The organism is Streptomyces sp. NPDC060366 (assembly GCF_042725135.1).
In the GTDB taxonomy this organism is placed as follows: domain Bacteria; phylum Actinomycetota; class Actinomycetes; order Streptomycetales; family Streptomycetaceae; genus Streptomyces.
Genome location: NZ_JBHXDC010000015.1, coordinates 1 through 171815, shown reverse-complemented (window position 1 = coordinate 171815; position 171815 = coordinate 1). Strand labels below are relative to the sequence as shown.

Here is a 171815-nt window from a genome sequence, read left to right as displayed (position 1 = left end):
GGCTGCATTCGCAGCCCGTCCGGCGCTTGAGGACAGCGTGTCCCGCGGGCCGGGAGGGGCTACGCGCCGGTCGGGGCCGGGAGGGACGTCGCGCCCGACTCGTACAGCGCGTGGGCCGCCCGCATCACCAGGGCGTCCGCGTGGCGCGCGCCGATCAGCTGGAGACCGATCGGCAGCCCGTCCTCGTCCACCCCGCACGGCACCGTCGCCGCCGGCTGCTGGGTCAGGTTGAACGGGTACGTGAACGGGGTCCAGCCGGTCCAGCGGCGGTGCCCCGAGCCCTTCGGAGTCTCCACGCCCGCCTCGAAGGCCGCGATCGGCAGCGTCGGCGTCACCAGCAGGTCGTACGTCTCGTGGAACCGGCCGAGCCGCCGCCCCAGCTCCATCCGCGCGTCCACGGCCGCCAGATAGTCCAGCGCGCTCGCCCGCGCGCCCTCCGCCACGACCTCCCGGAGCCCCGGATCGAGCAGCTCGCGCTGCTCCTCGCCGAGCGACTGCGTCACCCGCGCCGCACCCGAGAACCACAGCGTGTGGAACGCCTCCACCGGATCCGAGATGTCCGGGTCGGCCTCCTCGATGTACGCGCCCAGCTCGGCGAGCCGCCCCACCCCGCGCCGTACGGCCGCCGCGACGGACGCCCGCACCGCGACCTGGCCGCCGAACGACGGCGAGTACGCGATCCGCAGCCCCGCGACCCCCTCGGACAGCGTGGCGGTGACACCCGGTGCCGGGGCGAGCTGCGACCAGTCGCGCCAGTCGGCGCCGCTGATCACGTCGAGCAGTAGCGCCGCGTCGGCGGCGTCGCGCGCCATCGGACCGGCGTGCGCCAGCGTGCCGAAGGGGCTGGACGGGAACAGCGGGATCCGCCCGTAGGTGGGCTTGAGCCCGAAGATGCCGCAGAAGGACGCCGGGATCCGGACCGAACCGCCCCCGTCGGTCCCGATCGACAGGGGACCGGCGCCGAGGGCGACCGCCGCCGCGCTGCCGCCGCTGGACCCGCCGGCTGTCCGGGACAGGTCGTACGGGTTGCGCGTGATCCCGTTCAGCGGTGAGTCCGTCACGCCCTTCCAGCCGAACTCCGGCGTCGTCGTCTTGCCGATGAGGACCGCGCCGTGCTCGCGCAGCCGCGCCACCGCCGGCGCGTCGTCCGGCCAGGGGCCCGCCGGGTCGACCGTCCGTGAACCGCGCAGGGTCGGCCCGCCGCGCTGGAGGAAGATGTCCTTCACGGAGACCGGGACACCGTCGAGCCGCCCCTGCGGTTCCTTTCTGTGCCACCGGCCGGCGGAGGCCTCCGCGGCGGCGAGCGCCTCGTCGGCGTCGACCCGGACGAAGGCGTTGACGAGCGGTTCGACCGCCTCGATCCGTTCCAGCGCGGCGCGCGCCGCGTCGACCGGTGAGAAGTCGCCCTTCTCGTAGCCGGCCAGCAGCTGTCGTGCGGTGAGATCGGTGAGGAACATGGACTCAGTCATGCATGGGGACGTACCCACGTTTCTTGTCCACCACGTTAGGCAGTGGCTCTCCGGACGCCCAGATGTCGTAAAGCCCGACGAACTGCTCGCCCAGTCGGTCGCGCCAGCCGACGGTGTCACCGCTCATGTGGGGCGACACGATCAGGCCCGGCACGTCCCACAGCCGGCTCTCCGGATCGAGCGGCTCCGCCTCGAAGACATCCAGTGCGGCGCCCGCGATCCAGCGCTTGGCCACGGCGTCCGCCAGCGCCTTCTCGTCGACGAGCTGGCCGCGCCCCACGTTGATGAAGTGCGCCGAGGGCTGCATCAGACCGAAGAGACGGGAGTCGAACATGCCGCGCGTGCTCTCCGTGAGCGGCGCCGCGCAGATCACCCAGTCGGAGCGGGTGAGGAGGCGGTCCAACTGGTCGGCGCCGTGGATCCCCGGGCGCGCCGTGCGCCCGGTGACCGCCACCGTCACGCCCAGCGCCCTCAAAGTCTCGGCGATCGCCCGGCCGATCGGGCCCGCGCCGACCACGGTCGCGCGGCTCTCGGCCACCCGTAGCCCCTCGCGGTGGCGCCAGCGCCGCTGTCGCTGCAGTTCGAGAGTTCCGGGCAGGTCCTTGGCCATGGCAAGGACAAGACTTGCCACATATTCGGCAATGGGCTCCTCGAAGATGCCGCGGGCGTTCGTGACGACAGTTTCGGAGTTGATCAGTTCGGGGCAGAGCAGCCGGTCCACGCCGGCGCTCGCCGTGTGGACCCAGCCGGGCCGCGGACCGTCGCCCGGCCAGGCCAGCCGGATCGCGTCCGATGTGAAGTCCCACGCCAACAGGACGTCGGCCAGCGGGAGTTGAGCGGCGAGCGAGGACTCGTCGGCGTACCGGACGTGCGCCCGACCGGTCAGCCGGCCGAGGCGCGGCGGCGGGTCGGCACCCAGGACGAGAAGGGTCGGTTCGGTCATCGGGAGAGCCCTTCCGATCGGGTCGGGGATTTCCTCCAGGAAAATTCGGTGCAACGTATTTCCTGTGCTCATTGACCACGCTCGCATTCAGCTCCTACCGTCGTCAACAACAGCCAAAGGGGGCCGTGCGATGGATGTCTCCTTTCTGGGCGGACCACAGCCGCAGCGTGGTGTCGGCGTGGTCGCCCCATTCGACTTTGCTCTTGATCGTGAACTCTGGCGTTGGATGCCCGACGAGATCTCGCTGCGCCTGACGAGGACGCCTTACGTCCCCGTCGAGGTGTCGCTGGACCTTGCCAGGATCGTGAGTGAGCACGAGACCCTCGGAGAGGCGGTGATGGCCCTTGGCGCGTCAGAGCCGGAGGTGATCGCGTACGCCTGCACATCGGGCAGCTTCGTCGGCGGTGTCGTCGGCGAGCGGGCGATGTGCGAGGCGATGAACAGAGCGGGCGAGGTGCCCTCGCTCACCACGTCGGGCGCGCTGCTGGAGGCGCTCGAGGAGCTGGGCGCGAAACGGATCGCGCTGGTCACTCCCTATACGGAGTCGGTCACCGAGTCGCTGGAGGAGTACCTGGCGGAGGCCGGGGTAACCGTCACGGGTCGCGCCTTTCTGGGGCTGACCCGGCACATCTGGAAGGTGCCGTACCGGTCGGTCGTGGACATGGCGCGGCAGGCCGTCGTCGGTGCGGCCGACGCGCTGTTCATCAGCTGTACGAACCTGCCGACGTACGACGCGATCCCGCAGTTGGAGGCCGAGCTGAGGATGCCGGTGCTGTCGGCGAACCAGGTCACGATGTGGGCGGCCCTGCGCAGAATCGGCGCGCACGCGGTCGGTCCGTACCAGGGCCTGCTGATCAACCCGCCCCCGGCGCGCCACGTGCCTACGCTGGAGGGGATGGGAGAAATCCCTGAGATGCCCGAGGTCCACCACTTCCCGGAGATGTCCGGGATCGGTGACATCCCCGGCATCGCGGAGATGGAGCGGATGGAACCGGTCCAGCACCTGCAGGACATCCAGCCGGTCCAGCCCGGCGAGTGGGCGCAGCCCTCCCAGCCGGACGCTCCGACCGAGGAACAGGAAGGGTGGACATGACGACCGTCGGACTTCTCTACCCCGGCCACTCCGCCGAGGACGACTACCCCCGTCTGGAGATGCTCTTCGACAGCGACATCAGACTGCCCCTCGTCCACACCGACATCGGTGAGGACGCCCACCGGGTCGACGCGCTCCTGGAAATGGGCTCGGCGCGGCGGCTGGCGGACGGTGTCGAGGAGCTGCGGATGGCGGGGGCCGAGTCCGTGGTCTGGGCGTGCACGAGCGGCAGCTTCGTGTACGGCTGGGACGGTGCCCACGAACAGGCACGGCAACTGGCGTTGGAGGCGGGACTGCCGGCCTCCAGCACCTCCTTCGCCTTCGCGCACGCCGTCCAGGCGCTGGGCGCGCGGAAGGTCGCGGTCGCCGCGACCTATCCGGAGGACGTCGCGGGCTACTTCGCCGCCTTCCTCAAGGCGGCGGGCATCGAGGTGGTCTCCACACGCGGCAGCGGCATCATCACGGCGGCCGAGGTCGGCACCTGGGGCCGGGACGAAGTACTCGCCCTGGCCCGCGAGGGCGACCACCCGGACGCGGAGGTGGTCCTCCTCCCGGACACGGCGCTGCACACCGCGGCGTACCTCCCGGAGCTGGAGGCGACCCTGGGCAAACCGGTCCTCACCGCGAACCAGGTGACGGTCTGGGAAGGGCTGCGCCTGGTGGAACGCCACGCGTGGGCCCCGAAGCTGGGAACGCTGTTCGCGAGCCGCGACTAGGTTCCCGGCCCGGTCCGGGCCGCGACCAGGCTCCCGGCCCGGTCCGGGAATAAAACGGAGCCGTCCTCCTGTTGGTGCGGGCTGTACGTACTTCCCGCACCAGAAGGGCCCGCACCGGTGGTTGACGCAATTCGAGGTACGGCGCTGGGCAGCGCGCCCGTGCCGCTGTCCGTGCTGGATCTGGTCACCGTCGGCAGCGGGAGCACCGCCCGGCATTCACTGCGGACCAGCGTCGAGATCGCCAAGCTCGGCGAGCGCAGGGGCTACCACCGCCACTGGGTCGCCGAGCACCACTCGATGCCCGGTGTCGCCTCCTCGTCGCCCGCCGTGATCCTGGCCCACCTCGCCGCCCACACCGAGCGCATCCGGCTCGGTTCGGGCGGCGTCATGCTGCCCAACCACGCGCCGCTCGTCATCGCCGAGCAGTTCGGCACCCTGGAGGCCCTCGCCCCCGGGCGGGTCGACCTCGGGCTCGGCCGGGCGCCCGGCACCGACGGGGCCACGGCCGCCGCGCTGCGCCGTACCGACCGGCTGAACGAAGGCGCCGACGACTTCCCGCAGCAGCTCGCCGAACTCACCCGCTTCCTGGACGACGACTTCCCGGACGGGCACCCGTACGCGCGGATCCACGCCGTCCCCGGACCCGTCCAGGGCCCCGCCGCCCGGCCGCCGCTCTGGCTCCTCGGCTCCTCCGGGTTCAGCGCCCGGCTCGCCGCCACGCTCGGGCTGCCGTTCGCCTTCGCGCACCACTTCTCGGCGCAGAACACGATTCCCGCGCTGGACCTCTACCGCGAGTCCTTCCGGCCCTCTGCCGTGCTCGACGCCCCGTACGCGGTGATCGGCGTCGCCGCCCTCGCCGCCGAGGACGAGAACGAGGCCCGCCGCCAGGTCCTGACGGGCGCGCTGTCGATGCTGCGCCTGCGCACCGGGCGCCCCGGACTCGTCCCGACGCCCGAGGAGGCGGAGGCGTACAGCTTCAGCCCGCAGGAGCGCGACTTCGTCGACGGCTGGCTGACGAACATCGTGCACGGCACCCCGGACGCCGTCCGCGCCGGTCTCGACGACCTCCAGAAGCGCACGGGCGCCGACGAGCTGATGCTCACCGCCAACGCCCACGGCGCCGACGCGCGCCTGCGCAGCTACGGCCTGATCGCCGACGCGTACGGCCTCCCCGACGCGCTCTAGGTCCTGCCAGGTGTCCCGGGCCCTCGAAGATCCGCCGGACAGGCGCTGGGGCCGGTCGTTTGGATCAGGCCGGATCAGGGAGCGGGGTCAGACCTTCAGCGGGCTGACCCCGATCATCTCCGCGATCCGCTCCGGGCCCACCGCCCGCGAGTACAGCCAGCCCTGCCCGGTGTCGCACCCGATCCGGCGCAGTCGCGCCGCTTGGCCCGCCGTCTCGACGCACTCCGCCGTGACCGTCAGGCCCAGCCGGTGGGCGAGATGGACCAGCGTCTCGACGATCGTCTCGTCCGCCGGGTTGGGGTGGACGCCCTCGTCGTAACGGAAGCCCCGGACGAAGGAGCCGTCCAGCTTCAGTACGGAGACGGGCAGCCGGCTCAGATACGCGAGGTTCGAGTAGCCGGTCCCGAAGTCGTCGATGGCGATGCGCACGCCCATGTCGCTCAGCGCCTGGAGCGCCTGTAGCGGCCGGCCGGCCGAGCCCATCACCGCGGACTCGGTCAGCTCCAGTTGCAGCAGACGCGGCGCCAGACCCGTCTCGGCGAGGATCGCGGCCACGTCGGCCACCAGGTCGGAGTCCCAGACCTGCCGTACGGCGACGTTGACACTCACGAACAGCGGCCGGTCCGCCGGGTGGTCGCGCTGCCACTGACGGGCCTGGAGACAGGCCGTACGCAGCACCCAGCGGCCGAGCTGAACGATCGATCCGTCCTCCTCGGCGATGCCGATGAAGCGGTTCGGCGCCAGGATGCCGAACTGCGGGTGGTTCCAGCGCACCAGTGCCTCCACGCCCCGTACGACTCCGTCGGCCATCCCCACCAGCGGCTGGTACTGGAGCACGAACTCCTCGCGCTCGACCGCCGGGCGCAGCGTGGACGACAGCGCCTGGCGGGTCATCCGGTGGGCGTTGCGCTCGGGGTCGAAGAGGGTCCAGCGGGCCTTGCCGTCCGCCTTCGCCCAGTAGAGCGTCGTGTCGGCGACCTGCATCAGACCGGTGGGGGTGGTGCCCTCGGCGGCCCGTTCGACGACGCCGATGGACGCCGAGACGGAGAGCCGCTGCCCGGCGAGGTCGAACGGGAGCTGGAGCGCGGCGAGCACGGCGCGGGCGAGATCGGCGAGCTGTTCCGTACCGGCCGAGTCCTCGACCAGGATCGCGAACTCGTCTCCGCCGAGCCGCGCGACGAGGTGGTGGCCGCCGCGGCTGTGGCCGTCGTTGTCGGCGCACTCGGTCAGCCGGGCCCCGACGGCGGCGAGCAGCCGGTCGCCGACGCGGTGCCCGAGCGTGTCGTTGACGGCCTTGAAACCGTCGAGATCCAGGTAGCAGAGACCGATCCGCCCCGTTCTGCCATGGTCGTACGACGATTCGAGCGCGGTCGAGAGCCGCTCGAAGAACAGCGTGCGGTTGGGCAGCCGGGTCACCGGGTCGTGCATCTGGAGATGGCGGAGCCGGGCCTGGAGCTCGCGCCGCTCGCTGATGTCCGTCAGGGAGAGCAGGACGCTGCCGCCGTCGGGCAGGGGCGCGACGGTGACCTCCGCCCAGAGCGCGCGGCCGTCGGGGTGCTTGAGGCGGCGGGTGCAGCGGAAGCGGGAGCGACGGCCGCGCAGCACTTCCTGGTACGCGTGCCAGGTCCGGTCGTCGGACGCGAGGTCGACCAGGTCGGCGGCGGCCCGGTCGTGCAGCGAGTCGCGCTCGGTGCCGACCAGTTCGGCGAGGGCGTCGTTGGCGGCGACGACGGTTCCGCGCCGGTCGACGACGGCCATGGGGAGCTGGGCCGCGTTGAAGGCCGCCCGGTAGTCGCGGTGGTCCTTGTGGTCGTGTTGCTCCCCGTGGTCGCGCGCCTCGGGTTCGGGGGGAACGGGCCCTGCGAGGCCGGGCTCCGCGAGGGCGGCGGGCCGCCGTTCGCCGCGTGCGTGGCGGAGGTCGTCCTGTATGGCCAGAGCGTGACACTCCGTGACTGGCGGCGTGGCGGAGTGGGGCGCCGCGACTGCCGCGGGCTGGGGCCTTTCGGAGGTTCCGCTCACGGCTCGCTCCCGCAGTGCAGTGGTGTCGTACAGGGGTGTGATTCGCGATGATCGGTGCAGGAAAGTCTGCCGATCATAGAGGTAGGCCGGTCGGCCGTTCCAGCTCCCCGGTGGTGAACCGGGGAGCGCGATGTCGACGCCGATCGGTGGACGATCGTTTCTGCGCGTCTGTGGCGTGACCTGTTTGCGACCTGATCGATTGTGACTTTCCGTGATCCGCCGGGGGTGTCGGTCCGCTCACCCAACTGGGCCAGCGGAACAGGGCGTACCGCACCAAAAGGACGGAAAGTGGGTGAGCTGTCCCGCATTCCGCAGCCGGAGGTCCACGTGGAGCGTCGCCTGACACCCGGGGGAGTGGACCGGCCGCGCCTGCGCAGCACGGCTGCGGCCTTCACCTCCCTCGTCGCGGTCGCCGCCACCTCACTGGTGGCCGGCCCCGCCGTCGCCGACCCCGCCGGACCCTGCGCCCTCCCGCGTACCACCGCGCACCACTCGCTCGGCCTCGATACGTGGAACGCCTCCTATCCACGCCCGGCCAGGACCCTGGACGCGGTCATGGTCTTCCTGTCCTTCCCGGACGCGGCCCCCCGGATCGAGCCCGCCGATCTGGTGGCCGACCACTTCCCCGCGACCAGCAGATTCTTCGAGCGGGCCTCGTACGGGAAGTTCGCGCTGCACCCGCATCCCCGGCTCCAGTGGATCGACATGCCGCGCGCGTCCACCGACTACGCCATACAGCGCGACTGGGCGCCGGAGATGCGCACGGCGTATCTGCGGGACGCGCTGGCCGTCGCCGATCCGGTGATCGACTTCTCGCGGTACGACGTCGTCTACCTGGTCGCGGACCCGGACGCGCCCGGCGTGGATTCCGACGCGACGAAAGTGGTCAACTTCGATCACCCCCTGACCGCGGACGGTACGGACATCAAGCGCGTCGTCACCGTCTTCGAACGGCATCCGCCGGACCGCAACGTGCTCGCCCACGAGACCGGGCACGTCTTCGACCTGCCCGACCTCTACCACCGGCCCACCGACGGCAAGGGCGACTGGGACACCCATGTCGGCGACTGGGACGTGATGGGCAGTCAATTCGGCCTGTCCCCGGACCTGTTCGGCTGGCACAAGTGGAAGCTGGGCTGGCTCGGCGGGCGGCAGGTGAGCTGTGTGAAGCCCACCGGCAGCAGCATGCTCACCCTGGAGCCGCTGGACGCCGCGCCCCCGGTCGGCGCGGATGCCGGGACCCGGCTCGCGGTGGTCAGGACGGGCGAGCACTCGGCCCTGGCGATCGAGGCACGCGGGTCGACCGGCAACGACGCCACCACCTGCACCGAGGGCGTGCTGATCTACCGGGTGCGGGGGGAGACGGAGTCGGGCGGCGGCCCCATCGAGGTGGTGGACACCCACCCGGACAGCGAGGCCTGCTGGGACCAGTCGGTCTACCCGCCGCTGGCTGACGCGCCGCTGGGGGTCGGGGAGACGTTCACGGTGCCGGGGGAGGGGACGAAGGTGGAGGTGGCCGACCGTACGCGGACGGGAGCCTGGACGGTCAAGGTGACGACGGGGGTGTGAGGGGGCCCGACGAGACGGGGTTTCGAGGGAGGACACGAAAAAGCCCCTCGCTCTCGCGAGGGGCTTTTCCCGTCTGTGCGCCGCCAGGGACTCGAACCCCGGACCCGCTGATTAAGAGTCAGCTGCTCTAACCAACTGAGCTAGCGGCGCCTGCTGACGTCGTAGACCTTAGCACCAGGATCGGTGCGAAGAAAAATCGATATGACAGGCCCCGGAAGGCGCTGGAGCGCTGCTCAGGGGCGGGTACCCGGCAGGCTGGTCACCGAGCCCTTCCGGGGGCGGGCGACCGCGGTCCGCAGGGTGGGACGGCTCGCCCGTACGCAGGCCCACAGCAGGACGTCGGGCCCCGGCAGCCACGGATGACGGGTGTCGGGGGCCACCACCCAGCGCGGCGCCGGTCCGACGGCGGGGACCAGCGAAGGCACGGTCACCGCGTCGCCGGAGCCGTGGCAGAGCAGCGGCGGAACGGTCGGCGGCGCGCCTTCGGGGGCCGAGCGGCCCCACTCCTCCCAGGACAGCAGCGAGGGCAGCCGTTGGGCGGTGCCGGGGGCCGCGAACAGCATCATCCGGCCCCGGTGCGTGGCGACGGGCCCGGAGCCCGGCCCGTCGGACCACAGCCGGTCGAGCATGCGCCTGCCGAAGACGGCGGGCACGTTCACCACGTCGAAGAGGACGCCGCAGGGCAGCACGCCGGGGGCCGTCGGCCTGGCCTCCCAGAGGGAGAGCGTGGAGCGGGGGTACGGCCCCGCGGAGGCGAGCCATCCGGCGCCGGCGGCGGTGACCTGCGCGGTGTGGTGGCGCCCTTCCTCGCGGAGGTAGGTGAAGACGTCGGTCCGGCGCTCGTCGTCGCAGGCACCCGGGCTCAGAGGGGATTCATCTCGCAGCCATGCGCTCATGACGACCAGGTCTACCTGGAGTAACTGTCCCGTTCCGGGGAGTTGCGTGAAATCGGGACAGGGTGGGGCGGGAGGGCGTAACCTGCGGCCCGGCATATGCCAGACGGGCGGGCGCGTCGCGGAGGGGTCCGCTCACTCCCCGGGCGTACGCCCGTTGCGCAGCAGATCGCGCCCGAACTCCACCATCTTCTTCGCGTAGTCCTCGGTCCACTCGGCCCGCTCGGCGATGTCGGCGGGCGTCAGCCGGTCGAACCGCCGGGGATCGGCGAGCTGCGCGGCGGCGACGGCCTGGAACTCCACGGCCCGGTCGGTCGCCGCCCGGAAGGCCAGCGTCAGCTCGGTGGCCCGGTCCAGCAGCGCGCCGGGGTCGTCGATCGACTCCAGGTCGAAGAAGTGCTCCGGATCGGAGGCCGCCTCGGAGGGCTCGAACAGCAGCGGAGCGGGCCGCAGCCGTCGCTGACTCGACTCGGATTCCGCCATGTGTTCCTCCTGCTGCTCCTGGTGGGGGCGTGTGTCATGTCGTGCGTGCCCTTTCGGCCACCGTCCATTGTCCCGCCCCGCGCAAGGGGGCCTCACGACCGTGCCCCTGGGCCGCCTCCGGCGGCGTGCCGGACTCCGCCCGGGCTCATGGCTGCCAGGGCACACGGTGTTCCGAGAGGTGGGAGAGCACCGCGTGGTTCGCCTCCCAGCCGTCGGGGAACTTGATCGTCACGCCCAGTTGCACCGGCTCCGTCGACGGGTGTTCGTCGAGCAGTTCCGGGACGCCCGCGCGGCAGACCACGATGCACGCGTGGCGGTGCCGCGAGGTGAGCACGCACAGGCGGCCCGTCTCCAGATGGAACGCCGTCGCGTCCGGGCGGCCCGAGAGCGGGTGCAGGACGACCGTGACGTCGAACTCACGGCCCTGGAGCCGGTTCGCCGTGTCCACGGCCACACCCGTCACACCCAGCTCCGCGAGAGCCGCGCGGATCGCCGCCGCCTGGTCGCGATGCGCCGTGCCGACCGCCACACGGTCGGCCGTCAGCGGCGCCGCGTCCGGGCCGCGCTCGCCGACCGTCGCGCCGCCCCGGTCCAGCAGCCGGCGGACGACCAGGGCCACCGCCCGTACGGCCTCGGGGTCCGTACGGGGCGTACGCCGCGCGGGCAGCTCCAGCAGACCCCAGCCGGACTCCGCCGCCTCGTCCACCACCCGGTCCGGGCCCGAGCCGTCGGAGGGCACGGCGAAGGTCAGGCGCCGGTCCGCCGGGCCCGTACCGCTGCGGAACGGCGTGTACGGGTAGAACGCGTCCGACACCAGCGGCGCGGCCGACGCGGGCAGCCGCCACGACACCGGGAGCCGGTGCTGCGGCAGTTCGGGATTGTGCGCGAGGAGAGTGGCGACCGCGCTCGCCGACGGGTCGTAACTCAGCCCCGCCCACTGCTCCGCTCCGACCACGCTGAACGGGTCCAACTGGCCCGGATCGCCAACGAACAGCGCCCGTTCGAAGAGGCCGGCCACGGCGAGCAGCGCGTCCGAACGCATCTGGTACGCCTCGTCCACGATCGCGTGCCGCCACGGCTCGACGCCCTGCACATGCGCCCACTTCGCCGCCGTCGACACGACCACGTCGAGGCCCGCCAGATCACCCGCCTTCGCCGACTTCCGTACGGACGGCAGCTCGTTGAGCGACGGGTCGTAGGGATCCGGGTCGTTGCTGTGCAGCCGGCCCACCGGCAGGCCGGGTGCCTTCTCGGCGAGGCGCGTGACCAGATCGTCGACCTGGGCGTTGGTCTGCGCGACGACCATCAACGGCCTCCCCGCCGAGGCCAGTTCGAGCGCGGCGCGCACCACCAGCGTCGACTTGCCCGCGCCGGGCGGCGAGTCGACGACCACACCCCGGTACGCGCCGTGCAACGTGTCGTACAGGATCGCGTCGGTGGCCCGCGTGGCCTCGGCTCCGGGATCGAAGCCGGCCCGGTCGGATGCGATGGCGGCGGTCACAGGAAGTCCTCCTCGGTCACCGGATCAGGGAGCGGCAGCGGCGGTGGCGCCTCACCGGCGCCATCGGCTGCGGTGTCCGGGGCGACGACCGCGACCGCAGCCGTGACGGCGCCCGCACCCGCCCCCTCCACGCCCGGCGGACCCCCGTGCGTCCACGGCGTCTCCTCCGTGGAAGGCAGCTTCGGCCCGCCCCGCTGGTCGTGCTCGAACAAGGTCCAGGCGATCCGGTCGCCCTTCTGAGGGAGCGACCCCTCGGCCGGCTCCTTGCCACGGCCCATCCGGTCCGTCAGCCGCACCACCAGCGTGCCGTCCCCGGCCGGGTCCCAGCCGACGAACTCGGCCGACTGCGGCTTGCCGTCGAGCGACCGGTAGACCTTCGTGCGCTCGCCGAGCTGCGGACTGTCCTCGCAGTACAGCGTGATCAGCGGGCGCGGGCCGGGACGCTTGCCCTCGCTGTAGGCCATCACCACGTCCGTGACCTCGCCGATGAACGCCTCCCCCGACAGCCTGCGCCCGGCCAGCACCAGCGGGTCGTCCAGCGCCTCCTGCGCCTCCAACTGCCCCTGCGCCGTCTCCCGCGAGGCGAGCTTCTGCGCCGCCGTCACCGCGTCGTCGTGCCGGGGCTGCGGCGGCTCGCCGGAGCGCACCCGGTCACGGTGACCGGTGAACGACCAGCGGTCGCGCGTCCAGCGGTCGGCGACCCGCGCCCCCTCCGGCAGCTCCCGCAGCAGGTCGAGCCCACGCCACACCGCGTCCCACGTCGGCCGCGCCTGGCTCTCCAGCAGCGCCCGGATCTCCCGCTCGGCCCTGGTCAGCCGCCCCAACTGCTCGTCCGCGCCCGGCCCGTCCTCCGCGGCCCCGAGCGACTGCCGCGCCCGGTCGTACTCGTCGATCGCCGGAGCCAGCAGCCTGTTGTCGAACGCCGGGTCCGTCGCCGGACCCGCCGGCGGGCAGAGCAACTGGCCACGGCCGTCCCGTGCCGTCTCCGCACGGAGCGCGGCGTCCCGGCCCGAACCGCCGTCCTGCGGCGGGTCGATCCAGGCCAGCAGCGCCCCCAGATGCTGGTCCTCCAGGTTGGACTGCCCCGTCGCCCAGTGCCTGTTCAGCAGATCGGTCGCCGCCAGCAGCAGCGACGACCCCGGCACCCGCGCCCGCTCCCCGTAGTGCGTCAGCCAGCGGCCCAGCAGCGGCACGCGCGCGGGCGCCGGATACGGCGTGTCCGGGTCCTGATCCGCCGTACGCCGGAACCGCATCGAGCGCCCCAGCAGCCGTACGAAGTCCACACCCGGCCGGTTCGGCACGATCAACTGCGGCGCGTCCACGCACAGATCGACCGCGACCTTGACGCGCTTGCCCGTCTCCGGGTCGGTCTCGTTCCGCTCGGCCGGCTCCACGTCGTCCGCGTACGCGTCCAGATGAGGCAGCAGCACCTCCGCCAGATCGGCGAGGAACGCGAAGCGCAGATCGCGGTCGCGCGGCTGCGCCACGGTCAGCAGCCGGGGCGAATCACGGTCCGTACCCACGAGCGCGCCCAGCGGGGCACCGGCCTCACCGGCCGTCGTGAGCGGGACGAACACGAGCGGGCGCGCCGACAGCCGGCGGTGGCACACGGTGGCCAGCGGCTGCGCGCGACCGCTCTCCACCGCCTCCAGCCGGGCCAGTGTGTTGATCAGCGACATCCGGCGACCGCGCCTTCCGGGACGGACTCCAGCGCCTCGGCGCGCAGCGCGGCGGCCCGCCGCAGCGCCACCACCGTCGGATCGTCGTCGGCGGCCTCGGGCGCCGTCTCGCCGCGCGCCGCCGCCAGGACGGCGCCGACCGTCGTCAGGCCCCCCAACTCGCCCCGTACGCCCCGTCCCAGCGCCTCCACGGCCCCCGCCGAGCGCGCCCGGCCCCGGCAGTGGAAGGCCAGCTCGCAGGCCGCCAGACACTCGGGCGCGTACGCCGCCGTCACCGCGTCGACCGCCGCCGTCAGCTCGGCGGGCGAACACCGCTCCAGATCGAAGCTGGTGCCTTCCGGCAGGGTCGCCGCGATGTCCTCGATGCGGGTCAGCCGGGTCAGCTGCCGCCGGGTCACCGACCGCTGCTTGCGTACGTCGACGACCGACGCGGTCGGCAGGTTGGAGAAGTCCCTGGGGCAGACCAGCAGCACCGAGTGGTCCACCCGGGCGCCGGTCAACCGGTCGGCGACCCGCTCCAGCGCCAGCACGTACACGGCGGCCTGCCGCGCTGCGGCGCCCACCTTCGACGCGTCGGCCGAACTGTCGATCATGGGGAAGGACTTGATCTCCACGACCGTCCACCTGCCGTCCGGATGCACCACGACGGCGTCCGGCTCCAGATAGGCGGGCGAGCCCGCCACCTCCAGCGCGAGCAGCGGGTGCACGAGCAGCGTCCACGCGGCGGACTCCGCGGCGGCGCCGGTCGCCTCGCGCAGCGCCAGCGCCGTACGCGCCGCGCGCCCCTCGGGACCGGCCGCCGACAGGGCGGGGACCCGCACCTCACCGGGCACGGGCGCGGGCGACCCCGCGCCCATGCGCTCGTGCAGCAGCCGCATCAACTCCGTGCCGCCGTCCGCCTTGACGCGCGCCTCGAACGCGTTGCCGCGCATGAAGGCGAACTGCGACTGTCCGAACGGCGCGGGGGAGCCGAGCGCCGCGGCGAGCGCCGTCTTGTCGACCCCGGCGCCGTCCAGCAGCGCACGGCGTCCGCAGCCGGGATTGGCGGCGAGGGCGGCCAGCGCGCGGGCGTCCAGCGGATGCGGCGCGACGTCCGGTCCGCGCAGCTCAGCGAGTCTTTGCCGGAGCGTCGTCGGTCGCGGCTCCGCTACTGCCGGGGGTGCCGGTGCTGCTGTTGGTGCGGGTGCGCTGCCCGGGGAATCGCTCACCCGCGGAAGTCTCGCATCCGTCACTGACATTCGGAGGTTTGACCGGGGACTTGGCCACCGAGGCCTTGCCTGGGGAGCTCGCTGCCGGGGACTTCGCCACCGTGGAAGTCACGACCGCTGACGTCACGACCGTGGACTTCGCGACCGCGACGGACTGACGCCGCTGCCCGGGCACCGATCCCGTTCCCGCCACGACCGGCAGCCGCGTGAGCCTTCCCACGAACGCGTACCGGTCGGCCGCGCGCGTCCAGGCCCGGTCGGCGGCCCGCAGCGCCGGCGCCGTCAGCAGCGCGCCCGCCCCCATCACGAGGCCGCCGGCGACCGCGTCGAGGAAGTAGTGGTTCGCCGTCCCCATGACCACGATCACGGTCAGCAGGGGATAGACGATGCCGAGGACCCGCATCAGCGGCGTCCTGCCGTGCCGCCACAGCAGCACCCCGCACCACAGCGCCCAGCCGACGTGCAGACTCGGCATCGCGGCGTACTGGTTGGTCATTCCGCCCAGTCCGCGCGGCGCGCTCGCCTCGGCGCCCCACCAGCCGTACGAGCTGTACTGAGCCATCGTGTCGACGAAACCGTACGACGCGTCCAGCAGCCGCGGCGGGCAGGTCGGGAGCAGGGTGAAGCCGATCAGGCCGAGCAGTGTGGAGAGCATCAGCCAGGTCCGGGCGGCGCGGTACCGCGCGGGGCGGCGGCGGAAGAGCCAGATCAGCACGGCGGGCGTGACGAGATAGTGCAGGGAGGCGTACGCGAAGTCGGCGGGTATGCCGAGGGCCGGCGTACTGGTGAAGAGTCTGTTGAGCGGATGTTCGGCGTTCAGGAAGAACGCCTTCTCTATTCGCAGGATCGCCAGGCCGTGGTCCACCGCGGTCGACACGTCACCGCGCGCCAGCAGTCTGCCGGCCGAGTACGCCCCGTAGACCACCACCAGGAGCAGCAGTTCGGCCCACCAGCGGGGCCGGTGGGCGGTGCGCGCATGGACGATCTGCGGCATCCGGACGCTCTCCCTCATGTATTTACGCGGCCTTCCGCCGACGTTCAACCGTACGGTGTAGGCGATCGCACGCATGCGAGGGGTCCCCCTACGGACCCCGGTGCTGCGACGGAAGCTCGTCGGCCTCACCGTGGGCTGCCCATTGGGACGCCGAGATCGTCCCGGAGGTTGCCCTCCGTTCAGGTACGGGATGATGGGACGGCACCTGTTGTGAACCTCAGGGAGAGCTCCCATGGCACCGCGCATCCTCCTCGCCCGGCACGGTCAGACGGCGTGGTCGCTGTCCGGCAGGCACACCGGGAGGACGGATGTCCCACTGCTCGACGAGGGCAGGCGGGGCGCCGAGCTGCTCGGGGAGCGGCTGCATCGGGGGCCGTGGTCCGGTCTGCCCGACGCCGAGATCCGCACCAGCCCGCTGCTGCGCGCGAGCGACACGTGCGAACTCGCGGGGTTCGGCGGCCGGGCGCGGGAGTGGGACGCGCTGATGGAGTTCGACTACGGCGCGTACGAGGGCATGACCCCCGCCGAGATCCAGGCGGTGCGGCCGGGCTGGTTCATCTGGCGCGACGGTGTCCCCGACGGCGAGACCCTGGCCGAGGTCGCCGCGCGCGCCGACGAGGTCGTGGACTGGGCGCGCTCGGCCGACCGTGACGTACTGGTCTTCGCGCACGGCCACATCCTGCGCGCGATCGGCGCGCGCTGGCTGGGGGAGGACGTGTCCTTCGCCTCCCGGATCCGGCTGGCGCCCACGTCACTGTCGGTCCTGGACTGGGCGTACGGGGCGCCGGCGATCGACATCTGGAACGACACGGGGCACCTCGCCAGGTAGGCCGAGCGGGCGTCAGGCCCGTCGCGCGGTCGCCGCCGTCGACGCGTGGCGGTCCAGGAAGCCGCTCACCTCCGCCGTACGCCGCTTGGGCAGCAGCACCCGCACCATGCCCGCGAGCATGCCCTGGATACGGGACGACTGGACCTCGTCCATCAGGTCCAGCACCTGGTGCCCGGCCGCGGCGGCCTCGTCGAGGAAGCCCGCGCGCGCCAGGTTCGAGGCCAACTCCGCCCGGTAGAGCGCGAGATTGCGGGTGAAGTGCGGGTCCTGGAGGACCGTGGCCCGGTACGCGTGGCGGGCCGCTGTCGACCAGTCGCCCAGCGCCGCCCGGCACTGCGCCTCCAGCACCTCCAGTTCGGGTTCGCCGAAGAACGACATCCACTCGGGGTCGTCGTGCGACGGACCGCGTTCGAAGAACGTGTGCGCCTGTCCGAGGGACTGCTCGCAGCCCGTACGGTCCCCGAGCCCGGCCCAGCCGCCCGCCTCGCGCAGCGCGAGGAGCGACAGCAGCCGCGGCGAGGCGAGCTCCGTCGCCGCACGCCGTCCGGCCTGCGCCGCGCGTACCGCCTCACGGTGCCGGCCCGCGTCCCTCGCCAGGAACGACGTGTTGCAGAACGCGTGCGCCTCAAGTGCCGGATCTCCGGCGACCCGTGCGGTCGCCAGCGCCTCCGCGTAGTGCGAGCGCGCGTCGTCGAACCGGCCCGAGTCGTGGGCCAGCCAGCCCACCGAGATCGCCAGTTCGCCGGCGCTCGCGTGCAGCCGGTCGGCCGTCGAGCTCCGGGTCGCGGTGCCCGCGTCGAGGAGCGCGTACGCGGTCCGCAGGGGCTGCGCCGCCCGCCGGTAGAGCCCGTCGGCGCCGTGCCGGTCGTCCAGCAGCCGGATCCGGCGTACCGCCTCCTCCAGGGCGCTGATCTCGGCCTCGCCCACCTGCCGGGGGACGGTCGCGGCGGTGACGGGCGCACCGCCGATGTCGAGGCCGAGAGAGGCCGCCGCCATCGTCGCGGTGCCGTTCGTCATGAATGCGCGACGCAGCACGTCGCTCTCCTCGCTGGTGTCACCGGTGTCGCTGCACACCGGGGTCGGGTTCGGGACGGGGGCCGGCGCCGGGCAGGCGTCGGCCTTGGTTCTGGATGCCCGGCCGCGCACGGTGTCGCGAGCCGAGAAGCCCAGATCGGCCAGGGTGAGACCGGGGAACATATGGAGGAAGACGCGTTCGTACGCGTAGTTGGGACAGCGGATCTCGCCGGCCTCCACCCGTCCGATATAACGTGCGTCGCACGCGACCTGTTCACCGATCTCCCGGGCGGCCCTTCGTACGGCCGCCGCGAACTCCCCCGGCGAGCGACGGCCGCGCAGCCGGCGGAAAGTGAGATTGGGAACTGCCCGGGTCGACACCATGGCCGAGACCTCTCTTGGGACACGTTGGTCCTGCGTGCCTGTTCACCTCGTCGCCGGTGTACGCGCGTTCCGGCGGTCCGGCGTCCAAGAACGTACCGGCTGTGACGAGTTGGCTACACGGTGTTTGGCTACAAACCGGATATCTCACCCACGATCTGCCATGAACTGCCATCCTTTGCGGCGGACTCACGCCGTTGCTGTTGACGCCCCGACGCGTTGAACCATGCGGAGACGCACAACGTGTCTCCACTCGACGAGGAGGGGTTCCCTTGTTGAAGTTGGAGGTCGATATGAAGGCCAGTGACGGCTCATGGGCGGCTGCTCGACGCAGACCCTCGGCCGAGGCGAGCGAGTCGCCGGCGGGCGCCCCCGGCGGGTGCCACGGTGGTGTGCCCTGCGATCTGGTGACCGTCCCGGCCCGTCAGGGGCTGGAGGCCGTCGACATCCTGCGCCGCGGCGCGGGTGAGACTCCGTCGGTGGGGCCCGTGGTCCTCGACGGCAACTGCGACAACCTCGGGTTCCTGGTGCCCCCCGGCACGGCGGCGGGCTGGGACATGCCCGGCAGCGCGTGTACGGAGACGGCCGGCCGGGGGCTGCGTGTGCCGGCCGAGCCGCCCGTCACCGGTGGCGCGTGGCTGCTGCCGCCCGACGCCGACACCGGTGAGGTCACGGACCCGGAGGTGCTGCGGGAGGCCCTCGGTGAGGCGGCCCGGCTGATCGAGGCGGCCGACGGCCACCGGTAGCGACCACCGGCAGCGGTCAGTGCCCGCGCCGCGGCGTACCGCCGCCGGGTGACAATGGACCGGTGGCGAAGAACCCTGCGGCGAAGAACAGGCGACGTGGACGAGGTGTCCCCGGGGCGGGACCCGGGCACGACACCGCCACCGAGCCGGTCGACGGCGGCCTCGCCGAGCTGGTGCCCGACCGCGAGCGTTCCCGTGCCTGGACGCTGCTGATCGACGGCGCCCCGCAGTCCCACGTCGACCTCGACGACCCGACGCATCTCTCCTTCCCCTATCAGCGCAGACTCGGCCATGTCGCCGATCTCGTCGCTCCCGCGAGCCGCCCGCTGCACGTCGTGCACCTCGGCGGCGGCGCCTTCACCCTCGCCCGTTACGTCGCGGCCACCCGCCCCCGGTCCACCCAGCAGATCGTGGAGCTGGACGCGCGCCTCGTCGAACTGGTCCGCAGGGAACTGCCGTTGGACCCGGGCGCCCGGATCCGGGTCCGCTCCGCCGACGCGCGGGCCGGGCTCGCCAAGATGCCCGACGGCTGGGCGGACCTGGTGATCACGGACGTCTTCGACGGAGCCCGCACCCCGGCGCATCTCACCAGCACGGAATTCCTCACCGACGTACGGCGCGTGCTGGCGCCCGGCGGCGGCTACGCGGCCAACCTGGCCGACGGGCCCCCGCTCGCGCATCTGCGCTCCCAGATCGCCACGGCGGCCACCGTCTTCCCGGAACTGGCGCTCGCCGCCGACCCGGCCGTACTGCGCGGCCGGCGCTTCGGCAACGCCGTACTCCTCGCGTCGGACCGGGAGTTGCCGGTCGCCGAGCTGACGCGCCGGGTCGCGGGCGATCCGCATCCGGGGCGGGTGGAACACGGGCGGTCGCTCACGGACTTCACGGGCGGCGCGGCGGTGGTCACCGACGCGAACGCGAAGCCCTCCCCCGTGCCACCGCCGGGTACGTTCGACTGAACGCCGGGGCGGTGTGCGGGACTTGCCGCGCGCCGAGGACGCCTACCGCTCGTCGATCTGTACCCGCGGCGCCGAGTCGTGCCAGGTGCAGAAGACCGAGATCTCCCGGTCGTCCCGGGTGAACGTCACCCGGATCCAGAAGTCCTGCTTCCACACCTGCATCTGCCAGTCGGCCTCCGGCGTCGCCGAGACCAACTCCGCCGAGTGGGCGCCGAGATCGAAGACCACCCGCCCGCCGTCGACCGGATAGCTCTTCACGTTCCCCGGTGTGGCGGGGCCCGTGTCCGGACCCGGCGGCGGGTTCTTCTCGGGCGGCTCCGCGGGCGGGGTCGTCGACGGCCTGCCGTCCGGCGTCCCGGAGGACTCCGGGGTCTCGGCGGACGCCGGGGACTCCGGCGACGAGGGCGAGGGCGGCGGGTTCGGCGGGCGGTGCGTCGAGGAGGACTGCGGCCGGGCGCGCTGCGTCGTCGCGTTGTCCCCGGTGATCGGAAGTGCCCGGGGCCTGTCGTACACCGTGCCCACGACGACCGTGTGCACGCCCCACCAGGACAGCGTGACCGCCGCCCCGGTCGCGAGCGTCCACGCCATGGCATGTACGAGTCCTCTGCGCATCGGGGCCATACTGCACCACCCGCCCCACGTCTGTCCCTACCGCCCGCGGTCCCGTCCCGCGTCCCGGCCGCCTTCCCGAACGACGGACCCCGGACCCCCCGAATGGCGTACGGTGCCGCCCATGCCAAGTGTGCTCGTGGTCGAGGACGACCAGTTCGTGCGCTCCGCCCTCATCAGGCACTTGACCGAGGCCTCCCACACCGTACGGAGCGTCGGTACCGCCCTGGAGGCACTGCGCGAGGTCGCCCATTTCCGTTTCGACGTGGTCATCCTCGACCTCGGACTGCCCGATCTCGACGGCTCCGAGGCGCTGAAGATGCTGCGCGGGATCACCGACGTACCGGTGATCATCGCCACGGCACGGGACGACGAGGCCGAGATCGTAAGGCTGTTGAACGACGGCGCCGACGACTACCTCACCAAACCGTTCTCCGTGGAGCATCTTTCGGCCCGGATGGCCGCCGTGCTGCGCCGCTCGCGGGCCCTCACCTCCGACGACCCGCCCTCACGCGTCATCCGCGTCGGCGGCCTCGCCATCGACCCGCTGCGCCGCCAGGCCGAACTCGACGGTGGGCGGCTGGATCTGACCCGGCGTGAGTTCGATCTCCTCGCCTTCCTCGCCGGCCGACCCGGTGTGGTCGTCGCGCGCAAGGAGCTGCTGGCCGAGGTGTGGCAGCAGTCGTACGGCGACGACCAGACCATCGACGTCCATCTGTCGTGGCTGCGCAGGAAGTTGGGCGAGACGGCGGCCCGGCCCCGCTATCTGCACACACTGCGCGGCGTCGGTGTGAAGCTGGAGCCGCCGGCCCCCGGTGCGCCGGTGGCCGGCCCCGGCGCGCACGAGCCCTCGTCATGAGATGGGCGCTGGTCAGGGTCTCGCTGGCGGTGACCGCGATGGTCGTGCTCGCCTTCGCCGTCCCGCTCGGTCTCGTCATCAAGGAGATGGCCAAGGACCGGGCCTTCTCCAACGCCGAACGGCAGGCCGCGACCCTCGGCCCCGTGCTCTCCATCGCCCAGGGCCGCGAACAGCTGGAGTGGGCCGTCCGGTCCAGCCCCATCGGCGACACGGGGCAGCTCGCCGTCCATGTGCCGGCCTCCGGCGAACCGGGCGGCCTGCCCATGGAGATCGGCACCCGCCGGGCGGCACAGAAGGACCTGCGCGCCACCGAGCGACTGGGCAGGGCCTCGATCGCCGAGGTCAGCGGCGGGTCCGCGCTGCTCCAGCCGATCGCGATCTCCACCGGCAAGATCGCCATCATCGAGGTGTTCGTCCCCGAGGACGAGGTGTCCAACGGCGTCGCCACCGCCTGGCTGGTGCTCGCGGGTGTCGGCATCGCGCTGGTCGTGGGGTCCGTCGCCGTGGCGGACCGGCTCGGCGTACGGATGGTGCGGCCCGCCCAGCGGCTCGCGGGCGCCGCCCATGACCTCGGCGAGGGCAGACTCGGCGCGCGGGTCCCGGAGAAGGGCCCGACGGAGCTGCGGTCCGCGGCGATCGCCTTCAACTCCATGGCCGACCAGGTGGTCCAACTCCTAGCCAACGAACGGGAACTGGCCGCCGATCTCTCGCACCGCCTGCGCACCCCGCTCACCGTGCTGCGCCTCAACGCCGCGTCACTGGGGGAGAGTCCGGCCGCCGACCAGACGCGGGCGGCCGTCGCGCAGCTCGAACGCGAGGTCGACACCATCATCCGTACGGCCCGCAAGGCCAAACCGCAGACCCGCGCGACGACACCCGGCGTGGGCTGCGACGTCTCCGAAGTCATCCGCGAGCGCATGGACTTCTGGTCGGCGCTGGCCGAGGACGAGGGGCGGAAGGTACGGCTGGCCGGGGTCGGCCGCCCGGTACGCATCCCGGTCGCCAGGCCCGAACTGGCCGCCGCCCTCGACGCGTTGCTCGGCAACGTCTTCCGGCACACCCCGGAGGGCACCGCCTTCGCCGTCGACGTCCACCACGCCGACGACGCCGTGATCGTCCTCGTCTCGGACTCGGGCCCCGGGATCGCGGACCCCGAGGCGGCGCTCGTACGGGGCAACAGCGGGGCCCGCGAGGGCTCGACGGGACTCGGGCTCGACATCGTGCGCAGGGTCGCGGAGTCGACCGGCGGAGACGTACGGATCGGGCGCTCCGTGCTCGGCGGCACGGAGGTACGGATCTGGATCGGGCTCGGCGGGCGGCGCTCCGCGCGGTCCACGGGGGAGCGCCGCGGGCACCGGCTGCGGCGGCGGGGGAGCGGCCTGCGGCCTGCGGACCATTAATCCGCTCCCAATGGTTCCTTAAGGGGGCCTCAAGAACACCGACACCCGTCCGCTATCGGCGGCTTGTCCGGATCGGGACGGCTAGCGTGCTGCCGCGAGACCGTACGAACCGCACGGCTGCCGTCCCCCACCGGTCGCCACCCCCCGCGTCCCGGCCGGCCCACCCGACCCCCCACCCGGCCGGGGCGCGCCCCGACACCAAGGCCCTACGCGGGCGGGTCCGGCAGGGTGCCCGTCTCCGTCAGGCGGGCGTACCAGCGGGCGCTCGACTTCGGGGTGCGTGCCTGCGTCTCGTAGTCGACGTGCACCGCCCCGAACCGCTTCCCGTAACCCCGCTCCCACTCGAAGTTGTCCAGCAGCGACCAGAGGAAGTAGCCACGTACATCCGCCCCGTCGGCCATCGCGCGGTGCGCCGCCGACAGATGCCCGTGCAGGAAGCGGATGCGGTCCGGATCGTGGACCGCGCCCTGCGCGTCCGGCTTGTCGTCGTACGCCGCGCCGTTCTCGGTGATCACCAGCGGCACGTCGGGCGCCTCGCGGGTGTACCGCATCAGCACGTCGTAGAGCCCGGTCGGATCGACCGACCAGCCCATCTCGGTGACCTCGCCCGGCGGCCGATGGAACGTCACCGACTCGGCGCCCGGCCACGGCGACTTCTCGCCCTCACCGTGCGCGTGACCGTGGCTGTCGCGGCGCGACGCGTCCGCGCCCGTGTCCGTCGCGGCCGAGACCAGGTGCGGCGTGTAGTAGTTGATGCCCAGCCAGTCCAGCGGCTGATGGATCGTCACCGCGTCGTCCGCCTTCACGAAGGACCAGTCGGTGATCCGCGCGGTGTCCTTGAACAGGTCCTCCGGGTACGCGCCCGACAGCATCGGCCCGGTGAAGATCCGGTTCGCCAGCGCGTCGATACGGCGCCGCGCGTCCAGGTCCTCCGGCGACTGCGAACGGGCCCGCACCGCAGCCGCGTTGTGGCAGACGGTGATCTGCGCCCGTCTGGGCAGCACGGTCCGCAGCGCCTGGGTGGCCAGCCCGTGGCCGAGGTTGAGATGGTGCGCGGCCCGCAGCGCGAGCACCGGGTCCGTACGGCCGGGCGCGTGGACACCGGAGGCGTACCCGAGGAACGCGCTGCACCAGGGCTCGTTGAGCGTCACCCACCGGTCGACCCGGTCACCGAGCGCGTCACCGAGGATCCGCGCGTACTCCGCGAACCGGAACGCCGTCTCGCGCACCGGCCAGCCGCCCGCCGTCTCCAGATCGTGCGGAAGGTCCCAGTGGTAGAGGGTGAGGACGGGCCGGATGCCGCGCTCCAGCAGGTCGTCGACGAGCTTGCGGTAGAAGTCGAGACCGCGCTGTACGGCCGGGCCGCGCCCGATGGGCTGGACGCGCGACCAGGAGACCGAGAAGCGGTACGCGTTCACCCCGAGGTCCGCCATGAGGCGCACGTCCTCGGCCCGGCGGTGGATGTGGTCCGCCGCGGTGTCACCGGTGTCGCCGTTCTCGACCTTGCCGGGTGTGTGGCTGAACGTGTCCCAGATCGACGGGGTGCGGCCGATCTCCCGCGCGCCGCCCTCGATCTGATAGGCGGCAGTGGCGGTGCCCCATATGAAGTCGGACGGAAAACTGAGGGACATGGATGCGCTCCGGGTCGAGGAAAACGCGCGGTCAGCCCTTGACCGCACCTGTCATGATGCCACCGACAATATGCTTGCCGAAGATCACGAAGGCCAGCAGCAGCGGCAGCGTACCGAGCAGCGCGCCCGCCATGATCACCGACTGGTCGGGAATGTAGCCGCGCCCGAGACCCGTCAACGCGACCTGCACGGTCGGGTTGCCGTTCTGCGTGAGCGCGATGATCGGCCAGAAGAAATCGTTCCAGGCCATCACGAACGTCAGCATGCCGAGCACCGCCATCGCGGGCCGCGCCGCCGGGAGGACGACGTGCCACACGACCCGCCAACTGCTCGCCCCGTCCACGCGCGCCGCCTCGACCAGCTCGGTCGGCAGCGCCTGGAGCAGATACTGCCGCATGAAGAACACCCCGAACGCGCTGACCAGCGTGGGCAGGACGACGGCCTGGAGCCGGTCGGTCCAGGACAGCTCGGCGATCAGCATGTACAGAGGGACGACGCCGAGCTGCGGCGGCACCATCATCGTGCCGATCACCAGCAGCAGGAGCAGCTTCTTGAACCGGAAGCGGAGCTTGGCGAAGGCGAAACCCGCGAGCGTCGAGAACAGCACCGTCCCGGCGGCCACGGTCCCCGCCACCAGGACCGTGTTGAACAGCGCCGTACCCATGTTGGCGTCGGTCCAGGCGATACGGAGATTGCGGAAGAGATTGCTCCCGAACCAGAACGGCGGCGGAGTCTGTGCCAGCCGGGTGGTGTTGCGGGACGCCGCGATCGCGGTCCAGACGAGGGGGAACAGGGAGCCGGCGGCGAACAGGGTCAGCACGGCGTAGGTGATCCGCCCCGCGTGCCGGTGCCGGTGGTGCTGCTGCCGGTGCCGCCCGGCGCCGCGCGGCGCCCTCCATGTCCGTGCTCCGCTCTCCGTCACGAACTCCTCCGCAGCCGACGGGCGAGGAGCCGGTTCACCGCGCCGATGATCAGCAGGATCAGGAACATGGCCCAGGCGATGGCCGAGGCCCGGCCGAGATGCAGATTCACCCAGCCCTGCTCGTACAGATAGAGCCCGAGCGTCTGGAACTGGTGGTCGGAGCCGCCGGTCGCGCCCGCGCCGCCGTTGAACAGCAGCGGCTCACCGAAGAGTTGGGTCGCCCCGATCGTCGAGACGACACAGGTGAAGAGGATCGTGGGCCGCAGGGACGGCAGCGTCACATGGCGGAACTGCTGGAGCCGCGAGGCCCCGTCGAGCGCCGCCGACTCGTACAGCTCGTCGGGGATCGACCGCATCGCCGCCAGATAGATCAGCGCGTTGTAGCCCGTCCACCGCCAGACGACGATGGTGGAGACCGCGAGCTGGGACGTCCACGTGCCGTTCTGCCAGTCGACCGCGTCGAGACCGGCCAGCCCCAGACCCCAGTTGATCATTCCGTGGTCGCGGCCGAAGATCAGGACGAAGACCAGCGTGGCCGCCGCGACACTCGTGGCGTACGGCGTCAGGACGGCCACCCGGAAGAACGTCGAGCCACGCAGCCGGTGGTTGAGCAGATGCGCGACGCCCAGCGCGATCAGCAGCTGCGGGACGGTCGAGAGCAGCCCGATGGTCACGGTGTTCCGCAGGGCGTTCCAGAAGAACGAATCGGTCAGCAGCCGCGAGAAGTTGTGCAGCCCCACCCACTCCATGTCGTCGGGCGAGGTGAGTTCGACCCGGTGCAGCGAGGCCCAGCCGGTGTACAGGAGCGGGAAGAGCCCGAAGACGGCGAAGAAGAGGAAGAAGGGCGCGACGAAGGCGTACGGGCTCCACCGGGTGTCCCAGCGGTGCCACCGGCCGCGCCGCTCCCGCTCCCGGTCCGCCCGCTCGCGGTCCTCCCGCCGCTCACGGTCCTCCCGGTCGCCGTATCCGCCGCCGGGGAGCGCCGCCGCGCCCTCCTCCCACCCGGAGGGCACCGCCCTGGTCGCGTCACCCGCCACGCCGGCCATCTCGCTCACTGGTCCAGCGCGTTGTCGATCGCCTTCACCGCCGCGTCCCAGCCCTGCCGGGACGATCTGCCCTTCTGGTCGACCTGGAGCATGCCGATGTCCGCGAGGTTCTGGGCGATGACCAGGTCCTTCGGGCCCACGATCTGGACCGGTACGCCTTGCGCCGCGTCGGCGAAGATCCGCCCCATGGGCGCGTTGCCGAAGTAGGCGTGCCGCGCGCCGGAGACGGCCGGCAGGTCGTACGCGGCCCGTGCGCTCGGGAAGCTGCCGCGCTTCTCGAACAGCTTCGCCTGCTGCTCGGGCGCGGTCAGCCAGGCGACGAGCCTGGCCGCCGCCGCCTTGTTCCTCCCGGTCTTTGGCACGGTCAGGAACGAGCCGCCCCAGTTGCTCGGCCGGGGCGCCGCAGCCACGTCCCACTTGCCCCGGCCCGCCTCGCCCGCCTTGTCCTGGATGTAGCCGAGCATCCAGGCCGGACAGGAGACGGTCGCGAAGGTCGCGTTGGCGAAGCCCTGGTCCCAGGCGGGCGTGAACTGCTGGAGCCTGCCGGTCAGCCCCGCGCGGGCGAACTCGGCGGCGGTGTCCCAGGCCTGCCGTACGGCCGGGTTGGTCTTGTAGACGACCTTGCCGCCCGCGTCGTAGAAGCGCTTCTCGTGCCCGCCGGTGATGGCCGCCATCACCCCGGCCGCCGAGTCGACGAAGACCGTCCCCCGGGGCGCCCGCGCCTTGTACCGCTTCCCCGCCGCCAGGTACTTCCGCCAGTCGCCCGCCCACAGCTTCCCCACGGCCGTACGGTCGGTGGGCAGCCCGGCCTTGGCGAAGAGGTCCCTGCGGTAGCAGATGCCCTGCGGCCCGATGTCCGTACCGAGGCCGACGGTCTTCCCGCCGGAGGTGGTGGCCTGCGACCACTTCCAGGGCAGGAAGCTGTCCTTCCGTACGCCCTCGGTCCGGCCCAGGTCCATGAGCTTGTCCGCCTGGGTGGCGGTGATCTCGGCGATGTTGTTGACCTCGACGGCCTGGATGTCGGCGAGCCCGCTGCCGCTGCCCAGATGGGTCAGGAGCTGCGGGTAGTAGTTCTCGTTCCGCTCGATGGACGTCTGCTTGATGACGATGTCCTTGTTGAGCTTCATGTACTCGTCGTAGAGCCCGGCCTCCTTGAGGCCGAAGGCCCCGAAGACGCCCACCGTGAGCGTGGTCCCGCCGCCCCCGCCCCCGCCGCCGCTCGTGCCCCCGTCGTACGCGGCGCTGCCCGAGGGCTCGGCCGGGTCCTCGGCGCAGCCGGCCAGCGGCCCGGCCCCGAGCGCGACGACGGTCACCAGGCCCGCCAGCCGCCGGGACGCGCGGGAGTGTGTGCGCATGACGTCCTTCCTCGGACCGGCCTCGGACGGGGGTGGACCCGGCCTCGGACGGACATGGGAGCGCTCCCATGAGGGTCGAGCGTCCCCGCTCGTACGGGAGGTGTCAAGGGACCGGGCGGCGACACGACGAAGGGCCGGTCCGCTCGCGCGAACCGGCCCTTGTTTCGTCAGGGTGAGTAACGGGACTTGAACCCGCGACATCCTGGACCACAACCAGGTGCTCTACCAGCTGAGCTATACCCACCATGCCCGGTCAATTCTCTGCCCGACCGGCCGAGAAAAAGTGTACAGGGTCCGTGAGGGTGCTCGCGCCCGAGTTACGGCGGGCCCGCGGACCGCCCCCGGTGAATCCGGCGGCGGACCCCGCGGCTCACAGCACGTGCTTCGCCGCGATCGCCTTCGCCGTGTCCGAGTCCGGGCCGGGCTGCGGCACGAAGACCGCCTCACGGTAGTAGCGCAGCTCCGCGATGGACTCGCGGATGTCCGCCAGCGCCCGGTGGTTGCCGCCCTTCTCCGGGCTGTTGAAGTAGGCGCGCGGGTACCAGCGGCGCGCCAGCTCCTTGACCGACGAGACGTCGACGATCCGGTAGTGGAGGTAGCCCTCCAGCTCCGGCATGTCCCGCAGCAGGAAGCCGCGGTCGGTGCCGACCGTGTTGCCGCACAGCGGCGCCTTGCCGGGCTCCTTGACGTGCTCGCGTACGTACGCCAGCACCCGCTCCTCGGCCTCGGCCAGGGTCGTGCCGCCGGCCAGCTCGTCGAGGAGGCCCGAGGTGGTGTGCATCTGCCGCACCACCTCGGGCATCGTCTCCAGCGCCGCGTCCGGGGGACGCACGACGATGTCGACCCCCTCGCCGAGCACGTTCAGCTCCGAGTCGGTGACCAGCGCGGCCACCTCGATGAGTGCGTCGTCCGTCAGCGAGAGCCCGGTCATCTCGCAGTCGATCCACACCATTCGATCGTTCATGCGCCTTACCCTACGGTGCGCTCCTCTGACCGGGCAGGCTCGGGCGGCCCTGGCCGGCGGCGAAAGCCTCCGAATAGGACTTGACCGGCTCCTGCACCGTCGACGAGGCCGTCGCGGAACCGGACGGCGCCGTGGCCGTCGCCGTCCGCCGCGCGTGCGGGGACGACTGCGACGGCACGACCTGCTCCACCGCCGCAGGCGCGAGCTGTTCCCCGTGCGGACGGCGGGCCCGGTAGGCGGCCCGGTACGCGGCGGGGGACGAGCCCAGCTGACGCCGGAAGTGCCCGCGCAGCGCCACCGGCGAGCGGAAGCCGCAGCGGCCGGCGACCTCGTCGACCGAGTAGTCGGAGGTCTCCAGCAGCCGCTGCGCCTGGAGGACGCGCTGCGTGATCAGCCACTGCAACGGCGCGCTGCCGGTGAGCGAGCGGAAGCGGCGGTCGAACGTTCTGCGGCTCATATAGGCGCGGGCGGCCAGAGTCTCCACGTCGAACTGCTCGTGCAGATGCTCCAGCGCCCAGGCCACGACCTCGGCGAGCGGGTCGGAGCCGATCTCTTCTGGTAAAGACCTGTCGAGATAGCGCTCCTGACCGCCACTGCGCCGCGGCGGGACGACGAGCCTGCGCGCCAGTGCCCCGGCGGCCTCGGTCCCGTGATCCGTACGCACTATGTGCAGACACAGATCGATTCCGGCCGCCGTGCCCGCGGAGGTGAGCACATCGCCGTCGTCCACGAAGAGTTCGCGCGGATCGACATGGACGGACGGATACCGCTTGGCCAGCGTCGGCGCGTACATCCAGTGCGTGGTCGCCGGGCGGCCGTCCAGCAGACCGGCCGCGGCGAGCACGAACGCGCCGGTGCACAGTCCGACGATGCGGGCGCCTTCCTCGTGCGCGCGGCGCAGCGCGTCGAGCGCCTCGGGCGGCGGCGGCGAGGTGATCGACCGCCAGGCCGGGACGACCACCGTGCCCGCTCTGCTGATCGCCTCCAGGCCGTACGGCGTGGTGAGTTCGAGGCCGCCGGTGGTGCGCAGCGGGCCTTCCTCCCCACCGCACACGAGCAGCCGGTATCGCGGGACCCCGGCATCCTGACGGTCGATGCCGAACACGGAGAGCGGGATGGAGCTCTCGAAGATGGGCCCACCACTGAACAGCAGCACTGCGACGACTTCTCGGCGACGGCGGCCGGAAAGCTTTCGTGCTGACTCCGGTGCGGCAATGGAGTCCTGGCTCATGGCGCTAAGCCCCCCTCGGTGTTCTCGTCTCCCCGTTCGTGTCGGGTCTTTCGCTCCTGCACGATTCCCCTCGGTTTTGCACGGGACCCCAGTCTTCGATACTCATGATCGAATCTACTGTGTCCCGTGGTGCCGGCGTGACAAGTTCGCTATCCAGCGCTATGTCGACAAGGCAACTTGGCGCGAAGCATTCGATCACGAAGCGTTCCACTCAGGCGGCTCACAGGGAAGTGCGCCTCACGCGCATGGCCCGTCCCCGTAGGCCGTTCGCGGCCGGAAAGGACCTCTCTGCCCTGGTGGCAAGGGGGTTGACAGGCCATTTCACCAAGGATCGGTCGCAGGGGTGAAGTTGGCTGAAAACTTACGGGTGTGCGGGCCCGGAAGCGGCAGTCCCCCGGCGTACGTCAGTCATGTGGCCGCGCGCCCCGGCGCGCCCCCGGGACTTGGCGTTACCCGCCGTTACGCCGGGCCCGGACGGTCCGTTCCGAGCGGCGCAGCAGCAGCCGGCAGACCGCCGTCACGGCGACAAGTCCGAGCGCCGGTACGGCGGCTCCGCCGACAGACGTACCGAAAACGACAAGCACCACGGGTACGAGCAGACAACTGAACGCTGCCCAGCGAACCACATCGCTCGCGGAGTCGGTGGAATTGACGGAGAGGGTGGAGACGGCGGAGGTGACGGAGGCGGTGGACGCGGCCGGGGCGGCCGACGCGGAGTCCGGTCCCGAGGGGGAGTCGTGGTGGTGCGGTCGTACGGACACGTGAGCTCCCTGGTGACGAGGGTGGCCGTGGTGACTGGAGTGACCGCAGCCATCACGGGGGACCCATGATCAACGAGGCGTCCGGCCGTCCGGTCACTTACCACCCCCCGGGTGGCCCGCCCCTCGCGTCCCGGTGCGCGGCCCCTGGAGTGTCCCTGTACGCGTCCCTGTGTACGGGCCATCCGGCGTTGCGATCCCTGACGGGCTCGGGCATGCTCCCTGGAACGCCGCGTGTGCCGCGGCGGCGCATGGGCAGAAGAGGAGTGTCGCCGTACCCTTGGGGGTAAGGGGTTGGGAAGATGATTCCCAGACACAGCTCCGTTGCCACGTCAATTGTTGCTCCTTCACACAAGGACCCTCTTCGCCGAGACATCGATGGCCGGTCACGAAATCCCCGAACCCGCTGACCGCGAGCAGCTGACCGACCCCGCGTCGGACCTGCAAGCGGCGGAAGAGACACGCCATTCCTGCGATCCCGCCTTCCGGCACGGAGTGGTGGTCGGCTTCGACGGCTCGACCTCCAGCGAGCGCGCGCTCGCGTACGCCATCGGCATGGCCCGCAGACTCGGCTCGGCACTGATCATCGTCCATGTGGCGAACCGGCTGCCCACCACCGTCTGGGCGGGCTGCGAGCCCCCCGTCTTCGTGGACGTCCCGGACCACCGCACCGAGGTCCTCGGTCTCGAACTGGCCTGCGCCGACTACCTCACCGAGGTGCCGTGGATCCTCGTCGAGCGCGGCGGTGACATCTGCCACGAACTCGAAGAGGTCGGCCAGGAGTACTCGGCCGACGCGATCGTCGTCGGCTCCACGCACGGCATCGTCGGACGCATCTTCGGCACGGTGGCGGGGCGGCTGGCACGACGGGCCCAACGGCCCGTCGTGGTCATCCCGTAGCCCCGCCTCCCGCGGCCGTACGGATCAGCGGCCGTGCGGATCCGTTTCCGTACCGACTCGGCGTCAGTTACCCCTCCACCGGGACGGGTTACTACTCCACCGTCACGGACTTCGCGAGGTTGCGCGGCTTGTCGATGTCCCGGCCCAGCGCCAATGCCGTGTGGTAAGCGAGCAGTTGGAGCGGAATCCCCATCAGGATCGGGTCCAGCTCCGTCTCGTTCTTCGGCACCACGATCGTCTGGTCGGCCTTCGGCTGCTCCTGGTGCGCGACGGCCAGGATCCGGCCGCTGCGCGCCTTGATCTCCTCCAGCGCCGCGCGGTTCTTCTCCAGCAGGTCGTCGTCCGGCACGATCGCCACCGTCGGCAGCGCCGGCTCGATGAGCGCGAGCGGTCCGTGCTTCAGCTCGGACGCCGGGTAGGCCTCGGCGTGGATGTAGGAGATCTCCTTGAGCTTCAGCGAGGCCTCCAGCGCCACGGGATAGCCGCGTACCCGGCCGATGAACATCATCGACTTCGCGTCCGCGTACTCCTCCGCCACCTTCTTGATCTCCGCCTCGGACCCCAGGATCTCCTCGATCTGGGCGGGCAGCCTGCGCAGCCCCGCGATGATCCGCTTGCCGTCGGCGACCGACAGATCGCGGATCCGGCCCAGATGCAGCGCCAGCAGCGCGAACGACACCACCGTGTTGGTGAAGCACTTCGTGGAGACGACACAGACCTCGGGGCCCGCGTGCACGTACACACCGCCGTCGGTCTCGCGGGCGATCGCCGAGCCGACGACGTTGACCACGCCGAGCACGCGGGCGCCCTTGCGCTTGAGCTCCTGCACGGCGGCCAGGACGTCGTACGTCTCGCCCGACTGCGACACGGCGATGTAGAGCGTGTCGGGGTCCACGACGGGGTTGCGGTAACGGAACTCGGAGGCGGGTTCGGCGTCCGCCGGGATCCGCGCCAGCGACTCGATCAGCCCGGCTCCGATGAGACCCGCGTGGTACGAGGTGCCGCAGCCGAGGATCTTGATGCGCCGCACCCCGCGCGCCTCCCGCGCGTCCAGATTCAGGCCGCCCAGGTGCACGGTCGAGAACCGGTCGTCGATCCGGCCGCGCAGCACCCGGTCCACGGCGTCGGCCTGCTCGGAGATCTCCTTGTGCATGTACGTGTCGTGGCCGCCCATGTCGTACGACTCGGCCTCCCACTCCACGGTGGTCGGCGTGGCCGAGGTGCGCGAGCCCTCGGTGGTGTACGTACGGAAGTCGTCGGCCTTGATGGTGGCCATCTCGCCGTCGTCCAGCGTGACGACCTGGCGGGTGTGGGAGACCAGCGCGGCGACGTCGGAGGCGACGAACATCTCCTTCTCGCCGATGCCGAGGACGACGGGCGAGCCGTTGCGGGCGACGACGATACGGTCCGCGAAGTCGGCGTGCAGTACGGCGATGCCGTACGTGCCCTCCACCAGCTTCAGCGACTGGCGGACCTTCTCCTCCAGCGTCTCGGCCTGCGAGCGCGCGATGAGGTGGGTCAGGACCTCGGTGTCGGTCTCGGAGAGGAACACGACACCGTCGGCCTCCAGCTTCACGCGCAGCTCGGTGGCGTTGTCGATGATGCCGTTGTGGACGAGGGCGACCTTGTTCTCCGGGTCGAGGTGCGGGTGCGCGTTCTCGTCGCTGGGGGCGCCGTGGGTGGCCCAGCGGGTGTGCGCGATACCGGTGGTGCCGGCGAAGCGCTTGGGGACGCGGGACTCCAGCTCACGGACGCGGCCCTTGGCCTTGACCATCTTCAGGGCCGCGGGCTTGCCCGCGGCCGCCTTGCCGGTGATGACCAGGCCCGCGGAGTCGTAGCCCCGGTACTCCAGCCGCTGCAGGCCCTCGAGCAGCAGTGGAGCGACGTCACGCCTTCCGATGTAACCGACGATCCCGCACATATCAGTCTCTGCCCCTCCGTCAATGTCCAGTGGTGTCATGAGGCCGGGTGAGCGGCCCCACGGTGCGCTCAGCCGTAGACGATGCGCCGGAGCTGTCTGAGGGACAGCTCCGGCGGCGCCACCGCGCGGTGCGGCAGTTCGGCCGCGATCCGTTCGAAGATCTCCGGGTTCTGGGCACCGCCGGCCTGGAGCTCGCGGTGCCTGCGCCGGACGAACTCCTCGGTGGTCTCGTCGAAGTACGCCAGGACGTCCAGGACCACCCTGGCCGCCTCGCCGCGCGGGAGCGCGGTGCTGCGGACCAGATGGTCGACGAGGTCGTCGTGGGACGAGGGTGAACGGCGTTCGAGCACCCGTAGATACTGCGGGCGAATCGGGCTCTTTGCAAGAATCCTGCCCGATATCGGGCAGGAGTGTTCATGATCTCCCCCGAGAGGCCGTTCAGAGACGTTTCAGCACGGCCTGCTTGGCGGTCGTGAACTCCTCCGCCGTCAGGATCCCGGCCTGGTGCAGCTCGCCCAGCTCCCGCAGCCTGCGCAGCAGCGCGTCATGATCGTCACCACTCGACTGCGCGGCAACGGGAGCGGTCGCGGCGGCCGGCGCGGGCACGGCGTCGGCGGGCTCTGGCCTCTTTGCCAGGAGGGCGGGCGCGGCCTCCGCGTTCGGGTGCGGCAGCCGGGCCACCACGGCGGCGGCCACCAGCGCCATCAGCGGGTCCTTGCGGAAGCCGTACAGCTCCACGGCGTGCGGGTCGTACTTGGGCGCCGGGGAATTGCCCCTGCCGACCCGGAAGCGCAGGAAGCCGTTCTCCATGCCGGCGCTCGGCCGCCACTCCACGCCCTCCACATCGCCGAGCGAGAGGGTGGTGGTTCCCCGCGAGGACTTCGACTCCTCGGTCTTCCAGTTCCACTCCAGCCGGATCTCCTCCCCGTCGAAGGTGGCCGTCCCGTCGCCCGCGCCCATGGTGATCGGCAGGGCGGGGCCGGGCAGCAGATAGCGCTCGCTGGGACCCGTGTCGACCTCCTCGAGCAGCAGGGAGTTGCGCACCTCGTCGACGAAGTACTCGGCGACGCCCGCGCGGTCGTTCTCCACGGTCAGCCGGTACGGATCGGAGCCGTCGTCCAGCTTCCCTCCGGCGACCCTCGTGAGTGGGTCGGCGCCGTCGCGCAGCCGCAGCCTGAGCCGCCCGGACTTGCGGCCCGGCTCGAAGGTGATGCCCGCCAACGCCCGGAGCGGCACGACGACTTCACCGAGAGACTTGCGCAGCAGACTCACGCGCTTGTCGCTGCCGGGCACTATGCGCACCGCGTCGCCGTCGAAGGTCCAGGTGCCGTCCTTCTGGATGATTTCCGCCATGCGCCGATTCTTCCATCGAGGCGCCGAGAAATGGTCTACACCTTGACCGCTGACGGGGCGTCGGGTTCCGATGGGGAGGTTCGGTTGCTCCGCACCACAGTCCTGACTTCCCTGAAGGGGCAAGCCTGTGAGACAGCACGGAACGTCCCCCACATCCCCCACACCCCCCGCGTCCCGCGCCTTTTTCGCGTCCCGCGCGCCCGCCACCCCGGCCACGTCACCCGCCTCCCGGCGCCTGCGCGCGCCGCTGCTCGTCGCCGTCGCCCTCTTCTCGTGCCTGGCCGCCTCCGGCGGTGTCGCGAGCGCGGACCCCGGAGACGGTGGCGGTGGCGGTGTGGGCGGCGGCGGAGGCGGTGGTGGCGGTGGCGGCTGGCGTACGGCGGCCGGAGCCGCCCAGACCGTCCGCCCGCTCGGCGACGTCGTCCCCGCGCCCGCCTCGGTGCGGCCGGGCGGGACGCCGTACTCCATCACCGGCTCGACCCGCATCCGGGTCGACGACTCCCGCGAGGCACGGAGCGTCGGCACCTATCTGGCGGGGCTGCTGCGGCCCTCCACCGGCTACGACCTGCGGATCACCGACGACCACCGCGACCGGGGCCGTGATCACGGCCGCGGCGACGACGGGATCCGGCTGCGGCTGGTGTCCGGCGACCGCGACCGCGCGCTCGGCGACGAGGGCTACCGCCTGGAGTCGGACCGGGACGGCGTCACCCTCACCGCCCGCGAGCCCGCCGGACTCTTCCACGGCGTCCAGACACTGCGACAGCTCCTGCCCGCCGCCGTGGAGCGCGACAGCAGGCAGCGCGGCCCCTGGAAGGTCGCCGGCGGCACCATCACGGACAAGCCGCGCTACGCCTACCGCGGCGCGATGCTCGACGTCTCACGGCACTTCTTCGGTGTCGAGCAAGTCAAGCGCTACATCGACCAGTTGGCGCTCTACAAGATCAATACCTTGCATCTGCACCTCTCCGACGACCAGGGCTGGCGCATCGCGATCGACTCCTGGCCGCGCCTGGCCACGTACGGCGGTTCGACGCAGGTCGGCGGCGGCCCCGGCGGGTACTACACCAAGGCCCAGTACCGCGAGCTGGTGCGTTACGCCACGTCCCGCCATCTCGAAGTCGTCCCGGAGATCGACATGCCGGGCCATACGAACGCGGCTCTCGCCTCGTACGCCGAGCTGAACTGCGACGGTGTCGCGCCGCCGCTCTACACCGGTACGGCCGTCGGCTTCAGCTCGCTGTGCGCGCCCAAGGAGATCACGTACGACTTCGTGGACGACGTGGTGCGCGAGCTGGCCGCGCTGACGCCCGGCAGATATCTGCACATCGGCGGCGACGAGGCGCACTCCACCAGCCATGAGGACTACGTGGAGTTCATGCGGCGGACGCAGGCGGTGGTGGGCAAGTACGGCAAGAAGGTGGTGGGTTGGCACCAGCTGACCGGCGCCGATCCGGTGAAGGGCGCGGTGGCGCAGTACTGGGGCTACGACGCCACGGGCGCCGCCGAGCGCGCGCAGGTCGCCGAGGCGACGAAGGGCGGCACGAAGCTGATCCTCTCGCCGGCCGACCGGGTCTATCTGGACATGAAGTACGACCGGAACACCCAACTGGGCCAGTCCTGGGCCGGGTTGGTGGAGGTGGACCGCTCCTACGACTGGGATCCCGCGGCCTATCTCGCCGACGCGGGTGTCGCTCCGGGCGCGGTGCTGGGTGTCGAGGCGCCGCTCTGGTCGGAGACCCTGTCGACCAGCGACCACATCGAGGAGATGGCGTTTCCGAGGCTGCCGGGTGTCGCGGAGATCGGCTGGTCCCCGCAGTCGGCGCGGGACTGGGACACGTACAAGAACCGCCTCGCGGCGCAGGGCCCGCGGCTGACGGCTCTGGGGATCGACTACTACCGCTCACCGGTGGTGCCGTGGCCCGCCGAGTGACCGAGTCCGTCCGCGCGGACCGGTGGTAGGAGGCGGGCGCCCGTGAGGGAACCGTGCACGAGCACGGGCGCCCGCTCTGGCCCGAGGGTGACGCGGCGCGGCTGGGGCCACCTCGGTGGTGAAGGTGGCGTCCGGGCCTCACGACAGTCCTCACGACGGGCCTCGATAGGGTGCGGCGCATGTCTGTGAACATTCATCTCGCGCTCCGCGTCGACAAGCTCGAATCCCTCGAACAGGCCGAGACGGTCAAGGCGGCGCTGGCGGAGGTTCTGCGGGAGCACTCGATCGACCGCGATGTGCGGCTCCGGAAGTTCCGGGAGCCGATATCGGTGAAGGTGACGACGGGCAGATGGCCGTTGAGCGTCCGGGGGTTCGGGGCGTGGAGCACCGCGTTCGAGCGCGACGTGACGGTGGCGGTCCACGGCGTCGTGCCGTCGGCCGCGATCGATGTGGAGTGGGGCTACCCGGACGAGGACTGAACGCGGCCGTGCGGCGGGCGGGTCGGCGGTTGAGTACGCGTACTCACGCCGCCGCCCGCGCTCCCGGCGACCATGGGAGCGACCGCACGCCGTCCATGAACCCCGTCCACCCCGGAGCCCCGGAGGCCCCTCATGCTCAGCCGCACAGCCGCCGCACTGGTGCCGTTCTTCGGGCGCCTCACGGTCACGCTGGACGGGGCCGCCGACCTGGCGCCCGGGAGCATCGTCGCCGCGAACCACACCTCGCTCAGCGATCCGGCGATCGTGCTCGCCGCGCTGCACCGGGTGGGCGTGGAGCCGGTCGTGATGGCGGCCGCCGGGCTGTGGCGCGTTCCGCTCCTCGGGCGCGCGCTCGCCCATGACGGGCACGTGCCCGTCCGCCGCGCCGACCCGCGTGCCGCCGCCTGCCTCGAGGACGCCGCCGCCGCTCTCGCGCGTGGCCGGCTCGTCGTCATCTACGGCGAGGGCGGCATACCGAACTTCGAAAGCGACACCGAGACGCCTCCCCACCCGTTCCGCAGCGGCCTCGCCCGCCTCGCCGCCGCCACCGGCGCACCGGTCGTGCCTCTCGGACAGACCGGGGCCCGGAGCATCATGTCGGGCAGCGGCCTGGGACAGTTCACGGGCCTGGCGAGCGCGCCGCTGCGCCGCCCGGAGCTTCGCGTGCACATCGGCGCCCCGGTGCGGCTGACGGGCGATCTGCCGACCGCGACGGCCCAGGCCCACGCCGCGGTCACCGCCGCATGGCAGACCGCGGGCGGCCACGCCGTGACGCCCCCGACCCCGGTTCCGGCCCCGATTCCGGCCCCGGCCCCGGTGATGGAAGCGGCTGCCTGACGGCGACCGGACGCACCGTACGCGCGGCCAGGGCCTACTCGCCCTTCGCCGCTTCCTCCCGCAACTGCTCCTCGCTCAGCCCCCGCCGCCAGTAGCCCACGAACGTGACGTGCCGGCGATCCAGCCCGCGCTCCCGTACGAGATGGCGCCGCAGCTCCTTCACCGTCCCCGCCTCGCCCGCGAGCCACGCGTACGGCGAGGCGCCGGGCAGTTCGGCGGCGCGTACCGCCTCCAGGGCCGAGGGCGCGTCCTCGTCGCGCGCCAGCCAGTGGACCGTGGCGTCGGCCGCCGTCGGCAGCTCCATACGGTCGGCGGCGTACGGCACGTCGAGCCAGACCCTCGTCTTCGTCCCGGCGGGCAGCCACTCCAGGATCGCGGCGGCCGCGGGCAGGGACGTCTCGTCCGCCCAGATCAGTACGGAGTCCGTACCGGCCGGGGGCCGGAAGCGGACCGCCGTGTTGTCGGCGATCGCCGGCCCGAGGACGAGCACGCGGTCGCCGGGCGCCGCGTCGTCCGCCCACCGGCAGGCCGGTCCGCCGTCGGGGTGCAGGGCGAAGTCGATGTCCAACTCGTCGGGGTCGCGGCGCTGTTCGCGCGCCGTGTACGAGCGCATCACGGCCCGCACGTCCTCCGGAAGCGCCCGCCAGGCCGCCCACCAGTCCTCACCCTCCTCCACCGGGACCACGGGCGCCGGCTGCCCCGGCCGCGGCAGGAAGAGGGACAGGCTCTGGTCGCGCCCGCCGGCGGCGAAGCCCGTGAGCCCCGCACCGCCCGTCGCGTTGCCGGGGCTCGTGTCGCCGCCGAACGTGACGCGGACCAGGGACGGGCCGAGGCGACGGGTCTGTACGACCTGGAGGGCGAAGAAGCGGAACGGGGCGGTGCCCGCCGCCGTCCCGCGCGTCGCGGTCGTCATGGGTCAGGCGACCTTCCTGACCTTCTCGATGGCGTCGGCGAGGTCTTCCAGGATCGGCGCGCACTTGTCGTACGAGTAGATCGGCTCCGTCACGCGGGCGATCACCTGGCCCGCCTTGACGGCGGGCAGCCGCGCCCAGGTCGGCTTCGACGTCAGGGCCTCGGGCTGGAGGGCAGAGGAGCGGTTGTCCATCATGATGATGTCGGCCGGGTACTTGTCGACGTTCTCCCAGCTCAACTCCTCGAAGAAGCCCTGGGCGTTCACCTTCGGCTCGACGAACCTCACACCCAGTTCCTGGAGGTAGAGGGTGTCGGCGGACATCTTGGCGAGGGAGACGTAGAACAGGTCCTGGCTGGCCGAGCCGATCATCACCCTGATGTCCGGCTTGGACTTCGCGGCCGCCCGCAGCCGGCCCGCCGCCTTCTCGAACCTGGCCTTGGCGTCGGTCACCTTCTTGGCCTTCAGATCCGCGCCCAGCGACTCGGCGAGATCCGCGTGGCGCTGGATCGCCTTGGGGACGGTGGTCTCCGCCGCCAGGAGCGCCACGCTCGGGGCCAGCTTGAGGATCTTGTCCTTGGACTGCTCGGGGACGTACCAGAGTTCACCCTCGACCCACTGCGTGGTGACGAGCAGGTCCGGGGCGAGCGCCGCGTACTTCTCGACGTTGAACTCGCCCCAGACATTGCCGAGTATCTCGACCTTGGTGACATCGAGGTCGCCCGCCTGGATGTCCGGCTTGCCGCCCTCGGTGGTGGTCGGTCCGAAGACGCCCTTGACCTCGATCCCGTAGTCGTGGAGCGCGGCGGCGGTGCCGGTGAAGGCGACGATGTTCTTCGGGACGCCGCCGGACTCGGCCGTCTCGCCGCGGTCGTCCTTGAAGGACCACGGCCCCGACTTCGCGTCGCCGCCCGCGTCCGTGCTCTTGTCGTCACCGCTCCCGCAGGCGGCGAGCGCGACGCCGAGACCGACGGCACCACCGACGGCGAGCACGCCGCGACGGCTGAGGGGCGAATGAAGGGCGTTGGGCATGTCGATGTCCGCTTTCGTACGCGCCGAGGACCGGCCGATGGGTGGTTCAGGTAGGTTAGCCTAACCTTTCTTACCTTTGCGTACGGGGCGGGTGTCCGAGGTCCGGGGCAGAGTGGGGTGGTCGTCCCACCTCTCCCCAGGAGTCAGCGATGTCGATCCGCCGAGTCGTGCCCAACGTCCAGGTGCAGCCCGAAGGGCTGGCACGGAGCCGGGAGTTCTACGGTCTGCTCGGCTTCGAGGAGGTCATGAACCAGGGCTGGATCATGACCCTCGCCCCACCGTCCGCCCCCACCGCCCAGCTCAGCTTCCTTACGGAGGACGCGACGGGGCCGGTCGTCCCCGACATGAGCGTCGAGGTGGACGACGTGGACGCGGCGTACGCCGCCGTAGTGGCGAGCGGCGCGGAGATCGTCCACACGCTGCGCGACGAGGAGTGGGGCGTGCGCCGCTTCTTCGTACGGGACCCGGCCGGGAGGGTCGTGAACGTGCTGGAGCACCGCTGAGGGGGGCCGTCCGGCGGGTGTGGGGGTTTCGGGTTCGTTGGCCGGGGTCGGGGTTCGGGGTCTCCGGAGGGGTATGTCCGGACGGCGTGATTTACGGCGCGTGCAGGGCTCGTTGGACCCGCTGACCCATCTTGTCCACGCGCCACAAATCAGCCCAAGTGTCCGAACACACCCCTCCTGCGACCCCGCCCCCCTCACGCCGCCACGGGGCGCTGTTCACACCCCACCGGTCCGCGGGCTGGAAGGGGGACGCGCAGGGGTCGTGGCCGGACACTCAGGCTGATTTGTGGCGCGTGGGGAGCCCGGTTCCCTCGGGGCCAACGAGCCCTGCACGCGCCGTAGATCATGCCGTCCGGCCATGACCCCGGAGCGGCACCCGGCCACCACCGCAACCCACCCAGCGCGCCGAAGGCGACCCCGCCGGGGAGGGGGCTACAGCCCCAACTCCCGTGCGATCAGCATCCGCTGGACCTCGCTCGTGCCCTCGCCGATCTCCAGGATCTTGGAGTCGCGCCACATCCTGGCCACCGGGTACTCGTTCATGAAGCCGTAGCCGCCGTGGATCTGGGTGGCCTCGCGGGCGTTGTCCACCGCCACCGTCGAGGAGTAGAGCTTCGCCAGCGCGGCCTCCTTCTTGAAAGGCTCGCCGTGGACCAGCCGGGAGGCCGCGTCGCGCCAGCCGAGGCGGGCCATGTGGGCCCGCATCTCCATGTCGGCGATCTTGAACTGGATGGCCTGGTTCGCACCGATCGGGCGCCCGAAGGCGTGGCGCTCCTTCGCGTACTTCACCGACTCGTCCACACAGCCCTGCGCCAGACCCGTCGCCAGCGCGGAGATCGCGATGCGGCCCTCGTCCAGGATGCGGAGGAACTGGGCGTACCCGCGGCCCTCCGCGCCGACCAGGTTCGTCAGCGGCACCCGGACGTCGGAGAAGGACAGCTCGCGGGTGTCCGAAGCGTTCCAGCCGACCTTCGAGTACGGGGCCGCGACCGTGAAGCCGGGGGTGCCGGACGGGACGATGATCGAGGAGATCTCCGGCCTGCCGTCCTCCTTGCGGCCGGTGACGGCCGTGACAGTGACCAGTCCGGTGATGTCCGTGCCCGAGTTGGTGATGAAGCACTTCGAGCCGTTGATGACCCACTCGTCGCCGTCCCGTACGGCCGTGGTGCGCGTGCCGCCCGCGTCCGAGCCGGCCTCGGGCTCGGTCAGGCCGAAGGCGCCGAGGACCTCGCCCGAGCACAGGCGCGGCAGCCACTCCCGCTTCTGCTCCTCCGTACCGAAGAGGTGCAGCGGCATCGCGCCCAGGGAGACGCCCGCCTCGAGGGTGATGGCCACCGAGGAGTCGACGCGGGCCAGCTCCTCCAGAGCGATGCCGAGCGCCATGTAGTCGCCGCCCATGCCGCCGTACTCCTCCGGGAAGGGCAGGCCGAACAGGCCCATCCGGCCCATCTCGCGCACGATCTCGTACGGAAACTCGTGCCGCTCGTAGAAGTCGCCGATCTTGGGCGCGACGACGTCCTGCGCGAACGCCTCGACGGTACGGCGCAGTTCCTCGTGCTCGGGTGAGAGCCGGTGGTCCAGGGACATGGCTAGGACTCCTTGTGGGAGAGGGCGCTGACGGTGCGGGAGGGGCTGGGTCGCCCCAGCTGTTCGGCCATCCACACGCTGGTGGCGGTGAGGAGACCGAGGTCGACCCCGGTGTCGATACCGAGGCCCTGCAACATCCACAGGAGGTCTTCGGTGGCGAGATTCCCGGTGGCGCTCTTCGCGTAGGGGCAGCCGCCGAGGCCGCCCGCGGACGCGTCCACGGTGGTCACTCCGTGCTGGAGCGCGGCGAAGGTGTTGGCGAGTGCCTGGCCGTACGTGTCGTGGAAGTGCACGCCGACCTTCGACAGATGCACGCCCTCCTCGATGAGGGTGGCGAGCAGGCTCTGCACATGGCCGGGGGTGGCCACGCCGATCGTGTCGCCGAGGCTCACCTCGTCGCAGCCCATGTCGACGAGGGTCCTGACGAGCCGGGCGACCTGGTCGACCGGGACGGGGCCCTCCCACGGGTCGCCGAAGCACATCGACAGATAGCCCCGGACATGGAGCCGTTCGTCGCGGGCGCGGGCGACGACCGGCTCGAACATGGCGAGTGATTCGTCCAGCGTGCGGTTCAGATTGGCCTTGGCGAACGACTCGGTCGCGCTGGCGAAGACGGCCACCTGACGGACGCCGAGGGCCAGGGCGCGGTCGAGGCCGCGGTCGTTCGGGACGAGGGCGGGCAGCCGTACGTTCTCCAGATCTCGCACCAGCGGGAACAGCCGCTCGGCGTCGGCCAGTTGAGGCACCCAGTCGGGGTGGACGAAGCTGGTCGCCTCGATGGTGGTGAGCCCGGCTGCGGCGAGGCGGTGGATGAACTCCGCCTTGATCTCGGTCGGGACGATCGTCGACTCGTTCTGGAGGCCGTCGCGCGCGCCCACCTCGTGGATACGGATCCGGGTCGGCAGGCCCTCGTCCATGACGGTCATGGGGAGCGTCATTTCTCCTCCTCGGGAGCCGTGTCGGGCGTGACGGCCGCGGATGCGGATGCGGCTGTGCGGACGGCGGAGGCGGCAGCGGGGACGGCGCCGGCGGGGATGACGGCGGTGCCTTCGGCGGCGGCCGGGTCGGCCGTGGCACTTCCGGCGGCGGCCGGGTCGGCGGCGGGCGCGACCACGGCCAGTACCTGGTCCATGGCGACGGTGGAGCCTGCCGTCACGTCCAGCTCCGTCACCGTCCCGTCGTGCGGGGCCGAGATGACGTGCTCCATCTTCATCGCCTCGACCACCAACAGGCCCTGACCGGCCACCACTTCGTCCCCGACGGCCACCTTCACGACCGTGACCGTGCCGGGCATCGGTGCCGTGAGCGCGTCGACGCCGCCCGCGCCGGCGGCTCCGAGCAGTGCCGCCTCCACCGGATCGTGGTCCTGCACGTGCCAGCTGTCGCCGTCCCTGCCGAGCCAGTCGGCCGCCCGGTGGAAGGTGTGCGTCATCCCCTCGACGGTGACGGTGACCCGGTCGGCCTCCACATGAGACGGGCCGGTGCCGAGCAGCCGGTGAGTGACGGGTTCATGTCCCGATACGCGCAGATGGTGGGTGACCGGCACGGTCATGCCGCCCATCCGCCAGCCGCTCGGTACGGAGAAGGGATCGGTCCAGCCGCCTGCGGAGCCGCCTTCCGGGGAAGGGGCGGGGGCCAGCTCGCGCTCCCGTACCGCCGCCGCCGCTTCGTACACCTCGGCCGGCACCTCCGTGGGCACCAGCGTGTCCGCGTCCCGCTCCACCAGGCCCGTGTCCAGCTCGCCCGCCACCACGGCGGGGTGGGCCAGCAGCCTCCGTAGGAAGCCGGCGTTCGTGGGGACGCCCAGCGTCACCGTCTCCGCCAGGGCCGCCCGCAGTCTGCGCAGCGCCGTCGGGCGGTCCTGGGCGTGCACGATCACCTTCGACAGCATCGGGTCGTACAGGCTCCCGATCTCCGTGCCCTCGCTCAGACCGGAGTCGGTGCGCACGCCATCGCCCCGCGGCTCGCGCAGCGACAGCACCCGGCCGCCGGACGGCAGGAAGCCGCGCGCGGGGTCCTCCGCGCAGATCCGGGCCTCGATCGCGTGCCCGGTGAGGGTGATGTCCTCCTGGGTGAAGGGGAGCCGCTCACCGGCGGCGACGCGCAACTGCCACTCGACCAGGTCCAGTCCGGTGACCAGCTCGGTGACGGGATGCTCCACCTGGAGGCGGGTGTTCATCTCCATGAAGAAGTACGAGTCCGGGTCCTCGCCCGGCACGATGAACTCGACCGTCCCCGCTCCCCGGTAGCCGCAGGAGCGGGCAGCCTGGACCGCCGCCTCGCCCATCGCCGCCCGCGTCTTGTCGTCGAGCAGGACGGACGGCGCCTCCTCGATGATCTTCTGATGGCGGCGCTGCAACGAGCACTCGCGCTCGCCGAGATGGATCACGTTGCCGTGCCCGTCGGCCAGCACCTGGATCTCGATGTGGCGCGGCCGGTCGATCCACCGCTCGACCAGGAGCGTGTCGTCGCCGAAGGAGGCGCGGGCCTCGCGCCGGGCCGCCGCGATCTCGTCGCGCAGAGCCGACTCCAGGCGGGTGAGCCGCATGCCCTTGCCGCCGCCGCCCGCCGACGGCTTCAGCAGCACCGGCATCCCGATCTCCCTGGCCGCGTCGGCCAGTTGGTCGTCGGTCAGACCGCTGCCCGAGGAGCCGGGCACCACCGGCACACCGGCCGCCGCCACGGTCTCCTTGGCGCGGATCTTGTCGCCCATCAGCGAGATGGCGTCGGCGGTCGGGCCGATGAAGACGAGACCGGCGTCCGCGCACGCCCGCGCGAAGTCCGCGTTCTCCGCGAGGAAGCCGTAGCCGGGGTGGACCGCCTGGGCGCCCGTACGAGCCGCGGCCTCCAGCAGCCGGTCACTGACGAGATAGCTCTCGGAGGAGGGCGCCGGACCGATCCGGACGGCGGTGTCCGCCTCACGTACATGCCGGGCGTCGGCGTCGGCGTCGCTGAAGACCGCGACGGAACGGATACCGAGCGCGCGCAGCGTACGGATGACGCGCACCGCGATCTCGCCGCGGTTCGCGACGAGGACCGTGTCGAACATGCCGGTCATGGGCTGGGTGGTCCTGCTGGTGGTCATCTGTCACTCACATCCGGAAGACGCCGAAGCCGGGGGCGGTGCTGTCCTTCTGGGGAAGCGGGGAGTTGGCGCAGGCCGTCAGCGCCAGACCCACCACCTGACGGGTCTCCAGCGGGTCGATCACCCCGTCGTCCCAGAGCCGCGCCGTCGCGTAGTAGGCGTTGCCCTGTGTCTCGTACTGGGCGCGCACCGGGTCCTTGAAGGCCTCTTCCTCCTCCACCGGCCACTGTTCGCCGCGGCCCTCGATCTGGTCGCGCTTGACCGTCGCCAGCACCGAGGCGGCCTGCTCGCCGCCCATGACCGAGATCTTGGCGTTGGGCCACATCCACAGGAAGCGGGGGGAGTAGGCCCGGCCGCACATCGAGTAGTTCCCCGCGCCGTACGAACCGCCGACCACGACCGTGAGCTTCGGCACGCGCGTGCACGCCACGGCCGTCACCATCTTCGCGCCGTGCTTGGCGATGCCGCCCGCCTCATAGCTGCGGCCGACCATGAATCCCGAGATGTTCTGGAGGAAGAGCAGCGGGATGCCGCGCTGGTCGCACAGCTCGATGAAGTGCGCGCCCTTCTGGGCCGATTCGGAGAACAGGATGCCGTTGTTGGCGACGATTCCCACCGGGTGGCCGTGGATCCGGGCGAAGCCCGTCACCAGCGTCGTACCGAACTCGGACTTGAACTCCGCGAACCGCGAGCCGTCCACCAGCCGGGCGATGACCTCGCGGACGTCGTACGGCGTGCGCGAGTCGACCGGCACCGCCCCGTACAGCCCCGCGGGGTCGACCTTCGGCTCCTCCGCCGGCTCGACCTTCCACGGCAGCGGGCCGCGCTCGGGGAGCGTCGAGACGATCGTGCGGACGATCCGCAGCGCGTGCGCGTCGTCCTCGGCGAGATGGTCCGTGACCCCCGACGTACGGGAGTGGACCTCACCGCCGCCCAGCTCCTCGGCGGTGACGACCTCGCCGGTCGCCGCCTTCACCAGGGGCGGGCCGCCCAGGAAGATCGTGCCCTGGCCGCGGACGATCACGGCCTCGTCGCTCATCGCGGGTACGTACGCGCCGCCCGCCGTGCAGGAGCCGAGCACGGCCGCGATCTGCGGGATGCCGGCGCCGGACATCCGCGCCTGGTTGTAGAAGATCCGGCCGAAGTGGTCACGGTCGGGGAAGACCTCGTCCTGCATCGGCAGGAAGGCACCGCCGGAGTCCACGAGATAGACGCACGGCAGCCTGTTCTCCAGCGCGACCTCCTGGGCGCGCAGATGCTTCTTCACCGTCATCGGGTAATACGTCCCGCCCTTGACCGTGGCGTCGTTGGCGACCACGACCACCTCACGGCCACCGACCCGGCCGATCCCGGCGATCACCCCGGCCGCCGGTGCCTGGCCGTCGTACATGCCCTCCGCCGCCAGCGGGGCCAGCTCCAGGAAGGGCGAGCCCGGGTCGAGCAGGGTGTCCACCCGGTCGCGGGGCAGCAGCTTGCCGCGCGCCACGTGCCGGGCGCGGGACTTCTCACCGCCGCCGAGCCGGGCGGCGGTGAGCCGGGCGCGCAGAGCGTCGGAGAGCTCCTGATGCGCCGCCTCGTTGGCGCGCCAGGAGTCGGACGCCGGGTCCGCGGCGCTCGCCAGCACGGGTGCCTGCTGCATCGATCGAGCTCCCTCGCACGGTTAATGAGCGTTAACGTATCCTTCTCAGGTTAACGACCGCTAACCCTCCTGTCTAGAATGGTTTTCCATGGGCACCAGGACCGCGGCACCGACGCGCCGCGAGCAGATCCTCAACGAGGCCGCCAGGCTCTTCGCCGAGCGCGGCTTCCACGGCGTGGGCGTCGATGAGATAGGGGCGGCCGTCGGCATCAGCGGGCCGGGGCTGTACCGCCATTTCGCGGGCAAGGACGCCATGCTCGCCGAGCTGCTCGTCGGCATCAGCGGCCGGCTCCTGGACGGCGGCAGGAAGCGTGTGGCGGCCTCGACCGGCGACCCGGCGGCCGTGCTCGCCTCGCTGATCGACGGCCATATCGACTTCGCTCTGGACGACCGCCCGCTGATCACGCTGCACGACCGTGAACTGGACCGGCTGCGAGACAGTGACCGCAAACTCGTCCGGCAGCTCCAGCGGCAGTACGTGGAGCTGTGGGTCGGCGTCGTCCGCGAGATCCACAGGGACGTTCCCGAGCCGGTCGCGCGCGGCGCCGTGCACGCCGTCTTCGGCCTGCTGAACTCGACACCGCACCTGAGCCCCGACGGCCGCGGCACCCCCCGGCGGGCGGTGGCGGAAACGCTCCTGCGCCGCCTGGCGCACGGCGCGTTCGCCGCCCTCGGTGAAGAGGACGACGTGCCGCGTCCGTGAGTCCGCCGGGGCCGATCAGGCTTTCAGCGCGGCCAGCTTGGCGGCCAGCGTCTCCACCGGCTGGAACGTCGCGCCGAGCAGCGACACATGCTTCCAGTGCAGCGTGCCGTCCGGCGCGATCAGGAAGACCGCGCGGCGCAGTCCGATCCCGGGGGCGGCGATCTTGAACGCCCGCGCCACCGCGCGGTCGGTGTCGGCGAGCAGCGGGATCCGCAGGCCGTACCTGCGGGCGAACGCCTCGTGGCTGTCGACGTCCTGCGGGCTGATGCCCCAGACCTCGGCCCCCAGCTCCGTGAACGTCTCCAGACCGCTGGAGTACGAGCACAACTGCTTGGTGCAGACACTGGTGTCGTCACCGGGGTAGAAGGCCAGGACCAGCGGGGTGCCCCGGCGCTCGTCGAGGCGGTACTCCCTCCGTACGAAGGTGTCGTCCCCGTCGAGCACCCCGCCGGGCAGGGCAAAGTTCTCCACGGGACGGCCGGGACCGGGTGATGCTGGCACAAGGACTCCTTCATCGGTGCGACGTCCAGTCACCGGGACGAGCGGCATCGCGCGGACACCTGACGGCACAATGGGCTCATGCCGATACCCAGCCGCGAAGCTCTCGTCGACCACCTCGTCCGTACGCGTATCGCCGGAGACGTGGCCACTCCCAGGGACAACAACCTCTCCCACTATCGCAAGCTCGCCAACGGCGACCGCCACTTCTGGCTGGGCCTGGAGCTCGGCGACCGCTGGACCGACGAGCAGGACGTGCTCGCCGTGATGGCGGAGCGGTGCGGAGTCAGCGACGATCCGGAGCACCGGCACGGCCAGGACACCATCGACCCCGAGCTGACCGTCGACGCCCTGGGGCGGATGGCGGCGCGGCTGCGCAAGGCGGCGGCGGGCCGGGAGCGCGTGCTGTTCGCCACCGGCCACCCCGGCGGGCTGCTGGACGTGCACCGGCAGACGGCGGACGCGCTGCGGCTGGCGGGCTGCGAGATCGTCCGGATCCCCGGCGGGCTCATGGCCGACGAGGGCATGGTCTTCCAGTTCGCCGGTGTCGCGATGCTGGAGCGCGGGGCCACGCTCTGGCACACCCACTCGCCCGAGCCGATGCGGGCCATCCTGGACGGCCTGGAGCGCGAGGGCAGACCACAGCCCGACCTGGTGCTCGCCGACCACGGCTGGGCGGGCTGCGCGGGCCAGCGCGGACTCGACTCGATCGGCTACGCGGACTGCAACGACCCCGCCCTGTTCATCGGCGAGGCGGAGGGCACCCTCCAGGTGACGGTCCCGCTCGACGACCATGTGACGGACCCCCGCTTCTACGACCCGATGACGGAGTACCTGCTGAACGAGGCGGGCCTCACGAACACCGTCTGAGGCCGGACGCGCGCCGCGTACCCCCGGCGGCGGCGCACCGGACCCGCGCGGGACCTCCGTACGAGGCCGCGCGGAAGACCCCGCACGAGGCCCCCACGGGGCCGGGCGCGGAAGCCGGCTCAGTCGCGCCCCCTGGGCACGCGCATGACGCCCTCCTGGATCACCGAGATCGCCAGCCGCCCGTCCTGGGTGTAGATCCGGGCCTGGCCGAGTCCCCGGCCGCCCGAAGCGGACGGCGACGTCTGGTCGTACAGCAGCCACTCGTCCGCGCGGAACGGACGGTGGAACCACATCGCGTGGTCCAGACTCGCCCCGACGATGTCACCGGTCGCCCAGCCGCCCCGGCCGTGCGCGAGCAGCACCGAGTCCAGCAGCGTCATGTCGGAGACGTACGTGGCCATGCAGACGTGCAGCAGCGGGTCGTCGGCGAGCTTGCCGACCGTGCGGAACCACACCTGCGAGCGGGCCTCGCGGGGCTCCCCGGCCGTGGCGTACGGCGGGGCGTCCACGTAGCGCAGATCCACCGCCGCCCGCGCCTCCAGCAGCCGGTCGGCCACGGACGGGTCGACGAAGCGGTCCGCGTACCGCGGCAGCAACTCCCGCGCCGTCGGCAGGCTTTCGGGATCCGGCGCCCGCGGCATCCCGCTCTGGTGCTCCAGGCCCTCCTCGTACGTCTGGAAGGACGCCGACAGGTGGAAGATCGGCCGGCCGTGCTGGACGGCCACGACCCGGCGCGTGGTGAAGGACCGGCCGTCGCGGATCCGGTCGACCGTGTAGACGATCGGCGCGCCCGGATCGCCCGCCCGCAGGAAGTACGAGTGCAGGGAGTGCGCCGGGCGGTCGGCGGGGACGGTACGGCCCGCGGCCACCAGGGCCTGCGCGGCGACCTGGCCTCCGTAGACGCGGGGGATCGCCGCCGAGCGGCTGAGGCCGCGGAAGATGTCCTCGTCGATCCGCTCAAGGTCGAGCAGATCGAGGAGGGACTCCAGTGCGTTCATGGTGGCGATCGTGTCCCCGTGTGCTCGCCGCGCGTGGCCCTACAGGCCCATGGACTTGGCGATGATCATCTTCATGACCTCGCTGGTGCCGCCGTAGATGCGGTTGACGCGGTTGTCCGCGTAGAGACGGGCGATCGGGTACTCGTTCATGTAGCCGTAGCCGCCGTGCAGCTGGAGGCACTTGTCGATCACGCGGTGCGCGACCTCCGTACAGAAGAGCTTCGCCGACGCGGCCTCGGCGGCGGACAGTTCGCCCGCGTCGTGGGCTTCGAGGGCGCGGTCGCAGACGGCCTCGGCGGCGTCGACCTCGGCCTTGCAGGCGGCCAGTTCGAACTTGGTGTTCTGGAAGGAGGCGACGGTCTTGCCGAAGACGGTGCGGTCCTGGACGTAGTTCTGGGCGAACCGGATCGCGGCCGAGGCCTGCGCGTAGGCGCCGAAGGCGATGCCCAGGCGCTCCTGCGGCAGATTCTGGCCGAGGTAGGAGAACCCCTTGTTCTCCTCGCCGAGAAGGTCGTCGACGGGCACCTTGACGTCGCTGAAGGACAGTTCGGCGGTGTCCGAGGACTTCAGGCCCAGCTTGTCGAGCTTGCGGCCGACCGCGTACCCCTCGGACCTGGTGTCCACGACGAAGAGCGAGATGCCGTGCCTGCGGTCCTCCGGGCTCGGCGGGGCGGTGCGGGCGCAGACGATGACGCGGTCGGCGTGCACGCCGCCGGTGATGAAGGTCTTCGCGCCGTTGAGGACGTAGTGCGAGCCGTCGGCGGAGAGCTTGGCCGTGGTCTTCATGCCCGCGAGGTCGGAGCCGGTGCCGGGCTCGGTCATGGCGATGGCGTACATGGTCTCGCCGGTCACGAAGCCGGGCAGCCACCGCTTCTTCTGCTCCTCGGTGGCGTACGCCTTCACATAGGGCAGGCAGAGCGCGACATGCACGCTGGACCCTCCGAAGGAGACACCCGCGCGGGCGCACTCCTCGGAGACGATCGCCTGGAACTTGAACGACTCCTCGCCCGCGCCGCCGTACTCCTCCGGCACCTCGATACCGAAGATGCCCAGCTCGCCGAGCTTGTAGTAGAACTCGCGGGGGACCAGGCCCTCGGCGTACCACTCGTCGTAGACGGGCACGACCTCGGCCTCGATGAAGGCGCGGAGGGTCTCCCGGAACGCCTCGTGGTCCTCGTTGAACACCGTACGGCGCACGTGAAGCCTCCTGTATCGACCTGTCGCCCCGCTGCCGAGCACACGCTCCGAGGGCACTGGCTAAGCGCTTGCTCAGTCAAAGTTACCCGGCGGTTCGCACGGGTGTCCAGAGAGGTGGGGTGTCGGCGGCATCACAGCCGCCGCAGTGCGAACCAGAGGTCCATCCGGACGTCCGCCTCGTCCAGGTCCGCGTTCAGCAGCGCCGCGCAGCGGGCGATGCGCTGGCGCACCGTGTTGCGGTGGACGGTCAGGGCCACCGCCGTACGGTCCCAACTGCCGTGCAGCGACAGCCAGGTGCGCAGCGTCTCGGTCAGCGCCGGGGAGCCGGCGATCGGGGCCAGGCGGGCGCGGGCGTGGGCCGCGGCCTCTTCAGGAGGTACGAGCGCGGTGAGGGCGTCGGGGCCGGGCTCGCGGTGGTGCACGAGCTCTGCGCGCGTGGCCTCCGCGTGGCGCAGCGCGCGCTCCGCGTGGGTGTCGGCCTCCGCCAGCCCGGCGGGGCCGACGGGGGCGCTCACCCCGAGCGTCCAGCCCGGCTGGGCGGCGACCGGGCGGTCGGTGAGCACGCGGACGGTCGCGCCGTCCGTCTCCGCCAGCGCGCTGCCGAGCGCCGCCGCGAGCGCCGACGCGGCGAAGGGCGTGTCACCGCCGTGCGCGTGCACGACGGTCCAGGGCCCGGGGCCGAGCAGCGGCGCCGCCTCGGTGGGCGTGGCGCCCAGCAGCAGCCGTACGAGCGCCGCCGAGCGCGCGGCCTCCGCCGCGCCCTGGTGCGGCGCCGTGAGCAGCGACAGCAGGACGACGGCCACGCCCGTGACGGTGTGGTCCCCGGCCTCCCGGCTTCCGGCGGCGACACCGAGGACGAGGCCCTGGCCGCCGCCCAGCGCGTACGCGGCCAGTCGCGCGCCGCCGACGGTGTCGGTGGCGGAAGCCGGCGGGGAGGCTGCGCCCGGCGGGTTCACCACGCGGGCCAGCCGGGCCAGGGCCGTACGGGATCCCGGCGCCGGATCGCGGCCCGTGGCGTGCAACTCCGCGCCGTCCGGGGCGAACAGCACCGCGCGCCCGCCGAGCCGCACCGCGAGCTGGCGCAGCACCGCCGGGACCGGATCCGGCCGGGCGGCGGCGGCAGCGAGGCCCTGCTGGGCCTCGGTGACCCGGCGCAGCTCCCGGTGACGGGCCTCGGCCATCAGCCGCCACACCCCGCGCGCCACGGTGGTGAACGGGGTGCGCCGGGGGATCTCCAGCAGCGGCAGCCCGTGCCGGCCGCACGCCTCGACCAGGCTGTCCGGAACCGTGTCGTACACCGGCGCGACCCCGAAGCCGAGCGCCGCCGCACCCGCCTCGACCACCCTTCTTACATAGGTGTCCGCGTGCGCGGCCGTGAGCTGCACGCCCGCCGTCAGCAGCAGCTCACCCCCGAGCAGATACGGGTACGGGTCGGCCATCTCCGAGGTGTGCACCCAGTGGACGGCCACACGCTCCGTCCGGGCATCCGGCAGCCCAGCGATCAGGCGCAGGCCGAGCGAGCCCTCCGCCAGCAGCGCGGCCAGCGGAACCGGCGGGGTGGGAGGCGGAGCAGAGGGTTCCGGCATGGACGATCCATCCATCGACGGTGAGAAGAATGGATGAAACGTACACTTCAGCGTTCCTTTCCGGCCACCTACCGTCGACTCGCACAAGGCCGGACCCCCGGTACCCCCGGAGTCGATCAGGAGGAAGCCCCATGGCTGTGGACTACGCGGTGATCGTCGTCTATCTCGCCGGCATGCTCGCCATGGGCTGGTGGGGCATGCGCCGCGCCAAGTCCAAGAGCGAGTTCCTGGTGGCGGGCCGCCGGCTCGGCCCCTGGATGTACTCCGGCACGATGGCCGCCATCGTCCTCGGCGGCGCCTCCACCATCGGCGGCGTCGGCCTCGGCTACCAGTACGGTCTCTCCGGCGCCTGGATGGTCTTCACCATCGGCCTCGGACTGCTGGCCCTGTCGGTGTTCTTCTCCGCCCGCATCGCCCGGCTGAAGGTCTACACCGTCTCCGAGATGCTCGACCTTCGGTACGGAGGACGCGCCGGCATCATCTCCGGACTGGTGATGTGGGGCTACACCCTGATGCTCGCGGTCACCTCGACCATCGCGTACGCCACGATCTTCGACGTCCTGTTCGACATGCACCGCACCGTTGCCATCATCCTGGGCGGCGCGATCGTCGTCGCGTACTCGACGCTCGGCGGCATGTGGTCGATCACGCTCACCGACATGGTGCAGTTCGTCGTCAAGACGATCGGCGTACTGCTGCTCCTGCTGCCCATCGCCGTCGTCAAGGCGGGCGGCTTCAGCGAGATGAAGGCGCAGCTTCCCACGGAGTACTTCGACCCCCTGGGCATCGGCGGCGAGACGATCTTCACGTACGTGCTGATCTACACCTTCGGCATGCTGATCGGACAGGACATCTGGCAGCGGGTGTTCACCGCGCGCGGCGACTCCACCGCTCGCTGGGGCGGCACCGTCGCAGGCACCTACTGTCTCGTCTACGCCATCGCCGGAGCCGTCATCGGCACCGCGGCCAAGGTCCTCTACCCGAAGCTGCCGAGCGCCGACGACGCGTTCGCCACCATCGTCAAGGACGAACTCCCGCCGGGCGTACGGGGACTGGTGCTGGCCGCCGCCCTCGCCGCCGTCATGTCGACGTCCTCCGGCGCGCTCATCGCCTGCGCCACCGTCGCCAACAACGACATCTGGGCGCGGCTGCGGGAGCTGCTCGGGCAGCGGGGCGGTCGGCCGGACGTGGCGGGGGAGCGGGACGAGGTACGCGACAACCGCGCCTTCATCCTGGTCATGGGCCTCGCCGTCATCTGCATCGCCATCGCGCTCAACGACGTCGTCGGGGCACTGACCGTCGCCTACAACCTGCTCGTCGGCGGCCTCCTGGTGCCCATCCTCGGCGGCCTCCTGTGGAAGCGCGGCACCGTGCAGGGCGCCCTCGCCGCGATGGTCGTGGGCGGGCTGACCGTCATCTCCCTCATGGCGGCGTACGGCATCCTGGCCAACGAACCCATCTACTACGGGCTGCTCTCCTCGCTCGCGGTGTACCTCGTCGTCAGCCTCCTGACGAAGCCGACGGACCCGGCCGTGCTGGCCGCGTGGCGCCGCCGCCTCGCGGGCGAGGGACCGGACGGCGCGGAAGGCGCCGCCGGCACCGAAGAGGACGGCCCCCGGAAGCCGTCCGTCCCCGCCACAAGCACGGGCTGAGCACCGGCTGAGCACGGGCCGAGCCCCGCCCACCGGCAGCGCCCCTGTCGGCGCTGTCGGTGGCGCGGGGCATGCTGGACCACGACACGCACCACGAAAGGGCTCGACGAGCATGAGCAGCGCAACAGGACCCGACACCCCCGGCGCCCCGGCGGCCGAGAACCGGGAGGACGGCCCGCGCGGGCCCGTCGACTCCTCCCGCGTGCCCCGGTTCGCGGGGCCCGCCACCTTCGCCCGGCTGCCCAGGCTTGACGAGGTCGGGGCCACCGACGTCGCCGTCGTCGGCGTCCCGTTCGACAGCGGGGTCTCCTACCGGCCCGGCGCCCGCTTCGGCGGCAACGCGATCCGCGAGGCGTCCCGCCTGCTGCGCCCGTACAACCCCGCACAGGAGGCGTCGCCGTTCGCGCTCGCGCAGGTCGCCGACGCCGGTGACATCGCCGCCAACCCGTTCAACATCAACGAGGCCGTCGACACGATCGAGGCGGCGGCCGACGACCTGCTCGGCACCGGCGCGCGCCTGATGACCCTCGGCGGCGACCACACCATCGCGCTGCCCCTGCTGCGCTCGGTCGCCAAGAGGCACGGCCCGGTCGCGCTGCTCCACTTCGACGCCCACCTGGACACCTGGGACACGTACTTCGGCGCCGAGTACACCCACGGCACCCCGTTCCGCCGCGCCGTAGAGGAAGGCATCCTCGACACCGAGGCGCTCTCGCACGTCGGCACCCGAGGCCCGCTCTACGGCAAGAAGGACCTGGACGACGACCACCGCATGGGCTTCGGCATCGTCACCTCCGCCGACGTCATGCGGCGCGGCGTCGACGAGGTCGCCGACCAGCTCCGGCAGCGCATCGGGGACCGCCCGCTGTACATCTCGATCGACATCGACGTGCTCGACCCGGCCCACGCCCCCGGCACCGGCACGCCCGAGGCCGGCGGACTCACCTCCCGCGAACTCCTCGAAATCCTCCGGGGACTGGCTTCCTGCCACCTCGTCTCGGCCGACGTGGTCGAGGTCGCCCCGGCGTACGACCACGCGGAGATCACGTCCGTCGCCGCCTCCCACACGGCGTACGAGCTGACCACGATCATGTCCCGCCAGATCGCGGAGGACCGCGCGAAGTGACACACGACCACCACCACGAGATTCCCCGCTACACCCCCGAGCAGACCGCGCAGGCCCTGAACCCGCCTCCCGGGCGCAACGGCGGCGACCTCGTCGTCGAGACACTGCACGGCCTCGGAGCCACCACCGTCTTCGGACTGCCCGGCCAGCACGCCCTGGGCATGTTCGACGCCCTGCGCCGCTCCGACCTGGAGTACGTCGGGCTGCGCGTGGAGAACAACGCCGGATTCGCCGCCGACGCCTACGGCCGCGTCACCGGCGAGGTCGCGCCCCTGCTGCTGTCCACCGGGCCGGGCGCCCTGACCTCGCTCGCCGCGCTCCAGGAGGCCGCGGCGGCGTCCTCGCCCGTGCTCGCGATCTCCAGCCAGATCCCGTCGGCGGGCCTCGGTGGCGGCAGGCACGGCTACCTCCACGAACTGCGCGACCAGCAGGCCTCGTTCCGCGACATCGTCAAGTCCGTCCACGTCGTCCGTGCGGCCTCCCAGATCCCGTCCGCGATCGCGGCGGCCTGGGAGTCCGCGCTCACCGCACCGCACGGACCCGTCTGGGTCGAGATCCCGCAGGACGTCCTCCTCAAGGAGACGACGCTGCCGCCGGTCACCGCCGTCGACGCCACCCCGCGCGAACTGCCGCCGCGCCCGGAGCTGATCGCCGTGGCGGCCCACGTCCTGTCCCACGCCGAGCGCCCCGTGATCATCGCGGGCGGCGGGGTCGTGCGGGCGGACGCCGCGGGGAAGCTGCGGGCCCTCGCCGAGAAGCTGGCCGCCCCCGTCGTCACCACCTTCGGCGGCAAGGGCGCGTTCCCCTGGGAGCACCCGCTGTCGCTCCAGTCCTGGCTGGAGGACCGGCACACCACCGACTTCCTGGAGGACGCCGACGTGGTGCTGGTCGTCGGCTCCGGGCTCGGCGAACTGTCCTCCAACTACTACACCTTCCGCCCGCGCGGCCGGGTGATCCAGATCGAGGCCGACCTCGGCAAGCTGGAGTCCAACCTCCCGGCGCTCGGCATCCACGCCGACGCGCGGGAGGCCCTGTCCGCGCTCCTGGAATCGGTCACGGCACGCACCGACCCGGCGGCCACCGAGTCCGCGCGGGACGCGGTCCGTACGGTGCTGGCGAAGGTACGCAGCCGGATCGACGCCCAGGACCTGGCACTGGAGCAGCGGGTGCTCGCCTCCGTACGAGAGGCGCTGCCCGCCACCTCCCCCAGCTTCTGGGACATGACGATCCTCGCCTACTGGGCCTGGTCGGCCTGGCCCGGCCCGATGCACTCCGGCCAGGGCGCCGGCGGCCTCGGCTACGGCTTCCCGGCGGCCCTCGGCGCGGCGGCGGCCGACGTCACGAAACCCGTCCTCGCGGTCTCGGGCGACGGCGGCGCCATGTACTCGATCGCCGAGCTGGCCACGGCCCGCCAGTACGGCCTCCCCGTCACCTGGCTGATCATCGACGACGGCGGCTACGGAATCCTGCGCGAGTACATGACGGATGCCTTCGGCGAGACCACCGGCACCGAGCTGGCCCGCCCCGACTTCGTCGCACTCGCCGAGTCCTTCGGGGTCCCCGCGGTCCGTACGACCCCCGAGGCGCTGCGTGAGGACCTCTCGAAGGCGCTGGCGGCCCCCGGCCCGTCCGTGGTGGTGCTCCCGGCCCTCCTGAAGCTGTTCGCCCCGACCCACCTTCCCGCGCAGTAGCCGCACCGCCTCGGCCTCCGGGCCGCCCCGGCCCACCGTGCGGACCCGGTCGTCAGTCATCAGTCCTAGGTCTTCCGACGAGCGCATGGGACCAGCGACGGGTATTTGTTGCGGTGGGATGAAATCCGCACGTGGCAGCGTTGATGCCATCCGGCAGGTGACCCACGGGGGACGCCCGCGTACCGGAACGAGCGGCAGGGCAACGGGAGGCGGCAACAGTGGCGGCGGAGCGGACAGACCCGGAGCGTGCGAAGCCCGGCGAGAGCACGACGGGCGATCCGGAGGCGGCGGGCTGGGCCCGCCGTCTCGTCGGCTACGCCTGGCGCTACCGGCGCAACGTGATCCTCGCCCTCGGCTCCTCACTCGCCGGCATGGCCGTCATGGCCCTCGTCCCGCTGATCACCAAAGTCGTCATCGACGACGTCATCGGCACCGGCACCCGCTCCATCGCCGTCTGGACCACCCTCCTGATAGCCGCGGCCCTCGTCATCTACGTCATGACATACATCCGCCGCTACTACGGCGGACGCCTCGCCCTGGACGTCCAGCACGACCTCCGTACGGAGATGTACGGCACCATCGCCGGGCTCGACGGCCGCCGCCAGGACGAACTGTCCACCGGACAGGTCATCGGCCGCGCCACCAGCGACCTCCAGCTCATCCAGGGCCTGCTCTTCATGCTGCCGATGACCATCGGCAACGTCCTGCTCTTCATCATCTCCCTCGTGATCATGGCGTGGCTCTCGCTGCCCCTGACCCTCGTCGCCCTCGCCGTCGCCCCCGCCCTCTGGTACATCGCCCGCCGCAGCCGCACCCGGCTGCACCCCGCCACCTGGTACGCCCAGTCACAGGCCGCGACCGTCGCGGGAGTCGTCGACGGATCCGTCTCCGGCGTACGCGTCGTCAAGGGCTTCGGCCAGGAGGACCAGGAGACCGGCAAACTGCGCGCCGCCGGACGCAAACTCTTCGCCGGGCGCCTGCGCACCATCAAGCTGAACTCCCGCTACACACCCGCCCTCCAGGCCGTCCCGGCCCTCGGACAGGTCGCGATGCTCGCGCTCGGCGGCTGGCTCGCCACCCGCGGCCAGATCACCCTCGGCACGTTCGTCGCCTTCTCCACCTACCTCGCGCAGCTCGTCGGCCCCGTCCGGATGCTCGCCATGGTCCTGACCGTCGGCCAGCAGGCACGCGCCGGCGTCGAGCGGGTCCTCGAACTCATCGACACCGAACCGTCCATCCAGGACGGCACGAAGGACCTCCCCGCCGACGCCGAGGCATCCGTCGAGTTCGACGACGTGACGTTCTCCTACGCGGACGGCCGCACCGTCCTCGACGGCTTCTCGCTGGAGATCCGCCCCGGCGAGACCGTCGCCGTCGTCGGCTCCTCCGGCAGCGGCAAGTCCACCGTGTCGCTGCTCCTGCCGCGCTTCTACGACGTCAGCCACGGCGCCGTCCTCGTCGGCGGCCACGACGTACGCGAACTGACCCTCGACTCCCTGCGCGCCGCCATCGGGCTCGTACCGGAAGACAGCTTCCTCTTCTCCGACACCGTCCGCGCCAACATCGCCTACGGCAAACCCGACGCCACCGACGAGGAGATCGAACGCGCCGTCCGCGCCGCCCAGGCCGACCGCTTCATCGCAGAACTGCCCGCCGGCTACGACACCACCGTCGGCGAACAGGGCCTGACCCTCTCCGGCGGCCAGCGCCAGCGCATCGCCCTGGCCCGCGCGATCCTCACCGACCCCCGCCTGCTGCTCCTGGACGACGCCACCTCCGCCGTCGACGCCCGCGTCGAACACGAGATCCACGAGGCGCTGCGCTCGGTCATGGCCGGCCGTACGACACTCCTCATCGCCCACCGCCGCTCCACCCTCGGCCTCGCCGACCGGATCGCCGTACTCGACGACGGACGCCTCGCCGACATCGGCACCCACGACGAACTCCAGGAACGCTCCGCCCTCTACCGGCGCCTGCTCACCGACCCGGACGAACTCGGCGGCGTGTCCCCCGGCCACACCCCGGCCGTCGTCGCCTCCACCGCCGCCGAGGACGACCGCACCGTCCAGCAGGAGATGGACGCCGAGTTCGACGCCGAACGCGGTATCACCCCCGCCCTGTGGGAACGCGAGGAGGCACCCGCCGAGGAGTCGGCCGCGCCCGGCGCCACACCCGAACTCCTCGCCCAGGTCGAGGCGTTGCCACCCGCCGACGACGTCCCGTCGATCGACGAGGCCCGCGCCGTCGGCTCCGAGTCGTCGTACGGGCTGCGCCGGCTGCTGCGCGGCTTCGGAGCGCCCCTGGCGGTCAGCCTCGCCCTCGTCGCCGTCGACGCCGGCATGGGCCTGCTGCTGCCCGTCCTCATCCGACACGGCATCGACGAAGGCGTGGAACAGCTCGCGCTCGGCGCCGTATGGGCCGCGTCCCTCCTCGGCCTGGTCGTCGTATTCGTCCAGTGGATCGCCCAGATCGGCGAGACACGGATGACCGGCCGCACCGGCGAACGCGTCCTGTACTCGCTGCGCCTGAAGATCTTCGCGCAGCTACAGCGGCTCGGACTCGACTATTACGAGCGCGAGCTGACCGGCCGCATCATGACCCGCATGACGACGGATGTGGACGCGCTGTCCACGTTTCTCCAGACCGGACTCGTCACGGCCTTCGTCTCCGTCGTCACCTTCTTCGGCATCCTCGTCGTCCTGCTCGTCATCGACGTGGAGCTGGCACTGGTCGTCTTCGCGACCCTGCCCGTGCTGATCGTCGGCACCGTCTTCTTCCGGCGCAAGAGTGTCAAGGCGTACGAGCTGGCGCGCGAGCGGATCAGCGTCGTCAACGCCGACCTCCAGGAGTCGGTGTCCGGGCTGCGCATCGTCCAGGCCTTCGGCCGCGAGAAGGACGGCGCGCGGCGGTTCGCCGGCCGCAGCGACCACTACCGGCAGGCGCGGGTGCGCGGCCAGTGGCTGATCTCCGTCTACTTCCCGTTCGTCCAGCTGCTGTCCTCGGTGGCCGCGGCGGCCGTGCTGATCGTCGGCGCGGGCCGGGTGGAGGCCGGGACGCTGACGACCGGCGCGCTCGTGGCGTACCTCCTGTACATCGAGCTGTTCTTCGCGCCGGTGCAGCAGCTGTCGCAGGTCTTCGACGGCTACCAGCAGGCCACCGTCTCGCTGGGCCGCATCCAGGAACTGCTGCGTGAACCCACGTCCACGGCGGAGTCGGCCACCCCGCTCGACGTGCCGTCGCTGCGGGGCGAGATCGCCTTCGAGGATGTGCACTTCGCGTACGGGAACCTGGAAGGCGGCCTGGCCGAGGGCGGCGGCGCAGGCGACCCGGACGAGGCCGTCGTCCTGGCGAAGTCCCCGGTCCAGGAGGAGACCGCCCTCATGGGCATCAACCTCCGTATCCCCGCCGGCCAGACGGTCGCCTTCGTCGGCGAGACGGGCGCGGGCAAGTCCACGCTCGTCAAGCTCGTCGCCCGCTTCTACGACCCGACGTCCGGCCGGGTCACGGCGGACGGCACGGACCTTCGCGACCTGGACATGACCGCGTACCGGCACCGGCTCGGCGTCGTACCGCAGGAGGCGTACCTCTTCGCGGGTACGGTGCGCGACGCCATCGCCTACGGGCGGCCGGGGGCCACCGACGCGGAGGTGGAGTCGGCGGCCCGCGCGGTCGGCGCGCACGAGATGATCGCCACGCTGGACGGCGGCTATCTGCACGAGGTCGCCGAGCGGGGCCGTAATCTCTCCGCCGGTCAGCGGCAGTTGATCGCCCTGGCCCGTGCCGAGCTGGTCGACCCGGACGTCCTGCTCCTGGACGAGGCGACCGCCGCGCTCGACCTCGCCTCCGAGGCCCAGGTCAACCAGGCGACGGACCGGCTGTCGGGGCGGCGGACGACGCTCGTCGTCGCGCACCGGCTGACGACCGCGGCGCGCGCGGACCGGGTGGTCGTGCTGGACCACGGCCGGGTCGTGGAGGACGGTACGCACGGGGAGTTGCTGGCACTCGGCGGCTCGTACGCGCGGCTGTGGAGCAGCTTCATCGGCGAGGCCGGGCCCGAGGCGGAGCCCGAGGAGGAGCGCGCCACCGTCGCGGGGGCGTGAGGGCGGTGCCGGGGGCGGGGCCGGGGGCGGGGGCCTACCACCGGAGGGTGGGGGCGCCGTCCGCGTCGAGGGTCTCCGCCAGCAGGTCGGCGTAGTGGCGCAGGTCCTCGTGCCAGCCGACGAACGACGCGAAGTCCCGCATGTGGACGGCGAGCCGGAGGGTGGCGGCGCGCTCGGTCCCCGGCGGGAGGGCGACCGTGGCCTTCTCCGTAAGGAGGTTCGCGCCGACGCCCGCCGTGACGCCCGCCGTGACGCCTGCGGTGACGTCCGCCGTGACGCCTGCGGTGACGTCCGCCGTGACGTCCGCCGTACGGAGGTAGCCGGCGAGCAGCGCGCGGGCCGCCGCCGGATAGTCCACGGGCGGGCCCTGGCCGGCGGCGCCGAGACCGCGCGTGGCGGCGGAACGCAGTTCGTGCAGTTCGCCGAGGACCCAGCCGAGGTCGAGCGCCGGGTCACCCCCGGTGACCTCTTCGCCGGTGAGCAGGACGCTGTGGTCACCGGCAGGGGAGGGGACCAGCCAGCCGGTGCTCGGCGCACCGTGCAGCAGGACCTCTCCTCCCCTGCCGGGTGGTTCTTGGGCGGCCTCGGCCCAGTCGGTCAGCCGCGTCCACAGACGGGGGCCGAGCCGTTCGCGGGCCAGGGCGCGCAGTCGGACGTCGTCCGTGGCGTTCTCCGTCGGGGCGTCGTCGGACGCCGAGAGCCAGGCCAGCAGCCGCCCCACGCCGTGGTGCGGCCGGGGCTCCCCGAACTCCCACGGAACGTCGTGCAGTTGCCGCAGCGTCCGGCCCGCGTCCGCCAACGCCCCTACGGAGAGCCGGTAGGCGGTGTCGTCGCCGGACGGCAGCAGCCGGGCGACCGAGACGGCGCCGGGCACGCGGTACAGCACGCCGCCGCCCTCGGACGCCGCGTCCCACTCGCCCAGCGCGAGCCGGGCGCCGCGCCCGGCGCCGGATCCCGCGTCCGCGAGGGCGGCGTCGACACGCCGCAGCGCCGCACCGGCGGCGGGCGGGGGAGGAGTCTGCGGCCGGTCGTGGGCCGGCCCGGGGACGCGCTGCCAGCTGAACCGGGCGTCGCCGTGGTACCGCACGGTGATCCGCAGATACCGGGTGCCGTACTCCCGTACGGTCACGGCCTGGGCGGCCCCCGCGGGCCGTACCGCCGCGGGGACCGCGACCCGGTCGGCCGAAGCGTCCGCAGCGCGCACGGCTTCCGGGGCTCCTGCGGCCGGCGGGGACTCAGCCACGGCCGTCCCGCCGCCGGACGGCCTCGACGATCTCCCGCGCGTCCTTGAGCGCGGCGTCCTGGCCCTCCGTGAACAGCACGCCACCGCAGTTGAGGATCACCTCGTCGACCCCGGCGTCCCGGTACTCGCCGAGCACACCCGCGATGTGGTCCGCGGACCCGTACACGTACGTCCCGCTGTCCACCAGGGCGACGGCTCCGGCCTGCGGGTCGGCCGGGTCGGCCGCGACTCCGGCCCGGCGCAGCATGTCCGTGTAGTGGTCGGCGGAGAGGTGTCCGGCGGCGGCGGTGTGCGCGAGGACGTACGGGTCACGCTTCGGCCGGTCGACCGCGACATGGACGACGGTCGCGACCCGGCACCGGGAGTCCCGGCCCTTGGCGCCCTCGTCCAGGGCGGGTATCAGGGTGTCGGCGACATAACCGGGCGGGGTCATCCACGTGATGGCGACATCGGCGACACCGCCCGCGGTGCGCGCCATGTTGGGGCGCAGCACGCCCACGCCGACCTCCACGCGCGGGTGTTCCATCGGCATCAGGCGTCCGCGCAGCGCGTGGTAGTCACCGGCGTGGTCGACGATCTCGCCGTCGAGGAGGGAGCGGACCGTACGCAGGTATTCGGCGGCCATCGTGCGGGGGCTGTCGTACGGCCGCCCGTTCAGGCTCCGTACGAAGGCGGGCGCGCCGACTCCGTAGCCCGCCACCACCGGGTGACCCGTCGTCAGGGCCAGCGAGCGGGCCTGGAGGGCCGCCTCGTACGGATGGCGCAGCGGCATCAGGGTCACGCTGGTGCCGACCGGGACGCGCACCCCGGCGCCGGCCAGATGCGCGAACACCTGGTGCGTCTCCACCTTGAGCGACTGGCCCATCCACACGCGGCGTGCGTCGCCGTCGCGCACCAACTCGGCGTAGGGGCGAACGGTCTCGGTGGTGTCCGGCATGCTCGGTACGAGGATGCTCGGCAGCGTGGACCGGTCGGAGGCGTCGGTGGTCACGAGGCAGCACACCTTCCCTGATAGCTGTGGCGATTGCTCTTGCTCTGCTTGTTGCGGTGCTTCTCACTGTGCCTGTTGCTGACTGTATCTGTTGTCATTCCTTGACGGAATGTTGTGTTTCCCTTACCTTCTCCGTATGAGCCCAGTGAGTCATCGCGAGGGATCGCCGATCTACAACCAGCTGAGAGTGCTGCGTGCGGAGCGCGGTCTCAGCAGGGTCGCGCTCGCCAACTCGGTGGAGGTGCACCCGCAGACCATCGGCGCCATCGAACGGGGTGACTACTTCCCGAGTCTCGATCTGGCGTTCCGGCTCAGCGACGTGTTCGGTCTTCCGGTCGAGGCGATCTTCAGTCGTAAGCCCTTCGTCCCGCTGTCCGCCCAGCTGTACAACAAGGAGGAACGCTCGTGACCCCGCAACAAGGTTCCGACGAAACGACTTCCGTGGCCCGGGGGCCCCTGCGGCCGATGGCGGCCGCGCTCTGCGTGCTGAGCGTGGCGATGGTGGTGCTGTCCCAGATCTCCGACGGCAACGCCTTCTCCGACTCCTGGTGGCTCGTGGCCTTCGTCGTCTGGCTGATGCTGTGGGGAATGCTGCGCTCCATGACCCGCGGCCTGGGCGAACGGCCGGTGGCGGGACTCGACGAACGCGAGCAGGGGGTGCGCAACCGCGTCGCCTTCATCGGGTACCAGTGCGCGGTCGGCGCCGGCATGCTGGTCGTGCTGGTCATGGTCGCCTTCCAGAACGAGCCCGAAGTGATCGAGCGGATTCCCGCGCTGCTCACCACGTTGATGCTGACCTCCGCGGCGCTGCCCTCGATCCTCCTGGGGCTGTCCGGCATGGACGGCGAGGACGGCGAGAGCTTCGGGGACGAGTGACACGGGCGAAGCGAGTACGACGGACGATGTGAGCGCGAGGGACGAGGCGAGTACGACGGCGGGGCGGTACCGGACGGGCCGGATGCGCAACAGGGCCGTATCCGGGCCGCGATGCCCCGTCTATCGTGAAGCGAAGCAGGGCGGGTGCCCACCGATTGCGGCGGTGGGCACCCGCCCTGTTCGTCGATCGCCGTGCTCAGGGGGTTGCGCGGGTTGCGCGGTTCAGCAGGAGTGGTCGAAGGTGTTGTCGATCGACACGGCCGAGATGGCCGAGGCCGCCGAGATGCACGCCGCGGAAGAGGTCACCGTGACGGTGATGGTCGCGCCGGGCGCCTCCACCGCGGGAACGAGCTCGTCGGCGTCGGCGTAGCTGGTGTAACCGGCGATCAGGGACTGGGTGTTCATTGCGACTCCTTGAAAAGTACGAGTGAGCGGTGACTTGGGCCGGTGGTCGCTATCCGCGAGTGCGAGTGCGATCGCCGAGAGTTACGCGGTTCAGCAGGAGTGGTCGAAGGTGTTGTCGATCGACACGGCCGAGATGGCCGACGCGGCCGAGATGCACGCCTGCGACGAGGTCACCGTGATGGTGATGGTGCCGCCGGGGGCGTCCACCGCGGGAACGAGCTCGTCGGCGTCGGCGTAGCTGGCGTAGCCGCTGATCAGGGACTGGGTGTTCATGACAACTCCCTTGGACGATTACGAGATTGAACGGTGAGCCGGATCCGTAATTGGGAGAACACTTCTCCGGCTGTGCCAGCACCATTCCGCCACCCGTGCCGCGCTGGCAATGGGGTTGACCGCTTTCGGACACTGGCCGCTTTCGGTCAACGGGCGCCGTTGAGACGCTAGTTGACCAGGTCTATGCTCGCCCGGATGACCCGAAATCAGCTGCGCCGCCTGGTATTGGACAACGGTCTGCGGGTGCTGCTCGCCCCCAATCCCACCGGCGCCTCAATCGGTGTCGCGGTGCACTACGGAGTGGGTTTCCGGACTGAGCCCAAGGGGCATACGGGGCTCGCCCATCTCTTCGAACATCTCATGATCCAGGGTGGCCACGGGGCTCCACCCGGCGGATACCTGCCCCAGGTACAGCGGGCCGGGGGTCTCGGAGACGCCAAGACCAGACAGGATCTGACGGTTTATTATGCCGCCGCTCCCGCCTCCGCGTTGGAAATGCTGCTCACTCTTGAAGCGGACAGAATGCGTTCACCGCGTATTTCTTTGCGGAATCTACGCACACAGACGGCAGTCATTGACGAAGAGATACGTCTCATGGTGCGCAATCGTCCCTACGGCGCATTTCCCTGGGTTCTGCCACGTGCCCTGCACACCCGTGCCGAAAACGCACGGGACGGATACGGGGAGACAGTCGACCTGGCGGCCATTGACATCCCACTGTGCGAGCGGTTTTTCACCGACCACTACGGTCCCGGAAATGCCCTGGTGACGCTCACCGGCGCGTTCGACCCCGCGACGGCGGAGCGCGTCGTACGCCGCCACTTCGAGCGTCTGCCGGGCCGCCCCGTCGTCACCGCGCCCGACAGTGACGAACCGGCGCCCCGCGAGGATCGGCAACTGTCGGTCGCCGACCCGCACGCCGGACTGCCCGCCGTGGCCATCGGCTACCGGATGCCCGATCCGATGACCGAACGCGCCGACTATCTCGCGCACTTGGTGCTGGCGGCGCTGCTGGGGCAGGGCAGACACGCCTTGCTGCGCCGGGGGCCGGCCGCGCCGAGGGGCGTGGCGAGCCTCTCGGTGGGCTGCGGGCTGTTCGGGCTGCCGCTGGACACGAGAGGACCTGATCTGCTGACGCTGTTCGCCGTGTACGGGGGAGCCGGCCACGGCACGCAAGGTGCTGGAGGCGCGGACGGTGCGGGTGACCCCGCTCGGGTCACCGACGCGCTGGACACCGCCCTGACGGCCCTGGCCGAGAACGAGGTCGACGCCGGGCTGCTGCGGGCCACCACCGCCCGCTGGGCGGCCGGGGCACTGCGCGAACTCGGCGATCCGAGCACCCGCGCCCAACTCCTTGGACTGCGGGAAATGCTCTTCGGCGAGGCCGAGTTGACCGAGCGGCTGCCCGAGCTGGTACGCGGCGAGGTGAGCGCCGAACAGGTGAGCCGCGCCGCCGCCCGGCTGCGCTCCTCGCACCGCGCGGTCGTACGTTTCGCACCGCGCGCGTCGGAGACGGCAACCGCGTCGGCGTCGGCAACAGCGACCGCGTCCGCGTCCGCACGGCGAGAGGCGGCGGTATGAACCGCTCGGAGACCGGAGGCGACGCGCGGCTGCCGCTGCCCGACCTCGACACCACGCTCCCCAACGGGCTGCGGGTCGTGCTCTGTTCGGCCCCCGTCGTCCCCCTCGTCGAGGTCCGGCTCACCGTCCCGTACGCCACCACCGGACCCGGCGAGGTGGCGCTGCGCCAACTGCTGGCCGGGCTGCTGCTCCAGGGCACCGCGCACCGCGACGCCGACGCCTTCGACACGGCCCTCGCCACGCACGGAGCCACGCTCACCGCCGTCGCCGACGCCCACCGGTTCACCGTCACCGGACACACCCTCGCCGACTCCCTGCCCGCCGTACTGGCCCTGCTGGCCGAGACCGTCCTCACGCCCCGCCTCACGGAGGACGTCGTCGCCCCCGAACGCGCCAGGCTGGCGCGGCGTATCGAACTCTCCTCCCACCAGCCCGCCGCCGTCGCCCAACAGGCCCTGCTGCGCCGCCGTTACGGTGACGAGGCCGCCGCCCGCCGGCGGCCGGAACCCCAACTGGCCGCCGCCTGCACGCCGGAGGACCTCGCCGAGCTGCACGCGCGGCATCTGGGAGCCGCCGGCGCACAGCTCGTCCTGGTGGGGGACCTGCGGCCCGAGGACGCCCTCGCGGCGGTCACCGATGTGTTCGGGGCATGGCGTGCGGGCGCGCCGGACGACGTACCCCAGGCGCCGCCGTCGTTCGTGGGCGGGCCGTTGCTGTGGGTGGACCGGCCCGGCGCCGTACAGAGCATGATCCGCCTCGCGACCCCGGCGCTGTCGCGCACGGACCCGGACTATCCGGCCCTGCACCTGGCGCAGTTGGTCTTCGGCGGGTCCTTCGCCTCCCGGCTGGTCGCGCACCTGCGCGAGGAGAAGGGGTACGCGTACCAGCTCGGCTCCGGCATGGAGTCCGTACCGGGCGCCTCGACGCTGATGATCGAGGCCGACACCGCAGCCGAGCACACCGTCCCCGCACTCGCCGTGATCCGGGGGGAGTTGGAGCGGATGACCGCCGAACCGCCGTCGCTGGAGGAGGTCGACGCGGCCAGGAGCTACGCGACGGGCTCCGTCGCCACCGCGATGTCCTCCCCGGCCTCCCTCGCCTCCGGTCTGGCGAATCTGCTGCACATCGGGGTCGGCGCCGACTGGCTGCACGGGTGGGGGCCGCTGCTGGACGGGGTTCCGCACGAGGCGGTCACGGAGGCGGCCCGGCGATTCTTCCGGCCCGACGGCTTCACGGGCGTGGTCGTCGCCGACGCGTCGGCGGTGGCGCCGCTGCGGCGCGGTGACGGATCGGCCGAACTCGACTTCTGAGGGCGCCACCAGGCGCCGCGGGCACCCACCGGTGAGGGGCCGGTGTCTCCGGGAGCCACCCGGAGACACCGGCCCTCAGTCAGTGGTGCGGGCCGAGCGGGGGTCAGCTCCGGCCCTTCTTGATTCCGGCGACGACGGCGACGAGGAGGGCGATGGCGATGGCGATCCAGACGGCGGTGCTCATGAGGTACTCCCGTTGTGTGAGGTGAGGGTTGGGTGTGGGGGGTTGTGGGGGGTCGGGCTGTGGGGGGTGGGGGAAACCGGGGATATGGGACAGGGGTGTCGGTCGATCGGCCGCGGGGGTGATTCGTGGGGTGGGGTTCGTCGCGGGGGATTCGTCGCGATGGGTTCGTTGCGGTGTGGCGCGGTTCCGTTCGGGTCGGAGTGGAGCGGGTTCGGTGCGTCTAGGGCCTGTCGTTCGGATCTTGCCGGGCTCGCGGTCCCTGGCACGCACGCCCGCCGCGTTGTCGTCGGTCGCCAACGCTCCGCGTTGTCTCCCTCCTCCGCCTTGCGACCGCACGCACCAGACCCCACTCCCTGATCCGGCCTGATCCAAACGACAGGCCCTAGCGCAGTCGCAGTGACTCGGCCAGCGAGACCCTGGAGCCGCTGCGCAGCACACTGTTGGCGTACATACGCCCGGCGATACGGGTCAGCCCCACCAGCGCCGCCACCGCCAGCACCAGTGACACGGCCACCTGCCACACCGGGGCGATGCCCAGCAGCATGCGAGCAGGCATCAGGATCGGGCTGAGCGGCGGTACGAGCGAGAGCCACTCGATCACCGGGTCGTGGACGTTCTTGCTCAGCAGCGCTATGCCCAGTACGAACGGCGTGGTGATGAGCACCATCACCGGCTGCACCACCGCCTGGAGGTCCTCCTGCCGCGAGACACGCGCAGCGGCGGCGGCCAGCATGGCGGCGAAGAGGAAGAAGCCGAGCAGGAACCAGACGCCCATCGTCACCAGCGTCCCGCCCACGGCGGTCGGCAGCGAGATCGCTCCGGTGCCCTCGGCGAGCACGACCGCGGCCCCGCCCAGCAGGAAGAGCTGGGTCACGCCGACGACGGCCACCCCGATCAGCTTCCCCGCGAGGAGCTGCCAGGGCCGGATGCTGGAGAGCAGCAGCTCCACCACGCGGCTGGTCTTCTCCTCCACCACGCCCTGGGCCAGCATGATCCCGTAGATGATGAAGAAGAAGTACAGGAGCCCGGTGGAGGAGAGGATCAGCGCGAACTGCTCGGCCGCGCTGTTCCCCGACGGCTCCAGCGTCTTGACGACGGTGCTCGACGACGCCACGCGCTCCGCGAACTCCGCCGGGTCCACGCCCGCGCGCTCCAGCTCCCGCGTGGTGCGCTCCTCGGCCACCGCGGCGTTCACGAGGGCGAGCAGGTCCGCGTTCGTCTCGCGTTCGACGGACATCAGGAGGTTGTCGTCGTCACCGCTGATGACGGCGGCGACGTCCCCGTCGCGCAGCAGCCGCTCGGAGTCGTCGCCGTCGACGGCGACGAACTCGAAGTCGAAATCGGTCGCCCGGTCGGCGACCGCGGTGAGCACCGGGCGCAGCTCGGCGGTGTCCCGGTCGACACCGACCTTGGTCGGGCCCTCCTTGGAGAAGAGGATGATCAGGGTGTAGACGCCGAGCGCGAGCACCAGCCCCAGCGTGCTCAGTACGAAGGATTTCGTCCGCAGCCTGGTGTTGATCTCGCGCTTGGCGACCAGACCGACCGCGCGGCGCGCGGACAGGGCGCCCGGATCGGGGGAGGGGCCGTCGTCGGGGGACGGCGCGCCGTCCCGTACCGCCGTGTCGGTGTCCGCGTCCGTGCCGGCTCCTGTCGTGTTCCGGGTCCCGTCCGCGTCGGCGTCCGCGTCCGCCCGTGCCGCTGTGCTCATCGTGCGCCGCCCTTCGTCTCGGTGTCCGCCGCGCCGGTGGCGCCCGCCGCCGCTGAGGCTCCCGCCGTGGCTGTCGCTCCCGCCGTAGCCCCGGCCGTGGCCGCCTCGGCGTCGTCTCTGGTCACCAGATCGCGGTAGAGCTCGGTCAGCGGCGGTTGTTCGGATACGAAGGTGGACACCGGCCCGGTGGCCAGCGCCGCGTGCAGCACCTGCTGGTCGTCGGCGCCCTTCGCCAGCCGGAGCCGGGTGCGGGTGCCCTCGCGGCTGACGACCTCGACGCCGGCCAGCCCCGCCGTCCAGCCCTCGCCCGCGCCGGGCGCGTCGACCAGCAGCCGGCGCTCGGCGCTCGCGCTCAGCTCCTGGACCGTGCCGCAGGCGATGAGCCGCCCGCCGCCGACGATGCCGACGCGGTGACAGACCCGCTCCACGAGGGCGAGTTGGTGGCTGGAGAAGATGACCGGCACGCCTTCGGCGGCCCGCTCCGCGAGCACGTCGCGCATCACGTCCACCGCCACCGGGTCGAGGCCGGAGAACGGCTCGTCCAGCACCAGCGCCTTCGGCTCGTGCACCAGAGCGGCGGCGAGCTGGACGCGCTGCTGGTTGCCGAGGCTGAGGTTCTGCACCTCCTCGGAGGCGTACGTCGAGACCTCCAGCCGCTCGATCCACCGGCCGGCCGCCTTACGCGCGGCGGCGCTCGACATGCCGTGCAACTCGCCCAGATACCTGAGGTGTTCGCCGACCTTCATCCGCGGATACAGGCCACGCTCCTCCGGCATGTAGCCGAACTGCCTGCGGGCCGCGAAGTCGACGGGACGGCCGCGCCAGCGGACCTCCCCGGCGTCCGGTGTGAGGACTCCGAGGATGATCCGCATCGTGGTGGTCTTGCCCGCCCCGTTGCTTCCCACGAAACCGAAGAGCTCACCGGCGCGGATGTCGAAGGTCATGTCGTCGACGGCCCGGCGCTTGCCGTAGCTCTTCCGTACGCGGTCGACCTCCAGCGCTGCCGCAGTCATGTGCCGCACCTTCCGACGGTGATGTGTTAACTCGCTGAAGTATTGCGTTAACACATCACTCCGTCAAGGATGTCATGCGTTCTGACGCTCCACCACGACAATGTGCTTCTCCGTCAGCTCCGACAGCGGACTCCGGTCCCAGCCCGACCAGCGGCCGGTCACCCGCAGCCCCGCGAGCCGGGCCATCACGTCGAACTCCGCGGGCCACGCGTACCGGCTGACCTCGGGCACCTTCCGCAGCCCGCCCGGACCCAGGATCGTGTGGACCACCAGCGCCGACTGGAGCTGCCGGTTCACCTGGATCGTGTCCAACAGCAGCGCGTCCGCGGCCAGATGACCGATCTGCGTCGTCGCCTCCGAGAGCCGGTGGTAGTTCTGCGGGTTGTACGTCTCGAAGACCGCCGCCCCGCCGTCGGCGAGCGCGTCGTGGATGCCGCGCAGACAGCTGATCTGCAACTCCTGCGTGGGCAGCATGAAGAACGTGTTGAGCGCGGTGAGGACCAGGTCGTACCGCTCCTCCACCACCAGCGCGCTGAAGTCGGCGACCGAACTCGTGATACCGCCCGTGGGGTCGTTCTCGTGGAGCTTCGCCAGCATCGCGGGGGAGGCGTCCACACCGTGCACGCGGTACCCGTGCTTGGCCAGCGGGATCGCCAACCGGCCCGTACCGACACCCAGTTCGAGCAACGAGGCCGGCGCAGGGCGCAGCTCGTCCAGGAAGGTGATCATGGAGTCGATGGCCGGGCCGCTGGTCGGGTAGAGCGAGTCGTAGACATCGGCCAGCGCCTCGCCGTACGCGCTGCTGCCGCCGGAGGGAGCGCCGCTGCCCGGAGCACCGCCGGGAGCACTGCCGTTGTTCGAGCCCTTGGTACGGCTCTCGGTCTGCTGGGGAGCTTCGGTGGTCATGCTCTGTCTCCTTCTGCTCTCTACTTCCGCTGTTCCGCTGATGCGTCTTCCTGCTCGGCCCGCGGCTCCTCGGACGCCAACTCCGCCCTCAACCGGTCCGCCGCGGCCAGCACTTCGGGAAACGACGCCGGTGCCCACGCCTCGCGCCGGCCGCTGGTCGTACTGCGACCGGGATGGGGCGGGACGACGACCACGTTGCTGCGCCCGGCGAGCTTGGCGGAGTGCTCCGCGTACGCCGCGCTCTGCGCGCCACCCGGCGGCAGCGCGGGCGCCAGCGCGATCGCGGCCCGCGTGCACTGGAGCGCGAGGATCGACGGCGAGTCACCGAGCCCCAGCGCCAGCCGCGCCAGGTAGTTGAGCGTCGCCGGCAGAACCACCACGGCGTCCGGCCACTGCGCGAGCTCCACATGACGGGCACGCGGCTCCGGCTCCTCGGGCCAGCGGTCCTCCAGCACGTCGCAGCCACCGATGGCCACCAGCGCCTCCCGGGTGACGAACCGGCCGGCCGCCCCCGTCAGGACGTACCGCACCTCCACCCCGGGCTGCCCCATCTTCAGCCAGCTCGCCCAGAACGGCAGATGGGCCGCGGTCACCGACCCCGTACCGACGACCAACAACCGCCGGATGCCCACCGGTTCGGGCACACCCGCCCCGGCGGTCACCGGGCCGCCGCGCCCGCCTCCGAACCCGCCACGGGCGCGGGTTCGGAAGCGGGGGCGGGTTCCGGCGCGAGCGCCGGGTCCATGGGGGTCGCCGTGGCCGCCGGGTCGACCGGAGCCGACGCCGAGGCGTCGTTCGTGAAGCTCTTCGCGGCCACGGTGCCGGTGTCGGCGTCTGCCACGGCGTCGGCCGCCGCGCGCCGCGTCTCGCCTCCGCGCAACGTCTGGCCGTGCACCAACTCCTGATAGAGCGCCGAACGCGTCAGCAACTCCTCGTGCGTACCCCGGTCGACGATGTGCCCCTCGTCCACGACCACGATCAGATCCGCGTCCTGGACGGTCGAGATACGGTGCGCGACCGCGATCACCGAGCGATCGGCCGCCAGTTCACGCATCAGCGCCCGCAACCGCTCCTCGTTCTCGCTGTCGAGCTGGGAGGTCGGCTCGTCGAACAGGACGACGCGGGTGTCACGCAGCAGTACGCGGGCAGCCGCCAGCCGCTGCCGCTGACCGCCCGACAGGTCCTCCGCGCGGCCCAGTTCGGTGTCCAGACCGTCGGGCAGGGCCTCCACGGCCGCGCGCAGCCCGAGCGTGTCCAGCGCCTGCCACAGCTCCGCGTCCGGCACGCCGCCGTCCCGCCCGAGCTCAAGGTTCTGCCGCACCGTGCCCTCGACGAGGGTGAAACTCTGGTCCACGTAGTTGATCTCGCCGCGCAGCTGGTTCAGCGGCCACCGCTCGACCGGCAGCCCGCACACCGAGATCCGGCCCGACTCCGGCAGCAGGAAACGTTCGGTGAGTCCGAGCAGCGTCGTCTTGCCGGCCCCGGAGGGTCCGACGACCGCCGTCAGCCCGCGCGCGGGCGCCGCGAAGGACGCCTCGTGGATGATGGTGCGCCCACCGTCCACGTACGTCACCTGGTCGAACTCCACCGCCGGCGCCGTGGGGGAGGGCTCGACGGCGGTGGCCGGCCCGGGATCCTCCGACGGGATCATCAGCACACTGTTGAGACGGCCCCGCGCGGCCAGACCGGCCTGCATCCGCGCGAAACCCGAGACCAACAGGGTCAGCGGCGACACCAGTTGGAGCAGATACACGATGAAGGCGGCGAACTCGCCGATGTTCAGATCCCCGGAAGCCAGCCGGGCGCCGCTGACGATCATCACCGCGACGATCGACAACTGCTGGCCGAACTGCATCGTCGGCCCGACCAGCGAACTCACACGCGCCACGGACACCGCGGCCTTGCGCGCGTCGTCGACACTGTCGCCCAGCGAGGACGCCACCTGACGCTCCGCCAGAAACGCCTTGACCGTCGGCAGCGACAGCACGGCCGCCGTCATCTGCTGGGACATGGCGCCGATGGCGTTCTGCTGCCTCTCGACCCCGCTGCGGATCGCCCGGACGCAGGCGAAGATGCCGAGACCCGCGACGGTGAACGTCGCCAGCACCACCAGAAGCAGAACCCAGTCCAGCAGCCCCATGGCGATCAGCGTGCCGACCGCCAGGAAGAGGGACGAGGGGATCTGCGCCACACCGACGTCCACCACGGAGCGCAGCTGCGAACTGTCGGAGCTGGCACGGGCGACCAGATTGCCGGCCCCCTCACGCCGTACCCGCCGCAGCGGCAGGGTCAGGATGTGCGCGGCGATCCGGAACCGCGCCTCGGAGACCAGCGCCTCACCGGCGCGGGCGAGCAGGAAGGAGCCGATCGCCGACGCGAGACCCGCGCCGAGCGCGAGACCGGCCATCGCCAGCATCGGGCGGATCGGCCGCTCGTCCTGGCCCAGCGCCATCACCAGATCACGGACCTGGAGGGGGAGCATGAGCGTGGCGACGGCGGAGAGCATGCTCATCACCACCGCACCGGCGACCGCGAGCTTCCGGCCCTCAAGGAGCTGGGCGAAGACGCGCAGTTCGTCGGTGCCGGCCGGACGTGGTTCTGTCTTGGCCATGGTGGTGGATCTCCTCCAGCTTCGCGGTTACATCCGGTCACTTTCGGTCGCACGGCCGATGGTTCAGGGCGCGGCGGCGGTCCCGGTACCGGTGGTGACGCCGGTGGTCATGTCCGTGGTGACGTCGACGCCGGCCGTCCAGGGCCAGGGCGCCGAGTCGAGATTGCGGGCGGGGTCGGCCGGGTCGACGTTCGCCGCGGCGCAGGCCGCCGACAGCTCGGCGACCGTCGGCCGCTCGTTGCCCCGCTCGGCGGCGGCGACGAACGCGCGGGCCATCACATGTGCACGGTGCTCGCCGAAACTGAGTCCGCGCATGCCGGTGCGGTCGTCCTTCGGCTCCCAGGCGGCCGTCACGCCGGGGGCCACGACATGCGCGAACGCGGGGGAGGGGCCGTCGGGCAGCCCCGTGGCCACGGCGCTCTCGGTCAACGCCTCGACCACGCCCCAGGATTCGGAACTCAGATAGACCACCATGCCGTCGTTGCGCGGCAGGCTGGCCGGATTCGAGATGATCTTCGCCCGGTAGATCGCCGACCGGCTCTCCAGCGTGCTCAGCACGGCGTTCCACAGGGCGGGCCCCTGCTCGGCGTCGGCCACCCGCAGATACATGCGCAGCAGATCGCCGCCACCGGTACGGCCCTTGCCGCTGTCCACCAGGAAGAAACCCGGCGAGAGCAGTGGGCGGGCCGAAGGGAGCTTCATCCGGACCACGGGGCGCCCCGGATCACCGACCGTACGCCCGGTCTCCTGGAGCGACACCGAGTCCGGCACGCCCAGGCGCAGACCGTCGATCTCCACCACGCGCCGGCCGGCGGCCGTCCGCCGCTCGGTCAGGATCGCCGGCGCGACGGTCGCCGCGTGCGGGGTCGCCTCGGCGATCCGGGTCTCGTACTCCGGCGCGCGCAGCGTCTTGGGCGCCTTGCGGTCGCGTATGCCGCGTCCGGTGTGCAGCACCTCGTACAGGGCGCGGGCGAGCGTGAAGCGCATCGCGGGCGGGGACTCGGCGGTCACCTCGTCGTCGCGCACCCAGGCGGTCTTGCCGTCGGGGGCGATACGGACCTCGGCCAGGGCGGCGCGCAGCCCGGAGGAGAGGAGCGGCTGGTCGTCCACGGGGCGGGCGGCGGTCGCGGCGGCGGTGCCCGTACCTGTTCCCGTTCCCGTTTCGGTGACCGTGCTCGGGCTCGTGCTCGTGCTCGTGGCCGTGTCTGTGCCCGTGCTCATGCGGCCTCCCCGAGTCCGACCGTGGAGACGAAGCTCCGCGGATCAAGTAGCGCTGTCCGGCCGATCCCCGCCGCCGCCCGGACGATGGCCGACAGACGGCCGTTCTCCTTGGTCGAGGCGATCAGCCGGTCGATCAGATGCCAACCGGCGTAGGACGTGGCCCGCACGACGAGTCCGCCGTCGTCGGGGCCGCCGCCCTCGCGGTAGCCACGGTGGAACGCGGCGATCAGCGGCAGTACGCGGGTCAGCTCCTCGCTGCCGCGCGCCACCACCTCCTCGTGGGTGAGGGTCGCCGAGAAGGCGTCGTCCGCCTCCTGCGACGGAATCCGCAGCACCGCCCGGTGCAGCCACTCACCGACGTACGCGCCGACGTCACGCGCCGGATCGCCGAGCCGGAACTCCTCCCAGTCGTTGACGTACAACGCCGAGTCGGTGGCCAGGAACTGATCCAGCCTCAGATCACCGTGGATGGGCACGTGAGCCACGTCGGCCTCGGCCGCCCGGAGCCGTTCGAGTCCGTCGAGCAGGGCGGTGTCGCGCTGCAAGAGTCCCCAGCCCTGGATGAACGCGCCGGTGGCGTTGACGTAGTGCTCGAGCGGCAGTGACCGCAGGTCCTCGACGGGCGGGTACGGGTGCGGGTCCGGTTCCGGGAAGTCCTCGGGCAGGAAGGGCAGTCGGTGCAGCGCGGCCACCGTGCGGCCGGCCTCGGCCGACGTCGCCTCGGTGAACTCCTCCTCCGCGGCGAGCTCGCTGCCCGACCGGATGTCGTCGAGCATCCCGAAGACCAGCAGGCGCCGCTCCTCGTCACCGCCCAGGAATTCGGGGCGAGGGAAGGGCGATTGGCCGCGATCCATCAGGCGCTCGAATGACATCAGCCGCTGATAACGCTTCAGGGATTCCTTCGGATTCCCTTTGAGGCGCTTCACGAATACCGCGTTGCCGGTGTCGGTCACGCCGGACCAGTTGTCGTTCCGGCCCGGATAGGAGAAGACCTCCGAGGCGTCGAGTGAACCCAAGTGGAGCTGGACGAGGAGCTGTTCGACCGATGCGTCCACGGGACTGTCGACAGCCGACGCGGAAGAGCGGCCCTGCGGGTATTGAATCTTTTCGCCTGCCACATCCGTTTTCTATCGCGGGTGGCCGCCGGCGGACAACGAATTGACCGCCATCGGCCACCCCCGGTCGGGGCGTGGCGCGGTGGGTAACGTGCGGGACGTCGAGCCGTCCCGGACGGGCGGCGAGCGGGCCGTGCGAGGGGCCCGGCACCGTACGGCCACGGGGCCGTCGAGGGGGCGTTCCAGGGGTCGTACGAACGCCGTCGGCGTGAGGTCGGCGCACCCTCGGCACGTCGGCCGAACGCCGTGACCTGTCTTTCGTCGGACCGTCCACGCGGGCCAAGCAGGGAAAACCGTTCCCGCGTGGAAGGTCGTCCGAGGTTCGGGCGGGGGAACGGCGGCCGGTGACGGTTCCTCCGCTAACCGTCACGCGATGCCGCCGTTCGTGGTGCCGACTTGCCCGAACCGGGAATTACGTAATCTCGTCGCCCGCGTGTGTGGTGGTGCTTCGTGGTGCTGTCACGCGTGGTGCTGATTCTGCTTGTCGTGCTTTTTCGCGGGCGTTCACTCCGGATGGGACGGGGTCAGACGATTCTTCGCCGCACGGCCCACACAACCGCTTCGATCGGCGTTTCGACGTCGACGCGTTCGCATATGGTCCGCAGTTTACGGCGCAGTGTGCGGTCGCTCATTCCCATCCGGCGTGCGACCTGCGCCATTGTGCAGCCCTGCGAGACTAGTTGAAGGATTCTCAAGTGATCGTTTTCCAGTCCGAGGTGGGGGGCTCTGAGGACACTTCGTGGATTCACCTGTATCAACCTCACGGTCGTCCGGCGGTGAGGCGCCGGATTCCGAGGTGCTCGACGGCCTGGAACAACAAGCTCATTCACGGTGCTGCCGCCGGAAGAGCTGCTTATCCGGTCCGGTCGAGCGCGGTCCGGGAAGTACGGATTCTCGGTCTATGTGTCAGTCAATTACTGCCCCCGTTTCACTCATCGGACCGGAGTGGTAATCCGATCCGTCCGCCCGTCACGGGGGAGTCGCCTCCCCCGTGTTCGAGTTGGGCGAGGCGTCGGCCACCCGCGGCCATGACACCTCTCCACCTCGCCTCCACTTCGTATGTTCAAACGGTCCGGTGGGGTAGGTGAACAGGGTGGGATGTGATCGCCCTGTGCTGTCGACTCGTCACCGGCCGGTCCGAGGGGTGCCCGCACGGTCTCTCAGCTTCACTTTTGCGCCTTGGAGCGGGGCGTTCGGGGGTGGTGCGACACGCCCGGAATATGTGATGCAGATCACAGCATCCTTTGGCGGTCTTCGTGAGTCTGTTCGGTGGGGTGATGTCCGGAACGTCGCGAGTGGGTACCTCGGTGGGGTGTGCGCCGGACCTCTCGGCGACGCGGTCCCGCAGCCCGGAGACGTCGCCGTGAAGGTCGCGGGGGCGGGCCGCCGCGAGGGTCGAGCCCGCCGCCCGGACACCCGGTTCCACGAGGGAAGAAGTGATGCCGAGGCAACCAATTGAGGCCCTCGCGGGCGGGGTTGATAAATGGCCGAATGGCTCGATGGAACACGTTCGGGACGTGAGTCCGATGATGGCATTCCGGACATGGCAAGGCGCCGCGCCGGTTACGCCGAGGAAAGGCGATGTCCTCCTTGTGTCGGCCGTGTTAAGCGTCGGTGGAGGCGGGTGAGTCCACTTCGGGGACAGTCGGGAATTCGGCCACGAAGACCCGGCGGACCCTTCCACTTTCGGACCCGAACCGCCCTCCACTCTCCCTTCACGTCTCCTTCGTGCCCCCTCCGCGTTTCCCCCTCCCCGGCCTCCCCGGCCTCCCCGGCTCGCCTCCCCACCCCGCCTGCCGGCCCGACTGCCGAACGCGCCTCCCGGGCCCGCCTCTTCGCCGCCCCGGCCCGACCGGGGCGCGGGACGCGGAGGGCTGAAGACACCGCACCCGGAGGCGCCATCCGGGTGCGACGCCTCGTGGGGGCTGGCGGCGTGGGCACCTCCCCGGCTAGGTTCGCGGGCGTCTGTCATGAACACAGGGAGTGTGAATGCGCAAGGCGCTGAGATGGTTGCTGTCGCTCGTGCTGCTCGTCGGCACGCTGGGCACGGCCGGCGCGGCAACAGCCGCCGACGGGAACGCGGGATCCGCGGCCCCCGATATCAAGGACCAGATCCTCGCCATCCCGGGGATGAGCCTGATCGAGGAGAAGCCGTACCCCGGTTACCGATACTTCGTCCTCAACTACACCCAGCCCGTCGACCACGAACGACCGTCGAAGGGCACCTTCAAGCAGCGGCTCACGCTGCTTCACAAGGACACCACCCGCCCCACCGTGTTCTTCACGAGCGGGTACGGCGTGTCCACCAACCCGAGCCGCAGTGAGCCGACACGGATCATCGACGGCAACCAGGTCTCGCTCGAATACCGCTTCTTCACACCGTCCCGGCCCGACCCGGCCGACTGGTCCAAGCTCGACTACGAGCAGGCCGCGGCCGACCAGCACCGGATCTTCGGCGCGCTGAAGAAGATCTACCCGGAGAAGTGGCTCGCCACCGGCGGCTCGAAGGGCGGCATGACCGCCACGTACTACGAGCGCTTCCACCCCCGGGACATGGACGGCGTCGTCGCCTACGTCGCACCCAACGACGTGGTCAACAAGGAGGATTCCGCCTACGACCGCTTCTTCGAGAAGGTCGGCACCGCGGAGTGCCGCGCCAAGCTCAACGCCGTCCAGCGCGAGGCGCTGATCAGGCGCGGGCCGCTGGAGAAGATGTACAAGACGTGGGCCGAGGCCGAAGGCGCGACGTTCACCACCGTCGGCTCGCTCGACAAGGCGTACGAGGCCGTGGTGCTCGACTTCGTCTGGGCCTTCTGGCAGTACAGCCTGGAAGCCGACTGCGCCGACATCCCTCCGGCCACCGCGTCGGACGAGGAGATCTACAACATCATCGACGCGATCTCCGGCTTCTCCTTCTACACCGACCAGGGCCTCGCCCCGTACACGCCGTACTACTACCAGGCCGGCACCGAACTCGGCTCCCCGGCCATCAAGCTGCCCCACCTGGGCAACCTGAGCCGCTACGGCTACCAGCCGCCGCGGAACTTCGTCCCGCGCGACATCCCCATGAAGTTCAGGCCGTGGGAGATGGCGTCCGTCGACAACTGGGTCCGGCGTAACGCGAATCAGATGATGTTCGTCTACGGCGAGAACGACCCGTGGGGCGCCGAGCGCTTCCGTCCCGGCCGCGGCACGCACGACACCCACGTGTACACCGCGCCGGGTGCCAACCACGGTGCCAACGTCGCCGGTCTTGTGGCCGACGAGCAGGCCGAGGCCACGGCCCGGATCCTCGACTGGGCGGATGTCGCACCGGCGACCGTGCAGCAGGACGCCGCCAAGGCGAAGCCGCTGGCCGCGTACGACGCGAAGCTCGACAAGCAGGACATGGAGCGGATGCCGACGCTGCGTCCGTAGCCCGCGAGCACGGGACCGCCACCGGCGCATACAAGGGGGGCGCACCGGTGGCGGTGTGCTGCCCGGACGCAGGCGGCCTGGAGAGGGGAGTCAGCGATCGTAGCCAGTGAGTACGAGGGCCGACACCGCGCTGCGGAAAGTCGACGGGAGCACATGAAATAGGACGGATGGGCGCTGCGCGAAGTTCCCAGGAGGCGAAGATTCCGCCTATTTCATGGAAAAGGCGCGGTAAGCCGAAAGGGAAACGGCCCGGGTGGGGGTGGGGGCCCTCCCCCCCCGCCCCCACCCCTCCCCCCAACCTCGCCCCGTATCAGGTCCGTTCGGCGTTCGGCCAGTGCCGCAGCAGTGTCTCCACCGCCGCCGTGACGGCCGGGCGCCGTGCCGCGCCCGTGCGCCACAGTGCGTACAGCCGCCGCATCGGCACCGGTTCCAGCGCGACGGCACGCACCCCGGCCGGCAGCGGCCCACGTCCCAGCCGCGGGATCATCGCGACGCCCAGCCCGGCGGCCACCAGCGCGAGTTGAGTGTGGTTCTCCTCGGCCTGATGGGCGATGTCCGGCTCGCAGCCGGCCGCGCGCAGCGTGCGAGTCAGCCAGTCGTGGCAGACCGTGCCGGGCGGCTGGGTGATCCACCGTTCGTCCGCCAGGTCCTCCCGCCGCACGGCCGCCCGCGCAGCCAGCGGATGCCCCTCCGGTACGAGAACGTCGCACCGGTCGTCCCCGATGACCGCCTGCTCGACCCCGTCGGGCGCGGGCAGCGGTGCGATGTCCCAGTCGTGCGCGACCGCCAGATCGAGCATGCCGCGAGCCACCAGGTCGACGGACAGATGCGGATCGACCTCCTGGAGCCGTACGTCGAGTCCCGGGTGGCGCCGGGCCAGTTCGGCAAGGACGCCGGGGAGCAGACCGCGTGCGGCTGACGCGAAGGCCCCGACGGTGAGCCTGCCGGTCGGTCGCCCCCGGCACTCCTCCAGCGTGGTCTCGGCGCGCTCCACTATCGCGAGCAACTCCTGTGCGGTAGCGGCCAGATGGCGTGCCTCCTCGGTGAGGGCGACGCCCCGCCCCCGCCGCTCCAGCAACGTCGTACGGGTCTCCCGCTCCAACTTGGTGATCTGCTGCGACACGGCCGACGGTGTGTACCCGAGCGCCGAGGCCGCCGCGGCGACCGACCCGTGGACGGAGACGGCGTGGAGAGCGCGGAGCCGGCCCAGATCAAGCATGTTCACTCCTCGGCGCCGCCGCTCCGACGACACCCATTGGTAAGCAATGCTCAATCCAACCATGAAGATATTCGCTCTGGTGCTACACGGTCGGGGTCGGTGATCCTCGTCCCATGCGCACCGCACACAAGGTCCTCGCCGTTCTGGTCGCCGCCGTCTGGGGGCTGAACTTCGTCATCATCGAGGTGGGCCTCGACCACTTTCCGCCACTGCTCTTCTCCGCTCTCCGTTTCCTCGCCGCGGCTCTGCCCGCGGTCTTCTTCGTGGGCCGCCCCAAGGTCGCCTGGAAATGGGTGGTCGGCGTGGGGCTGGTGCTCGGAGTCGCCAAGTTCGGCCTGCTGTTCGTCGGGATGGATCAGGGCATGTCCGCCGGGCTCTCCTCTCTCGTCCTCCAGGTCCAGGCGGTGTTCACGGCGGTCTTCGCCGCGATCGTTCTCGGCGAACGACCCGGCCGGGTACGGCTGTTGGGTATGGCCGTCGCCCTGGCCGGTATCGCCGTCGCCGCGGTGGACGAAGGGACCTCGGGTCCCTTGGCGGCGTTCACCCTGGTCGTCGCCGCCGCGGCCTGCTGGGGCGCTTCCAACGTTCTGACCAGAAAGGCCTCCCCGCCGGACGCGCTGAACTTCATGGTCTGGGTGTCCGTCGTCCCCGTACTGCCCCTGCTGGCCCTCTCCCTGCTGATCGAGGGCCCGGACGTGGGCCTCACCGCGCTGCGCTCGCTCGACCTCACCGGCGTCGGCACGGTCTTCTACGTCGCGTGGGTCACCACCATCTTCGGCTTCGGCGCCTGGGGGTTCCTGCTCCGCCGCTACCCGGCCTCGTCGGTGGCGCCTTTCTCCCTTCTGGTCCCGGTGTTCGGCATGTCCTCGGCCGCCCTGCTGCTGGGCGAGGACATCACTCCCCTCCGCTGGTGCGCGGCCGCCCTGCTGGTGGGCGGTGTCGGGCTGACGTCCCTGGGACGCGGGGGAGGTAGCCGCGCGTCCGTACCCCCCTCACCGCCGGCCACCGGACAGGCGGCTGACCGCGTCGCCCATGACCGCGGTTGAAGCCACTTACCTCCGTCGTAACCGAGTCGGCTACGACACCATCGCCGTCGGCTGCGCCGAATCTTCCCGGAGCGGCGGTTCGGTACCCGACCCTTCACATCCCGGACGGGCAACTGCGTTACGTCTTCGCGGAGTTCCACCGGAACCTGGCCCCGACCGGCGGTCCCGGCTGCGGACCTCCTTCGGCCTTCGGTCAGTGCCCCCGCGCCAGCAGTGCCTCCAGGTACTCGCGGCCGGGGATCAGCAGGTCGGGCAGGTCCGGCGCGTCCGGGTACCAGCGCTTCTCGTACTCCCAGCAGAGCCACCCGTCGTCCCCGTCCCCGGCGAACAGGCCGACGCACTCGCCCAACGGCAGGACCCCCGCACCCAGCGCCAACGGCGTGGTGTCCTCCGCCGAGGCGATGTCCTTGACCTGTACGTAGCCGAGGTGAGGCGACAGCGACGCATGGCTGGTGACGGGGCGTTCCCCGCCGAGCCAGGTGTGCATCACGTCCCAGAGCGCACCCACCTGCTTGTGGCCGACAAGACCAAGGATGCGGATCGCGTCGGCGCCCGTGCGGTGGGAGTCGTGCGTCTCCAGCAGGATCCGCACCCGTGAATCCGCTGCGAGGGGGGCGGCCGTGCCCAGTCGACGGGCGGCCGTCGCGTCGGCCGCCTCCGGGTCCTGATCGCCGCCGCCCGGGAAGACCCGTACGTACGACGCGCCCAGATCGCGCGCCAGCCGGATCAGTTCATCCAGCTCCTGGCTCAGCTGTTCCTCGTCCCCGCCTTCCGCAGCCACCCGCACGTAGCCCGCGACCGCCAGGATCTCGACCCCGTGACGCTTGAACTCGTCGACCACGGCGGCCCGTTCCCGCGAACCGATGCCGGGGTGCACCGGCTCCTCCGGATGGGCGCGCAACTCCACACCCTGGTAGCCGGCCCCACTGGCGAGGGCGGCGACCTCGGGAATGGGGAGGCCGGGGACACCGAGGGTCGAGAAGGCGAATTTCACTCCGTGTTTCCTTTCACGAGGGAGAGTCCACGACGGACTCGTCGACGAGCGGCAGCCGCCAGTCCTGGCCGACCAGATCCGCTCCGTACGAATGGTGCGGTTTCTCGGCGACGAGGGTGAATCCCGCCCGCACGTACAGCTTGCGGGCAGCGGTCAGCACGTCGTTGGTCCACAACACCACCTCCCGATACCCCGCATCGCGGGCGAAACCCACAACCGCCTCTACCATTCGCTCCCCCAGGCCGTGCCCGCGCGCCTCGGGTTCGACGAGGAGCAGGCGCAGCCGCGCGGCGCCCGGTGCCTCGTCCCGTACACACATCACCGAGCCCACCGGCCGCCCGTCGAGCTCGGCTATCCACACCCGCTCCAGCCGCTCGTCGTGATCCGCGGCGAAGTCGGCGACGATCCTGGCGACGAGACCCTCGAAGGTGGCGTCCCACCCGTACTCCGCCGCGTACACCGCGCCGTGCCGTTGCACCATCCAGCCCAGATCGCCCGGGACCGGGTCCCGCAGAACGGGCCCCTCGCGGCGGGTGGATGCCCGACGGCCGTCCCCGGGCGTCTCGCCCGCGCTCAGTATTTCCCTGGCCGTCCGCAATGCCTCCACGAGGCGCGGGCGTTCGTCCGGCTCGACCCGGTCCAGCAGGGTCCCGACCGCCTCACGCGACCGCTCGTCGAGCAGCGCGGCGGTCCCACGCCCCTGCCGCGTCAGGGTGATCCGCTGCCGCCGGGCGTCCTGCTCCGACGGGGCGCGCTCAACCAGCCCCTCACGCTCGAACTTGGTCAGCATTCTGCTCAGATAGCCCGCGTCCAGCGACAGTTCGGCACGGAGCTCGGCAGCGTCCGTACGCGGCGTGTGCGCGAGCTCGTAGAGCAGGCGTGACTCGGTCAGCGTGTACGGCGTGTAGAGGTGCTTGCTGTAATTCAGCGCGCCGATGAGGTTGGTGTAGAAGCGGTTGAACGCGCGGATTTCTTGAATGGTCATGGCCCCCCGACCCTTCGCTCACCCATTTTTTCTTGACTGAGTCAACGGTACGTCGAGGTCGCCAAGATCAGCAAGACACTCGATCGGGTGAAACCCCGGCCGGTCGCCGCTCCGCCCCGCCTGCCCCTGCTCCTGCCCGCCCTGCCCGACCCCGACCCCGGCCTCAGCCTCGCGGCGGCGCCGTCGAAGCCCGCGCCATCAATTCCGCGGCGATCGTCGCGATCCCGCCCGGCGGCGGGGCCTCCGTCCCCATCGCGAGCCGGCCTGCCCGCGCCCCCGCCTCGTACAGGGGTAGTCGCACCGTCGTCAGCGCCGGTACCGCGTCGACCGAGAACGGCAGGTCGTCGAAGCCGGCCACCGAGATGTCCTCGGGGATGCGCAGTCCCTGGTCACGCACCGCCGCGCACGCGCCGAGCGCCACCGTGTCGTTCGCGGCGACCACCGCCGTCAGATCCGGCGAGCGCCGCAGCAACTCGAGCGTCGCCTCGTAGCCCGAGCGCCGGTCGTAGGGTCCGTGCACCGTCAGCGGGGCCTGGTCCTGCGTCAGTCCCGCGGCGGCCAGCGCCGACCGGTGGCCCTCCAGCCGGTGCCGGGTCGTGGTCCGCTCGGCCGGTCCCGCGACATATCCGATCCTGCGGTGCCCCAACGCCAGCAGATGCTCGGTGAGTCGCCGCCCGCCACCCCGGTTGTCGAACGCCAGCGACGCGACGACCGCGCTGCTGCCGGGCAGCGGAGGCCGCCCGCACAGCACGACGTGCGTTCCCGCGTCGGCGAGTTTGGTCAGTTTGGCCGACATCGCCGCGATATGAGTGGGGTCCTCAAGGGCCCCACCGGTGAGGATCACGGCGGCGGCCCGCTGGCGCTGGAGGAGGGTGAGATAGGTCAGTTCCCGCTCCGGGGAGCCGCCCGTGTTGCAGACGACCGCGAGTTTCTCGCCGCCTGCCCGGCCGGTTCCCTCCTGGCCGCCGATCTCGGTCTGCGCGGCCCCGGCCATGATCCCGAAGAACGGGTCGGCGATGTCGTTCACCAGGATCCCGACCAGGTCGGACGTGGCGGCGGCGAGCGAACTGGCCGGTCCGTTCAGCACGTAGTCCAACTCGTCAACCGCTCGCAGCACGCGCTCCCTGGTGGATGCGGCCACCGGGTAGTTGCCGTTCAGCACACGGGAAACGGTGGCGGGCGACACCCGGGCACGGGCCGCCACATCGGCCAGGGTGACTGTCATCGGCGGTTCCTCCGGAAGGTGGGTGATGCGGTGGATCGGCGCCGGACTCTTGTCCGGTCGCTTTCGGCAGGCTAGCTTCATACCCTATAGAAAGCGCTTGCTACGGCTGTATGGAGGGAACTTCGTGACACGCAGGACAGTGCGGATCGCCATGAACGGCGTCACGGGGCGGATGGGGTACCGGCAGCACCTGGTGCGTTCCATCCTCGCGATCCGCGAACAGGGCGGACTGGACCTCGGCGACGGTGAGGTGCTGTGGCCCGAGCCGATCCTCGTCGGGCGCCGTGAACACGCCCTCAGGGAGGTCGCGGAGCGACACGGCCTCACGGAGTGGTCCACCGATCTCGACACTGTCCTCGCCGACGACAGCGTCGACATCTACTTCGACTCGCAGGTCACCTCCGCGCGGGTCGAAGCCATCAAGAAAGCCGTTGCTGCCGGGAAGCACATCTACACGGAGAAGCCGACGGCGACCGACCTCGAAGGCGCCCTCGACCTGGCCCGTCTCGCCCAGAGCGCCGGCATCAAGCACGGGGTCGTCCAGGACAAGATCTTCCTTCCCGGCCTTCTGAAGCTGAAGCGCCTCATCGACGGAGGCTTCTTCGGCGAGATCCTCTCCGTACGAGGCGAGTTCGGCTACTGGGTCTTCGAAGGCGACTGGCAGGAGTCGCAGCGGCCCTCCTGGAACTACCGGACCGAGGACGGCGGCGGCATCACCGTCGACATGTTCCCGCACTGGGAGTACGTCCTGCACGAGCTGTTCGGCAAGGTCAACTCCGTCTCGGCGCACATCACCACGCACATCCCGCGCCGCTGGGACGAGCAGGGCAAGCCGTACGCGGCCACCGCCGACGACTCCGCCTACGGGATCTTCGAGCTGGAGGGCGGCATCGTCGCGCAGATCAACTCCTCCTGGGCTGTGCGGGTCAACCGCGACGAACTCGTCGAGTTCCAGGTCGACGGCACCCACGGCTCGGCCGTCGCCGGGCTGCGCCGCTGCCGCGTCCAGCACCGCAGCTCCACCCCCAAGCCCGTCTGGAACCCGGACCTCGCCGCCACCGAGTCCTTCCGTGACCAGTGGCAGGAGATCCCGGACAACACCGAGTTCGACAACGGCTTCAAGGCGCAGTGGGAGCTGTTCCTGCGCCACATCACGCTCGGCGAGCCGTACCGCTGGGACCTGCTCGCCGGCGCACGTGGCGTACAGCTCGCGGAACTCGGCCTCAAGTCCTCGGCGCAGGGACGCCGCTTCGACGTACCGGAGCTCTCACTGTGACCACCCGAACCACACCCCCCACGGCCTCCGGCTCGCCCTCCGTAGGGAAGCCGGGCCAGGGGCTCCGGCTACCGGACGCGGACGGCACGCTGCGTACGTACCGGCCGCGCCGAGAACCCGCCGCCTTCATCACCAAGGGCGCCGACGCCGCCCCTCTTGTCTCCCGTACGGTCTTCTCCGCCGCGCACGTCGTGGCCGACCCGTACGCCGACAGCAGCCCCGGAGCGCCGGTCGTCGTCGACTGGGACACCACGCTCGCCTTCCGCCGCCATCTGTGGTCACACGGTCTCGGGGTCGCGGAGGCCATGGACACCGCGCAGCGCGGCATGGGCCTGGACTGGGCGGGGGCGGCCGAGCTGATCCGCCGTTCGGCGGCCGAGGCACGGTCCACCGGAGGCCGGATCGCGTGCGGGGTGGGCACCGACCAACTCACGCCGGGGGCACATTCTCTGGAGGAGGTGCGGGCGGCGTACGAGGAACAGCTCGCGCTCGTCGAGGAGACCGGCTCCCAGGCCATCCTGATGGCCTCACGCGCGCTCGCCGCGGCGGCCGGGGGACCCGAGGACTATCTGGCCGTCTACGGCCATCTGCTGCGGCAGGCGGACGAACCCGTGGTGCTGCACTGGCTCGGCCCGATGTTCGACCCGGCGCTGGAGGGCTACTGGGGCAGTAAGGACCTCGACGCGGCGACCGAGACGTTCCTCCAGGTCATCTCCGAACACCCGGACAAGATCGACGGGATCAAGGTCTCGCTGCTGGACGCGCGTCGCGAGGTCGAGCTGCGCCGGCGCCTCCCGCAGGGCGTGCGCTGCTACACGGGCGACGACTTCAACTACCCCGAGCTGATCGCGGGCGACGAACGCGGCTTCAGCCACGCGCTGCTGGGCATCTTCGACCCGCTCGGGCCGGTGGCCGCCGAAGCCGTACGTGTCCTGGACACGGGTGACGCGAAGGGCTTCCGGGAACTGCTCGATCCCACGGTCGAGCTGTCGCGTCATCTCTTCCAGGCGCCCACCCGCTTCTACAAGACGGGCGTGGTGTTCCTGGCCTGGCTGGCAGGCCACCAGGATCACTTCGCCATGGTCGGCGGCCTCCAGTCGGCCCGTTCGCTCCCGCATCTCGCGCGGGCGTACGAACTGGCCGACGGACTGGGCCTGTTCCCGGACCCGGTGGTGGCCGAAGGCCGGATGAAGTCCCTGCTCGGCGTGTACGGAGTGGACCAGTGACGGACGTGAACGAGACGACCGAGGCGACCGACGTGACCGGGGCGACCGACGCGACCGGCGCGGGTGGGACCGGACTGCCGGGCGACCTCGGCCGGTTCAGCATCAACCAGATGACGGTCAAGCAGCTCACCCTCCCCGAGCTCACCGAGGCGTGTGTACGACTCGGCGTGCCGGGCGTGGGGTTGTGGCGGGAGCCCGTGCGGGCGTACGGCACGGAGGCCGCCGCCAAGCTCGTACACGACGCCGGACTCGCCGTCACCACCCTTTGCCGCGGCGGCTTCCTCACGGCGAGCGATCCCGCGGCACGGGCCGACGCCCTGGACGACAACCGCGCGGCGATCGACGAGGCCGTGACCCTGGGCACCGACACCCTTGTCCTGGTGTCGGGCGGGCTGCCGCCCGGCAGCCGTGATCTGCACGGGGCGCGTGAGCGGATCGCGGACGCGCTCGCGGTCCTGGCTCCTTACGCCGGTGAGCGCGGCGTACGGCTGGCGATCGAGCCGCTGCACCCGATGTACGCGTCCGACCGCTGTGTCGTCTCCACGCTCGACCAGGCGCTGGATCTCGCGGAGCGTTTTCCCGCCGAACAGGTCGGGGTCGTCGTGGACACCTACCACCTGTGGTGGGACGACCGGGCCCCTGCGGCGATCGCCAGGGCGGGGGGCCGGATCCACTCCTTCCAACTGGCCGACTGGACGACGCCGTTGCCCGCCGGGGTGCTGAACGGCCGTGGTCTGATCGGTGACGGTGTCATCGATCTGCGGGCATGGCGTGAACGGGTCGACGCGGCCGGATACGAGGGGCCGATCGAGGTCGAACTCTTCAACGACACCCTGTGGGTGCGGGACGGCGTGGAGCTGCTGACGGACGTCGCGGAGCGGTATGTGAGGCATGTGTTGTAAGAGAAGCCCGTCTGTCGCGACGAAGGCTTTTCATGGCCAAATAGGAGTGTCTGTCATCTTCTGTCATCGTTTCTGGTGGCAGAGAAAATAACTGCCCGCAACCGTGCAACCCTTTCGGGGTGACGGTGGTCGTACATGGCATCAAGGCTTCCGGGGAGGGGTCCGGGGGGATCGGGAAGCTTTGTTGGAGGGGGGAGCGCGTGGGGCCCGGTCCGGTGGACCGGGCCCCTAAAGCTTTTCCGGCCGTTTCCTCGGAGCCTTGCCCGAGGGCGAGTTGTCCACAGACACGGCTGTCCGACGGCGAGGTTGTCCACAGGGTGGGCCGGCTGTCGTACCCGGACGGTAGCGTCGGATCATGTCCAATCCGGCCGTGCTCGAAGGCGTTCTTGAGCGGATCACGTACAGCAACGAGGAGAACGGCTACACGGTCGCCCGCGTCGACACCGGCCGTGGCGCGGATCTGCTCACCGTGGTCGGCTCGCTCCTCGGCGCGCAGCCGGGGGAGTCGCTGCGGATGGAGGGCCGTTGGGCCTCGCACCCGCAGTACGGCAAACAGTTCACGGTGGAGAACTACACAACGGTCCTGCCCGCGACCATCCAGGGCATCCGCCGCTATCTCGGCTCCGGACTGATCAAGGGCATCGGACCGCGCATCGCCGAACGGATCGTCGAACATTTCGGCGTCGACACACTGGAGATCATCGAGAAGGAGCCGAAGCGGCTCGTCGAGGTCCCCGGCCTCGGACCCAAGCGGACGAAACTGATCGGCGCCGCCTGGGAGGAGCAGAAGGCGATCAAGGAAGTCATGATCTTCCTTCAGGGCGTCGGTGTCTCCACCTCGATCGCCGTCCGCATCTACAAGAAGTACGGCGACGCCTCGATCTCGGTCGTGAAGAACGAGCCCTACCGGCTGGCGGCCGACGTCTGGGGCATCGGCTTCCTCACCGCCGACCGCATCGCCCAGGCCGTCGGTATCCCGCACGACAGCCCGGACCGCGCCAAGGCCGGACTCCAGTACGCGCTCTCCCAGTCGACCGACCAGGGCCACTGCTTCCTGCCCGAGGAGCAGCTCATCTCGGACGCGGTGAAGCTCCTCCAGGTCGACACCGGCCTGGTCATCGACTGCCTCGCCGAGCTCGCCGCCGAGGAGGAGGGAGTCGTCAGGGAGAAGGTCCCGGGTCCTGACGGGGGCGAGCCGGTCACCGCCGTCTACCTGGTGCCCTTCCACCGCGCCGAGCTGTCCCTCTCCGCCCAGCTGCTGCGGCTGCTGCGCGCCGCCGATGACCGGATGCCCGCCTTCCAGGACGTGGACTGGGAGAAGGCCCTGCCCTGGCTCGCGAGCCGCACAGGCGCCGAACTGGCCCCCGAGCAGGAAGCCGCCGTGCGCCTCGCCCTCACCCGTAAGGTCGCCGTCCTGACCGGCGGACCGGGCTGCGGAAAGTCCTTCACGGTCCGCTCGATCGTGGAGCTGGCCAAGGCCAAGAAGGCCAAGGTGGTCCTCGCGGCGCCCACCGGCCGCGCGGCCAAGCGCCTCGCCGAGCTCACCGGCGCCGAGGCGTCCACGGTCCACCGGCTGCTGGAACTCAAACCCGGTGGGGACGCGGCGTACGACAGGGACCGGCCGCTCGACGCCGATCTGGTGGTGGTCGACGAGGCGTCCATGCTGGATCTGCTGCTCGCCAACAAGCTCGTCAAGGCGGTGGCACCCGGTGCACATCTGCTGCTCGTCGGCGATGTCGACCAGCTGCCGTCGGTCGGGGCGGGCGAGGTGTTGCGGGACCTGCTGGCCGACGGCGGGCCCGTGCCACAGGTGCGTCTGACCCGGATCTTCCGGCAGGCCCAGCAGTCGGGGGTCGTCACCAACGCCCACCGCATCAACTCCGGGGTCCAGCCCATCACCCAGGGCCTCAGTGACTTCTTCCTGTTCGTGGAGGACGAGACGGAGGAGGCCGGGAAGCTCACGGTGGATGTCGCGGCCCGCCGGATCCCCGCCACCTTCGGGCTCGACCCGCGGCGCGACATCCAGGTGCTGGCTCCGATGCACCGCGGCCCGGCGGGCGCGGGGACCCTCAACGGCCTTCTCCAGCAGGCCATCACCCCCGCCCGGCCCGAACTGCCCGAGAAGCGGCTCGGCGGTCGCGTCTTCCGCGTCGGGGACAAGGTCACCCAGATCCGAAACAACTACGACAAGGGGCAGAACGGGGTCTTCAACGGCACGGTCGGGGTCGTGACCTCACTGAACCTGGACGACCAGTGCCTGACGGTACGGACCGACGAGGACGAGGAAGTGCCTTACGACTTCGACGAGCTGGACGAGCTGGCGCACGCGTACGCGGTGACGATCCACCGCTCGCAGGGCAGTGAGTACCCGGCCGTCGTCATCCCGGTCACCACCGGCGCATGGATGATGCTCCAGCGGAATCTGCTGTACACGGCGGTCACCCGTGCCAAGAAGCTCGTCGTCCTGGTCGGTTCCCGGAAGGCGATAGGTCAGGCAGTCCGTACGGTCTCCGCGGGCCGGCGCTGCACCGCCCTCGACCACCGGCTGTCCGGCAGCCTCCGGGCCGGGAATTTCTGAGCCTGTCCGGCCGGGCGGGACCCGGCGGGACCGGGTCCCGCCCGTGGTCCGTGTTCGGGCGGATCGTCCTCCCCCAGGGGAGTGTCCGGCGACGGGAATGCCACCCCGGACTTTCGGAACCGGGGCGAAGGGGGCAGGATGTGAAAGTTGGCGGCACTCAGTGCCGCGAATAGGCCTAATGGTCGACCCCGAGTGCACTCTCCTGAGCCAAATGGGGGATGGTAGAGACAGTCAGGGCACCTCGAAGAAGAGGCACTACGTCGGTGAGGGATGACGTGAGCGACAACTCTGTAGTACTGCGGTACGGCGATGGCGAGTACACCTACCCGGTGATCGACAGCACCGTCGGCGACAAGGGCTTCGACATCGGGAAGCTGCGGGCCCAGACCGGCCTGGTGACTCTGGACAGCGGCTACGGCAATACCGCCGCCTACAAATCCGGCGTCACCTATCTCGACGGTGAGCAGGGCATCCTCCGCTACCGCGGTTACCCCATCGAGCAGCTGGCCGAGAGCTCGACGTTCCTCGAGGTGGGCTACCTGCTCATCAACGGTGAACTTCCCAAGGTCGACGAGCTGTCGTCCTTCAAGAACGAGATCACCCAGCACACGCTGCTGCACGAGGACGTGAAGCGGTTCTTCGACGGCTTCCCGCGTGACGCGCATCCGATGGCCATGCTGTCCTCCGTGGTCAGCGCGCTGTCGACGTTCTACCAGGACAGCCACAACCCGTTCGACGAGAAGCAGCGTCACCTGTCGACGATCCGGCTGCTGGCCAAGCTGCCGACGATCGCGGCGTACGCGTACAAGAAGTCGATCGGGCACCCCTTCGTGTACCCGCGCAACGACCTCGGGTACGTCGAGAACTTCCTGCGCATGACATTCTCGGTTCCCGCCCAGGAGTACGAACTCGACCCGGTCGTGGTCTCGGCCCTCGACAAGCTGCTGATCCTGCACGCGGACCACGAGCAGAACTGTTCGACCTCCACCGTGCGTCTGGTCGGCTCGTCGCAGGCGAACATGTTCGCCTCGATCTCCGCCGGCATCAGCGCCCTCTGGGGCCCGCTGCACGGTGGCGCCAACCAGTCGGTGCTGGAGATGCTCGAAGGCATCCAGGCCAACGGCGGCGATGTCGACTCCTTCATCCGCAAGGTGAAGAACAAGGAGGACGGCGTCCGTCTGATGGGCTTCGGCCACCGCGTCTACAAGAGCTTCGACCCCCGGGCGAAGATCATCAAGGCGGCGGCGCACGATGTCCTCTCGGCGCTCGGCAAGTCCGACGAGCTGCTCGACATCGCGCTGAAGCTGGAGGAGCACGCGCTCTCCGACGACTACTTCGTCTCGCGCAACCTCTACCCGAACGTGGACTTCTACACGGGTCTGATCTACCGGGCCATGGGCTTCCCGACCGAGATGTTCACCGTGCTCTTCGCGATCGGCCGGCTCCCCGGCTGGATCGCCCAGTGGCACGAGATGATCAAGGAGCCCGGCTCCCGCATCGGCCGCCCGCGTCAGATCTACACCGGTGAGGTCCTGCGCGACTTCGTCCCGGTCGAGAGCCGCTGAGCCCTCGGCAGAGGGTTCCCGCCGTCCGGCCTACGGTTCCGCGAACCGGACGGCCAACCGGAACCGGACGGCCACCCGCGCGCAACAGAAAGCGCCCCGCTTCCCGATCCCCCCACGGGTCGGTATAGCGGGGCGCTTCCCATATCCCCGGTGCGGATTCCCCCCACGGGATCCGGGCCGGGCGTCTGCGGTTGCCGGCAGAAGCCAGTTTCACGCGGTCTGCCGGGGTACGTACGAACCAGGGGGGCCGCTCAAAGCTCCCCAGTTGCACGTGCCCCGGCCAACGCTTGCCTGAGACATCCCCCAAGACATCTCATGAACGTCCCCCAAGACGTTCTCGGCATCGCCTCTTAGACTCGCGAGCTGCCCGGATGGTTACCCCTAAATCTATGTGATCTAGATCTCTTTGTGAAGGTCCTGTGCCTCATGTGAAGGGACGGGGCCACATATTGTTGGTTACTACGAAAACAGATGACAGGGGCGGCGTCCCGGCTCCCTGATCGCCGGGCTGAGCAGGGGTGTTGTGGCGAGGAGTGGCCGGAACGACGGAAGGGCCGTGCGCGATCCGGAGGGGATCCGGTCGCGTACGGCCCCGCGGGAAGGTCGTTCAGGCCTGGCCGGTCAGCTCGTAACCCGCCTCGTCGACCGCCGCGCGCACGTCGCTCTCCTTGAGCGGGGCCTCGGAGGCCACGGTCACCCGTCCGGTGGCGGCCTCGGCCTTCACCGACGTGACGCCCTGGAGCGCGGAGATCTCGTCGGAGACCGCGCCTTCGCAGTGGCCGCACGTCATACCGGTGACCGCGTACACCGTGGTGATGGAGTCCGTCGCGGCCTCGGCGGCGCCGTCGTGGCAGGAGCCGGTGGGTGAGCAGCAGGAACCGGTGGCCTGGGCGGTCTCCGTCGCGATCTTCGTCTCTGCGGTCATGGCGTTCTCCTCCGGGGGCGGATGTGCGAAACGTGGTGCGCCAGGGGCCGATGGGAACGCCGCGACGCCCTGACACTCGCAGCATATACCCCTAGGGGGTATGAATGCGAGTCCCGGCCGACGGTGTGTGGTTCGCGTGTGGGGTCAGGAATCCGCTCCCGTGGTCTCCCGCGGTGGCGGGCGCTGCGGTAGCGCGTCGCCGACGACGGGGCACAGATAGCGGAACATGGCGCTCTTCAGCTCCCCGATGTAGGCCTCCCGCTCCTCGCCCTCGTGGGACAGGATCAGGTCCATACCGCCCTTGAACAGGACGAAGGCGAACTCCGCCGTTCTGGTGCGCTCCGCCCGGGGGGTGTCGGGCAGGTAGCTGCCGAGGATCTCCTCGACCCGGGTGAGCAGGGTGGAGTGCAGGAGGTCGTGCTCCTCCGTCACCTGCCCCGGAATCTCCGACCCGTGCATCAGGACCGCGAACGCCGGATTCTCGCAGTTGAACGTGATCAGGGGATCGAGGACGGCGTCCAGCATCTCGGGGAGCGGCAGATTCATGTGGGCGGGCGTGAACGCCTGGCCGTACGTCGTGCGCCAGCGATTGAGGAGCACGTCACCCAACTCGACGGCGATGGCCTCCTTGTTGGGGAAGAACTGGTAGAGCGTGCCGGGGGAGACGCCGGCCTCGCGGGCGATGGAGTTGGTGCTCGCCGCCGTGTATCCGCTGGCGCAGAAGACGCGGCCCGCGGCTTCGAGGAGTTGGGCGATACGGCGCTCGCCGCGGGCCTGGCGGCGGCGCGGCTTCCCCGTGCCGTCGGCGGGGCCGCCCTTGGTCGCGCTGTCCTGGCTGTCTCGCTCCACGGCTCCGCCTCTCCTCGCTTCAGGCACGTGAACCCCCAGGATCCCTCGATCGGTTGACGACGGTTGACAAATGCGAGTCGTCGCTCGCATTCTTGATTAATGCGAGCGATCACTCGTGTTTTTCATTCTATGGCAGTCGCCGACCCATGTGCCGGGTCACGGTGAAGGGGACACCGCACTATGTCCGAAGTCAACAGGGGGTCGCGAATCGGCGGCTGGACCCGGTTCGTCACGGCGCGCCCACGGCTTTCGCTGCTGGTCGCCCTGGTGATCACGGCGCTGGCGGTCGTCGCGGGGAGCGGCGTGGGCGACCGGATGGGCAGCGGCGGCTGGGAGGACCCCGCTGCCTCGTCGACCTACGCCACGCAGGCGCTGGAGCGTGAGTTCCCCGCCTCCCAGCCGAATCTCCTGCTGCTCGTCGACGCGGGCGACAAGGGGGTGGACGACCCCGCCGTCGCCGCCGAGGCCGAGCGGCTCACCGAGCGGCTCGCGGACGAGGAGGGCGTCGTGGGCGTCGGGTCGTACTGGCAGACGCGATCGCCCGCGCTGCGCGCCGAGGACGGGGGTGAGGCACTGATCGCGGCCAGGATCGTGGGCAAGGAGAAGGAGGCCGGCGAGACCCTGGAGCGGATAGCGCCCGAATTCCGGGGCGCGCAGGGGCCGGTGGAGGTCTCGGTCGGCGGACCGGTCGCGGTACGGCACGAGATGCAGGCCATCATCCAGGAGGACCTGCTGCGGGCCGAGTTGATCGCCCTGCCGGTGACGCTGGTGCTGCTCGTGATGGTCTTCGGCAGCGCGATCGCCGCCCTGCTGCCCCTGGGTATCGGCATCGTCGCCATCCTCGGGACCAATGCCGTGCTGCGAGGGATCACCGAGATCACGGATGTCTCGGTCTTCGCGCAGAACCTCACCACGGCTCTGGGGCTCGGACTGGCCGTGGACTACGCGCTGTTCATCGTGCGCAGATTCCGGGAGGAGTTGGCCGAGGGCGCGCAGGTGCGGGACGCGGTGGGGACCACACTCCGCACCGCCGGGCGGACGGTGCTGTTCTCCGCCCTGACGGTGGCGGTGTCGCTCGCGGCCATGATGGTCTTCCCCCAGTACTTCCTGCGCTCGTTCGCCTATGCGGGGATAGCGGTGGTGCTGCTCGCCGCCGCTGCCGCGCTGATCCTGCTGCCGGCCGCGCTGATGCTGCTCGGCCACCGGGTCAACTCCCTCGATCTGCGGCGGTTGTTCCGCAGGAGGAGGAGCGTGCCCGGCGACGGGGGCGCGGCCGGGTCCCGGCCCGCGGGACCGGCGGGGTCCGGAGGCGGCTGGGGGCGCACGGCGACGCTGGTGATGCGCAGGGCTCCGCTCTTCGCCGTCGCGACGGCCACGGGGCTGGTGCTTCTCGGACTGCCCTTCCTGGGGGTGAAGTTCGGCACGGCGGACCACCGGCAACTGCCGTCGAGCGCCGAGGCCCGAGTGGTCCAGGACCACATCAGGGGCGGCTTCCCCGGCAGCCCCGGCGGCGGGCTCGAAGTGCTGGGCGAGGGCGGGGCGACCTCCGCCGAATACGCGGACTACCGCGACCGGGTGGCCGCTCTGCCGGATGTGGAGCGGATCGACGGTCCGGTCGTCTCCGGCGACCACGCGTACTTCACCGTGCTGCCGCGCGGCGAGGCGGTGGGCCAGGATGCCCAGCGGCTCGTCGGTGAACTGCGAGCCGAGCCGGCCGCCTTCGACACCTCCGTCACCGGTACGGCCGCCGTGCTGGTCGATTCGAAGGACGCCATCGCCGACCGGCTGCCCCTGGCCGTGGGCATCATCGTCGTGGTGACACTGCTGCTGGTCTTCCTGCTCACCGGCAGCGTCCTCATACCGATCCAGGCGGTTGCGCTCAACGCGCTCAGCCTGACGGCGATGTTCGGAGCGGTCGTCTGGGTGTTCCAGGACGGCAATCTGTCCGGGCTCCTCGGTTTCACCTCAACGGGTGACATAGAGACGACCCTTCCGGTGCTGATGTTCTGCGTCGCCTTCGGACTCTCCATGGACTACGGGGTCTTCCTGATATCCCGGATCAAGGAGGAGTACGACCGCGGTGGTGACCACGAGCACGCGGTCGTCTTCGGACTCCAGCGCACGGGAGGGCTGATCACGGCGGCAGCGGTGATCCTGGCGGTGGTCATGGTCGCCATCGGCACCTCGCGGGTGACCAACACCAAGATGCTCGGCCTCGGTATCGCGCTCGCGGTGGTCATGGACGCGATGGTGGTGCGCAGTCTGCTGGTCCCGGCGGTCATGAAGCTGACGGGGAAGGCGACTTGGTGGGCGCCGGGGCCGCTGCGCCGCTTCCATGAGCGGTTCGGCGTGAGCGAGGGCGAGTCGCACCCGACGGTCCTGGCGAACGGCGGGGACGGCGTGGACGGTGCGGACGGGGCCGTGTCCGGGGCGGGTGAGCGGGACAAGGTCGGGGTCTGAGCCCGAACGGCGCCGAGGGCCCCGTACATCCACCGGTGGTGTGGAGTACGGGGCCCTCGGAACCGGTCCGGGCGGACCCGGCGCGTAGTCAGATCCCGCGCCTCACTCTCTGCGGCCTCTGTTTCCCGGGCGTTTGGCCACCCAGGCGCGGACGGTGTCCGCGTACCAGTAGGGCTTGCCGTTCTCCACGTGGTCCGGCCGCGGAAGCAGACCGTGCTTGCGGTACGAACGGACGGTGTCCGGCTGTACGCGGATGTGTGCGGCGATCTCCTTGTAGGACCAGAGACTTCTGTCCGTCATGCGTGGCACCTCCCTGCGTCCGCCGCAGCGGCGGCCGGGGGGCCGTCGGGAGAGCTGCGACTGGAACGCTGGTGATCACTGAGCCTGTGCCCGTTGAACGACGCAGAGTGATGGTGAGGGAGGGGCTGTCGCGCCCCTGTTACGGAAAACCCGCGTAATGGAGATATGCGTGACGTTAAGCGGATCTCTGTGACAGAAACCGCGCATGGGAGACACCGGTGCTGAAGGTCCAATTGTTCGACAGGGGAGCGGAGTTACGCGCCGCACGAGCGGAGGAAACGGCGCGTCCGCTTGGCGATCGGATAGGGCTTGTCGGGCGGGCAGGGATACATGTCCTGTTCGACGATGGCGAAGAGATCGACGTCCAGATTCTGGGCCGCCGTCAGCACCGGGCCCAGCGCGGGCACTCCGTTCGGCGGCTCGCACATCACGCCACGTCCCACGGCAGGCCCGAACGGCACCTCGTCGGCGATGACATCCGTGAGGATCTCCGGATCCACCTGCTTGAGGTGCAGATACCCGATCCGCTCCCCGTAGGTCTCGATCAGTTTGACGCTGTCACCGCCGCAGTACGCGTAGTGCCCGGTGTCCAGGCACAGTGACACCAGATCGGGATCGGTGGCGTCGAGGAAACGGCTGACGTTGTCCTCGCTGTCGATGTGGGTGTCGGCGTGCGGGTGGACCACGATGTTCAGCCCGAAGCGGTCCCGCACCTCGCGGCCGAGCCGCTCGGTCTGAGTCGTCAGATCGTGCCACTGTGCCGGGGTGAGCGTCCGGTCCTCCAACACCTGCCCGGTCTTGTCGTCACGCCAGAACGACGGGATGACGACGAGATGGTCCGCGCCCATCTCCCTGGTGAGCGCGGCGATGTCGGCGACATGGGCCCAGGTCTTGTCCCAGACGGCGGGCCCGTGGTGAAGGCCGGTGAACACGGTGCCGGCCGAGACCTTCAGGCCGCGCATGGCGGTCTCGTCGGCGAGGCGCGCCGGATCGGTCGGGAGGTAGCCGTACGGACCGAGTTCGATCCACTCGTATCCGGCCTCGGCCACCTCGTCGAGGAAGCGCTGCCAGGGAACCTGCCGCGGATCGTCGGGAAACCACACGCCCCAGGAGTCGGGGGCCGACCCGACCCTGATGCGGTCCAGCGGGGGTACGGAGGAGGTCATACCGGTCAGCCTCCCGGCCCTCCGAGAAGAGTGTCAAGCCTTCGTCCGAATGTAAGGACAAAACGTTGACAGGGGTCGGGAGTGAGCACTAGACCTGGCACTGGCCGTCGAAACGAGGGGACGCGCATGCCTGAGCCGTACGACGTCATCACCATGGGGCGGATCGGCGTGGACCTCTATCCGCTGCGTACCGGAGTCCCGTTGGCGCAGGTCGACACCTTCGGGAAGTTCCTCGGCGGCTCGGCGACGAATGTGGCGGTGGCCGCCGCCCGGCTCGGCCGCCGTACGGCCGTCATCACCCGCACCGGAAGGGACGCGTTCGGGGACTATCTCCACCACGCGCTGCGGGAGTTCGAGGTCGACGACCGGTGGGTGACACCGGTCGACGAGTGGCCCACTCCGGTGACGTTCTGCGAGATCTTCCCCCCGGACGACTTCCCGCTCTACTTCTACCGGCAGCCCAAGGCGCCCGATCTGGAGATCCATCCGCATGAACTGGACCTGGACGCCGTCAGGGCCGCGCGGATCTTCTGGATGACGGGCACCGGCCTGTGCGAGGAGCCCAGCCGGACCTCGACGCTGACGGCCCTGAGTACGCGCGGCCAGGCGCGGACACAGAGCCCCGAGGAGCGGCCGTCAGGACGGCGGCCCGGAACGGGCATCACCGTCTTCGACCTCGACTGGCGCCCCATGTTCTGGAAGGCACCGGCCGACGACGCCGGTTCACCCGACCCCGGTTCCGACGATCCGCGGGCGCTCATGGCCGCGGCCCGGCCCCTGTACGAACAAGCCCTGCGCCACGCCACGGTCGCCGTGGGCAATCTGGACGAGTGTGAAGTCGCCGTAGGGGAGCGCGAACCGTACGCCGCCGCACGGGCGCTCCTCGCCGCCGGACCCGAACTGGCCGTCGTCAAACAGGGCCCCAAAGGCGTCCTCGCCGTCCATCGCGACGGCACCACCGCCGAGGTGCCACCCGTGCCCGTCGAGGTCGTCAACGGACTCGGGGCGGGAGACGCCTTCGGCGGCGCGCTCTGCCACGGTCTGCTGGCCGGCTGGGACTTGGAGCGCGTCATGCGGTACGCCAACGCCGCGGGCGCGATCGTCGCCGCCCGGCTCGCCTGCTCCTCCGCCATGCCGTACGCCAGGGAAGTCGTCCAGGTGCTCGGCGGGGGCCCCGTCCCCACAGCGGGAACGCTGCCACCGGAGGCCGCTCTGTGACCCGAGTCGACGCGTCGGAGCTCGTACGGATCCGTACGCACCACCCCGAGGCGGTCGCCGAGGCCGCCGCGCGCCGTGGCCGCCGCCCCCTGCTGCGCCCCGGCGGACGGCTGATGATCGTCGCGGCCGACCACCCGGCCCGGGGCGCCCTCGCCGTCGGCAACCGCCGGTTGGCCATGGCCAACCGCGTCGATCTGCTGGAGCGCCTCTGTCTCGCGCTGTCCCGGCCCGGCGTGGACGGCGTCCTCGCCACCGCCGACATACTCGACGACCTACTGCTCCTCGGCGCCCTGGAGGACCGCGTCGTCATCGGCTCCATGAACCGCGGCGGCCTCGCGGGCGCCGCCTTCGAACTGGATGACCGCTTCACCGGCCACCGCGCCGAGGACATCGCCCGTCTCGGCTTCGACGCGGGCAAGCTGCTCCTGCGTATCGACTACGAGGACGCGCGCTCGCCCGACACGCTCCTTTCGGCCGCCCGCGCCGTCGACGCCATGGCGGAGCGGCGACTGCCCGTCTTCGTCGAGCCGTTCATCTGCCACCGTAAGGACGGACGGCTCAGCAACGACCTCTCGGCCGAGGCGGTGACCCGCTCCATCGCCATCGCCTCCGGCCTCGCCGGCACCTCCGCGTACACCTGGCTGAAGGTGCCCGTCACCCAGAATCCGGACGACATGGCCAGGGTGATGGAGACGTCCACCCTGCCCGCCGTCCTGCTCGGCGGCGAGATCGGCGACGACCAGGAGGGCGCGTACGAGAAGTGGCGCAAGGCGCTGCGGCTGCCCACGGTGCAGGGCCTGGTCGTGGGGCGCTCGCTGCTCTATCCGGTGGACGGTGATGTCGCGGCGGCCGTCGACACCGCCGTGGGCCTGTTGTAGGGCCACGGCCGCCGGACCGCTGTAGCTGTAGGGGACACGGGGAGAGTAGGCAGACGTGCGGAGGGATACGGAACGACCATGACGACGGACACCGACACCGACACGGGCTCCGACGGTGAATTCCTGGAACGGCACGTGCGCGCGGGCGGCGCGGCGAGCGGTCCGTACGCGCTCGACATCGAACCGCGGCGGGCCGGCTGGCTGCACAGCGCCCTGCGCGTCCTCGACCTGCCGCCCGGCGGTACACACACGCTGGACAGCGGGGACAGCGAATGGATCGTGCTTCCCCTCAGCGGCGGTTGTACGGTGCACACGCAAGGCGAGATCTTTGAACTGCTGGGCAGAGAAAGCGTGTTCAGCTCCGTCACGGACTTCGCGTACGTTCCGCGTGACGCCCACGCCCAGATCGCCTCCGGTGCGGGGGGCCGCTTCGCCCTGGCAGGAGCGAAGTGCGAGCGACGACTCCCCGCTCGCTACGGCTCCGCACCGGAGGTTCCGGTCGAACTGCGCGGCAGCGGCAACTGTTCCCGCCAGGTCAACAACTTCGCCGCCGCCGACACCTTCGACTGCGACCGGCTGATCGCCGTCGAAGTCCTCACGCCCGGCGGCAACTGGTCGTCCTACCCGCCGCACAAGCACGACGAGAACCACCCCGGCGTCGAGTCCGAGCTGGAGGAGATCTACTACTTCGAGATCGAGGACGGCGGCCTCGGCTACCACCGGGTCTCGCCCTCACGGCCCGGCGGCACCGACGTCCTCGCCGAGGTCCGCACCGGCGACACCGTCCTGATCCCCGACGGCTGGCACGGCCCGTCCATCGCCGCCCCCGGCCGCACCATGTACTACCTCAACGTGATGGCCGGACCGGGCGCGACCAGGCAGTGGTTGATCCGCGACCACCCCGACCACGGCTGGATCCGCGACACCTGGCCGGGCCAGGCGGTCGATCCCCGACTGCCGCTGTACGAAGCGCCTCAACCGCGGCCGTCGCGGACACCCTCACAGGGGCCGCCGAGCCAACCTCCTTATGAGGACGAGGACAAGGAGACCCCCCGATGAGTACGCGCCGCCTCACCGTGGCCCAGGCACTGATCGCCTTCCTGTCCCGCCAGTACACCGAACGCGACGGCAACCGCCGTCGGCTGATCGACGCCACCTGGGGCATCTTCGGCCATGGGAACGTCGCGGGCATCGGCCAGGCGCTCGTTCAGGCCGGCCCGGAGATGCCGTACTTCCAAGGACGCAGCGAACAGGCCATGGTGCACGCCGCCGTCGGCTACGCCCGCCAGAGCAACCGCCTCTCCACACACGCCGTGACCACCTCCATCGGCCCCGGCGCCACCAACCTCGTCACGGGCGCCGCCCTCGCCACCATCAACCGGCTGCCCGTACTGCTGCTCCCCGGCGACATCTTCGCGACCCACCCCGCCGACCCGGTCCTCCAGCAGCTCGAAGTGCCCCACGCGGGCGACGTCTCCGTCAACGACGCGCTGCGCCCCGTGTCGAAGTACTTCGACCGCGTCTCGCGGCCCGAGGCGCTCGTCCCGGCCGCGCTCGCCGCCATGCGGGTCCTCACCGACCCGGCCGAGACGGGCGCGGTGACCCTCGCCCTGCCGCAGGACGTCCAGGCGGAGGCGTACGACTGGCCGGAGGAGTTCTTCGCCGAGCGCGTCTGGCGGGTCCGCAGGCAGGGCCCCGATCCGTACGAACTCGCCGACGCCGCCCAGGCCGTCCGCGGAGCCCGCCGTCCGCTCCTCGTCGCGGGCGGCGGAGTCCACCACAGCGCGGCCGAGGACGCGTTGGCCACCTTCGCGACGGCGACCGGCATCCCCGTCGCCTCCACCCAGGCCGGCAAGGGCTCCCTGCGCCACGACCACCCGGCGGACGTCGGGGGCATCGGCCACACCGGCACCGCCACCGCCGACGAACTGGCCCGCACCGCCGACCTGGTGATCGGCGTCGGCACCCGCTGGTCCGACTTCTCCACGGCATCGGCGACGCTCTTCTCGAACCCGTCCGTCCGCTTCCTCAACATCAACGTCACCGGCTTCGACGCCCACAAGCTCGCCGCCAGTCCTCTGGTCGCCGACGCCCGCACCGCCCTGGAAGAACTCACCACGGCCCTCGCCGGCCACCGCGTCGACGCCGCCTACGCCACCGAGTACGCCGACGACAAGGAGCGCTGGGAGCAACGCGTCGACGCCGCGTTCGACACCTCCGAAGACCTCCTGCGGCCCACCCAGCCACAGGTCCTCGGTCTGCTGGACGCGCTCGTCACCGACGACGACATCGTCATCAACGCGGCCGGATCGCTCCCCGGCGACCTCCACAAGCTGTGGCGGTCCCGCTCCCGCGACCAGTACCACGTCGAGTACGGCTACTCGTGCATGGGTTACGAGATCCCGGCCGCCATCGGCGTGATGCTGGCCGACCCCGGCCGCCCCGTCTGGGCGCTCGTCGGCGACGGCACGTATCTGATGAACCCCACCGAGATCGTCACCGCCGTCCAGGAACGCCTCCCACTGAAGCTGGTGATCCTCCAGAACCACGGCTACGCGTCGATCGGCGGGCTCTCCGAGTCCGTCGGCGCGGAACGGTTCGGTACGGCGTACCGCTACCGCGAGGCCGACACGGTCGGCTCGCCGACGTACACCGGCGACCCGCTCCCCGTCGACCTCGCCGCCAACGCGGCCTCGCTCGGGATGCGCGTCATCCGCGCCAAAACCATCCGTGACCTGCGCGAAGCCCTCGCCGCCGCACGCGAGTCCGACGTCCCCACATGTGTCTACGCGGAGACCGAAACGGCAGACACTGTGTCGGGCGCGCCTCCGGCCCAGGCGTGGTGGGATGTTCCCGTGGCCGAGACGGCGACCCGGGCGTCCGCGGTCACGGCACGCGAGGAGTACGACCGGAAAGCCGCAGCCCGCCGCCGCCACCTCTGACACCCCCGCCGGGCGCCGCCCGCGCCGATGGACCCGAAGGAGACGTAATGAAGACCGTCAACCACTGGATCGGTGGCAAGACCGTCGAGGGCGCCTCGGGCAACTGGGGCCGGGTCACCGACCCGGCGACCGGCGCGGTCACCACACAGGTGGCGCTCGCCTCGCCCGAGGAGGTGGACGCGGCCGTCACGACGGCGAAGGCCGCGTACGGCACCTGGGGCACGTCCTCCCTCTCCGCGCGCACCGGCATCCTGTTCAGCTACCGCGCGCTGCTCGACGCGCACCGTGACGAGATCGCCGCGCTGATCACCGCCGAGCACGGCAAGGTCCACTCCGACGCCCTCGGCGAGGTGGCGCGCGGGCTGGAGATCGTCGAGCTGGCCTGCGGGATCACCACCCAGCTGAAGGGCGAACTGTCGACGCAGGTCTCCAGCAAGGTCGACGTCTCCTCGATCAGGCAGCCGCTGGGCGTCGTCGCCGGCATCACACCGTTCAACTTCCCCGCGATGGTGCCGATGTGGATGTTCCCGCTGGCCATCGCCTGCGGCAACACCTTCGTACTGAAGCCGAGCGAGAAGGACCCCTCTGCGGCGAACCTGCTGGCCGAGCTGGCGGCCGAGGCGGGGCTTCCGGACGGCGTGCTCAACGTCGTCCACGGCGACAAGGTGGCCGTGGACTCCCTCCTGGCCCACCCGGACGTCGCGGCGGTCTCCTTCGTCGGCTCCACGCCGATCGCCCGCTACATCCACGCGACGGCGTCGGCCAACGGCAAGCGCGTACAGGCGCTCGGCGGCGCCAAGAACCACATGCTGGTCCTGCCGGACGCGGACCTGGACGCGGCGGCGGACGCGGCCGTCTCGGCGGCGTACGGCTCCGCGGGTGAGCGCTGCATGGCGATCTCGGCGGTCGTCGCGGTGGGCGCGATCGGCGACGAACTCGTGAGCAAGATCCGCGAACGGGCCGAGAAGATCAAGATCGGCCCCGGCACCGACCCGGCGTCCGAGATGGGCCCGCTCATCACGGCGGCCCACCGCGACAAGGTCGCCTCGTACGTGACGGGCGCCGCCGCGCAGGGCGCCGAAGTCGTCCTGGACGGCACCGGCCTGCGTGTCGACGGTTACGAGGACGGCCACTGGATCGGCCTGTCGCTCCTGGACCATGTCTCCACCGACTCCGACGCCTACCGTGACGAGATCTTCGGCCCGGTGCTGTGCGTGCTGCGCACGGAGACCTACGACGAGGGCGTCGCCCTCATGAACGCCTCGCCGTTCGGCAACGGCACGGCGATCTTCACCCGCGACGGCGGCGCGGCCCGCCGCTTCCAACTGGAGATCGAGGCGGGCATGGTCGGCGTGAACGTGCCGATCCCGGTGCCCGTGGGCTACCACTCCTTCGGAGGGTGGAAGGACTCGCTCTTCGGCGACCACCACATCTACGGCAACGACGGCGTGCACTTCTACACGCGCGGCAAGGTCGTCACGACCCGCTGGCCGGACCCGGCGGACGCCCCGGCGGGCGTGGACCTGGGCTTCCCCCGCAACCACTGACCCCGGACGGCACCCACCACAGACCGCGGCGGCCCGCACGGTACCCCTATTCCGCGCGGGCCGCCGCACGTGACGGACGGCTCCCCCGACGCCGGATTCAGGGAACGAGGTGGCCCGCGGCGCGGAACAGTTCGTACCACTCGGCCCGGGTGAGCGGAAGTTCGGAACCCTGGGCGGCGCCCGCGACGCGCTCCGGGCTGGTGGTGCCGAGCACGACCTGCATCCGGGCGGGGTGGCGGGTGATCCAGGCAGTCGCGATCGCGATGGCGGGGACGTCGTACCGGCCGGCGAGGCGGTCGATGACGGCGTTGAGCTCGGGGTAGTCCGGCGAGCCGAGGAAGACACCCGTGAAGAAACCGGCCTGGAAGGGGGACCACGCCTGGATGGTGATGTCGTTCAGCCGGCAGTAGTCGACGATTCCCCCACCGTCGAGCGTGGCCGCCTGCTGCTCCGCGAGCATGTTCGCGGAGACTCCCTGAGCGATGATCGGCTCGTGTGTGATCGAGAGCTGAAGCTGGTTGGCCACGATGGGCTGGCGCACGTACCTGCGCAGCAGGTCGATCTGACGTGGGGTCTGGTTCGAGACACCGAAGGCGCGCACCTTGCCCGAGGATTCGAGCTCGTCGAAGGCGCGGGCTACCTCTTCGGGCTCGACGAGCGCGTCGGGGCGGTGCAGCAGCAGGATGTCGATGCGGTCGGTCCGCAGGGCAGCGAGTGAGCCCTCGACCGATTTGACGATGTGTTCGTAGGAGAAGTCGTAGTACGGCCCGTCCGTGACGATGCCCGCCTTGGTCTGGATCGTGATCTCGTCGCGCTGCGACGGGCTCAGGGCCATCGCGTCGGCGAAGCGGCCTTCACAACCGTGCAGTTCGTTGCCGTAGACATCGGCGTGGTCAACGAAGTCGATGCCCGCGTCACGCGCGGTGCGGACGAGTTCGCGCACTTCGTCGTCCGTCTTGTCGGCGATACGCATCAGACCGAGTACGACGTTCGGAACGAGGATGTCGGTGCCGGGCATGGTGAAGGTCTTCACGACGGTATTCCTCTCGGATGGCCAGGTCCGCACAGTACAAGCCGGGCCGCTCCGCACGCCGGATTCGAGCGTCGTGAACACTCTTCGTGAAACTGGCTCGCCGAACGCGTCGAGTTCTCGCCACGCTATGGGCCCAAGACGGGAGGAGCGGCAGTATGGAAGGCATGACGGACATGGTGAATTCAGCCCAGACCGAGGCGTGGAACGGCTACGAGGGCAGGCACTGGGCGGAACACCAGGATCGGTACGACCATCTGAACGACGCCGCCAATGCTCCGTTGCTCGAAGCCGCGGGAATAAAGGAGGGTGACCGCGTCCTGGACATCGGGTGTGGGAACGGGCGGGTCACACGGCTCGCCGCGCTCGGTGGGGCCCGGGCCGTCGGGATCGATCTGTCCTCACCGATGCTGGCGCGGGCCAGGGCGTCCGCCGTGGCGGAGGAGATCGAGGACGTCACGTTCGTCCAGGGCGACGCACAGGTGCACGACTTCGAGGAGGGGGCCTTCGACATCGCCGTGAGCCGCTTCGGGGTGATGTTCTTCGCCGACCCCGCCGCCGCGTTCAGCAACATCGGACGGGCGTTACGGCCCGGTGGGCGGCTCGCCTTCGTCTGCCCACAGTCGTTCAGTCTCATGGACCAGGCGGTGATCTTCGCGGCGATCGGCACCCAGGTCACGCTCCCCGCCCTCAACGAGGACAGCAAGCACCAGCCCGCCTCCTTCGCCGACCCCGCGCACACCGAGCGCGTGTTGAGCGAGGCGGGTTTCAAAGGTATCGGTCTGCGGGCCCTCGCGTTGAGCCAGCACTGGGGCAAGGACGCCTCCGACGCCTCCGCCTTCCTGATGGGATGGGGGCCTCTCCAGCACTGGCTGGCCCTGGCGGAGGCCGACGAGCGGACCCGTACGCGCGCCCACGACGCCGCCACCGAGGCGTTCCACGCCTTCGAGACCCGGCAGGGCGTTCGGCTGACCAGCCGCCTGTGGCTCGTCACCGCCGAACGGCCCTGAACACGCTCTACGGGTTGGGGAACTCCCAGGTCAGCATGGCGAAGTGGCCGTCATCACGTGCCCCGGCCGCGTGGTACGTCGCCAGCGCCGGTTCGTTGTCGGTGTCCACGCCCACCCACATGTCGTAGCAGCCGCGCTCACGCGCGATCCCCGCGAGGGCCTCGGTCAGCGCCCGCCCGATGCCCCGACGGCGGTAAGGCTCGTCCACGGACAGTTCGTACAGGCACATTTCGACGCCTTTGTCCGGATGTAGCATCTCGATGCCGGAGACGAATCCGGCCGGGACGCCTTCGACATAGGCGATCAGCATCAGATGACCCGGAGCGGCGAGGAAGCGCTCCGCCCACTCCGGCCGGGCCGGGCCGTCGTACAGATGCTGCGCGGCGACGAGTTCGCCGGCCGTCGTCGCCCGGCGGATCTCGATGCCGGTCATGTCGCCGCCTCTCTCCTCGCGCGTCGTGTCGGGGTCGCCGTACCACGGCTGGTGTACGGCGACGCTACCCCGTACTCCTCAAGGAGGCCCGTGAGTTCCGACCGGTGTCAGCGCGGCCGGCGCGAGGAGCCGTTTAGGGTTCAAGCATGGAGATCCCAACCCCCCGACGGCCACGGCTGCGCAAACGATGGCTCGCGGGCGTGGCCGCGGCCGCCGTGCTCGTCGGCGCCGGCACCTGGACAGCCGTCGCCTCGGACAGCGCGCCCACCGTGCACCGAGACGACCAGACGATGGAGATGCCCGGCGCCCGGATCGACACCTCGTACTTCACCGCCGACGACGGCGGTGACCGCCGCAGGCCCGCGGTCCTGCTCGGCCACGGCTTCGGTGGCAGCAAGAACGACGTACGGGCGCAGGCCGAGAAGCTCGCGCGCGACGGATACGCCGTACTGACCTGGTCGGCACGAGGGTTCGGGGAGTCCACCGGCACGATCGGACTCAACGACCCGGCCTACGAGGTCAAGGACGTCTCCCGGATGATCGACTGGCTCGCCGAGCGCCCCGAGGTCGAGCTCGACGCCGACGGCGACCCTCGTGTCGGCATGAGCGGCGCCTCCTACGGAGGAGCCATCTCGCTGCTCGGCGCGGGCCACGACCCGCGCGTCGACGCCATCGCACCCGTGATCACCTACTGGAATCTCGCCGACTCGCTCTTCCCCGACGGCGTCTTCAAGAAGCTCTGGGCCGGGATCTTCTTCTCCACCGGCGGTGGCTGCGACACCTTCGAGAAGCAGCTCTGCGAGATGTACGACCGGGTCGCCGTCGCCGGGAAGCCCGACGCGGCGGCCGAGGAACTCCTCGCCGAGCGCAGCCCGTCCGCGGTCGGCGACCGCATCAAGGTGCCCTCGCTGATCATCCAGGGCCAGACCGACTCGCTCTTCCCGCTCAGCCAGTCCGACGTCATGGCGAAGACGATCAAGGCCAACGGTGCGCCTGTCGCCGTCGACTGGATGGCAGGCGGCCACGACGGAGGGAACGCCGAGACCGGGCGGGTCGAGAGCCGTATCACCTCCTGGTTCGACCACTACCTCAAGAAGGACACGGGCGTCGACACCGGGCCCGCGTTCCGCGTCAGCCGTACCGGAGGCGTCGACTCCACCGACGGCCGGGCACTGCTGCGGGGCGCGACCAGCGACAGCTACCCCGGTCTGCGGAGCGGGATAGCGAACATCCCGCTCAGCGGGCGGGAGCAGTCGTTCGACAACCCGGCCGGTGCGAGCCCGCCCGCCATCTCCACCGTCCCGGGCGTCGGCGGCGGACTGTCCCAGCTGTCCTCGTTCGGTATGGGCCTCGCCCTCGACTTCCCCGGACAGTTCGCGCGCTTCGACTCCCGGCCGCTCGACACATCACTCCAGGTGACCGGCTCACCGACCGTCCGGGTCACCGTCAAGGCCGACAGCGACGACGCCGTGCTCTTCGGCAAGGTCTACGACGTGAGCCCCGACGGCCGCCAGCAGGTACTGCCCTCACAACTCGTCTCCCCCGTACGGGTCGAGGGAGTCAAGGCGGGCGACGGCAAGACCGTCGAACTGACGCTGCCTGCCATCGACCACAAGGTGGAGGCCGGGCACCGGCTGCGCGTCGTCCTCGCCGCGACCGACCTCGCCTACGCCTCACCCGCCACCCCGGCCACCTACACCGTCACCGTGGACGGCGACCTGTCCGTACCCACCGCGCCCGCCCTCAGCACCGCCGCGCCCACCCTCGCCTGGTGGGTCTGGGGCCTGCCCCTGGGTGGCGTGCTCATCGCCGCCGCGCTGCTGCTCACCGCGCGCCGCAGGGTCAGCGCCCCGGCACCCGATCCGGAACTCGCCGACGTACCCCTCCAGATCACGGACCTGTCGAAGCGCTACGCCAAGTCCGCCGACCGCTACGCCGTGCGGGACCTGTCCTTCCGTGTCGAGAAGGGCCAGGTGCTCGGGCTCCTCGGGCCGAACGGCGCGGGCAAGACCACGACCCTGCGCATGCTGATGGGCCTCATCACCCCCGACGCCGGAGACATCCGGGTCTTCGGGCACTCCATCAGGCCGGGCGCACCCGTGCTGTCCCACGTCGGATCCTTCGTAGAAGGCGCGGGCTTCCTGCCGCACCTGTCCGGACGGGACAACCTGGAGTTGTACTGGCGGGCCACCGGCCGCCCCGCCGAGGACTCGCACATCGAACAGGCCCTGGAGATCGCCGGACTCGGCGACGCCCTCGCCCGCGCGGTGCGCACCTACTCGCAGGGCATGCGGCAGCGCCTCGCCATCGCGCAGGCCATGCTCGGCCTGCCGGACCTCCTCATCCTGGACGAGCCGACCAACGGCCTCGACCCGCCGCAGATCCGCGAGATGCGTGACGTGATGATCCGTTACGCGGCCGAAGGCCGCACCGTCATCGTCTCCAGTCACCTCCTCTCCGAGGTCGAACAGACCTGTACGCACCTGGTGGTCATGGACCGCGGCCGGCTCGTCCAGGCCGGTCCGGTCGCCGAGATCACCGGATCCGGCGACACCGTGCTCGTCACCACGGCCGGACAGGTGCCCGAACCGGTCGTGGACAAGATCGCCGCGATGCCCGGCATCGGATCCGCGATCCGTACGGACGAGGGGCTGCTCGTACGGCTCGAGGGGGCCAGTACCAACACCCTGGTCACCGAGCTGATCCGGATGGACGTGACGCTGACCGGCGTCGGACCGCACCGCCGCCTGGAGGACGCCTTCCTCACCCTCATCTCAGGAGCCTCCGCATGAGCGCGCTGACCGAATCGGCTCCGGGCTACCGGGCGGGCCGCACCCTCCCGTTCCGCGTCGAGCTCGTACGACAGCTCAAGCGCAGGCGCACGATGGCGATGGGCGGGATCCTGGCCGTCCTGCCCTTCGTGCTGATCGTGGCCTTCGCCATCGGCGGGACACCGGGAGCCGACGAGGACGGCGGCGGCGGGGGCGGCAGCCGGCTGAACCTGATGGACACCGCGACCTCGTCCGGGGCCAACTTCGCCGCCACCTGCCTCTTCGTCTCTGCGGGCTTCCTGCTGGTCGTCCCCGTCGCGCTGTTCTGCGGGGACACCGTGGCCTCCGAGGCGAGCTGGTCCTCCCTGCGCTATCTGCTCGCCGCGCCCGTGCCGCGCGCCCGCCTGCTGTGGAGCAAGCTGACGGTGGCGCTCTCCATGAGCCTGGCCGCGATGGTGCTGCTGCCGGTCGTCGCGCTGGCGGCGGGCACGGCCGCCTACGGCTGGGGGCCGCTGGAGCTGCCCACCGGAGGCTCGCTGGGCACGGCCGACACCGTGCCCCGGCTGGCACTCGTGGTCGGCTTCATCTTCGTCTCCCAACTGGTCACGGCGGGCCTCGCCTTCTGGCTCTCGACGAAGACCGACGCCCCGCTCGGCGCGGTCGGCGGCGCGGTCGGACTGACGATCATCGGCAACGTCCTGGACCAGGTGACGGCGCTGGGGACCTGGCGGGACTTCCTGCCGGCGCACTGGCAGTTCGCCTGGGCGGACGCGCTCCAGCCGCAGCTGGAGTGGAGCGGCATGCTGAAGGGCTCGGCGATCTCGGTCACGTACGCCCTGGTGCTGTTCGCGCTCGCCTTCAGGAACTTCTCCCGCAAGGACATCGTGAGCTGAGTCGTCCGAGCGAGCGGTCGGCCGGACGCCGTGCGCCGGCCCGCGCGCCCCGTTCATACCCAGCCCCGACGAGCCGCTTCCGCCCCCGCGCGGAAGCGGCTCGTCGTGCCGAGGGCGGTGAGCAGCTCACCGACCCGTCTGCTGTAGGTGCGGGGCGACATGCCGAGCCGCGCGGCAGCCGCCTCGTCGGTGAGCCCGCACAACATGGCGTCGAGCACGGGCCGTAACTGACGGGGAAGGGCGCCGGACCCGAGCCCCGGGCCGGGCTCCGCGTCGGCAGGTGGCTGGCCCGTCGACGGGTCCCACGACGGACCCGCCGCCGGATCCGGACTCACGGAAAGTTCCTCGCCGTGGTCCCACCAGTGCTGATGGATACGGACCAGGGCCGCGACGGCCACCGGGTCCTTGATCAACAGCACCCCGTTGAAGTGGAGATCCAGATCGAGGGGGAGCGCGGCCGTCGTACGGTCCACGAGGACCATCTTGAACGGGATCGTCTCCGTCTGCCGTGCTCCACGGGCGAGGGCCCGCAGCGCGTGAGGCAGGCGCGCCATGCCCTGGCGGGGCACGATCCGGCGGACCGTGAGCGCGTGGGCGGGCAGGGGAGCGGTCCCGGCGTCGGACCCCGCACCGGCTCCCGTGTGATCACGCGTGTTGACACGCGCGTCGTCCGCCGTGCCGGGGGTGGCCTCCGGGTCGGACCGTTCCGCGGCGGCGCGGACGCACGCGGTGGCGAACTCCAGGAACGGCAGGGGCAGCCCCTTCCCCAGGGAACGGCCGGGATCGTCGAACGTCAGCAGTTCGCGACGCGCGGAACGGACGAGCGCGGCCAGCGCGGCTGCCACCTGATGCGTGCCGCGGACCGCCCGGCCGGCTGGTCGGAGACTCTCCACCGCCTCCCCCCGCAGTGCGCTTCTCGGTAGGGCCGACCTGTTGAGTACAGAGCCCGGAACATGTGCCACGGCTGACCACCCCCGCCATCCCCTCGGAGCCGTACGCCACTCCATGTACTCATGAGACTGCACACTGTGACAAGTGCCAGTTCAGAGAGTGGCGACTCCATGCCAAAGGAGTTGATTCACGCATCAACGGCGCCGCTCCGCGTACGAGTTCGCGCGCAGGTCGCGTGAACAGCGGGACAGTGGTGAACAACTCCCCTGGCCCGTTGCCGCATTGAGATTCATCCGCAACCTCCTGTGCCGGTCCCCCCGGGCGACTCGGACGTCACATTCACAAGTGCTGACGAATCCAGGGGGACCGTGATGAAGCTCCACACAAGGACATGTCGAGGTGCGGTGGCCGCGTTGCTGGCGGGCGGCCTGCTGCTCACCGGCTGCTCCGCCGACAACCGGCAGGACGCGAGCAAGGCGGCCGACAGGCCGGCCGGTGGCGGTGCCCCCGGCAGCGGCTCGGGATCCACGGGGGGCTCGGGGGCGGCGGGGCCGGCCGACGGCGTCGAGCAGGGTGAAGGGCAGCGGGAAGGCGAACAGAAACAGGACGACAAGGGGCGGGACATCGCACCGGAACCGGACTACCTGTCGACCTTCGCACTGGACGTGGACACCGCCTCCTACGGATACGCGCTCCGCACCCTCGGTGAAGGGCGGCTGCCGGACCCCGGCACCGTACGGCCCGAGGAGTTCGTCAACAGCTTCCGCCAGGACTACGAACGGCCCGAGGGAGACGGCTTCTCCGTCACGGTGGACGGAGCGGCGGCGCCGGGCGCGGACGACGACTGGTCCCTCCTGCGCGTCGGGCTCGCCACCCGTCAGGCCGACCACGCGGGCCAACGCCCGCCTGCCGCGCTCACGTTCGTGATCGACACCTCGGGCTCCATGGCCGAGCCCGGCCGCCTCGACCTCGTCAAGGAATCACTCGGCATCCTTACGGACGAGCTGCGCGGCGACGACTCGATCGCCCTGGTCACCTTCAGCGCCGAGGCCGAGACCCGGCTGCCGATGACCCGCGTCGGCGACAGCCGCGCCCGGATCCACGACGTGATCGAGGAACTGGAACCCTCCGACTCGACCAATGTCGGGGCGGGCGTCGAGACGGGCTACGACGAAGCCGTCGACGGCCGCAGGAGCGGCGCGACCAACCGGGTCGTCCTGCTGTCGGACGCGCTGGCCAACACCGGCGAGACGGAGGCGGACGCGATCCTCGAACGCATCGAGGGCGCGCGTACCGAGCACGGCATCACCCTCTTCGGCGTCGGTGTCGGCAGCGACTACGGCGACGCCCTGATGGAACAACTGGCCGACAAGGGCGACGGACACACGACGTACGTCTCCGACAGGGAACAGGCCAGGAAGGTCTTCGTCGACCAGCTCCCCATGAACGTCGAACTGCGCGCCAGGGACGCCAAGGCGCAGGTGGCGTTCGACAGCGACACGGTCGAACGGTTCCGGCTGATCGGCTACGAGAACAGGGCCGTCGCCGACGAGGACTTCCGTGACGACCGGGTCGACGGCGGCGAGGTCGGGCCGGGGCACACCGTGACGGCCCTGTACGCCGTCAGGCTGCGGCCCGGCGCGAGCGGCGAGGTGGCGAGGGCGACGGTGCGCTGGCAGGACCCCGAGACCAAGGCGCCGCGCGAGCGGTCGGGCTCGGTCGGCGCGAGCGCCGTCGACTCGCGGCTCTGGGGCGACGCGAAGCCGCGGCTCCAGGTCACGGCTGTCGCCGCGTACTTCGCCGAGGCGCTGCGTGGTGGGTCCACGGTCGACGGCACCCTGCCCGGCGCTCCCGGTCTCGCTGAACTGGAGGAGCGGGCACGTACGTTGGCGGATTCCACGGAGGACGGATCGGTGAAGGAGCTGGCGGAGGCGATCGATCAGGCGAGCCGTCTCAGGGACTGAGGCGCGGTCGGCGCGAGGTGATCCGGGGCCGGTGTGTGGCCGTTCGCGGCCGGTCCCGCGGCACTTCACAGGCGGTGGGGCGGCGCGGCGGCGGGCTGTCGGCCCGTGGGCGAAACAGTGCTGCGCCGCCCCGCTCCACGGGCCATGATGTGCGGCATGGCCACTGTCCTGCTCGCGCTCGCTGTCATCTCCACCGGTCTGTACGCCGGCATGATGCTCATCTTCCTGACCGGGATCATGCCCGCGTTGGCCCGGCTCACGGACGGGGAGTTCGTGGTGGCCATGCGCCGGATGAACGAGGAGGTGCCGCGCGGGCTGTTCCTCTTCCTGTTCCTCGCCGAAGTGGCCTTCCCGGTCGCGGCGCTCGCCGTCCCCGTCGGCGGTCGCTCCGACGCCCAGTGGTGGCTGCTGCTGGCCGGCCTGATCTGCGTGGTGGTCAACCACCTCGTCACCGTCGCGGGCAACATCCCGCTCAACAACGCCCTCGCGTCGTCCGAGGCCGCGCCCGAGGCCAACCCCGACGGGGCGGTCCGCGCGGCCTTCGAGAGCCGCTGGAACCGCTTCCACGCCGTCCGCACGGTCTTCGCCGTCGCGGGGTTCGCGCTGATCGTCAGCGCCTCGCTGTCGTGACGGTGAACAGCCCCACGGATTCCCGCCGGCTCGCGACCTCGGTGAACCCGGCCCGAGCGGCCCACTGTTCGGCCAGTTCCACGGGACGGCACTCCATCTCCCACAGGACGCCCTCGCGGTTCGGCAGCACGTTCGCGATGAACTCCAACTGAGGGTGGTGGGTCTGTGTCGTGAAGACCAGCACTCCGCCGGGTGCGAGCACGCCGCGCAGCCGCGCGACGGACGCGGCGATGACGGCGTCGTCCAGCAGCAGTTCGTAGAGCCCCGACACGACGACGATGTCGGGCGCGGGGGAGGCGGGCGCCGGGTCGAGGGCGTCACCGTACGCGTACGAGATCCCCGTCAGCCCTCGCTCCGCCGCCTGACGCCCGCCCTGCGCGAGACCCGCGCGGTCCAGGTCGCGGCACTCGACATGCAGGGTGCCGGGCTCGTACTCCGCGAGCAGGTCCTGGAGATACCGTCCGGGCCCCGACGCCACGTCCAGTACGCGCACACCGCCCCCTGTGCCGGTATCGCTGCCGCCGCGCCGCGCGATCTCCTTACGGAGGACGTCCTTGAGTAGTTCGCGACGGGCGCGGATGGCGCGCCATCCGACCGCGTTCAGATACACGCGGTCGATGAGGTGTCCGACGACCGGGAAGCCGCCAGCCTTGTTGACGTACACGTAGTCCAGCATCGATCCGCTGTCGAATCCGTGCCGGTATCCGATCCGGATCCCGGCGCTCGCACGGCCGACGGTGCCGAGCAGGACGCGCATCGCCGCCCACCGAACGTTCTTCAGCCGCTTCGTCTTCGTCTTCGTCCTGGTCTTCGTCATGCGCATCAGCGTCGGCCCGGAGCGCGGGCCTCGGTATCCGCGCGGCTACTCGGACGGCGGGTGAGTAGTTCTGCGTACGTTCCAGCCGAAATCGTGGAGGTACGGTGCGACGGACACCGACCAGCGCCGGAGGACAGGAAAGCCATGCCTGAAGCGGATGACGCGCCCGTGATCGTGAGCAGCGAGCCCGGTTCGTTCGCGCGGAGCGTGCTGGCAGAGCGCCATCCCGCCCTCATCCAGCAGGTACGGGACGCCTTCCCGTGGCCCCCGGAACGGCACCGGGCGCTCGACGCGCTGCTCATCTCCTCCACAGAAGGCGTGATCGAACCGCTGGACCCGGACGCACACGACCGTGACCAGTGGGACGCGTGGGGCGGCGAGTACGTCGGCCGCTCGTGGTTCGACGTGCCGTTCCTCTGGTCCGAGAGCTACTTCTACCGCCGACTCCTCGGAGCGGTCGGCTACTTCGCTCCGGGACCGTGGCAGGGCATCGACCCGTTCGCGCCCTTCAAACGGGCCGAGCTGCGCGGCTCCCTCGTGGACGACGAACTCGCGGCGCTCGACGCGCTCGCCCGACGGCCGGCCGGGGAGCGGGCCACCGCCTACCTCCAGGGCTCGCTCTGGGGGAACCGCGCGGACCTCGGCTTCGCCGTCGGTGCACCGGACGGGGCGCGCGCCGCGGACAGGCCCGGCGGCTCCGACGCGGACGCCGACGAAGCCGTCAGGCGCCCGTCCGGTGCCTCCGCCGTCGAGGACGCGCTGCCCCTCGTCGCGGACGACAGCGACGCACTGTGGTCGCTGCTGCCGGCCGGCCGCCCGGCCGGCGCCGTGCGGACTGTCCACGTCATCGCCGACAACGCCGGCCGCGAGCTGATCCCCGACCTCGTCCTCATCGACCACCTCCTCACCACGGAGCGCGCGGACGAGGTGGTCCTGCACGTGAAGCCGTATCCGTACTACGTCTCCGACGCGACCACGGCCGACGTCGTCGACTGCGCGCGCCGGCTCGCCCAGGCGTCCGGAAGCGCGGGCGAGGCCGGAAAGCGACTCTGGGCCGCGATGGGCGACGGGCGGCTCGCCGTACGCGCGCACACCTTCTACTGCGCGCCGTTCCCCTACAGCGAGATGCCCGCCGACCTCCGGCGGGAGTTCGCGGGCGCCGCCCTCACGATCGTGAAGGGCGACCTCAACTACCGCCGTCTCGTCGGTGACCGGCTCTGGGCGCCCACCACGTCGTTCGCGGAGCGCACGGCGCACTTCCCGGGGCCGGTGGCAGCCTTGCGTACCCTGAAGTCCGATGTGATCGTCGGCCTCGACCCGCGCACCGTGGCGCGGCTCGAAGACGCGGGCGCGAGCGGGCGCGCGGGGGACGGCGCGAACCAGGCATGGCGTACGAGCGGGACGCACGCGCTCGTTCAGGTCAGGCCCTAGCCGAGCCGATTCGGCAGCACAGAACGAACAGACGAACGTCGGAGGCGGACGCCATGGCGCTCCAGATCAGCGCGACCAACCCGGAGCAGCCGGCCGTGCTCCTCGACCTGCCCTGGGGCATCCCGCTCGAGGAGTGGCCCGACGACTGTCTGGTGGCTCTCCCGCGCGGCATCTCGCGCCATGTGGTGCGTTTCGCCGACGCCGGGTCGGAGGTGCTGGCAGTCAAGGAGATAGCCGAGCGTCCGGCGGTGCGCGAGTTCGGGCTGCTCCGGGATCTGCACCGGCTGGGCATACCTGCCGTGGACCCGGTCGCCGTGGTGACGGGCCGGGTGGACGCGGACGGCAGGCCGCTGGAGTCCGCGCTGATCACACGGCACCTGAAGGGCTCCCTGCCGTACCGCTCGATGTTCGAGTCGACCATGCGCCCGAGCACCGTGAAGCGACTCATGGACGCGCTCGCCGTCCTCCTGGTGAGGCTGCATCTGACCGGCTTCGCGTGGGGCGACTGCTCGTTGTCCAACGCGCTGTTCAGGCGCGACGCCGGCGCCTACGCCGCGTATCTGGTGGACGCCGAGACGGGCCAGATCCAGCCGACGCTCAGCCGTGGCCAGCGCGACTACGACATAGAGCTGGCACGGGTGAACATCGCCGGGGAGCTGATGGACCTGGAAGCCTCCGGCTCGCTCCATCCGTCCGTCGACCCCGTGCCGTTCGGAGCGGCGATCGTACGGCGCTACGAGGACCTGTGGCACGAGCTGACGCGTGAGTCCGTCTACCCGGTCGACAAGCGCCACTACATCGACCGCCGGATCCGCAGGCTCAACGAACTGGGTTTCGACGTCGCGGAGATGCAGATGGAGCGCTCGCCGATGGGCGACACCGTCACCTTCCTCCCCAAGGTGGTCGACGCGGGCCACCACCAGCGCCAACTGCTGCGCCTGACGGGCCTGGACGCAGAGGAGAACCAGGCGCGCCGGCTGCTGAACGACCTGGAGAGCTGGATGGCCGGCCAGGACGACTACGCGCCGGGCGACCCCCTGGGAGCCCGTCCCGAGGTCCTGGCGCACCGCTGGGTGCGCGACGTGTTCCGGCCGACCGTAAGGGCCGTGCCGCTGGAGCTGCGCCGCAGGACGGACGCGGCGCAGATCTACCACGAGGTGCTGGAACACCGCTGGTACCTGTCCGAGAGCGCCGGGAACGATGTGGGGCTGGACGCGACCATCGAGGACTACGTCGCCAACATACTGCCGCGTACGCAGAACCCGTCCGCGCCGGATCCGTCCGCGTCGGACCCTCTTACAGAGGAGCCCGAGGAGCCGGCCGAGTCGGGGGCGTCGGGGCGCTCGCGCGACGTGACAGGACTCCACGAGGCATGAGCGATCTCGTGACGGAGCGCCTTCTGCTCCACCCGCTGAGCCCTCCGGAGGCCGTACGCCTGGTCGCGGGCGACCGGATAAGCGGCACCCACTGGGCGCCCGCCTACCCCGGCGAGGGCGATGTCTCGGGCGCCACGCGCTTCTTGACCACGTGCGCGGCCGTCGGCGACCCCCGGCCGTTCGGTACGTACGAGATCCGCGTCAAGGAGACCGGCCAGGCGGTCGGCGGGGTGGACTTCCACGGACCGCCGGACGACAGCGGCGCCGTGACCATCGGCTACGGCCTCGTCCCCGACGTACGGGGTCTGGGTTACGCCTCAGAGGCGCTGCGCGGCCTGCTGCTCTTCGCACGCTCCAGCGGTGTCACCTCGGTAAGAGGCGACACCGATCACGACAACACCGGATCCCAGCACGTCATGGCCGCGGCGGGTATGCGACTGATCGCGGACGACGGCCGGCTGAAGTTCTACGAGATCGCCTGGCCCGGTCGGCATAAGTGAACGGCCCCGCCGCGACGGGGGAAACGCGGCGGGACCTTGAGTGCGAATGCCCCATGCGCCGCCGATTACACATACGATTTCGTGCCGCGCGCCCCCGGTGATCATCTTCCTTTGTCATGCGTGCCGAATGCCCCTGATATGGCAAAACGGGGGAAAATTCCGATCCATGACTGAAAGAGGCGATTCCTCAAGCCCCGGCGCGCCCCTCGGTACGAAGGGCGCGCCGAATCAGACAGTGGCCCTCGCGGCCATGCTGTTCGCCGTATCGATGACGTTCATCGACCAGACGATCGTGGCCATCGCCGCACCGGACATCATCGACGAACTCGGGCTCTCGGCCTCCGGGATGCAGTGGGTGATCAACGCGTATCTGCTGACGCTGGCGGCGTTCTTCGCCTTCGGCGGGCGGCTGGCCGACATCGTGGGCCACCGCCGGATCATGGTCATCGGCACTCTCGTCTTCGTGATCTCCTCCGTCCTGTGCGGGTGCGTGCCACGCGGGGACTTCGCGCAGAGCTGGCTCATCACCTTCCGGGCCTTCCAGGGCCTCGGCGCCGCGCTGATGTTCCCCGCCGCGCTCGCCGTCGTCATCAACGTCTTCCCGGTCGAGCGGCGGGGCAGGGCCCTGGCGCTGTTCTTCGGGCTCTCCGGCGCCCTCACCGCCGTGGGCCCGCTCCTCGGCGGCTGGCTCACCGACTGGACCTGGCGGGCGATCTTCTGGATCAACGTCCCTGTCGCCGTGATCGCCCTTGTACTGACGGCCATGGCCCATGTCCCGAACGTCTCGCGCCGCGACCGGCTGGACGTGCCCGGCGCCGTGCTGGTGGCCGCAGGCATGGGACTGTGCGTGCTCGGCTTCCAGCAGGCGTCGACGTGGGGCTGGGGCAGTGCGGCCACCTGGGGGTGCATCGTCGGCGGGTTGCTCGTCCTGGTCGTCTTCTGCCTCTTCGAACTCCGCGTCCGGGATCCGCTCGTCAAGCTCCAGGTCTTCCGGGACCGGGCGTTCGCCGTGGACTGCGCCGTACTGTTCTTCGCCATGCTCGCGTTCGTCCCGGTGTTCTTCTTCGCCTCGGTCTACGCGCAGGTGTCGTTGAGCTCGTCGCCGAACCAGGCCGCGCTGTTCCTGCTGTACTTCTTCGTGGGCTTCGCCATCGCGTCGCAGTGGGGCGGACGCGTCCTGGACAAGCGGGGCGCCAGACCGGCGCTCAGGCTCGGCACCGCGATCGGGGCGGTCGGATTCGCCCTGTGGGCTGCCAAGTTGACGGACCTCTCGATGCACGACCAGTGGCCGTACGTGGCGTTGGCGGGAGCCGGTATCGGTCTGCTGCTCTCCCCGGCCTCGACGGACGCGGTCAACCGTGCGATCGGCGCCTCCTACGGAGAGGTCACCGGAATCACCCAGACCATCCGCTACTTCGCGGCGAGCGTGGGACTCGCGGTGTTCGGCACCGTACTGACGCACGTCACCGGTGACCGGGTCGCCGCGACCCTTCGTGCGAAGGGCCTGTCGGCGGGCGAGGCGCGGGACGCCGCCAAGAGCGTCGCGGAGGCCGTGTCCGGGCAGGCGGACACGCGACAGCCCTCCGGTGGAGGTGAAGTCGCGCGGATCATGCGCGATTCGATGGAGGCGATCCGGATGGACTTCGCGGAGGCCAACCAGTGGGTGTTCTACGGGATGGCCATCGCTCTCGTGCTGGCCTTCATCTGCTCGCTGTTCCACCCGGGGACGCGGGTGACGGGCGCGCCGGAGCCGACCGGCGCCCCCGGGTCGACGGGGCCGGGGGACTCGGGGGAGTCGAGGGAGCCGGGGCGGCCCGCCGGGCCCACCGGACCGTAGCGGCGGTCGCGGCCCGTTGTCGTACCCCTGTGGCAAGGTGTTTTCAGGTGCCGAACGACACGCACCTTTCCGCTTGTCGACCTTCGCCGCAGAAGGAGCACACCCATGTCCGGTCCCGGCCCCGCCGATGGCGGAGTCCTCACGTCCCTGACGGCCGTCGCGTCATTGCTGGCGCCCGACCAGCCGTCCGTCGCCGAGCAGGTGCGGCACGCCCACGAGGACCCCGAGGGCTACGTGCGTACGTACGCGAACCGGCTGGACAACCGCGGCATAGACGAGCCGTTTCCGGGGCTGGCGTGGATAGCCCTCGTGGACGCGCTCCACGAGCGGAAATTGCTCGCGGAGTTCGACTGGAAGGAGGGCGCGGACGAGATCCGGTTCGGCCTGAGGGGACTGGACTCGCGTCCGTCCGTCGATCCCTGGGCACTGTTCGAGGACGGCGAGACGCCGCTGACGACCCATGACTTCCTGGAGGTCTGCGGTCGGCACTACCGCGAGGTCGGCGCGGCCCTCGTGGTGCTCGACATCGAGTCGGACTGCTATCCGGTGGCGGGCCTGCGCGCGGGACGCGTCGACGAACTGGTGTCGCTCGCGAAGAGCGCGGGCTTCGCCGCGTGGCCCCTCGGCGTCTAGGCAGCATCGGGCCCTGGGACTGTGCGACCGGCCGCTACTTGGAGTTGGGGTCGGCGTCCAGTGCGTGTCGCAGTCGGTCCAGTGACCGGCGCGCGCCGCCGTCCGTCCCCGGTCGTCGGCGGGCGGTCCTGAGGTCGACCAGTCGCGCCAGGGTGTCCATGACCACGAGGAGCGGCGGCCCGCTCGTCGTGAGGTCGGAGGCTTCAGGTTCCTGGTCCTGCGGGGCGCGGGCGGCGGGCGCCTGGAGGAAGGGGACGACGAGCCGATGGTGGTGGAAGGCGGTCGCGGCGCCGTGCAGACGACAGACGGTGAGGAACAGCTCCGCGTTGTCCCGCAGTTGAGGCGTGAGCGGACCGCCCGACGTCTCACGGAGGAAGGCGTCGAGCAGCGGCTCGGCCGTGACGGTGGTCCGTAGCAGCGCCTGGTCCTCCGGCGGCATGTATGGGTACTTCTCCGTCAACAGCCCCTGGTAGAACGGGTCGTACGGCGAACAGAGACCGAGCAGGACGTCGATCGAGTTGATGGCGGCGAAGTCGCCCGCGTTCACACCCCGGTACTCCACGCCGCCGACGTGATGCGGTTTGAAGTACGGCCGTATGTTGAGGAAGAACCGGTCGACGTCGAGCGTCTTGCTCAGCGTCCTGCCCAAATCCAGTACGTCGTCCAGCCCCGACCGCGCCTCCCGCAGCAGATACGCCGTCAGCGGGCTGGAGACCCCGAGCGTCGGGACGCGCCGCAGCGCGGCGGCCGTGCGCTGGTACGCGAGCACCGACAGACCGTTGTAGAGGATGAAGGCGCGTTCGTCGGCGAGCGCGGTGAACGTACGGAAGGTGTCCCCGACCGCCCGGTTGTACAGGGCCTGATGGGCGAAGACGAACCGCGGCGCCACCCCGAGCGACGACGCCAGCAACTGCGCGAGCGGCCAGGCGGCGGCCTGCGGCCCGTCGATCTCATGACGGCGGCACGCCCCCAGATAGAGCCCCACCGAGCCCAGGAGTTCATACCGTTCGTCGTCATCCGTGGGAAGCGGGGACGGCGTCGAGTCACTTCGCGTTATCCGGGCGATCAGTTCGGCGCCCTCACCGGCGATCCTCCCTTTGGCCGTCTCAAGTTCCGGCCGGTCGTGCAGGATCTGCGTCCCGGCAGCGAAGTACGCCTCCTCCAGCCGCGTATTGAGAGCGACGAAGTCGTTCCTGATCCACCGGTCGAAGTCGTCAACGGCACTGCTCACGGCGCGGGTCCTCCAGAGGTCGGGCGTGGCGTGGGTCGGGCGTGGCGTCGGTCAGGCGCAGGCCGGGAAGGGTCGCCCGTCCCATCCGACCCCCTCGACCGGCCCGGTCACCAGGACCAATCGTGATCCGTTATACGGGTCCAAAGAGTGCTCGCCCCGCTCCGCAAGGCGTGTTCGAGGCCGGCGCGAGGGTCGCGGCCCACACTCCGTTAGGTCCATGAGTGGGCCCACGAGCCCTGTCTCTGGGCCCGGGGTCCGAACTAGCGTGCGCGGTGATCCGGGAGATTCGCAGGCATGAGCGAACAGTCCGGTGGCCCTTTCAGGAAGGGAAGTCGGGGATGCGCGGGTTCGACCAGCTGCTCGGCACTGATTTCGGCGATCGGCCCACGTCCGACGCGGACGAGGTCATCTACGCGGGACTCGACCATCCGGAGCGGCACCGGGCGCGGGTTCCCGGCCTCGTCGCGGTCCTGACCGACCCGGCGGCAGCTGACAGGGAACGCTTCCTGGCGTGCGCGGCCCTGACGACCTGGGGAGAGCCCGCCGGATACCGGGCGGTGGCCGACGCCGCCGAATCCGGCAAGCGCGCTCCCTGGTACGGCATCCTCGTCGACCGGAAATTCTCGGTGGACAGCACCTTCGCCCAACTCGCCGTGGCGCTGGGCGACAGCAGGGACATGGCGGAGGAGAAGGGGACGCTCGCGCAGCGGGAATCCGCCTTCCGCGCGCTGGTGCGAATCGCCGACACCGAGTATTTCGAGGACCAACTCGGCGATCTCATGGACGAGTCGACGGTCCGTGCACTGCTCGCCGACATCAGCGAGACGGTGTACAGGGGAGTCGGCTCCCTGACCGGGATCGTCGGCGTACGGCCCCATTTCGACCTCGCCACCCAGCTCGTCGATCTGGCGGGCGCGGTCGCTTCCGTCGACGGAGTCCTCGCCGCGAGGCTCGCCCTGGCGGTCCTTGAGGTCGAACCTTCACGGCGGGCGCTGATGCACGCCGTCACGGTTCTGCACAGCTCCTCGGCCGCGGAGGTCCGGCGACTGGGCTCGTACATGATCGCGGTCGGCGACGAGCGCGTACGCGGGATGGCGACGGACGCGCTGCGGACCGCCTGAGCCTGTTGAGGGACTTGAACCGGTAGCAGCCCCCCAAGGTCGACTCCGCCTCTCAGCCTTCGTAGGCCGTACCCGACCACGGGTACTGGATGACCGGGAGGCCGTTGCCCGTGGCCTGCCTCCGTTTTCGTGGTGGGTCTGGGGCACGGCGATCACGCGTTTAATGCCAGGTGCGATGCGGGCCGCTCTGGCTAGGGTGCTGTCGTGATCGATTCGATGTTCCGGGCACTGCTCGACGGCGGCACGTGGGAGCCCGTCATGGACGGCGAGTCCGGGGCCGGGGTCTTTCGTTCCGCAGACGGCTCGCGGTACGCGAAATGCGTCCCCGCCGACTCCGCGACCTCGCTGAAGGAAGAACGCGATCGCGTCGGCTGGCTCAGTGAGCGGGGCGTGCCAGGTCCACGCGTACTCGACTGGCGTGTCACCCCCGACGCGTCCTGCCTGGTGACGAGCACCGTCGCGGGAGTCCCCGCCGATCGTGTGCCCGCCGCGCGGCTCCGGGCGGCCTGGGAGTCGATCGCCGATGCCGTACGGCGCCTGCACGAACTGCCGGTGGGCCAGTGCCCGTTCACCCGCGACCTCTCGGGGATGTTCGCGACCGCACGTGATGTCGTCGCGCGAGGCGCGGTCAATCCCGAGTTCCTCCCTGAGGAGCAGCAGGGAACGCCCGCCGACGAGTTGCTCGCACGCCTCCTCCCGCAGCTCGAACAGCGCCTCGCCCAGGAGGCCGCCGAGGCCGTCGTCTGCCACGGGGACCTGTGCCTGCCCAACATCATCCTCGAACCGGAGACGATGAACGTGGCGGGTTTCATCGATCTCGGCCGGCTCGGAACGGCCGATCCGTACGCCGACATCGCTCTCCTGCTCGCCAACTCCCGGGACAGATGGGCAGATGAGGGACAGGCGAACTCCGCGGACGAGGCGTTCGCCGAGCGGTACGGCATCGTGCTCGACCGTGACCGGGAGAAGTTCTATCTCCATCTCGACCCGCTCACCTGGGGCTGAGGATGAACCGACCAGTGATCAGCCTTCAACCGGCCTGTTTTGCAAGGGGAGTTGAGATGCCCGGTTACCCGAGCGCGCGTTGACGTCGTAGGTCACGACCGACCTGTCATCGCGTGCTGCCCTTTGAGCTGCGGCACAGCGAGCCTTTTCCCGCCCCATTTCGGCGGATTTCGTTTTCGGCAATTCAAGGGGTCCTTGTGCCGTCCGTGCCAGCTGTGCCGTCACCCGAATCTTCTTCATCACCCAATTCTTCTTCGTGTCCCGAGTCTTCCGCGTCTTCCCCATCACCCACTCCGCCGAGCCTGTGGCGGGACCGCGACTTCCGACGACTCTGGGCGGGCCAGACCGCGTCCCAGTTCGGGGCGCAGGCCGGCCAGGTGACACTGCCGCTCCTCGCCGTGGTGGCGCTCAACGCGGACTCGACTCAACTCGGCGCACTCCGCGCGGTCCAGCAGATACCGATCCTCCTGTTCTCCCTCTTCGTGGGCGTGTGGGTGGACCGTTGGCGATCCCGCAACGTGATGGTGCTGGCGGACTTCGGCCGGGCGGCGGCACTGGCCGCGATCCCGATCGCCTTCCTGTTCGGGGTACTCGGGATTCCGGTGCTGCTCGTTCTCGCTTTCCTCGTGGGCGTACTCACCGTGTTCTTCGACGTGGCCTACCAGGCCGCCCTCGTACGGCTGGTGAAACGCGACCAGTTGGTGCAGGGCAACAGCGCGCTGGAGGGCAGCAGATCCGCGGCGCAGGTCGGGGGACCCGCACTCGGTGGTGCGCTCGTGTCGCTCCTCACGGCGCCGATCGCCGTCGTCGCGGGCGCGTTCTTCTTCGGCGTGTCCTGCCTGTCGATCCGGCGAATCCGGCACCGCGAGCCGGTCCCCCGCACCGTCGAGCGCCCCGCCCGGATGGGACGGCAGATTGTGGAAGGTCTCCGCCTGGTCGCCGAGGATCCGTCGTTGCGGGCCGTGGGTCTCGCCTCGGCCCTCTTCCATTTCTTCTTCGCGGCCCTGATGACCGTCTATCTGATCTTCCTACCGCGCACGCTGGAGCTGTCGGGTACGGCCGTGGGGCTGGTGCTCGCGGCCATGGGCCCGGGAGCGCTCGTGGGTTCCGTACTGGCGGCGCGGCTGCCGAGGCGGTTCGGCCACGGCGTGGTGCTGGTGGCCTCGGCGGTACTCGCCGACGGCGTGATGCTGTGCGTACCCGCCATGCGCGGCTCGACCGCTCTCACGGTCGCCTCCCTCATGGCGGTCAACTTCCTGTTCGGCGTGTTCAGTCAGCTGGTCGACGTCACGGTGATGGCCGTCCGCCAGTCGATCACGCCGTTGCCGATACAGGGCCGAGTGGTCGCGACGATCAATTTCGTCGGCATGGGACTGACCCCGCTCGGCTCACTGCTCGGCGGTTTTCTGGCCGACCGGTGGGATCCGCGAACCAGTCTGCTGCTCACAGCGGTCGGCATGGTGCTCTCCCCGCTGTTCATGGCGTTCTCCCCGCTCGCCCGCCTGGGGAAGGAGCTGCCGGCACCTGGCGGGGCGATTCCGCGCGGGCGGTCGGGGGCCACGTAGGGCCGGCGGCGCCTGGCGGGACGGCCTGCCGTCCGGCGAGGGCGGGGCGGGGTGTCCGTCTTCCCCCTGGGGGGTGCGGCACGGGAGGCGTGGGTGGCATGCGCGTACTCGAACCCGAACTCCCGCTTCACCGCGGCGGGTTCGGCGTGATGCCTGTTGCGCCCCCGGCAGGACTCGAACCTGCGGCCAAGCGCTTAGAAGGCGCCTGCTCTATCCACTGAGCTACGGGGGCCGGAACGTGGTCCCGGGGCCCGGAGTGCCGGTGGGCAGTCCGTGCGGTCCGTGACCTGTGCCGGGACAAGGATAGGGCTCCGCTCACCCTGACCCGGTTGCTTCACCTGCGTGGCACGATGTGGAGGTTCGGTGAAGCGAACCGATAATCGCAGGCAGGTGCGATTCGTGCAGTGCTTTTCGCGCCTCAAGCTGCGGGTGTTGTGCACTCGTTATGCCTGTGCCCCACTCGTCCCGTCTGTCCCCCGCACCTGACCGGCGCGCAGGAGATGCCTATACGCTTCAAAAAGCCGCCAAAGTTGGGCATTCTTCGCATGTGGTGACCTTGGACGTACGGCCTCAGCTGATCGACGCACTTTCCGCGCTGCGCGACCGTGTCGCCGCCGTGCGTCTTCCACTCCCTCTCGCCGGGACTCCGCGTGCCCGGCAGACCAGGGAGGAACTGCTCGCGCAGCTCGACGACTATCTGGTGCCACGGCTCCGGGACCCCGAAGCGCCGCTGCTCGCCGTGGTGGGCGGATCCACCGGGGCCGGGAAGTCGACGCTCGTCAACTCCCTTGTGGGGCGGCGGGTCAGCGAGGCGGGCGTGCTGCGGCCCACGACACGTACGCCGGTACTGGTGTGCCACCCCGACGACTGCCACTGGTTCGACGGCGTACGGGTCCTGCCGCAGCTGACCCGCGTCTGGCTGACCCAGCAGGAGGAGGACGGCGGCGCCGGGGCCTGGCGCAAGGACGACGAGCACGCGCTGCGCATCGACACCGCCGTGGGGCTGCCCCGCGGCCTCGCGCTGCTGGACGCGCCCGACATCGACTCGCTCGTCGTACGGAACCGGGTCCTCGCCGCCGAGTTGATCTGCGCGGCCGACGTGTGGGTGATGGTCACCACCGCGTCCCGGTACGCCGACGCGGTGCCCTGGCATCTGCTCCGTACGGCGAAGGAGTACGACGCCTCGCTCGTGACAGTCCTCGACCGGGTGCCCCATCAGATGATTGACGAGGTGTCACGTCAGTACGCGGCGCTGCTCACCAAGGCCGGCCTGGGCGACGTACCGCGCTTCACCATCCCCGAACTGCCCGAGTCGGCGGGCGGCGGCAGCGGGCTGCTCCCCACCACCGCCGTCGCGCCCCTGCTCGCTTGGCTGGCGCACCGGGTGCGGGATCCGGCGGCGCGCCAGCAGGCCGTCGTGCGTACGGCCGCCGGTGTCATCGGGTCGCTCAACGTCCGGATGCCGGAGCTCGCGGGCGCCGTGGCTGCGCAGTACGCCGCCGCCGTACGCCTTACGGGCGCCGTCGAGGAGGCGTACGCCTCCGAGCGGGAGCGGGTACGCGGGCGGCTCAAGGCAGGGGCCGTGCTCGCCGGGGACGCGCGGACCCGCTGGCGCGGCTATCCGAGGGACAGCTCCGCCCGGGAACTGCTCGATTCGCTGGTCGAGAGCCTGGCCTCGCTGCTCCAGTGCGCCGTCGCCGCCGCCGACGAGCAGGTCATCGAGGCGTGGCGGCGCGAGCCGGCCTCGGCGGCGGTCCTCGCACCGGGGCCGGACGGTGAGGTGTCCGAGCGGATCGGGATGGCCGTACGGCGCTGGCGGCGGGTCATCGAGGAGCTGGCCGAGGACGAGGTACGGCTCCTCGAACGCTCCTCCGCGCCCGACGCGGAGACGGTCGCCGCGCTCCTGGCCGCCTCGCTTCTCGGCGGGCACCGCACACGGGTCGCGGGCGAGCGGCTGGCCGAGCGGGTCGGGGCGCAGGGCGCGCTGCGGCTGCGCGACAAGGGCGGTGACCTGGTGGCGACATACATCGACGACGTACTGCACGGAGAGCGGGACCGGCGACTGGCTCCCCTCGACGCGCTCGAAGTGGCGCCGGAGCCGCAGGCGGAACTCATCGCCGCGCTTTCCGTACTCCAGAAGGAGATGTGACCGAGATGGCGGACGCGACGGACGTGAGCACGTTGACGGACGGGCCCGGCGAGACGGGGGCCGGAAAGGCCGGGGGCGGTTCTGGTGTTGCCAGTGGTGCTGGTGGTGCTGGTGCGGCAGAAGTGACAGGTGCGAACGGCGGTGGGAACGGCGGCGCGGACGGGCCCGGTCGGCGCTGGAACGACGGACTGATCGCCCGTCACGCGGCCGGGCACAACGGCGCGGGCGGCGTGGCCGTCACCGTCGGTGTGGAGGGGATCGACGGCGACGGCGGTACGGCGGCCCGGTCCGACGCGCACCAGCCCATCGGAAGTGCCTACGAAGGGCCGTTGCGGGCACGGCTCGACGCCCTGCGCGAACTCGTGGGCCTCTCACGGACCCGTATCGAGGGGACCGTGCTCGCCGAGGCCGGACGCGTGCTCGACGAGGCGTCCACGCGGCAGCGGCTCTCGTCCCGGCACACGGTCGTCGCCATCGCCGGTGCCACCGGCAGTGGCAAGTCGACGCTGTTCAACGCGCTCGCCGGAGTACCGATCTCCGAGACGGGGCTGCGCAGGCCCACCACGTCCGCGCCCATCGCCTGTGTCTGGTCCGAAGGCGCCGCCGGGCTGCTCGACCGGCTCGCCATCCCCGGGAGGCTGCGTCGCAAGCCGCTCGCGGGCGGCGACGGGGACAAGGAACTGGAGGGTCTCGTCCTCATCGACCTGCCCGACCACGACTCCGCCGTCGTGGCGCACCGGGACCAGGTCGACCGAGTACTGGCCCTGGTCGACGCCGTCATCTGGGTGGTCGACCCCGAGAAGTACGCCGACGCCGCGCTCCACGAGCGCTATCTGCGACCGCTCGCCGGCCACGCGGAGATCACCTTCGTCGTGCTGAACCAGATCGACCGGCTGCCCGGAGACGCCGCCGACCAGGTCCTGGACGATCTGCGCAGACTGCTCGACGAGGACGGTATGGCGCTCGGCGAACACGGCGAGCCGGGGGCCACCGTGCTGCCGATCTCCGCGCTCACCGGCCGGGGAGTGGGCGAACTGCGCGGGGAGGTCGGCCGTTTCGTCCAGGAGCGCAACGCCGCCGCGAGGCGGCTGTCGGCCGATGTGGACGCGGCGGCCGCGCGGCTGCGCTCGGTGTACGTCGCCGACGGGCGCACGGGCCTCGGCGAACGCTCCCGTGAGGAGTTCGCCGAACGGCTCGCGGGCGCGGTGGGCGCGGTGGCCACCGGCGAGGCGGCCGAACGCGAGTGGCTCAGGAACGCGGGACGCGCGTGCGGGACGCCCTGGCTGCGGCTGTGGCGCTGGTACGAACGCACCCGGACGCCCGGCGGTGGCGTGCCGCGCGCCGCGGTGATCGTGGAGGAGGAACTCACCGCCAGACAACGGGTCGAACAGGCCGTCCGTACGGTCGCGGACGACGCGGCGGCCGGGCTGCCCCGGCCGTGGGCGCAGGCGGTGCGCGAGGCGGCGGTGCGGGGTGCCGTCGGGCTGCCGGAGGCCCTGGACGAGCTGGCGGTGACGGCGGGGCCGCCGAGCGGCCGGCCTTCGCGCCCCGCCTGGTGGCCGGCGGCGGTGCTCGCGCAGGCGGCCATGACGCTGCTCCAGATCTACGGCGCGCTGTGGCTGGTCGGCCAGATCATCGGGGTGCTCGATCCCGGCATCATCCCGCCCGTGCTGGTGATGCTGGGCGGGATCATCGGCGGGCCGCTGGTCGAGTGGGCGTGCGCGGCGGCGGCGCGCGGACCGGCGAGACGGTACGGGCAGGAGGCGGAGCGGCAACTGCGCGAGGCGGCGGCGGGCTGTGGGCGGGCCAAGGTGCTCGATCCGATCGCGGCGGAGCTGATGCGGTACCGGGAGGTGCGGGAGCAGTTCTCGACGGTGTCGGGGCTGACGAGGTAGGAGCGCCCTGTGTGCTCGTACGTGGCGGGTGTGCCGGGTGCTCAGCTGCTTTTGGCGCGCCGGGGGTTTCCGGCGGTTGGGCGCGGGTGGCCACGAAAAGGTGACGGAGTTTTCCACAACTGGCGAGTAATCCACAGGCGTCGGCGGAGATTTCGCTTCCGGGCCAGCATGAAGTGGTCGGTGAGCGCCGGCGCCGGAGAAGCAGGGGGCTGTCATGAACGACACCGTGGTGACGCTGGTGGGAAATGCCGCGACGGGGGTGGAGTACCGGGAAACGACGAACGGCGGGGTGGCGCGGTTCAGGTTCGCGGTGACTCCGCGCCGCTGGGACCGCCGCAATTCGGTCTGGACCGACGGCGGTACGAGCTTCTACACCGTCTGCGCGTGGCGGAATCTCGGGGCGAATCTCACCGCGTCGGTCAACGTCGGAGACCCGCTGGTCGTGCACGGCAGGCTGCGCGTGAGGGAGGAGGCGAAGGACGGGCAGCGGCGGACGTTCGTGGACATCGACGCGGTGTCGATCGGTCACGATCTGACCTGGGGGACCTCGGCGTTCAAGCGGGTGGCGCGGGCGAATCCGGCGCTGACGGAGCGTCCGGCGGACGCGTCGGCCGCGACGTCTGCCGCTATGTCCGGCGGGACGTCTGCCGAGCCGGCGGCGGCCCGCAAACCCGTGCATACGCAACCGTGGTTGTCCGAACAGGACGAGTCGTCCGCGCCGGCCGGGGAGGTCCCGGCGCCGACCGGGGCGCTCTGACAGGGGAGTTGTGGAGATATGTCGATAGTCGAACGAACCCGAAGGTGTGAGCGATAACGATTCCGATTCGGAACGGTTATCGGAACGTACGAACGGGCATCGGCGGTCCCCGTGATCCATAGGATTCCCGAGTACTCATGGGGCACTTGAGTCTGCTGGCGAGGCAATCCCCCCACGCGTCCCACGCGGAGGACCTCGCCCGGAGGGAAAAATCTGTGTTGTCTGCGTTGTCCGAGTTCTTCGCTCCAACCGCTCGCAGGCGGGGCGCCGCCCGTCTCGCCGCGTCGATGGCCGTCTCGGGCCTTGTCGTCGCGGGCTCCGTAGTCGGCGCGGGCACGGCCGTGGCCGACGACACGCTCCAGCACCGCGGCGGCGCCGCCGCGACGCTTGACGGCCTCAGGACGTTCGACAAGGCCGTTCTCCACACGGACGGCGAGACGCGTGAACTGCCCGCCGGGCTCTTCGAGATGACCGTCGACGGCGGCGGCAAGCTCAAGACGTACTGCATCGACATCCACAACCCCACCCAGAATCAGGCGAAGTATCTGGAGACCCCCTGGGCCCAGACCTCGCTCGGCGCGAACAAGAACGCCGGGAAGATCCGCTGGATCCTGCAGAACTCCTACCCCCAGGTCGACGACCTCGCCGCGCTCGCGGACGACGCGGGCACCGGGCCGCTCACCGCGCGGACCGCCGCCGCCGGTACGCAGGTCGCGATCTGGCGCCACTCGGACAACGCCGACGTCGACGCCGTGGACCCGCAGGCCGAGAAGCTGGCCGACTGGCTGGAGCGGAGCGCCGACCACCTCGGTGAGCCCAGGGCTTCCCTCACCCTGGAGCCCGGCGCGGTCTCCGGCAGGAGCGGCGAGCTTCTCGGGCCGGTCACCGTCCGTACCGACGCGGACAGTGTCGCGGTGTCCCCGCCCGCCGACGCCGCCGCCATGGGGATCAAGGTCACCGACAAGGACGGCAAGCCCGTCACCGAGGTGACCGACGGGGCGCGGCTGTACTTCGACGTCCCCGAGGACACGGCCGACGGCACCGCCTCGCTGAGCGTGCAGGCGACCACGTCGGTGCCCGTGGGCAGGGCGTTCGCCGGGGTCACCAAGAGCCAGACACAGATCCTGGCCGGCTCAAGCGAGTCCACGGTCTCGGCGACGGCCACCGCCACCTGGGCCGCGCAGGGCGCGATACCGGCGATCACCGCCGAGAAGAACTGCGCGAAGGGCGGTGTGGACGTCACGGCGGCCAACAAGGGCGACGAGCCGTTCACCTTCCAGCTCGCCGGTGAGGAGTACGAGGTCGAGGCCGGCAAGTCCAGGACCGTCACCGTGCCGGTCGCCGAGGACCAGGCGTACGACTTCACGATCACCGGGCCCGGTGGCTTCACCGAGAACTTCCAGGGCGTCCTCGACTGCCGGACCACCGGAAACCCGGCCCCGCCGGCCGACGAGACCACCACCCAGCTGACCCCGGCCACGGCGGGCGGCATCGCGGGCACGGACGGGCTCGACCTGGCCGAGACGGGCACCTCCAACGCCACCCCGGTGATCGCGGGCGTCGCGATCGGACTGGTCCTGCTGGGCGGCGCGGCGGTCTTCTTCTTCCGTAAGAAGAACGACCCCTCCGCCGAGGAGTGAGCGGCCCGGAGCCTCGCACCACACCACCACCTGCTGATTCGTACGACCCGCCGACCGGCATGGCAGCCGGTCGCCCCTGACAGCGGCTCCGACGCGCAGACGAATCCGGTCGCGCGCCGGAGCCGCGCGCCGACCCGCCGTCGGTCCCCGGCCGCTCTCCTGGACTGCCCGGAGAGCGGCCGCGGGTGTCGCAGGGCGGGACGTGTGTCTGAGCCCTGGACACGCGGTTTCTCCCCAGGGAGGGACGTGCGGCAAGATGGGTTCATCTGCCCTCATGCGGCGGTGCCGCACATTGGCCCTTCTCGATCTGCCGGACGGTTTCTCTTGGCTGAGTACATCTACACGATGCGCAAGACGCGCAAGGCGCACGGCGACAAGGTCATCCTCGATGACGTGACGCAGAGCTTCCTGCCCGGCGCGAAGATCGGTGTGGTCGGCCCCAACGGCGCCGGTAAGTCCACCGTGCTGAAGATCATGGCCGGACTGGAGCAGCCGTCCAACGGCGAGGCCTTCCTGTCGCCCGGTTACTCGGTCGGGATGCTCCTCCAGGAGCCGCCGCTGGACGAGACCAAGACGGTGCTGGAGAACGTCCAGGACGGCGCCGCCGAGACCATGGGCAAGCTGAAGAGGTTCAACGAGGTCGCCGAGCTGATGGCGACCGACTACTCCGAAGCGCTGATGGATGAGATGGGCAAGCTCCAGGAGGACCTGGACCACGCCAACGCGTGGGACCTGGACACCCAGCTGGAGCAGGCCATGGACGCGCTGGGCTGCCCGCCCGGCGACTGGCCCGTCACCACCCTCTCCGGCGGTGAGCGCCGCCGCGTCGCGCTCTGCAAGCTGCTGCTGGAGGCGCCCGACCTGCTGCTGCTGGACGAGCCCACCAACCACCTGGACGCCGAGTCCGTGCAGTGGCTGGAGCAGCACCTCGCCAAGTACCCCGGTGCCGTCGTCGCCGTCACCCACGACCGGTACTTCCTCGACAACGTCGCCGGGTGGATCTGCGAGGTCGACCGCGGCCGTCTCCACGGCTACGAGGGCAACTACTCCAAGTACCTGGAGACCAAGCAGGCGCGTCTCAAGGTCGAGGGCCAGAAGGACGTCAAGCGCGCCAAGCGGCTCAAGGACGAACTCGAGTGGGTCCGCTCCAACGCGAAGGGACGCCAGGCCAAGTCCAAGGCCAGGCTGGCCCGTTACGAGGAGATGGCCGCCGAGGCGGACAAGATGCGGAAGCTGGACTTCGAGGAGATCCAGATCCCGCCGGGCCCCCGGCTCGGCAGCGTCGTGGTCGAGGTCGAGAACCTGAGCAAGGCGTTCGGCGACAAGGTCCTCATCGACGACCTGTCCTTCACGCTGCCGCGCAACGGCATCGTCGGCGTCATCGGCCCCAACGGCGCGGGCAAGACCACGCTCTTCAAGATGATCCAGGGCCTGGAGCAGCCGGACTCCGGCAGCATCAAGGTCGGCGAGACCGTCAACATCAGCTACGTCGACCAGAGCCGCGCCAGCATCGACCCGAAGAAGACGCTGTGGGCCGTCGTCTCCGACGAGCTGGACTACATCAACGTCGGCCATGTCGAGATGCCCTCGCGCGCGTATGTCTCCGCGTTCGGCTTCAAGGGCCCGGACCAGCAGAAGCCGGCCGGGGTCCTCTCCGGCGGTGAGCGCAACCGCCTCAACCTGGCGCTGACCCTCAAGCAGGGCGGCAACCTGCTGCTCCTCGACGAACCGACCAACGACCTCGACGTCGAGACCCTGTCGTCGCTGGAGAACGCGCTGCTGGAGTTCTCCGGCGCGGCCGTGATCATCTCTCACGACCGGTGGTTCCTCGACCGCGTCGCCACGCACATCCTGGCGTACGAGGGCGAGTCCAAGTGGTTCTGGTTCGAGGGCAACTTCGAGTCGTACGAGAAGAACAAGGTGGAGCGGCTCGGCGCCGACGCGTCCCGGCCGCACCGCGCCACGTACAAGAAGCTGACCCGAGGCTGACATGGCCCGCCACCACTACAGCTGCCCCCTGCGCTGGTCGGACATGGACGCCTTCGGGCACGTCAACAACGTCGTCTTCATCCGCTATCTGGAGGAAGCGCGCATCGACTTCATGTTCCGGCTGGCGCCCGGGGGCGGCTCGCCGTCCTTCTCGGGCGGGTCGGTCGTGGCCCGGCACGAGATCGACTACAAGCTGCCGCTGGTCCACCGGCACGAGCCGGTGACCGTCGAGCTGTGGGTGACGGAGATCGGCGCGGCGAAGCTCACGATCGCGTACGAGATCAAGGACGAGGACCAGGTGTACGTGCGGGCCTCGACGGTCATCGTGCCGTACGACCTCCAGGCGGGCCGGCCGCGGCGGATCACCGCAGAGGAGAAGTCCTTCCTCCTGAAGTACCTCGACGACGCGGAGGCGCTCGCGGCATGACGGCGACGACCGTGCGGGCCCTGCGGCTCGCCGACACGGCGGAGGCGGCGGATCTCGCCGCCTTCCTCGGACGGCTGATCCGCTACGACCGGGCGGCCGCGGTGCGCCTCCAGGCGGGCGGCGGGGCGGTCGCCGTGTTCGGGCGGCCGCCGGCGTTCGAGGTGCTGGCGATCCGTACGGCGCGGTTGCGTGACGCGGGGGCGGCCGAGGGGCCCGTGGAGGGGCAGGTGGAGGGGCAGGTGGAGGGGCCGGTGGAGCTGGACGTCACCGTCTCCGCCGGTGAACTCCTCGAAGCGATCGACGAGTTGACGGGCGGCATCGGGCTGCCCGCCGCCGTCACCGGCCCTCCGTGGACCGGGGTGCTGCCGCCGCGCGGCGGCTGGCAGCGGGTGCCCGGCCTGCCGGGACCCGCCGGGCTGCGCCAGGCGGTCGCGGCGGCGGTCACCGAATTCCGCACGCGCGACGAGGCGTTGCCCGCGGCGCACCGCGACCGCGCCGAACGGGACCGGATCGGCCGCGACATCTGGTCGCGGACGGTCGGCGGCACGGGTCTGCCGCTGCGCGCCGTGCACGCGGCGCAGTCGGTGGGCTTCCTGCGCCCGATGCCCGAGGACGCGCCGGTGGCGCTGCTGAAGGCGGGGGCGTGGATGCGGTTGCGGACGCCGTACGGGTCGATCGCCGTGCGGACGGGTGGGACGGGTGGGATCGGCGGGTTGAGCGTCACCCCGACGTAGGGCTTGTCGCCGACGTGGCGGGGTTCGGTTGCCCGGCCGGTTCACCGGGTTGCGCCCGGTGGGTGAGTGTCCTCAATCGCCGGACGGGCTTGATGTGCCGGCCCGGGTTGGCCGGTTGCGCCGGGTGGGTGGTGTGTCCTCAATCGCCGGACGGGCTTGATTTGCCCGCCCGGTCCTGGTGGGCGGCGCTTACTCGGGTGGGGTGTCCGGCCAGACTCCTATGTGGTCCTGTTCCAGTTCCAGCATCACCCGGTGTTCCATGCCCAGTGCCTTCGTGTACTCCGCGGGGAGCTGGAGGCGGCCCGCGCGGTCGAGCATCGCGTACTCCCTCGCCACCACCGACTCCTGGCCCGTCGTCGCGTCGACCTCCGTGCGGCGCAGGACTTCCGACGACGTGCGGCCGTCCCGGATGGCGACCGTCCGGCGTACCTCGCCCGCGACCGCCTGGTCGTGGGTGACGATCACGATCGTCGTGCCCAACTCCTCGTTCGCCCGCCGGAACGCGGCGAACACCTGCTCACCCGTCGCCGAGTCCAGCTCGCCCGTCGGCTCGTCGGCCAGCAGTACGGAAGGCGAGTTGGCGAGGGCGACGGCGATCGCTACGCGCTGCTGCTGGCCGCCGGACATCTGGTGCGGACGGCGGTCGCGGCAGTCCGCGACGCCCAGCATCGCCAGCAGCGACTCAGCCCGCGCGGTGCGCTCGGCCCGCCGACGGCGGCCACCCCGATGGCTCAACTGCATCGGCAGCGCCACATTCTGAGCGGCCGTCATGTACGGCAGCAGATTCCGTCCGGTCTCCTGCCAGACGAAGCCCACCGCCTCACGCCGGTAGCGCAGCCGCGCCTTCGCGTCCATGCCCAGCAGATCGCTGCCCGCCACCTTCGCGGCGCCCGCGGTCGGGACGTCCAGGCCCGCGAGAATGTTCATCAGCGTCGACTTACCGCTGCCCGACGCACCCACGAGAGCCATCAACTCGCCCTCGGCCACCAGGAGATCGAGGCCCTGGAGGGCCTGCACCTCCACGCCGTCGGCGGTGAAGATCCGCACCAGCCGGTCGCAGGCTATGAGCGCGTCGTGGCCGTACGAGGGCCGGTCGCGGTGGGTACCCGCGCGCCGCTCCAACTGCTCCAGCGTCACTGCCGAATCCGTCGAATCGGTCGACTCGGACGACGATGTCATCGGCTGTCTCCTGCCCTGAGTTCCTTGATCGAGCCTTGTCGCCCCGCCCACCACGCCTGGACGACCGACACCGCGGCGGCGAGCGCCAGCACCCCCACCGCGGGCAGCACCAGCGACCACGGATCGGCCCGGAGCGGCGCCCCCTCCAGCGTCACGTCCGACGTCGCGTTGAGCGCCAGCCGTACGAGATCCACACCAGGCGCCAGCAGTACGACGGTCGCCCAGCCGACCAACGCCCCGCCCACGGCGGCCAGCAGCGCCTGCGGAAGGACCTCGAGGCCGAGGAGTTGGCGGCCCTGCCGCGTCGTGAGTCCCATGGTGCGCAGCCTCGCCAGCAACGTGACGCGCTCCGGGGCCGTCTGCGACAGCGAGAGCAGCAGGGCCAGCAGCGCGTAGCCAGCGCCCGCCGCGATCGCCGCGGCGTAGATCCGCTCGGCGCCCTCCTGCATGGGCGTGTTGACGAACGTTCCGCGCTCCTCGGTGCGCAACTTGACGCTGAAGCCGTCGCCGAACCCGGCGACCGTACGGCGCAGCGCCGCGCCGTCCAGCTTCGCGCCGCCGACCAGCAGGGTGGTCGGCGCCCGCTGCGTCAGGTCGGCGGCGTTCACCAGGAGGTAGTCGGTACCGGGCGACGCCGGGGTGTCGCGGTGTATCCCCGCGACCCGCACCTTGAAGTCCCCGGCCGCCGCCCGGATGTCGCGCGGCCGGTCGCCGAGGCGCTCCGCGACGGCGGGCGAGGCGATCGCGGGCAGTACCCGGCTCCGGTCCGGCCCGCCGTCGCGCACACCGCCCCCGCCGACGGACTTCAGGGCGTCGGCGGAGAACTCGCCGAGGCCGGTCTGCCGGGCCAGCCGCGCGTACGTCTCCGGCTCCACGCCGATCATGGTCACACCGGGCACCGTCTCGAGGCCCTTGCTGTCGGACGGGAGCGGTACGCCGTACTCGACGCGCACCGCGGTCACCTCTCCGACCCCGGAACTCTCGCGTACGGCCGCGGCGAGCCCGTCGGGCAGCTCCGGCGACGTGCCGCCGACGCTGATCCGGGCGTCGGCGCCCGTCGCCAGCACGGCGGCCCGTTCCCTGGCGCCGTCGATCCCGGCGAGCACCGAGCCGCCGAACGCCGCCGTCGTCAGCGCGACCAGCAGGGCGAGCAGCGGCAGCGCGCCCGACGACGACGCGCGGCCCGCGCGGGCCAGCGAGAGGAAACCGACCGCGCCGCGCAGCCGGCCGGCCGGGCGGCCCGCGAGACGCAGCGGCAGCGGATACAGGCGTACGAGGACGAGTGCGGCGATCAGTCCCACCAGCACCGGCGCCGAGCTGACCAGGTAGTCCACGTCGCCCAGCCCGCCGGTGCCCCCGGAGTCGGCCGGGCCGCCCGTGCCGCGTCGGCGCAGCGCGACCACCGCGCCGATCGCGAGGGCCAGCAGGGTCAGTTCGGCCATCGTGCGGCGGCGGGAGGGCCGGGCCCGTACAAGATCCTCGCGGTCCCCGTGCCGCAGTGGCCTGCGGTGTCCCACGACGGCCCGTACCGGCAGCGCGGCGCACGCCAGGAGGGCCGCCGCGCTCGCGGCGGCCACGGCGGGCAGCAGCCGGGCCTCCGGGACGCTCAGCACGGCGAGCGACAGGCCGACGGCCGCCGCCGGTACGGCGATCACCGCCGTCTCGGCGAGGAGCCGGCCGCCGATGCCGCGCAGGGATCCGCCGCGTGAGCGCAGCAGGGCGAGCTCGGCCCGGCGCCGTGCCGCGATCAGGCCGCCCGCCATCACCAGGACGACGGCGGCCACGGCCCCGATCCCCAGTGCGGCGACGGCGACGACCGGAGCGATGGCGGCACGCATCGAGCGGTGCCCGGCGACGATGTCGTCGAGTTTCGTCGCGACCACGGCCACGGGCCCGATGACGTTCGTGCGCAGTTCGGTCAGTTCCGGGCCGTTCTTCAACGACGCGACGCGCGAGGCGAGTCCGGGCGCGTCGCGTGCCGTGAGCGCGGTGGTGTCGGGCGCGATCCGCCAGTAGAGCTGCGGCTCGCCGGTGGTGGCGAGCAGTACCGGGGCGGCGTCGGGCGGCAGGAGGAGGGCGGCGCGCCAGTAGCGGGGCTGCGGGCGGTCGTCGGTCTGCTTGGCGACCAGGGCGGGGGAGCGGAGTGTGGGCTCGAAGGACCAGTAGCTGTTGTCCGGGTCCCGTGGCGTGACGATCCCGGTGATCCGTACACCGATCTCGTCCCGGCCGGCGGCCGGCACGTGCACCACCGAACCGACCTTGATATGCAGCGACTCGGCGGTCGCGGCGGTGACCGCGGCCTCCACCTCCGTTGTACTCTCCGTCACCGGCGCGTCGGCGCGGGGAAGCCGGCCCTCGCGGAGTGCGGAGTGGCTGTCGAGGCCCGCCTGGGCGGCGAGGGTGAACATCGGCGGCAGATGGTCGGGCGCGGCCAGCCAGGGGTCGGTGCCCTCGATGGGTTCGGAGGTCCGTACGCCGTACGCCGAACTGCCCTCGTCGGCCCGTACCGGCGCGGGCAGACCCCGCACGATCTTGCGCTGCGTCTGAGCCACCCACGCACCGCGCAGGGTCTTCTCCCGGTCCGCCCGCGGCACGCCGGGGCCGAACGCAGCCGAGCTGATCTCCAAGACCCTCTCGACGGCGGTGGCGGTCCGGATGTCGTGGCGCAGGCCGTTCGTCTCGTACGCGTCGACGGAACGGGGGAACGCGGCGGCGAGGTACGCGGTGAGTACGACGAGCACGGCCATCGCGACGGCGGCGCCGGGCGCGGTCCGCAGCCGCGTCCGCACCCAGGGCGCGACGGCCCGCGCGGGCCGGTCGGCGCGGGAGCCGGTGCTTCCCCGCGGGCGGCCCTGGGTGGCGCTGTCGCCGCCGGGCGTACGTGACTCGGGGCCGTCCACGGCCTGCGGCTCGCCGTTCCCGGCGCCGCCCCGCGAAGGAGTTCGCATCTCAGTTGCCTCCCCGTTCGCGCAGCGTGACCGTCGGGTCCGTGCGGCGTAGCGCCAGGGTCGCGATCATCAGCAGGGGCAGCGCCGACACCCCGGCCAGCAGCGCCGCCACCTGGCCCGTGGGCAGTTCGACCAGGACGCGTGGGACCGGTTGGGTGGCCTGGCCCGTCAGGACGACCAGGGGCACCACCGCTCTGGTGAGGACGGCGCCGAGGGCGAGACCGACCAGCAGAGCGACCGTGAGCAGCACGCCCTGTTCGGTGGCTATCAGCCGGGCGAGTTGGCGGCGCGGTGTACCGAGGGCCCTCAGCAGGGCGAATTCGGCGGCCCGTTCACGTTGCGACCCCGCCGCGCTCACCGCGAAGCCGACCGCCGCGAGCGCCGCCGCCGCGACGGCGGCGGCCGTCAGCGCGGACTGCGGGCCGACCCCCAGCGGATCGCTCAGCAACTCGTCCGCCGTCTCGTCGCGCACCAGGACCTGCGTCGGGTCGAGGTCGGACCGCTTCCGCAGCGTCTCGGCGATCTCCTGAGTACGCCCCGGTGCCGTGCTCAGCCACCACTCCGTGGGGGCCAGCGACGCCGCGCGCCGGTCGGCGAGCACCTCGTTGACGGTGCGCAGATCGACCAGGAGCCCGCCGCCGTCGCCCGTACGCCCGGCGCCGGCGGTCTCGGTCGTCGCCCGTGCGCTCAGGGCGCCGGCCCCGGTGGTGGGCAGTTGGCCGACGGAGCGCACGATCTTCACCCGGAGGCGCTGGCCCGAGACCTGGACGTCCACGTTCTGGCCGGTCTTCGCGCCGGCCGCGCGCAGAAAGGTGTCGGTGGCGATCCCGGGCAGCACGGCCGGCGGCTCGGCGCGCGCGGCGCTCACGTGGACGGTGACGCCGCGCGCCTGGTCCAGATAGGGCCCGGCCTGCGGGCCGGCCCCCGTCTCGTACGAGAGCGCCAGCGGAGCCGTCGCCGAGACGACCGGCTTCAGCGGCACATCCGGGTCCGCCTCGCCGTCCAGTGAACTCAGCCGCGTCGCACGCCAGTCGGCGTTCTGGGCGCCGTCGACCGGGCGCGCGGCGCCGTCGGCGTCCAGTGCGCGCAGCGCGTCGACGCTGATCCGGTGGGTCTCGCTCCGGCCCGGCGGAGCGGTCGAGACGAACTCCAGACCGGTCAGTGCCAGTGGCTCCGCCGGGGCGAGCGGCGTGGTCCTCGCCTCGGGACCGGGCACGGAGTCCGCCGCTCCGGTCAGATCGAGCGTCACGGTGTGCGGGCGGCCGTCGACGGGCACCTCGCCCACGGGCATGCGGTGGCCGACGCCGTACCGGTCCTCGACCACCACCGTGGCGAACGGCACGGCACCGGTCGGCGACACCCCGTCGCGCGCCCCGGTGTCGGTGAGCCGCAGCGTGATCCGGAGCTGCCGGGTGCCGTCGGGCAGCGGGGTGCCGGGCCGTGCCGCCTCCGGCGGCTTCACCGCGTCCAGGAGCCGGGCCGCGCCGCCGTCGCCGGACAGCCCGGACATGTCGTCCCGCAGCAGCATCCGCTCGTCGGCGTGAGCGGTGTCCAGCGCGAGGACGGTCGCCGTCCGGTTCGCCGACAGCTCGGTGGTCGCGCGGTGCGCGGGGGCCGCCTCACGTACCCCCGGCAGCCCGGCGTAGATCCCCGCCTGTCCGGGATCCCCCGGCCGGTCCGTCGCCACCCGCAGCGACGCGCCCGTCCGGAAGTCCGCCTGGTCCTCCTGCGAACGGTCCCACGACGCGCTCTGCCCGATCGCCAGCATCCCCATCGCCACCGCCAGCACCAGCAGAAGCACGGGGCCCGCGCCGCGCAGCGGCCTGCGGCTGAACTGCCAGCCGGCGAGCGCCGACGACAGTCCCGCGCCGTTCGCCGCGCGCCGTTCGGCGAGGCGCGCCACGGGTGGCAGCAGGCGAAGGGTCAGTACGGTGCCCGCGAGCAGTGCCAGCGCGGGTGCGGCGACCAGCAGCGGATCGATGCCGAGTTCGCCCCGGCTGTCACCGCTTAGCGCGCCGCCGCCCGATGTGGCCGTCTGGCGGTCCAACTGCCAGTACGCCACCGCGGCGACCACCAGCAGCCCAACGTCGGCGCCCGCGCGTACCGGGCCCGGCAGCGCCCTCGCCCTGCCGCGCCGCAGCCGGACCGCGCCGGCCGAGGCCAGGGCGGGCGCCACGACGGCGGCGGCGCACGCCAGCGCGACCCCGCCGCCGGTCAGCCACACCTCGGCGGTGGAGGTGTCACCGAGCCGCAGCCCGATCTCGGTGAGCCTGCCGCTGTCGGCGAGAAGCCGGGTCAGCGGCCCCGCGAGCAGCGGCGCGCAGAGCGCGGCGGGCAGCGCCAGGAGCAGCGCCTCGACGGCGGTGAGCCAGAGGATCCGGCGCCGGGAGCCGCCACGTGCCCGAAGCAGATCGGTCTCGCCCGTCCGCTCGGAGCTCAGCAGGCGGGCGACCAGCAACAGGGCGTAACCCGCGAGCAGTACGAGCTGGACGGCGACGATCAGCAGCGTGGAGCGGGAGACGAGCAGCGCGCGTTCGGTCCGGTCGAGCACACCCGGCAGCGCGGTGCGCGCGTTCACACCGTCGGCGAAGACCGGCTGTGCGGCGAGGGTCTTGGGCCCCCGCTCGGCGGCGGCGCGCAGCGAGTCGATACGGCCGGTGGTGACGGACCGGAAATCGGCGGCGGCCAGCCAGGACAGGTCGCCCGCCGCGAGGCGTCCGGAGTCGAACACGGCGGGGTCGGTGAGCAGCGGGCCGTAGGTGGTGAAGGAGACCGTCCGGACGCCGTGGCCGCCGAGGGTGTCCAACTGCCAGTACGGATCGGTGAGATCGGCCGGCCGGTAGATGCCGGTGACACGGATCGTGAGGGGTCTGTCCCCCAGCCGGTCGACGAGGGTGAGCCGGGCGCCCGCCTTGAGCCCGAGCTGGGTCGCGGCGACTTCGGGGAACGCCGCCTGCACGGGGTCGCCGGCCGCGGAGTCCCCGCCGGCGGGCCAGGTCCCGGTCACGAGCCGTACGCGCGAGCGGTCGAGTGTGGCGAAGTGCGTGAGGTCGGGTTCCCCCTCGCGGGCGGCGGGCGGCTGAAGACCGCGGGGGAGCGCGTACGACCCGGAACGCTCCAGTTTCCGTACGGTGACCGGCAGCCCGTCGAAGGACTCCCGCGCGGCCCCGGACGCTGCCTCGTCCGCGGCCTCCCGGTCGTCGGCGGGAACCTGCGCGCTGATCACGAGCGCCGCCGCGGCGGCCTCGCGGCCCTGGAGCGTGTGGCGGAGCGCGGCGTCCCCGATCGAACCGGAGAAAGCGGTGAGGGCCGACAGGACGGATGTGGTGAGGAGAACGGCGAGGAGGGCCGCGGTGAGCAGGAGCCGGTGCGCGCGGACCCGCAGAAAAACGAACCCCGTCACACGTCCCCCCGCCGATCCTTCGCCCTTCCCCGGAGCTCGGATACTTTCAGAGGCCACCCGTCCTGGTAACCGCTTACAGGCGTACTTTGATCCGATCGTGATCGTTGTCCGGAACAGGAGTTCCGCATTCCGGTGCGCGGCCGGCGGTCACCGCGTCGGCCGGGGGTAAGCCGCTCAGCTGTTGACCATCGACGCGGCGGCGTACGTCATGTAGTTCCAGAGCTGCTGCTCGTGCTCCTCGGAGAGCTCCAGCTCGTCGATGGCCACCCGCATGTGCCGCAGCCACGCGTCGTGCGCCGCCCGGTCGACGGTGAACGGCGCGTGCCGCATCCGCAGCCGGGGATGGCCCCGGTTGTCGCTGTACGTGCGCGGACCGCCCCAGTACTGGATCAGGAACAGCGTGAACCGCTCCTCGGCCGGCCCCAGATCCTCCTCCGGATACATCGGCCGGAGCAGCGGGTCCTCGGCGACCCCCTGGTAGAACCGGTGGACCAGGCGCCGGAAGGTCTTCTCCCCGCCGACCTGCTCGTAGAAGGTCTGCTCCGAAAGTGTGCCGCGCGGAATCTCGTTCACTCCTCCATGGTCTCAGACCCACCGGCCGAGTACCTGAGGTCTAGGACCCGCCGATCGCCTCCCGGAACCGGCCGGTCGCGCCCCGGAATCCGATTACCCGGGGTCCGGGGGCCGGTACTGCTCGCTTCCGCGCCCGGGACACAGGACAGTGGGGTCATGGGCGTTCACCGCGAGCACCACGAGGCGTACCGGCCGGGCGACGACGAAGATGGCGTCGCCGCGGAGGCGCGTGGCGCCATGGTGCGGGGCATGGTGGACGACGGGTCGCTGGACGACCCGGCCTGGCGCGCGGCGTTCGAGGAGGTGCCGCGCCATCTGTTCGTGCCGTACTACTTCGTCAGCAGACCCGGCGGCCACGACCGGCTGTGGTGCGACGACCCCGATCCCGTCCGGCGGCTTCGCTGGCTGCGCGGCGCGTACGCGGACGGGGCGCTGGCCACCCGCGTACGGGACGGTGAACTGATCTCCTCCAGCAGCCAGCCCTCCCTGATGGCGCGGATGCTCGCGGAGCTGGAGGTGCGCGACGGGCACACCGTCCTGGAGATCGGCGCGGGCACCGGCTACAACGCGGGGCTGCTCTCGCACCGGCTGGGTGACGAGCGCGTGACGACCGTCGATCTGGATCCGGAGATCACGGAGTCCGCCCGTACGCATCTCGCGGCCGCCGGATACCGGCCCGCGGTCGTCACCGGCGACGGCGCGATCGGCTGCCGGCGCCGGGCACCGTTCGACCGGATCATCGCGACCTGCACGCTGTCCGCGGTGCCGTCCGGCTGGCTGGAGCAGTGCGCGGACGGGGCGCGGATCCTGGCGCCGCTGTCCACCGGGCTGATCGCGCTTGACGTCGGCGACGACCTCCACGGCCGTTACGCGGAAGGGCACTTCCTGCACACGTCCGCGTTCTTCGTACCGCTGCGGGGCGGTACGGAGGAGTCGGGGCTGCCGGTCCTCCAGCGGATCGGCGGGCTGCCCAGACGGGCGCTGGAGAACGATCTCTTCCGCTTCATGCTCTCGCTGACCGCGGGCAGCCCGGACCCGCACGAGGCCCTCTCCCTCTGGGAGCGCGAGAAGCGCCCGCAGCGGGAGAGGTTCGGCATCACGGTCGGCCCCGACCGGCAGTGGGCCTGGCTGGACGACCCCTTGGGCCCGTACGTCTGGCCGCTCAGCTCCGGCGGATCGTGATCGTCGTCCAGGCACCGACGTGCACGCGGTCGCCGTCCTTGAGCGGGACGGGGACATACGGCTGGATCGGGTCCTCGGCGCCGTTGAGCGTCGTGCCGTTGGTGGAGTTCTGATCGACCACCGCCCAACTGCCGTCGGGCTGCTGGACCAGGACCGCGTGCTGGTGCGAGACGCCCGGGTCCTCCGGCGGGACGGACAGGTCGACATCGGGGGACTCACCGGTGGAGTGGCGCCGGCGGCCGATGGTGATCTGGTTCCCGGTCATCGGAAGATGCTGTTCCGGTGAGTACGCGGGCAGGTTGAGGCCCGTCGCCTCGGGGCCGCTGCGCTGCATCATCGCCATGAAGTAGTCACGGTCCGGTGCGACGACCGCGGTCCAGTTGCCGGGCGGCTGGTACTGGTGGGGCGGCTGCTGCTGCATCGGGTCGTGCTGCTGCTGGTGCTGCTGCGGCGGCGGACCCTGCTGGAACTGCTGCGGGGGCGCCGAAGCCTGCGCCTGCGAGGGCGGCGGCAGCACCCAGTCGTCGCCACCGGTCTGCTGAGGCGGGGCCGGGGGCCCCGACTGCTGGAACGAGGGGGGTGACGGTGGGCCTTGCTGCTGCTGGTACGGCGGGGGCGGCGGCGGTCCCTGGTGGCCATGAGGCCCGGGAGGTCCGTGCGGTCCGGGAGGCCCAGGGGGGCCGGGATGTCCGGGGGGTCCGCCGTGCGGGCCGGGCCCACCGGGTCCGCCCTGCTGGTCGGGGACCAGCGGTTCGGCGGGCCGGTTCAGCTGGGAGGGGCGCGAGCCCTGGTAGTCGTACGGCTCCGGCGGCCGGGGCGGCGCCTGCTGGGCCTGGAAGCCCGGCGGCAGGTTCAGTCCGGGAGGCGGCGGTCCGCCCGGCCCGCCGGGACCACCCGGTCCACCGGGCTGCTGGTGCTGCGGAGCCAGCGGCGTGTACGAGGTCGCCGTGTTCGTGAGGAAGTTCCACCGGCACTCCTCGCAGAACAGGGCGTTGCCCTCACGCGGAGTACGGCACTGCGGGCAGAGCTCCGCCTGCGCCGTCGCGTTCGGGTCCTGCGGGTAGCCGTAACCGGGCGCGGGCGGTGGTGGGGGAGGCGGCGGCAACGAGCCGGCGGGAGCACCGGCTCCGGCCATGCGATGGCCACAGACCTCGCACCAGTCGTCGGAACCCGACTGGTGTCCGTTCGGGCAAGTCGGCATGTCGGCGCTTCCCCCTCTCCTCGTCCGGCCCGCAGGCCGCGGTTGATCGTTACGTGCCGCTGTTCGCTACTTCTTGACGCGAACTGTTTTCGTCGAGCGAGTTTCCAGTGTCATCTCGTCCGCGTCCGCGACCTTCGCTTTCAGTCGCACAGTACCCGTCGCCGCATCGACCACGTCCACCACCTTCGAAAGCAATTTCGCCGTATCGGCGTTCCCCGAGTCCGACGCGAGCTGTACCGCGCGTCCCAGTTTGGCCGTCGCGCCGTCGAAGTCCCCCGACTTACGGGCCTCCAGGCCCTGTTGGATCACCTGCGCCAGTTCGGCCTGACCCGTGTAGTGCGCGACCTGCGGATTGATGGACGTCGACGCCACCATGTCGTCGGTCCACACCGCCCGTACCAGCCCCTGGGACAGCACCTGCGACGTGCCGTCGGCGGCGGGGAGGATCAGCGAGACCCTGGCCGCCAGCATCTCCTGGCCGACGCCCGCCTCCGGGACCTGGACACATACGTGGTAATCACGGGACTCGTCGCCCCAGGAGCCGGTCGGATAGTCCCCCGCACGGGCGTTGGCGTCCGTACGCCGCTCGGTCAACTCCTCGACCGTCGGCGCCACCTGCTTGACGAACTTGATCTCCACACCGACGGGTGTCCAGAGCCGCAGCGCGACGTCCGCGACCTCCTTGCCCATCGCGTTCTCCATCATCTCGGTGAAGTCGGCGGCCAGGCCCGAGGGATCGGCGACGATGTCCGCCGTACCGAGCATCGCCGAGGCGATGCCTGTGACCTCTTTCACCACCCAGTCCGTGCCGACACCGCGGGCGTCACAGGTGAAACGGCCCGCGCAGGCGTCGAGCGAGGCGCGCAGATCTTCCGGCGTCTCGTGCTCGTTACGGCCGTCGGTCAGCAGGATGCCGTGCCTGATCGACACATCGGCCGAGGCCAGCAGCCGGTCCGCGAGCCGCAGCCAGGTGCCGATCGCCGTACCGCCGCCCGCGCTCAGCTTGCGCAGGGCGTTCTTGGCCTCCGCGCGGGTGCCGGCGTCCGCGACCGCGAGCCGGCCCTCGCCCGGGTAGACCTCCTTGGCCACGTGCGTGCCGGCCACCACGGCGAACGCGACACCGTCGCGCAGCGTGTCGATGGCGGCGGACGTGGCATCGCGCGCGTTGCGCATCTTCGTCGGCGGGTAGTCCATCGACCCCGAGCAGTCGACCATGATCACCACGGCCGCGTTCGGGCTCCGGCCCGGCGTCGTCGCCGCCGGGGACGCTCCCGTGAGCGGCGCCCCGCCGCTCGTACCACCCCCGGTGGACGTGACCGTCACGATCGCGTTCACCTCGCGCCCGCCTTCCGGCAGGAACTCGTTCTGGTACACCTCGACGGAGAACTGCGGCACTGTCGACTTGGAGAAGTTCGCCATCTGTATCGGCTCCTTGACGCTCCACTGGCAAAAAAATCTAAGACTTGAGAGGGACAGCGGGGCAACAGGCGGACGTGCCCCCGGGGTTGGACCGGGCGTCGGCCAAGGGGTCGCCACCGCGGTCCGGTGGTCCGGGCAGTGGGGTGCTCAGGCCGGGCTGTAGGCGGATCCTGCCCCTTGCTGCGGTACGGCGAACGGCAGCAGGGCCACTGTTACGTTGTCGTGGCCCCCGCCGTCGAGCGCGTGGCCGACCAGCACCTGGGCGCTGTGCAGGGGCCGCCCGGCGGCGTCGGGCGGCAGGACCCGGGCCATCTCCTGCGGGCTCTCCGCGTAGTTCCACAGACCGTCCGTGCAGACCACCACGACACCGGGGCGGTCCGGTTTGAAGGACGCCGTGTGCGGTTCGAGTTCGTACGCGTCGGCGCCGAGCCAGCCGGTGATGGCGTGGGCGCGTTCGTCCGCGTACGCCTCCGCCTCGTTCATCAGGCCCGCGGCGACCATCTGGGCCGCCCAGGAGTCGTCCTCGGTGAGCCGCGCGGGTGGGCCGGTGCGGTCGTCGGGCACCCAGTAGGCGCGGCTGTCGCCGACCCAGCCGACGACCAGCAGCCCGCTCGCCACGACCGCGCCGACGATCGTGCACGCGGGCGCGTTCTGAGCGCGGTGCGCGGCCTCGTGCTCGCCGGCCCGACCCGGCCGGGTGGCAAGGAGGTTGACGGCCTCGGCGGCGGCCACGATCGCCTCGTGCATCGCCTGCTGCGGGTGCGTGCCGCGCGGCAGAGCCGCCAGCAGCACCTCGTTGGCGGTGACCGAGGCCGCCGCCGACGCCTCGTCGGGACGGGTCGCCGACGACACGCCGTCGCAGACGATCGCGATCACGGCAGGCGTGCCGTCGGGCAGGGCGGCCGACGACACGGCGAACGCGTCCTCGTTGCGGTGGTGGCGCAGTCCGCGGTCGCTGACCGCCGCCACGGAGTCCAGCTCCTGCTCGACATGGTCGCGCTCGCGGGGCTGGGCGTGACCGCAGTTCTCGCAGTAGCCGTCGGTGTCGACATGGCCGGCGCGGCAGGCCACGCAGAGCTTCGTACCGGCCGGGGCGGCGGGCGGCGCCGTACGCGGGTCGGCAGGGTCGGCGGAGGCCACCGGGTCGGGGTCCGACGAACGGTGATCGGTGACGTGGGGCATCGCGGGCGGAGCCCCGACGGCCGCGTCGGGCGCCGAGGCCGGCGCGGGCAGTTCGAAGTCACCGGCCGGAGTGGGCCCGGCCGACGGCGCGGGCCGGTGCCCGGCCGAGACGTGCCCGGACAGCGGCACCCCGGTCGAGTCGAGGCCGGGCAGCTCGCCGGGCAGATGCACCGGGGCGGGCGTGTTCGTGCTGTCCCGGTCGGCGGCGGTGGGCCAGTCGACGGCGCCCGCAGGACCGGCGCCCGCAGGACCGGCGCCCGCAGGACCGGCCCCCGAAGCGGCCTCAACCGGCGCCAGGGCGCCGTTGATGACGATCGTGGGGTGGTCGTCCGGGGGCGGGGGCACGGCCGACAGGTCGTACCCGCACGCACCACAGAACAGGTCGCCCGACTCCAGCGGCTCCTCGCAACCGGGGCACCTCGAAAGGGCTGTCGGCTGGTGCATCTGCGACATCAATCACACCCACGTCCGGGGGCGGAAGCGGTTGGCCCGCTCCACCAGGTCGATCCTCTCCTCGCCACGCTGAGCGAGCCGGGCGAGCACCCGGTACGAGCGTTCCAGTCCCAAGCGCAGACCGCGCTCGTCCAGTTCACTGCCGAGCAGCATGGTCTCTCCGGGCCGATTCCCTGGACCACCGGAGAGTACCCAGTCCAGAGCCGTGCCCAGTACCTCTGTCGACAACTGCTCGCGCCGCATCGCGTCCAGACCGAACTGGCCCAGCCGCGAAATCTGGTCGGCGGCGGCCCGCAGATCGTCGATCAGCGGTGTGTCCGCCGTGGCCCCCGCCGTGCTGGAGGGCCACTGCGAGCGCAGGTCACGGCGGCGCAGCCGCGACCTGACGGCCGCGATCCTGGCCGCCGTGTAGTGGATCGACGCCTCGGGAACCGACTCCAGCGTCCGTACGGCTCCGGTCCGGTCACCCGCCGCGTTCTGCACCCGCGCGAGACCGAAGGCGGCGCTGACATAGCTCGGATCCGTCATCCATACGAGGCGGTAGTACTCGGCCGCGTTGTCGAGCTGGCCGAGCACCTCGGCGCAGACCCCGAGCGCCAGCTTCGGCGCAGCCTCGCCGGGGAACGCGTCGTAGATCGCGTCGAAGGAGAGCGCGGCGATCTCGTGCTCACCCGTCACGAGCGAGGCGAGACCCCGGTACCAGACCACCCGCCAGTCGTCGGCGTGGCGCGCTTCGAGCTCGGTCAACGCCTCGGAGGCCGTGACCAGTTCACCCATCTCCAGCCGGGCGCGCAGCTCGCGCAGCCGGCGCTCGACGGAGTCGGCGGGGGCCGCCGCGAGAGCGGAGATCAGCTCGGCGGGGGCGGAGGCCATCAGACCGGCCAGGAAGCCGGCGTTGGGGTCGTTCGCGTCGACCCGCGGCACCGGCAGCGCCAGCGCGGTGGCGCCCGCGTCGATGCGCGCGAGCGGGGCCCCGGTCTCCAGGGACTCACCGGCGGGGGAGGCGGGGACGCCGCCGCCCGGCGCGGTCCGGGGCGCCGGAACGCCGCCCCGAGCGCCGTTCCCGGGCGGGAGTTGGGGCTGCACCCCGAAGGGCGCGGGGGGCGGCGGCATCGCCGGCCGGCCGGGCAGCGGTACGGGCGCGGGCGCGCCGTTGCCCGCGCCCGGCGGGGGCGGGGCGACACCGGAGAAGCCCGAACCGATCGCCGCCCTGCTCGTGTCACCGTTCGCGCTCACCGGGGCCTTGTCGCGGCGTCCGAACAGACCGGAGCGCACCGGCTCCGGGCGCAGCCCCAGCCGTGACACGTCCTGTGAGGCGTCGGCGAACAACCGCGTGTCCGTGACGCGCAGTTCCGTACCGAACTGCGTCGAGAGCGCGGGCCGGGGACGCCCCGTCTGCAACGCGACGACCTCCCGCAGCACCCCGGTCAGCTGCTCGGCCATCTCCTGCGCCGAGGCGAACCGCCGCGCCGGATCCGGGTCCGTCGCCCGCACCAGCAACCGGTAGAACGACTCGTACTTGCGGAACACGTCGATGTTGTCCGGGTCCGGCAGCGAGTCCACGAACACGTTCGTGTACCCCTGGAAGTCGAACGTCAGCACCGCGAGCGTGCGCGCCACCGTGTACAGGTCGGAGGCCACCGACGGGCCCACCTCGGCGACCTCCGGTGCCTGGTAGCCGACGGTGCCGTAGATCGCCGACTCCTCGTCGTCCATCCTGCGGACCGCGCCCATGTCGATGAGCTTGAGCTGGTCCTCGGACTGGATCGCGTTGTCGACCTTGAAGTCGCAGTAGAGCAGATTGCGGCTGTGCAGATGCCCGAGGGCCTCCAGCGCCTCGATGCCGTACGCGCACGCCTGCTCGACCGGCAGCGGGTCGCGCTTGCCGTCCGGGCCGCGCCGCTCGTTGGCGATCTCCTTGAGCGCCTTGCCGCCCACGTACTCCATAACGATGTAGCCGTCCATGGAGCCGGTCCGCTGGTCGAGATGTTCCACGAAGTTGTAGATGCGGACGATGTTGGAGTGCTCGATCTCCGCGAGGAAGCGCCGCTCGGAGATCGCCGCCTCCATGGCGTCCTGGTCGCCCGTGTCGAGCAGACCCTTGAGGACCACCCAGCGGTCGGAGACCGCGCGGTCGACGGCGAGATAGATCCAGCCCAGACCGCCGTGCGCCAGACAGCCCGCGACCTCGTACTGCCCGTGGACGATGTCGCCCTCGCGCAGCTTCGGCATGAACGAGTACGGGTGCCCGCACTTGGTGCAGAACCCCTCCGTACGCCCCGGCCGCTCACCGCGCGAACGACCCACCTGCGCGCCGCAGTCGGAACGCGAGCAGTACCGCTTGCGCTCCGGGACCTCGGCGCTCGCCATCACCGCCGAGCGTGGATCGGGCCTCGGTACGTCCGGCACGGAGACGAGGCCCGCGCCCAGCCGGTTGCGCCCCGAAGCGGCGGTGGCGGCGCCGGAGCTGCGGACCGAGACCGACCGGCTGGAGAGCCGGCCCGACAGCGAACGCGACAGCCGCCCCGAGACCGAACGCCGCGACGTCGACGAGCGCGAGGAGGCGCGCGACGACGCGCGGGACGAACCGCTGCGCGTCGAACCGCTGCCGCGGCCACTGCCCTTGCCGCCGGCCCTGCTGTCCCTGCCACCGCCGGTGATCCCGGTCGGCGGGGACGACACCATGCCGGTCGGCGAGACGACCGGCGCCAGACCGCAGGTGTCGCAGTACAGCTCACCGCCGCCCATGTCCTCGTAACTGCCCTCGCAGCCGGGGCGCTGGCAACTCCTCGTCCCGCTCATCGTTCCCCCCGTTCGCCCATGTCGTTCGTACCGTTCGTTCCGCCGGTGCCGCTCGGTCTCCCGATCACTGCCCTGTCGGCGCTCACGCGCTCCCCCCGCGGTCGGTGGGCCCGGGCTGCCGCTGGGCAAGTGCCTCGGCCGCCGCCTGCTGGTAGCGCAGCACCGCCTGCTCGGCGACGCGCAGATCGCAGGGAGCGCTCCAGAGCATCCGGCGGGCCGCGTCGTAGCGCTCGGTCAGCAGCAGGTCCTCGGCGAGCCCGTGCCTGGCGACCTTCGCCTTGTACGCGTCGAGCCTGCCGCGCAGCTCGGCCCGGACCGCGAGCGGGGCCGTGACGGCCGTCAACGACTCGCGGGCCCGGTGCAGTTCGTCGTCCGCCTCGCGCTCCAGGGACTCCAGCAGCGGGGAGAGGCGGTGCCACTGCGCGTGTCTGCGGTACTCGGCGGCCGTCGACAGCCGCTCCTGGAGCGCCGTCGGCGGACCGCTCACCGCGGGCACCTCAGACGCGGCGATCTTCGCCAGCACCTCGCCTCGGGCCGACCGCGCCTCGGTGAGCGTACGGTCGGCGCGCGACAGCACGTCGCGCAGCCGCAGCAGCCGCGCCTCCGAGTCCTGCCGCACCGTCAGGACCGCGTCGATCTCGCGGCGTACGTCCTCCAGCGCGCGGGCCGCCCGGTCGTAGCGCTCGGTGTCGGGCCGGCCGCCACCGGGCGCCGAACTGCCGTGCACCGGCTGCCAGAAGGCCAGCGGATCGGAGATCACCTGGGCACGCAGCGTGGACAGCTCGTCGGTGATCGCCTCCAGTTCGTCACCCGCCGGGTGCTCCCCGGGCCGTACCCCGGCTGAGTGCGCCAGCGAACGGGTGCGGTTCAGCTCGGCCGCGAGCAGGTCTATCCGGGCGGGCAGCGCCGACCAGACGGAGTCCGACGCCACGACCATGTCCAGCGACTGCGCGTACAGCTCGTTCATCCGCGCAACCAGCTCGGCGAGCGAGAACTGCTCGGAGAGCTTCGCCGGTCCCGCGATGGACGGGGTGGCGGTGGCGGAGCCCGCGACCGTGACGCTGCGGCCCCGCAGCTTCTCGGTCAGGTCCACCAGGTCCTGCTGGTTGAGCCAGCGCAGCCGGGCGCGGGCCTCGCGGGCGCCGCGCAGGGCGGCGGCGTAGGCGTCGAAGTAGCTCCACAGAAGGGTGATCGTCTGTTCGGTGGTGGCCCAGCGGTCCTTGGTGACCCCGGACAGGGCGGCCCCTTCGAGGAGCCGCCGGCCCGCGTGGTCCTGGAGGGCGAGCAGGGACGTCTCGATCGCCTCGTGCTCCGCGCCGAGGCGCGCGAGGGCACGATCCGCCTCGTCCCGGTCCATGGCAGGACCGGCCGACTTCCCCGTCGAGCCGGGGAAGGAGCCCGAGTCGCCCATCGATCACCTCTCCGCTCTGCCCTGGCCGCCGGCGCCGTTGTCCGGTGCCGGTGCGCGATCTTCCGTTCTGGTTCCGCCTCTTCGGGGCGTCCGTGCCCGGACCCTGACTCCGGGACCTCGGCCCTCAATCCTTGTACTTGGCCTTGGGCGCCGCGGTTATGCCTGGCAGACCGGCTTTCAGCCACTGGTCGTACGACCGCATCCAGAGGCTGTCGGCGCCGCCCGCGCGGTAGTCCTCCAGGACCTGGTTGACCCGGCGCACCAGGTCGTCGCTGCCGAGCTTGGCCGCGACGCCGTAGTACTCCTCGGTGAACGGCTCGCCCACCAGCTCGACCGCCGGATCCTGCGCCGCCTGGCCCGCCGCGAGCGCGTTGTCGGTGACGACCGCGTCGACCTCGCCCATCTGGAGCCGCACCAGGCAGTCCAGCTGGTTCGACACCGTCAGCTTGTCCTCGTCCTGGTCGGTCCCGTCGTGCTCGTCCTTGAAGATCGCGCCGAACGACTTGTCCACGAGCGCGTCGTACGCCGTCGAGCCCGACGCCGAACAGACGCGCTTGCCGGACAGCGACTCGTCGTACCCCGTGATGTCCGAGCCCCTGGGCACGAGCACCTGCTGGCCGGCCTGGAAGTAGGCGGTGGAGAAGGAGACCTTCTCGAGACGCTTGCAGTTGATCGTCATGGTCCGTACGACCAGGTCGACCGTGCCGTTCTCCAGGGACTGTTCGCGCAGATTGGTGGGGATGGCGCGGAAGATGATGTCGTCGGGGGAGCCGAGGATGTCCTTGGCGATCTCCCGCGCGAGGTCGATGTCGAAGCCCTCGATGGTGCCGGTCGCGGGGTTGCGATAACCCCAGCTGAAGCTGTTCTGGTCGATGCCGACGATCAGTTTGCCCTGGGCCCGGATGCGCTCGACGGCCGGTCCGTCCGCGTTGTCGGGCCGCAGGCTGCGCTCCGGTTCGCCGCAGTCCGGCGCCGTCTCGGCGGCGGGCGCGGCCTCGGCGGTGACCTGCCTCGGCTCCCCGCCCTCACCGGTACGGCTGTCGCGTGACAGCGGCAGGAGGGCGAGCGTCGCCGTCAGCGCGACGGCGGCGGCGACCGTGACTCCCGTACGGCGGGCGGTCGGGCGACGGTCGGTCCCCTGCGGCCCATACGGCTCGCGCGGCCCGTCCGTGCCCGTCGGGTCCGTGGTGTCGGCTGTCATTCCTCCCCCTGTCACCGGTACTCCGAAAGCCTGCGGTTGATACCCAGGATCGCGCCCACCGCGCCGAGCAGGGCCAGCACCAAGGCCCCGATCGACAGGCCCGTCAGCGCGTCCCGGCCGGAATCGGCGGCGTCGGTGAACTCCCGCTGTTCGTGGCCGATCGCCTTCTCCAGCGCGTCGTCCACCCGGTCGAACGACTCGCCCGTCGAGTCCTTGTCGCCGATGACCTTCGCCAGCGCGCCCTCGTAGTCACCGGCCTTGTCGGTGTCGTTCGCCGACTTGTGGAGCTTCTGCCACTCGGTGGCCGCCGTGCGGGCGACGCCGACCGGCTCGGAGCCCGCGCTGTCGTCGGCGAGCTTCCGCGCCTTCTCCAGCGCGGCACCGAGCTCCTTCATGTCGGCCTGGTGGTCCGTCTCGTACCGGTCGCTCTTGCCGTCCTTCGTCAGGACGGCGCCGCGTGCGACCAGCGTCAGGTTTTCGTTCGCGCGCGCCTTCAGCGAGCTGATCCGGGCGTCGTTGAGGACCGTCAGCGACGCCTGGCCGTGCGCGTTCGCGTCGTTGAGCTGCGTACGCGCCACCGTGTGGCCCACCGCGAGCCACAGCAGCACGACGGTGGCGGTGGCCGTCGCCGCCAGCAGACCGTGGTTGAACACCCTGTTCGTCCGGTGGTAGTTGCGCCGCTGCGCCCAGGCCAGCACACCCAGCGCCACGACACCGGCGGCGAGGGACAGGAACGGCCATGCCCGCGCGTCCCCCTGGTCCCGGTCGAGCTGTGCCGTCTCCGACGCGTACAGCTTCTCGGCCGCCGGCAGGATCTCCTTCGTCATCTTCTGGTTGGCGTAGCGCAGATAGGCGCCGCCCAGCGGCAGTCCCTGCCGGTTGTTGGCCCGCGCGCGCTCGATCAGACCCGTGTAGAGCGGGAGTTGTTCGTTGAGCGTGGCGATCTGGCTGCGGGACTCGCTGGAACCCTCCGTGTTCGCCGCGGCCTTGACCAGCAGCAGTGACGCGGTCTCGATGTCGTCCTTGTAGAGCTGCTGCACCTTCGCCGGCTCCTGCGCGCCCGCCAGGAAGCCGCTCGCGGCGGCCGTGTCGGCGCCGGCCAGCGAGCGATAGATGTTCGCCGCGTCCGCGCTCAGCGGCTGGCTGCGGTCGACGACGTCGTCGGCGGCGACGGACCGGTCGCCGACCTCGAAGGCCGTCACCGCTCCGAACACCACGACGAGCAGGGCCAGTACGGCCCCGATGATCTGGAGCCGGCCCGGCTCCGTCGTCGCCGCCGCGCGCAGGCGCTCCCTGCCCTCGGCCCACGCACCATGCCGCGCGGGTGGTGGCGCGGATGGCGGAGCCGACGGCGCGGGCGCGTGCGTCGGTGCCGGAACAGGCGCTGTGCGCACATTCGGCGGGTATGTCACTCGACCTCCCCCTAGGTCCTGTCGACGGCGTCGCGCTCTTCGGCGGAACGTGGGACGACTCCCGGCCAGCAGTATGGCCGCAGGGACCGGCGTCCACACAAGGCTTGACTGGATCTTGTGCGGACGGAACCTGCCGACGGAACACGATCTCCCCAGCGTGCTCCCCCCATTGAATACGTCAGGAACCCGTGATCGGTTCCCACTCGCGAGGGTTCGATCACGGGTCCGAGGGTGTACGCGCCCGGTGCACGCCCGGCACATACCCGGTTCGCGTTCGGCGCGCGCCCGGCGCCGGGCTCCCGAGTCGGCGCCGGGCGCGCCGAAACGACCGCGTCAGGCGTAGTGCGCGCGCAGCCTGGCGTGCGCCTGGGGCGCGGCGCCGGTGTGATCGAGCCCCAGCAGCCCGGCGCCCAGCACCGGCGGCGCCGTCACCACCCCCACCACGGCCTTCGGCGCGCGGGCCGCGAGCAGTTCCCGGATCCCGTCGTCCAGTCGCGGGTGCCGGGCCGCCAGCACACTGCCGCCCAGCAGCACCGGCACCTCCTCGTCCAGCAGCCCCAGCCGCTCCAGCGCCACCCCCGCCAGCGCCACGACCTCCGTGGCGAGCCGGTCGACCACCGACCGGGCCACAGCGTCGCCCGCCGCACCGGTCGCGAAGAGGACCGGCGTCAGTTCGTGCCTGCGCCCGTACGGGATGTGCCCCAGATGCAGCGCCTCGATCAGCGCGTACACCGAGTCCAGGCCGAAGTGCGCCGGCACCGTACGCATCAGCTCCGTCGGCTCGCCCCGCCCGTCCTCGGCGCGCGCCGCGAACCACAGCGCCTCCTCGGAGAGCCCTGAGCCACCTCCCCAGTCGCCGGAGATCCGGCCGATCGCGGGGAAGCGCGCCGTACGGCCGTCCGGCAGCATGCCCACGCAGTTGATGCCCGCGCCGCACACGACGGCGACTCCGCGCGGTTCGGCGCCGCCGGGCAGCCCGGCACGCAGTATCGCGAAGGTGTCGTTGCGCACCTCCGTGGTGCGGGCCCAGCCGCGCCGCTGTACGGCCGCCGCCAACTCCCGCTCCTCCACCGGCAGATCGGCGTTGGCCAGACACGCGGAGACATGCCCGGCGATGGCCTCCGTACGGAGGCCGGCGTCGGCCGCCGCGTCGGCGACGATCGCGGCGAGCCGGTCGATCGCCGGTTCCACGCCGACGACGGGCGGCTGGAAGCCGCCGCCGCGGGCCGCGCCGAGCACATACCCGTCCGCACCGATCACGGCCACATCGGTCTTGCTGTTACCGGCGTCGACGGCCAGGACGCTCCCGCGTCCCGCCGCCGGCTCGGTCCGGCTCATGCCCACGCGAGATGCTCCCGGTTGTGCGCGATCAGTCGGTCGGTGAGGCCCTCGGCGTACTCGTACTGACCGATCAGCGGGTGGGACAGCAGCGCCTTGTAGACGCGGTCGCGGCCGCCGTGCAGCGCGGCGTGGAGCGCCAGCTCCTCGTACGCGGTCACGTTCGCGATCAGCCCCGCGTACAGCGGGTCGACCTCGGCCACGGCCAGCGGCGTCGCCCCGGAGGCGTCGATCCTGGCCTGCACCTCGATCACCGCGTCGTCGGCGAGGAACGGCAGGGTGCCGTTGTTGTACGTGTTGACGACCTGGACCGGGCTGCCGCCGCTGCCCGCGTCGCCCAGCAGCGAGGCGGCCAGATCGACCGCGGCCTCGCTGTAGAAGGCGCCGCCGCGCTTGGCCAGCAGTTCGGGCTTCTCGTCCAGCGCCGGGTCGCCGTACATCTCCAGCAACCGCGCCTCCATCTCGGCCACTTCCGCGGCCCGCGACGGCTTGGTGCCCAGCTCCCGGACGACCTCGTCGTGCGCGTAGAAGTAGCGCAGGTAGTACGAGGGCACCACCCCGAGGGTGTCGAGCACCCGGCGCGGCAGCCGCAGGTCGTCCGCGATCGCGTCGCCGTGCTCGGCGATCAGCTTGGGCAGCATGTCCTCGCCGTCGGGACCGCCGAGCCGTACGCTGCGCTCCCAGGTCAGATGATTGAGCCCGATGTGCTCCAGATGAACGGCCGAGGGGGCGACGTCCAGCAGCTTCGCGAACTTCCGCTGGAAGCCGATCGCGACGTTGCACAGCCCTATCGCCTTGTGCCCCGCCTGGAGCAGGGCGCGCGTCACGATCCCCACCGGGTTGGTGAAGTCGATGATCCACGCGTCCGGGTTGGCGCGCCGTACCCGCTCGGCGATGTCCAGCACGACCGGGACCGTACGCAGCGCCTTGGCGAGACCGCCCGCGCCCGTCGTCTCCTGGCCGACGCAGCCGCACTCCAGCGGCCACGTCTCGTCGCCCAGGCGCGCGGCCTGTCCGCCGACGCGCAGTTGGAGGAGGACGGCGTCGGCGCCGGCCACGCCCGCGTCCAGGTCGGACGTCGTGACGATCTTGCCGGGGTGCCCCTGCTTGGCGAAGATCCGCCGCGCGAGACCGCCCACCAGCTCCAGCCGGTCGGCCGCCGGGTCGACGAGTACGAGCTCACTGATCGGGAGCGTGTCCCTCAACCGGGCGAAGCCGTCGATCAACTCAGGTGTATAGGTGGACCCGCCACCCACTACTGCGAGCTTCATGTGTGTTGCTAGCCCTTCACTCCGGTCAGTGTGACGCCCTCGACGAAGGCCTTCTGTGCGAAGAAGAAGACGAGGATCACGGGGGCCATGACCAGTACGGTCGCGGCCATGGTCAGATTCCAGTCGGTGTGGTGCGCGCCCTTGAAGGATTCCAGCCCGTAACTGAGCGTCCAGGCGGCCGGGTTCTCCGACGCGTAGATCTGTGGACCGAAGTAGTCGTTCCACGCGTAGAAGAACTGGAACAGCGCCACCGCGGCGATGCCCGGCTTCGCCATCGGCAGGACGACCCTGATCAGGGTACGGAACTCGCCGCAGCCGTCGACGCGGGCCGCGTCCAGATACTCGTCGGGGATCGTCAGCAGGAACTGCCTCAGCAGGAATATGGAGAACGCGTCGCCGAACGCCATCGGGATGATCAGCGGCCAGAGCGTGCCCGACAGGTCGAACTGCTTCGCCCAGAACAGGTACATCGGGATGATGACCACCTGGGGCGGCAGCATCATCATCGAGATGACGAGCATCAGCGACAACTGCCGCCCGCGGAAGCGGAACTTGGCCAGCGCGTACGCCACGGGGATCGAGGAGACCACCGAGAGGAGGGTCCCCAGACCCGCGTACAGCAGGGTGTTCTTCCACCAGGTCAGAAAGCCCGGCGTGTCGAAGACCTTGGTGTAGTTGCCCCACTCCCAGCTGTTCGGGGTGAGGTCGCGGGTAAGCGCCTGCTGGTCGCTCATCACCGAGGTGAGGAAGAGGAAGACGAACGGCAGCACGAAGAACAGAGCCGCCGCGACACCGAGCGCGTGCACGGCGATCCAGTGCAGCACGGCCTTGCGGCGCGCGGTACGGGCCGCCGGTGTGTGCGCGCCGTCCGCCGGCCGCGCGGGCCGGCCGGGCGCGTCGAGCAGTTGTTGGGCCATGGTCAGTCACCCGTTCCGATCAGTCCGCCGCGACGCCGCATCAGGAACGCGGTGAAGACCATCGCCAGGGCGAACAGCACGAGCGCGACGACGCAGGCGGCGCCGTAGTCGAAGCGCTGGAAGCCGAGGTTGTAGACGAGCTGCGGCAGGGTCAGCGTCGACTTGTCCGGATAGCCGGGCTCGAACTGCTGGCCGGAGCCGCCGATCACACCGGAGGCGACCTTGCCCGCGACCAGTGGCTGTGTGTAGTACTGCATCGCCTGGATCACACCGGTGACCACGGCGAACAGCACGATCGGCGAGATGTTCGGCAGCGTCACGTAGCGGAAGCGGTGCCAGGACGAAGCGCCGTCCAGCTCGGCCGCCTCGTACTGCTCCTTCGGTACGTCGAGCAGCGCGGCCATGAAGATGACCATCAGATCACCGATGCCCCAGACGGCCAGCGCCGTGAGCGCCGGCTTGGACCAGGAGGCGTCGTTGAACCAGCCCGGCGTGGGCAGTCCGAGGTCACCGAGGATCGTGTTGACCGGCCCCGTACCGGGGTTGAGGAGGAACACGAAGGCGAGCGTGGCCGCGACGGGCGGCGCCAGGTACGGCAGGTAGAACAGGGTCCGGAAGACCCCGGTGCCCGTCTTGATCCTGGTGATCAGCATGCCGACGCCGAGACCGAACACGACCCGGCAGGTGACCATCACCAGGACCAGCCACAGGGTGTTGCGCAGCGACGGCCAGAACATCGGGTAGTCGCTGAAGACGTACGACCAGTTCCCGAGTCCGTTCCAGACGGGGGAGTTGAAACCGTCGTACTTCATGAAGGAGAAGTACACGGTCGACACGAGCGGATACGCGAAGAAGACCGTGAACCCGATCAACCACGGTGACATGAACGCCACCGTCCGCAGTGCTCGTCTTCTGCGCTTCGCCACGAGGCTGCTCGTGCGGCGCTTCGAACGGAGCGTGTTGCTGGACATCAGTCGGCTTCCCCGCCTGCTACTTGGCCTGCTCGATGTCGCGGTCGATCTGCTTCGCGGTCTCTTCCAGGCCCTTCTGGAGGTCCTTCACGGAGCCCTTCTCGTACTGGTAGCCGAAGTCCTGGAGCGTCGTCTGGTACGTCGCGCCGTTGATCGCCCCGTCGGGGGTGTTGGACTTCGGGTGCTGCGCGATGTCGAGGAACGTCTTGAAGCGGGGGTCGAACTTCAGGTCGGGCGACTTGAGCGCGGCCAGCGTCGAGGGCACGTTGCGGATGCCGTTGGCGAACTCCACGACCGCCTTCGTGTCGGTGGTCATGTACTTCACCAGCTCCCACGCGGCGTTCTGCTTCTTGCTCTGCGGCGCGATGCCCATGATCGTGCCGGAGAGGAAGCCCTTGCCGTAGCTGTCGGCCTCGTCGTCCGCGACGGGCATCGGCGCCACGCCGATCTCGAAGTCGGCGCCCGCGTCCTCGGCCATGCCGAGCCGCCACTCACCGTCCAGCTGCATCGCGACCTGGCCGGTGTGGAAGGGGTGCTTGGCGCCCCACTCGTCACCGAAGGTGGAGCGGTACTTCTCCAGCTTGCCGAAGCCGCCGAGGTCCTCGACGAGCTTCTTCTGGTACGTGAACATCTCGGCGAAGGCCGGGTCCTTGGCGATGTTGGACTTGCCGTTCTCGTCGAAGTACGCGTGGTCCCAGCTCGACATGTAGTGGTCGACGACCGTCTCGTAGCCGTGGTAGGTCGGCATCATGCCGACCTGCTCGTAGCTGTCGCCCTTGGGCTTGGTGAGCTTCTTCGCGACGGTGGCCAGCTCGGACATCGTCTTCGGCGGGGCCGTGATGCCCGCCTCCTTGAAGGCGTCCTTGTTGTAGTAGAGCCCGTACGCGTCGCTGAGCAGCGGCAGCGCGCAGCGGTCGCCCTCGAACTCGGTGTACTGGAGCAGCACCTTCGGGAACGTCTTCGCCAGATCGATCTTGTCCTTCTTTATGAAGGGGGAGAGGTCGGCGAAGGCGCCGGAGGAGCAGAACTTGCCCACGTTGGAGGTGGTGAAGGACGACACGACGTCCGGGCCCTTCGAACCGCCCGCGCGCAGCGCCTGGTTGAGCTTGTCGTCGTTGATGTTGCCGACGACGTCGACCTTGATATTGGGGTGGGCGTCCTCGAAGCGGCCGATGTTGTCCTTGATCGCCTTCACCTCGGAGGGCGCGCTCCAGCCGTGCCAGAAGGTGATCGTGGTCTTGGCGTTCGGATCGTCCGACGCGGAGTCGCCGGACTGCCCGGTACACGCGGCGGTGAGGACGGACAGCGCGGCGACCGCGGCGGCGGAAGCGGTCAGACGGCGGTTTCTGGGCATGACGGAACTCCCGGTGTCGGTCGGGTCCTGAAAGTGGATGTGGTGGGGCCTTGAGGGGGTCTGAGGGGCCTTGGGACGGTCTGGGGGGGGCTTGAGGTGGCCGGTTCGGCGGGTCGCCGCTTCGGTGGGCCGGCGGATCAGCGGGAGGTGTCGAAGACCTCGTCGCGAGTGGTCGCGAGGGCGCTCTCCAGCGCGCCCCGCAGCACGGGATGTTCCCGTACCTCTCCGATGAGCAGCCGGGGCCTGGAGGCGGCCAGTTCGGCGAGTTCCGCCTGGACCAGCGCGCGCAGCGGTTCGCCGCCGGCGGCGGTCACCCCGCCCGCGAGGACGATGAGTTCGGGGTCGAGCACCGCGGTCACGGAGGCCAGACCGGTGGCGAGCCGCTGCGCGAACAGCCGCAGCAGCTCGGCCAGTCGCGGGTCCTCCTCGTGTCCGGCGGCGGCCTTCGTAAGGAGGGCGGCGGCGACGTCCGCGTACGGCTGCTCCGGCGTCTCGATGCCGAGGCCGCGGGCGAGGCGCGGTACGGACTGGGCGCCCGCCAGTTCCTGGAAGCCGCCGCTGTTGGCCTTCACCACCTGGCGTACGAGGGGGGTGCCCGGCACCGGCAGGAAGCCGACCTCGCCGGCGCCGCCGGTGAAGCCGCGGTGCAGCCGCCCGCCGATGACCAGGGAGGCGCCGAGACCTTCCTGGTTCCACAGGAGGACGAAGTCGTCGTGGCCGCGGGCCGCTCCCAGCCGCTGTTCGGCGACCGCGGCGAGATTCACGTCGTTCTCGTACTCGACGGGCATCGGCAGGGCGCCGGCCAGCTCGTCCAGCAGTGCGGGGGAGTGCCAGCCGGGCAGGTGCGAGGCGTACCGCAGGCGCCCGGTGGACGGATCGAAGGCGCCCGGCGTACCGATGACGACACGGTGCACGTCGCCGCGCGCCAGCCCGGCGGCCTTCACGGCTCCCTCCAGCGCGTCGGTCACCTGGGTCACGACGGCGTCCGCCGAGCGGCGTCCCGGTGTGGGCAGTTCGAACCGGCCGACGGTGGCGCCGGTGATGTCCGAGACGGCGGCGAGGATGCGCTGCGGGTTCACGTCGAGCCCGGCGGCGTGGGCGGCGCCCGCGTTCACCGCGTACAGCTGCGCGTTGGGCCCCGGGCGCCCCTCCGTGGTGCCGGTGGCGACGACGAGCCCGGCCGCCTCCAGACGGGCCAGCAACTGGGAGGCCGTCGGCTTGGAGAGACCGGTCAGCTTGCCGATCCGGGTACGGGAGAGGGTGCCGTGCGCCAGCAGCAGATCCAGCGCGGCACGGTCGTTCATCGCGCGCAGAACGCGTGGTGTGCCCGGGGACGGCGTGGACGGATCGCTCACGACGTGTGCACCTGCCCTTCGGCGACTGCTCTCCCCGTGTCGTGTTCGCGACACTGTTAGGAAAGTTTCCTATTTGATGGGAGGAAAGTAGGCCGCACGTCAGGGAGCAGTCAATACCCGTTCACGGGCAGCGCCCCCGAGGCAACCAAAGCGTTACCTGCGGGGGCGCGTGTGCGAAGCGTTTTCGACCAGGTGCCGGGTGCCACGGGTGCCAGGTGCTGCGGCCGGGCGCCCGGCGCTACTTCGTCAGATTGGGGTTCGGGGACTGCGGCGGTATCGGCGACGCCGCGAGGGACTGCGGTGACGTGGGGCTCGCCAGGGCCGACGGCGCCGCCATACCGGCGGTCGGGTCGGCCGTGGCCGCCTCCGTGCCCGCCAGGGGCAGCCCGCCGACGATCTGGATGTCCGCCGCGTCGAAAGCCTGCTTGATGCGCCAGCGCAGCTCGCGCTCCACGCCCAGCGCCTTGCCCGGCATCGTCTTCGCGCTCACCCGTACCGTCATCGATTCCAGCAGCACGGAATCCAGGCCCAGGATCTCGACCGGGCCCCACAGGCGCTCGGCCCAGGGGTCCTCCTTCGCCATCTTCTCCGCGACCGCGGTGATGACCTCGCGGACCCTGTCCAGGTCCTCGGTCGGCCGGACCGTCACATCGACACCGGCCGTGGCCCACCCCTGGCTGAGGTTGCCGATCCGCTTCACCTCGCCGTTGCGGACGTACCAGATCTCGCCGTCGTCGCCGCGCAACTTGGTCACCCGCAGCCCGACCTCGATGACCTCGCCGGACGCGACACCGGCGTCGATGGTGTCGCCCACGCCGTACTGGTCCTCCAGGATCATGAAGACGCCGGAGAGGAAGTCGGTGACGAGATTGCGCGCACCGAAGCCCAGGGCCACACCGGCGACACCCGCCGACGCCAGCAGCGGGGCCAGATTGATGTTCAGGGCCCCCAGCGCCATCAGCGCCGCCGTACCGAGGATCACGAACGACGTCACCGACCGCAGTACGGATCCGATGGCCTCCGAACGCTGCCGGCGCCGCTCCGCGTTCACCAGGAGGCCACCGAGCGCCGTGCCCTCGACCGCCGTGGCGCTGCGGTTCATCCTGGCTATCAGCTTGGTGATGGTGCGCCGCAGCACATGGCGCAGGACGAGCGCGATCACCACGATCAGCAGGATGCGCAGGCCGACGCTGAGCCAGGTGGACCAGTTCTGCTCCACCCAGCCGGCGGCGTCGTTGGCGCGTTCCGCCGCCTCGTCGAATGTGGCGGGCCCTGACGACGGGTCCGGGGCCGGCGCGGCGGACAGGGACACGGCGGGAACCTCCTGGAAACACGGGCGGGACCAACCACACTAACGGGGCATCGCGAGTCCTTCGTCGCCGTGCGCGGGGGAGAGACACTCCTCACGCGCCGGCACCGGGCGAAGTCCCAGGAAGGCACGGGGGCGCGGACACGCCAGGTCAGGGGCGGCGGGGCGGGTGTGGGCGAAAACACTCCGAGCCCGTTACCAAGACGTGGTGGCGTTTGGACCAGGCATGAGGAGAGACTGAGACAGATCGTCCCGGCGCGAGCCACGCGCCGCCGGCGCAACTGGAGGCACCGTGCCACACGTCCTGGTCCTCAACGCGTCGTACGAGCCGCTCGGCGTCGTACCGCTCCGCCGCGCGCTCGTCCTCGTTCTGGAGAACAAGGCCATCTGCCTGGAGGAATCCGGCGCCTTCCTGCACAGCGAGACCCAGGTCGTCGCCGCGCCCAGCGTCGTACGGCTGAAGCGGTTCGTGCGGGTCCCCTACCGGGGGCCCGTTCCACTGACGCGCCGCGCGCTCTTCGCCCGCGACGGCGGGCGCTGCATGTACTGCGGCAGTGTCGCCACCAGCGTCGACCACGTCATCCCGCGCAGCCGGGGCGGGAAGCACGTGTGGGACAACGTGGTGGCCGCCTGCCGCCGCTGCAACCATGTGAAGGCCGACCGGCATCTGCGGGAGCTGGGGTGGAGGCTTCGCCACCAGCCCGCGCCGCCGTCCGGACTCGCCTGGCGGATCATCGGGACCGGACACCGGGATCCGCGCTGGATGCCGTATCTGCAACCCTTCGGCGCGGAGGACGCGGTGGCCCGGATCGACGGCATTTCTGCCTAGGATCCGGGCCTTTGTCGTGCGGGGCGCACAGACCGTGACGGCGCTTCCTCCTTACGGAGGCGCCGCCTACGGAGGCGGCGCCGCTTCCGTCACGGCGTACGCCTCCACCGACCACAGCGAGTAACCGAACCGGGTCGCGCGCCGCTCGCCCTGGATCCGGATGAAGCGGGTGTCCTTCGCGTCCATCCGGACCGCCTCGCGCCCGCCCCGGCCCTCGTCCACACGCGCGGCGTCGCGCCACACGCGCCCGTCGGCCGACACCTGGACCCGGTAGCCGCTCGCGTGGGCGTCCTGCCAGTTCAGTACGACCTGGCCCAGCCGGACCGGCTCCGCCAGCTCCACCTGCCACCACGCGCCGTCCTCGGCGGGTGACGACCAGCGGGTGGCGGGGTCGCCGTCCGTGGCCGCGGACGCCGGGAAATCGGGCGTCTCGTCGCCGGACGACGAGGCGGCGGCGGTCGGCGCCCGCAGGAGGTCGGGTCCGCCCGTACGCGGCGAGGCCCGCACCGTCAGGACGCGCTCCTCGCCGCCGAACGTCAGCGGGACCCGGTAGGTCCCCGCCGGGGTGTCCTCGCGGACGGTGACCCGGACCGGCACGGTCGTCCGCACGCCTCGCGGCACCGTGACCCGCTCGGGCACCGTCACCTCGATGCCGTCGGGGGCCTTCGCCGTCAGCGCGCCGCTGACCGGGCCGGGGCGCTGTGCCTCCAGCTCCGCCTCGACGGTCTGGGGCTTCCCGCCGATCTCGGCGTCCGTCACGGTCCGGGGGAGATCGAACCGGACCCGCGGCTCGTCGGTGAACCACGGCACCACACGCCGCACCGACGGCGCCGTCGCGCCCGGCACGGCGGGCCAGGTGATCCGTACGGCGTCGGCGCGCAGCCCCTTGGCGTCCGTCTGGGTCCAGCCGCTCTTCGACACGGGGCCGAGCCGCCGCCAGCCCTCGCCGGGCACGTGCGCCTCCACCGAGGCGCCGTCGCCCGTGCCCGGCTCCGTCATGGTCGTGATCACGCCGACGGGGCGGGGGCGGCCGACGCCGACGGTGTACGCGTCGGTGCTGTGGGTGGCGCCGGCCTCCGGCCCCGCCGAGCGGTCGGCGCCCGTCCAGGCCGCAGACTCCTTGGCCGCGCGGTCGAGGAACGGGTCGAGCACGCCCTTGCCGACCGTGACCGTGCTCTTCGCCGCCTCCTCACGGAGCGGTTCGAGGTCGAGCGCCGCCTGCCAGGCGGCGTCGCCGTCGCCACGGGTCTGCGCCTGGAGCATGTCGACCGACAGCTCACCGGCCCGGCCGTACCGCGCCAACTGCTCGCTCCACGGCCGTACTTCCTCGTCCAGCCGGCCCTCCGCCGTGCGGGACAGGCGCTCCGGCGTCTGACGCATCACGGTGAAGGCCGCCCGCAGCCGGCTCGCCGCCCGGTCCCTGGCCTTAGGGTCCGCCGCCGACGCCGCGTCCGTACGGGTGCTCCAGAACTCCTTCAACAGAGGGCGCAGATACGCCGACTCGGTCGGGTCCAGGATCGACGAGGAGTGGTTCCCGGCGAGCGCGGCGATGGCCTCGCGCGCCTCGGGGTCGCCGTCAGCGAGATCGTCCATCGCCGCCTGCCAGGACTCCTGCGGCTGATAACCGCGCGGGTTCCAGGCGTAGTCGGCGGCCGTGAACAGCGGGATACGGGACGCGGACGGCTGCTCGCTCGCGTTGGCGAGGAGCGCGGCCGAACCGGAGGCGACGGCGGGCTCACGGCCCGTGTAGGGGCCGAGGAAGATGCGCCCCTGCTCGTAGTCGTTGACCGGGTAGTTGTCCATCGTGACCAGGGGGTGCTTGAACGCCTCGCGCGCACCGGCCAGTTCGCGTCCGGTGATGGTGCGCGGCACGACACCGACGCCCGTCCACGCCACCTGGACCCGCCCGTCGAGATCCGCGGCGAGCGCCGTGCGGTACTCGGTGGCGCCCTCCTGGAAGTACTCCGTCGGCATCACGGTCAGCGGTTCGCCGCCCGCGTGCCGACGCGCGAGGTGCTCGGCCACCGCGTTCGCGACACGCGCCTGCGCCTTGGCGGCGGCGCCGGGACCCGAACCGAAGGAGTCCCGGTCCTCGTCGCAGTGCCACTCGCTGTAACTGACGTCCTGGAACTGGAGCTGGAAGGCGCGCACACCCAGCGCCCACATCGCGTCGACCTTGCGGTTCAGCGCCTTGACGTCGTCCGGCGACGACATGCACATGGCCTGGGCCGGAGCCACGGCCCACGCGAGCGTCACATGGTTACGCGCCGCGCGCCCGGCCAGATCCCGGAACTCGGCCCGCTGCGCGGCGGGGTACGGCTCGCGCCAGCGCGCCTGGCGGAACGCGTCGTCGCCCGGCGCGTAGAGGTAGCGGTTCTGCTTCGTCCGCCCCATGAAGTCCAGCTGCGCCAGCCGCTCCTGATGGCCCCAGGGCTCTCCGTAGAAGCCCTCCGTCATGCCCCGTACGGCCGTGCCCGGCCAGTCGCGCACCAGGACGCCCGGCACCTTCGCCCGGCCCGGAGTGCCGCCGATCAGCTGCCGCAGTGTCTGCGCGGCGTGGAAGAGGCCGTCGTCGCCGACCCCGTCGAGCGCGATCGTCCCGCGGCCCGCGACGGTACCCACGGCGATCCGGTAGCCCCCGGAGGGGATGTCGGTCCGCTCCGGTGCCCGCAGGGCCCTGAGGGCGTCCCTGGCGCCGCTGCCGCCCGCGAGCACGAGGGGGCCGGTACCGGGCGGGGAGGTGTCCGAGGGGCGGCCGGACGCGGGCGGGGCGGCCGTACGCACCGTACGGACCCCGGCCTCGCGCAGCGCGTCCGTCAGGGCCGCCACGGCGTACGGGTCCGCGTCGCCGGGCGCGACGACGGTGACCTCGTCACCGAGGGCGACGGACTTGCCGCCGGCCTTGAGCGACTGGGGGCGGGGCCAGACGGCGGGCAGTGCCGACTCGCCCTCACCGTCAGGTGTGGTGGCCGCCGGGGAGCCCGGATCGGCGGGAGCCGCCGTCGCGCCCGGTGCCGTGCCGAGAAGTCCGCCGATCACCGCGACAGCGACCGCTGTCGCCGTCCGTCCGCTGCGCCCGAGCCGCACGCCCTGCTCCCCTCGTGGCCCCCGTGTTCCGGTCCGTCCCGCCGATCGGCGACGAGCCCACCACCCCGGGGTGTGGGTGTCAATGCGCGTGGCCGTTATGCCTATTTTGACCGTTATGATAGGTAGGGGGGATCAACTCCCGCTCGGGGAACGCATCGTGACCCGGGGCACGTTTACCGGAGCAGTACGTCTGCGGCCGTGCCGACTGGGTAGGGCTGCTGTGTCCCGTTGTCCGAGCCGTCTTTTGGAGGCGCCGCCATGGCCGCATCCGCACAGCTGCTTCTCTCCGCCCTTTCCAAACAGGTGGTTCCTGGTGACCCGGCCGGCGAGGAACCCCTCGCCGTCACCCTGCCCGGACCGCTGACCAGCGACATCCCGGGCCCGCTCACCAGCGAACCGCCCCTCGCCGACGCGGCGCCACTGACCAGCGAGCCCCCGCTCGCCGACGCCGCACCACTCACCAGCGAGCCGACCGCGCCCGGTACGGCCGGTGGCACGGAGTTCTCAGGAGTCTGAATGGGCCTGGCCAGGCTCGCGGCGCTGCACGGTGTCGCCACCGTCCACTCACCCAGCCCCGGCGTCACCGTCCCGGTCCCCGACGAGACGGTCGTCGCGGTGCTCGCCGCGCTCGGCATCGACGCGTCCACGGACGAGGCCGTCCTCTCCGAGCTGACCAGCGCCGAGTCCGCGGCCGAGAGCCGCCTGCTGCCGCCCACCGTGGTCGTGTGGACCACCCCGGCCACCCCGACCACGGCCACCCCCGCCGGCTCCGGCGCCACCGAAGACCCCGCCGACCGGGCGGCCCCGGCCGGAGCGGTCCTGCCACCCGCGCTTCCCCGGGCCCTGGCCGATCTGCCGCCCGGCACCGTCCTGCGGGTGGAGACCGAGCAGGGCGACACGGTCGAGTGGCCGTCGCCCGAGGCATCGCCGGTGGACGGGCCCGCACCCGACGCCGCATCCGAACGGCGGGCCACGGGCCCCGTGAGCCGTTCCTGGCCCGATCTGCCCCTCGGGGTGCACCGGCTCGCCGCCGTCGCCGCCGACGGCCGTACGGCGGGCGCCGTGCTCGTCGTCGCGCCGCGCGAGGTGCCGCAGCCGCCGTCCCGCACGCACGGCTTCCTCGTCCAGCTCTACTCCCTGCTCTCCACCCACTCCTGGGGCATGGGTGACCTCGGAGACCTCGCCGAACTCGCCACCTGGTCCGGCCGTGAACTGGGCGCCGGATTCGTCCAGATCAACCCGCTGCACGCCGCCGTCCCCGGCGACCCGACCGACCCCTCGCCGTACCGCCCCTCCTCGCGCCGCTTCCCCGACCCCGTCCATCTGCGGGTCGAGGCCGTCCCCGAGTACGCGTACGTCACCGGCCTCGGGACCGCGCGGCTCGACGGGCTGCTGGAGCAGGCCGCCGGACTGCGCGCCGCGGTCCTCGACAAGGGCGCGCTGATCGACCGCGACGCCGTGTGGGACCTCAAGCGCCAGGCCCTGGGCATCGTGCGTGAAGTCCCCCTCGGCCCCGGCCGCCGCGCCGCGTACAACCACTTCCTGGCCGAGCAGGGCCAGGCCCTGGAGGACCACGCCACCTGGTGCGCACTCGCCGAGGTGCACGGCTCCGAGTGGCACGACTGGCCGCGGGGCCTGCGCGACCCGCGCTCCGCCGAGACGAGCCGCGCCCGCCACGAACTGCTCGACCGCGTCGACTTCCACTGCTGGCTGGCCTGGCTCACCGACGAACAACTCGCCGCGGCGGGCCGCGCCGCCCGTGACGCGGGCATGGCGGTCGGCGTCGTCCACGACCTCGCGGTGGGCGTTCATCCCGGCGGCGCGGACGCCTGGGCGCAGCGGGACGCGTTCGCCGAGGGCATGTCCGTGGGCGCACCGCCGGACGCCTTCAACGCCCACGGCCAGGACTGGGGGCTGCCGCCCTGGCGCCCCGACGTCCTCGCCGCCTCCGGCTACGCGCCGTACCGAGGACTGCTCCGCGGCCTGCTGACACACGCCGGAGCCCTGCGGATCGACCATGTGATGGGCCTGTTCCGGCTCTGGTGGGTCCCGGCGGGCGCGGAACCCACCCACGGCACGTACGTGCGATACGACGCCGAGGCGATGCTCGCCGTCCTCGTCCTTGAGGCGCACCGCGCGGGCGCCGTCGTCATAGGGGAGGACCTGGGCACGGTCGAGCCCGGCGTACGGGAGGCACTGCACCGGCGCGGGGTGCTCGGCACGTCCGTGCTCTGGTTCGAGCGCGACTGGGAGGGCACGGGCCGCCCGCTGGCCCCCGAGAGCTGGCGCGAGGACTGCGTCGCCACCGCCACGACCCACGACCTGCCCTCCACCGCCGCGCGCCTGACCGGCGAGCACGTGGAGCTGCGGCACCGGCTCGGGCTGCTCGGCCGCCCGCTGGAGCAGGAACAGCACGAGGAGTCCGCCGAGGTCGCCGACTGGCTGGACACGCTCACCCGGCTCGGCCTGCTGTCGTCCGACGGGGGCGACGAGGAGGAGCAGATCCGGGCGGTCTACCGCTTCCTGCTGCGCACTCCGGCCCGCATGGTCGGTGTCTGGCTGCCCGACGCCGTGGGCGATCGCAGGCCGCAGAATCTGCCGGGCACCTGGGACCAGTACCCGAACTGGCGGCTGCCCGTCGCCGACGCGGCGGGCCGGCCGATGACGCTGGAGGAACTGGTCGCCGCGCCCCGGCTGCACGGCCTGATGGGCGTATTGCGGCCCTCTGTCGGGACTTGACCCCTTGTACGGGACCCCCGGCCGCGCACCCGTCCCGCGCGTTCGCTACGTTGTCACCGTGGACAAGAAGAACGCCCTGCGCGCCGGCGCTGTCATGGCCGGAACGACGCTGATGATGCTGCTCATGACGTCCCCCGTGCTCGCCGTGACTCGCGACGACGGCGACGACCCGGGTCCGGGCCTGACGGTCGGAGAGACCCTCGGTCTGTACGTGGCCGCGCCACTGGTGCTGTTCGCGGTGATCGCCGGACTGGTGATGGTCCTCGACAAGTCGCGGAAGCAGCCGCAGGTCTGACGGCCTCCCCTCTTTGAGAGGCGCCGCGCGGCACACGTGTGCAG

The 171815-nt window shown here is 71.3% G+C and carries 135 protein-coding genes, 3 tRNA genes and 1 pseudogene; 62 read left to right on the top strand and 77 right to left on the bottom strand.

The annotated features are described in order from the left end of the window. Nucleotides 1–59: 59 nt before the first annotated feature. The gene (locus tag ACFWHU_RS29785) at nucleotides 60–1469 is read right to left on the bottom strand and encodes an amidase (RefSeq protein ID WP_385797390.1); all 1410 of its coding nucleotides are present in this window, start codon (nucleotides 1467–1469) and stop codon (nucleotides 60–62) included. After that, the gene (locus ACFWHU_RS29780; protein WP_385797392.1) at nucleotides 1462–2412 is read right to left on the bottom strand and encodes a D-2-hydroxyacid dehydrogenase; all 951 of its coding nucleotides are present in this window, start codon (nucleotides 2410–2412) and stop codon (nucleotides 1462–1464) included. The genes ACFWHU_RS29785 and ACFWHU_RS29780 overlap by 8 nt, the downstream gene beginning before the upstream one ends. Before the next feature lie 130 nt (nucleotides 2413–2542). Between ACFWHU_RS29780 and ACFWHU_RS29775 the strand changes: the two genes are divergently transcribed. From ACFWHU_RS29775 to ACFWHU_RS29765, 3 genes are all read left to right on the top strand, one after another. Continuing rightward, the gene (locus ACFWHU_RS29775; RefSeq protein ID WP_385797394.1) at nucleotides 2543–3505 is read left to right on the top strand and encodes a decarboxylase; all 963 of its coding nucleotides are present in this window, start codon (nucleotides 2543–2545) and stop codon (nucleotides 3503–3505) included. Beyond that, nucleotides 3502–4221, top strand: coding sequence for a decarboxylase (locus tag ACFWHU_RS29770; protein WP_387228560.1), 720 nt, complete (start codon nucleotides 3502–3504; stop codon nucleotides 4219–4221). The genes ACFWHU_RS29775 and ACFWHU_RS29770 overlap by 4 nt, the downstream gene beginning before the upstream one ends. A 117-nt stretch (nucleotides 4222–4338) precedes the next feature. Further along, the gene (locus ACFWHU_RS29765; RefSeq protein ID WP_387228558.1) at nucleotides 4339–5406 is read left to right on the top strand and encodes an LLM class flavin-dependent oxidoreductase; all 1068 of its coding nucleotides are present in this window, start codon (nucleotides 4339–4341) and stop codon (nucleotides 5404–5406) included. Between the two features lie 87 nt (nucleotides 5407–5493). Here the strand turns inward: ACFWHU_RS29765 and ACFWHU_RS29760 are convergent, their stop codons facing one another. Next, the gene (locus ACFWHU_RS29760; RefSeq protein ID WP_385797401.1) at nucleotides 5494–7425 is read right to left on the bottom strand and encodes a putative bifunctional diguanylate cyclase/phosphodiesterase; all 1932 of its coding nucleotides are present in this window, start codon (nucleotides 7423–7425) and stop codon (nucleotides 5494–5496) included. Nucleotides 7426–7722: 297 nt separating this feature from the next. Between ACFWHU_RS29760 and ACFWHU_RS29755 the strand changes: the two genes are divergently transcribed. Continuing rightward, nucleotides 7723–8994: a M6 family metalloprotease domain-containing protein gene (locus tag ACFWHU_RS29755; protein ID WP_385797677.1), complete on the top strand. Its 1272-nt coding sequence runs from the start codon at nucleotides 7723–7725 to the stop codon at nucleotides 8992–8994. A gap of 76 nt (nucleotides 8995–9070) precedes the next feature. On the opposite strand, the gene ACFWHU_RS29750 is transcribed toward ACFWHU_RS29755, so the two are convergent. From ACFWHU_RS29750 to ACFWHU_RS29720, 7 genes and pseudogenes are all read right to left on the bottom strand, one after another. After that, a tRNA-Lys gene (locus ACFWHU_RS29750) sits at nucleotides 9071–9144 on the bottom strand. Further along, nucleotides 9135–9890: pseudogene (locus ACFWHU_RS29745) on the bottom strand (hypothetical protein). The gene ACFWHU_RS29750 and the pseudogene ACFWHU_RS29745 overlap by 10 nt, the downstream one beginning before the upstream one ends. Nucleotides 9891–10022: 132 nt before the next feature. Then, complete coding sequence (locus ACFWHU_RS29740; protein WP_385797404.1) at nucleotides 10023–10370, bottom strand: hypothetical protein; 348 nt, start codon at nucleotides 10368–10370, stop codon at nucleotides 10023–10025. A gap of 145 nt (nucleotides 10371–10515) precedes the next feature. Next, nucleotides 10516–11871, bottom strand: coding sequence for an AAA domain-containing protein (locus ACFWHU_RS29735; protein WP_385797405.1), 1356 nt, complete (start codon nucleotides 11869–11871; stop codon nucleotides 10516–10518). Next, nucleotides 11868–13550, bottom strand: coding sequence for a hypothetical protein (locus ACFWHU_RS29730; protein WP_387228555.1), 1683 nt, complete (start codon nucleotides 13548–13550; stop codon nucleotides 11868–11870). The genes ACFWHU_RS29735 and ACFWHU_RS29730 overlap by 4 nt, the downstream gene beginning before the upstream one ends. Then, complete coding sequence (locus ACFWHU_RS29725; RefSeq protein WP_387228553.1) at nucleotides 13541–14758, bottom strand: hypothetical protein; 1218 nt, start codon at nucleotides 14756–14758, stop codon at nucleotides 13541–13543. The genes ACFWHU_RS29730 and ACFWHU_RS29725 overlap by 10 nt, the downstream gene beginning before the upstream one ends. Further along, nucleotides 14658–15752 carry a phosphatase PAP2 family protein gene (locus ACFWHU_RS29720; protein WP_387228551.1) on the bottom strand — a complete coding sequence of 365 codons (1095 nt, stop codon included), beginning with the start codon at nucleotides 15750–15752 and terminating at the stop codon, nucleotides 14658–14660. The genes ACFWHU_RS29725 and ACFWHU_RS29720 overlap by 101 nt, the downstream gene beginning before the upstream one ends. Nucleotides 15753–15984: 232 nt before the next feature. Between ACFWHU_RS29720 and ACFWHU_RS29715 the strand changes: the two genes are divergently transcribed. Continuing rightward, entirely contained in the window at nucleotides 15985–16581 is a 597-nt protein-coding gene (locus tag ACFWHU_RS29715) for a histidine phosphatase family protein (protein WP_385797416.1), read from the top strand. A gap of 12 nt (nucleotides 16582–16593) precedes the next feature. Here ACFWHU_RS29715 and ACFWHU_RS29710 read toward each other — a convergent pair whose 3' ends face one another. Further along, the gene (locus tag ACFWHU_RS29710; RefSeq protein WP_387228549.1) at nucleotides 16594–17979 is read right to left on the bottom strand and encodes a tetratricopeptide repeat protein; all 1386 of its coding nucleotides are present in this window, start codon (nucleotides 17977–17979) and stop codon (nucleotides 16594–16596) included. 290 nt (nucleotides 17980–18269) lie between these two features. Between ACFWHU_RS29710 and ACFWHU_RS29705 the strand changes: the two genes are divergently transcribed. Together ACFWHU_RS29705 and ACFWHU_RS29700 are read left to right on the top strand one after the other, a co-directional pair. Then, on the top strand, nucleotides 18270–18722 hold the full coding sequence (locus tag ACFWHU_RS29705; RefSeq protein ID WP_385797679.1) for a hypothetical protein: 453 nt from the start codon (nucleotides 18270–18272) through the stop codon (nucleotides 18720–18722). A 62-nt stretch (nucleotides 18723–18784) separates the two neighbouring features. After that, nucleotides 18785–19681, top strand: coding sequence for a spermidine synthase (locus tag ACFWHU_RS29700; RefSeq protein WP_387228547.1), 897 nt, complete (start codon nucleotides 18785–18787; stop codon nucleotides 19679–19681). 42 nt (nucleotides 19682–19723) lie between these two features. On the opposite strand, the gene ACFWHU_RS29695 is transcribed toward ACFWHU_RS29700, so the two are convergent. Beyond that, nucleotides 19724–20302, bottom strand: a complete 579-nt coding sequence (locus tag ACFWHU_RS29695) for a hypothetical protein (RefSeq protein WP_387228545.1) — start codon at nucleotides 20300–20302, stop codon at nucleotides 19724–19726. 112 nt (nucleotides 20303–20414) lie between these two features. On the opposite strand from ACFWHU_RS29695, the gene ACFWHU_RS29690 reads away from it, so the two are divergent. Beyond that, nucleotides 20415–21149 carry a response regulator transcription factor gene (locus ACFWHU_RS29690; protein ID WP_387228543.1) on the top strand — a complete coding sequence of 245 codons (735 nt, stop codon included), beginning with the start codon at nucleotides 20415–20417 and terminating at the stop codon, nucleotides 21147–21149. After that, a complete protein-coding gene (locus ACFWHU_RS29685; RefSeq protein ID WP_385797428.1) occupies nucleotides 21146–22549 on the top strand; it encodes a sensor histidine kinase in 1404 nt (467 codons plus the stop codon). Before ACFWHU_RS29690 ends, ACFWHU_RS29685 begins: the two co-directional genes overlap by 4 nt. Before the next feature lie 206 nt (nucleotides 22550–22755). On the opposite strand, the gene ACFWHU_RS29680 is transcribed toward ACFWHU_RS29685, so the two are convergent. The 8 genes from ACFWHU_RS29680 to ACFWHU_RS29645 all read right to left on the bottom strand — a co-directional run bounded on the left by ACFWHU_RS29680 (nucleotide 22756) and on the right by ACFWHU_RS29645 (nucleotide 30459). Further along, nucleotides 22756–24180, bottom strand: coding sequence for a glycoside hydrolase family 1 protein (locus ACFWHU_RS29680; protein ID WP_385797430.1), 1425 nt, complete (start codon nucleotides 24178–24180; stop codon nucleotides 22756–22758). A 31-nt stretch (nucleotides 24181–24211) separates the two neighbouring features. Then, entirely contained in the window at nucleotides 24212–25102 is an 891-nt protein-coding gene (locus tag ACFWHU_RS29675) for a carbohydrate ABC transporter permease (protein ID WP_387228540.1), read from the bottom strand. Continuing rightward, nucleotides 25099–26148, bottom strand: coding sequence for a carbohydrate ABC transporter permease (locus ACFWHU_RS29670; protein WP_387228580.1), 1050 nt, complete (start codon nucleotides 26146–26148; stop codon nucleotides 25099–25101). Before ACFWHU_RS29670 ends, ACFWHU_RS29675 begins: the two co-directional genes overlap by 4 nt. A 5-nt stretch (nucleotides 26149–26153) precedes the next feature. After that, the gene (locus ACFWHU_RS29665; RefSeq protein WP_387228538.1) at nucleotides 26154–27503 is read right to left on the bottom strand and encodes an ABC transporter substrate-binding protein; all 1350 of its coding nucleotides are present in this window, start codon (nucleotides 27501–27503) and stop codon (nucleotides 26154–26156) included. A gap of 171 nt (nucleotides 27504–27674) precedes the next feature. Further along, nucleotides 27675–27747, bottom strand: a tRNA-His gene (locus ACFWHU_RS29660). 126 nt (nucleotides 27748–27873) lie between these two features. Continuing rightward, a complete protein-coding gene (gene orn, locus ACFWHU_RS29655; protein WP_385797434.1) occupies nucleotides 27874–28467 on the bottom strand; it encodes an oligoribonuclease in 594 nt (197 codons plus the stop codon). 10 nt (nucleotides 28468–28477) lie between these two features. Beyond that, the gene (locus ACFWHU_RS29650) at nucleotides 28478–29698 is read right to left on the bottom strand and encodes a helix-turn-helix domain-containing protein (RefSeq protein ID WP_387228535.1); all 1221 of its coding nucleotides are present in this window, start codon (nucleotides 29696–29698) and stop codon (nucleotides 28478–28480) included. Nucleotides 29699–30147: 449 nt separating this feature from the next. Continuing rightward, on the bottom strand, nucleotides 30148–30459 hold the full coding sequence (locus tag ACFWHU_RS29645; RefSeq protein ID WP_385797440.1) for a hypothetical protein: 312 nt from the start codon (nucleotides 30457–30459) through the stop codon (nucleotides 30148–30150). A 375-nt stretch (nucleotides 30460–30834) separates the two neighbouring features. Here ACFWHU_RS29645 and ACFWHU_RS29640 point away from each other — a divergent pair, with 375 nt between their 5' ends. Next, nucleotides 30835–31356, top strand: a complete 522-nt coding sequence (locus ACFWHU_RS29640; protein WP_078077224.1) for a universal stress protein — start codon at nucleotides 30835–30837, stop codon at nucleotides 31354–31356. A gap of 91 nt (nucleotides 31357–31447) precedes the next feature. On the opposite strand, the gene glmS is transcribed toward ACFWHU_RS29640, so the two are convergent. The 3 genes from glmS to ACFWHU_RS29625 form a co-directional block, all read right to left on the bottom strand. Further along, nucleotides 31448–33277 carry a glutamine--fructose-6-phosphate transaminase (isomerizing) gene (gene glmS / locus ACFWHU_RS29635; protein WP_147875395.1) on the bottom strand — a complete coding sequence of 610 codons (1830 nt, stop codon included), beginning with the start codon at nucleotides 33275–33277 and terminating at the stop codon, nucleotides 31448–31450. Nucleotides 33278–33345: 68 nt separating this feature from the next. After that, nucleotides 33346–33627, bottom strand: a complete 282-nt coding sequence (locus tag ACFWHU_RS29630; protein WP_242574553.1) for a hypothetical protein — start codon at nucleotides 33625–33627, stop codon at nucleotides 33346–33348. Nucleotides 33628–33715: 88 nt separating this feature from the next. After that, a complete protein-coding gene (locus ACFWHU_RS29625; protein WP_385797445.1) occupies nucleotides 33716–34630 on the bottom strand; it encodes a DUF4429 domain-containing protein in 915 nt (304 codons plus the stop codon). A 334-nt stretch (nucleotides 34631–34964) separates the two neighbouring features. Between ACFWHU_RS29625 and ACFWHU_RS29620 the strand changes: the two genes are divergently transcribed. From ACFWHU_RS29620 to ACFWHU_RS29610, 3 genes are all read left to right on the top strand, one after another. Further along, the gene (locus ACFWHU_RS29620) at nucleotides 34965–36563 is read left to right on the top strand and encodes a beta-N-acetylhexosaminidase (protein WP_385797685.1); all 1599 of its coding nucleotides are present in this window, start codon (nucleotides 34965–34967) and stop codon (nucleotides 36561–36563) included. Between the two features lie 179 nt (nucleotides 36564–36742). Next, the gene (locus ACFWHU_RS29615) at nucleotides 36743–37042 is read left to right on the top strand and encodes a hypothetical protein (protein WP_385797448.1); all 300 of its coding nucleotides are present in this window, start codon (nucleotides 36743–36745) and stop codon (nucleotides 37040–37042) included. A gap of 132 nt (nucleotides 37043–37174) precedes the next feature. Next, nucleotides 37175–37879, top strand: coding sequence for a lysophospholipid acyltransferase family protein (locus ACFWHU_RS29610; protein ID WP_387228532.1), 705 nt, complete (start codon nucleotides 37175–37177; stop codon nucleotides 37877–37879). A 34-nt stretch (nucleotides 37880–37913) separates the two neighbouring features. Here the strand turns inward: ACFWHU_RS29610 and ACFWHU_RS29605 are convergent, their stop codons facing one another. After that, nucleotides 37914–38792, bottom strand: a complete 879-nt coding sequence (locus ACFWHU_RS29605) for a siderophore-interacting protein (RefSeq protein WP_387228530.1) — start codon at nucleotides 38790–38792, stop codon at nucleotides 37914–37916. A 3-nt stretch (nucleotides 38793–38795) separates the two neighbouring features. Beyond that, nucleotides 38796–39821 carry an ABC transporter substrate-binding protein gene (locus ACFWHU_RS29600; protein ID WP_385797457.1) on the bottom strand — a complete coding sequence of 342 codons (1026 nt, stop codon included), beginning with the start codon at nucleotides 39819–39821 and terminating at the stop codon, nucleotides 38796–38798. A gap of 149 nt (nucleotides 39822–39970) precedes the next feature. On the opposite strand from ACFWHU_RS29600, the gene ACFWHU_RS29595 reads away from it, so the two are divergent. Further along, nucleotides 39971–40324, top strand: a complete 354-nt coding sequence (locus ACFWHU_RS29595; protein WP_385797460.1) for a VOC family protein — start codon at nucleotides 39971–39973, stop codon at nucleotides 40322–40324. A gap of 432 nt (nucleotides 40325–40756) precedes the next feature. On the opposite strand, the gene ACFWHU_RS29590 is transcribed toward ACFWHU_RS29595, so the two are convergent. From ACFWHU_RS29590 to ACFWHU_RS29575, 4 genes are read right to left on the bottom strand one after another with little or no spacing between them, the layout of a single operon-like run. Then, nucleotides 40757–41911, bottom strand: a complete 1155-nt coding sequence (locus tag ACFWHU_RS29590) for an acyl-CoA dehydrogenase family protein (RefSeq protein ID WP_359812806.1) — start codon at nucleotides 41909–41911, stop codon at nucleotides 40757–40759. A 2-nt stretch (nucleotides 41912–41913) separates the two neighbouring features. Further along, nucleotides 41914–42849 (bottom strand): hydroxymethylglutaryl-CoA lyase, encoded by a 936-nt coding sequence (locus ACFWHU_RS29585; protein ID WP_385797464.1) that lies wholly within the window; start codon nucleotides 42847–42849, stop codon nucleotides 41914–41916. Next, on the bottom strand, nucleotides 42846–44960 hold the full coding sequence (locus ACFWHU_RS29580) for an acetyl/propionyl/methylcrotonyl-CoA carboxylase subunit alpha (RefSeq protein ID WP_387228577.1): 2115 nt from the start codon (nucleotides 44958–44960) through the stop codon (nucleotides 42846–42848). The genes ACFWHU_RS29585 and ACFWHU_RS29580 overlap by 4 nt, the downstream gene beginning before the upstream one ends. A 43-nt stretch (nucleotides 44961–45003) precedes the next feature. After that, nucleotides 45004–46635 carry a carboxyl transferase domain-containing protein gene (locus tag ACFWHU_RS29575; RefSeq protein ID WP_385797467.1) on the bottom strand — a complete coding sequence of 544 codons (1632 nt, stop codon included), beginning with the start codon at nucleotides 46633–46635 and terminating at the stop codon, nucleotides 45004–45006. A gap of 88 nt (nucleotides 46636–46723) precedes the next feature. Between ACFWHU_RS29575 and ACFWHU_RS29570 the strand changes: the two genes are divergently transcribed. Next, nucleotides 46724–47338, top strand: coding sequence for a TetR/AcrR family transcriptional regulator (locus tag ACFWHU_RS29570; protein ID WP_387228526.1), 615 nt, complete (start codon nucleotides 46724–46726; stop codon nucleotides 47336–47338). Nucleotides 47339–47353: 15 nt separating this feature from the next. Here ACFWHU_RS29570 and ACFWHU_RS29565 read toward each other — a convergent pair whose 3' ends face one another. After that, complete coding sequence (locus ACFWHU_RS29565; RefSeq protein WP_385797473.1) at nucleotides 47354–47839, bottom strand: peroxiredoxin; 486 nt, start codon at nucleotides 47837–47839, stop codon at nucleotides 47354–47356. Between the two features lie 78 nt (nucleotides 47840–47917). Between ACFWHU_RS29565 and ACFWHU_RS29560 the strand changes: the two genes are divergently transcribed. Beyond that, the gene (locus ACFWHU_RS29560; protein WP_385797476.1) at nucleotides 47918–48706 is read left to right on the top strand and encodes a phosphatase; all 789 of its coding nucleotides are present in this window, start codon (nucleotides 47918–47920) and stop codon (nucleotides 48704–48706) included. Between the two features lie 119 nt (nucleotides 48707–48825). Here the strand turns inward: ACFWHU_RS29560 and ACFWHU_RS29555 are convergent, their stop codons facing one another. The 3 genes from ACFWHU_RS29555 to ACFWHU_RS29545 all read right to left on the bottom strand — a co-directional run bounded on the left by ACFWHU_RS29555 (nucleotide 48826) and on the right by ACFWHU_RS29545 (nucleotide 52487). After that, nucleotides 48826–49704, bottom strand: a complete 879-nt coding sequence (locus ACFWHU_RS29555) for an acyl-CoA thioesterase (protein WP_385797479.1) — start codon at nucleotides 49702–49704, stop codon at nucleotides 48826–48828. Between the two features lie 39 nt (nucleotides 49705–49743). Continuing rightward, on the bottom strand, nucleotides 49744–50901 hold the full coding sequence (locus tag ACFWHU_RS29550; protein WP_387228523.1) for an acyl-CoA dehydrogenase family protein: 1158 nt from the start codon (nucleotides 50899–50901) through the stop codon (nucleotides 49744–49746). A 131-nt stretch (nucleotides 50902–51032) separates the two neighbouring features. Then, nucleotides 51033–52487, bottom strand: a complete 1455-nt coding sequence (locus tag ACFWHU_RS29545; protein ID WP_387228520.1) for a PucR family transcriptional regulator — start codon at nucleotides 52485–52487, stop codon at nucleotides 51033–51035. Between the two features lie 131 nt (nucleotides 52488–52618). On the opposite strand from ACFWHU_RS29545, the gene ACFWHU_RS29540 reads away from it, so the two are divergent. From ACFWHU_RS29540 to ACFWHU_RS29525, 4 genes are all read left to right on the top strand, one after another. After that, nucleotides 52619–54139, top strand: a complete 1521-nt coding sequence (locus ACFWHU_RS29540; RefSeq protein ID WP_385797485.1) for a sodium:solute symporter — start codon at nucleotides 52619–52621, stop codon at nucleotides 54137–54139. 112 nt (nucleotides 54140–54251) lie between these two features. Beyond that, nucleotides 54252–55265 carry an agmatinase gene (gene speB / locus ACFWHU_RS29535; protein ID WP_385797487.1) on the top strand — a complete coding sequence of 338 codons (1014 nt, stop codon included), beginning with the start codon at nucleotides 54252–54254 and terminating at the stop codon, nucleotides 55263–55265. Beyond that, nucleotides 55262–56956 carry a thiamine pyrophosphate-binding protein gene (locus ACFWHU_RS29530; RefSeq protein ID WP_387228518.1) on the top strand — a complete coding sequence of 565 codons (1695 nt, stop codon included), beginning with the start codon at nucleotides 55262–55264 and terminating at the stop codon, nucleotides 56954–56956. Before speB ends, ACFWHU_RS29530 begins: the two co-directional genes overlap by 4 nt. A gap of 218 nt (nucleotides 56957–57174) precedes the next feature. Further along, nucleotides 57175–61056 carry an ABC transporter ATP-binding protein gene (locus tag ACFWHU_RS29525; RefSeq protein ID WP_387228516.1) on the top strand — a complete coding sequence of 1294 codons (3882 nt, stop codon included), beginning with the start codon at nucleotides 57175–57177 and terminating at the stop codon, nucleotides 61054–61056. 34 nt (nucleotides 61057–61090) lie between these two features. Here ACFWHU_RS29525 and ACFWHU_RS29520 read toward each other — a convergent pair whose 3' ends face one another. Continuing rightward, on the bottom strand, nucleotides 61091–62260 hold the full coding sequence (locus tag ACFWHU_RS29520) for a hypothetical protein (protein ID WP_387228514.1): 1170 nt from the start codon (nucleotides 62258–62260) through the stop codon (nucleotides 61091–61093). A gap of 31 nt (nucleotides 62261–62291) precedes the next feature. Next, nucleotides 62292–63290, bottom strand: coding sequence for an LLM class flavin-dependent oxidoreductase (locus ACFWHU_RS29515; protein ID WP_381950847.1), 999 nt, complete (start codon nucleotides 63288–63290; stop codon nucleotides 62292–62294). Nucleotides 63291–63426: 136 nt separating this feature from the next. Here ACFWHU_RS29515 and ACFWHU_RS29510 point away from each other — a divergent pair, with 136 nt between their 5' ends. Both ACFWHU_RS29510 and ACFWHU_RS29505 read left to right on the top strand, forming a co-directional pair. Continuing rightward, the gene (locus ACFWHU_RS29510) at nucleotides 63427–63699 is read left to right on the top strand and encodes a helix-turn-helix transcriptional regulator (RefSeq protein ID WP_031231541.1); all 273 of its coding nucleotides are present in this window, start codon (nucleotides 63427–63429) and stop codon (nucleotides 63697–63699) included. Further along, complete coding sequence (locus ACFWHU_RS29505; RefSeq protein WP_387228510.1) at nucleotides 63696–64166, top strand: hypothetical protein; 471 nt, start codon at nucleotides 63696–63698, stop codon at nucleotides 64164–64166. Before ACFWHU_RS29510 ends, ACFWHU_RS29505 begins: the two co-directional genes overlap by 4 nt. A gap of 222 nt (nucleotides 64167–64388) precedes the next feature. Here ACFWHU_RS29505 and ACFWHU_RS29500 read toward each other — a convergent pair whose 3' ends face one another. Together ACFWHU_RS29500 and ACFWHU_RS29495 are read right to left on the bottom strand one after the other, a co-directional pair. Next, a complete protein-coding gene (locus tag ACFWHU_RS29500) occupies nucleotides 64389–64571 on the bottom strand; it encodes an LxmA leader domain family RiPP (RefSeq protein ID WP_385797500.1) in 183 nt (60 codons plus the stop codon). A gap of 90 nt (nucleotides 64572–64661) precedes the next feature. Further along, on the bottom strand, nucleotides 64662–64844 hold the full coding sequence (locus tag ACFWHU_RS29495) for an LxmA leader domain family RiPP (RefSeq protein ID WP_078077250.1): 183 nt from the start codon (nucleotides 64842–64844) through the stop codon (nucleotides 64662–64664). Between the two features lie 183 nt (nucleotides 64845–65027). Between ACFWHU_RS29495 and ACFWHU_RS29490 the strand changes: the two genes are divergently transcribed. Together ACFWHU_RS29490 and ACFWHU_RS29485 are read left to right on the top strand one after the other, a co-directional pair. Next, complete coding sequence (locus ACFWHU_RS29490) at nucleotides 65028–66425, top strand: M16 family metallopeptidase (protein ID WP_387228508.1); 1398 nt, start codon at nucleotides 65028–65030, stop codon at nucleotides 66423–66425. Beyond that, a complete protein-coding gene (locus ACFWHU_RS29485; protein ID WP_387228505.1) occupies nucleotides 66422–67735 on the top strand; it encodes a M16 family metallopeptidase in 1314 nt (437 codons plus the stop codon). The genes ACFWHU_RS29490 and ACFWHU_RS29485 overlap by 4 nt, the downstream gene beginning before the upstream one ends. 566 nt (nucleotides 67736–68301) lie before the next feature. Here ACFWHU_RS29485 and ACFWHU_RS29480 read toward each other — a convergent pair. The 7 genes from ACFWHU_RS29480 to lxmK form a co-directional block, all read right to left on the bottom strand. Next, nucleotides 68302–69627 (bottom strand): ABC transporter permease, encoded by a 1326-nt coding sequence (locus ACFWHU_RS29480; protein WP_387228503.1) that lies wholly within the window; start codon nucleotides 69625–69627, stop codon nucleotides 68302–68304. After that, complete coding sequence (locus tag ACFWHU_RS29475) at nucleotides 69624–70640, bottom strand: ABC transporter ATP-binding protein (protein WP_387228501.1); 1017 nt, start codon at nucleotides 70638–70640, stop codon at nucleotides 69624–69626. The genes ACFWHU_RS29480 and ACFWHU_RS29475 overlap by 4 nt, the downstream gene beginning before the upstream one ends. A gap of 72 nt (nucleotides 70641–70712) precedes the next feature. Continuing rightward, nucleotides 70713–71546, bottom strand: a complete 834-nt coding sequence (locus ACFWHU_RS29470) for a class I SAM-dependent methyltransferase (RefSeq protein WP_387228499.1) — start codon at nucleotides 71544–71546, stop codon at nucleotides 70713–70715. Nucleotides 71547–71566: 20 nt separating this feature from the next. After that, nucleotides 71567–72208, bottom strand: a complete 642-nt coding sequence (locus ACFWHU_RS29465; protein ID WP_387228497.1) for a flavoprotein — start codon at nucleotides 72206–72208, stop codon at nucleotides 71567–71569. Continuing rightward, nucleotides 72205–74157 carry an ABC transporter ATP-binding protein gene (locus tag ACFWHU_RS29460; protein ID WP_387228495.1) on the bottom strand — a complete coding sequence of 651 codons (1953 nt, stop codon included), beginning with the start codon at nucleotides 74155–74157 and terminating at the stop codon, nucleotides 72205–72207. The genes ACFWHU_RS29465 and ACFWHU_RS29460 overlap by 4 nt, the downstream gene beginning before the upstream one ends. Before the next feature lie 63 nt (nucleotides 74158–74220). Next, a complete protein-coding gene (locus ACFWHU_RS29455; protein ID WP_387228493.1) occupies nucleotides 74221–75378 on the bottom strand; it encodes a T3SS effector HopA1 family protein in 1158 nt (385 codons plus the stop codon). Beyond that, nucleotides 75375–76433, bottom strand: a complete 1059-nt coding sequence (gene lxmK, locus ACFWHU_RS29450; RefSeq protein ID WP_385797521.1) for a class V lanthionine synthetase subunit LxmK — start codon at nucleotides 76431–76433, stop codon at nucleotides 75375–75377. The genes ACFWHU_RS29455 and lxmK overlap by 4 nt, the downstream gene beginning before the upstream one ends. A gap of 2049 nt (nucleotides 76434–78482) precedes the next feature. On the opposite strand from lxmK, the gene ACFWHU_RS29445 reads away from it, so the two are divergent. Continuing rightward, on the top strand, nucleotides 78483–79910 hold the full coding sequence (locus tag ACFWHU_RS29445) for an aminopeptidase (protein WP_385797523.1): 1428 nt from the start codon (nucleotides 78483–78485) through the stop codon (nucleotides 79908–79910). Between the two features lie 310 nt (nucleotides 79911–80220). On the opposite strand, the gene ACFWHU_RS29440 is transcribed toward ACFWHU_RS29445, so the two are convergent. Beyond that, nucleotides 80221–81129: a LysR substrate-binding domain-containing protein gene (locus ACFWHU_RS29440; RefSeq protein WP_387228491.1), complete on the bottom strand. Its 909-nt coding sequence runs from the start codon at nucleotides 81127–81129 to the stop codon at nucleotides 80221–80223. 113 nt (nucleotides 81130–81242) lie between these two features. Between ACFWHU_RS29440 and ACFWHU_RS29435 the strand changes: the two genes are divergently transcribed. Beyond that, the gene (locus tag ACFWHU_RS29435; protein ID WP_387228488.1) at nucleotides 81243–82175 is read left to right on the top strand and encodes an EamA family transporter; all 933 of its coding nucleotides are present in this window, start codon (nucleotides 81243–81245) and stop codon (nucleotides 82173–82175) included. Between the two features lie 193 nt (nucleotides 82176–82368). On the opposite strand, the gene ACFWHU_RS29430 is transcribed toward ACFWHU_RS29435, so the two are convergent. The 3 genes from ACFWHU_RS29430 to ACFWHU_RS29420 form a co-directional block, all read right to left on the bottom strand. Further along, nucleotides 82369–83169, bottom strand: coding sequence for a sugar phosphate isomerase/epimerase family protein (locus ACFWHU_RS29430; protein WP_385797530.1), 801 nt, complete (start codon nucleotides 83167–83169; stop codon nucleotides 82369–82371). 13 nt (nucleotides 83170–83182) lie between these two features. Beyond that, entirely contained in the window at nucleotides 83183–84154 is a 972-nt protein-coding gene (locus ACFWHU_RS29425) for a GNAT family N-acetyltransferase (protein WP_387228486.1), read from the bottom strand. Nucleotides 84155–84317: 163 nt separating this feature from the next. Beyond that, nucleotides 84318–85379 carry a LacI family DNA-binding transcriptional regulator gene (locus ACFWHU_RS29420; RefSeq protein WP_385797535.1) on the bottom strand — a complete coding sequence of 354 codons (1062 nt, stop codon included), beginning with the start codon at nucleotides 85377–85379 and terminating at the stop codon, nucleotides 84318–84320. Nucleotides 85380–85503: 124 nt separating this feature from the next. On the opposite strand from ACFWHU_RS29420, the gene ACFWHU_RS29415 reads away from it, so the two are divergent. The 5 genes from ACFWHU_RS29415 (at nucleotide 85504) to ACFWHU_RS29395 (ending at nucleotide 92926) form a co-directional block, all read left to right on the top strand. Beyond that, nucleotides 85504–86655, top strand: a complete 1152-nt coding sequence (locus ACFWHU_RS29415; protein WP_385797538.1) for a Gfo/Idh/MocA family protein — start codon at nucleotides 85504–85506, stop codon at nucleotides 86653–86655. Next, nucleotides 86652–87881: a dihydrodipicolinate synthase family protein gene (locus tag ACFWHU_RS29410; protein WP_385797541.1), complete on the top strand. Its 1230-nt coding sequence runs from the start codon at nucleotides 86652–86654 to the stop codon at nucleotides 87879–87881. Before ACFWHU_RS29415 ends, ACFWHU_RS29410 begins: the two co-directional genes overlap by 4 nt. A 110-nt stretch (nucleotides 87882–87991) precedes the next feature. Then, nucleotides 87992–88783 carry a sugar phosphate isomerase/epimerase family protein gene (locus ACFWHU_RS29405; protein ID WP_387228575.1) on the top strand — a complete coding sequence of 264 codons (792 nt, stop codon included), beginning with the start codon at nucleotides 87992–87994 and terminating at the stop codon, nucleotides 88781–88783. Nucleotides 88784–89138: 355 nt separating this feature from the next. Further along, nucleotides 89139–91361 carry an ATP-dependent RecD-like DNA helicase gene (locus ACFWHU_RS29400; RefSeq protein ID WP_387228483.1) on the top strand — a complete coding sequence of 741 codons (2223 nt, stop codon included), beginning with the start codon at nucleotides 89139–89141 and terminating at the stop codon, nucleotides 91359–91361. A 275-nt stretch (nucleotides 91362–91636) separates the two neighbouring features. Further along, complete coding sequence (locus tag ACFWHU_RS29395; protein WP_385797547.1) at nucleotides 91637–92926, top strand: citrate synthase; 1290 nt, start codon at nucleotides 91637–91639, stop codon at nucleotides 92924–92926. A 607-nt stretch (nucleotides 92927–93533) separates the two neighbouring features. Here the strand turns inward: ACFWHU_RS29395 and ACFWHU_RS29390 are convergent. Together ACFWHU_RS29390 and ACFWHU_RS29385 are read right to left on the bottom strand one after the other, a co-directional pair. After that, nucleotides 93534–93851 carry a heavy-metal-associated domain-containing protein gene (locus ACFWHU_RS29390; RefSeq protein WP_387228481.1) on the bottom strand — a complete coding sequence of 106 codons (318 nt, stop codon included), beginning with the start codon at nucleotides 93849–93851 and terminating at the stop codon, nucleotides 93534–93536. A gap of 144 nt (nucleotides 93852–93995) precedes the next feature. Then, the gene (locus ACFWHU_RS29385) at nucleotides 93996–94700 is read right to left on the bottom strand and encodes a TetR/AcrR family transcriptional regulator (RefSeq protein WP_385797553.1); all 705 of its coding nucleotides are present in this window, start codon (nucleotides 94698–94700) and stop codon (nucleotides 93996–93998) included. Nucleotides 94701–94880: 180 nt separating this feature from the next. Here ACFWHU_RS29385 and ACFWHU_RS29380 point away from each other — a divergent pair, with 180 nt between their 5' ends. Further along, nucleotides 94881–97160, top strand: coding sequence for an MMPL family transporter (locus ACFWHU_RS29380; RefSeq protein WP_387228478.1), 2280 nt, complete (start codon nucleotides 94881–94883; stop codon nucleotides 97158–97160). Nucleotides 97161–97262: 102 nt separating this feature from the next. Here the strand turns inward: ACFWHU_RS29380 and ACFWHU_RS29375 are convergent, their stop codons facing one another. Both ACFWHU_RS29375 and ACFWHU_RS29370 read right to left on the bottom strand, forming a co-directional pair. Further along, nucleotides 97263–97460 carry an AlpA family transcriptional regulator gene (locus ACFWHU_RS29375; RefSeq protein WP_078077269.1) on the bottom strand — a complete coding sequence of 66 codons (198 nt, stop codon included), beginning with the start codon at nucleotides 97458–97460 and terminating at the stop codon, nucleotides 97263–97265. A gap of 254 nt (nucleotides 97461–97714) precedes the next feature. Further along, the gene (locus ACFWHU_RS29370; protein ID WP_385797559.1) at nucleotides 97715–98626 is read right to left on the bottom strand and encodes a sugar phosphate isomerase/epimerase family protein; all 912 of its coding nucleotides are present in this window, start codon (nucleotides 98624–98626) and stop codon (nucleotides 97715–97717) included. Between the two features lie 126 nt (nucleotides 98627–98752). Here ACFWHU_RS29370 and iolC point away from each other — a divergent pair, with 126 nt between their 5' ends. From iolC to ACFWHU_RS29345, 5 genes are all read left to right on the top strand, one after another. Next, entirely contained in the window at nucleotides 98753–99844 is a 1092-nt protein-coding gene (iolC, locus tag ACFWHU_RS29365) for a 5-dehydro-2-deoxygluconokinase (RefSeq protein WP_387228475.1), read from the top strand. Next, nucleotides 99841–100722, top strand: coding sequence for a deoxyribose-phosphate aldolase (locus tag ACFWHU_RS29360; protein ID WP_387228473.1), 882 nt, complete (start codon nucleotides 99841–99843; stop codon nucleotides 100720–100722). The genes iolC and ACFWHU_RS29360 overlap by 4 nt, the downstream gene beginning before the upstream one ends. A gap of 78 nt (nucleotides 100723–100800) precedes the next feature. Further along, the gene (gene iolB, locus ACFWHU_RS29355) at nucleotides 100801–101781 is read left to right on the top strand and encodes a 5-deoxy-glucuronate isomerase (RefSeq protein ID WP_387228471.1); all 981 of its coding nucleotides are present in this window, start codon (nucleotides 100801–100803) and stop codon (nucleotides 101779–101781) included. Continuing rightward, on the top strand, nucleotides 101778–103664 hold the full coding sequence (gene iolD / locus ACFWHU_RS29350) for a 3D-(3,5/4)-trihydroxycyclohexane-1,2-dione acylhydrolase (decyclizing) (protein WP_387228468.1): 1887 nt from the start codon (nucleotides 101778–101780) through the stop codon (nucleotides 103662–103664). Before iolB ends, iolD begins: the two co-directional genes overlap by 4 nt. A 47-nt stretch (nucleotides 103665–103711) precedes the next feature. Next, nucleotides 103712–105211 (top strand): CoA-acylating methylmalonate-semialdehyde dehydrogenase, encoded by a 1500-nt coding sequence (locus ACFWHU_RS29345; protein WP_385797573.1) that lies wholly within the window; start codon nucleotides 103712–103714, stop codon nucleotides 105209–105211. 97 nt (nucleotides 105212–105308) lie between these two features. On the opposite strand, the gene ACFWHU_RS29340 is transcribed toward ACFWHU_RS29345, so the two are convergent. After that, nucleotides 105309–106244, bottom strand: a complete 936-nt coding sequence (locus tag ACFWHU_RS29340; protein ID WP_385797576.1) for an aldo/keto reductase family oxidoreductase — start codon at nucleotides 106242–106244, stop codon at nucleotides 105309–105311. A gap of 155 nt (nucleotides 106245–106399) precedes the next feature. On the opposite strand from ACFWHU_RS29340, the gene ACFWHU_RS29335 reads away from it, so the two are divergent. After that, nucleotides 106400–107251, top strand: coding sequence for a class I SAM-dependent methyltransferase (locus tag ACFWHU_RS29335; RefSeq protein ID WP_387228465.1), 852 nt, complete (start codon nucleotides 106400–106402; stop codon nucleotides 107249–107251). A 7-nt stretch (nucleotides 107252–107258) separates the two neighbouring features. On the opposite strand, the gene ACFWHU_RS29330 is transcribed toward ACFWHU_RS29335, so the two are convergent. Next, nucleotides 107259–107675 (bottom strand): GNAT family N-acetyltransferase, encoded by a 417-nt coding sequence (locus ACFWHU_RS29330; protein ID WP_387228573.1) that lies wholly within the window; start codon nucleotides 107673–107675, stop codon nucleotides 107259–107261. A gap of 155 nt (nucleotides 107676–107830) precedes the next feature. On the opposite strand from ACFWHU_RS29330, the gene ACFWHU_RS29325 reads away from it, so the two are divergent. Further along, nucleotides 107831–110476, top strand: a complete 2646-nt coding sequence (locus tag ACFWHU_RS29325; RefSeq protein ID WP_387228463.1) for an alpha/beta fold hydrolase — start codon at nucleotides 107831–107833, stop codon at nucleotides 110474–110476. Further along, entirely contained in the window at nucleotides 110473–111348 is an 876-nt protein-coding gene (locus tag ACFWHU_RS29320) for an ABC transporter permease (RefSeq protein WP_385797585.1), read from the top strand. Before ACFWHU_RS29325 ends, ACFWHU_RS29320 begins: the two co-directional genes overlap by 4 nt. Nucleotides 111349–111401: 53 nt before the next feature. Here the strand turns inward: ACFWHU_RS29320 and ACFWHU_RS29315 are convergent, their stop codons facing one another. Continuing rightward, nucleotides 111402–112241: a DNA-binding response regulator gene (locus ACFWHU_RS29315; protein WP_387228461.1), complete on the bottom strand. Its 840-nt coding sequence runs from the start codon at nucleotides 112239–112241 to the stop codon at nucleotides 111402–111404. Nucleotides 112242–112610: 369 nt separating this feature from the next. Here ACFWHU_RS29315 and ACFWHU_RS29310 point away from each other — a divergent pair, with 369 nt between their 5' ends. Next, nucleotides 112611–114203 (top strand): von Willebrand factor type A domain-containing protein, encoded by a 1593-nt coding sequence (locus tag ACFWHU_RS29310; protein WP_387228459.1) that lies wholly within the window; start codon nucleotides 112611–112613, stop codon nucleotides 114201–114203. Between the two features lie 156 nt (nucleotides 114204–114359). Continuing rightward, nucleotides 114360–114833 (top strand): DUF1772 domain-containing protein, encoded by a 474-nt coding sequence (locus ACFWHU_RS29305; protein ID WP_385797593.1) that lies wholly within the window; start codon nucleotides 114360–114362, stop codon nucleotides 114831–114833. Here the strand turns inward: ACFWHU_RS29305 and ACFWHU_RS29300 are convergent. Beyond that, nucleotides 114814–115650: a class I SAM-dependent methyltransferase family protein gene (locus ACFWHU_RS29300; protein WP_387228457.1), complete on the bottom strand. Its 837-nt coding sequence runs from the start codon at nucleotides 115648–115650 to the stop codon at nucleotides 114814–114816. The two genes, ACFWHU_RS29305 and ACFWHU_RS29300, sit on opposite strands and share 20 nt — an antisense overlap. 144 nt (nucleotides 115651–115794) lie before the next feature. Here ACFWHU_RS29300 and ACFWHU_RS29295 point away from each other — a divergent pair, with 144 nt between their 5' ends. From ACFWHU_RS29295 to ACFWHU_RS29275, 5 genes are all read left to right on the top strand, one after another. Next, nucleotides 115795–117081 (top strand): damage-control phosphatase ARMT1 family protein, encoded by a 1287-nt coding sequence (locus ACFWHU_RS29295; RefSeq protein WP_387228455.1) that lies wholly within the window; start codon nucleotides 115795–115797, stop codon nucleotides 117079–117081. A gap of 53 nt (nucleotides 117082–117134) precedes the next feature. After that, nucleotides 117135–118457 (top strand): DUF4032 domain-containing protein, encoded by a 1323-nt coding sequence (locus ACFWHU_RS29290; protein ID WP_387228453.1) that lies wholly within the window; start codon nucleotides 117135–117137, stop codon nucleotides 118455–118457. Beyond that, the gene (locus ACFWHU_RS29285; protein WP_387228451.1) at nucleotides 118454–118957 is read left to right on the top strand and encodes a GNAT family N-acetyltransferase; all 504 of its coding nucleotides are present in this window, start codon (nucleotides 118454–118456) and stop codon (nucleotides 118955–118957) included. Before ACFWHU_RS29290 ends, ACFWHU_RS29285 begins: the two co-directional genes overlap by 4 nt. Before the next feature lie 166 nt (nucleotides 118958–119123). Continuing rightward, on the top strand, nucleotides 119124–120794 hold the full coding sequence (locus tag ACFWHU_RS29280) for an MFS transporter (RefSeq protein ID WP_387228449.1): 1671 nt from the start codon (nucleotides 119124–119126) through the stop codon (nucleotides 120792–120794). A gap of 105 nt (nucleotides 120795–120899) precedes the next feature. Beyond that, nucleotides 120900–121427, top strand: coding sequence for a DUF6630 family protein (locus ACFWHU_RS29275; protein WP_387228447.1), 528 nt, complete (start codon nucleotides 120900–120902; stop codon nucleotides 121425–121427). A gap of 34 nt (nucleotides 121428–121461) precedes the next feature. Here ACFWHU_RS29275 and ACFWHU_RS29270 read toward each other — a convergent pair whose 3' ends face one another. Beyond that, the gene (locus ACFWHU_RS29270; protein ID WP_387228445.1) at nucleotides 121462–122658 is read right to left on the bottom strand and encodes a monodechloroaminopyrrolnitrin synthase PrnB family protein; all 1197 of its coding nucleotides are present in this window, start codon (nucleotides 122656–122658) and stop codon (nucleotides 121462–121464) included. 338 nt (nucleotides 122659–122996) lie between these two features. Here ACFWHU_RS29270 and ACFWHU_RS29265 point away from each other — a divergent pair, with 338 nt between their 5' ends. From ACFWHU_RS29265 to ACFWHU_RS29255, 3 genes are all read left to right on the top strand, one after another. Next, on the top strand, nucleotides 122997–123779 hold the full coding sequence (locus ACFWHU_RS29265; RefSeq protein ID WP_387228443.1) for a hypothetical protein: 783 nt from the start codon (nucleotides 122997–122999) through the stop codon (nucleotides 123777–123779). 216 nt (nucleotides 123780–123995) lie between these two features. Further along, a complete protein-coding gene (locus ACFWHU_RS29260) occupies nucleotides 123996–124784 on the top strand; it encodes an APH(3'') family aminoglycoside O-phosphotransferase (RefSeq protein ID WP_387228571.1) in 789 nt (262 codons plus the stop codon). A gap of 302 nt (nucleotides 124785–125086) precedes the next feature. After that, entirely contained in the window at nucleotides 125087–126349 is a 1263-nt protein-coding gene (locus ACFWHU_RS29255; RefSeq protein ID WP_387228568.1) for an MFS transporter, read from the top strand. Nucleotides 126350–126508: 159 nt separating this feature from the next. Here the strand turns inward: ACFWHU_RS29255 and ACFWHU_RS29250 are convergent. Beyond that, nucleotides 126509–126581: transfer RNA gene (locus tag ACFWHU_RS29250), tRNA-Arg, on the bottom strand. Between the two features lie 324 nt (nucleotides 126582–126905). Between ACFWHU_RS29250 and ACFWHU_RS29245 the strand changes: the two genes are divergently transcribed. The 7 genes from ACFWHU_RS29245 to ACFWHU_RS29215 all read left to right on the top strand — a co-directional run bounded on the left by ACFWHU_RS29245 (nucleotide 126906) and on the right by ACFWHU_RS29215 (nucleotide 135940). Next, nucleotides 126906–128498, top strand: coding sequence for a dynamin family protein (locus ACFWHU_RS29245; RefSeq protein ID WP_387228565.1), 1593 nt, complete (start codon nucleotides 126906–126908; stop codon nucleotides 128496–128498). Between the two features lie 23 nt (nucleotides 128499–128521). After that, nucleotides 128522–130393 (top strand): GTPase, encoded by a 1872-nt coding sequence (locus ACFWHU_RS29240; protein WP_387228563.1) that lies wholly within the window; start codon nucleotides 128522–128524, stop codon nucleotides 130391–130393. A gap of 214 nt (nucleotides 130394–130607) precedes the next feature. Next, nucleotides 130608–131150 (top strand): single-stranded DNA-binding protein, encoded by a 543-nt coding sequence (locus ACFWHU_RS29235; protein WP_387228440.1) that lies wholly within the window; start codon nucleotides 130608–130610, stop codon nucleotides 131148–131150. Between the two features lie 287 nt (nucleotides 131151–131437). Next, nucleotides 131438–132790 (top strand): Cys-Gln thioester bond-forming surface protein, encoded by a 1353-nt coding sequence (locus ACFWHU_RS29230; RefSeq protein WP_385797705.1) that lies wholly within the window; start codon nucleotides 131438–131440, stop codon nucleotides 132788–132790. Between the two features lie 324 nt (nucleotides 132791–133114). Then, entirely contained in the window at nucleotides 133115–134779 is a 1665-nt protein-coding gene (gene ettA / locus ACFWHU_RS29225) for an energy-dependent translational throttle protein EttA (RefSeq protein ID WP_385797620.1), read from the top strand. A 1-nt stretch (nucleotide 134780) separates the two neighbouring features. Further along, entirely contained in the window at nucleotides 134781–135206 is a 426-nt protein-coding gene (locus tag ACFWHU_RS29220) for an acyl-CoA thioesterase (protein ID WP_385797622.1), read from the top strand. Beyond that, nucleotides 135203–135940 carry a hypothetical protein gene (locus ACFWHU_RS29215; protein WP_387228438.1) on the top strand — a complete coding sequence of 246 codons (738 nt, stop codon included), beginning with the start codon at nucleotides 135203–135205 and terminating at the stop codon, nucleotides 135938–135940. The genes ACFWHU_RS29220 and ACFWHU_RS29215 overlap by 4 nt, the downstream gene beginning before the upstream one ends. Nucleotides 135941–136129: 189 nt before the next feature. On the opposite strand, the gene ACFWHU_RS29210 is transcribed toward ACFWHU_RS29215, so the two are convergent. The 4 genes from ACFWHU_RS29210 to ACFWHU_RS29195 form a co-directional block, all read right to left on the bottom strand. Then, a complete protein-coding gene (locus ACFWHU_RS29210; protein ID WP_387228436.1) occupies nucleotides 136130–137119 on the bottom strand; it encodes an ABC transporter ATP-binding protein in 990 nt (329 codons plus the stop codon). Continuing rightward, on the bottom strand, nucleotides 137116–140067 hold the full coding sequence (locus tag ACFWHU_RS29205) for an ABC transporter permease (RefSeq protein ID WP_387228434.1): 2952 nt from the start codon (nucleotides 140065–140067) through the stop codon (nucleotides 137116–137118). The genes ACFWHU_RS29210 and ACFWHU_RS29205 overlap by 4 nt, the downstream gene beginning before the upstream one ends. Nucleotide 140068: 1 nt before the next feature. Continuing rightward, nucleotides 140069–143470 carry an FtsX-like permease family protein gene (locus tag ACFWHU_RS29200; RefSeq protein ID WP_387228432.1) on the bottom strand — a complete coding sequence of 1134 codons (3402 nt, stop codon included), beginning with the start codon at nucleotides 143468–143470 and terminating at the stop codon, nucleotides 140069–140071. Between the two features lie 174 nt (nucleotides 143471–143644). Next, on the bottom strand, nucleotides 143645–144043 hold the full coding sequence (locus tag ACFWHU_RS29195) for a globin (protein ID WP_385797635.1): 399 nt from the start codon (nucleotides 144041–144043) through the stop codon (nucleotides 143645–143647). A 156-nt stretch (nucleotides 144044–144199) separates the two neighbouring features. On the opposite strand from ACFWHU_RS29195, the gene ACFWHU_RS29190 reads away from it, so the two are divergent. Further along, nucleotides 144200–145225, top strand: a complete 1026-nt coding sequence (locus tag ACFWHU_RS29190; protein WP_387228430.1) for a methyltransferase domain-containing protein — start codon at nucleotides 144200–144202, stop codon at nucleotides 145223–145225. Here the strand turns inward: ACFWHU_RS29190 and ACFWHU_RS29185 are convergent. From ACFWHU_RS29185 to ACFWHU_RS29120, 14 genes are all read right to left on the bottom strand, one after another. Next, on the bottom strand, nucleotides 145206–146426 hold the full coding sequence (locus tag ACFWHU_RS29185; protein WP_385797638.1) for an FHA domain-containing protein: 1221 nt from the start codon (nucleotides 146424–146426) through the stop codon (nucleotides 145206–145208). The genes ACFWHU_RS29190 and ACFWHU_RS29185 overlap by 20 nt on opposite strands. 66 nt (nucleotides 146427–146492) lie before the next feature. After that, nucleotides 146493–147845: a VWA domain-containing protein gene (locus ACFWHU_RS29180; protein ID WP_385797640.1), complete on the bottom strand. Its 1353-nt coding sequence runs from the start codon at nucleotides 147843–147845 to the stop codon at nucleotides 146493–146495. 147 nt (nucleotides 147846–147992) lie between these two features. Then, nucleotides 147993–149480, bottom strand: coding sequence for a PP2C family serine/threonine-protein phosphatase (locus ACFWHU_RS29175; protein ID WP_387228427.1), 1488 nt, complete (start codon nucleotides 149478–149480; stop codon nucleotides 147993–147995). A gap of 3 nt (nucleotides 149481–149483) precedes the next feature. After that, nucleotides 149484–152282, bottom strand: a complete 2799-nt coding sequence (locus ACFWHU_RS29170; RefSeq protein ID WP_387228425.1) for a tetratricopeptide repeat protein — start codon at nucleotides 152280–152282, stop codon at nucleotides 149484–149486. A gap of 82 nt (nucleotides 152283–152364) precedes the next feature. Beyond that, nucleotides 152365–153693 carry a hypothetical protein gene (locus tag ACFWHU_RS29165; protein WP_387228423.1) on the bottom strand — a complete coding sequence of 443 codons (1329 nt, stop codon included), beginning with the start codon at nucleotides 153691–153693 and terminating at the stop codon, nucleotides 152365–152367. Between the two features lie 124 nt (nucleotides 153694–153817). After that, nucleotides 153818–154894, bottom strand: a complete 1077-nt coding sequence (locus ACFWHU_RS29160) for a glutamate ABC transporter substrate-binding protein (protein ID WP_387228421.1) — start codon at nucleotides 154892–154894, stop codon at nucleotides 153818–153820. Nucleotides 154895–154905: 11 nt separating this feature from the next. Continuing rightward, entirely contained in the window at nucleotides 154906–156306 is a 1401-nt protein-coding gene (locus ACFWHU_RS29155) for a hypothetical protein (RefSeq protein ID WP_385797652.1), read from the bottom strand. Nucleotides 156307–156639: 333 nt separating this feature from the next. Next, complete coding sequence (locus tag ACFWHU_RS29150; protein WP_385797655.1) at nucleotides 156640–157644, bottom strand: N-acetylglucosamine kinase; 1005 nt, start codon at nucleotides 157642–157644, stop codon at nucleotides 156640–156642. Then, nucleotides 157641–158915 carry a 6-phospho-beta-glucosidase gene (locus ACFWHU_RS29145; protein WP_385797657.1) on the bottom strand — a complete coding sequence of 425 codons (1275 nt, stop codon included), beginning with the start codon at nucleotides 158913–158915 and terminating at the stop codon, nucleotides 157641–157643. Before ACFWHU_RS29145 ends, ACFWHU_RS29150 begins: the two co-directional genes overlap by 4 nt. 8 nt (nucleotides 158916–158923) lie before the next feature. Further along, entirely contained in the window at nucleotides 158924–159832 is a 909-nt protein-coding gene (locus ACFWHU_RS29140; RefSeq protein ID WP_385797660.1) for a carbohydrate ABC transporter permease, read from the bottom strand. 2 nt (nucleotides 159833–159834) lie between these two features. Then, on the bottom strand, nucleotides 159835–160803 hold the full coding sequence (locus tag ACFWHU_RS29135) for a carbohydrate ABC transporter permease (protein WP_385797662.1): 969 nt from the start codon (nucleotides 160801–160803) through the stop codon (nucleotides 159835–159837). A gap of 19 nt (nucleotides 160804–160822) precedes the next feature. Next, nucleotides 160823–162157, bottom strand: a complete 1335-nt coding sequence (locus ACFWHU_RS29130) for an ABC transporter substrate-binding protein (RefSeq protein WP_387228418.1) — start codon at nucleotides 162155–162157, stop codon at nucleotides 160823–160825. Between the two features lie 137 nt (nucleotides 162158–162294). Then, nucleotides 162295–163461 carry an ROK family protein gene (locus ACFWHU_RS29125; protein WP_385797708.1) on the bottom strand — a complete coding sequence of 389 codons (1167 nt, stop codon included), beginning with the start codon at nucleotides 163459–163461 and terminating at the stop codon, nucleotides 162295–162297. A gap of 289 nt (nucleotides 163462–163750) precedes the next feature. Continuing rightward, nucleotides 163751–164824, bottom strand: a complete 1074-nt coding sequence (locus tag ACFWHU_RS29120) for a mechanosensitive ion channel family protein (protein ID WP_385797667.1) — start codon at nucleotides 164822–164824, stop codon at nucleotides 163751–163753. Nucleotides 164825–165113: 289 nt separating this feature from the next. Here ACFWHU_RS29120 and ACFWHU_RS29115 point away from each other — a divergent pair, with 289 nt between their 5' ends. Beyond that, entirely contained in the window at nucleotides 165114–165650 is a 537-nt protein-coding gene (locus tag ACFWHU_RS29115) for an HNH endonuclease (protein ID WP_078077307.1), read from the top strand. 66 nt (nucleotides 165651–165716) lie between these two features. Here ACFWHU_RS29115 and ACFWHU_RS29110 read toward each other — a convergent pair whose 3' ends face one another. Further along, nucleotides 165717–168737, bottom strand: a complete 3021-nt coding sequence (locus tag ACFWHU_RS29110; protein ID WP_387228415.1) for a beta-N-acetylglucosaminidase domain-containing protein — start codon at nucleotides 168735–168737, stop codon at nucleotides 165717–165719. Nucleotides 168738–168995: 258 nt separating this feature from the next. Between ACFWHU_RS29110 and ACFWHU_RS29105 the strand changes: the two genes are divergently transcribed. Genes ACFWHU_RS29105 through ACFWHU_RS29095 form a run of 3 tightly spaced genes read left to right on the top strand, consistent with a single transcriptional unit; the run spans nucleotide 168996 to nucleotide 171771 of the window. Further along, entirely contained in the window at nucleotides 168996–169253 is a 258-nt protein-coding gene (locus ACFWHU_RS29105) for a hypothetical protein (RefSeq protein WP_078077309.1), read from the top strand. Then, the gene (malQ, locus tag ACFWHU_RS29100; protein WP_387228412.1) at nucleotides 169254–171476 is read left to right on the top strand and encodes a 4-alpha-glucanotransferase; all 2223 of its coding nucleotides are present in this window, start codon (nucleotides 169254–169256) and stop codon (nucleotides 171474–171476) included. Between the two features lie 58 nt (nucleotides 171477–171534). After that, complete coding sequence (locus ACFWHU_RS29095; RefSeq protein ID WP_385797676.1) at nucleotides 171535–171771, top strand: hypothetical protein; 237 nt, start codon at nucleotides 171535–171537, stop codon at nucleotides 171769–171771. The last annotated feature ends 44 nt before the right edge of the window (nucleotides 171772–171815 follow it).

Coding starts and splice junctions, on each gene's coding strand:
- ACFWHU_RS29600 (WP_385797457.1), bottom strand. CDS start 39,821: ATGCCCAACGCCCTTCATTCGCCCCTCAGCCGTCGCGGCGTGCTCGCC.
- ACFWHU_RS29435 (WP_387228488.1), top strand. CDS start 81,243: ATGCGCACCGCACACAAGGTCCTCGCCGTTCTGGTCGCCGCCGTCTGG.
- ACFWHU_RS29585 (WP_385797464.1), bottom strand. CDS start 42,849: ATGACGCTCCCCATGACCGTCATGGACGAGGGCCTGCCGACCCGGATC.
- ACFWHU_RS29320 (WP_385797585.1), top strand. CDS start 110,473: ATGAGCGCGCTGACCGAATCGGCTCCGGGCTACCGGGCGGGCCGCACC.
- ACFWHU_RS29300 (WP_387228457.1), bottom strand. CDS start 115,650: ATGACGAAGACCAGGACGAAGACGAAGACGAAGCGGCTGAAGAACGTT.
- ACFWHU_RS29260 (WP_387228571.1), top strand. CDS start 123,996: ATGTTCCGGGCACTGCTCGACGGCGGCACGTGGGAGCCCGTCATGGAC.
- ACFWHU_RS29285 (WP_387228451.1), top strand. CDS start 118,454: ATGAGCGATCTCGTGACGGAGCGCCTTCTGCTCCACCCGCTGAGCCCT.
- ACFWHU_RS29440 (WP_387228491.1), bottom strand. CDS start 81,129: ATGCTTGATCTGGGCCGGCTCCGCGCTCTCCACGCCGTCTCCGTCCAC.
- ACFWHU_RS29470 (WP_387228499.1), bottom strand. CDS start 71,546: ATGACCACCGAAGCTCCCCAGCAGACCGAGAGCCGTACCAAGGGCTCG.
- ACFWHU_RS29405 (WP_387228575.1), top strand. CDS start 87,992: ATGACGGTCAAGCAGCTCACCCTCCCCGAGCTCACCGAGGCGTGTGTA.
- speB (WP_385797487.1), top strand. CDS start 54,252: ATGAGCAGCGCAACAGGACCCGACACCCCCGGCGCCCCGGCGGCCGAG.
- ACFWHU_RS29130 (WP_387228418.1), bottom strand. CDS start 162,157: ATGCCCAGAAACCGCCGTCTGACCGCTTCCGCCGCCGCGGTCGCCGCG.
- malQ (WP_387228412.1), top strand. CDS start 169,254: ATGGGCCTGGCCAGGCTCGCGGCGCTGCACGGTGTCGCCACCGTCCAC.
- ACFWHU_RS29165 (WP_387228423.1), bottom strand. CDS start 153,693: ATGGGCGACTCGGGCTCCTTCCCCGGCTCGACGGGGAAGTCGGCCGGT.
- ACFWHU_RS29180 (WP_385797640.1), bottom strand. CDS start 147,845: ATGGCGAACTTCTCCAAGTCGACAGTGCCGCAGTTCTCCGTCGAGGTG.
- ACFWHU_RS29175 (WP_387228427.1), bottom strand. CDS start 149,480: ATGTCGCAGATGCACCAGCCGACAGCCCTTTCGAGGTGCCCCGGTTGC.
- ACFWHU_RS29500 (WP_385797500.1), bottom strand. CDS start 64,571: ATGAACACCCAGTCCCTGATCGCCGGTTACACCAGCTACGCCGACGCC.
- ACFWHU_RS29610 (WP_387228532.1), top strand. CDS start 37,175: ATGCTCAGCCGCACAGCCGCCGCACTGGTGCCGTTCTTCGGGCGCCTC.
- ACFWHU_RS29310 (WP_387228459.1), top strand. CDS start 112,611: ATGAAGCTCCACACAAGGACATGTCGAGGTGCGGTGGCCGCGTTGCTG.
- glmS (WP_147875395.1), bottom strand. CDS start 33,277: ATGTGCGGGATCGTCGGTTACATCGGAAGGCGTGACGTCGCTCCACTG.
- ACFWHU_RS29785 (WP_385797390.1), bottom strand. CDS start 1,469: ATGACTGAGTCCATGTTCCTCACCGATCTCACCGCACGACAGCTGCTG.
- ACFWHU_RS29615 (WP_385797448.1), top strand. CDS start 36,743: ATGTCTGTGAACATTCATCTCGCGCTCCGCGTCGACAAGCTCGAATCC.
- ACFWHU_RS29375 (WP_078077269.1), bottom strand. CDS start 97,460: ATGACGGACAGAAGTCTCTGGTCCTACAAGGAGATCGCCGCACACATC.
- ACFWHU_RS29605 (WP_387228530.1), bottom strand. CDS start 38,792: ATGACGACCGCGACGCGCGGGACGGCGGCGGGCACCGCCCCGTTCCGC.
- ACFWHU_RS29625 (WP_385797445.1), bottom strand. CDS start 34,630: ATGGCGGAAATCATCCAGAAGGACGGCACCTGGACCTTCGACGGCGAC.
- ACFWHU_RS29490 (WP_387228508.1), top strand. CDS start 65,028: ATGCTCGCCCGGATGACCCGAAATCAGCTGCGCCGCCTGGTATTGGAC.
- ACFWHU_RS29170 (WP_387228425.1), bottom strand. CDS start 152,282: ATGAGCGGGACGAGGAGTTGCCAGCGCCCCGGCTGCGAGGGCAGTTAC.
- ACFWHU_RS29235 (WP_387228440.1), top strand. CDS start 130,608: ATGAACGACACCGTGGTGACGCTGGTGGGAAATGCCGCGACGGGGGTG.
- ACFWHU_RS29145 (WP_385797657.1), bottom strand. CDS start 158,915: ATGAAGCTCGCAGTAGTGGGTGGCGGGTCCACCTATACACCTGAGTTG.
- ACFWHU_RS29540 (WP_385797485.1), top strand. CDS start 52,619: ATGGCTGTGGACTACGCGGTGATCGTCGTCTATCTCGCCGGCATGCTC.
- ACFWHU_RS29480 (WP_387228503.1), bottom strand. CDS start 69,627: ATGAGCACAGCGGCACGGGCGGACGCGGACGCCGACGCGGACGGGACC.
- ACFWHU_RS29705 (WP_385797679.1), top strand. CDS start 18,270: ATGAAGGCCAGTGACGGCTCATGGGCGGCTGCTCGACGCAGACCCTCG.
- ACFWHU_RS29280 (WP_387228449.1), top strand. CDS start 119,124: ATGACTGAAAGAGGCGATTCCTCAAGCCCCGGCGCGCCCCTCGGTACG.
- ACFWHU_RS29485 (WP_387228505.1), top strand. CDS start 66,422: ATGAACCGCTCGGAGACCGGAGGCGACGCGCGGCTGCCGCTGCCCGAC.
- ACFWHU_RS29325 (WP_387228463.1), top strand. CDS start 107,831: ATGGAGATCCCAACCCCCCGACGGCCACGGCTGCGCAAACGATGGCTC.
- ACFWHU_RS29275 (WP_387228447.1), top strand. CDS start 120,900: ATGTCCGGTCCCGGCCCCGCCGATGGCGGAGTCCTCACGTCCCTGACG.
- ACFWHU_RS29780 (WP_385797392.1), bottom strand. CDS start 2,412: ATGACCGAACCGACCCTTCTCGTCCTGGGTGCCGACCCGCCGCCGCGC.
- ACFWHU_RS29295 (WP_387228455.1), top strand. CDS start 115,795: ATGCCTGAAGCGGATGACGCGCCCGTGATCGTGAGCAGCGAGCCCGGT.
- ACFWHU_RS29510 (WP_031231541.1), top strand. CDS start 63,427: ATGAGCCCAGTGAGTCATCGCGAGGGATCGCCGATCTACAACCAGCTG.
- ACFWHU_RS29555 (WP_385797479.1), bottom strand. CDS start 49,704: ATGAACGCACTGGAGTCCCTCCTCGATCTGCTCGACCTTGAGCGGATC.
- ACFWHU_RS29570 (WP_387228526.1), top strand. CDS start 46,724: ATGGGCACCAGGACCGCGGCACCGACGCGCCGCGAGCAGATCCTCAAC.
- ACFWHU_RS29230 (WP_385797705.1), top strand. CDS start 131,438: ATGGCCGTCTCGGGCCTTGTCGTCGCGGGCTCCGTAGTCGGCGCGGGC.
- ACFWHU_RS29390 (WP_387228481.1), bottom strand. CDS start 93,851: ATGACCGCAGAGACGAAGATCGCGACGGAGACCGCCCAGGCCACCGGT.
- ACFWHU_RS29305 (WP_385797593.1), top strand. CDS start 114,360: ATGGCCACTGTCCTGCTCGCGCTCGCTGTCATCTCCACCGGTCTGTAC.
- iolB (WP_387228471.1), top strand. CDS start 100,801: ATGACGACGGACACCGACACCGACACGGGCTCCGACGGTGAATTCCTG.
- ACFWHU_RS29495 (WP_078077250.1), bottom strand. CDS start 64,844: ATGAACACCCAGTCCCTGATCAGCGGCTACGCCAGCTACGCCGACGCC.
- ACFWHU_RS29190 (WP_387228430.1), top strand. CDS start 144,200: ATGGGCGTTCACCGCGAGCACCACGAGGCGTACCGGCCGGGCGACGAC.
- ACFWHU_RS29690 (WP_387228543.1), top strand. CDS start 20,415: ATGCCAAGTGTGCTCGTGGTCGAGGACGACCAGTTCGTGCGCTCCGCC.
- ACFWHU_RS29425 (WP_387228486.1), bottom strand. CDS start 84,154: ATGACCATTCAAGAAATCCGCGCGTTCAACCGCTTCTACACCAACCTC.
- ACFWHU_RS29740 (WP_385797404.1), bottom strand. CDS start 10,370: ATGGCGGAATCCGAGTCGAGTCAGCGACGGCTGCGGCCCGCTCCGCTG.
- ACFWHU_RS29560 (WP_385797476.1), top strand. CDS start 47,918: ATGCCGATACCCAGCCGCGAAGCTCTCGTCGACCACCTCGTCCGTACG.
- ACFWHU_RS29265 (WP_387228443.1), top strand. CDS start 122,997: ATGCGCGGGTTCGACCAGCTGCTCGGCACTGATTTCGGCGATCGGCCC.
- ACFWHU_RS29685 (WP_385797428.1), top strand. CDS start 21,146: ATGAGATGGGCGCTGGTCAGGGTCTCGCTGGCGGTGACCGCGATGGTC.
- ACFWHU_RS29400 (WP_387228483.1), top strand. CDS start 89,139: ATGTCCAATCCGGCCGTGCTCGAAGGCGTTCTTGAGCGGATCACGTAC.
- ACFWHU_RS29205 (WP_387228434.1), bottom strand. CDS start 140,067: ATGCGAACTCCTTCGCGGGGCGGCGCCGGGAACGGCGAGCCGCAGGCC.
- ACFWHU_RS29595 (WP_385797460.1), top strand. CDS start 39,971: ATGTCGATCCGCCGAGTCGTGCCCAACGTCCAGGTGCAGCCCGAAGGG.
- ACFWHU_RS29455 (WP_387228493.1), bottom strand. CDS start 75,378: ATGAGCACGGGCACAGACACGGCCACGAGCACGAGCACGAGCCCGAGC.
- ACFWHU_RS29135 (WP_385797662.1), bottom strand. CDS start 160,803: ATGTCCAGCAACACGCTCCGTTCGAAGCGCCGCACGAGCAGCCTCGTG.
- ACFWHU_RS29420 (WP_385797535.1), bottom strand. CDS start 85,379: ATGACAGTCACCCTGGCCGATGTGGCGGCCCGTGCCCGGGTGTCGCCC.
- iolC (WP_387228475.1), top strand. CDS start 98,753: ATGCCTGAGCCGTACGACGTCATCACCATGGGGCGGATCGGCGTGGAC.
- ACFWHU_RS29290 (WP_387228453.1), top strand. CDS start 117,135: ATGGCGCTCCAGATCAGCGCGACCAACCCGGAGCAGCCGGCCGTGCTC.
- ACFWHU_RS29150 (WP_385797655.1), bottom strand. CDS start 157,644: ATGAGCCGGACCGAGCCGGCGGCGGGACGCGGGAGCGTCCTGGCCGTC.
- ACFWHU_RS29575 (WP_385797467.1), bottom strand. CDS start 46,635: ATGCAGCAGGCACCCGTGCTGGCGAGCGCCGCGGACCCGGCGTCCGAC.
- ACFWHU_RS29460 (WP_387228495.1), bottom strand. CDS start 74,157: ATGGCCAAGACAGAACCACGTCCGGCCGGCACCGACGAACTGCGCGTC.
- ACFWHU_RS29370 (WP_385797559.1), bottom strand. CDS start 98,626: ATGACCTCCTCCGTACCCCCGCTGGACCGCATCAGGGTCGGGTCGGCC.
- ACFWHU_RS29220 (WP_385797622.1), top strand. CDS start 134,781: ATGGCCCGCCACCACTACAGCTGCCCCCTGCGCTGGTCGGACATGGAC.
- ACFWHU_RS29770 (WP_387228560.1), top strand. CDS start 3,502: ATGACGACCGTCGGACTTCTCTACCCCGGCCACTCCGCCGAGGACGAC.
- orn (WP_385797434.1), bottom strand. CDS start 28,467: ATGAACGATCGAATGGTGTGGATCGACTGCGAGATGACCGGGCTCTCG.
- ACFWHU_RS29715 (WP_385797416.1), top strand. CDS start 15,985: ATGGCACCGCGCATCCTCCTCGCCCGGCACGGTCAGACGGCGTGGTCG.
- ACFWHU_RS29345 (WP_385797573.1), top strand. CDS start 103,712: ATGAAGACCGTCAACCACTGGATCGGTGGCAAGACCGTCGAGGGCGCC.
- ACFWHU_RS29730 (WP_387228555.1), bottom strand. CDS start 13,550: ATGTCGCTGATCAACACACTGGCCCGGCTGGAGGCGGTGGAGAGCGGT.
- ACFWHU_RS29475 (WP_387228501.1), bottom strand. CDS start 70,640: ATGACTGCGGCAGCGCTGGAGGTCGACCGCGTACGGAAGAGCTACGGC.
- ACFWHU_RS29695 (WP_387228545.1), bottom strand. CDS start 20,302: ATGGCCCCGATGCGCAGAGGACTCGTACATGCCATGGCGTGGACGCTC.
- ACFWHU_RS29125 (WP_385797708.1), bottom strand. CDS start 163,461: ATGAACGACCGTGCCGCGCTGGATCTGCTGCTGGCGCACGGCACCCTC.
- ACFWHU_RS29650 (WP_387228535.1), bottom strand. CDS start 29,698: ATGAGCCAGGACTCCATTGCCGCACCGGAGTCAGCACGAAAGCTTTCC.
- ACFWHU_RS29710 (WP_387228549.1), bottom strand. CDS start 17,979: ATGGTGTCGACCCGGGCAGTTCCCAATCTCACTTTCCGCCGGCTGCGC.
- ACFWHU_RS29720 (WP_387228551.1), bottom strand. CDS start 15,752: ATGCCGCAGATCGTCCATGCGCGCACCGCCCACCGGCCCCGCTGGTGG.
- ACFWHU_RS29775 (WP_385797394.1), top strand. CDS start 2,543: ATGGATGTCTCCTTTCTGGGCGGACCACAGCCGCAGCGTGGTGTCGGC.
- ACFWHU_RS29185 (WP_385797638.1), bottom strand. CDS start 146,426: ATGCCGACTTGCCCGAACGGACACCAGTCGGGTTCCGACGACTGGTGC.
- ACFWHU_RS29105 (WP_078077309.1), top strand. CDS start 168,996: ATGGCCGCATCCGCACAGCTGCTTCTCTCCGCCCTTTCCAAACAGGTG.
- ACFWHU_RS29640 (WP_078077224.1), top strand. CDS start 30,835: ATGGCCGGTCACGAAATCCCCGAACCCGCTGACCGCGAGCAGCTGACC.
- ACFWHU_RS29210 (WP_387228436.1), bottom strand. CDS start 137,119: ATGACATCGTCGTCCGAGTCGACCGATTCGACGGATTCGGCAGTGACG.
- ACFWHU_RS29545 (WP_387228520.1), bottom strand. CDS start 52,487: ATGCCGGAACCCTCTGCTCCGCCTCCCACCCCGCCGGTTCCGCTGGCC.
- ACFWHU_RS29670 (WP_387228580.1), bottom strand. CDS start 26,148: ATGGCCGGCGTGGCGGGTGACGCGACCAGGGCGGTGCCCTCCGGGTGG.
- ACFWHU_RS29665 (WP_387228538.1), bottom strand. CDS start 27,503: ATGCGCACACACTCCCGCGCGTCCCGGCGGCTGGCGGGCCTGGTGACC.
- ACFWHU_RS29215 (WP_387228438.1), top strand. CDS start 135,203: ATGACGGCGACGACCGTGCGGGCCCTGCGGCTCGCCGACACGGCGGAG.
- ACFWHU_RS29590 (WP_359812806.1), bottom strand. CDS start 41,911: ATGTCCCTGGACCACCGGCTCTCACCCGAGCACGAGGAACTGCGCCGT.
- ACFWHU_RS29380 (WP_387228478.1), top strand. CDS start 94,881: ATGTCCGAAGTCAACAGGGGGTCGCGAATCGGCGGCTGGACCCGGTTC.
- ACFWHU_RS29335 (WP_387228465.1), top strand. CDS start 106,400: ATGGAAGGCATGACGGACATGGTGAATTCAGCCCAGACCGAGGCGTGG.
- ACFWHU_RS29140 (WP_385797660.1), bottom strand. CDS start 159,832: ATGGCCCAACAACTGCTCGACGCGCCCGGCCGGCCCGCGCGGCCGGCG.
- ACFWHU_RS29445 (WP_385797523.1), top strand. CDS start 78,483: ATGCGCAAGGCGCTGAGATGGTTGCTGTCGCTCGTGCTGCTCGTCGGC.
- ACFWHU_RS29160 (WP_387228421.1), bottom strand. CDS start 154,894: ATGACAGCCGACACCACGGACCCGACGGGCACGGACGGGCCGCGCGAG.
- iolD (WP_387228468.1), top strand. CDS start 101,778: ATGAGTACGCGCCGCCTCACCGTGGCCCAGGCACTGATCGCCTTCCTG.
- ACFWHU_RS29580 (WP_387228577.1), bottom strand. CDS start 44,960: ATGTTCGACACGGTCCTCGTCGCGAACCGCGGCGAGATCGCGGTGCGC.
- ACFWHU_RS29680 (WP_385797430.1), bottom strand. CDS start 24,180: ATGTCCCTCAGTTTTCCGTCCGACTTCATATGGGGCACCGCCACTGCC.